The sequence below is a fragment of the Bradyrhizobium sp. 153 genome (genome assembly GCF_023073835.1).
Lineage (GTDB): Bacteria > Pseudomonadota > Alphaproteobacteria > Rhizobiales > Xanthobacteraceae > Bradyrhizobium.
Window position 1 is genome coordinate 55,783 of sequence record NZ_JADPKH010000082.1, and the last position, 210,634, is coordinate 266,416.

The window sequence follows — 210,634 nt, forward strand, 5'->3', positions numbered from 1 at the left end:
TCTCGAGCACCTGGCCCGCGAAGAACATCAGCGCCGTCTCGATGATGGCGAACAGCAACGCGAAAAACACCGGAGCGACCAGCGCAAACTCGACGACCGCGGAGCCGCGGCGGTTACCGCGAAACCGGCGCAGCGCGGCGAGCAGCGTGAACCTCGTTGGTGCAGGCGATGGCATCGCGTCAAATTCCCCGGCAACGGCAATCATCTGCCCGTTTCAATAGCGAAAACTGATTGTTTAAGTGTTTCAGGCGATCCGCTCCGGTCAGACCGCCTCATTAAGCATGCGTTAACCGCGAACGCCCAAGCACAGGCAGGCAGACAGGACGGCCACGCGGAAACAAGGGCGCGCGGAGAGAAGAACTCCTCGTGGGAGGCGCCAGCGTCCGGGCCGGTCAGGCGATCCTGCCCGAGCAACTTCGCCGGTTCTGCTAGTTGGTCTTGGCGCCGGCTCCGGCCGTGCCGCTGGCATTGCCGCTCAGTGTGCCCGCCTGGTTCATCGTGTTGTTGAAGTAGGCATCGCTGTCGCCGAGCGTGACGCGGCGCTGGCAAAGCGGCAGGCAGCTATAGGACTCGCGCTCGATCCCGCGATAGACGGTGACGAGCCGGTCGCTCGGACCTTCGACCTGGATCTGGCGGTCGACCAGGATCTCGCCGCCCCGGTCGAGCGCGATGAAATTGGTGGCACCATAGCCTTTCCCGGTCACGACGATCATGCCGCCAGGCTGGAGCGTGACGTCCGCGATCAGGGGATTGCCGACCACGATGGTCGCGACCTTGCCGGGGAGCCGTACCAGCTTGGCCTGGTCGACATTGACGGCGATGGTATCGGCGGTGGGCTCGGCAAGGCCGGCACCAGGCAACGCCAGCATCGCGGCCGCAACCAGAAGGCAGACGCGCGCCTGACGGCGCAGCAATTCTTTACGCATACTCTTACCCCCGGGACGTCACAAACCGGCAGAAACGATCAGACAGCGGAGCCGGTGCCCGACCCGACTAACCTGCCCTTAATTCGTGAACGTTCCGCAAACTCGCCGACTATTGTTTGAAGGGAGCTTCCGAATCGTCGGCGCCGCGCTAACGGCGGAACGGATAGGCGAGTTGCCCGCCGATTTCCTTCGGCATGGTCGCTTCGTCCTTGCCATAATCCTGCGGCAGCCTGCCCTCCGGCATCCGGAAGGTGCCGAACAGCACGTCCCAGATCGGGAACGTCCCGGCAAAGTTGGTGTCGCCGCCCTCTTCGAGCGAGGTGTGGTGCCAGCGGTGGAATACCGGCGTCGCCAGCACGTATCTGAACGGTCCGAAGGTCCAGTTCAAATTGGCGTGCACGAAGGCCGAATGAAAGGTGGTGAACGGACCGACCCAGATCATCACGTTGGGGGAGATACCGGCCATCAGCAGCACGACGTCGACGCTGATCGTCCCGAGCATGAGGTTGACGGGATGGAAGCGCGCCGCGGAAATCCAGCCGATCTCCTCCGACGAATGATGAATTGCGTGGTACTTCCAGAAGCCGCCGTCGTGGAAAAGCCGGTGCAGCCAGTACAGCATGAAATCGGACAGCACCAGGAACAGCACGGCCTGTAGCCATAGCGGCAGCTGTGACAGCGGGCCATGGCCGTTGTCGTAGAAAGCGATGAGGTCGTCGGCATCGCGGATGCTGAAGACGACGCCGGCGCCCACGATCAGCAGTCCGATCCGCATGGTGCGGGCGAACACCGGCACGAAGAACCAGTAGCAGATGTCGGTGAGGATCTCCCGCTTGCGCCACCACGGCGCGCCGGGATTGCAGGCCCAGAAATGCTCGAGCACGGTGAAGATTGCTGCGAGCACCAGGGTGACGGGGACCATCTTCTGGATCGTCTCGCCGAGCATCAGGGCGACTTGCATGGGCAGGCTCGACATCGTCGCCTCACTTCCGAATTGCTGGTCCCGCCTAGGCCTACTCCGCTAGATTTAAGGGAGGGTGAAGCCGGCGGTGCATGCGCTGCATTCGGAACAGACCGAATTCAACTGCCGCGTTAAGACGAAATTCACTCTGGCCAAAAGCACCGCGCCACAAGCGGGTTTGCTCGAATGAATTAACGCTACCGAAAGAGCTCGACTCTCATGTTCGTCGCGTCAAAGACAGCGCCGAACGAGGCGATCCCATCCAGACGGAGTTTTGTTCATGAAGAACCTGATTGCGCGTTTCGCGAAGGACGAATCCGGTGCCACCGCCATCGAATACGGTCTGATCGCCGCCGGCATCGCGCTGGCCATCATCACCGTCGTCAACAATCTCGGCAGCACGCTGAACACCAAGTTCGGCTCGATCAGCACGTCGCTGAAGTAAGCGGCTTGACGAGCGACCGCAAAAGCCCCGGACCTCCGGGGCCTTTGTTTTTCTGAAGACGGCGAGTTCCAGTGGCGTTGCGCGAGTACAGAACCGATGCCGCCGTCGCGGCGAACGAGGCGGTGTCGCAGACCAGCTCGCCGGCCTATTGGGTCTGCCTTGCGCTGCTGCTGGCGACGCTCGTCCTCGCCGTGCGCATTGCCAGCCTCTGGTGAGCACGCTTGCGGCGGTGCCACCCCCGCCGCCCGGCTGCCGTTGTCGGTTTGTTTAGCACTGCCGGCTAGCATCCGCGCCGCCAGCTTCCGCGACACAACCAGGCCTCAAGACGCAGCCCATGATCCTCGACCTTGCGCGCCTTCTGCTCTTCCCGGCCCTCATGGCGTTCGCCGCCGCGAGCGATCTCTTCACGATGACGATCTCGAACCGCGTTTCGCTGGCGTTGGTCGCAGGCTTCTTCGCCCTCGCCCTCGCCGGTGGCATGGCACCTTACGAGGTGCTGAGCCATGTCGGTGCCGGCGCACTTCTCCTGATCGTGGCCTTCTCCTGCTTTGCGATGGGCTGGGTCGGCGGCGGCGATGCCAAGGTCGCGGCCTCGGTCGCACTCTGGTTCGGCTTTGCACATCTGATGAACTTCCTGCTCTACGCGTCGCTGTTCGGCGGGGCGCTGACGCTGCTCCTGCTCCAATTCCGGCAATGGCCGCTGCCCTACGGACTGGCGGGCCAGGCCTGGCTCGCACGGCTGCACGCCAAGGAGAGCGGCATTCCCTATGGAATCGCGCTCGCACTGAGCGCGCTGATGGTCTACCCGGAGACCGAATGGGTGAAGGCGATCGACCTCGCTCACCTCGTACTGCGCTGAACGCACCGGGTAAACCAGGCGTTAAGGCGATTTAGATACGCCTCATTAACCATGCTTTGACGAATAGCTGGTCAACTGCCGATTACGGCGGCGGCAGCGTCGCGGCGTTTTGTTGGAAAGTGAAGCGTATGAATAGGGCACGCATTGTCGTCCTGACGGTCGCCATCGGCGCCGGCGGCGTCGCCGCGTACCTGGCGAGCGGCACGGACAATTCTGCGCCGCCTCCGGCTCCGGTCGCGCAGCTTCCGACCGTCGACGTTCTGGTCGCCAAGAACGATATCGGTCTCGGCCAGACAGTGAAGCCGGACGACGTGCAATGGCAGACTTGGCCGGCCGCGACCGCCAGCGCCACCTTCATCCGCCGCAACGAGCGTCCCGAGGGCGCGAGCCAGGTGACCGGCTCGATCGCGCGCGCTCCCTTCATCCAGGGTGAGCCGATCCGAGACCAGAAGCTGGTCAAGGCCGACGGCTCCGGCTTTATGGCGGCAATCCTGCCTTCCGGTATGCGGGCGATCTCGACCGAGATCTCGCCGGAGACCGGCGCAGGCGGCTTCATCCTGCCCAACGACCGCGTCGATGTGATCCTCACGCGCCGCCTCAAGAACCCGGACCAGAGCAGTGGCGCCCCGGACATTGTCACCTCCGAGATCATCCTCGCCAACATCCGCGTCCTGGCCATCGACCAAGCGCCGAAGGAGAAGGACGGCCAGAACACGGTGGTCGGCAAAACCGTGACCTTGGAGCTCAATGCGGCCCAGACCCAGGCGCTTTCGTCGGCCCGCCAGGCCGGAACGCTGTCGCTGGCATTGCGCAGCATATCCGACGTCAAGCTCAGCGAGATCACGCTCGACGAATCCGCGCAGAAGCGCGACGGCGTTTCGATCATTCGCTACGGCATTCCAAGTCAGACGGCAAAAGCACGATGAACACAGTCGATATGAAATGCAGGGCAAATCTGGCGACGATGCGAACCTCAGTGGTTCGCGCCCTGTCGTTTTCGGCCGTCCTCGCGCTGACGCTGAACCCGGCCCTCAGCCCGGTGGTCGCCGCCGACTACCGTCCCGTGGTGCCGGTCGCGGCCGACGGCCAGATGAACGCGCGTTTCCTCTCGCTCGGCATCGGCAAATCTGTCGTCATCGATCTGCCGCGGGACATCAAGGATGTGCTGGTCGCCGACCCCAAGATCGCCAATGCGGTGGTCCGCTCGGCGCAGCGCGCCTACATCATCGGCGCCTCGGTCGGCCAGACCAATATCGTGTTCTTTGATTCCGCCGGCCAGCAGATTGCGGCCTATGACATCGCGGTCAAGCGCGACCTCAACGGCGCGCGGGCCGCACTGAAGCAGATCCTGCCCAACTCCGACATCCAGATCGACGGCCTCGGCGACGGCATCGTCCTGACCGGCACGGCTGCGAACCCGCTCGAAGCGCAGCAGGCCAATGATCTCGCCGCGCGACTCGCCGGCGGCGCCGACAAGGTGGTGAACTCGATCGTGGTCCGCGGCCGCGATCAGGTCATGCTGAAGGTAACGGTGGCCGAAGTCCAGCGCAACATCGTCAAGCAGCTCGGCATCGACCTCTCCGCGAACCTGAACTACGGCACCTCCGTGGTGAGCTTCTCCAACTCCAACCCGTTCACGGCCCTTGGCCGCAATCTCGTGGACGGCAACAACCTGACCACGAAATTCGGCGCGACGCCGTCCGTGCAGGCCACCCTCCGCGCGATGGAGACCGCGGGCGTGATCCGTACGCTGGCCGAGCCGAATCTCACCGCGATCTCCGGCGAGTCGGCGACCTTCATTGCCGGCGGTGAATTCCCGGTGCCGGCAGGCTATGCGTGCGATCCGACCACGCATGTCTGTACCACCCAGATCAGCTTCAAGAAGTTCGGCATCTCGCTCAACTTCACTCCGGTGGTTCTGAGCGAGGGCAAGATCAGCCTGCGCGTGATGACCGAAGTCTCGGAACTGTCGAACGAGAATGCGATCACGCTCTCCCAGGCGGTGACCTCGACGTCGGTGAACTCGCTGACGGTGCCCTCGATCAGGACCCGTCGCGCCGAGACTTCGCTGGAAATTCCCTCGGGCGGCGCGATGGCGATGGCCGGCCTGATCCAGCAGCAGACCAAGCAGGCGGTCAGCGGACTGCCGGGGCTGATGCAGCTCCCGATCCTCGGCACGCTGTTCCGCAGCCGCGACTTCGTCAACAACGCGACCGAACTGGTCGTGATCGTGACGCCTTATGTCGTTCGCGCGGTTGCGCAAAAGGATCTGTCGCGGCCGGATGACGGCTTCGCCGCGCCTTCCGATCCGCAGGCCGAGCTGATCGGCAACATCAACCGCATCTACGGCGTGCCCGGTCGGACCGAACCGGCCAGAAATTACCGCGGCACCTACGGCTTCATCACCGACTGAAGCGGAACGGGGACTTCAAGATGATCACAAGACCACCCCAGCTTCGCAAACGCGCCATCCGCCTCGGTGGCGCGCTCGTCGGCATGGCGCTCGCCCTCGGCGGCTGCCAGCACGACGAAGCGGTCACCGCCTCCATTCCCGACGATTACAAGCAGCGCCATCCGATCGCGATCGAAGAGCAGAACCGCTCGATCGTCGTCTTCGTCGGCCACGCCCGCGGCGGCTTGACCGCCGCCCAGCGCGCCGACGTGATGGGCGTCGCCTCGGCCTGGCTGCACGAGGGCACCGGCGCGATCCGGATCGACGTGCCATCCGGCACGCCCAACGCACGTCCGGTCGCGGATACCATGCGTGAGATCCAGGCGATGCTGGCGGCGGCCGGCGTTCCGCCGCGCGGCGTCAACGTTCGCCCCTATCAGCCGGAAGACAAGCGCTTCCTGCCGCCGATCCGGCTCACTTACTCCAAGATCGCCGCGGTCGCGGGTCCCTGCGGCCTGTGGCCGGAGGACATCGGCCCCTCGATGAAGAACAAGAGCTGGTTCGAGAACAAGGACTATTACAATTACGGCTGCGCCTATCAGCGCAACCTCGCTGCGATGGTCAACAATCCGTCGGACCTCGAGCAGCCGAGGGCCGAAACGCCGTCCTACATGGCGCGTCGCACCACGCTCCTCGAGAAGTATCGCAAAGGAACGTCGACGGCGGTCTCCTATCCTGAAGCCGACAAGGCCAAACTCAGCGACACCGGCAAATGATCAGCTACGCTCGCCAGCCTCAAGAAGAGCAGCCGGAGGCCCCACCCCCGCCGGTCGATGAGCATATTGCGCCCTCGCCGCGTGTCTCGGTCCAGGCCTTCTGCGAGACCGTAGAGACCGCTGCCGCGGTGCAGTCGGCCGGCGAGGATCGCCGTCTCGGCAAAGCCCATCTGAAGATCCAGATGGGCGGCATGGCGGCGGCGATCGAAGCCTATCGCTCCGCCCCGACACCAAACGTGATCGTGCTCGAAAGCGACGGCCGCAACGATCTCCTGGGCGGGCTCGACCAGCTTGCCACCGTCTGCGACGCCGGCACCCGCGTGGTCGTGATCGGCCGCATCAACGACGTGATGCTCTACCGCGAGCTGGTGCGCCGCGGTGTCAGCGACTACGTGCTCGCGCCGGTCGGCGCGATCGACGTCGTGCGCTCGATCTGCAACCTGTTCTCGGCGCCCGAAGCCAAGGCAGTCGGCCGCATCATCGCCGTGGTCGGCGCCAAGGGCGGCGTCGGCGCTTCCACCATCTCCCACAACGTTGCCTGGGCGATCGCGCGCGATCTCGCGATGGATGCGGTCGTCGCCGATCTCGACCTCGCCTTCGGCACGGCCGGGCTGGACTACAACCAGGACCCGCCACAGGGCATCGCCGACGCCGTGTTCTCACCCGATCGCGTCGATACAGCCTTCATCGACCGTCTGCTGTCGAAATGCACCGACCATCTCAGCCTGCTGGCGGCGCCCGCGACGCTCGACCGCGTCTATGACTTCGGCTCCGACGCTTTCGATGCCGTATTCGACACGCTGCGCTCCACCATGCCCTGCATCGTGCTCGACGTGCCGCACCAATGGTCGGGCTGGACCAAGCGCGCCTTGATCGGAGCGGACGATATCCTGATCGTGGCCGCGCCAGATCTGGCGAATTTGCGCAACACGAAGAACCTGTTCGACCTTTTGAAGGCCTCGCGCCCCAACGACCGGCCGCCGCTCTACTGCCTGAACCAGGTCGGTGTTCCGAAACGTCCCGAAATCGCCGCCACGGAATTCGCCAAGGCGATCGAGAGCCAGCCGATCGCCTCGATTCCGTTCGAGCCGCAGATCTTCGGCTCGGCGGCCAATAACGGGCAGATGATTGCGGAGATCTCGGCCAATCACAAGTCGATCGAGATGTTCCTTCAGATCGCCCAGCGCCTGACCGGCCGGAGCGAGACCAAGAAACAAAAGTCGTCCTTGTTTTCACCCCTGATTGAGAAGTTGCGGGGAAAATAGCCGCCGCATGGAGTTGTTAAGTGTTCGGTAAGCGTAGCGGAACAGACACCGACCTTCGGGCTCCCAAGCCCGGCGCCGTGTTGCCCGAGCCTTCCCAGGCTCCGGCGGCAACGGTGTCGCGCGGCCCGCTCCCGCCGGCCGTCGCCTCGCCACCGCTTGCCCCTGCCAAGGCCCCGCCGCCTCCCGCCATGGAGAGCCGGCGCTCGGACAATTATTACGAGGTCAAGGCGACCATCTTCGGCGCGCTGATCGAGGCCATCGACCTCGCCCAGCTCGCCAAGCTCGATTCCGAGTCCGCCCGCGAGGAAATCCGCGACATCGTCAACGAGATCATCGCGATCAAGAACATCGTGATGTCGATCGCCGAGCAGGAGGAACTGCTCGACGATATCTGCAACGACGTGCTCGGCTATGGCCCCCTCGAGCCCCTGCTCGCGCGCGACGACATCGCCGATATCATGGTGAACGGCGCCGGCACCGTCTTCATCGAAGTCGGCGGCAAGATCCAGCGCACCGGAATCCGGTTTCGCGACAACCAGCAGCTCCTCAATATCTGTCAGCGCATCGTCAGCCAGGTCGGCCGGCGCGTCGACGAATCCTCACCGATCTGCGACGCGCGCCTCGCCGACGGCTCCCGCGTCAACGCTATCGTGCCGCCGCTCGCGATCGACGGCCCCGCCCTCACCATCCGCAAATTCAAGAAGGACAAGCTGACGCTCGATCAGCTCGTCAAGTTCGGCGCGATCTCGCCGGAAGGCGCAGAGATCCTCCAGATCATCGGACGGGTCCGCTGCAACGTGCTGATCTCCGGCGGTACCGGCTCGGGCAAGACGACGCTGCTCAATTGTCTGACCAACTACATCGAGCACGACGAGCGGGTCATCACCTGCGAGGACGCGGCCGAGCTCCAGCTCCAGCAACCTCACGTGGTCCGGCTCGAAACCCGCCCGCCCAACATCGAAGGCGAAGGCCAGGTCACCATGCGCGAGCTGGTGCGCAACTGCCTTCGTATGCGCCCCGAACGCATCATCGTCGGCGAAGTCCGCGGCCCCGAGGCGTTCGACCTGCTTCAGGCCATGAACACCGGCCATGACGGCTCGATGGGAACGCTGCACGCCAACAATCCGCGCGAGGCGCTGTCGCGCTGCGAATCCATGATCACTATGGGCGGCTTCTCTCTGCCCTCGCGCACCATTCGCGAGATGATCTGCGCATCCATCGATGTCATCATTCAGGCCGCACGCCTGCGTGACGGCTCGCGCCGGATCACCCACATCACCGAAGTGATGGGCATGGAAGGTGACACCATCATCACCCAAGATATCTTCCTCTACGACCTGATCGGCGAAGACGCCAACGGCAAGATCATCGGCCGGCACCGCTCGACCGGCATCGGCCGCCCGAAATTCTGGGAACGCGCCCGCTATTACGGCGAAGAGAAGCGCCTTGCCGCCGCGCTCGACGCCGCGGAAGTGGCGCCGACAACGTGAGGAGGTCAGCGTCGTGAACATGCAGGTCCTCGCGCTCGCGTTTCTCGCCACGGCCGCCGTCGGCGGCATCGCCTGGGTCTTCCTCTATCCACTCCTGTCAGGGGAGCGGAAAGCCGAAAACCGCCGCGCGGCGATCGCGCGTGCCGACGCGCCCGCGGCCAAGCAGACCGAGAAGAGCCAACGAACGCGCCGTGAGCAGGTCGAGACTTCGCTCAAGGATCTCGAGGCGCGGCGCCAGCAGGAGAAGCGGGTTCCGCTCAGTGTCCGCCTCTCGCAGGCAGGGCTCGACTGGACGGCGCAGAAATTCTGGGTGGTGTCCGCCGTCGTGGCGGGCGTGCTGTTCGCGGCCGCTCTGTTCGTCGGGGGCGGCCTGCTCGGTGCCGCCGGCCTGGCTTTTGCTGGCGGCTTCGGCCTGCCGCGCTGGGCACTGGGTTTCCTCAAGAAGCGCCGCGAGTCCAAGTTCCTGGCGGCGCTGCCTGATGCGGTCGACGTGATCGTGCGCGGCATCAAGGCGGGTCTGCCGCTGTTCGAATCGATCAAGGTCGTCGCTGCCGATTCACCGGAGCCGCTGCGCACCGAGTTCCTCCAGATCATCGAGACGCAGGCGATCGGCATGCCGCTCGGTGAGGCCTGCTTGCGTCTCTATGAGCGCATGCCGCTCCCAGAGGCGAACTTCTTCGGCATCGTTATCTCGATCCAGCAGAAATCGGGCGGCAACCTCTCCGAAGCGCTCGGCAACCTCTCCAAGGTGCTGCGCGACCGCAAGAAGATGAAGGAAAAGATTCAGGCGATGTCGATGGAGGCGAAGGCCTCGGCAGGCATCATCGGCTCGCTGCCGCCGATCGTGATGTTCCTCGTCTATCTCACGACGCCGCACTACATCTCGCTGCTTTGGACCCACCCGACCGGCCAGCTGATGCTGGTCGGCTGCGTCGTCTGGATGTCGATCGGCATCATGGTGATGAAGAAGATGATCAACTTCGATTTCTGACGGTGCCGTATGGTCGAGTTTCTCGTTTCGAAGCTACATGACGTCCGCTTCATGACCATGCTGCTGGCAGCCATTGCCGCCAGCGCCACCGTCTATACGCTGGTGATGCCGCTGTTTGCCGGCGAGGGACTCTCCAAGCGCATGAAGGCGGTGGCGAGCGAGCGTGAGCGCCTCCGGCAGCGCGAGCGCGAGCGCCTCAACAAGAACGAGAAGGTCTCGCTGCGCCAGTCGCCGAAGCAGCTCGTCTCCAAGGTGGTCGAGGACTTCAACCTCACCAAATGGCTGGCGCAGGAGGCCGCCCGCGACAAGCTCATCATGGCGGGCTACCGCGGCCAGGCGCCCTACATCACCTTCCTGTTTGCCCGCATGGTCGCTCCGATCGCGCTCTTCATCGGTACCGCCATCTACGTCTTCTTGATCGCGCACCTTGAGCAGGCGCTGCCGGTCAAGATCGGCATCTGCGTCGGCGCGGCCTATCTCGGCCTCCAGGCGCCGATGCTGTTCCTCAAGAACGCGATCTCCAAGCGCCAGCTCTCGATCAAGCGCGCCTTTCCCGACGCGCTCGACCTGCTGCTGATCTGCATCGAATCCGGCATGTCGGTCGAAATGGCGTTCCGCAAAGTCGCCACGGAGATCGTCGGCCAGTCGATCGCACTGTCGGAGGAGTTCGCACTGACCACGGCCGAGCTGTCCTACTTGCAGGACCGGAAGATGGCCTATGAGAACCTGGCGCGGCGCACCGGGCTCGAAGGCGTCAAGTCGGTCTGTCTGGCGCTTCAGCAGGCGGAGCGCTACGGTACGCCGCTCGGGCATTCCCTGCGTGTCATGGCGCAGGAAAACCGCGACATGCGCATGAATGAGGCCGAGAAGAAGGCCGCTGCGCTACCGCCGAAACTGACGGTGCCGATGATCCTGTTCTTCCTTCCGGTCCTGTTCGTCGTCATTCTCGGACCGACGGGCATCAAGATCACCGAGCTGCACTGACGCGAGAGACCCCCGCGCGCGGTCCAAGATCAGGCCGATTAATCGGGCTGGCCGAGCGAGGCGACCGGCGTCCGCTTCGGCGCCCCGCGCGGAGCGTCGTTGCGGTTCAGCATTTCCTTGAGATAGGCGACATTGGCCGCGGCCTGGTCCGGCGGCAGGTCCGCCTTCACGATGGTCTCGGCTTCGGCGAAGCGCCCTTGCAGGCCGACGACCAGACCGAGATTCTGCCGCACCCGGGCGCTCGCGCGCGGCGAAGCGTAAGCCTGTCGCAGCGCCTCTTCGGCCTTGGGCAGGTTCCTCGTCAACATGTAGGACAGGCCGAGATTGGAGAGGACGCCGGGATCACCTGGTGCGATCTTCAGGGCGCTCGCATAATAGGAGCGCGCCTCGTCGTGCCGGCCCATCTGGTCGAGCGCAGTACCTTGCACCGAGAGCAGGCGCCAGTCCGGATTGTCGGGCGAATGCGCCTTCGACAGCACGTCGAAGGCCTGCTGGAAATTGCCGTTGTCGGCGAGCGCGCGGCCGTACTGGGCGAGCAGCGCCTTGTTGCCGGGATTGGCGATGGTCGCCTGCTCGAGCACGGCGGCGGCCTGGGCACGCTGGCCATTGGCGCGCAAGGCCTGACCATAGGCGAGCGCGGCGTCAGCATCCTTGGGATTGGCGCGATAGCGCTCGCCATAGACTTCGGCAGCGCGCGCGGGATCGGCCGGAGCGGCTTCCGCCCGCGGCCCGACCGAGCCCGTGACCTCGGAGAGCTTCGACATGCCCGTGCAGCCGCCGAGGCCCATGGCCAACGCCGCGACCAGCGAGGTGGACGCAAGAAGCCGGGCAAGACTGAACCGTTGACGCATGACACTTTGACTCTCGAGCCGATTGATCGAGCCGAACGCGCCAGCAATAGACTGTTAACCCTAACGGCCAGTTAACACCGACGAGTGGGAGATACGAGAGCTTCCCGACGGCGGTTTCGTCCCGCCGGTCAATATTCGATGGCAAGTCGCTTGCGGATTTCATCGACGCGTTTGTCCAGCGCATCGAACCGCGCATGGACGGAGCGGTCGTGCAGATAGAAGACGTAGCCGCCGGCAAGGAACGCGAAGATCCAATGATGATGCTCGACATAGCCGAAAATCGCCTCAACGGCCTGGCCGATGAATGTGACTACGCTCCACACAAATTCCATTGCATCCTCCCGGCAGGCGTCCTCGGCCGCCGGCGATTTCCATATCTGGCGGCCGTGCTCGGAACCTAGCATGGCCCCCTCGCTGCGAGTAGCGGCTCGCTGAACGGTGACAGCAAAGCCGATTGCGGCGGCGCCGAAACTCTGCGAAGTCTCGTCCGTTCGTACGACCCGCTTGATCTGACGATCCGGACCCGCCAAATGCCTTCTGTCTTCGAGACGTCGCCCACTGCCATCCCGATCACCTTCGTCACCAAATCGAGCTGGGATCAGGTCGCCGAGGCGCTGCCGGCGGCGCAGCGCCAGTTCGCGGCCGCGAGTGCCTTTGCCGCCAAGCCTGGCGGCTATCTCGCGCTGCCCGCGCCGGACGGCGCAATTGCACAGGTGCTGTTCGGCCTCGAGGACGAAGGCGCCAGATCGCGCGACCTGTTCCGGCCGGGCGCCCTGCCTGGGCTGCTGCCGCCGGGCACCTACCGTTTTGCCAATTCACCGCACGATGCACGGCTGGCGGCGCTGGCCTTCGCGCTCGGCAGCTACCGCTACGCCCGCTACCGCAAGGCTGACAGGCCCGGCGTCCGGCTGGTGCCGCCTGATGGCGTCGACGCGACCGAGATCGATCGCGTCGCCGACGCGGCGATGCTGGCACGCGATCTCATCAACACGCCGGCCAACGACATGGGACCAGAGCAGCTCGCCGCCGCCGCGCAGGCGCTCGCCGCCGAATTCGGCGCAAGCTTCGCCTGCACCATCGGTGACGATCTGAAGACGAATTTTCCGCTGATCCATGCCGTCGGCATGGCCTCTAGCCGTGCGCCGCGACTGATCGACATCGGCTGGGGCGATCCGGCTCATCCCAAGGTGACGCTGGTCGGCAAGGGCGTCTGCTTCGACACCGGCGGACTCGACCTGAAGCCGTCGAGCGGCATGCTGATCATGAAGAAGGACATGGGTGGCGCCGCCAATGTGCTGGCGCTCGCAGGCATGGTGATGGATGCGAAGCTGAAGGTCCGATTGCGCGTGCTGATTCCGGCCGTGGAGAACGCGGTCGCCGGCAACGCCTTCCGCCCCCTCGACATCTTCACCTCGCGCAAGGGCATCACGGTCGAGATCGGCAATACCGACGCGGAAGGCCGCCTCGTCCTCGCCGACGCGCTGGCGCTGGCCGATGAGGAAAAGCCGGAGCTGCTAATCGATTTGGGCACGCTGACCGGCGCGGCACGCGTTGCGCTGGGGCCGGATCTACCGCCTTTTTACACCAATGATGAGACGCTGGCGGCCGATGTCGCGCGTTGCGCGGTAAGGGAGAACGATCCGTTGTGGCGCATGCCGCTGTGGCCGCCTTACGATGCCTGGCTGGACTCCAAGACGGCGACCATCACCAATGCCCCGTCGGGCGGCTTTGCCGGCTCGATCACCTGCGCGCTATTCCTGCAACGCTTCGTCGAGCATGCCAGGAGCTGGCTGCATGTCGACATCTACGGCTGGACGCCGTCGGCGAAGCCGGCGCGGCCGGAGGGCGGCGAGTGCCAGGCTGCGCGCGCTCTCTATTCATTGCTGAGTGAGCGCTATGCATGATCCACGGCTGACGCCGGTGCGGGGCGACATCGCCGCGAAATATCTCCAAGGCAAGGTGGAGGCGAAACGCTTCGTCACTGGCGAGGAATTCGAGGTGGTCGAGGCCATCGCGGCCGTGCGTGAGCAGCCATCCTCGAATGCGAAGTTGATGACCGAGGCGCTGCGCGGTGAGCGCGTCACCATTTACGACCGCAACGGCGAAGGCTGGGCCTGGGGCCAGCTCAATGCCGACGGCTATGTCGGCTGGCTGCCGGATGCGGGCCTGGCTCGCCCCGCGGCAACGCCGACCCACGTCGTCAGTGTACTCCGGACGTTTGCGTTTCCCGGCCCTTCAATCAAGCTGCCGCCGGCCGACACGCTGGTGCTTGGATCAAAGCTCACGATCGTGCGCGAGCATGGGGCCTTCGCGGTGACGGGCGACGGAACGTTCTTGCCGAAGATCCATCTCGTCCCGCTCGATCATCGCGAGCCGGACTTCGTCGCCGTCGCCGAGCGCTTCGTCGGCACGCCCTATCTCTGGGGCGGCAAAAGCAGCTTTGGCATCGATTGCTCGGGCCTGGTGCAAGTCTCGCTGACTGCTGCCGGCATCGGCTGCCCGCGCGACAGCGACATGCAGCAGGCAGGCCTCGGCCGCGCGCTCGAGGCGCATGAGTGGGACAAGCTGCAACGCGGAGATCTGATCTTCTGGAAGGGCCACGTTGCCATCGTGCGCGACGGGGCCACCATGGTTCACGCCAACGCCTATCACATGGCCACCGTGATCGAACCAACCGGGCCGGCGCTTGCGCGCATCAGGCAGGCCGGCAGCGAGGTCGTCGCGATCAATCGGCTCGCTTAATCTCGTGGCGGCGGGCGACAGCTCTCCGTACAGAGAGGTGAAGCACTACGTCGCCACCGAGCCGTTGCCCGCAGTCTCCAGCCGGAACGCGGCGGCGAACAGCGCTCGGGTGTAATCCGTCTTCGGGTTCTTGAACAGCTCGGCGGCCTGCCCCTCCTCAACCACTTTGCCGCCGCGCATCACGATGAGATGGCTGGCGAGCGAGGCGACGACGCGCAGATCGTGCGAGATGAACATGTAGGTGAGCTCGCGCTTGCGCTGGAGCTCCCGCAACAGATCGACCATCTGCGCCTGGAACAGCATGTCGAGCGCGCTGGTCGGCTCGTCTAACACGACGAAATCCGGCTCCAGCACCACCGCCCGGGCGATGCTGATACGTTGGCGCTGGCCGCCGGAGAATTCATGGGGATAGCGGAAGCGCGTCTCTGGATTGAGTCCGACATCCTCGAGCGCCTTGACGACGCGGCCCTCGCGCTCCTCACGCGAGAGATTCGGCTGGTGCACGGAGAGCCCTTCGGCGATGATGTCGGCGACCGACATGCGCGGGCTGAGCGAGCCGAACGGGTCCTGGAACACGATCTGCATGTCGCGCCGGAAGGGCCGCATTTCCTTGAAGCGCAAGCCCTGGATGTCCTTGCCCAGGAACACGATCCGGCCGTTCGACGAGATCAGCCTTAGCAATGCGAGCCCCAGCGTGGTCTTGCCCGAGCCGGATTCGCCGACGACGCCGAGCGTCTCGCCCTTGCGCACGGCGAGGCTGACGCCGTCGACCGCCTTGATGTGGCCGACCGTCTTGCGCATCAAGCCGCGCTTGATCGGGAACCAGACCCTCAGATCGTTGGCCGACATCACTAACGGCGCACCCGGCTGCGGCGGCGCCGGATCGGGCTTCGGCTCCGCCGCGAGCAGGTCGCGCGTATAGGGATGCTTCGGGCTCTTGAAGACCTGCTCGACCGGCCCGTGCTCGACGATCACGCCGCCCTTCATGACGCAGACCGTATCGGCGATGCGGCGGACGATACCGAGATCGTGGGTGATGAAGAGCAGGCTCATGCCGAGCCGCGCGCGAATCTCAGCGAGCAGCGCCAGGATCTGCGCCTGCACGGTGACGTCGAGCGCCGTGGTCGGCTCGTCCGCAATCAAGAGGTCCGGCTCATTGGCGAGCGCCATCGCGATCATCACGCGCTGGCGCTGGCCACCGGAGAGCTGGTGCGGATAGCTCTTCAGCCGCGTCTCCGGCTCGGGAATACCGACCTGGGTCAATAGCTCGAGCGTCCGCTTGCGCGCCTCGGCATTGCTGGTCGGATTATGCAGCTGGATCATCTCGCCGATCTGCGCCTCGATCGTGTGCAGCGGATTGAGCGAGGTCATCGGCTCCTGGAAGATGATGGAGATGTCGCTGCCGCGAATCCCCCGCATCTGCTGCTCGGACTGGTCGATCAGCTCCTGCCCTTTGAAGCGGATGCTGCCGGAGGGATGCGAGGCGTTCGGATAGGGCAGCAGCTTCAGGATCGAGAGCGCGCTGACCGATTTGCCGGAGCCGGATTCGCCCACCAGCGCCACGCATTCGCCGCGCTTGATCTGGAACGAGACCTTGTCGACCGCGAGCGTGGTAGCGCCGCCCTGGTGGAAGGCGACAGAGAGATCGCGCACGCTGAGCAGAGGCTGGTTGATCGCGTCCATTGGCTCACCTGAACGTCTTGCGCGGATCGAAGGCGTCGCGCACGGCTTCGCCGATGAAGATCAAGAGCGACAGCATGATCGCGACCGAGAAGAAGCCGGAGAAGCCGAGCCAAGGTGCTTGCACATTGGCTTTCGCCTGGGACAGCAATTCGCCCAGCGAAGGCGATCCCGGCGGCAGGCCGAAGCCCAGGAAATCGAGCGCCGTCAGCGTCATCACCGAGCTCGACACGATGAAGGGCAGGAACGTCATGGTCGCGACCATGGCGTTCGGCAGCAGGTGGCGGAACATGATGACCTGATTAGACACGCCAAGCGCCCGCGCCGCCTGAATGTATTCGAAGTTGCGCCCGCGCAGGAACTCGGCCCGCACGAGACCCACCAGTGAGACCCAGGAGAACAGCAACAGGATGCCGAGCAGCACGAAGAAGCCGGGCACGAGGACCGAGGACAGGATCAGGAGAAGGTAGAGCGAGGGAATCGCCGTCCAGATCTCGATGAAGCGCTGGAAGATGAGATCGACCCGACCGCCGAAATAGCCCTGCACCGCCCCCGCCGCGATGCCGATCACCGACGAGATGATGGTGAGACACAGGCCGAACAGCACCGAGATGCGGAAGCCGTAGATCAGTCGTGCGACCACGTCGCGTCCCTGATCGTCGGTGCCGAGCCAGTTGTATTCGAGGTCGCGGCAGCTCTTCAGCCCCTTCTTCTCCACCACCGGCTTGCATTGCTTCTCGGTCAGCATCCAGGTCGGCGGCGACGGCGCCGGCGTCGGCAGGTCAAGATTGTGGGTATCGTAAGAATAGCGGATCAGCGGCCAGACGATGCTGCCGCCCTTGTCCTTGATCAGCTTCTGCAAAAAGGGATCGCGGTAGTCGGCCGCAGTCTCGAAGTCGCCGCCGAAGGTGGTTTCCGAATAGGTCACGAAGGCCGGCCAATAGAGCCGGCCGTCGAACTTGATCAGGAAAGGCCGGTCGTTGGCGATCAACTCGGCGAACAGCGAGACCACGAACAGAATAATGAACATCCAGAACGACCAATAGCCGCGGCGGTTCGCCTTGAAGTTCTGCCATCGCCGCCGGTTGAGCGGCGAAGGCGCGAACGACTTGCGCGTGATTGGAACGACCTCACCCAGCGGAGACTGCGTCGTGGTCTCGATCGGCGTCGGCGCGATAATTGTCATCAGACCTCCCGCGCCTCGAAATCGATCCGGGGGTCGATCCACATATAGGTCAGGTCGGAGATCAGGTTGATCACGAGGCCGACCAACGAAAAGATGTAGAGCGTGCCGAACACCACGGGATAGTCACGGTTGAGCACGCTCTCGAAACTGAGCAGCCCGAGCCCGTCCAGCGAGAAGATGGTCTCGATCAGCAGCGAGCCCGAGAAGAAGGCGTGGATGAACGTCCCTGGAAAACCGGCGATCACGATCAGCATCGCATTGCGGAACACATGGCCGTAAAGCACCCGGCCCTCGCTGCACCCCTTGGCGCGCGCGGTCATGACATACTGCTTGCGAATCTCGTCCAGGAACGAATTCTTGGTCAGGAACGTCATGGTGGTGAACGCGCCGAGCCCCATGGCGATCAGCGGCAGCGTCAGATGCCAGAAATAATCGAGGATCTTCCAATACCAGGGAAACTGCGACCAGCCGTCCGAGGTCAGTCCACGCAGCGGGAACCAGTTGAAGAACGAGCCGCCGGCAAACAGGATGATGAGGAGGATGGCGAACAGAAATCCGGGAATGGCATAGCCGAGCACGAGCACGGTCGACGTCCAGGTGTCGAAGCGCGTGCCGTCCTTGACCGCCTTGCGGATGCCAAGTGGGATCGAGATCAGATAAGTAATCAGAGTCAGCCAGATCCCGAGCGAAATCGAGACCGGCAGCTTCTCCTTGATCAGCTGGATCACGCTGACATCGCGGAAATAGCTCTTGCCGAAATCGAAGCGCGCGAAATTCCAGACCATCAGGAGAAAGCGTTCCGGTGCCGGCTTGTCGAAACCGAACTGTACCTCGAGCTTCTTGATGAAGTCAGGATCAAGACCTTGCGCGCCGCGATATTTCGAGTTGATAGCGTCGCCACCGGCCCCGACTTGCCCCGGTGCACGCTGAGCGAAGTCGCCGCCGCCCGATATGCGCGAGCTGCCGCCGGTGTCGGCGCCGGAGAGCTGCGCGATCACGCGCTCGACCGGGCCACCCGGCGCGAACTGCACGACGATAAAGGACACGAAGAGAATCCCGAGCAGCGTCGGGATCATCAAGAGGATGCGGCGGGCGATATAGGCGCTCATGATTATTTCGCCTGCTCGAGCTTGGCGGCCTTGGCGGGTTCATGCCACCAGATGTCGGGTGCGCCGACGCCGTTGGCATAACGCGGCAGCTTCTGAGGGTGGCCGAACTGATCCCAATAAGCCAGCCGGTGCGTCTTGTTGTACCATTGCGGCACCCAATATCGGCCGGCGCGGAACAGACGGTCGAAGGCGCGGCACGCGATGGTCAAATCTTCTCGGCTGTCCGCCGCCATGATCTTTTCGATCATGGCGTCGATGGCCGGGCTGGCGACGCCTGCGAGATTGTATGAGCCTTTGGTCGCAGCGACCTGCGAAGAAAAGAATGCGCGCATGGCGTCGCCGGGCGTCGCCGACATGCTGAAGCGCTGGATCGTCATATCGAAGTCGAACTCTTCCTGGCGCGCCCTGTATTGCACGGCATCGACGAGGCGCACGCTCGCTTCGATGCCGAGCGTCCCCAGGTTCTTGATGTAGGGCGCGTGGTGCGGCTGGAAGGAGGGCTCGTCCAGCAGGAATTCGATCCTGAACACCTCTCCGTTCGGCAGCACCCGCTTGCCATCCTTGATCGGGACACCGGCTTCGTTTAGCAATTGCTGCGCCTTGCGCAGCAGGCTCCGGTCTTGCCCGGAGCCGTCCGAGACCGGCGGCGTGAATGGGGCCGCGAACACGTCGTCCGGCACATGGCCGCGAAACGGCTCCAGCAGTTTCAGCTCGTCCGGCGAAGGAGGCGCGTCGCCCGCCATGAGATCCGAGTTCTGGAACGGTGACACCGTACGGGCATAAGCGCCGTACATGATAGTCTTGTTGGTCCACTCGAAGTCAAAGGCATTGATGAGGGCTTCGCGCACGCGGGGGTCTTTGAACTTGTCACGCCGCGTGTTGATGAACCAGCCCTGCGCGCCTGACGGCGTTTCGTCGGGCACGACCTCGAGCTTGACGCGACCATCCTTGACGGCCGGGAAGTCATAGCGCGTCGCCCAGATGCGTGAGGTGAATTCCTCACGGTAGAGATAGTTCTTGCCGGTGAAGCCTTCGAAGGCGACATCACGGTCGCGATAGAATTCATAACGCACGACGTCGAAATTGTAGCTGCCGCGGCAAACCGGCAGATCGGCAGCCCACCAGTCCTTGACCCGCTCGAATTCGATGTAGCGATTGACCTCGAATCTCCCGACCCTGTACGGCCCCGAGCCGAGCGGAATATCCAGCGTCGATTCGTCGAACGGCCGGGACGCGTAATACGCTTTCGAAAAGATCGGCAGGCCCGCGGCATAGAGCGGCACGTCGCGCGCCCGCCCCTTGGCAAAGGTGACAACGAGCGTGGCATCGTCGATCGCTTCCGCGCTCACCATGTCGCGGAGCTGCACGATGAGCAGCGGATGCCCCTTGGTCTTCAGCGCGGTCAGTGAGAACGCGGCATCATGCGCGGTGAGCTTGGTGCCGTCGTGGAATTTCGCCTCCGGCCGCATCGTGAAGCGATAGACCAGCCGGTCCGGCGATATCTGCACGGATTTGGCGGCCAGCCCGTACATCGCGTCCGGCTCGTCACTCGCCCGCACCATCAGCGGCGAAAACGTCATGTCCATGCCTTGCGCGCCGTCGCCCTTGAGGATGAAGGCATTGAGCGAGTTGAAGGTCTGGTAGGACTGGTTATACGATTTCGCCGACGGGATGAGCGAGAACGTGCCGCCCTTCGGCGCGCCCGGATTGATATAATCGAAATGATGGAAATCGGCGGGATATTTGAGATCGCCGAACGCCGAGATGCCGTGGGCCTCGGGCGGCATTTCCGATGCCGTTGCGCCGCGCTGCCAGGCGGCGCCGAGCGCACCGGCGGCACCCAGGGCAAGCACATGCCGGCGTGAAAGCTGCGCCATGCGCAAAGGCTCCCTCAAGAGCGTTTTCCGATCCGCGCCGCTTTTTCGGCGTCATACCACCACAGCGTCGGCAGGCCGGACCGTCCATATTTCGGCATTGGCTCGGCGTGGCTGAAGCGATCCCAGCGGGCATAGCGCGCGAACGGATAGGTGAACTGCGGAACCACGTAGAAATTCCAGAGCAGCACGCGATCGAGCGCATGGGTGGCGGCGACGAGGCCAGCGCGATCCTTGGCGAAGATCACCTTCTCGATCAAGGCATCCACGGCAGGGTTCTTGATGCCGATGGTGTTGCGCGCACCAGGCACGTCGGCCGCCTGCGAGCCCCAGAACTCGCGTTGCTCGTTGCCCGGCGAGAGCGACTCGCCCCACTGATCGATGATCATGTCGAAGTCGAAGCTGCGCAGCCGGTTCTGGTACTGCGCATCGTCGACGGTACGAACCGACGCATTGACGCCGATTCGCTCCAGCGACGGCTTGTAGAACAGTGCGATTCGCTCTGATGAGGGATCCTGCACCAGGATTTCGATCGTCAGAACCTTGCCCGAGGCGTCTACCAGCTTGTGGTCGCGGACTTCGAAACCGGCCTCTTTCAGCAGCTTTGCCGCTTCGCGCAGATTGGCGCGCACGGCCTCTGGAGTGCCGCCGACCGGATTCTGGTAAGGCGTGGTGAAAACTTCCGGCGGCACCTTGTCCTTTACCGTTTCAAGGATCTGCAGCTCCTCCCCCTGGGGCAGCCCGGTCGCGGCGAGTTCCGTGCCTTCGAAATAGCTGTTGATGCGCTTGTACTGACCGAAGAAGAGCTGCTTGTTCATCTCCTCGAAATCGAAGGCATAGTTGAAGGCGCGCCGCACCCGCGCGTCCTTGAATTGGGGACGCCTGATGTTGACGACGAAGGCCTGCATGCGGCCGGAATCGTTGATCGGAAATTCTTCCTTGATGACCCGCTTCTCCGCGACCGCCGGGAAGTCGTAGGCCGTCGCCCATTGCTTGGCGGAGTTTTCCGCGATCCAGTCGGCCTGGTCGGCCTTAAAGGCTTCCAGCGCCACGAGGTTGTCACGGAAGAACTCGAAGCGCAGCTCGTCGAAATTGTTGGTGCCGATCTGGCTGGGGAGATTGGCACCCCAATGATCTTTCACCCGCTCCAGCTTGATCGAGCGTCCCGCCACGAATTCCTTGATCCGGTACGGCCCGGAGCCCAGCGGGATCTCCAGCGTGGTCGCGCTGACGTCGCGTTTGCGCCCCTGGGCGTCGGTGCCTTCCCACCAATGTTTCGGCAGCACGGTCAATTCGCCGACGATGGTCGGCAGTTCGCGGTTGCCCGGCCCGTCGAAGCTGAACTTGACGTCGCGCTCGCCAACTTTCTCCGCCTTGCTCACGTGGCGATAGTAGGACGCGTACATGGGGCTCTGCTGCTTGAACGTCTCCAGCGAGAAAATGACGTCCTCCGGCGTCACCGGCTTGCCGTCATGCCAGCGGGCTTCCTTGCGCAGGCGATAGATCACCCAGGAAAAATCGTCCGGATGTTGTGCCGCCTCGGCAAGCTCGCCGTACTCGGTCGCCACCTCGTCCTGCGCCCGGGTCATGAGCGTTTCGTAGATCATCGCCGCGGCTGGAGCGAGGGAGCCCTTGATGCCGGCGACCGCGAGGTTGAAATTGTCGAAGGTGCCGATCGAGATCAGGCGGGCAACGCCGCCTTTGGGCGCATCCGGATTGACGTAATCGAAGCGCTTGAAGTCGGCGGGGTACTTGATATCGCCGAACAGCGACAGAGCATGGCGCCAAGGAAGCCCGTTTTCATTGGCTGATTGCGCCGCTGCCGTGCCGATGACGGAAACGCGGCCCATGGAACCGAGGGCGGGGAGAGCTGCGGCCGCAGTGCCGGAGAGCAGGAGATCGCGTCGGGTAATGGCCAAATCAACATTCCCTGTCTTGAAGGAGGCTACTCCTTTAAGTTCCCAATATAGGCGAGGTTTCGACCGAGTAGGTTGCTTTTTGCTCATCTTGAAAGCCCAGCCGGCCTATCGGATGCGGCCAAACGCCCCGATGACGTCGCCGCGAGGCCGGATAAGCAAACGGCCAGGCTTTTCAGCCTGGCCGCAGATTCCAAGAGAGAATTTTGAGGCTTACTTAGACGCCGTCGGCAGCGGCTGCGGATGCTCCGACAACGAATTCAGATAGGCAATGACGTCGGCCCGCTCGGAATCCTTCGGGATACCAGCGAAGCCCATTGCAGTGCCCGGGATGAAGCCCTTCGGATTGGCGATGAACTTGTTGAGATCGTCGAACGTCCAGGTGCCGCCCTTGGCTTTCATGGCGGCCGAGAAGTTGAACCCGCGGCCTTCGCCCTTCGGCTCGCCGACAACGCCATAAAGGTTCGGACCGACGCGATTCGGGCCGCCCTTTTCGAAGGTATGACAGGCGCCACACTTCTTGGCGGCCGCCGCGCCCTTTTCGACGGAGGCGGTCTGGAGCAGCTTTTCGATCGGCTCCGAGGAGGCTGCAGCGGCGGCGCCGCCCTCCTTGCCGTGGCCAGCATCTTCCTTCACCGCGATCTCGAAGCCCGGCTTTTCCGGCATCTTCGGCGAGAAAAGCGCCTGGGCGGTGAAGCTCGTCACGAGCAGCACGAGACAGGTGCCAAGAACAGCACCGAGAATCTTGTTGAGTTCGAAAGAATCCATTTCCGGCCAGGCCCCACCGCAAGAAGGAAACGGCGGCCCAAGCGGCCGCCAGGACGAGCCTCGGGAGAAAACGTTCCTTATTGTTTCCCCGAGTTTTGTCATTGAGATATCGGTTTGCCCCGGGTCTGGCAACCCGTATAAGCGACCGGGCTTTCAGCCCGTCCCCATGCCATTTCTCGGCGCGGAAAGCGCTCCGTTTCCAGGCCCTTGACCCAATGATCGATCCCCGCATCCTGGTGCTGATCCCGGCCCGCATGGCCGCCACCCGCCTGCCCGGCAAGCCGCTCGCCGATATCGCGGGCCAGCCGATGATCGTGCACGTGCTGCGCCGCGCCGAGGCCGCTGCAATCGGCCGGGTCGCGGTCGCAACCGACACGGCGGAGATCGCCTCGGTCGTCACAGCCCATGGCGGTGAGGCGGTGATGACCCGCCCGGACCATCCCTCGGGCTCGGACCGCATCCACGAGGCCATGCAGAAGCTCGATCCGGACGGCAAGGCCGAGATCGTGATCAATCTCCAGGGCGATTTCCCGACCATCACGCCGCAGACCATCCGCGAGGTGCTGCCACCCTTTACCGAGCCTGCCGTCGATATCGTGACGCTGGCCTCGCAGATCCACACCGAGGAGGAGGATCTCGCCCCGAGCGTCGTGAAGGCGGTAGGCTCGCCGATCGGGCCGCGGCGGCTGCGGGCGCTCTATTTTACCCGTGCCACGGCTCCCTACGGCGACGGACCGCGTTACCACCATATCGGACTCTACGCGTACCGCCGCGCGGCGCTGGATCGATTCGTGTCGCTGCCACGGTCTCCCCTGGAAGTTCAGGAAAATCTTGAGCAACTCCGGGCGGTGGAAGCCGGCATGCGCATCGACATCATGGTCGTCGACAGCGTGCCCCGTGGCGTGGACACGCCGCCCGACCTCGAAACCGCGCGCAGCATCCTTTCCAAATCCTGAGCCGCTGTTACAAGACCGACCATGAGCAAGCTGAAAGTCGCATTCCAGGGCGAGCCTGGGGCCAATTCCCACATCGCCATCGTCGAGGCCTATCCTGAGGCAGAGCCGATGCCCTGCGCCACCTTCGAGGACGCGCTGTCAGCGATCTCGTCCGGCGAGGCCGATCTCGGCATGATCCCGATCGAGAATTCGGTCGCGGGCCGCGTCGCTGACATCCATCACCTGCTGCCGGCCTCCGGCCTCTTCATCATCGGCGAATGGTTTCTGCCCGTTCGACATCAGCTGATGGCGGTGAAGGGTACCAAGCTCGATGACGTCAAGAGCGTGGAGAGCCATGTCCACGCACTCGGCCAGTGCCGGCGCATCATCCGCAAGCTCGGCATCAAGCCAATCGTGCACGCGGACACTGCCGGCAGCGCCCGCGACATTTCCGAGCGCAAGGACAAGACCGTCGCCGCGATCGCCTCGCGCCTGGCCGCGAAAATTTACGGCCTCGACATCCTCGCCGAGGACATCGAGGACGAGGCCCACAACACCACGCGCTTCGTGGTGCTGGCGCGCGAGCCGAAATGGGCAGCCCAAGGCTCGGGCCCGCTGGTCACGACGTTCGTCTTCCGGGTGCGCAATTTGCCGGCCGCGCTCTACAAGGCGCTCGGCGGCTTTGCCACCAACGGCGTCAACATGACCAAGCTCGAAAGCTACATGGTCGACGGCAATTTCTTCGCCACGCAGTTCTATGCCGACGTCGACGGACATCCCGACGACAAGGGCCTCGCCTTTGCCATCGAGGAGCTGAAATTCTTCTCGCGCGAATTCCGCATTGTCGGCGTGTATCCGGGGCATCCGTTCCGCGCGACGTTCAACGAGGCGCAGGATTGATAACTGTCGTTCCGGGACACGCGAAGCGTGAACCCGGAACCTCGAGATTCCGGGTTCGATGCTTCGCATCGCCCCGGAATGACGGTGAGTGACTAGGACGCCTGCTTCGCCAGCCCGAACGCCTCCGCCAGCAGCGAATATGATTTCTTCCGCGCCTCGTGGTCATACACGGCGGTGATCACCATCAGCTCGTCCGGCTTGCTCGCATAGATCAGCGGCTGAAGCTTCTTCTGCACGGTTGCCGGGCTGCCGACGAACAGGCGCGAGCGGTTGCGGAGGATCGAGATGCGCTCGGCGTCCGTGTAGGGATAGGCCAGCGCCTCCTCGATACTCGGCAGCGGAAGATATTGACCGCGGTCGCGGCGAAGGCGGTTGAGGTCGAAGGAGCTGGCGAGCCTTTCGGCCTCCTCATCTGTGTCGGCCACGATGGCCGCGACCGCGAGGATCGCATGCGGGCTGGCGCGCCAGGCGGAGGGCTGGAAGCGGTTGCGGTAATGCACCATCGCATCGATCGCGTCGTGGGAAGCGAAATGATGGGCGAAGGCGAAGCCCATGCCGACCTGCGCGGCGAGCTCCGAGGAATAATCGCTCGAGCCGAGCAGCCAGATCGGCGGCAGGGCGGTGTCGTCAGGCATGGCGACGACGCTGTTGTAAGGGTGGCCCGAGGGGAATTCGCGGGTCTCCCACAAGATCAGTTCGTGCAGCCGCTCAAGAAAATCGTCGCCCTCGCGGCGGTCGAGCCGGCTGCGCAGCGCGTAGGCGGTAGCGCCGTCGGTGCCCGGGGCGCGGCCGAGACCGAGGTCGATACGTCCGGGAAACAGCGCCTCCAGCATCTTGAAGCGCTCGGCCACGACCAGCGGCGCGTGGTTGGGCAGCATCACACCGCCGGAGCCGACGCGCAGGTGCTTCGTCACCGCCGCGATCTGCCCGATCATCACGTCGGGCGCGGGGCTCGCGACGGAGGCGAGGTTGTGATGCTCGGCGAGCCAATAGCGGAGATAGCCGAGCCCGTCGACGTGGCGTGCCAGATCGATGCTGTTGCGCAGCGCCGCGGCGGGCTTGGTACCGGTGGTGACGACCGACAGGTCGAGGAGTGAGAGCGGGATCATGGCGCGTTAACGTAACGAAGGGCTGTGCGGCGGCAATGGCAGGCTGCGCAGGCCTGACGTGTAAGGGCTTCGCGGGTACGCTGAGACACCCGATTGGGACAATTGTTACCTCCATGTGCCAAAATTCGGTCTGCCCACCTGCCAAATCGGAACGAAGAAAAGGGCAATATCGACAATAGCACTTTTGTATCAATACATTACGTCTCTGGATGGTTTTTCCCAATGAGATCGCAAACTGCGCCAGAATTCCTTCTAGTCACATCCTTGGTGGGCAATTTCCCATCCCTGATGGGCTGTCGACTAGACCGCCTTTGCCCTATTTTAGGTCTCCGCGAGGTAGACGACCGCCGGCTGAAATTTGGAGTGAATGGTGCCATGACTGACGTGACGACGCCTGGCCAAGCCAACGGGCAAGACGGGCACCTGAAGCGGCCTGCGATCTCCTTCGAGTTTTTTCCGCCCAAGACCGAGGAGATGGAGCGGAATCTCTGGGACACCATCAACCGCCTCGCGCCGCTCGACCCGCAATTCGTCTCGGTGACCTACGGCGCCGGCGGCTCGACCCGCGAGCGCACCCATTCCACCATTTCCCGCATCCTGAAGGAAACCGCGCTGCTGCCGGCGGCGCATCTGACCTGCGTCGGCGCCTCGCGCGGCGAGATCGACGAGATCGTCGACCGCTATCACGAGGTCGGCGTCCGCCACATCGTGGCCTTGCGCGGTGATCCCGTTGGCGGCATCGGCACGCCCTACTTCAGCCATCCCGACGGCTACCAGACGTCCGCCGCACTCGTTGCCGCCATCAAGAAACGGCATTCCGACATCGAAGTGTCCGTATCCGCCTATCCCGAGAAGCACCCCGAGGCGCGCGACTTCGATGCCGACATCGACACGCTGAAGGCCAAGGTCGATGCGGGTGCGTCGCGCGCGATCACCCAGGTGTTCTTCGATAACGACCTCTACTTCCGCTATCTCGACCGCGTCCGCGGCCGCGGCATCAACATCCCGATCGTGCCGGGCATCATGCCCATGCACAATTTCAAGCAGGCTCGTAATTTCGTCACCCGCGCTGGCACCACCGTTCCGGACTGGTTCGCCGCGAAATTCGAGGGCCTCGATGACGACGCCGAGACCCGCAAGCTGGTGGCCGCAACCGTTGCGGCCGGCCAGGTGCAGAAGCTCGCCAAGCACGGCGTAGACACCTTCCATTTCTACACCATGAACCGCGCCGATCTCGTGTTCGCGATCAGCCATTTGCTCGGCATTCGCGCCAAGAGCGCGCAGAAGGCGGCGTAAGACAACATGACCGGAACCATCTCTCCCAAGCGAACTGCCCTGCTCAACGCCGCGCGCGAACGCATCCTCGTGCTCGACGGCGCCATGGGCACGATGATCCAGAACCTCCAGCTCGACGAGGCCGCCTTCCGCGGCGAGCGCTTCAAGAACTTTCACCGCGACCTGCGCGGTAACAACGATCTCTTGATCCTGACCCAGCCGCAGGCGATCGAGGACATCCACGCCGCGTACTTGCGCGCCGGTGCCGACATCGTCGCGACCAACACGTTCTCGACGACCTCGATCGCGCAGGCCGATTACGACCTCGCCGACATCGTCTACGAGATGGCGCGTGAAGGCGCCCGCCTCGCCGGCAATGCGGCAAGGCGCGTCGCGGCCGAGGACGGCAAGCCGCGCTTCGTCGCCGGCGCCATCGGGCCGACCAACCGCACCGCCTCGATTTCGCCCGACGTTTCCAATCCCGGTTACCGCGCCGTCACCTTCGACGATTTGCGAAAATCCTATGGCGAGCAGATCCGCGGCCTGATCGACGGCGGCGTCGATCTGCTGCTGGTCGAAACCATCTTCGATACGCTCAACGCGAAGGCGGCGCTCTACGCGATCGCCGAGATCACGGAAGAACTCGGAATCGACATGCCGGTGATGGTATCGGGCACCATTACCGACAAATCCGGCCGCCTGCTCTCCGGACAGATGCCGGAAGGGTTCTGGAATTCGGTGCGCCACGCGAGGCCGATCACCATCGGCTTCAATTGCGCGCTTGGCGCCGAGGACCTGCGCGCGCATATCGCCGATATCGGCCGCGTCGCCGATACGCTCGTGTGTGCCTATCCCAATGCCGGCCTGCCGAACGAGTTCGGCCAGTATGACGAGAGCCCGGAGTACATGGCGCGCCTGATCGGCGAATTTGCCCGTGACGGCCTCGTCAACATCGTCGGCGGCTGCTGCGGTACCACACCGGACCACATTGCAGCGATCGCCGCCGCCGTGGCCACGCACAAGCCGCGCATCGTGCCGGAGATCGCGCCGCGCTTGCGGCTCTCCGGCCTCGAGCCGTTCGTGCTGACGGATGCGATCCCCTTCGTCAATGTCGGTGAGCGCACCAACGTCACAGGATCGGCCCGCTTCCGCAAGCTGATCACCGCCGGCGACTACACTGCCGCGCTGCAGGTCGCGCGCGACCAAGTCGAGAACGGCGCGCAAATTATCGACGTCAACATGGACGAGGGCCTGCTCGATTCCGAGGCGGCGATGGTGACCTTCCTCAACCTCGTCGCCGCCGAGCCCGACATCGCCCGCGTCCCCGTGATGGTCGATTCCTCGAAATTCTCGGTGATCGAGGCCGGCCTGAAATGCGTGCAGGGCAAGCCGGTCGTCAACTCGATCTCGATGAAGGAAGGCGAGGACAAGTTCATTCACGAGGCCAAGATCGCCCGCCGCCACGGCGCGGCCGTGGTCGTCATGGCGTTCGACGAGGTCGGCCAGGCCGACACGTTCGCGCGCAAGACCGAGATCTGCAAGCGCGCCTACGACATCCTCGTCAACCGCGTCGGCTTCCCGCCCGAGGATATCATATTCGATCCCAACATTTTTGCGATCGCGACCGGCATCGAGGAGCACAACAATTACGGCGTCGACTTCATCGAGGCGACGCGCTGGATCCGCCGGAACCTGCCCGGCGCGCACATCTCCGGCGGCGTGTCCAATCTGTCGTTCTCGTTCCGCGGCAACGAGCCGGTGCGCGAAGCCATGCACTCGGTGTTCCTATATCACGCCATCAAGGCCGGCATGGACATGGGCATCGTCAATGCCGGGCAGATGATCGTCTATGACGACATCGATCCGGAGCTGCGCCAGACCTGCGAGGACGTCGTCCTCAATCGCGATCCGGGTGCGTCCGAACGTCTGCTGGCGCTCGCGGAAAAATTCCGCGGCAAGAAGACGGAAAGCAAGGAAGCCGATCTCGCCTGGCGCGAATGGCCGGTGGAGAAGCGGCTGAGCCACGCGCTGGTGCACGGCATCACCGAGTTCATCGAGCAGGATACGGAAGAGGCCCGCAAATTGTCCTCGCGCCCGCTCGACGTGATCGAAGGACCGCTGATGGCCGGCATGAACGTGGTCGGCGACCTCTTTGGCGACGGCAAGATGTTCTTGCCGCAGGTGGTGAAGTCTGCGCGTGTCATGAAACAGGCGGTTGCTTATCTCATGCCGTTCATGGAGGAGGAGAAGGCGCGCAATCTTGCGAACGGCATCGGCACGGAGGGCTCCTCGTCCGCCGGCAAGATCGTGCTCGCGACCGTGAAGGGCGACGTTCACGATATCGGCAAGAACATCGTGGGCATCGTGCTCCAGTGCAACAATTTCGAGGTCATCGATCTTGGCGTGATGGTGCCGGCGGCCAAGATCGTCGAGACCGTGAAGGCGGAGAAGGCGGACATCGTCGGTCTGTCCGGCCTGATCACGCCCTCGCTCGACGAGATGGCATTCTTCGCCGGCGAGTTGCAGCGCGAAGGCCTCAAGCTGCCGCTGCTGATCGGCGGCGCCACCACGAGCCGCGTGCATACCGCGGTGAAGATCGACCCGAGCTATCGCGCCGGCCCGGTCGTGCACGTCAACGACGCCAGCCGCGCCGTCGGCGTGGCCTCCGCGCTGCTCTCGCCGGAGAAGCGCGAGGCCTATGCCGCCGAGGTGCGCGCCGAATACGCCAAGATCTCGGAGGCGCATTTGCGTGCGCAGGCGGACAAGAAGCGGCTGAAGCTGGCGGCTGCCCGCGTCAACCGCGTGCCGGTGGACTTTGCAGCAAACAAGCCGGTGAAGCCGACCTTCCTCGGCATCAAGAGCTTCGACGACTATGACCTCGCCGAGCTCGTCGACTGCATCGACTGGACGCCGTTCTTCCAGACCTGGGAGCTCGCCGGGCGCTTCCCCGCCATTCTCCACGACCCCAAGGTCGGCGAGGTCGCGCGCTCGCTCTACGACGATGCGCGCAAGATGCTCGACACCATCGTGAAGGAGAAATGGTTCCGGGCACGCGCGACGATCGGCTTCTGGCCGGCGAATGCGCAAGGCGACGACATCGTGCTCTATGCCGATGAAAGCCGGACCAAGAGCATGGCGACGCTGCACACGCTGCGCCAGCAGCTCGAAAAGCGCGAGGGCCGCTTCAACGCGGCGCTCGCCGACTTTGTCGCGCCCGTCGGCACCGGCGTGCCCGACTATGTCGGCGGCTTCGTCGTCACCGCTGGCATCGGCGAGGACGCGGTCGCCGATCGTTTCAAGCTGGCGAACGACGACTATTCCTCGATCCTGTGCAAGGCGCTGGCCGACCGCCTGGCCGAAGCCTTCGCCGAGCGCATGCATGCCCGCGTCCGCCGCGAGTTCTGGGCCTATGCGCCGGACGAGGCGCTCTCCAGCGAGGATCTGATCCTCGAAAAATATCAGGGCATTCGCCCCGCGCCCGGCTATCCCGCGCAGCCCGATCACACAGAGAAGGCGACATTGTTCGAACTGCTCGATGCGGAAAACACGGCCGGCGTGAAGTTGACCGAGAGCTTTGCGATGTGGCCGGGCTCGTCCGTCTCAGGGCTCTATTTCGCAAACCCTGCGAGCTATTATTTCGGCGTCGGCAAGATCGAGCGCGACCAGGTTGAGGACTACGCCGCACGCAAGGGCATGAGCGTAGCGGAAGCCGAGCGCTGGCTCGCGCCGGTGCTGAACTACATCCCGTCCCAGCCGGAGGCGGAAAATGCGTTTGCCGCGACGCCCGCGAATGACGAGACGCCGAAGGACCTCGGCTCGCATCCGCCGGGCTGCACCTGCGCGGTGCACCTCGTCTGGCAGAAGAAGCGCGCGGGGGCGGGGTAGGCACCCCTCTAAAACAAAAATGAGAAAACAACCCCATGCACAGTAGCGATGGGGTTGAAAAGGCTGAGCAATTTCGGTGTAGCCGAAGCCGCGTTTGCGACGTCGGGCAAAACAGGCGTAGTATTGCATCATCGGCTGCTGCGGCCGGCTGACACTCACGCCGAGTCAACGCTGTGATTCCGGGGCGCACGCAGCGCGAGCCCGGAAATCCATCGTGCGGCATCTCATGTGGGCAAATGGATTCCGGGCTCGCGCTAAGAGGCGCGCCCCGGAATGACGGAGCTGGGCAGCCCAAACATATAGCCGCCGATCCTCCCCTGGAGGGGTCCGGGACGAGCGTAGCTCGCCCGTGGATCGGTTCGCATGCAGCGCAGCGGAATGCGGACCGAGGTGGGGTGACAGTCTATCCGCGCACGCACTGCCCGTGCGGAGAGATCACCCCACCCCGCTCGCGCTTCGCGCGATCGACCCACGAGCGAGCTTCGCTCGTCTCGGACCCTCCAGGGGAGGGTGACGGCCTCACCCCTTCGGCGGAGCCAAGGGCTGCACGATCTCCTGGAACGGGGAGAGTGCCTCGCAGCGCTCGGCATGCGCCGCGAGGGCCGGATAGCGCGAGGCGTCGAACAGCTGCGGATGCGCTTCGCGGGTGAAGCGGACGACGCAGGCCGCTGCAACATCGGCATGACCGATGCGGTCGCCCAGCCAGTACGGCGTCGTCACCTTGGCGCGCTCGGCCTCGAGCACCTTCAGCACGTCCGCGATTTGTGCTTGGCAGCGCTCGACCCATAGCGCAAGCTGCTCCTTCCGCAGCACGCGCTCGTAGAGCAGGCTCACCGCCTTGTCGCCGAGGCCGGAGGCGAGCGCGCAGATGCGCAAATGGCGCCGCCGCTCGGCGCCACTGCGCGGCAGCATCGCCTTCTCGGGACCAACGAGCTCGTCGAGATAATCCAGGATGATCGTGCTCTCGATCAGCGCCTCGCCGTCGTCGAGCACCAGGGTCGGCACGCGGCGCAGCGGATTGTACGGCGCGATTTTGTCGGCATCGCCGAAGGTCGACCACGGCTTGTGCTCGAAGGCGAGGCCATAAAGCTTCAGCGCCATGGCGACGCGGCGGACGAAGGGGGAATCGTATTGGCCGATCAGGAACATGGTTGTCGCTTTTCTCGATCATTGAACAAGGCAGGGCCGATCAGTCTCCACGACCAGTTCGGTGCGGCGCAACAAAAATCTCGGAAATGGAGCATTGCGCCGGCTGCAACGAAGCGTCAGTCGCACGGTACGGACCGCCCGCTCAAAGGCCGTCCTGAATCGAGCGCTTGATGGCGGCGATCGCCGTCTCGTTGCGCTTGTACATCGTCCACTGCTTGATTCGTTTGGCGCGCACCAGCTTCGCGGCAGTCAGCACCCGCATGTGCTCGCTCAATGTCGGTGCGCTGACGCCGAGCTTTTCGGCGATCAGCAATCCGCAGACGCCGTCCTCGACCAGGTCGCCGTCGGCCTGCTCGCGAAAATGCTTCCGCGGATCCCGCAGCCATTCCAGGATCTGCAGGCGGCGTTCGTTGGCGAGCGCGCGCAAGGCAACGGCAAACTTCATTTAGCCATTTTGCTAATTACCTAATGGATGTCAACGCTCCCTTGCGCTATTCTGGACGGTATCATGACAAAGACCATGGACATCACGCGGGAGCGGATTGCGGCGACCGAGGCGGTCATCCGCCCGCATATCAGGCGCACGCCGCTTCTAAAGGCCGATCTCGCCGATTTCGACCTGCCGGCCGCGCCCGTCACGTTCAAGCTCGAAATGCTGCAGCATTCCGGATCGTTCAAGGCGCGCGGCGCCTTCGCCAATCTGTTGCTGCGCCAGGTGCCGCAGGCGGGTGTCGTCGCCGCATCCGGCGGCAATCACGGCGCGGCGGTCGCCTATGCGGCGCAGCAGCTCGGCATTCCCGCCACGATCTTCGTGCCTGACATCACCTCGCCGGCCAAGGCCGAGCGGATCAGGGGGTACGGCGCCAAGCTGATGATCGCGGGCAGCCGCTACGCCGATGCGCTCGTCGCGAGCGAGGCGCATGTCGCGCAGACCGGCGCGGTGGCCGTCCACGCCTACGACCAGGCGGAAACCCTGCTCGGACAGGGCAGCGTCGGACTGGAGTTGGAGCAGGACGCACCCGACATCGACACGCTGCTGGTGGCGGTCGGCGGCGGCGGGCTGATCGGCGGCATTGCGGCCTGGTACGCCGACAGGACGCGCATCGTCGCGGTCGAACCGGAGCAATCGCCAACCCTGCACGCTGCGTTTGAAGCGGGCGCTCCGGTCGATGCGCCGGCCGGCGGCATCGCCGCCGACAGCCTTGCGCCGCGGCGCGTCGGCGAATTGATGTTTCCGGTGGCGCGGGCTCATGTGGAGCGCGTCATCCTCGTCAGCGACGATGCGATCCGCAAAGCCCAGGCCGCGCTGTGGTCGCACTTGCGCCTCGTGGCCGAGCCCGGCGGCGCGGCCGCCTTTGCCGCGTTGCTCTCCGGCCGCTACCGTCCCTCAGCAGGCGAGCGCATCGCGGTTCTGGTCTGCGGCGCCAACACCACGGCGGTAAAGTTCGACGGCTGAGTGGGAATGATGAGGGGACCACGTGGACTGCCGCGCGTTGCCCTGGGAATTGGAAGAGCGATGACGGCGGCCACACGCCGTCATTGCGAGCGCAGCGAAGCAATCCAGAATCTCTCTGCGGAGACAGTCTGGATTGCTTCGTCGCAAGAGCTCCTCGCAATGACGGCGGGGAGACAGCCGCGATTAATCAATGATCGGCACATGCCTCGCCGCCGTGCGCGACACCGTACCATCGAGACGCGGATCGTCCGCCACCTCGATCTGGCGGCGGAAGGCGCGAAAGCCGGACCGCTGGTAGAAGGCAACGGCCGATGGATGGTCGAACGTGCAGGTGTGCACCCAGACGCGGCGGACGTCGCGTGACCACGCAAGCTCCAGCGCGCGGTTCATCAGGAAGCGGGCGGCGCCGGTGCCGATTAGCCTAGCGGTGACGCCGAAATAGGTCAGCTCGCACTGGCCGGGCTCGCGGAAGCCGAGCTCGAGCAGGCCTTCGTCGCTTCCGTCCGCGACCAGGGCGTAGACCTCGATGCCAGGCGCGTGGATGATCGCAGCGAGCTCTGCATCGGTCATGCGGGCTCGTGAGAACCACAACCACTCCTCGCCGACACGGCGGAAGAGGTCGCGGTACCAGGCAAGCGCGGGGGTATCGACCTTGCGCAGGGTCCACGCGCCAGGGGGATCGTCGCGGCGCTCCGGAGGTGCGGTCATCTCCAAATGCGTGACAACCGCCGCGATCTTGCCGGCGGGCACGTCGGAATAGCCGTCCGATATCATCATCGCGGCGTCAGGGTGATGGCTTCTGCGGTAGCGGCTTCGACCGCGGGTTGGCTGTAGAGCAGCGGCACATATTGTCCGGTCGCCCAGAGCGGGGCGAGGTCGCGGTAGTGGCCGCTGAACGGATCGCCGGATTGCCCCGGCGTGTTGATGGTGCGGCTCGCGTCCCAATTGCCGACGTCGAGCACCATCCGAAACGAGGCGCCTGAGATGAGCTGGTAGTCCGAGCGGCGATAGGTGGCGGCGCGCGGAACGTTGGCTGCGCCGCCGAAGGCGAGCGGGCCCACCGACATTTGCGCTGCGGTCGCCTTGTCGGCAAGCGGGATCAGCGCGTGGTCGAACTTGGCAACATGCAGGCGGCCCCAGCGCCAGGTCGATGCATCGTCCCCGAGCTTGCCGGCGACGTCGGCAACCGCAGCGCCCAAGCTCTCGCGCAGGATCTGGTCGCGTGCGGCAGCGGGATCGGCGCCGAGCGCGGCATCAGGGGACTCGAGATAGGCGACGATCGCCGAAATGCTGGATGCCTCGGGCGCAATCAAGCCCACCGCCTTGGGCGCCGTGGTCTTCAGCAGCGTGGGGCCGAGATGATTGGCGATCCAGACCTCGAACAATGCGGCGGCGGCACTGTCGGCGGCATCGCGCGCGTCCCATGGCCTCAACAGCTCGAGACCCTTCTTCACATTGGCATCGTCCGAAGTCAGAGGCTGCAGCAGCTTGACGAGGCGCCGCCCCAGCATCGCGGTATCGTCGTTCTGCAAATCCATGGCGTCGGCGAGTGTCACTTTGCTGTTGGCCTGGAGCACCTCGACGATGCGCTGCCAGCGGGCGCTGTCGGCCCATTCGAAGCCGACCTTGCGTTCGCTGATGGGGTAATCAGGCGGAAGGTTCATCTGGTTGGCCGTGGCCAGAAAGCCCTGCTTGGGCTGATAGGCTTTTGGCAGATCGTCGAGCGACAGAAAGCCCTGCCAGTCATAGCGGCCATCGCCCGGCACCGGCATCAGACCGTCATAGTTGACGCGGCGCGGAGTCTTGCCTGCGGCAACCCAGCCGATATTGCCGCGCGTATCGGCATAGACCTGGTTCTCCGAGGGCGCGCCCCAGCGCCGCATCGCCGCGAGAAAGCCGTTCCAGTCCTTCGCGGTCATGTAGTCGGACGAGCCGAAATAGGCGGAAGTGCCGGGCTCGAACCAGATCGAGCGCACCGCGAAGGCGCGCTTGTTGCCCTCGTCGACATGAATCACCGGACCGTGCCGGGTGAACTTCAGCTCGATTTCGCGATCGCCCTCGCCTTTCACCTGCTCGGTCTCGTGGACGATGCGCATGTCCTCCCAACCATTGCCGTAACGGTACTGATTGGGATTTTGCGGATTGAGCTCATAGACGTAGAGGTCTTCCTGGTCGACATTGAAGATGGTGAGGCCAAAGGCGATGGTGCCGTTATGGCCGATCGAAATGCCGGGCAGCGCCGGCTCACCGGCGCCGATCACGGAAAGGCCGGGCGCGTTCAGCCCGACGATATAGCGCAGCGACGGCACGCTGTGCTCGCGATGCGGATCGTTGGCGAGAATCGGGCGTCCGGTCGCGGTGCGCGAAGGCGCGATCACCCAATTGTTAGAGCCGATGGTGTCGCGCTGTTGATCGGCCGCGTCCAGATAGGTGTCGGGATCATGCGCGAGCGCGGCCTGTCGCTCTTTCGGCTGCGGAAAGGCGACCGGGCGCGTCGCAAGGTCATAGGCCGCGAGCACCGCCTTCGGGACGCTACAGGGATCGAGGCCATCGGGGACTTTCGTCGTCCAGGCCGGCTCGAGCTTGACGCGAAACCGATCGGCCTCGAGGCCCGCCGCGCAGGCAACCAGGGAGCGCTTGACCTCCGAAGCGATATTGCGGGTGAGCCCATGGCTGCGAATACGGACGACGTCGTCCGCGGTCCAGGGATCCGGCCTGGTGCCGGCGATCCTGAACTCGATCGGCAGCGGCCGCTTGCCATCGCGAACATCCGCGACATAGGCATTGATGCCGGCAACGAACGCTTCCGCGTAGGTCTTCGCCTTGGGGCCATAGGACGCCCACTCCGCGTTCATGTCGCCGCGATAGAGGAACAGCCGCAGCGCCTTATCCTGCTCCGCATAGGCCGGGCCGAAATCCCTGGCGAGCAGCCCGAGCCCGCGCTTGCGCCAGAGATCGATCTGCCAGAGCCGGTCGCGCGCGGCGTTGAAACCCTGCAGAAAGAACAGGTCGTGCTCGTTACCGGCATAGATGTGCGGAATGCCCCAGACGTCGACCAGGATCCTGGCGGGCGCATTGAGGCCGGCGACATCGGTCTTGACTTGGCGCGCGTTCGAGAGCGGGTTCTCCTTTTCGCGTGCGGTTGCGCCGGAAGCGAGCAGCACGCTGCAGACCGCCGCGGTGCACAGCGCCCGCATGACCCGGTTGATATCCGTGTTCATTGTCGTTTCTCCCGTTGTTGTTATTTGAGCGAGCGACGTGAATCCGCTTACGCTTACCCCTCCCCCTCGTCGCTCGCCAGCACGCCCTTCACCGCTCTTGCCCATCCGGCCAGCTTTCGCTCGCGCGTCGTCTGGCTCATGTTCGGCTTGAAGCGGTGCTCGAGGCGCCAGTTGTCGGCGAATTTTGTCGGCTCGGGATAGACGCCCGCCTGGAGGCCGGCGAGGTAGGCAGCCCCGAGGGCCGTGGTCTCCTGGATCACGGGGCGGTCAACCGGGGCGTCGAGGAGATCGGCGAGGCGCTGCATGGTCCAGTCGGAGGCGGTCATGCCGCCATCGACGCGGAGCACGACGCTCGCCGTTTCCGAGCTCGGCCAGTCCGCGCGCATCGCGGCCCAGAGATCGAAGGTCTGATAGCAGACGCTTTCCAGCGCGGCGTGGGCGAGCTCGGCAGGGCCGGTGTTGCGGGTGAGGCCGAACAAGGCGCCACGGACGCGCGGATTCCAATAGGGGGCGCCCATGCCGACGAAGGCAGGGACGAGATAGACGCTCTGCATGGAATCCGACTGATCGGCGAGCGGGCCGGTTTCGGCGGCATGCTTGATGAGCCCTATACCATCGCGCAGCCATTGCACCGCCGAGCCTGCCACGAAGATCGAGCCTTCCAGCGCGTAGGTGCGCTTGCCGTCGAGCTGATAGGCGACGGTGGTGAGCAGCTTGTTCTTCGACACCACAGGCGTGGTGCCGGTGTTGAGCAGCGCAAAGCAGCCGGTGCCGTAGGTCGACTTCATCATGCCCGGGCGGAAGCAGGCCTGACCGATGGTCGCGGCCTGCTGGTCGCCGGCGATGCCTGATATCGCAATGGGCCCGCCGAACAGGTCGGGCGTGCTCTCGCCGAAGCGGGCGGAAGAGTCCTTGACCTCGGGCAGCATCGAGCGCGGCACGCCGATGATCTCCAAGAGCTCGTCGTCCCACTGGCCGGTGTGGATGTTGAACAGCAGCGTGCGCGAGGCATTGGTGGCGTCGGTGGCATGCACCTTGCCGCCGGTGAGGCGCCAGAGCAGATAGCAATCGATGGTGCCGAACATCAGCTCGCCGCGCGCGGCGCGCGCCCGCGCGCCGGGAACGTGGTCGAGGATCCAGGCCACCTTGGTGCCGGAGAAATAGGGATCGATGATCAGGCCGGTCTTCTGCGAGATCACGGGCTCGCGGCCGTCGGCTTTCAGCTTGGCGCAGATGTCTGCGGTGCGGCGGTCCTGCCAGACGATGGCGCGGTGCACGGCCTGCCCGGTGGCGCGGTCCCACACCACGGTGGTCTCGCGCTGGTTGGTGATGCCGATCGCGGCGATGTCCTTTGCATTGATGCCGGCCTGCGCGATCGCCTCGCGGCACACCATCACCGTCGAAGTCCAGATGTCCTCCGGCTCATGCTCGACCCATCCCGAGGCCGGGAAATGCTGCGGAAACTCGGCCTGCGCCTTCGCCGCGATCGAAATGTCGCTGCGAAACACGATGGCGCGCGAAGAGGTGGTGCCCTGGTCGATGGCGAGGACGAAAGACATGGCGGCTACCTCAGCGTTTTCTTGGCGTTTCCCTGGAAGGGATCATTGTGTCGCGGCAAGAAAACGGGATTGCCGGCAAGAGGTCAAGATTGGTCTCCGCTTACCCTCCCCTGGAGGGGCCCTGGAGGGGGAGGGTCGATCGCGCGAAGCGCGAGCGGGGTGGGGTGAAGCCGCAACGGCGGTCTCACATTCCTTTCAGAAAGGATCTTTTACACGCGTTCCGAAGCACCGCGTTCGCGGATGGTCTGCCACCCCACCCCGCCGCGCATTGCATGCGCAGCGACCCTCCAGGGGAGGGTCAGAGAAGGCGCGACTATGAGCGGCGATGTTTCAGTGGTTGTGTCTCCGTCTCGCGCGATCCGTACAGCTCGATGTAGATGCGTTCGCGCACGGCCATCAGATCGCTGGCGATCTCCGAATTCCAGAAGCGGACGACGCGGTAGCCCTCGCGCTCGAGCCAGCGTTGGCGATCGAGGTCGCATGCGGCCACCTCCTCTTGGCTATGGTGTCCGCCGTCCAGTTCGATGATGAGGCGCTTGGCTGGGCAGAAGAAATCGACGACGTAGGGGCCGATCGGCGCTTGGCGGCGGAAGTGCGAGCCGTGCATCGGGAGGTCTTTGAGGACGCGCCACAGCATCCGCTCGTGCAGCGTGGTGTTGGCTCTCAGTTTCTTCGCGGCGGCGCGTCGGATCGATGTTGAGACCATTTGTGTGGCTTCATCCCACCCCGCTGCGCATTGCATGCGCAGCGACCCTCCCCCTCCAGGGGAGGGTAAGAGAAGCCGCGCCTCGATGCAACTGAACGTAGTTTCGCCGGCTACACCGCTGCCGTGGTGACGCCGCCGTCGATGACGATGGTCTGGCCGGTCATGAAGCTCGATGCGTCGGAGGCGAGGTAGGCGACGGCACCGGCGATTTCGTCGGGTTCGCCGATGCGGCGGAGCGGCGTGGTGGCGGTGCGGCGCTTCAGATTGGCTTCGTCTTCCCAGAGCGCGCGGGCGAAATCGGTCTTGACGAGTCCGGGCGCGATGCAGTTGACGCGAACGCCTTTGGGGCCCCATTCGCCGGCGAGCGAGCGGCACAGCGCGAAGTCGGCGGCTTTCGAGATGCCGTAGGCGCCGATCACGGTGGAGCCGCGCAAGCCGCCGATCGAGGAGATGATGATGACGGAGCCATTGCCGCGCTCGGCCATCTCAGGGATCGCGAGCGCGGAGAGCCAGATGTTGCTCTTGACGTTCGAGCCCATGATCTTGTCGAAGGCTTCGTCGGTGATGTCGAGCAGCGGGCCGTAATAGGGGTTCACTGCGGCGTTGCAGACGAGGATGTCGACCTTGCCGTAGTGCTTCGTTGCGCCCGAGATCAGCGCCTCGACCTCGTTCTTGCGCGCGATGTTGCAGGGAATGACGATGGCATCGCCGCCGGCGGCAATGATGCCATCGGCGACCTCCTTGCAGGCATCCGCCTTGCGCGAGGAGACCACGACCTTGGCTCCTAATTTTGCCAGCAGCTCGGCGGAGGAGCGGCCGATGCCGCGGCTGGAGCCGGTGACGACGGCGACCTTGCCGGTGAGATCGAACGGGGTGTTTTTCATTTGTTGGGCTCCGCTATGGCCGCATACTCAGTGTCATCGCCCGCGAAGGCGGGCGATCCAGTATTCCAGAGACGGCGCGGCTGGAATCGAGAAGCCGCGGTGGACTGGGCCCCTCGCCTTCGCGGGGGACGACAGGCGTCGTATGACTAGATCAATCCGCCCGTCTCCGCGACACGGCGCTGGTGGTAGTCGGTGTCGCCAAAGGTATTCTCGATCATGGTGAGGCGCTTGAAATAGTGGCCGATCTTCGCCTCCATGGTCATGCCGATGCCGCCGTGGAGCTGGATCGACTGCTGGCCGACGAATTTGGCCGACTTGCCGATCTGCACCTTGGCCGCGGCGATCGCATTGCTGCGCTCCCTGGCGTCCTCGAAATCACCGGCCATGGTCGCGAACATCGACATCGAGCGCGCCTGCTCGGCAGCGACGAACATGTCGGAGGCGCGGTGCTGGAGCGACTGGAACGAGCCGATCGGAACGCCAAACTGCTTTCGCGTCTTGATGTACTCGACCGTGGTCTTGAGCGACTCGTCCATCAAGCCGACCGCCTCGGCGCAGAGTGCGATGCGCGCCTCGTCGACGACGCGCTCGATCAGCGCGAGCGAATCCTCGGGGTTGCCGAGCACGGCGTCCGCGCCGATTTCGACGCCGGTAAAGGTGACGTCGGCAGCATGCAGGCCGTCCTGGGTCGGATAGCCCTTCTTAGCTACGCCTTTTGCATTGGCGGGGACCAGGAACACGCCGATGCCCTTATGATCGCGGCGCTCGCCCCTGGTGCGCGCGGTGACGATCAGGGTATCGGCGTTCTCGCCGTTGAGCACGACGAACTTCTCGCCGTCGATCACCCAACCTTCGCTCTTCTTCTTCGCCGTCGTGGTGACGTCGAACAGATCGTAGCGCGAGTTCTTCTCGAGCTGGGCGAACGCCAGCGTCTTGCTGCCGTCGATGATCCCTGGCACGTGCGCGGCCTTCTGCGCGTCGCTGCCGGCATGGCGCAGGAAGCCGCCGCCGATCACCACCGTGGCGAGATAAGGCTCGAGCACCAGCGCCTTGCCGAGCGCTTCCATCACGATCATGGTCTCGACGCCGCCGCCACCGAAGCCGCCATCGGTCTCTGCGAAGGGCAGGCCGAGCAGGCCCTGCTCGGCGAGCTTGAGCCAGACGGTTTTGCTCCAGCCGCCCTTCTCCTTCATATACTTCTTGCGGCTCTCGAAATCGTAGGAATCGGTCAAGAGGCCGTCGATGCTTTCCTTGAGAAGCCGCTGCTCCTCGGACAGGTCAAAATCCATGTTGCTTGGTTCCTCGTACCCGGAATTAATGCTTCGTCATTCCGGGACACGCGCGGAAGCGCGTGGACCCGGAAATCCAGAGTTTGTGGCGCGAGATTCCGGGTTCGCGCTGACGCGCGCCCCGGAATGACGCTAAAGCCCCAGCACCGCCTTGGCGATGATGTTGCGCTGGATCTCGTTGGAGCCGCCGTAGATCGAGACCTTGCGGTTGTTGAAATAGCTCGGTGCGATCTGGGCGGTCCAGTCCATGGCTTCGTTGGAGCCGTCGTCGCCGTGCACGTCGTAAGGCGCGGCGAACGGACCGATCACTTCCATCAACAGCTCGGTGGTGGTCTGCTGGATCTCGGAGCCCTTGATCTTTAGCACGGACGAAGCCGGATTGGGCTTGCCCTTGCCGTGCTTGCCTTCGTCGGCGACGACGCGAAGCTGGGTCAGCTCCAGCGCCTTCAGCTCGATCTCGCAGGCCGCGAGCTTCTCGCGGAAGGCGGGATCCTGGATGATCGGCTTGCCGCCGGACTCGACCTTCGACGCCAGATCCTTGATGCGGCGGATGCGCTCCTTGGAGACGCCGACGCGGGCAATGCCGGTGCGCTCATTGCCGAGCAGGAATTTGGCGTAGTCCCAGCCCTTGTTCTCCTCGCCGATCAGGTTCTCGTAGGGAACCTCGACGTCGTCGAAGAAGACCTCGTTGACCTCGGCGCCGCCGTCGATGGTCTGGATCGGACGCACGGTGACGCCTTTCGACTTCATCGAGAACACGATGAAGGAGATGCCCATCTGCTTCTTGGCGGCGGGATCGGTGCGGCAGAGGCAGAAGATCATGTCGGCGTGCTGGGCCAGCGTGGTCCAGGTCTTCTGGCCGTTGATGATCCATTTGTCGCCCTTGCGCTCGGCTTTCGTCTTCAGCGAGGCGAGGTCGGAGCCGGAGCCGGGCTCCGAAAATCCCTGGCACCACCAATCGTCGACATTGGCGATGCGCGGCAGGTACTTCTTCTTCTGCTCCTCGTTGCCGAAGGTGTAGATGACCGGGCCGACCATGCTGACGCCGAAGGCGAGCGGCTGCGGCGCTGGATAGGACTGCAGCTCCTCGTTGAAGATGTAGTGCTGCACGCTTGTCCACCCCGTGCCGCCATATTCCTTCGGCCAGTGGCTGACGCCCCAGCCCTTCTTGTTGAGGATGCGCCACCATGTCACCATCTCGTCCTTCGAGAGGTGGCGGCCCTCGACCAGCTTGCGCCGCGTATCCGGCGGCACGTTGTCGCGCAAGAACTGCCGCACTTCCTCGCGAAACGCCTGCTCTTCTTTCGTGAATGCGAGATCCATCGGATCCTCCTGTGAGCTTCGTCATCCTGGCGAAAGCCAGGACGACGGTGAACTATTGCAACACCTCAAAAAGTCCCGCCGCGCCCATGCCGCCGCCGACGCACATGGTGACGACCGCGTACTTCGCCTTGCGGCGGCGGCCTTCGATCAGAGCGTGGCCGGTGAGGCGCGCGCCCGACATGCCGTAGGGATGGCCGACCGAGATCGCGCCGCCATTGACGTTGATCTTGTCGGGGTCGATGCCGAGCTTGTCGCGGCAATACAGCACCTGCACCGCGAAGGCCTCGTTGAGCTCCCACAGGCCGATGTCGTCAACCGTGAGATTGTGACGCTTGAGCAGGCGCGGCACGGCGAAAACCGGGCCGATACCCATCTCGTCCGGCTCGCAGCCGGCGGAGACGAAGCCGCGGAAGATGCCGAGCGGCTTGAGGCCGCGCTTGGCCGCTTCCTTGTCGCTCATGATGACGGAGGCGCTGGCGCCGTCGGAAAGCTGGCTGGCATTGCCGGCGGTGATGGTGAAACCGTCACCGCGCACCGGCTTGAGGCCGGCGAGGCCTTCAGCGGTGGTCTCCGGACGCGGACCTTCGTCCTGCGACAGCGTGACTTCTTTCATCGAGACCGTACCGGTCGCCTTGTCGGTAACCGCCATCTGCGTGGTGATCGGCGCGAGTTCGTCCTTGAACTTGCCGCCCTGCTGCGCGGCCGCGGTGCGGCGCTGGCTCTCCAGCGAATATTCGTCCTGGCGTTCGCGCGAGATGCCGTAGCGCGTGGCGACGACCTCGGCCGTGTCGATCATGGGCATGTAGACCTCGCCCTTGATCTTGAGCAGCGCCGGATCCTGGGCGTGGAAGCCGTTCATCTTGTCGTTCTGCACGAGGCTGATCGACTCGCCGCCGCCGCCGACCGCGATCTCGACGCCGTCGAAGATCACCGAGCGCGCGGCGAGCGCGATCGCCTGCAGGCCCGAAGCGCATTGCCGGTCGATGGTGGTGCCGGCGACGGTGACGGGAAGGCCGGCGCGCAGCAGCGCCTTGCGCGCGATGTTGCCGCCGGTCGCGCCCTGCTGGAGGGCTGCACCCATCACGACGTCCTCGACCTCCTTGGGATCGACCTTGGCGCGGGCGACGGCCTCGCCGATGGCGTGGCCGAGCAGGGTCGCGCCCTCGGTGGCGTTGAGCGCGCCGCGATAGGCCTTGCCGATCGGCGTGCGGGCGGTGGAAACGATAACGGCGTCGGTCAAGAACGACCTCCTGATGCGGTTTTGATGGATTGTGACGATTTCTGCTGCTGGCGCAATTCGTGGCGCGACAATTTTCCGACCGGCGTGCGCGGCAGATCGTCGACGAACTCGACTGCGGCCGGCAATTCATGCTTGCCGAGCTTGCCAGCGAGCTGGGTGCGCAGCTCGTCGAGCGAGAACGGTTTTGCCTCCGGCTTCAGCTTGATAAAGGCCTTGGCGGCCTCGCCACGATAGGGATCGGGAATGCCGAGCACGATCACCTCGTGCACACCGGGGACGGTGTAGATCGCCTGCTCGATCATCTGCGGATAGACGTTGAAGCCGCCGGAGATGATCATGTCCTTCTTGCGATCGACCAGGAAGAAATAGCCGTCCTGATCCATGTAGCCGATGTCGCCGGTGAGGAAACGGCCGTCGACGAAGGCCTCCGCGGACCCCTCCGGCTTGTTCCAATAACCCTTCGTGACGTTCGGGCCCTTGATGCGGATCTCGCCGACCTCGCCCGGCGGCAGCACGCGTCTCGGATCGTCCAGCGCGACCACGTCGAGCTCGATGCCGGGCAGCATCAGACCGATCGAACCGGGCTTGTCGGGGCCAACAGGCGGATGACCGGTGCCGGGCGAGCAGGTCTCGGTCATGCCCCAGCCGCTGCGCAGCTTCTTGCCGACCTTGCGCTCGAAGAAGCTCGCGATCTCCACCGGCAGCGGTGCACCGCCAGAGCCGATGGTGGCAAGCGAGGAGAAGTCGCGCTTGTCGAGGTCGGGCAGCGCCGCAATCGCGATCCACATCGTCGGCACGCCCGGAAAGTACGTCGCGCGCTTGATCTCAATGTCGCGCATCACCGCTTCGACATCGAAGCGCTGATGCAGCGAAATCAGATTGCCGCGGCGAAGCGAGGACAAGAGCACGACGGTGAGGGCATAGATGTGAAACAGCGGCAGCACGCAGATCACGCGCTCGACGACATCGCCGCGCGCGGCGCGCGCCGGCTTGCCCCAGACGTCGTAGATCGACACCGCCGCGGTGAGGTTGCCGTGCGTCAGCATCGCACCCTTGGGCAGGCCGGTCGTGCCGCCGGTATATTGCAGCAGCGCGACGTCATCGGCCGTCACGTTCGGCCACTCGGCCGGCGCGGCCGCGCCTTCGACGAAGGCTTCGAACGTGACGATACGGGGATCATCGGGGATCGCCGCCTGCGGCGTGCCGACCTTGCCCCAATCGTCGTCCTCGCAGACGACGAGGCGATCGATCAGCCCCTTCTCCAGAAATTTCAGCGCGGTCGGCAGCAGCGCGGCAAGGTTGGAGGTGACGAGCAGGCGCGAGCCGGAATCGGCGACCTTGTGGGTCAGCGCGATCTCGCCGTCGAGCGGCGACAGATGCGCGACGCGGGCGCCGGCCTTGAGCGCACCGAAGAAATTGACGGGATGATCGGGCGTGTTGCCGAGGAACAGTGCGACCGAGCTGTTCCTGCCACAGCCGGCGCGCAGGAAGGCCGCGGCGGCACGCTCGGCCATCGCGGCAAGCGCGCTATAAGTGATGGGTCGGTCGCGAAACTCGATCGCGGTGCGCGCGCCGTAATCGGCGGCGGCCTGCGACAGCAGGTCGGGCAGCGTACCCTGGACGATGGTGTCGTCCCAATGCACGCCCTCGGGATAAAACTGTTCGCCGGGATGGGTCATTAAGGTCTCAAGTCCAACAAAGCGTCATTCCGGGCCGATGCGAAGCATCGAACCCGGAATCTTGAGGTTCCGGGTTCGCCCTGCGGGCGCCCCGGAATGACTGAGAATTGGAGCGCGAAGCTCCATCAAGCCGCCTTCGACGCAGCCGCCAGCGACGCGAACGTCTTGCCCTCATCCGCGAGCTTCTTCAGGAGCGGCGCGGGCTCAAGGCTCGGGTCGTTGGTCTCTTTGGCGTAGAACGACAAGCGGTCGGCGATGTGCTTGAGGCCGACGCTGTCGGCCCAGAACATCGGGCCGCCGCGGTAGATCGGCCAGCCATAGCCGTAGAGCCAGACCACGTCGATGTCGGAGGGGCGTACCGCAATGCCCTCTTCGAGGATCTTCGCGCCCTCGTTGATCATCGGATACATCATGCGCTCGAGGATCTCCTCGTCGCTGACGACACGCTTCTTGCGGCCGAGACGGGCCAGTGTCTCGTCGATCAGCTTCTCGACCTCGGGATCGGGCAGCGGCGCGCGGCTGCCGCCTTCATACTTGTAGTAGCCCTTGCCGGTCTTCTGGCCGAAGCGGCCGGCTTCGCAGAGCGCATCCGCGATCTCCGACTTGATGCCGCGATCTTTCCGCGAGCGCCAGCCGATGTCGAGGCCGGCGAGATCGCCCATCGCGAACGGTCCCATCGGCATGCCGAACTTGGTCACGACGGCATCGACCTGCTGCGGCAAAGCGCCTTCGAACAGCAGCTTCTCGGACTGCTTGCCGCGCTGCGCCAGCATGCGGTTGCCGACGAAGCCGTCGCACACGCCGACCACGGCCGGCACCTTTGCGATCTTGCGTGCGATATTGACAGCGGTGACCAGCGCATCGGGCGCGGTCTTCTCGGCGCGCACGATCTCGCACAGCTTCATGACGTTGGCCGGCGAGAAGAAGTGCATCCCGAGAACGTCCTGCGGACGCTTGGTCGACTTCGCGATCTCGTCGATGTTGAGATACGAGGTGTTGGAGGCGAGCACCGCGCCGGGCTTGGCGAACTGGTCGAGCTTGCCGAACACTTCCTTCTTCACCGCCATGGTCTCGAACACGGCCTCGATGACGAGGTCGGCATCGCCGACGTTCTCGATCCCGACCTTGCCGTTGATCAGCGCCATGCGCTTGGCAGGCGCATCGGCCGGGATGCCGCCGCGTGCCGCGGTCGCTTCCCAGTTCTTTTGCATGACGCCCATGCCGCGCTTGAGCTGCTCTTCCCCGGTCTCAATCAGGGTGACGGGAATGCCCGCATTGGCAAACGACATCGCAATGCCGCCGCCCATGGTACCGGCGCCGAGGATGGCGACACGGTTGACCGGGCGCGGCTTGGTGCCTTCAGGGATCCCCGCGATCTTGGCGGCTTCGCGCTCGGCGAAAAAGGCATAGCGCTGCGCCTTGGACTGGTCGCTGGCGACGAGCTTGAGGAAGCCTTCGCGCTCCTTCTTTAGGCCCTCGTCGAACGGCAGGTCGATGGCGTAGCCGACGGCGTCGGCCGCTGCGAACGGCGCTTCCAGGCCGCGCGACTTCTTGGTCATGGCCGCGACCGCATTGGTGAAGATGGAACGATCGGCCTTGGCGGCCGCGAGCTTGGAATCGTCATCGCGCAGGCGCCGCAGCGGACGCTTCTCGGCCAGCAGCTTGCGGACGAAGGCTTCGCCGCCCGACGCCGGGCCCTCGATGATCTCCTCGATCAACCCGTTCTTCAGCGCCTCCGCTGCGCCAATGGGATCGCCGCCGACGATCATCTTGACCGCGAGCTCGGGACCGACCGCGCGCGGCAGGCGCTGGGTGCCGCCCGCGCCCGGCAACAGGCCGAGCTTCACCTCGGGCAGGCCGAGCTTGGCCTCTTTCACCGCGACGCGGTAATGACAGGCGAGCGCGACCTCGAGGCCACCGCCGAGCGCGGTGCCATGGATCGCGGCGACGATCGGCTTCGGCGAGTTCTCGATCTCGGACAGCACGTCGTTGAGGGCGGGCGGCTTCGGCGGCTTGCCGAATTCGGTGATGTCGGCACCCGCAATGAAGGTGCGGCCGGCACAGGTCAGCACGATGCCCTTGATGCCGGGATCGGCGATTGCAGCCTTGACGCACTCCAAAATGCCGCTGCGGACCGCGGCACTCAGCGCATTGACTGGAGGGCTGTCGACCGTGACGATGCCGACTTCGTCATGACGCTCAAGCTTGACCACTTCGCTCACGGTGTCCCTCCTTGGTGGGATTAACTTTGTTCGATTTCGCGGTGCGGAATTTAATTCCGCATCTTGACGGCAGGGTTATTTTGAAGCACGGACGTTGTCAACGACTCCGCGCAAGAAGCAGATCAGGGATGAAGCGTACAGGAAAGAAGACTGCGACCGACCGGAATTTCGTCGTCGCGCTTTCCCGCGGACTGGACGTATTGCGCGCATTCGAACCCAATGACGGCCTTCTCGGCAATCAGGAGATCGCGGCGCGGACAAATCTGCCGAAGCCGACCGTGTCACGCCTGACCTACACCTTGACGAAGCTCGGTTATCTTGCGCCGGTTCCCCGCTTCGAGAAGTACCAGCTCACACCGGCCGCGATGTCGCTTGGCTATGCGGCGCTCGCCAATCTCGGTGTTCGGCATTTGTCCGAACCGTTCCGCGAGGAAGTGATGCGCGCGACCGGCGGCGCGGTCGCCGTCGGCGGCCGCGACCGCCACAGCATGATCTATTTCGGGCAGAGCCGGGGCAGCGAGACCGTCGGCGTTCAACTTGACGTCGGCTCCCGCGTGCCGATTGCAACCAGCGCGATGGGTCGCGCCTATTTCTGGGCGCTCGATGCCGACGATCGCGCAGAACTGTCGCGTCTGCTGCGCGAGCATTACGGCAGCCGCTGGCCGAAGATGCGCGACGGGTTGGAACGCTCCGGCGAGACCGTGGCGAAATATGGCTTTGCGATTTCCGTCGGCGACTGGCACGACGACATCGGTGCCGCCGGCGTCGCGCTCAAGCTCAACGACGGAACCGGACCCTACGCATTCAATTGCGGCGCGCCCGCATTCCGTTTCACGGAAGAGCGTTTGATCAACGACATTGGACCGCGTCTGCTTGCGATGGTAAGGAACATCGAAGCGGCACTCGGGGGTCTGATGCCGCATTCAAAAAAAGACGTCAGCAAAAAGCTGAAATCAGGAGGAAAAGTTGCGCGTGTGGCCGAGGGATTCAGATAGCCTTTGTCATCACCGGGAGCGGTTCGCATCGCCCCTTCGCCCACTGATCGGTGTGGGCGAGACGAGATGACGCAGGCACAGCTCGCGCAGGGGACATCGCCCCTGCTCGCGGTTCGCGACGTCAGCGTCGTGTTCGGCGGCATCATCGCGCTCAACGGCGTGTCCTTCGACATGCACAAGGGGCAGATCCTGGGATTGATCGGCCCGAACGGCGCCGGCAAGACCACGCTCTTCAACTGCCTGTCGCGGCTCTACCAGCCGTCGTCCGGCGACATCCTGATGGAGGGCGTCAGCATCCTGTCGCGGCCGCCGCACCGGATCGCCGAGATCGGCATTGGCCGCACCTTCCAGAACGTGGCGCTGTTTCCGAACCTTTCGGTGATGGACAATGTCCGTGTCGGCGCCCATTCAAAGACCTCCAGCGACATCATCAGCGACTCCCTGAGATTGGCCTGGGTCCGGCGCAGCGAGACCAGCGTCAACAACAAGGTGCACGAAATCCTCGCTTATCTCGATCTTGAGGACGTTGCCCACACCGTGGTTTCCGGCCTGCCCTTCGGCACGCAGAAGCGCGTCGAGCTGGCGCGCGCGCTGGCGGCGGACCCGAAGATCCTGCTGCTCGACGAGCCCGCCGGCGGCCTCAATCACGAGGAAGTCCATGTGCTCGGCGACCTCATCCGTCGCATCCGCGACGATCGCCACATGACCGTGCTCCTGGTCGAGCACCACATGGGTCTCGTGATGTCGATCGCCGACCACGTCGTCGCGCTCAATTTCGGCAAGAAGCTCGCGGAAGGCACGCCCGCCCAGGTGCAGGCGGACCCCGACGTCATCAAGGCCTATCTCGGGAGCAAGGACCAATGACGACGCTGCTCAACGTCAAGGACCTGCGTGCCTATTACGGCCAGGTCCAGGCGCTCCATGGCCTGTCCTTCTCGCTGAACGAAGGCTCGCTCGTGACGCTGTTAGGGGCCAACGGCGCCGGCAAGACCACGACGCTGCGCGCGATCTGCAACATGGTGCGCTCGACCGGCGGCATCGAGTTCGACGGCAAGCCGCTGAACAACCGCTCCACCGAGAGCATCGTGCGGTTCGGCATTGCCCATGTGCCGCAGGGCCGCGGCACCTTCACCAACATGACGGTGGAGGAGAACCTCCAGCTCGGCGCCATCACCCGCAAGGACAGCGCCGGCATCGTCTCCGACATCGAGCGCATGTACGCGCATTTCCCGGTGCTGAAGCAGCGGCACACCCAGCAGGCCGGCACGCTCTCCGGCGGCGAACAGCAGATGCTCGCGGTCGCCCGCGCGCTGATGCTGCGGCCGCGGCTGATGCTGCTGGACGAGCCCTCCTTCGGTCTCGCGCCGCTCGTGGTGCGCGATTTGTTCGGCATCCTCGGCAAGATCAACCGCGAGGACAAAGTGTCGATCCTGGTGGTCGAGCAGAACGCCCAGCTCGCGCTCGAACTCGCCGACCAGGCCTATGTGATCGAGACCGGCCGCATCGTGATGTCGGGCAAAGCGAAAGACATCGCGAACAACGAAGAAATCCGCAAATCCTATCTGGGTTACTGAGGGAGCGGATGATGGCAACAATGTATCGCTCTGGGTACACCTCTCCCCAACGGAGAGAGGTCGGATTGCGAAGCAATCCGGATGAGGGGGCGCAGCTTCCCCGAAAGACCTTAACCCTTCACCCGCGCCAACCGCGCGACCTCTCCCAACGGGAGAGGTGGAGCTTTGATGCCGCAGCATCTCAATCCAAATTGAGCAAGCTTTAAGGAGCCGGGACGATGGAGCTTTTTACCAACCAGGTCCTGGCCGGCATCGCCACCGGTGCCATCTATGCCTGCATGGCGCTGGCCGTTGTCATGATCTACCAGGCCATCGACCATCTCAACTTCGCGCAAGGCGAGATGGCGATGTTCTCGACGTTCATCTCCTGGCAACTGATGCAATGGGGCGTGCCCTATTGGGGTGCCTTTCTGATCACGCTGATCTTCTCGTTCATCGGCGGCATCGCGATCGAACGCATCCTGTTCAAGCCTCTGGCGAAGGCGCCGGTGCTGACCAACGTCGCCGGCTTCATCGCGCTGTTCGCGATCATCAACTCCTCGGCCGGCCTGATTTGGGACTTCACGATCAAGCAGTACCCGACCCCGTTCGGCTCCGCCCCGTTCCTCGGCAGCCAGCTGATCTCGACCCACCAGGCCGGCATGATCGGCGTCACCGTGCTGCTGCTGCTGGGGCTCTATTTCTTCTTCCAGTACACGCGGATCGGCCTTGCCATGCGCGCTGCCGCCTCGGTGCCTGAATCGGCGCGCCTCGTCGGCATCAACACCTCCTGGATGATCGCACTGGGCTGGGGCATGGCCTCGGCGATCGGCTCGATCGCCGGCATGCTGATCGCCCCGGTCGTGTTCCTGGAGCCCAACATGATGGGCGGCGTGCTGATCTACGGCTTCGCCGCGGCGGTGCTCGGCGGGCTGACCAGCCCGTTCGGCGCCGTGGTCGGCGGCTTCCTGGTCGGTGTCTTCGAGAATCTCGCCGGCACCTACATTCCCGGCGTCGGCAACGAGCTAAAGCTTCCGATCGCGCTCGCGCTGATCATCTCCGTCCTGGTCGTCAAACCCGCTGGCCTGTTCGGCCGGCACATCGTCAAGCGAGTTTGATCATGAGCGCAGTTGAAGATGTCGTAACGGAAGCCCCTGCCGTCGAGGCCGTTCCGAAACGGGCCATGACGCTGGGCACCGGCACCTCGCTGGTGGTGCTCGCGGCGTTGCTCATCGCGCCCGTCTTCGTCAAGAACTTCATCATCTTCCAGATGACGATGCTCCTGATCTACGGACTTGCGGTGCTGGCACTGAACATCCTGACCGGCGGCTCGGGCCAGTTCTCGCTCGGCCAGAGCGCGTTCTACGCCGTCGGCGCCTACACGACCGCAGTGCTGATGGAGCACTTCAACGTCAATTATGCGCTGACCTTGCCGATTGCCGGCGTGGTCTGCTTCGCCTTCGGCTTCCTGTTCGGGCAGCCGGCGCTGCGGCTTTCCGGGGTCTATCTCGCGCTCGCAACCTTCGCGCTCGCGACCGCGATGCCGCAGCTTCTGAAGCTGAACTTCCTCGAGCACTGGACCGGCGGCGTGCAGGGCCTCGTCGTCACCAAGCCGGACGCGCCGTTCGGCCTGCCGATGTCGCAGGACATGTGGCTGTACTACTTCACGCTCGTGGTCACGATCGCGATCTACATCTTCGCGGTGAACCTGTTGCGCTCCCGCTCGGGCCGCGCCTTCATGGCGATCCGCGACAACGAGATCGCGGCCTCCGCCATGGGCGTGGACGTCGCGCTCTACAAAACGCTGGCCTTCGGCGTCTCCGCGGCCATCACCGGTATCGCCGGCTCACTCGGCGCCATCGCCGTGCAGTTCGTGGCGCCCGACAGCTACACCATCACGCTCGCGATCTCGCTGTTCCTCGGCATGGTCGTCGGCGGCGTCGGCTGGCTGCCCGGCTCGATCGTCGGCGCGGCCTTCATCATCTTCGTGCCGAACATCGCGGAGGGCATCTCCAAGGGCCTCTCAGGCGCGGTATTCGGCGTGCTCCTGTTCCTCGTCATCTACCTCGTGCCGCATGGCGCAAGGCAGGTCGCGATTCTGGGCCAGCAACTCGCCGGCAAGCTCAGAAAGAACTGAATCCCTCTCGTCAAGCCTGTCGTTTTAACCAAGGAGAACGAATTGCATTTTGGAAGAACACTGCGAGCCGCCGCGCTGGTCACGGCAACGGCGGCCATTGCCCTCACCTCCGGCGCTGCACTCGCCCAAAAGAAATACGACACCGGCGCGTCCGATACCGAGATCAAGATCGGCAATATTATGCCGTACAGCGGTCCGGCGTCGGCCTATGGCATCATCGGCAAGACCGAAGAAGCCTATTTCAGGATGATCAACGACAAGGGCGGCATCAACGGCCGCAAGATCAACTTCGTCACCTATGACGACGGCTATTCGCCGCCGAAGGCTGTCGAGCAGGTGCGCAAGCTGGTCGAGAGCGACGAGGTGCTGGTGGTTTTCAATCCGCTCGGCACGCCCTCGAACACGGCGATCCAGAAATATCTCAACGCCAAGAAGATCCCGCAACTGTTCGTCGCAACCGGCGCCACCAAGTGGAACGATCCGAAGAACTTCCCCTGGACCATGGGCTGGCAGCCCTCCTACCAGAGCGAAGCGCAGATCTACGCGAAATGGCTGATGAAGGAGAAGCCGGACGCCAAGGTCGCGATCCTGTACCAGAACGACGATTTCGGCAAAGACTACCTCAAGGGCACCAAGGACGGACTCGGCGCCAAGGCCTCGTCCATGATCATCATGGAAGAGAGCTACGAGGTCTCCGAGCCGTCGATCGACGGCCATATCGTCAAGATCAAGGCCGCCAATCCCGACGTGCTGCTGATCTACACCACGCCGAAGTTCGCAGCCCAGACCATCAAGAAGACCGCCGAGCTCAGCTGGAAGCCGCTCCAGATCCTCACCAACGTGTCGATCTCGGTCGGCAGCGTGATGAAGCCGGCCGGCTTCGAGAATGCCCAGGGCGTGCTGTCTGCCGCCTATGCCAAGGATTCGACCGATCCGCAGTGGGCCAACGATCCCGGCATGAAGAAGTGGAACGAGTTCGTCGACAAGTACATGCCGGGCGCCGACAAGTCGGACACCAGCATGGTCTATGGCTATGGCGCAGCGTCGACACTGGCCAAGGTGCTGGAAATGTGCGGCGACGATCTGACCCGCGCCAACATCATGAAGCAGGCGGCATCGTTGAAGGACTTTGCTCCGGACACGCTGCTGCCCGGTGTCAAGATCAATACCAGCGCTACCGACTTCGCCCCGATTTCGCAGCTTCAGATGCAGCGGTTCAAGGGTGAGAAGTGGGAACTGTTCGGCGAGATCATCAGCGGCGACGTCGCCTCCGAGTGACACGCTGACGCGATAGCCGAGCCCTAAAGAGAGCCCCCGCGAACGATCGCGGGGGCTTTTTGTTGACGGAAGACGCCAATCTTGTTCAATGCGGCGCCGATCCAGCTCGGGGTGGGAGAACCATGACCGCCGTTCGTTTTCAGGTTGCGGCCCTGTCGGCCGCGCTCGCATTGTGCACTGCAATGAGCAGCGAGGCGCTGGCGCAAAAGAAATACGACACGGGCGCGTCCGACACCGAGATCAAGATCGGCAACATCATGCCCTATGGCGGCCCCGCCTCCGCCTATGCCGCAATCGGCAAGACCGAGGAGGCCTATTTCAACAAGATCAATGCGGAGGGTGGCATCAACGGCCGCAAGATCAAGTTCATCTCCTATGACGACGCCTATTCGCCGCCGAAGACGGTGGAGCAGGCGCGCAAGCTGGTCGAGAACGACGGCGTGCTGCTGATCTTCGGCTCGCTCGGTACCTCCACCAACAGTGCAATCCGCAAATACATGAACGAGAAAAAGGTGCCGCAATTGTTCGTGGCGAGCGGCGCCTCGAAGTGGAACGATCCCAAGCAATATCCATGGACCATGGGCTGGCAGCCGAGCTACACGAGCGAAGCGCGGATCTACGCCAAGTACATCATGAAAGAGAAGCCGGACGGAAAGATAGGCGTGCTCTATCAGAACGACGATTTCGGCAAGGACTATCTGAAGGGCCTGAAGGAAGGGCTCGGCAGCAAGGCCTCGATGATCGTGCTGGAAGAGGCCTATGACACGTCGGACCCGACGGTCGACGAGCACGTCGTGAAACTGAAGGCTGCCGGCGCCGACATCTTCATCAGCATCACCAGCCCGAAATTCGCCGCGCAGGGGATCAAGAAGGCGGCGGAGATCAATTGGCATCCAATGCAGATCATCTCCAACGTTTCGGCCTCGGTCGGCGGCGTGCTGGAGCCGGCAGGCCTCGAGATCTCGCAAGGCGTCCTGTCGGCGAGCTACACCAAGGACGGCTCCGACCCGCAATGGAACGCCGATGACGGCATGAAGAAGTTCTACAACTTCCTCGCCCAGTACAACCCGAAGGCCAACAAGCTGGATGCCGGCGTGGTGTTCGGCTATGCCGCCGCGCAGACCATGGTGAAGGTGCTGCAAATGTGCGGCGACGATCTCACCCGCGAGAACGTCATGAAGCAGGCCGCAAGCCTGAAGGATTTCGAACCCGATACGCTGCTGCCCGGCATCAAGATCAACACCGCGCCGGACGATTTCGCCCCGATCGAGCAGCTCCAGATGATGCGCTTCAAGGGCAAGAAGTGGGAGCTGTTCGGCGATATCCTCTCCAGCGAGATCGGACACTGAGCGCTGTAGCGCGGCAATTCAAAATAGCCTGTGCTTTCCAAAACAACCTGTGCGCAGCTGATTGACGGCGCATCCCATCTCGCGCGCCGGAATATTTCGCATCCCCTCAAAAAAAGAGCGCCCCGCTGCGACAGCTCCGGCGGGGCGTTCTCTTGCTGGCCGCCCGGGAAGGGTATTCAATGTGTGCCGAAGCGACGCGCAACGATCGCTTCCAATCAAGAACACGGCACATTCAAACCTACCTAGGGAGATCAAGATGCCTGCAATGCATGTGCGATTGGGGGCCTTCTCGGCTGCCCTCGTGCTGGCTGCAACCCTGTCCACGACAGCGTCCGCGCAGAAGAAATACGACACCGGTGCATCCGACACCGAAATCAAGATCGGCAACATTATGCCCTACAGCGGACCAGCCTCCGCCTACGGTGTGATTGGCAAGACCGAGGAAGCTTTTTTTCGCAAGATCAACGCCGAAGGCGGCATCAACGGCCGCAAGATCAACTTCATCACCTATGACGACGGCTACTCGCCGCCGAAGACGGTGGAGCAGGCGCGCAAGCTGGTCGAGAGCGACGAGGTGCTGCTCATCTTCAACTCGCTCGGCACGCCGCCGAACTCGGCGATCCAGAAATACATGAACCAGAAGAAGGTGCCTCAACTCTTCGTCGCTACCGGCGCCACCAAGTGGAACGATCCGCAGAACTTTCCCTGGACGATGGGCTGGCAGCCGAACTACCAGAGCGAGACCATCATCTACGCCAAATACATCCTGAAGAACAAACCGGACGCCAAGATCGCGGTGCTCTATCAGAACGACGATTACGGCAAGGACTATCTGAAGGGCTTCAAGGACGGGCTGGGCGCCAAGGCGGCTTCGATGATCGTCATCGAGGACAGCTATGAGGTTTCCGAGCCGACCATCGACTCGCACATCGTGAGACTGAAAGCCTCGGGCGCCGACGTCTTCATGAACATCACCACGCCGAAATTCGCGGCGCAGGCGATCAAGAAGAACGCCGAGCTCGGCTGGAAGCCGCTGCATTTCCTCAACAACGTCTCGGGCTCGATCGGCAGCGTGATCAAGCCGGCCGGCTTCGAGAACGCGCAGGACATCATCTCGTCGCAATATTTCAAGGACCCGACCGACGCGCAATGGAAGAGCGACCCGGCGATGATCGCCTGGAACGAGTTCCTGGACAAGTACTATCCGGAAGCGAACCGCGCCGACGCCTCAGTCATGTATGCCTACATCGTGAGCCAGGGCCTCGTTCACGTGCTCAAGGCCTGCGGTGACAATCTGACCCGCGAAAACGTCATGAAGCAGGCCGCCAGCATCAAGGACTATGAGCCGGGTGGCCTGTTGCCGGGCATCAAGGTTAACACCTCGCCCACCGATTTCGCACCCCTCTCGCAGCTGCAACTGATCCGCTTCAAGGGCGAGCATTGGGAGCGATTTGGCGAGATCCTGAGCGGCGACGTCGGCGGCTAACCTTAACCAGTCGCCAAAGATGTAACTCCAATCGACTAAAGACGAAGCCTCTGCGGCCTTGCCGCAGGGGCTTTTCCTTGAAGCTCTCGGACAAATCGTATTGAATTGCGGCAGCGTCGCCAAAACAATCAAGCCAAGAAGAAGGACGCGCACACCAAGAAAATAGGGAGATAGGAATGCCCGCTGTCACCGGCAAATTTGCGGCCGCGTCACTGGCGCTCGCGCTCATTGCGACCTCGGCCTCCACTGCATCGGCCCAGAAAAAATACGATACCGGCGCGACCGACACCGAGATCAAGATCGGCAACATCATGCCCTACAGCGGACCGGCCTCCGCCTATGGCATCATCGGGCGGACCGAAGCCGCCTATTTCAAGAAGATCAATGACGAGGGCGGCATCAACGGCCGCAAGATCAATTTCATCAGCTATGACGACGCCTATTCACCGCCAAAGACGGTGGAGCAGGCGCGCAAGCTGGTCGAGAGCGACGAGGTGTTGCTCATCTTCAACTCGCTCGGCACGCCGCCGAACTCGGCGATCCAGAAATACATGAACTCGAAGAAGGTGCCACAGCTGTTCGTCGCCACCGGCGCCACCAAGTGGAACGATCCGCAGAACTTCCCCTGGACGATGGGCTGGCAGCCAAATTACCAGAGCGAGACGCAGATCTACGCGAAGTACATCCTGAAGGAGATGCCGAACGCGAAGATTGCCGTTCTGTTTCAGAACGACGATTACGGCAAGGACTATCTCAAGGGCCTGAAGGACGGGCTTGGTTCGAAGGCCACGAACATGATCGTAGCCGAGGAAAGCTACGAGACGTCGGAACCGACCATTGACAATCACATCGTCAAGCTGAAGGCGACGGGCGCCGATGTCTTCGTCAACATCACCACGCCGAAATTTGCGGCGCAGGCCATCAAGAAGAACGCCGAGATCGGCTGGAAACCGACCCACTTCCTCAACAACGTCTCGGCCTCGGTCGGAAGCGTGATCAAGCCGGCAGGCTTCGAAAACGCGCAGGGTATCATCTCGGCGGCCTATCTGAAGGACACCACAGACACGCAATGGGCCAACGACGCCGGGATGAAAGCATTTCTTGATTTCATGACGAAATACTTCCCCGAAGGCGACAAGACCGACGGCGGCACCATCGTCGGCTACGGCGTTGCGCAGACGCTGGTCCAGGTCCTGAAGAACTGCGGCGACGAGCTGACGCGCGCGAATGTCATGAAACAGGCGGCCAGCCTGAAGGACTTCCGCACCGAGGTGCTGCTGCCGGGCATCAAGATCAACACCTCGCCGACCGATTTCGCGCCGATCAGTTCGCTGCAGCTGCAGCGCTTCAAGGGCGAGCGCTGGGAGCTGTTCGGCGACGTGATCAACGCTGAAGCCGGCGGCTAGCCCTCTGAAACAGATGACGAGAACACCCCTGCGCGGCTCGCGCAGGGGTTTTTGCTTGCGCGCCGATTATGATCACGCGATTGCATAATCGAATGATGGCAGTGCCCGCTTACGCTTTGGCGCCCGATGCGGTAGGCAGGGGAGCGGCGGTATCGCCGCCATCGCTTCGCCCGAGACCCTGCCCAAGGCCTTCGTCATGACCGACCGCCGTCCCCTGCTCCGCGCACTCTACGACGCTGCCGTTGCTGCCGCCCATCCCAACGTCGTGCTGGCGCCGCACCTGCGGCCGGCGCCCAACGGACGGGTGATCTGCCTCGCCGCCGGCAAGGGCGCAGGCGCCATGGCCGCGGCCGCGGAGCGGCACTATCTCGACACCTTGAAGCTCGCGCCGGAGCGCCTCGTCGGCATCGCCACCACGCGCCATGGCTATGGCGTGCCGACGCGCCGCATCCGAGTGGTCGAGGCCGGCCATCCCGTGCCTGACGAGGCTGGCCTCAAAGGCGCGGCCGACACGCTCGCGCTCGCGGACGAGGCCGGGCCGGACGATCTGCTCCTGGTGCTACTCACCGGCGGCGGCTCGGCGAACTGGATCGCGCCGGTGGACGGCATCAGCTTCGCGCAGAAGCAGGCGGTCAACAAGGCGCTGCTGCGCTCGGGCGCGCCGATCGGCGAGATGAATACGGTCAGGAAACATCTGTCGCGGATCAAGGGCGGCCGGCTGGCGCGTGCCGGCAAAAATGCCGCCGAGATCGTCACGCTGGCGATCTCCGACGTGCCGCACGACGACCCTTCCGCGATCGCCTCCGGCCCGACCGTGCCGGATCCGACCACGCTTTCAGATGCACGAGCGATCGTGGCGAAATACAAGCTCGACATCGACGACGCCGTGCGCCGCGCGCTCGACGATCCCGCCAATGAAAGCTGCAAGCCCGGTGACGCCGCCTTCGCGCGCGCGCATTTCGAGCTGATCGCGCGGCCCAAGCAGTCGCTCGACGCGGCCGTGAGGCTGGCGCGCGAGTCCGGTTACGAGACCATCGACCTCGGCGCCGATCTCGAAGGCGAGGCCCGCGAGGTCGCTGCCGATCATGCCAAGCTCGCGCTGCAAGCGCGCGCGCAAGGCAAGCGCGTCGCGATCCTCTCCGGCGGTGAGCTTACGGTGACCGTGCGCGGCCACGGGCGCGGCGGACCGAACCAGGAATACGCGCTGGCGCTCGCGGGCCTCTTAAAGGACGCGGCTGGCATCTCGGCGCTGGCCGGCGACACCGACGGCGCCGATGGCGGCGCCGGCCATCCCACCGACCCCGCCGGCGCGCTGATCGACGCGGCCACGTTCGCCAAGATGAAGGCGCAGGGGCTTAAGCCAGAAGCCTATCTCGACAACAACGACGCGACCACGTTCTTCGAGGCGACCGGCGATCTGCTACAGCCCGGCCCGACGCTGACCAATGTGAACGATATCCGCGTGATCCTGGTGGATTGAGGTCGCTCTCCACACTGCGCTGTCATTCCCCGCCACCGGGTCTCGCCTTCGGCGAATCCAGTACGCCGCGGCTTCTCGATTTAGCCGCGCCGGCTCTGGAATGCTGGATCGCCCGGTCCCGGCTACGCTAAAGCTTCGCCGGGCTCCTCGGTGTTGGGCCGGCGAAGCGTTAGCGAAGACGGCAAGCCGGGGCGATGACAGCGGAGAATGTGGCTTGGGCTTGCCACGAGACGGCTCGGTACGCGGCCCCGCCCCCTCAAAACTCGTTGGCGATTTTCGCGAGCATCGCGAGCAGGGTTTCGCGGTTGGCCTGCCCGAGCAGGTCGTTCAGCCGCGCCTCGTGCTTGGTGGCAACGAGCTTCTTGGCGCGGGTCAGCACGGCCTTGCCCTTGTCGGTCAGGACCAGGATATGCGAGCGGCGGTCGTTGGTGGAGCGGATCCGCGCGCAAAGGTCGCGGCTTTCGAGATTGTCGAGCATCGCCACGAAGTTCGGCCGGAGAATGCCGAGGGTGGAGGCGATCTCGGTCTGGTTACGGCCCGGATTCTTCTCGACCAGCAGCAGCACCGAGAATTGCGCCGGCGTGAGCTGGAGCGTGGCCATGCAACGCAAAAAATTCTCGAACACCTTGAGCTGTGCCCGCTTCAAGACGTAGCCAAGCTGCTCCGAGAGCTCGCCGAGCTGGAGCGCCTCGGGCTGAGCCTCGGCCGCGTCCTTGCGGCCCTTGGCCATGTCGGCCGGCTTTTCGGAGGACTTTTCAGCAGTTTTGGAAACGGTCATCGCCTCTTGCTCGTAATCCCGCTAAATTCGGCCCGATCGCCCGCGCCACGCTTGAGATTATATTTGATAATTGTTATGGACCATATCAAATATCGCCAGCGTTTTTCAATGGCTGTGAGCGGACCGTCCACCACAATGGGGGGACCGGTCCGTAATCTTTAGGGGGAGCGTCCGGTCTTGAATACCACCATCATGCTGTTCCTGGTGCAGGACGGCATCACTAATGGCGCGATCTATGCGCTGCTCGGCCTGGCGCTGGTGCTGGTGTTCGCCGTCACCCGCGTCATCCTCATTCCCCAGGGCGAATTCGTCACCTATGGCGCGCTGACCTATGCCTCGCTGGCGGCGGGCCAGATGCCGGGCACGGCAAAACTCGCGCTGGCGCTGGGCATCGGCGCCTTCGTCTTCGATCTGTTCGTGGCGCGCAAGGCGCTGCACGGGCGGCTGATCCTGCGCAGCATCGTTGCCAACATCGTGCTGCCGGCGATCGTGCTGGCGCTGACCGTTTACTTCGCCGCCCAGAAACCGCCGGTGGCAATCTGCATCGCGCTATCGCTGGTGATCGTGGCGATGATCGGCCTGTATCTTTACCGGATCGCCTTCCAACCGCTGGCGCACACCTCCGTGCTGGTGCTGCTGATCGCATCGGTGGGCGTACACCTCGCGCTCCAGGGGCTGGGCCTTTTGTTCTTCGGCGCCGAAGGCCAGCGCGGACCGGCGGTGCTGTCCGGCGCCTTCACCGCGGGCGCGCTGCGCTTCACCGGCCAGAGCATCACCGTCTACGCCATCACCATTGCCTTCATCATCGGTCTCTGGCTGTTCTTCGGGCTGACACTCTACGGCAAGGCGCTGCGCGCCACCGCCGTCAACCGGTTAGGGGCACGGCTCGCCGGCATCCGCACCACGCTGTCAGGGCAGATCGCCTTCCTGCTGGCGTCCGTCATCGGCGCGCTGTCGGGCATCCTGATCGTGCCGATCACGACGCTCTACTACGACTCCGGCTTCCTGATCGGCCTGAAGGGCTTCGTCGCCGCGATCATCGGCGGCCTCGTCAGCTACCCCTTGACGGCCGTCGCGGCGCTGGTCGTCGGCATCGTCGAGGCGTTCTCGTCCTTCTATGCTTCCAACTACAAGGAGGTGATCGTTTTCATGCTCTTGATCCCGGTGCTGCTGCTGCGCTCGCTCGCCGCGCCCGCGGTCGAGGAAGAGAAGGACTGACGCGCGATGCAGAGCCGGCTTTCCATCCTCATCTTCGCGCTTGTCATGGCGGCGATCCCGTTTGTGCCCGGCATGCCGCCGTTCTGGATCGTGCTGCTCGACAATATCGGCCTTGCCGCCCTCGTCGCGATGGGCCTCGTGCTGCTGACCGGCGTCGGCGGTCTGACCTCGTTCGGGCAAGCGGCGTTCGTCGGCTTCGGCGCCTACACCACCGCGGTGCTGTCGACGAGCTACGGCCTGTCGCCCTGGCTGACGCTGCCGTTGTCGCTCGTGGTCAGCGGATCGCTCGCGGTGCTGCTCGGGCTGATCACCGTCCGCCTCTCCGGTCATTACCTGCCGCTCGGCACGCTCGCCTGGGGACTCGGCCTGTTCTACCTCTTCAGCAAGCTGGAGTTTCTCGGCCGCAACGACGGCATCTCGGCGATCCCACCGCTGTCGATCGGCGCGTTCAAAATGCTCTCTCCCGGGTCGATCTATTACGCGATCTGGGTCGCCGTCATCGTCTCGGCCCTGCTGACGATGAACCTCTTGGACTCACGCACCGGCCGCGCCATCCGCGCGCTCCGGCGCGGCCATGTCGCGGCGGAAGCCTTCGGCGTGCACACGCCGCGCGCCAAGCTGCTGGTGTTCATCCATGCCGCGGTGCTGGCCGGCCTCTCCGGCTGGCTCTACGCGCATCTTCAGCGCGCGGTGAACCCGACGCCGTTCGGCGCCCAGGCCGGCATCGAATATCTCTTCATCGCGGTCGTCGGCGGCGCCGGCTATGTCTGGGGCGGCGTGCTCGGCGCGGCGATCGTCGTGGTGCTGAAGGAGGTGCTGCAAAGCTATCTGCCGCTGATCCTGCCCGGCTCCGGTCAGGTCGAGACCATCGTGTTCGGCATCATGCTGGTGGCGCTGCTGCAGCTCGCGCCCGGCGGCCTCTGGCCCTGGTTCATGTCGTTCATGCCCGAGCGCACCAGCGGCGGGAAGCCTGATACCTCGTTGAAGCTCGAATCACGCACTCGCGCTGCGGGCCCATCCGGCATTCTGCTCCAGGTCGAAAAAGCGCGAAAACAGTTCGGCGGCGTAGCCGCCGTCAACAACGTCTCCTTCGACGTCCAGGCCCGCGAGATCGTCGCGCTGATCGGCCCGAACGGCGCCGGCAAGAGCACGACGTTCAACCTGATCACCGGCGTGCTGTCGGCGACCTCGGGCTCGATCTCGGTGCTCGGCAACAAGGTCGACAAGGCGCCGCCGCAGGAGATCGTCAAGCTCGGCATCTCCCGCACCTTCCAGCACGTCAAGCTCGTCCCCGACATGACGGTGCTGGAGAACGTCGCGATCGGCGCGCATCTGCGCGGCCATTCGGGGCCGATCGCCTCGATGCTGCGGCTCGACCGTGCCGACGAGGCCAAGCTGCTTGCCGAGGCCGCCCGCCAGATCGAGCGTGTCGGCCTTGCCGAGCAGATGCACCAGCTTGCAGGCTCGCTGTCGCTGGGACAGCAGCGCATCGTCGAGATCGCCCGCGCGCTCTGCGTCGATCCGATGCTGTTGCTGCTCGACGAGCCCGCCGCCGGCCTGCGCCATATGGAGAAGCAACGGCTCGCGACCCTGCTGCGCGACTTGCGCGACGGCGGCATGAGCGTGCTGCTGGTCGAGCACGACATGGGTTTCGTGATGAACCTCGCCGACCGCATCGTGGTGCTTGATTTCGGCACCAAGATCGCAGAGGGAACACCCGCGACGATCAAGAGCGATCCCGAAGTGATCAAGGCCTATCTCGGAGTGGCGGCATGAGCGCGCTGTTGTCCGTCACCGACGCACATGTCGCCTATGGCAAGGTCGAGGCCGTGCGCTCGGTCTCGCTCGAGGTTGGGGCCAACCAGATCGTCACCATCGTCGGCGCCAACGGCGCCGGCAAGACCACGCTGCTCTTGGCCATTATGGGCATTTTGCCGCTCAAGGGCCGAGTCGCCTTTGCGGGCCAGGATCTGGCGCAGCTCGATATCGAGGACCGCGTCGCGATGGGCCTCGGCCTCGTTCCCGAGCACCGCGAATTGTTCGTGACCATGAATGTCGAGGACAATCTCGAGCTGGGCGCCTTCCGCATCGAGCGACGCAGGGCGAAAGCCTCGATGGAGCGGGTCTACGCGCTGTTTCCGCGGTTGAAGGAGCGGCGCAAGCAGCTCGCCGGCACGCTCTCCGGCGGCGAGCAACAGATGCTCGCGATGGGCCGTGCGCTAATGGGCGAGCCGAAGCTCCTGATGCTGGACGAGCCGAGCCTCGGCCTCGCCCCGATCATCGTCGCCGACATTTTCCGCATCGTCACCGAGCTCCGCGCCAGCGGCGTCTCCGTCCTGCTGGTCGAGCAGAACGCGCAGGCCGCCCTGAAGATCGCGGACCAGGCTTATGTGATGGAGCTCGGCGAGTTCGCGCTCAGCGGCAAGGCCAGCGACATCGCGGCAAACGAGCGCGTCGCGGCCAGCTATCTCGGCTTCCAGCACGAAGGCGAGAGTGCGTTGTAGATTCGAGGGGCTTCGGCGGCCCCCCTTGTCATCGCCCGCGAAGGCAGGCGATCCAGTACCGAGACGGTTGTGATTGAACCGAGGGGCCGCGGCGTACTGGATGCCCCGCCTTCGTGGGCATGACGGCGGAGGGTGCTGCGAAATCCGTGCCTAACGGCCCGCCGCCTTCTCTTTCAGCGCCGCGACTTCCGCCTCCAGCTCCGCGATTCTCGCATCCGTCGCCGCCAGCGCAGCGGCCACATCCGCGGCATCGAATTTCTGCAGGATGTGCTGCGGGCAGTTGGCGTCCACGCCGCGATCTTGAACAGGATCACCTGCTCGGGCCGCGCGCGGTACCCCTTCGCATATAGCTCCTCGCCCAATTTCTCGTACCGATTTAGCCCACGGCGTTTTTGCCGGCGTAGCGACGACATCCGCGGCTCCTTCGGCTGACTGCCACGTCCGATGAGGCTTGTTCACGCAGGTCAGCTTGATACTAGCTGGCACTACCTCGGAACATCTTCACAAATGCTTCGAGTTCCTTCACGTTCAGATCTGAAATTGCGATGTAGGATCGCTCACGGTCTGACCATCTGACCATATTGAAGCCATTCTCAGTGCGCAACTCGAAGGGCACGTCCAGGTGATGATGCACGGAGATTTCGGTCAGACTGATCACGTGCTCGCGTCTGCGATATACCAGGGTCGACAGCGGAGTCCTGCCGACGACATCAACGCGTCCGCCGAGAAGTTCGAAGCCTTGAGCAGCAAGATCAACGACCGTTGGCGATTCCGTGATCCGACCTTTGAACCAGGGCTTGACGGTGTGCTTGTCCGAGGAAACGACATCGGTGGGCCGTGCTGCCATTAGCGAGCGGAGATGGCCGTCGAAGAGTTCGGCTACGACGATATCCCGCTGCGCGGTCCCGCGGAGTGCGATTCCCGTCAAGGTGCTTGACAGGGCAGCTACGACCAAGATCGAGGCTGCCATCTTGGCCCAACTGGGCGTTCGTTGTCTCGTTTGGAGCCCAAAGGTGGCCTCGAGCCGCGATCGGAGCCGCGGCGGAAGCGGCTCCGGCGGGAATTTCTCGGCAAGCACTTTCTTCAAGGCACCAACTTCATCTGCGAGCTTCCGCAAGTCGGGGTCGCTTGCGATCTTGCGCTCGACTGTGAGCGCGGCGGTGACGTCGAGTTCTCCGTCGAGATAGGCGTGAATGAGATGCACGTCATTGTCGTCGGAGAGTGTCATGAGCATCTCTCCTCCTTCATTCCTGCAATCAGCTTCTGGCGGGCTCGCGCAAGCCTCGACATCACGGTTCCGATCGGACTACCCGTGATGTCAGCGATGTCGCGATATTCGAGCCCCTGGATATCTCGCAAGACCAGTACTTCCCTGAATTCCGGCGGCAGGGCCGCGATGAACATTTCAAGTTTCGCCGCCTCGGCCGCGGCAATAAGCGCTGCTTCCGGTGATCCTGACGCATCCAGTTCACCTCCCCGCTCGGCAATGGAGCGATCACCCTCGCTCAGTTCGTCAAGGCTGACCAAAGCCGCGGCCTTTTTTTTCCCTGAGTAAGGTGAAGGCAGTATTCCTCACTATCGTCAGCAGCCAGGCGCGTGCATTCGGTCCCGAAAACCGCGGTAATGCGCGAAACGCCCTGATGCACGCCTCCTGGACGACGTCCTCGGCATCTGCACGGTTATGCGTGAGCCAGCGCGCAAACGCATGCGCGTCGGCGAGATAGGGCGCTACGACAGTCGCGAATTTCTTCCTGTCGTCGTTGGGGTTCAAGCTCATCCCCTGCCTAATCAACTCAAATATGGAACCAATTATTCCCGGTCTGCAGAAAAATAAGGGGACGCTCGCTGTAGCGTTCTTCAAAGGACAAGCAGCCTCGCAACTCGGAGTACCGGCCGCAGCGGCAGCCAACCTCATTCGAATGGACTATTCCGCTGCAAATGAGGCGTCGCAAGCAGATTGCCGCATCTCACCGCTGCAGGGCTCTTGCTGGACAAAAACGGGCGCTTGCCTGAATCGCGACGAACGGCCTACCCGGCACTTGAATCTAACGGCACAACTGGACTCGAAGACGCCGTTGTTTATTCCCAAGCCCCGGCGAAAAAGATTTCTGGTGGCCACCGGGAATTTTTCCGCACCGGGCCAAGTTAACTGAACATCGGTACACTTGGGCAATTCCAGCATTCGCTCAAAGGGGCACCAATGGCGGCGATTAGAGGAATCGCGCGAGCAGACATGGACGTGCTGTTGTGGTCCAACCCCCAACACTATGATCCTGACATCTGTCAGCTCGACATTCGGCAGCTTCCATTGGTGCAGGCATTCTTGTCCACGCTCGATGCTGAGACCCGCTGCCGCCGGTTTGGCGTGCCGGTCTCTGACGCGGTGCTTGATCTTCATGCGATCAGCGCACTCGACAATGCTGCGCTCATGCTCGGAATCTTCTCCGAACAGAGGCTTCGCGGGATGCTGGAGCTCTATCGGCGCGGCGGCTCCGACGTGATGGAGCTTCTGATGGTGGTAGAGCGAGGATCGCGTCGGCGTGGAATGGGCAGGCGCCTGCTGAATGCGTCGATGCTTCACGCCTTGAATATGGATGCTCGAAGCGTTGATCTTATCTACGCGAGCGACAACTGGCCGATGCGAAGACTTGTGCAAAGGGCGGGAGCCAGGATCGATCTTGCCTTTGGCACATTCCGTGCCCGGATCGATCTTGCGCAGAGGCCAACGATCGCAAGACATTTGGGAACTCCCATTGCCGATGATTTGCCGGCAATTCGAAGAGCTACGTGAAGGACAAATTTGGCCTCTTCTGCTCCCGAGCCTTATGAGCTGGTTCACAGAAAAGCGCAGGATACTCGGATATTTGGAGTGCAGACATGACTTTGGCAGATTACTCGTTTGGCGCATTCGCATTTTTGAACACAGCGAGACTGTTGGGCTATTTTCCCCAGATCGTGCGCGTCCACCGCGACAGCAATGGCGCCGAGGCAGTTTCAGTCTTTACCTGGCTGCTGTTCTCCGCCGCAAATATAGCGACTGTAAGCTACGCCATGATCGTCTCGCATGACGCTGCGATGGCGACCATTTTCGCGCTTAACACGCTCGGATGTCTGACCATTGTCGGTCTGACGATGTGGAGGCGAGCAGGGATCCGCAAGACGGGGGCCGATGATGGAGCGTCAAATGAGAGAATATTTGGAGCCTCAACGGAGAAAGTACCTCTACGAGCTAAGTCCCAAGGACCGCAGATTTTGGCGGAGATGGCAGATTGGCTGGTCGTTGGCCTACTCCGCCGTTCTGTTCGCTCTCATCGGCGTAGGATACCTTCTGCCTGGACCCACGGACACTGAAGTCATGCAACTTAATTCGCCAGGACAGCACATCCGCATCGTGCGATTTGGCGGATTGAATTGAAGTCGCGCGCTAAACTTCGAACCAGCGTTCCGCGCGAACCCACATCGCTGCTCCATTCGGCATGCGACCACTGTGTTTCTCAACGGGGAGTAATTGACATGACGATAGCAGATCGCATCCAAAACACTTCCTCCGATTTAACGGCTCGCAGTTACGATGGATTGATCCTGCTTGGATATGCCGCGTTCGCGGTGCTTGCGCTCGCTGCGATTTACCTCGCCGCAGAAAGTCCAGGTCTGGCCAGCGGCGATCTTGTGGCGGCGGCAGTAATGCCATGAATTGAATCATCGAGCTCGCGGTCGATCGATTGGAGCTTTGGCTGGGGAAGCTCAAACATGCAAATGGTCAAGCAGGAGCGCGCCTTGAAAGCACTCTTGGCGGTCCCAGTCCGCGCGATAAAAACTCCTGCTTGAGCTCGAATAAGAACATCGCCTCCTGGCAATTTCGCGCATTTGATGCACATGGCCAGTGTATGTGCTTGCACGTTGGACTCGCGCCTCGCCGTTTGCTTCACGAGCGACGAATACTCCCCGATCGTCGCCTGTCGGTACTCCTCCACCAGAATCGTGCACTGCATATGCACGCCCTGTATAGCTGCGGCGCTGGCTCCGCAAAATCACTGCGAGTTGCAATCGCGGAGCACCCCCTTCTCCCGGCAAGCGAGGACAGGCGAAAAGCTCAGCTCGCCTTCTCGCTCTTCAACGCCGCAACCTCCGCTTCCAGCTCCGCAATCCTCGCGTCCCTCGCCGCCAGCGCAGCGGCCACATCCGCCGCATCGAACTTCTGCGGGATGTGCTGCGGGCAGTTGGTGTCCCACGCCGCGATCTTGAACAGGATCACCTGCTCCGGCCGCGCGCGATAGCCCTTCGGCATCAGCGACGCGATCAGCGCCTCGTCGTCCTCGACGACGCGCGCCTCACCCCAGATCTTCACCCGGCGGCGATGGGCGTAGTCCATCATGAAGATGTAGGCCTTGGGATTCTCCGAGAGATTACCCTGGGTGATGAACTGCTGGTTGCCGGCATAGTCGGTGAAGGCGAGCGTCTGCTTGTCGAGCACCTTGAGAAATCCCTTCGGGCCGCCGCGGTGCTGGATGTAGGGCTGGCCGTCCGCCGAGGCAGTGGCGAAGTAAAAGCTGTTGGCCTCAGTGAGGAACGCCGCGAGGTTGTCGTCGACCTCGGTGCGCCAGCCGCGCTGCTCGGCGCGGGCATAGGCCTCTCGCGAGCCCTTGCGCGCCTGAATCGCCTTCACCGCCGGCGAAAAGGCGACGTCGCTGGCATAGGTGTGGGCTGCTGTCATCGGAACGTCTCCTGAAATTCCGGCGCATTCTTCCGTCTTTCGCCAGCTAAGATGGACTTGCCAACGCCCAGAACAATCTGGCCGCTTGACACTTCACCGTTGCAATATATGCAATAATGCCATGGATCGCTTGGAAGCCATGCACGTCTTCGTCACCGTCGCCGATTTGCGCGGCTTCGCGCCGGCGGCGCGCAAGCTGCGCCTATCGCCCTCGGCAGTGACCCGGCTGATCGCTGCGCTGGAGGAACATCTCGGTGCGCGACTGTTGCAGCGGACCACGCGACAGGTGACGCTGACCGACGTCGGCACCCGCTATCTCGAGCGCGCCCGCCGCATCCTCGCCGACGTCGAGGAGGCCGACGGCTCGGCGCGGCAAGAGCGCAGCCGACCGAGCGGACGTCTCGTGGTGTCGGCGCCGGTCGGCTTTGGCCGGCTTCATGTCGGACCGGTAATGACCGCCTACCTCAAGCGCTATCCCGAAGTCACAGCCGAATTGCGGCTGTCCGACAACCTCGTCAATCTCGTGGAAGACGCCATCGATGCCGCCGTCCGCATCGGCCATCTCGCAGACTCTTCACTCGTCGCGCGCCACGTCGGCGAGATGCGGCGGATCGTGGTGGCCGCACCCGGCTATCTCAAACGTCACGGCGAACCCAGGACGCCGGAGGCCCTCGTCTCGCACCAGACCATCCAGTTCGGCCCTTGGTCCGCATGGCGCTTCCTGCGCGACGGCCGCGACATCGAGGTGACGCCGGCCCCCCGCTTTATCAGCAACAGCGCCGACGCGGCGCTGCAATATGCCGAGGCCGGCGGCGGCCTGACGCGGGTGCTGGCCTATCAGGCCGCCGAAGGACTGAAGCGCGAGCGGCTCAAAATCGTGCTGGCGAAATATGAGCAGCCGGCACTGCCGATCCACATCGTCTATCCGACCTCGCGCCTGCTCTCGGCCAAGGTGCGCGCCTTCATCGATCTCGTAGTGGAGACGACGCAATGGAGGTTCGGATGATGATGATGACTGTCATTCCGGGGCGCTCCGCGGGACCGAACCCGGAATCTCGAGATTCCGGGTTCTCGCTTCGCGAGCCCCGGAATGACGGTCATCCCTCTTCGGCACCACGCGGAACGTCCCGCTCGCCCGCGCGATCACGGTATCGTCGGCCTTGATCAGGCACTGTGCGAAGCAGATCGTCTTGCCGGTCTTGATCACGTCGCTCTCGATCGAACACCAATGGCCGATCTCGGCGGAGCCGACGAAATCGACCGAGAGCGAGACCGTCACGAACGACGTGGTCCAGCCTGTCGCCTGCGCGCAGCTATAGCCCATAGCATTGTCAGCGAGCGCGGTGATGAGGCCGCCATGGATCAGGCCGCGGCCGTTGGTGTGCGGCTTCGCCAGCCGCAGGCCGATGATGACGGCCTTGTCGGTCTTCTTCGCGTAGAGCGGCTCCCAGGGCTCGGTGAGAGGGCTCTTGCGAAAGAGCGGCTCGAAGCCAGCGGGGATATCGGGTGCGGTCATGGCTGTCTCGCGTTGCTGATCGTTGGCATTGAACGCGATGGACGTGACGAACGCATCACCTACAAAGTTTTAAACGGGATTTGCGCGGGCGTTTGAAACGATCCCGCCGTCATTGCGAGGAGCCCTTGCGACGAAGCAATCCAGACTGTCTCCGCGGAGATTTCTGGATTGCTTCGCGGAGCCTGTCATCGGGCCGCGCTTCGCGCGGACCCGTTGGCGCGCAATGACGATGTGGACGCACCGTCCTAGAACGGCAGCCCCACATAATTCTCCGACAGCGACGTCATCGCGGCCTGCGAGTGCGTGACGTAATCGAGCTCGGCGAGCTGGATTCGAGCGCCGATGGTGCCGGTGTCAGGGAATTTGTGCAGCATCGAGGTCATCCACCAGGAGAAGCGCACGGCCTTCCAGACCCGCGCCAGCGCCTTGGCGGAATAGGCGTCGATCCCGGCGCTGGATTTCTCGTCATAGAATTCGCGCAGCGCGCTCGACAGGTAATGCGCGTCGCTCGCGGCGAGGTTCAGCCCCTTGGCCCCGGTCGGCGGCACGATGTGCGCGGCATCGCCGCACAAGAACATGCGGCCAAAGCGCATCGGCTCGGCGACGAAGCTGCGCAGGGGCGCGATGCTCTTCTCGATCGAAGGACCGGTGACGAGGCGGTCGGCCGCCTCCTGGTCGAGCCGGCGCTTCAATTCGTCCCAGAAACGCTCGTCCGGCCATTGGTCGACATGGTCTTCGAGCGAGCACTGCACATAGTAGCGGCTGCGCTTGGTCGAGCGCATGGTGCACAGCGCAAAGCCGCGCGCGTGATTGGAATAGATCAGCTCGTGGCTGACCGGGGGCGTTTCGGACAAAATGCCGAGCCAGCCGAACGGATAGACCCGCTCGAATTCCTCGACCGCCGTGGCTGGGACACTGGCGCGGCTGACGCCGTGAAAGCCGTCGCAGCCGGCGATAAAATCGCATTCGATCGTGTGGGTGATGCCGTCCTTGACATAGGTGACGCGCGGGTGAGCACCGTCGAAATCATGCGGCTGCACGTCCCTGGCCTCGTACACCGAAATGAGACCTGCAGCCTTGCGCGCATTCATCAGGTCGAGCGTGACCTCGGTCTGGCCGTAGATCATCATCGTCTTGCCAGTCGCGGCCTTCATGTCGATGCGGTGACGGCGGCCGGAGAAGGCGAGCTCGATGCCCTCATGCACCAGGCCTTCAGCATGTGCCCGCGATCCGGCGCCGATCTGGTTGAGCAGCGCAACGGTGCCCTCCTCCAGCAGGCCGGCGCGGATGCGGCCGAGCACATAATCTGGGCTCTGCCGTTCCAGAATGACATTGTCGATGCCATATGTGTGCAGCAGTTGCCCAAGCAACAATCCGGCCGGTCCTGCCCCGATGATTGCGACTTTTGTCCGCAATACTTGCTCCTTCCGATGCTGTAGGCTTTCGTCGCGGCCTGCTTGTCGCGCCGGCCGGCTGACGATAATTATATCATATAATCGTTGAGCAAAAGGGGAGCGGTCGTCGCCGCAGCGCGGCAAATCTATGCAACATGGCTGCCGTAGATGGCGCGGCGAGGCATGCGTCAGTTCCGGCTTGAACACGCCGGCCAATTAGATAACATGTTAATTAATGAGACCGGGGCCATCGAAGCCCGCCGTCGAAAACAGGGAGAGACGCGTGATGAGGAAAGCCTGTCTGGCGTTGCTGCTGGCAGCAAGCGTGACGCCTGCGCTCGCGCAGGACAAGACCTTCGATTTGAAGATCTCGCACTGGGTGCCGGCCTCGCATCCCCTACAGAAATCGCTGGAAGACTGGGCGGCCGCGGTCGAGAAGGACTCCGGCGGCACCATCAAGGGCAAGGTGTTTCCGGCCCAGCAGCTCGGCAAAGCCTTCGACCATTACGACATGGCGCGCGACGGCATCGCCGACGTCACCTATGTCAATCCGGGGTACCAGCCCGGCCGCTTCCCAATTATCGGCGCCGGCGAGCTGCCGTTCCTGATCTCGGACGCCAAGGGCGGCTCGATGGGGCTGGATGCCTGGTACCGCAAATATGCCGAGAAAGAGATGAAGGACGTCAAGTATTGTCTCGCCTTCGTCCACTCGCCCTCCTCATTCCACTCCCGCACCAAGAAGATCGTGGTTCCCGATGACGTGAAGGGCCTGAAGATCCGTCCAGCCCACGCTACCATGGCGAATTTCGTCACTTCGCTCGGCGGCACCAATGTGCAGTCCTCCGCACCCGAAGTGCGCGACATCATCGAGCGCGGCGTCGCTGACGGCGTCACCTTCCCCTGGGGCTCCCTGGTGCTGTTCGGCATCGACAAGGTGACCAAATACGACATGGAGGCGCCGCTCTACACCACGACCTTCGTGTTCGTGATCAATAAGGACAAGTACAATGCCATGTCCGACAAGCAGAAGGCCGCGATCGACAAGAATTGCACGGTCGAAATGGCAGGCGCGGTCGGCGAGCACTGGGGCAAGTTCGAGGACGCCGGCATCGACAAGGTGAAGGCGGAATCGAGCCACGAGGTCTACAAGCTCACGGGCGAGCAGACCGCGGCCTGGAAGAAGGCCGCCGAACCGCTGGTGAAGACCTGGAGCGACGGCGCCAAGAAGGCCGGCGCCGATCCGGATGCAGCCCTTGCGGATCTGAAGGCATCCCTGAAGAAGTACAACGCGCTGGCGGAGTAGTGCTTCGCGGCGCGCTCTATCCACCCCCTCTCTCCGTTCTAACAGGGAGAGCATTGGGGTGAGGGGCTGCTTCCGCAAAGATGGTGACAGATGGACTCGCGGAGAGTTCCCCCTCACCCGAATTCGAGCTGCGCTCGAATTCGACCTCTCCCCGCGATCGGGGCGAGGTGAAGTTCGGCTACACCGAGATCAAATGATGACAGCACACGACAGGACACACCCGTGAAGCGCGCCTGGATGGATCGCTTTATCGACTCGATCGAATGGATCGCGGCAGGCTTTGTCGGCCTCGTCGCACTCGACATCTTCCTGTCGGTGCTGCTGCGGAACACGCTGAACTATTCGATCCCCGACAGTTTTGATATCGGCCGCATGCTGCTCGGCATCCTGATCTTCTGGGGCATCGCGGCGACCTCCTATCGCGGCACCCACATCACGGTCGACCTGGTCTGGGGCAATGTCGGGCCGCGCTATCAGCGCTGGATCGACGTGTTCGCAACGCTGGTGCTGCTGTTCGTCGTGACGGTGCAGACCTGGACGCTGTTCGACAAGGTGCGCGGCACCTACAACGACAACGTCCAGACTTTCGACATGCACATGCCGACCTGGCCATTCTTCGCGATCGCATGGATCGGCGACGTCTCCGCCGTGCTGCTGATCGCGATTCGCACCTACCGGCTGATCTTCCATCCCGAAGAGATGCACGATCCCAAAATCAAGGCGACGGAGTGATCATGAGCACCGATGCCGTCGCCGTAATCGGCTTCGTTTCCCTGTTTGTCCTGATGCTGCTGCGCGTGCCCGTCGGCATGGCCATGGGCCTCGTCGGCGTCTCCGGTTTCTCCTATCTGGTCGGCGCGACGCCCGCGCTAAAGCTGGTTGGCCAGACCTCGATGCGCACGGTCACCGACTACACCTTCGGCGTCATCCCGATGTTCCTGCTGATGGGCTCCTTTGTCAGCAATTCCGGCATGAGCCGCGAGCTGTTCCGCGCCGCCAACGGCTTCGTCGGGCATCTGCGCGGCGGGCTCGGCATCGCCACCGTCGGTGCCTGCGGCGGCTTTGCCGCGATCTGCGGCTCCTCGGTCGCGACCGCCGCGACCTTCTCCGCCGTCGCCTATCCGGAGATGCGCCGCTTCGGCTATCCACAGTCCTTTGCCACCGGCGTGATCGCAGCCGGCGGCACGTTAGGTGCGATGTTGCCGCCCTCCACCGTGCTCGCGGTCTACGGCATCATCACCGAGCAGGACATCGGCAAGCTCTTCATCGCCGGCATCATCCCGGGTCTGCTCGCGATGACCATGTACATGATCACGATCGGCCTGATCGGCTATGTCAGGCCCGACTTCCTGCCCAAGGGCAAGGTGCTGCCGTGGCGCGAACGCTTTGCCGGGTTGAAGGACATCTGGGCGCCGGTGCTGCTGTTCGTGTTTGTCATCGGCGGCCTGTACGGCCTGCCGTTCCTGCCGCGCTTCACCCCGACGGAAGCCGGCGGCGTCGGCGCCACCGGCGCCTTCATCATCGGCGTGCTGACGGGCCGGCTCGACCGCGAGAAGGTGCTGGCCTCGCTGCTGCAGGCGACGCGCACCGCGGCCGCGGTGTTCACGGTGCTGATCGGCGCGCTGATCTTCGGCTACTTCCTGACGGTGACGCAGACGCCGCAGAAGGTCACGGAATTCCTCACCGGGCTCGGCCTCGGTCCCTACGGCGTGCTGGCGCTGATCATGGTGATGTATCTGGTGCTCGGCTGCCTGATGGACGCCATGGCGATGATCATCCTCACCGTGCCGATCATCTTCCCCGTGATCACGCATCTCGGTTTCGACCCGATCTGGTTCGGCGTCATCATCGTCATGACCGTCGAGCTTGGCCTGATCCACCCGCCGGTCGGCATGAACGTCTTCGTCATCAAGAGCGTGGTGAAAGACGTCTCCTTCTCCACCATCTTCAAGGGCGTGATCCCGTTCGTGGCGACGGATTTGGTGCGCCTCGTGATCCTGATCGCCTTCCCGCTGCTGGCAACCTGGCTGCCGACGCGGATGATGGCGCATTGACGAGGTGACGCGATGACCACACCGACGCTCGAGACAAAGTACGTCTTCACCATCACGGCAAAAATCGGCGACGTCGTCAGCGCCGGCGAGACCGGGATCGGCGTGCGACGCATCATTCCGATCATCGGCGGCGAGGTGACGGGCGCGATCGCCGGTCGTGTGCTCCCCTTCGGCGCGGACTTCCAGACCATCCGTCCCAACGAGCTGATCGACCTCGAAGCCAGATACGCCTTCCAGACCGACGACGGCGCGACCGTCTATGTCGAGAACAAGGGCATGCGCTTCGGCCCGGTGGAGCTGCTGCAAAAGCTCAAGCGCGGCGAGCCGGTCGATCCGAAGCTGATCTATTTCCGCACCGTGCCGAGATTCGAGACCGGCGACGAGACCTATCGCTGGCTGATGGAACATATCTTCGTGGCCTCAGCCGCCCGGCATGCCGGCCGCGTGGTGATTGATGTGCACCAGGTGATGTAAGACACGCCCCGCCGTCCTCCTGGCGAAGGCCCGGACCCCTACCGCGGATCCATCGATTGTAGACGGCCGGAGTACCGGGCAAGGGGTCTTCGCCAAAGTGCTCCCTGGGGGTATGGGTTTCGGCCTTCGCCGGGCGACGTCGCGTTTTGAAGCAGCATTCTGGCGCGTCTGGACCGCCCCCGCCTTGACTCCCCCAAAATTCGTTATACAACATAACTATTCTGACAAGGACGCAAATGACACAGGGAAACGCCGAGACCGCTAAGGCGGGCGCCTCCGGGCTGTTGAGGATCGAGCGCGCGGACCGGGTTCTGACCGTGGGTCTGAACCGGCCGGCCAAGCGCAACGCACTCAATGACGGCATCATCCTGGAAATCGGCGAGTGTTTTGCGTCCCTGCCCGACGACATCGGCGCGGTCGTCATTCACGGCATCGGTGACCATTTCTCCAGCGGTCTCGATTTGTCCGAGCTGACCGAGCATGACGCGACCGGCGGCCTGCTCCATTCCCAGATGTGGCACCGGGTGTTCGACCGCATCCAGTATAGCCGCGTGCCCGTGATCGCCGCGCTCAGCGGGGCCGTGATCGGCGGCGGGCTGGAGCTCGCCTGCGCCGCGCACATCCGTGTCGCCGAGCCCTCGACCTATTTCGCCCTGCCGGAGGGGCAGCGCGGCATCTTCGTCGGTGGTGGCGGCTCGGTGCGCCTGCCGCGGCTGATCGGGGTCGCCAGGATGATGGACATGATGCTGACCGGCCGGGTCTATAGCGCGACCGAAGGCGCCTCCTACGGCTTTGCGCAATATCTGACGGATGCCGGTAACGGGCTCGGCAAGGCGTTGGAGCTTGCGACCAAGGTCGCCTCCAACGCGCCGCTGACGAATTTTGCCGTGCTCCAGGCTCTGCCGATGATCGCGGAGGCCAATCCGCAGACCGGCCTGCTCATGGAATCGCTGATGGCGACCGTCGCGCAGAGCGACAAAGAGGCCAAGCGCAGGATCCGCGAGTTCCTCGAACACAAGACCGCAAAGGTGAAGCCGAAGTCATGAGCGCGCAGCCGTCCTCTTCTAGCACGGAGCGCGGCGCGAGCACTTTCCCGCTGCGGCCCATCTCGTTCGGCGATCCCGTCGTCCATATCGAGCGCCGCGACGACGGCACGATCTATCTCAGGCCAAAGCAGCCGCTCGGCGACTATCCCCTCCGCATCACCGACCGCCTGCATCATTGGGCGAACACGACGCCCGACCGCGTCTTCATGGCCGAGCGCGAAGGCGGCCGCGGCTGGCGCAAGATCACCTATGCCGAGCTGCTCACGGCGAGCCGGCACATCGCATCAAGCCTGATCGCGCGCGGCCTGTCGGCGGAGCGGCCGGTCGTCATTCTCTCCGGCAATTCGATCGACCACGCACTGCTCGCCTTCGGCGCGTTCTATGCCGGCATTCCGTTCTGCCCGGTGTCGCCGGCCTACTCGCTGGTGTCAAAGGACTATGGCAAGCTGTCCTATCTGATGAAGCTGCTGACGCCCGGCCTCGTCTTCGCGGAGGATGCCGACAAGTTCGCGGGTGCGCTCGCCGCCAATGTCTCGCTCGGCACCGAGATCGCCGCGTCCTATGGCAAGGTGCCGGGCCGCGACGTCACCCTGCTCGCCGAGCTCATGGCCACGCCGATCCGCAGCGATCTCGACGGCGTCCACGGCAGGATCGGCCCCGACACGATCGCAAAGTTCCTGCTGACATCGGGCTCGACCGGCAATCCCAAGGCCGTCATCAACACCCAGCGCATGATCTGCGCCAACCAGGTGATGCTGCGCGAGACGCTCGCCTTCCTCAAGGACGAGCCGCCCGTCATCGTCGACTGGCTGCCCTGGAATCACACTTTTGGCGGCAACCACAATATCGGGCTGACGCTCTACAACGGCGGCTCGATGTATCTGGACGCCGGCAAGCCGGTGCCCGGCGGCATCGAGGAAACGGTGCGCAATCTCCAGGAGATTTCGCCGACGGTCTATTTCAACGTACCCAAAGGCTACGAATCGCTGCTGCCGTATTTGCGCGACGACCAGGGCCTGCGCGCAAAGTTCTTCGACCGGCTGCATGCGATGTTCTTCTCCGGCGCGGCGCTGTCGCCCTTCGTCTGGAACAGCCTCGACGAGCTCGCGGTGAAGGAGAAGGGCTATCGCGTGCCGATGCTGACCGGCTTAGGTGCCACCGAGACCGCGCCGTTCTTCATGTCGGTCAATCCGCGCACCAGCCGCTCCGGCCATGTCGGGCTCCCGGTGTCAGGCAATGACGCAAAACTGGTGCCGAACAACGGCAAGCTCGAGGTCCGCGCCAAGGGGCCGAACGTGATGCCCGGCTACTGGCGCCAGCCCGACATCAGCGCGAAGTCCTTCGACGAGGAAGGATTTTACAAGCTGGGCGACGCGCTCAAGCCCGCCGATCCCAACGATCTCAACGCCGGCTTCGACTTCGACGGGCGCGTCAGTGAAGACTTCAAGCTCGCCAGCGGCACCTGGGTCAGTGTCGGACCCTTGCGCGCGCGCTTCGTTGCGGCCTGCGCGCCGCTGGTGCGCGATGTCGTCATCGCCGGCATCAACCGTGACGAGATCTCCGCGCTCGTGGTGCTCGACCTCGACGGTTGCCGGCTGATCAATCCGACGCTGCCCGCCGACGATCTCGTCGTCGCTGCGCGCGACCGGCTCGTGCGCGAGGCGTTCCGCGAACGCCTGACGGGTTTCCTGTCTTCGGCGACCGGCTCCTCGACACGGATCACGCGCGCGATCCTGATGGACACGCCGCTCTCGATCGACAAGGGCGAGGTCACCGACAAGGGCTCGATCAACCAGCGCGCCGTGCTGGAGCATCGCGCTGCATTGATCGACGAGCTCTATGCTGCCAATCCATCGGACCGTGTGATATCGGTCGGGTAAGAAACCATCTCTATAGGAGAACGCCATGTTGTTGAAGGATCAGGCAGCCATCGTCACCGGCGGCGCATCGGGATTGGGCGCGGCGACCGCGCGAAAACTGGCGGCGCAGGGCGCCAAGGTCGCGGTGTGCGACCTCAATGCCAAGCTCGCGGAGACGGTTGCCGCCGAGATCAAGGGCGTGGCCGTGACCTGCGATGTTTCCGATGCCGCCTCGGCCGAGGCCGCCATCGCGCAGGCGACCAAGGCCCACGGCCCGGCCCGCGTGCTGGTCAATTGCGCCGGCATCGGCGTTGCAAAACGCGTGGTCGGCCGCGACGGTCCGATGGCGCTCGCCGATTTCGACAAGGTGATCAAGGTCAATCTGATCGGCACCTTCAATATGCTGCGCCTTGCCGCCGCCGAGATGTCCAAGCTCGAACCGCAGGCAACCGGCGAGCGCGGCGTCATCATCAACACCGCCTCGGTCGCCGCCTATGACGGCCAGATCGGCCAGTCCGCCTATTCGGCCTCGAAGGGCGGCATCGTCGGCATGACGCTGCCGATCGCGCGCGAGCTCGCACAATTCGGCGTCCGCGTGTTGACGATCGCGCCGGGCCTGTTCCTCACGCCGCTGCTCGCCAACCTGCCGCAGGAAGCCCAGGATTCGCTCGCCGCCGCGATCCCCTTCCCTCGCCGGCTCGGCAACGCCGACGAGTTCGCCGCGCTCGCGCTGCACATGGTCGAGAATGCGTATCTGAACGGCGAAGTGGTGCGCCTCGACGGCTCGCTGCGCATGGCGCCGAAATAAGGCGCGTCGCATGTTCGTGAACAGGCGCGACGTCCAGATCCAGTGGGGCGATTGCGACCCCGCCAATATCGTCTACTACCCGCGCTATTTCGCGATGTTCGACGATTCGACGTCGACCCTGTTCGAGGTCGCTGGATTCTCCAAACAGGATCTGGTCCGCAAATACGGCTTGGTGGGGATTCCCATGGTCGACACGCGGGCCAAGTTTTACATCCCCTCGACCTACGGCGACTGGATCACGATCGAGACCAGAATCGAGAGCATCAAGCGCTCGAGCTTCGAGGTGAAGCACAACGTCTACAAGGGTGACGCGCTGGCGATCGAGGGATTCGAGACCCGCGTCCTGGTCGGCCGCGATCCCGTTAACCCCGACAAGCTGAAATCGGCACCGTTCCCCGCGGAAATGGTTGCCAAATTCACGGGGAGTTAGAGCCCGGAGCTAAATCGCCGCATCACCAAAAGAGGGGGCTGAATTACCCCCCGATTTCTGCTTTCAAAGAAGAACGTAAAGGGAGGAATAGATGAAACGCTTTTACCTGACCGCTGCCATCACCGCGGCCGCGCTGGCGCTGCCGGCCCTGCCCGCGCAGGCTCAGACCAGCGAGATCACCATCGGCATCACCACCACCACGACCGGCCCGGGCGCTGCGCTCGGCATTCCCGAACGCAACGCGCTGGAATTCGTGCCGAAGGAGATCGGCGGCGTGCCGCTGAAGGTGATCGTGCTCGACGACGGCGGCGATCCCACCACCGCGACCACCAACGCCCGCCGCTTCGTGACCGAATCCAAGGCCGACATCATCATGGGCTCGGCGCTGACGCCGCCGACCATCGCGGTCTCCAACGTCGCCAACGAGGCCGGCATTCCGCATTTCGGCCTCGCGCCTTTCCCGATTACGCCGGAGCGCATGAAATGGTCGGTGGCGATGCCGCAGCCGATCCCGATCGTGGGCAAGGTGCTGTACGACCACATGAAGGCCAAGGGCGTGAAGACCCTCGGCTATATCGGCTATTCCGACTCCTATGGCGACCTCTGGTTCAACGACCTCAAGGTCCAGGCCGTGCCGATGGGCATCACCATCGTCGACGAGGAGCGCTTCGCCCGTCCCGACACCTCGGTGACCGGTCAGGTGCTGAAACTCGTCGCCGCCAATCCCGACGCGATCCTGGTCGGCGCCTCCGGCACCGCGGCCGCGCTGCCGCAGACCGAGCTGCGCGAGCGCGGCTATCAGGGCCTGATCTACCAGACCCATGGCGCGGCCAGCATGGACTTCATCCGCATCGCCGGCAAAGCGGCCGAGGGCGTACTGATGGCCTCGGGTCCCGTGATGGACCCGGAAGATCAACCGGACACCGCGCTGACCAAGAAGCCGGGCCTCGCACTCAACTCGGCCTATGAAGCCAAGTACGGTCCGAACAGCCGCAGCCAGTTCGCCGGCCATTCCTACGATGCGTTCGAGATCCTCAAGCGCATCATTCCGGCGGCATTGAAGACGGCCAAGCCCGGCACGCCGGAATTCCGCGAAGCGATTCGTCAGGCTTTGCTGACGGAGAAGGAATTGGCGGCAAGCCAGGGCGTCTACAACTTCACCGAAAAGGACCGCTACGGCCTCGACGACCGCTCGCGCATCCTGCTCACGGTGAAGAACGGCAAGTACTCGCTGGTGAAGTAGCCACGGCGAAGGTTTCGCAACGAGAAGAGCCGGCCCAAGGGGCCGGCTCTTCTGTTTTACGGTTGAGGTAGGCAGCAGCATCGACGCCGCGCAAAAAGCCCGGCAGCGGGAATCACTCCCGCACATCCAATTATGCAAAGCTCTCGCAAGCGGGAGAGGTGCAGCGAGCGATGGACGCGAATTGCGCCTCAAGCCGCCTGCCGCAACGGGGTCCAGGCGAACTCCGGATAATACGTGTCCATCATGCGGTCGACATAGGTCGTGAGGTTCGGAAATCCCTCGGCGCGCTTGCGCAAGGCCGATTCGAAGAACGGCGTCAGGATCCCGGCAAGTGCGCCGAAAGCGGTGGCATCGACGCCGCAGGGCCTGCTGCCCATCAGATACGACTTGTCGCCAAGCTGCACCGCGAGCGCGAACAGCGAGCGTACGGCGAGATCGACATCGTCGTCGGGCGCGTGGCGGCCCAACCCGGAGAGCAGATAATTCTCGGCAACACGGAATTGCGCGTCCTCGCGCAGCTTCTCACGGCTATGTTCGGGCGCGCCGTCGAAGAAATGCGACGGGCCCTTGGCGAAATTGACCGGATCGACCCAACGCGCCCCGACCAGCGCCCAATAGACGTGGTGCTCGATCATCCGCTCGAACGCCCAGGCCTGTGCGCGCTCGGTCAGCGACAGGCCGGCGTCGAAATCGAAGCCGTAGCGCCGCTCGATATGGGCGCGGATGAAGGTGGAATCGGCCACCGCCTCGCCGCCGTCGTCGATGAAGGGCAGCTGCCCCTTGGGCGAAGCGGGCGGCATCGCGCGCTCCTTCCGGTAGGGCAACCCCGCCATCTTGAGCTGCACCTCCGTCTTGGTGACGAAGGGGCTGATTTCCGGCAGGCCGAAGCCGGTGCCAAAGCCGTAAAGCGTGATCATGAAACCTCTCCTGAACCTACCGAAACTGACGGAACCTATCTGCCCGCTGCTGCCACCATGGTGGCAGCAGCCGTGATATCTTCTGCGAAACGGGCCCCCTGCCAGGCGCGGCCCATGATGTGGTGGACGAGCGCGTCCGCAGCCTGGATCAGCGAGCGTGCCACCACGCTTGCGAACGCAAATCGGAGGTCAGCAGCCATGAGATCGAACGAGACGAGGCGGCTAAGCCCCCGGGCCTGCCACATCTGGGCGCGCCACAGCGGACTGGCCGAGCCGAAATGGGTTGGAATGATCATGGACAAATCCTCTTCAGTCGACGTGTTGTCCCGGTATAGAACTCCCCTGCTGCCAACATCCTGTCAGCAGCCGCGCGCCGCCTTTTGAAAAGACCAGGAACAAGAGACCAGTCATGAGACGTGCCGACCGGCTGTTTCAGATCATCCAGGTGCTGAGGCGTACGCGTAAACCGCTCACGGCGGACGCGATCGCGGCCGAACTCGAGACTTCGAAGCGCACCATCTATCGCGACATCGCAACGCTCATCGGCCAGCGCGTGCCGATTCGCGGCGAAGCCGGCATGGGCTACATCCTGGAAAAGGGTTTCGACTTGCCGCCGCTGATGCTGACGCCCGACGAGATCGAGGCAGCAGTGCTGGGCGCGCAATGGGTCGCGGGCCACGCCGATTCCGCGCTGGCGCGCGCCGCCGAAGATTTGATGGCCAAGATCGCCGACACCGTCCCCGAGCGCCTGCGTCCCTTCGTGCTGGAGCCGGCGAGCCGCGCGCGGCCAAGCTGGAACAGGGAGCCGGACCGCCTCGACATGGCGCGCACGCGCACCCAGATCCACGAAGGCAAGAAGATCATGTTGCGCTATCGCGACGAGCAGGGCCGCCCCAGCGAGCGTATGATCTGGCCGATTTCGGTCGGCTATCTCGAAGCCGTGCGCCTGCTCGCGGCTTGGTGCGAGCTGCGCAGCGACTTCCGCAGCTTCCGCACCGACCGCGTGGTGGAGGCAACCTATCTCGACGAAAAATATCCGGAGCGGCGCGACGTGCTGCGCGCAAGATGGCGGCAGAGCCTGGTCTGGGGTCCGCCAAAGGACACGTGACCACGATGGAACAGACCTCGCCGCTCGATCCGTCGAGCTGTTGCCAGAGTTGCGGTGCTTGCTGCGGCTATTCGGCGAACTGGCCGCGCTTCTCGATCGAGAGCGACGAAGAGCTTGCAGCTATTCCGGAGGCGCTCGTCAACGCGCGCCAATCCGGCATGCGCTGCGAGGGCGATCGCTGCTCGGCGCTGAAGGGAGAGATCGGCACGGCGACGGCATGCGGCATCTACGCGGTGCGGCCGGAGGTGTGCCGCACCTGCATGCCGGGCGACGCCGAATGCACGATGGCGCGGCGGAAATTCGGGCTTCCAGCGCTAGAGGCCGTCTAAGCCGGAACGGCTACGCCGATCTCGTCGCTGATCTCGTCATCGAGCTCGTCCTCGAGCGGGGCCAGCACCGAGAGCGGCTTGGTCGACAGCGTGATCGGCTTGCGCCCCCCCGACAGCGACGGCGAGGATTTCGCGGCGCCTGCGCGCGACAGCGCATAGAGCGTCGAACCGACACGGCCGCCGTTCTCGATCAGGTCGCGCTCGCTACAGCTTGCAGCGATCGCGAGCGCCAGCGAATGCAGGTGGCTGCGGCGATAGCAGAACAGCGCCAGCCTGGCGCGCGCGTCAGGGGAAACACTCTCAACCAACCTGGGCAGGCCACTCTCGCTGGCGCGGTACATCTCGCCAAGGAGCTCGTCGCGGACCGGGCAGAAATCGCTTTCAAAGGTGTCGCGGCTTGAAAACATTGCAGTTCTCCCTCGTGTACGGAAGATGCCGCGCAATTCTCTAACGAAAGGTTAACCACTCTGCCCGGTAGTCACCCGGGGTCCTTGCGCCCTGGCCGCGAATCACGGGAACGCGACTGCCGCCACAGCGGCATGGCCGGGGCTTTTTGATGCCGGTCAGGAATTGCCCCGCATCGCGCTAAGCCCGGCCTCAGTTCGCCGCCATGAAGATGGAGAGCCCGAAGCCGGTGAGGTGATGCAGTGCTTGGTCGACGCCGATCAGGGTCCAGAACCAGGGGTGCGCCATGTCGACACCGAAATTTGCCGAGACCAATCCCTTGGCGCGGTCGATCGTGATGTGGATCACGAAATCGATGAACGCCACGAACCAGAATTTCGGGGCCACGATCAGGATCAGCGGCAATGCAACCGCAAGGTGAACGAGGCAGTGCACCAAAAGCGGTAGGGCCCAGCCGTGCTTCTGGTCCTTGCCCTGCGCCATCCAGGCGGTCTGGAGGACGAAATCGGCGATGATGTGCTTGAAGGTGAGCAGCAGCATCCAGCCAATGAGCGCTTCAACCGGAACCGCCGATGACATGGGTGGAAACGACAAGCTGACGCCCTTCATTGACGTGACAAGAAAAATTGGAGCGTTCAGCGCAACTTCTTCTTGGACCGGTCAAACGGCCGGGACCTCTGATTTATGACATCTCCCGCGGCGGAATGCAGCCGGGGGGAACCGGAAAATCGTCAACTGTGGCTAACTGGTGATAGATGACCAATCGCCGCGGTGGCGCCGGGTAAGGTTACCTACGGCTCGAAATTTGCATTCCGCGACCTTGGCGCTATCATTGGCGGTAGAGAAATACGTTCTTTTTTCAGGCGTTTACGAATTACAGGCGCCCGCTGCGCTTCCCGTCCACGCGCCGCCGCCAGCCAAAGAATAAGGCCGGAGTGCTGCCATGAGTGCTGAAGGCCCCACCGCATCACCGATCGAGCCGCTGCCCCGGCGCCCCAAAGTGATCAAGACCAACCAGCAGCAGGTCTTCCTCTACGTCGTGCTGACTCTGCTGCTGTCGCTTGCCACCGTCTGGGCCGGCCGCACGTTGGTGCACAATTCGGAAACGCTGACCTTTGCCGTCGGCGGCCCCAACAGCGACGAGGCGCTGTTCGCGGCCAAGCTCGCCGCTCTCCTGAAGAACAACGCCTCGCGCTTTCGGATCAAGATTGTCAACAATGCGGACAACGGCAAGGCAATCGCGCAGTTCGATCGCAAGCAGGCCGACCTCGCCGTGTTGCGCACGGACGCGAAAGTGCCGCTGCGGGCGCGCACGCTTGCGATCCTCGAGCACGATCTCGTGCTCCTGCTTGGTCCCGGCAACAAGAAGATCAAGTCGCTCGCCGAGTTGAAAAAGAAGAAGGTCGCGGTCCTCGCCGAGAACGAATCCTCGCTCGCCTTCGTCCGCAGTGTTCTCGACGTCCCCGACGGCCCCGATGCCACGAAAATCCAGATGGCGCCGCAGGGCGCAACGCTCGACAAGCTGTTTGCCCCGACAAATGGCTTTGGCGCGGTGATTGCCATCGTCCACGCCTCCAGAGCTGTCAGGGACAGGTCCTATGAGCAGGTCGCCAAGCGCGGCGGCTTCACGCTCAACGCGATCGACGAGGCCAAGGCGCTGGCGCGCAAATTCCCGGGCATTTCCGACGAGACGCTGACAGCGGGCACGTTGTCGGCGTCCCCGCAAATTCCCGAGGACGATCTCGATACCATCGGGCTCGAATGGCTCCTGGTCGCACAATCCAGGATGTCGCCGACCACCGCAGGCGAGCTCGCGCGCATCGTCTACGAGAACAAATCCGCGCTCGGGCTCGAGAACGGCTTTGCCACCAGGATAGAGCCGGCCTCTGTCGAGAAGGACGCCTTCGTGATCGCGCATCGGGGCGCCGCCGATTACATCAACGACGACACCAAGTCGTTCATGGATAAGTACAGCGACCTGATGTATCTGGGCGCCGGCGCGCTCAGCATCATCGGCTCGATCTTCGCTGCGATCTACGCCAAGATCACGAGGATCGCGCCGGAGAAGGCCAGCGAGCTCTCCACCGCCATTCTCGACATCGGCGAGCGGATCGAGCACGCCCATTCGCTGGATCAGCTCGAGTGCCTCCAGGACGAGTTGGAGAGCATCTTGCGCGGGGCCGTCATTGGACTCAGAGATGGTACGATTAGCACCGACGGGCTCGATACCTTCAAGCTGGGCTATGAGCTCGTCCGCGACGAGATCGGGATGCGCCGCGACTATCTGAAACGTCATGCGAGCGAGAATGAACAGGCCGCCCGCGATGCCGGCTCGCCCCAGCACGACGACAGCAATGTCGTGGTGGTCAAGACTGCCCAGAGCGCCTGATCCGCGGGTTTGATGCCCTCAGCTCGGGCTGACGGACGTCTTGCCCGGGAGTCGACGGCCGGAACTCAGGAACCGTCACCAGCCACAACCGTTGGCTCCCGGATTGCAACCGGAGAACGCGCCATGCGTACACTCCTCGTCATCTTCCTGCTGGGAATGCTGGCGGCGGTTGGCTATTTCGCCTATTCCGCCATGGCGGTCGAAGGCGAGCCGATCCCGACGGAAGGCTATTGGGCCCTCGCGCTGGGGGCCGGATTTTCCGTCGTCGTCGGCGTTGGCCTGATGGTGCTGCTGTTTTTCAGCAGCCGCCGCGGCTACGACGAGCCACCGCATTTCAGGTAGCGTCTCGGCCTGGCGCTCCGCCAGGCACCTTACCCGCCTTCACTGTCCGCCCCCGACGACGCTGCGGCCCGAGGCCGTCGTTGACGGCCTAGGCCCGGGCGGGCACTTTGGCCCTGAAGTCCCAGCCGGGACCACGAGCCAGAACCGAGCCGCCTTCCCCATGTCCAAGCCGCTGATCTCCGCTCTGGCCCAGTTTGCGGCCGCCACGGCCGGCCGCAACATGACCAAGGCGGCCTATGTGGCCGTCGGCGTTGGCGTGCTCAGCATGGTGCTGCTGACGGACAATCCGGCTTATGAGGCGTCGCGCCGCTGGGTCGATATCCTGCTGTGGGCCTGCCTCCTCTATTTCGTATTCGAATGGCTGGTCCGGCTGCGCCATATGACGCGGCAGGGGCGGCTTTCGCTCTACATGTCGTCCTCGGCCGGCATCGTCGACGCGGTCGGAGCGCTGGCCGTGCCGACTGCGCTGGTTCTCGGCGTCGAGCCGAAGACCGCATGGCTGCTCAGCGTGCTCTGGGTGCTGAAGGTGGTGCCGGGCATTCCGGGCTTGCGACAGCTGCGCCGCGTGCTGGTGCTGGAATCGGGACCGCTGATCAGCGTGCTCGTGATCTTCTTGATGGTGATCTTCCTCGCCTCGGTCGCCGAATATTTCCTGGAAAGGGACGTGCAGCCGCAGACGTTTGGCAGCGTCCCTGCCGCGCTATGGTGGGCCGTCGCCACACTGACGACGACGGGCTATGGCGACGTCGTGCCGATCACTCCGCTCGGACGCATGGTGGCGGCGCTGGTGATGATCTCCGGCCTCGGCGTGTTCGGGCTGTGGACCGGTATTCTGGCGACCGGCTTTGCCGCGGAGACCAGGCGCGACAATTTCCTCAAGACCTGGGAAGCCGTCAGCAAGGTGCCGTTCTTCGCGGCGCTCGGGCCTGCGGCCATCGCCGACGTCACCCACATGCTGCGTACCATGGAGCTGCCAGCACGCACCATAGTCATCCGCAAGGACACGCAAGGCGACTGCATATATTTCATCGCCGCCGGCGAGGTCGAGGTCGACCTGCCCGGCAAGAAGGTGCAGCTCGGCGAGGGCGCCTTCTTCGGTGAGATGGCGCTGCTCGGCAACAACAGGCGCGGCGCCAATGTCTCGACCACGAAAGTGTCGCGGCTGTTGGTGCTCGACCTCGTCGATTTCCGCGTGCTGATGGCGCGACATCCCGAGCTCGCCGAAACCATCGACGCCGAGGCGAAGCGGCGCGCGCTCGAAAACACATGAATGGAGACAAGAATGTCGGACGCAGCCGACGCGACCAGCCCCGTGCTCGAAATCACTGGCGCACGCGCCACCATCCGCCTCAACAGACCAAAGCATCTCAACCGGCTCCAGGCGGAGGATCTTGGCGAACTGGTCAAATTGTTCGACCGGATCGAGAGCGATCCTGATATCCGCGTGCTGGTGCTCACCGGCACCGGGCGCGCCTTCTCCGCGGGCTACGATCTCAACTCGGTGGCGGAACGCGCTGTCAGCGCCCAGGAGCAGCAGAGCGCGGGCTCGGCGTTCGAGGCGGTCGTCAATCGGCTCGAGGATTTGGGCGTACCGACGATCTGCCGGCTCAACGGCGGCGTCTATGGCGGCTCGACCGACCTCGCGCTGGCCTGCGATTTCCGCATCGGCGTCGACACCGCCGAGATGTTCATGCCGGCGGCGCGGCTCGGGCTGCATTATTACCCGAGCGGCATCAAGCGCTACGTGACCCGGCTCGGCGCCGATAATGCCAAGAAACTGTTTCTGACCGCGCAGAAGATCAGCGCTCCCGAAATGCTGCGCATCGGCTATCTCACTGCCGTGGAGCCGCTGGAATTCCTGGACGAGGAGGTCGACAGGCTCGCCACTATCCTCGCCGGCAACGCGCCGCAGGCGATGCGCGGCATGAAGCGCGCCATCAACGAATTCGCTCGCGGGGAGCTGGACGAAGCCGCCGCCGACCAGCGTCACCGCGACAGTATGCGCGGCGACGAGATCAAGGAAGGCATCAAGGCGTTCGCGGAGAAGCGGCCGCCGCGGTTTTGAGAGCTTGTGGGGGACGATGCCGCCACATATTGCATTGTCGTCCCGACCAGCGCGCCTCGGGCGCGCGACCCTATCATCCTCCAGCGGCCGCCGCATGCTGCGCGGCCATCTCCTCATCCGCCGCATTGATGCGCTGGAACGCAGGCCGCGATGTCATGCGCTCGGCATAGCGGACGAAAACGTCCTTCTTCGGCACGATACCGAACATCATGGTCCAGCTTAACGCGACGCCCCACAGCACGTCCGCCGCCGTCATGCGCTCGCCGAGCAGATACGGCCCCTTCGCCAGCTGCGCCTCGAGCGCGCCCAGCATGGTGTCGTAATCGGCATAGGGCGATTGCGTGATCGGCGCCGGCTCGCGCTGCATGAACTTGTCGATGAGGGCCGGCTCGAAGGATGAGCCGTAATAGGCAATCCAGCGCAGGTAAGGCCCGCGCAGCGGATCGTTCAACGCGGGCGTCAGCCCCGCCTGCGGGAAGAGATCGGCGAGATAGATGGTGATCGCGACCTGCTCGGTCACAAGCGCCTCGCCGTGGCGGACCGCGGGCACCTTGCCGAGCGGGTTGATGGCGAGATAGGCGGGCTTGCGCTGCTCGCCGGCTTTCATGTTGAGGACATGGAGATCATAGGGCGCGCCCAACTCCTCCAGCAACACCCGCGTGCCGGTGGCGCGGCTCTGGGGCGAATAGTACAGCGTGATGCGGTTCGCATCGGTCATGGCGGGTCTCCCATCTGGCCTTTTGGCTATAGCGCAGCTTGTAGCGGATCATACCTGACATCTTGTGTCAGGTATGATCTAAGGAGATCATGCGCGCGAGCCGGATGTTGTCGATCCTCACCACCCTCCAGGCCAAGGGGCAGGTCACCGCGCCCGAGCTCGCGGAAGCCTGCGAGGTGTCGGTGCGCACGATCTATCGCGACATCGATGCGCTCGCCGCGTCCGGCGTGCCTGTCTACGCCGACCGCGGCGCGGAGGGCGGCTATCGCCTGCTTGACGGCTATCGCGTGCGGCTGAACGGACTGTCGCAAAGCGAGGCAGGCGCGCTGTTCCTGGCGGGATTGCCGGGCCCGGCCGCGGCGCTGGGGTTCGACGCCGCGATGATCGCCGCGCAGAACAAGTTGATGGCGGCGCTGCCCGCGAATCTGCGCGACGACGCCGGGCGGATGCAGGAGCGATTTCACCTGGACGCGCCGGGCTGGTTCGGCGAGGCCGAAGACCCAAAGCATCTGCGCGCCATCGCTGGCGCAGCGTTGCGGGGGACGCTGATCAAGATCCGCTACCAAAGCTGGCGCGCAGAGAAGCAACGCCGCGTCGCTCCGCTCGGCCTCGTGCTGAAGGGCGGCAGCTGGTATCTCGCAGGGCAAGTCGACGGCAATGTGCGCACCTATCGCATCGCGCGGGTGCTCGACTGCACGGCGCTCGACGATCGCTTCGATCGTCCCGCCGGGTTCGATCTCGCTTCCTACTGGCAGGCCGCGACACTTCGTCTCGAGGCCGAGATGCACCCCAATGTGGCGATTGTCCGGCTGTCGCCATTCGGCGTCAAGCTGCTGGACGCGTTGAGCCAGCCTTACGTCAAGGCACGCACGCAGCTTGAAGAGACCGCCGACGCAGACGGCTGGCGCATCGCCAAGGTCCCGATCGGCAAGACGTCATGGCATGCCGCGGCCGAACTGCTGCGGTTGGGCCCCGAGGCCGAAGTGCTAGAGCCCGCCGATCTCCGCGACAAGATGATGGAGCTGACGCAGGCGATGGCCGCACGCTATCGCCTGGCGCGGAAAGCCTGACGGCGGCACATTTGCCGCGGCCCACGAAACAATCCTGAAACACGATTCTGAGCCAACGCCATGAACGCAATCGCGTCTCGGTCCGACCGAGATGCAGGGACACAACAATGGCACTGCGCCAAATGGAGAATGAAGATGTTTCGTAAGCTTGCACTTGGTCTGATCGCTGCCGGCTCGCTCGGCGTTGCCGCGCTCGCTCCCACCGCCGCCTCGGCCGGCGCCTTCCATCACCACTGGGGTCATCACCATTGGGGTCCCGGCTGGGGCTTTGGCGGCGTCTACGTCAACACCGGCGTCAGCAACTGCTACCAAGAGCGCCTCGTCCAGACCCGTCACGGCCTGCGCGTGCGCGTCGTGAATGTCTGCGCCTACGGGATCTACTGATACCTCGCATCGTCGACAGAGCCCCGATCGCTCCGCGATCGGGGCCTTTGCGTTGAGCTAGCTAGCCAACCTGCCGCTGCCGGCGAAACCAGGCCCAGGTCTCGCGCGTCGTTCTGATGTAGCCGCGGCCGCGATGGACAATCTCGCCATCGACGATCTCGTTCAGCTTCGGCAGCGCATGAAAGGGGATCGAGGGATAGGCGTGATGCTCGACATGATAGGGCATGTTCCACGCGAACCATTTGACGATCGCGCCGGTATAGGTCGTGCGGGTATTCTGGAAGGCGCTGCGGGTGCGGTCGCAGCCAGTATGCTCGGCGTAGAGATAGGGCCGCAGGAAGAACTGCCCGATTACGAGTGGGACGATCCAGACCCAGAGCAGCATGGCCGACGAGAGCCACAGCGACAGCGCAAACAACATCGCGTAGAGCGCGACATAGGCGCGCGCCTCGGCCATGATGATGGAGCGCTTGCTCTCGGGGATCCACGGCACGACGACCTTGCCGGTGATGGCATGGCCGAGCATCAGCCATAGCCGGCCGGCGACCTGAAGCAGGCCGCTATAGGCGATCGCGAGCTGGGTGTCGGATTTCGGCTTCACGCCGACAATCAGCTCGGGGTCCTTGTCCGGATCCTGGGTGTAGCGGTGGTGATCCCAGTGGAACAGGCAATAATATTCGTAAGGCAATCCAATGATGAAAGCCGAGAGATAGCCAATTGCGAGATTGAGGCCGCGGCTTTTGAAAGCGGTCTTGTGCGCTGTCTCGTGCACCGCCATGAACAGGAAGGCAACGACATAGCCCTGCACAGCCATCAACGGCAGCGCCCAAAGCACGCCATGGCGCGAGGCGACCATCCAGATCAGCATGCCCACCAGCACGATCGCGCCATAATGGCCGAGGCTCTGCGCCGCGCCCCTGAGGTCGGAGCGGACCGACAATTGGCGCAGCATCGCCGATGTCAGCGGCTTCAAGCGATGGCCGGGTTCTGAAACAATTGTGTCAGCCATGTCAGGATGCCTGCCTACCTGCTGAGAAGCGCTGCGATCTCGGCCTTGATGAAAGCCTGATCGCGCGGATTGTTGACGGGGTTGCCGGCGCGATGGCCGTGCAGCGACGGGATCGGATGCAACACCGCAGATTTCGCGCTGGTCAACCGGCCGAGCTCATCTTCGTTGTCGCGGACGTCGAAATAGCGATCGGTCGCACCCGGCATCAGCAACATATGGGCCTTGATCGCGCCGAGCGCGCGGCCGAAATCGCCACCGAATGCGGCGCAGCGGCTGACGTCGCCATTCTGCCAGATCTCGATCTGCGCCAGGAGATCGTTGGCGTCGCGTCGCGCAAAGGCGGCATCCCAGCCACGCACGAGATAATCTTCGAGCGAGGTGAAACCGGTGTCGCGCCAAATCTCGTCGCGATAGAAGCCGTGCGACATCGCCCAGCCGGCATAGACACGTCCCATCGCGCGGTAGCCGGCGACGGGCTTCTCGACGAAGCGGCCATCGCGGAAGGCGGGATCGGCGGTCAGGGCGGCCTTCACGCTTTCGAGAAAGACATGATTATAGGGCGCGCAGCGCGCGCTGCCGCAGACGATCGCTGCGCGCTCCACCATATCAGGGTGTAGCGCCGCCCAATGATAGGCCTGCATACCGCCCATCGACCAGCCATAGACCAGCGTGAGCTTCGAGATGCCGAAACATTCGGTGAGCAGCCGGTGCTGGACCGAGATCGCGTCGTGATAGGTGACCTTCGGGAACGGCGCGGCGGTATTCGACGGCGATGAGGACAGGCCGTTGCCGAACAGGTTCGGTATGATGATGAAGTAGCGCGTCGGATCGAGCACGCCGTCGGGCCCGATCAGCCATTCGGTGTCGACGTGCTGCGCGCTGAAAGAGGTCGGATAGAGGATGACGTTGTCCCTGGCCGGGCTCAGCGTTCCATAAGTCTTGTAGGCGAGCTTCAGCCCGGGAAAGACGGTGCCGGACTGGAGCGTGACGTCGCCGGCCTCGAATATCCCGTAGTCGCTCTCTGCCGTCATGGGCCAAACTCCCGCTCACGCATCGCAAGGCGCGCGGCGTTTTGCAATGCACCGATCATGCCGAATCCGCCAGCGCGCCATCGCCCGCGCTCAATAATTGTACTTATAGTACAGTTATTCTGGCGCGGCAAGCGCTCCCAAAACGGCATGTGGCTCAGGCGATGGCCGCCAGATAGCGTGCGACCGAGGTAGCAAAAGCGGCCTTGGCGCCTGCGGCGACGTTGCGGCCCCACCAGGCGCCATAGATGCGGTCGAAGGCGAGCGGCTCAACGGCAGATGCGATCCGCCGCACCGCGGCGGCGTTGAGCGGCATGTAGTTGGGGTAGGAATACATGAAGCTGACGAACCGGCGATCCATCGTCACCTGCGCGATATCGCCGGTGAGCAGCGCGCCCCTGCCGTCCGCACCGTGCCGCCAGTGCAGCACGGTGGCACCGGCGAAATGACCGCCGGTGCGCAGCAGCAGCACGTCGTCGGAGATGCGGTGGTAATCGCCGGTCCAGTGCACGATCGATGCATGCGGCCGCGTCACCCATTGGCGATCATCTGAGTGTAGATAGATCGGCACGCCGCCGAACGCCTCGCTCCAGTCGGCGAGCGCGCCATAATAATGCGGATGCGAGATCGCGATCGCCTTCAGTTCGCCGAGCGAACGCACATGCGCAATCGCCTCTGGTGTTGCCAGCGGTATGCAGTCCCACATCATGCAGCCGCCGCTGAGCGGGACCAGCAGCGCGCGCTGGCCGATGGCGAAGCTCGGCTCGAGCGAGAGGCCGGTCAGGCCGTGATCGTCGCGCCAGACGACGCGGTGGCGTTCTGCCAGCGCCTCGCGAGTCAGGAAACTTTGCCCTTTCCAGCCCACAAACTGCCGTTCGTCCTCGCAGATCGGGCAGGATGCGGGCGGATGTCCGCTGTCCGGAAATTGCGCGCCGCAGGTTTCGCAGGTCCAGAGTGGCATGGCCGAGATCCTGATCGAGACAGTCGCAAGTATGACATGACGTCGCGGTCATGCGATCGCAAGGGCGATCGGAACCAACGCGACGAGCGCAGGTTAGGTTCTGGTCCGCCCGGGCGCCCATGGGCCCGAACTCTCCGCCTCATGCGAGATCCTATTCGATCGGCAGCATTGCGTTCAGCGTCTCGATGACATCGCGCCCTTCACCGTCTCGTATCTGGCCCCTGTTCGCGCTCAACTTCTTCATGGCCGACATGCAGTCGGGCATCGGGCCGTTCGTCGGCGTCTTCCTCCAGGAGCGCGGCTGGGCGAGTGGATTGATCGGCACAGCACTGACGATCGGCAACGTCGCGGGCATGTTGATCACCACCCCGATCGGCGGCCTAATCGATTCCAGCCGCAACAAGCGCATGTGGGTCGTCATCCCCGGCATCTGCGTGGTGCTGGCATCTGCAATCATCCTGATCTCGCAAAATTTCTGGGCCGTCACCTTTTCCCAGGTCGCCCAATCGCTGGCGAGCGCCGCGATCGTGCCGGCGGTGACAGGCATCACGCTCGGCATCGCCAAGCAGAAGGGCTTCAACGCGCTCAACGGCCGCAACCAGGCATTCAACCACGCCGGCAACATGGTCGGCGCCGCGCTGTCGGGCTATCTCGGCTACAAGTTCGGCTATATCGCCGTGTTCGTGCTGGCGGCCATATTCGGCGCCATCGCGATCGCCTGCGTGCTGATGATTCCCGCCAAGGCGATCGATGATCGCGCCGCGCGCGGCAGCAAGGAGGACGACTCCAAAGCTCCGCCGGATGCGATGACGATGCTGCTCAAGCACAAGCCGCTGCTCGTGCTGGCACTCGCGCTCGCCCTTTTCCATCTCGGCAATGCCGCGATCGTGCCACTCTATGGACTTGCGGCAGTGGCCGACGGGCAGGCCAATGGCCCGAGCTTCGTCGCGACCACTGTCGTGATTGCGCAGGGCGTGATGATCGTGACCTCGCTGATCGCGATGAAGGCCGCGAGCAAGCGCAATTACTGGCCGGTGATCCTCATCTCCTTCATGTTCCTGCCCATCCGCGGCGTGCTTGCTTTCTTCGTCACGGGATGGTGGGGCGTCGTGCCAATGCAGGTGCTCGACGGCATCGGCACCGGACTCCAGACCGTTGCCGTCCCCGGCATGGTCGCGCGGTCCCTTAACGGAACCGGTCGCATCAATCTAGGCCAAGGCGCGGTAATCACGGTGCAGGGCGTCGGCGCGAGCTTCAGTCCCGCGCTCGGTGGCTGGATCGCGCAATGGATCGGCTACGGCCCGACGTTCCTCCTGCTCGGCGGCTTTGGGCTAGCCTCGATGGCGCTGTGGCTGGCGTTCGCCGCGACGGTGAAGAAGTATTGAGGGCGCATCTCCGCAATGACGATGTGGAAACGCTGTTGTTCCAAGGCTGACTGCGGAGTCGCGGGGCCCCCTCACCCGGGATTCTCTCTCTCAAATTTCCAGCTCTCCCCGCACATGGAGAGGCGAAAAGCGCGTTCATGTTGCAAAATTCTTCTGGATCGCCTTGTCGAGCGTGTCGCCGCCGACGAAACGCTGGCGCAGCTCCCGCTTGAGCAGCTTGCCGCTCGGATTCTTCGGCAAGCTATCCACGAAGATGACGCGCTTGGGGACCTTGAAATGCGCCATCTGGCCGGCGCAATGCTTGATGACGGACTCTTCGTCCAGCGTTTCGCCGTTCTTGACCACGATGATCGCGGTCACCGCCTCGATCCAGCGCGGATCGGGCAGGCCGACGACGGCGACCTCGGAGACAGCGGGGATGCGGTAGACCATTTCCTCGACCTCGCGGCTTGCGACGTTCTCGCCGCCGGTCTTGATCATGTCCTTGACGCGATCGACCACGGTGATGTGGCCCTCGTCGTCGACGGTAGCGAGATCGCCCGAGTGAAACCAGCCGCCTGAAAACGCCGCCGCGGTCTTCACCGGATCGTTGTAATAGCCGGAGAGCAGATGCGGCGAGCGGTGCACGATCTCCCCGACCTCACCCACCTTGACGTCCTCCATCGCAGTGTTGACCACCCGCGTCTCGACGTTGAGCACCGGCTTGCCGGCCGAGCCGGCCTTGCGCAGCTGATCCTCCGGTCGCAGCACGGTCGCGAGTGGCGCAATCTCGGTCTGGCCGTAGAAATTCCAGAATCTGACGTTGGGCAGGCGGCGCTGCAGTTCGAGCAGCACCTCCACCGGCATGATCGAGGCGCCGTAATAGCCCTTCTGCAAGCTCGACAGGTCGGTCTTGTCGAAATTCGGCGAGCGCAGCATCGCGATCCAGATCGTCGGCGGCGCGAAGAACGAGGTGATCTTGTGCGCCTGGATGTGCGCCAGGATGTTGTCGGCGGTCGGCTTGCCCGTGATCACGCCGGAAGCGCCGAGATAGATTTGCGGCCCCAGAAACACGTCGAGCTGGGCGCAATGATAGAGCGGCAATGCGTGCAGGAACTTGTCGTCCACGCTCATGCCGCCGTCGATGATGCAGCTGACATACTGCCACATCACGGCTTCATGGGTCAGCATCGCGCCCTTGGGCAGCGATTCCGTGCCGCTGGTGTAGACGATCTGCGCGAGATCGCGGCTGTCGACCGACGCGTCCAGGAACGAGCCGTCGGCATGCAAGAGATCATCGAAGGTGGTGAGGCCCGAAGGTGCCGTGGCCGGATCCTCGCCCGGCAAGCAGATCATCTTCTCGACGGCGCAATCCTTGGCGCTGGCCGCGCTCGCTTGCTCGACGAAATCAGGACCGGTTGCGAGCAGCCTTGCCCCAGAACTCTTCAGGATGAAGTTGATCTCGTCCGGATTGAGCATGAAGTTAACCGGCACCAGCACGGCGCCGATCCGTGCCACGGCAAAGCGCAGCGCCGCGAAGGCGTGCGAATTGCGCGAGAGCACGGCGAGACGGTCGCCTTTTTTGACGCCGAGACCGAGCAGGCCGCGGCCGAGCCGGTTGCAGATCGTGTCCATCTCGGCAAAGCTCCAGCTCACATTGCCGCAGCTCACCGCGAGCTTGTTCGGCTCGCGGCCTGCCGACCGGCGTAGGAGATCGCCGATGGAATGCTCGCGGGCTTTCGCGATGGTGGCTGCGGTATCGCTGGTCATTTCCGTCCCCTAATTTGCGATGGCGCAGAGGCCGGCCCGAACAGTGCATGCGCACGCTTCCCATGTTTGCGCAAACCGTAGTTGGCGCAATCGCCCGCGTCAATTCAGCCGACGAGCGCGGCGCCGTTACGCAAGAATTGGCACTTCAGAGAGGCAATCTGGGCTGGTGCACCAATTATAAATATCAGAGGAAATGCCATGTGCCGGATTATGCGTGCCGCTTTCGCGGCCGGACTCGCCGTGCTCGCGACCAGCTCGTCTTCTGCCCAGCAGGCACCGCTCAAGATCGGCGTGCTCTCCGACTTCTCCTCCGTCTATTCCGACATCGGCGGCATGGGGAACGTCGAGGCCACCAAAATGGCGATCGAGGATTTTGGCGGACAGATGTTCGGCAAGTCGATCGACCTGGTCTCGGCCGACGTGCTCAACAAGCCCGACGTTGCCTCCAGCATCGCCCGCAAATGGTGGGAGACCGAGGGCGTCGACATGATTATCGACCTGCCGACTTCGGCCACTGCGCTCGCGGTGATGGAGCTGTCGAAGCAGTACGAAAAGATCATGATCGTAACCGATGCGGCCAGCTCCGATATCACCGGGAAATCCTGCTCGCCTTACACCGCGCACTGGACTTACGACACCTATTCCAACGCCCATACCGTCGGCAGCGCCATCGTCAAGAACGGCGGCGACAGCTGGTTCTTTCTTACCGCGGACTACGTGTTCGGCCATTCCATCGAGCGCGACACCGGCGACGTGGTGAGGGCGGCTGGCGGCAAGGTGCTCGGCAGCGTCAAGCATCCGCTCAACACCGCGGACTTTTCGTCATTCCTGCTCCAGGCCCAGGGCTCCAAGGCCAAGATCATCGGCCTCGCCAATGGCGGCGGCGACACCATCAACGCGATCAAGCAGGCCGGCGAGTTCGGCATCGTCGCTGGCGGCCAGAACCTGGCTGCGATCGTGATGTTCATCTCCGACGTGCACAGCCTTGGCCTCAAACTCGCGCAGGGGCTGATCGTCACCGAGGCCTATTACTGGGATCTCAACGAGAGGACCCGCGCCTTCGGCAAGCGCTTCCTGGAGCGCGTCAAGCGCATGCCGACGATGAACCAGGCCGCGACCTACAGCGCCACGCTGCATTACCTCAAGGCCGTGCAGGCCGCGGGCACGAAGGACACCAAGACGGTCATGGCCAAGATGCGCGAGCTGCCGGTGCGCGACGCCTTCACCGACAACGGCGTGCTGCGAGAGGACGGCCGCATGGTGCACAGCATGTACCTGTTCCAGGTGAAGAAGCCGGAGGAATCGAAGGGGCCGTGGGACTACTACAAATTGCTCGCCGAGGTGCCCGCCGACCAGGCGTTTCGGCCGTTGAAGGACGGTGGCTGTCCGCTGGTGAAGTGAGGCTCGCGCGAGCATAGAACCCGTCGGTCGGCCTCAGTTGGTTCGCAGTGACGCTAAGGTCGGCCGCAGCGGTGCCGTCGCGGACCCCGCCGGGGTCAGGTCAGCTCGTCGCCTCGCGCGAGCATGTCGTTCAGTATCGCCTCGGCCTTCTGCTGGAGCGGCCGCGCGCCGCTCTCGGAGGCGATCGCGATGCTGGCGCGCAGCGCGGCGAGGATGGCCGCGTTGCCTTCGGCGCTGGACGCCGGCGTCACCACGGCTTCGCCAAGCAGGGCCTCGGCCTCGAGGCCCGAAAACCCCTGCTGGCGCGCCGTGTTGCGCGCCTCGCGCAGCATGTTCTGCGCAGTCCCGGCGTCGCCGAGGCGCCAGGTCGCCAGCGCCAGGTAGATCGAGCTGCGCAGCACCGCCGAAGTATAGCCGACCGCCTTCGCCTCCTCGCGCGCCTCGGTCAACATGCCCCGCGCCCGGTCGAACAGGCCCTGGTCCAGATAGGCCATGCCGAGATGGCAGGCGAGCACCGGCACGAACAGCCGGATGCCGTGCTTCTGCGCGAGGACAAAGCCGTCCTCGAGGATGGAAGCGGCGGCTGCCGGATCATTCTGCCCCAGCTTCAGCCAGCCGCCGCTATAGGCGGCCGCGACGCGGTCGTAGGGCCGACCGGTCTCCCCCGCTATCGCAGCGGCCTCGCGCTGGAGCTGCTCGGCGGCATCGAGCTCGCCCATCACGGTGTGGGTGATGCTGTTCATCATGCAGCAAAGGAGGAGCAAAGATCGTGGGGTCGTGCCGATCGGAGCACTCGCTGTTGGACCCGCGAGATGGACGCGGGCCGTGGCCAGCATCTTCTCGGCCTGATGGTAGCGGCCGGAAAGAAAATAGGCCTGCCCAAGACCATATTGGGCGAGATTGCGCCAGCCGGGATTGCCCGAGCTCTCCGCCAGATCCACCACGTCTTCCCCGATCGCGACAGCTTCGACCGGCGCTCCATAGAAGTTCTGTGCGCCCGCCCTCATGGTCATGGCCGCGACCTTGCGCTCAATATCGTTGATTGCATCGGCTCGCCGTTCGGCCTCCCTTCCCAGATCCAGGGCTTCCGCGACGCGCCCAGATCCGGCAAAGGCCAGACGTGCTTCCATTCGGATGTCAATGGCGTTCACCTCGCGCGCGTGCGTCACTGGTGTCTTGTCGAGAGATCCCATCGCAATCTCGAAATAGTCGACCGCGCCGGCATAGGCCGAGCGAACCAAACATTTTCGAGCAGCGCTCCTGCCGTGGTCGAACGCCTTCTGCCAGTCCTTTGCTCGCGTCGCGTGATAGCAGAGCGTATCCGGATCGTCGGCCCATGCCTCGTCGCCTTCGAGGGCGGCAAGTATGCTGGCATGGATGCTTTCGCGCACCTTCTCGACCATGGAATCGTAGGTCACCTGCCTGACCATCTCGTGCCGAAATTCGAGCGAGTCCTCCAACTCACTGTCGATCTTGACCAGCAGTTCGGCCCGGTCGAGTGCGGCGAGGCAATCCTGCAGAACCTTTTCCGGCAGGGCCGCTACTTTCCGCAACATGGCTTGGTTGGCCCGGCGTCCGAGCGCCGCGGCGATCTGAAGAAGTGACCTTTCCTGCCGCGACACGCGATCGAGCCGTGCCGCGATCACACCTTGAATGCTGCTGGGGATGCCGAGCTCGTCCACAGGACGCGCAACGGAAAGATCACCCCACTGGCCAAGAAGCAGGCCGCTGTCCTTCAGACTTCGGCAGACCTCCTCGATGAACAGCGGAACGTTGGCCGTGTGAGAGATGATCCGATTCTTCAGGTCCGTATTCGAGGTAGCGGGGCCAAGCATCTCCGCGAGCATGGCCAGACCCGAATCGTCGTCGAGAGGCCGCATCGCCACGATCTCCGCCTGACAATTTGCGATCCACACCGGCATTCCGTTGGGCCGCGTCGTCAGCAGCACAAGCAAATCGGGGCTTTGCAGCCCGGAGAGGGTGGCCACAATCGCGTCGCTGGCCCGATCGATCCAATGCAGGTCTTCGATCAGAAGGACAGTGCGTTGGCGACGGGCGACGCTCGCGACGATCGCGCAGCTCGCGTCTGAAATCGCGCGGCCGCGGGCGTGAGGCTCCAATTCGTCCCATTGCGGATCGGAAATCGGCAAGTCCAGGACGGCGTCGATGGCGCGCTGCTGCACCACCGGCAACGCGTCTCTGGGATCGTCCGTCCTGGTCTGATCCCTCGCAGCTGCATCAAAGACCGAGAGCAACAGGCGCTTGAGGGCGCTGTACGGAGCGCCCTGGAGATTCGGGCTGCACTCGGCATCGATCAGCCGCCAGCCGCTGGCTCGAAGGTCCTGGGCGAACTCATGTGCGAGCCGCGACTTACCAATGCCGGCATCCCCCATCAGCAGAACCGTTTGCCGGCCGGCCGCAATCCTTTCCGTCGCGCGCCATAGCAATGCCCGCTCCGTCGTGCGATCGACGAAACGGGAAACGCTGCGCGCACGTCGGACCCGCCAGCTCGACAGATCGCTTGCGCCCATGATCCGGTACACGGGCATGGGCTCGCCAAAACCACGGAGCGCTTTTCGGCCGAGGAATTCAAAGCGCACATGTCCGTCCGCGAGCTCCTGGCAGGCTTGCGAGACATAGATCTGGTTCGCCTCGGCCGCTGCTTCCAGCCGGGCTGCCAGATGCTGGGCGGCTCCGCCGATCTCATAGACTTTGGAAAATTCGCTGGCGACCATGTAGGCCACCACATGGCCTGAGTGGAGGCCAACCCGGACCTGAAGCCCGGGATCTCCCAGGCTGCCGACACGCCGGACAAGTTCGATGGCTGCGTGGCAGGCCAGCGGGGCATGGTTGTCGTCGGCGATCGGAGCGCCGAATACCGCGGCCAACCCATCGCCCAACTCTTTACTGACGATGCCGCCAAACTGGCGCACCGCGCCTCTCATCGCCGCAAGAGCCGGTTCGAGACGCGACACCGCCGCCTCCGGCTCGAGCTCCGCAACAAGTCCCGTGGAATCGACGACGTCAGCGCGCAGAATGGTCACAAAGCGTCGCTCGCTGTCGGGATCAACGCGCTCGCGCACCGCCGCTCCGCATTTGGAGCACCAGCTATCGCCGGGATCAATCGTCGACTGACACGCGAAGCAATGCATTTCAGCGCCTTCAACGAACTGCCTCGGCAGTCCCGCTCCAACGCCTGCGAGGCGTTTGGCGTACATTACCCATAGAGGAATGCATGGCAATCGGGCTTGCGGGATACGCGATGTTACCGGATCGCGGCTCTCTGGACGAAGTACAGTCGTGGGTGGTAGCGTGCCTGCACACAACGAATGTGTGATCGGCGGCAGCGTGACGCGTATTTCGGCCGCCAGCACCAAGTTTTGACAACAGACATATCGGGGAAAGAGGCGATGGCCGGACTGGTATATAGCGGCAAGGCATTTCGAGACTTGATGAACAGAAATTACTATCCCCTGGCGAACATGAAAAAGAGCGTCGCGAAGCTCAAGGAATCGGACGACATCGATCTGCCGACGCTGGAATATGGCCAGTATCACCTGATCCTGAACCCGCCATCCAAGTGGCCGCAGGGAAGCGCCAAGTACTGGCACAAGGAGAAGGGCCGGGCCCGCGTCGACCTCAGCACCCAGCCGAACACGGCTCCGCTGTCCAAGGACGAGCCCGGTGTCATCCCTCTGACGCGATGCGATCTGCTCGATGCCTGCGTCCGGAAGTGCTTCAATTCCGAACCGCCGATCCCGATGAAGACGAACATCATCACGCACAAGGCGAGCGATGCCTATGCGCACCGCCACGAGATCCGGCTGGAGTGGGAGTACAGGAACGGCGAGGACAAGGCGCCGACGCTGCTCTATCTGACGATGGTCTGTCCGCATCGATCGTGATCTTCAGAAGCATTCTTCTTGGTTCAAGAACCCATTGCCGCCCGCGACAGGCGCGCGGGCGTCTTGTTGCGACTGATGCCACCCGCCAAGGCGTGCCGTCCGTCGCTCTACCCCTTCGAGCGCACCCCATGACAACCTCGTTGTCAGCATCGTGTAGCCGAGAGCTGAGGCCACGGCCGCAACGCGTCGCGCCTGTCCTAGCCGCCGTCATGGGCCTGTCGCACGAAGATGCTCGGTTACGCCTCACTGTTCGCGCGAATCGCTTCCTCAGAAGTCGTCGTGCGCCGTGACAGGAGCGGCCGATGCCCGTTGGACTGTTGGAGGTTGAAGGTACGATTGATGTCGGCCAGTTCTGGCCGGAGGGGCGGTCGGACGCCGACACCACCAAGGTCGTGGTGGCCATCGCGCCGGACGCGATCCGCTTCCGCAAGAACGACTCGTCGCCATTCCAGCCGACCCACGCCTTCGAGGGCGCCAAGGTCAAGGGCCGGACCGCAACGGCACCGATCAAGAACGGCAAGCTCACCGTCCGCCTCCAGGGCATCGACGCACCGGAGCTGCACTACCAGCCCTCGCCACTCTCGACGGCCGAGAAGAAGGGTCTGACGCAGGCCAAGCGGCAGGCCTATCACGAGGTCACGCATTCCTACCGACAATTCCTCGGCGCCACCGCGAGCAAGGTGCTGCACGATTTCCTCAGCCGTCCCGGCGAAGTCACCCTTCCCTGCCGCGTGTTCACCCATGTCGATGCGCCGAACGAGGTGTTCGACACCTATGGGCGGCTGGTCGGCGACATCGAGGTGACGGTTGGTGGCGAGACAATCGACATCAATCACTGGCTGGTCGAGCAGGGCTTTGCCTATCCGACGTTCTACTCCTCGATGAACGAGGATGAGATCAAGGCCTTCCTCGCGCTCGCCAAGACGGCGCGCGCAAAGAAGCTGCCGGTCTGGAAACATCTCGCCAAGACGATTGGCCCCTTCGACTTCGGCCTGCGCGAGCCCAGGGCCGGCGAGACCGCCGTGCTCGCGACCGACAAGGGCCCGGTGATCCTGCCAAAGCTCTACCGCCGCTACACCAACTGGTCGGCGCGCAAGAAGGCCAAGATCACGAGCCAGACCTTCCAGAAGTTTTTGGGCGAAGGCTCCGGCGGCAAGCCCGACACCTGTTACGAAATCGATGACTTCCTGGCGAACGGCGTGCACTCGGCGACGCCGCGCAATTTTGCGGAGTTCGTCGAGGGCGGGAAGACGATCAAGTTTCAGCCAGAGGGGCTGGTGTTTGGGGAGGCACCGTCGACGCTGGTGGGCGCGGATGGGAAGGTGGTTAGGGAGTTTTGAGGCGCAGGATTTAGCAAACAAACATTTACCAAACAAAAATGGCCCGCTTCATGCGGGCCATTTTCATATCAGATCCGGTCAATCCGAATTTGGTTGCGGGGATAGGATTTGAACCTATGACCTTCAGGTTATGAGCCTGACGAGCTACCGGGCTGCTCCACCCCGCGTTAAACACTTGCTTTGCCTTCGCCAAAGGCCGGGGACGGTCGGTTAGGGCCGGCGCTGTTCGCGTGGCTTGCTTCGTCCGTCCCAAAGGCTTCCTTGGAAGGCGACCCGGGGCAAAGCCCGTCGGGTGCGGGGCGTATGTAACAAGGCGGGCTGCCTTTGGAAAGGGCTGCGGGAACGTTTTTTTCGACTTTGTGACAGGCGGATGGACCGGTTTTGGGGCCGTTTCGGCATGCACTTGCCAGGAGTTCCGCAAAGAGCCAGCTTGGCCGTAACAAAATCAGGGCGCAACGTCATTTAGGGGATGCTGCCATGGACCGTGCCTTGGACAATCCCTGACAAACACCCCGCTGCAGGCGCTGGAGGATGCCTTTCGGTGCCATGGTCGCGCGGTCGCGGCCGAGCCGGCTCGCGGCGGCCGCGGGACGCAATCGGACGCCTTTGTCCGGGACGAGACCGGAGTAAAGCTCTCGCGCGCCAATAGCGCAGCGTAGCTCAATTCAATAAGAACCCGCCGTCCACCGTCACCACACTGCCCGTCATGTAGCGCGAGGCGTTCGACGCCAGCAACAGGATCGCGCCGTCGAGATCGGACTCGGCGCCGACGCGGCGCTGCGGGATGCGCTTGGCCAGGCGCTCGCCTGCGGGCGTCGACCAGAAGGCGTGGTTCATCTCGGTATCGATATAGCCGGGCGCGAGCGCGTTGATCCGGATGTTCTGGCCCGCGAGCTCCAGCGCCATCGCCTTGGTCGCCTGGAGGATGCCGGCCTTAGAGATCGCGTAAGGAGAGACCGCCTTCAGCACGCCGGTGCCGAGCACGGAGGCGATGTTGACGATGTTGCCCGGCTGCTTGCGCGCGATCATGCGCCGCGCCACTTCCGTCGCGAGGAAATAGGCGCCCTTCAGGTTGGCACCGATCACGGCATCCCAGTCAGCCTCGGTCTGCTCGGTCGCGAGCTTCTCGATGGCAATGCCGGCATTGTTGATCAGCACGGTGACCGGCCCGAGCGCAGCTTCCGCCGCATCGACCGCCCTGGCGATCGACGCGGTGTCGGTGACGTCGAGCGCGACGGCAGCGGCGCGGCCGCCATTGCCGCGGATCTCTTCTTCCAGGCTCTTCAGCTTGTCGGTCTGCCGCGCCGCGAGCGCGACGGATGCACCATGGGCCGCCAGCACTCGGGCAAATTGCCGTCCCAGCCCCTGGCTCGCGCCGGTCACGAGGATGGTTTCTTCACTGACGTCGAATAGGTCTGCCATGACGATTTCCTTGGGCGTAATCCCTGAGCTTTTGAAGCCATCAATACAGACGATTTTAGCGATCTGAAACCGGAATGATCGGCTCGGCGTTCATTCGTTCCAGCGCAGCAACGTTTCCTGAGGTGAGCTCGCAGGCATGAACAGTTTCGATCTCGCGGTCTATTCGGCACTCGCCATCGCGGTCGGCCTCGGTTTCAGGACCGGGCTGCTGCGCAGCGCTGTGACCATCCTCGCCTATCTGCTCGCCGCGCCGATGGCGGTGGCGCTGATGCCGCTGATCGCGCCGCAGATCGCAGCCAACGCGAATTCACCGCTGCTCCAGAACTGGATCTGGTTCTTCGCCATCTTTGTGGTGATCGGCATGCTGCTCGGGCATATCGGCCGCACCGCCCTGAACGACACCATCGGCGAGGCCGGCATCGGCGACCGGCTCGGCGGCGCCGCGCTCGGCACCATCAGGGTCGGCCTCGTCGCCACCACGCTGGTAGCGGTGTTCGACCAGATCGTGCCGGCCAACCGCCAGCCGCCTTTTCTCGCCGGCTCGCATCTGCGCCCGCTGTTCTCGACGGTAGGACAGATGGGATTCAAGTCGCTGCCGCCGGAGGCGGCTGCCGCGATCGACCGCCTCAAGCAGGAGCGGCGCATCTGAGGCGCGATCAGATCGCGCTTTGTTGTTTGGGCATGATCTCTTTAGAAAACCGCGATACATTCTTCCGGACCATGCCTCCGCATTTGCATCGCCGCAGCGCGCGCCATGCATTTTGAAGCGGGCCCGTCCCTTATCAGCAGCGTCGAGGTTGGATAGAGTAGCCGCCGTCCAAAACCTACCTGACATTACGGGAGTGAAACAGTGGATCTTGGGATCAAAGGTCGCCGCGCCATCGTCTGCGCATCCAGCAAGGGCCTCGGGCGCGCCTGCGCCATCTCGCTGGCCGAGGCCGGGGTTCATGTCACCCTGACCGCGCGCGGCGCCGAGGCCTTGAAGAAGACGGCCGACGACATCCGCAAAGCCTATTCCGGCGTGACCGTCACCGAGATCGTCGGCGACATCACGACGCCGGCAGGCCGCGAGGCCGTGCTGAAGGCCTGCCCCGAGCCTGATATCCTGATCAACAATGCCGGCGGCCCGCCGCCCGGCGATTTCCGCAACTGGACCCGCGACGATTGGATCAAGGCAATCGACGCCAACATGCTCACCCCGATCGAGCTGATCAAGGCGACGGTGGACGGCATGATGGCGCGCAAGTTCGGCCGCATCGTCAACATCACCTCGGCCGCCGTCAAGGCGCCGATCGACATCCTCGGCCTTTCCAACGGCGCGCGCGCCGGCCTCACCGGCTTCATCGCCGGCCTGTCGCGCAAGACCGTGATCAACAACGTCACCATCAATGGCCTGTTGCCTGGCCCGTTCGAGACTGACCGCCTGACCGGCACCGCCAAGGCCGAGGCCGACAAGCGCGGCGTCACGCCGGAGCAGATCCTGGCCGAGCGCGCCAAGCAGAACCCCGCCGGCCGCTTCGGCCAGCCCGACGAGTTCGGTTATGCCTGCGCCTTCCTTTGCGGCGCCAAGGCCGGCTTCATCACCGGGCAGAACATTTTGCTGGATGGCGGCGCGTTCCCGGGGACCCTGTAGTCGCGCATCTCGCTCTCCCCGTTCTTACGGGGAGAGCATTCTCCGTCTCACCGCTGCTTGGTCGGTTCGTCCTCGTCCTGCTGACTTGGAGCGGAGGAATCAGCGGTGGTGCGCTCATCGGTCCAGTCGATGCCGAATGCGTCGAGACCGTCGGCGAGCAGATCGCCCAGCATGGGCTCGCCGAGCAGATAGTGCACCGTTTCGCGGCGCGGACTGCGATATTCATTCCGCGCCTCCACTGCGCGGGTGCGCAAATCGTCCCAATCATCGATCGTGCCGTCGCCGCGGCCGAGCCACGTCAGCGCGACGAGATCGAGCTGCTCGTCCTCGTTCAGGGCAATCATGAAGCTCCCGAGCTCTTGGACGACAGGATCGGAGCCGTCGTCCTCGAGAACGTCGAGCGCATCGTCATCGCTCGGGTTCGAGCCGGAATCCGGATCGGAATCGCCCTCCTTGACGTCCAATTCGCGCGCCTTCTCGATGATAAAAGCGACTTTTTCAGCGGATATTGCAAGCTCTGGCATGGCTCCTCCTCCGGTTCCCGCGATAACGCCGCATCGCGTCAGATGATCCATTGCGCTCCATGGCGGAAGGCCGCATGTTTCGGCACCAAAACAAGAACATGGGAAGGCGCCGATGCAGTGGAAGGTGGGCAGGGTCAAAATCACGAAGGTGGTGGAATTGGAGACGGTCGGCTCGACCCGCTTCATCCTGCCGCTCGCAGGGAACGCAGAGATCCAGAAGTTGCCCTGGTTGATCCCGCATTTCGCCACCGAAGAAGGCCGGCTGAAGATGTCGATCCATTCGCTGGTGGTGGAGACGCCGACGCGCCGGATCGTGGTCGACACCGGGCTCGGCAACGACAAGCAGGGCCGCAACGTCCCAACCTGGAATCATCGCAGCACACCATTTCTGGAGACGATGACGGCGGCAGGCTTCGCGCCTGACAGCATCGACACGGTGCTGTGCACGCATCTTCACGTCGATCATGTCGGCTGGAATACGAAGCTGGTCGACGGCAAATGGCTGCCCACCTTTGCGAATGCGCGCTACGTGTTCGGCAAGACCGAATACGAGCACTGGCGCGACCACTCCGCCGAACCGGACAAGGCAGCGGTGTTCAATGATTCCGTGCAGCCGATCGTCGATGCCGGCAGGGCCGATCTGATCGCGAGCGACCGCCAGCTCTACGACGAGATCAGCATGATCCCGACGCCAGGCCACAGCCCCGGCCATATGAGCATCCTGATCCAGTCCGACGGCGAGCAGGGCCTGCTCACCGGCGACGTCGCCCACCACCCCTGCCAGATGGCGCATCTCGACTGGTCCTCGACCGCGGATTCCAACCAGGCGCAATCGGCCGAAACGCGGCGCGACTTGTTCGGCCGCTTTGCCGACACGCCGACGCTGGTGATCGGCGGGCATTTCTCGGCCGGGCATATCAAGCGGGATGGCGACGCGTTCAGGTTTGTGGCGCTGGGGTGACGGTACTCCTCATGGTGAGGAGCGCGTCTTCGCGCGTCTCGAACCATGAAGGCCCCGCCCGCGGCCATCCTTCGAGATGCCCGCCTTCGGCGGGCCCTCAGGATGAGGGGGTGTAATGCGGAAACGCCCGGCAGTGAGCGGTTGAATTTCCCGCCGCCCTGTTCCATGAAGCTGTTCAACCGATCGGTCTATTCCCAGGGAGAAACGAGAATGAAGCTTGTTCGTTATGGCGAGAAGGGTGCGGAAAAGCCCGGCCTGATCGACAAATCCGGCCAGTTGCGCGACCTGTCGGCGCATGTGAAGGACCTGACCGGTGAGGCCTATTCGCCGGAATCTCTGAAAAAGCTGGCGAGCCTCGACCCCGCCTCGCTGCCCGCGGTGTCCGGCAAGCCCCGCTTCGGCGCACCGGTCACCGGCATCTCGAAATTCGTCGCCATCGGCCTCAATTACAGCGACCACGCCAAGGAGACGGGCGCTGCGATCCCGACCGAGCCGATCATCTTCATGAAGGCCAACACCTCGCTCTCCGGCCCGAACGATCCGGTCGAGAAGCCGCGCGGCTCGACCAAGCTCGACTGGGAAGTCGAGATCGCCGCGATCATCGGCACCCGCGCCAAATATGTCTCGGAAGCCGATGCGCTGAACTACGTCGCCGGCTATTGCGTCTGCAACGACGTCTCCGAACGCAACTTCCAGACCGAGCGCCTGGGCCAATGGACCAAGGGCAAGTCGCACGACACGTTCGGCCCGCTCGGCCCATGGCTCGCCACCAAGGACGAGATCAAGGACGTGCAGGACCTCTCGATGTGGCTCGACGTCAACGGCCAGCGCCGCCAGACCGGCTCGACCAAGACCATGATCTTCTCCATGGCCAAGTGCGTCTCCTATGTGTCGCAGTTCATGACGCTGTTGCCCGGCGACATCATCACCACGGGCACCCCGCCCGGCGTCGGCCTCGGCATGAAGCCGCCGACCTTCCTCAATGTCGGCGACGTCGTCACGCTCGGCATCGAAGGTCTCGGCGAGCAGCGCCAGGAGATCATCGCGGCGTAGGCTCTCCGCCCTCATCCTTAGGAACGCGCAATGCGCGTCTCGAAGGATGCGCCAATAACACGGTCACTCGACGCATTGGCCGGGTGACGAGAGAACGCCTCCCATTCCGTCCTTCGAGACGCGCGCCGAAGAGGCGCACTCCTCAGGATGAGGCGTGTGTGTTTGGATAGAGGTTATTCAGATGAAACTCACCTTCTCCCCCGCCTCGCCCTTCGCCCGCAAGGTGCGCATCGCTGCGGTCGAACTCGGGCTGATCGACAAGATCGAGCTCGTGCCCGCAACCGTCGCGCCGGGCACCGCCAACGAGGATTATTCGCGCATCACGCCGCTGAAGAAGCTGCCGGTGCTGATCACCAATGACGGCGACGTGATTTTGGACTCCTACGTCATCGTCGAATATCTCAACGAGATCGCCGGCGGCAGCCTGATCCCGGACTACGGGCCGCGGCGCTGGAAGACCAAGACCAACCACTCGCTGCTCAACGGCATGCTCGATTCCATGCTGCTGTGCCGCTACGAGAAGATGGTGCGGCCGCAGGGCCTGCAATGGCAGGCATGGTCGGACGACCACTGGAACAGGGCCTGGACGGGCATGGCACGCTTCGAGAATATGCCAGAGGTGCTGAACGGCCCGTTCGACATCTCGCAGATCGGCCTCGTTTGCGTGCTCGGCTATGCCGACTTCCGCTTCGCCGATTGCGGCTGGCGCCAAGCCTATCCCAAGCTCGACGCCTTCCATCAGAGAATGCTGGAGCGGCCTTCCGTGAAAATCTCGGTGCCGCCTCCGGCATAATTCGCAGGAGCTCTCATGAGCCTCAAATACTCCGTCGGCGATCTCACCATCCATCGCGTCATCGAGCAGGAAGTCCCGTTCTTCCCGGCGCTGGAGTTCATTCCCGGGCTGACGGCGGAGGTGCTGGCCGAGAACCGCGCATGGATGCGGCAGGCCAAGGCACTGGACGAGCAGGACACGCTGATCCTGTGCTTCCAGTCCTACGTGGTGAAGACGCCGCATCACACCATCCTGATCGACAGTTGCATCGGCAACGACAAGCCGCGGCCGCAGCGGCCGAAATGGCACATGAAGACCGACGACACGTATCTGCGCGGGCTCAATGCTGCCGGCGTGTCGGTGGACGACATCGACTTCGTGATGTGCACGCATCTGCATGCGGATCATGTCGGCTGGAACACCCGGCTCGAGAACGGCCGCTGGGTACCGACCTTCCCCAAGGCGCGCTACGTCTTCGCCAAGCGTGAGTTCGACTACTGGACCGAGCAGAATGCGAAGGCGGAGGTCCCGCCCTTTGCCGACAGCGTGCTGCCGGTGGTGGAGGCGGGGCGCCACGAACTCGTCGGCAGTGACCATCAGATCGGCGATCACATCCGCATCCTGCCGACGCCGGGCCACACGCCGGGCCATGTCGCCTTCACTGTCGGACGCGGCAAGGACGATGCGGTGTTCTCCGGCGATCTCATCCACTCGCCATTGCAGGCGCTCTATCCCGAGTTGTCGATGAAGTTCGACGTCGATCAGGCGACAGCGGCGAAAACGCGCCGCGGCTTCCTGGAGCGCTATTGCGACACCGACACGCTGTGCTGCACGGCGCATTTCCCCTCGCCGTCGGTGGGCAAGATCAAGCGCAAGGGCAGCGGCTTCGTCTGCGCGGCGGCCTAGCGGAACGACCTCTCTTCACATGCCCGGGCTTGTGCCTGGCATCTAGGTTCTTACAATCAACGGCAACGAAGAACGTAGATGGCCGGGACAAGCCGGGCCATCACGAGGAAGCGCCTATGGCCGATCTCCCCGACGTCCCGCTCCCCGCCGGCATCCGCGCACGCTATGTCGATGGCATCAACGGCTTGCGCATGCATGTGCTGGAAGCCGGGTTCGAAACCGGGGGCCGGCCGTGCATTCTCTTGCTGCACGGCTTTCCCGAGCTGGCCTTCTCCTGGCGCAAGGTGATGCCGGTGCTAGCTGCGGCGGGCTATCACGTGATCGCGCCGGACCAGCGCGGCTATGGGCGCACGATGGGATGGCGCGCCGAGTACGACGGCGATCTCGCGCCCTTCTCGCTCTTCAACCTGATACGTGATGCGCTCGCCCTGGTGGCGGCTTTCGGCTACCGACAGGTCGATGTGGTCGGGCACGATTTCGGCAGCGCGGTCGCGGCCTGGTGCGCCCTGAGCCGGCCCGACGTGTTTCGCTCGGTGACGATGATGAGCGCGCCGTTCGGTGGACCGCCGCCGCTGCCTTTCAACACAGTCGACACGCCGGCAAAGCCTGCGGCCGAAGACGCCGTGCATCGCGAACTCGCCGCGCTGCCGCGTCCGCGAAAACACTATCAATGGTACTATTCGACACGCGCGGCCAACGCCGACATGCACTGCGCGCCGCAGGGCGTGCACGATTTCCTGCGCGCCTACTATCATCACAAGAGCGCGGACTGGTCCGACAACAAGCCGTATCCGCTGGCATCATGGTCGGCGAATGAACTGGCGAAGCTGCCGACCTATTACGTGATGGACCTGAACGAGACGATGGCTGAGACGGTGGCCAAGGAGATGCCGTCGCCGAGCGCGATCGCCGCCAATCAATGGCTACCGGACCGCGAGCTCGCCTACTACAGCGCCGAATATGGCCGCACCGGATTCCAGGGCGGGCTGCAATGGTATCGCTGCGGCACCTCGGGCGCTTTCAATCGCGAACTGCAATTGTTCTCTGGCCGCGGCATCGACGTGCCCTCCTGTTTCATCTCGGGCAAGCAGGATTGGGGCACCTATCAACGCCCCGGCGCGTTCGAGGCGATGCAGGCGCGCGCGTGCACGAAGATGCTCGGCTGCCATCTCGTCGATGGCGCCGGCCATTGGGTGCAGCAGGAGCAGCCCGCCGAAGTCGGCCGGCTGTTGCTGGACTTCCTCGCCAAGGCCCGCACCGGCTGATTTGACCGGGGAACCGCGGCGACCTATAGTTTAGAATAATTCTAAACTAATGGCAGGACCGTCGTGAAGAACTTTGCCGACCTGACCGAGCGCGAGGTGCTTGCGGTCGCGATTTCCTCCGAGGAGGAGGACAGCCGCATCTACATGACCTTCGCCGAGGACTTGCGCGAGCGCTACCCGGACACGGCCAAGATCTTCGAGGAGATGGCCGAGGAGGAACGCGGCCACCGGCATCGCCTGCTCCAGCTCTACGAGGAGCGTTTTGGTTCGCATCTGCCGCCGATCCGCCGCGAGGACGTGAAGGGCTTCCTGCGCCGCCGCCCGATATGGCTGACCAAGAACCTGCCGCTCGACACGATCCGGAAGGAAGTCGAGACCATGGAGCTCGAAGCCGAGCGCTTCTACGCGCGGGCTGCCGAGCAGGCGGAGGATGTCGGTGTGCGCCGCCTGCTCGGCGATCTCGCCGAGGAAGAGAGGCATCACGAGAATCGGGCCGTCGCGCTCACCGACGAGATCCTCAAGCCCGACGTGCGCGCCGAGGAGGACCGGACACGGCGGCGGATGTTTGTGCTGCAATATGTGCAGCCGGGCCTCGCGGGCCTGATGGACGGATCGGTCTCAACGCTGGCGCCGCTGTTTGCGGCCGCCTTCGCCACGCATCAGAACTGGCAGACATTTCTGGTCGGCCTTGCCGCGTCGATTGGCGCCGGCATCAGCATGGGCTTTGCGGAAGCTCTCTCCGACGACGGCTCGCTAACGGGGCGCGGCTCGCCCTGGCTGCGCGGCCTCACGTGCGGCGCGATGACGACGCTCGGCGGGCTCGGCCACACCGCGCCCTATCTCGTGCCCGACAGCTGGGCCAACGCATTCTGGGTCGCGACCGCCATCGCCTGCGTCGTCGTGTTCTTCGAATTGTGGGCGATCGCCTTCATCCGCTCGCGCTACATGGACACGCCGTTTCTCCAGGCCGTGTTCCAGATCGTGCTCGGCGGCGCCATCGTGCTGGCGGTGGGGATCGTGATCGGGGCGGCGTAGTAGCCTCACCCCCGGTGTCATCGCCCGCCTTGGCCGGCTGGAGAGAGCTTGGCGACGCCCGAGACGGCGCTACTACTCCCGCACTCTCTGCTGCAACCGCGCCATCGCGATGCCGTCCCGCGCGAGCTGATCGGCGCGCTCGTTCTCCGGATGCCCGGCATGGCCCTTGACCCAATGCCAGCGGACCTCGTGCTGCTTCAGCGCGGCATCGAGACGCTGCCATAGCTCGACATTCTTCACCGGTTTCTTGTCGGCGGTGCGCCAGCCGTTGCGCTTCCACCCGAAGATCCACCCCGTGATGCCCTGACGGACATATTGGCTGTCGGTGTAGAGATCGACCGTGCACGGCCTCTTCAGTGCTTCGAGCGCTGAGATCGCCGCCATCAACTCCATCTGGTTGTTGGTGGTGTGACGCTCGCCGCCGTTCAGCTCCTTCTCCTTGTCGCCGAACTTCAGGATTGCGCCCCAGCCGCCCGGACCGGGATTTCCCGAGCAGGCGCCGTCGGTATAGATCGTGACGTTAGGAAGCTCGCTCACGCCACCAGTCCTGACGGCATCAGCCCATAGTCGCGCACGCTCGTCACGCTCTGGTGGAAGCGCAGCTTGCGGACATATTCCAGCGGATCCTTTGGCCGCACCAGCGCGCCCGGCGGCACGTTGAGCCAGTCGACCAGCCGCGTCAGCAGGAAACGGATCGCAGCGCCGCGCGCGAGCAGCGGCAGCGCCGCCTCTTCGGCTTCGGAGAGCTTTCGCACCCGGCCATAGGCATTGAGGAAGGCGCGCGCCTTGGTGACGTTGAAGGAATGATCCGGCTCGAAACACCAGGCGTTGAGGCAGATCGCGACGTCATAGGCCAGCATGTCGTTGCAGGCGAAGGTGAAGTCGATCATCCCCGAGAGCCGGTCGCCGAGAAAGAAGACGTTATCGTTGAAGAGGTCGGCATGGATCACGCCCTCCGGTAGATTGGTGGGCCAGACCCCGCTCGAGAGATGATCGAGCTCCGCGGCGAGAAAGACGCGCAGCCCCGGCTGCACCTCGTCGGCGCGGCTTGCGGCCGCATCGAACAGCGGCCGCCAGCCCGCGACCGAGAGCGCATTGGCGCGCTTGATCGCAAAGTTGGCGCCAGCCAGGTGCATTTTCGCCAGCGCCTCGCCGACGCCGGCGCAATGGGCCACATTCGGCTTGCGCGGCCACATGCCCTCGAGAAAGGTGATGATCGCGGCCGGCCGGCCCGCCAGCTCGCGCAGCGCCTCGCCGTCCCTCGCCTTCACCGGCAACGGGCAGTTGATGCCATGCTCGGCGAGATGCGTCATCAGCGCGAGGAAGAACGGCAGGTCGTTCTTCGCCACGCGCTTCTCATAGAGCGTGAGGATGAACGAGGCCTGCTTGTTTCCCTGGCTCGTGTGCAGCAGGAAGTTGGAGTTTTCGACGCCCTCGGCGATGCCCTTGTAGGAGAGCAGTTCGCCGAGATCGTATTGCTTCAGGAAATCCGCAAGCTCATCGGCGGCAACGTCGGTGTAGACCGCCATGCAGATTTACTCTGCGGCGGCTTCGGGGCGCACCGAGCGCGGCAGCGGGAAGAACTCGTTCTCTTCCGCGGCCGAGACCGTCTCCACATGCAGCGTGTAGCGCTCTGCGAACGCGTCCATGATCTCCTCGACGATCACTTCCGGCGCGGATGCTCCCGCGGTTATGCCGAGGCTGGCGATGTTGTCGAACTTGCCCCAGTCGATGTCGGCGGCGCGCTGCGCCAGCACCGCGATCTTGCAGCCCTCGCGCTCGGCGACCTCGCGCAGGCGCTGCGAGTTCGACGAGTTCGGCGCGCCGACCACGATCAGGGCGTCCACCACCGGCGCCACCTTCTTCACCGCGAGCTGGCGGTTGGTGGTGGCGTAGCAGATGTCTTCCTTGTGCGGCCCGTTGATGTTCGGGAAGCGCTCCTTGAGCAGCGCCACGATCTCCGCGGTGTCGTCGATCGACAGCGTGGTCTGGGTCACGAAGGCGAGGTTGTTGGGGTCCTTCGGAGTGATGGTCTTGGCGTCCTCGGCGGTCTCGATCAGGGTCACGGCGCCGACCGGAAGCTGGCCGAGGGTGCCGACCACTTCAGGATGATGGGAGTGGCCGATCAGGAAGATCTCGCGGCCGCGCTTGAAGTGGATCGCGGCCTCGCGGTGCACCTTGGTCACCAGCGGGCAGGTCGCATCCAGCGAGAACAAATTGCGGGACTGGGCATCGGCCGGAACCGACTTCGGCACGCCATGGGCCGAGAACACCACTGGCGCGGTGGTATTCTCAGGGATTTCCGCGAGCTCCTCGACGAAGATCGCGCCCTTCTTCTTCAACCCGTCGACGACGTACTTGTTGTGCACAATCTCATGGCGAACATAGACGGGAGCGCCGTATTTATCGAGCGCCCGTTCCACGGTGTCGATCGCCCGGACCACCCCGGCGCAGAAGCCACGGGGAGAACAAAGCACGATCTTGAGGTCTGGTTTGGCTGACATTGAGCGATCTCGGGACCGAATCACCCGTTTCGCCTTCTGGCGGGGGCGGTCGATGGATGGATTGGGCTTAAAACAGTCTGCCTGGACTTTACAGGGACTTCAAAGGGAATTGGGCCCCCTTTCGGGCGCTGTCAAGGCACTATCTATAGCAGAACCATTGCGTGGCTACCCCCTCCGGGCTTATATAGCGCCAATTCCCTGTCATCGCTGATGACCACCGGTTTCGCCTCCAGAGGGGTGGGCGAAGCACAAAGGAGATTTGCCATGAGCAACGCACCTCTGATGCCCAAGGCGACCGCCGTCTGGCTGCTCGACAACACCGCGCTGACCTTCGACCAGGTCGCCGATTTTACCAAGATGCATCCCCTCGAGGTGCGCGCGATCGCCGACGGCGACGCGGCCCAGGGCATCAAGGGCATGGACCCCCTCTCCAACGGCCAGTTGACCCGCGAAGAGATCGAGAAGGGCGAGAAGAACCCGGACTACCGGCTCCGCCTCCAGGAGAGCAAGGTGGTGCTGCCGCCCCAGCCCAAGCGCAAGGGCCCGCGCTACACGCCGGTCTCGCGGCGCCACGAGCGCCCGAGCGCCATCCTCTGGCTGCTGCGCAACCATCCTGAGCTGAAGGACGCCCAGATCATGCGTCTGGTCGGCACCACCAAGAGCACGATCGCGAGCGTGCGCGACCGCACCCATTGGAACACGTCCGCGCTGACCCCGATCGACCCTGTCACCCTCGGCCTGTGCTCCCAGATCGAGCTCGATTTCGAGGTGCAGCGCGCAGCCAAGGAGAAGCCGATCGACGCAGCCTATGGGGGCGCCACGCTGCTGCCGGCCTCCGAGACCACCCGTAAGGACGAGTACGAGCCCGCGCAGAAATCCAGCGACGACCTCAATGTCGACGCCGTATTCGCCAAGCTCAAGACGCTCGGCGGCAAGAAGCAGGAGGACGAGCAGGAGTAGGGGCTTACTTCCCTGCACCGCATCCGGTTCGAACGCGGCGGAGCGATCCGCCGCGTTTTTGTTTGCGAGCGGAACTTTCGCGACGCCTCTGCCGGGAACGATGCGGCCGACCTCGCATTGTTTCCAGCGCGGAGGATCAGCGATGCGGGACGACGAAAACCATTTTGCGTTGTTGCTGGGACGCGCTGTCCTGGCAGCCTGGGGCGACATGCCCCGGGATATCCAGGAAGCCTTGTTCGAGATTGCCATCAGGGACCGCCCTGGCGATCGCGACGACCTGGCGAAGTTGCTGCATGATCGGCATCCGCGGACGGTGCACGCCGGATAGCCGCGTCCCCCCGTGTATCACATTCGCCGGTGTGACGGCGCCAACCGCACCGTCAATGTCAGCTCCTCTTCAGCTATTTCTAGCGCGTTGTTGCGCGAGTCAGCGTCAGAGCAGAGAGCGGACAAGGATTTCGACTGCTGCGTTGCAGGCGGATCACGGGAGACGTGAATGCGAGCAAGCGCCGCGGCACCATAATTTCGGATCGGCACTCACGGCCGTTCGGGATGGTTCAGCATGTATTCGCCGAGATCACGCTGACGGCGATCGGCACGCGCGGTGGCTGCATTGCGCTGGACATCACGGTCCTTGCGGCAGGCCACGTATTCCGGCGAGCCCTGCGCATAACCGCGGCTCTGGCAAACCGCGTCGTCATCGTCGCCGCCGACCGCTACGGGCGTCTGGTAACGCGCGGAGCAGGCGGAGAGTGCGATGGCGAGCAGGGAGATGGCGCCATACTGCGCGAGCTTGGCTGACATTGATCGGTCCTGTCTCATTCGTCATTGCCGGGCTTGACCCGGCAATCCATCGAAATCAAGGCAATTGCCTGATCATTGATGGATGCCTGGGTCAAGCCCGGGCATGACGACCGGAGAGCACAATTCACATCCGCCCCTTCAGCGCCGCGCCGATCTCGTCGAGCACCTTGGGGTCCTCGATCGTCGCCGGCATGGTCCAGGCTTCGCCGTCGGCGATCTTCTTGATGGTGCCGCGCAGGATCTTTCCGGAGCGCGTCTTGGGCAGGCGGCCGACGGTGATCGCAAGCTTGAAGGCGGCGACCGGGCCGAGCTTGTCGCGCACCAGCGCGACGATCTCCTTCTCGATCTCGGCGGGCGCACGCGTCACGCCGGCTTTCAGCACTAGGAAGCCGCAGGGCACCTCGCCCTTGATCGCATCCTTGACGCCGAGCACGGCGCATTCGGCCACGTCCGGATGCGAGGCCAGGATCTCCTCCATGCCGCCGGTGGAGAGGCGGTGGCCGGCGACGTTGATGATGTCGTCGGTACGGCCCATGACGAAGACATAGCAGTCCTCGTCCTTGTAGCCGGCGTCCGAGGTTTTGTAATAGCCGGGGAATTCGCTGAGGTAGGCTTCCTTGAAGCGCGCGTCCTGATTCCACAGCGTCGGCAGGCACCCCGGCGGCATCGGCAGCTTGATGACGATCGAGCCCATGGTGTTGGGCCCGACCGGCTTTGCGGCTTCATCGACGATCTCGACCTGATACCCCGGCATCGGCACCGTCGGCGAGCCGTGCTTCACCGGCAGCATGCCGAGGCCGACCGGATTGCCGGCGATGCACCAGCCGGTCTCGGTCTGCCACCAATGATCGATCACCGGCACCTTCAACTGCTGCTCCGCCCATTCCACCGTCGGCGGATCGGCGCGCTCGCCGGCAAGGAACAGCGTGCGGAATTTCGAGAGATCATATTGCCGGATGAATTTGCCTTCCGGATCCTCCTTGCGGATGGCGCGGAAAGCGGTCGGCGCCGTGAAGAAGGCGACCGCCTTGTGCTCGCTGATGACGCGCCAGAACGCGCCGGCATCGGGCGTGCCGACCGGCTTGCCCTCATACATGATCGAGGTCGCGCCATGCAGCAGCGGGCCGTAGACGATATAGCTGTGACCAACCACCCAGCCGATGTCCGAGCCGCACCACCAGACCTCGCCCGGCTTGACGCCATAGAGGTTGAACATCGACCATTTCACCGCGACGAGGTGGCCGCCATTGTCGCGCACCACACCCTTGGGGATGCCCGTCGTGCCCGAGGTGTAGAGGATGTAGAGCGGATCGGTCGCGGCAACAGGCATGCAGGGCGCCTTCTTGCCGTCGTTCAGCGCCTTGCGCCGCAGGCTCGCCCAATCATAGTCGCGTCCCGGGGTCAGGTCGCAGGTGTGCGGCGGACGTTGCAGCACGATGCAGGCCTTCAGCTTCGCGCTCGCGAGCTTGATCGCCTCGTCGAGCAGCGGTTTGTACTGCACAATACGGCCAGGCTCGATACCGCAGCTCGCGGAGAGAATGAGCTTTGGCTGCGCATCGTCGATGCGCGTGGCGAGCTCCTTGGCAGCAAAGCCGCCGAACACCACGGAATGCACCGCGCCGATGCGCGCGCACGCGAGCATCGCGGTCACCGCCTCCGGCACCATCGGCATATAGAGGATGACGCGATCGCCTTTGGCGACACCAAAATCCTGCATGATTGCGGCGAGTGCCTGCACCTCGCTCAAGAGCTCGGCGTAGGTGAATTTGGTGATGCTGGCCGTCAGCGGCGAATCATGGATCAGCGCGACCTGGTCGGCGCGGCCGCGTTCGACATGGCGGTCGAGCGCATTGTAGCAGGTGTTGACCACGCCGCCGGTGAACCAGCGGCCGTAGGTTCCTTGCGTCGCATCGAAGATCCTTTTCGGCGGCTCGATCCAGTCGATCTCCTTGGCCGCCTCGGCCCAGAATCCTTCCGGATCGGCCAGCGAGCGCGCATGGACCTCGTGATAGAGACTCTTGCCCTGGACGTTCATTCCCGCGCTCCCGTTCCCTTTGGCCTGGTCTTGACCTGACGGCAGGAGAAGCGTCCCGCCAGGACCAGGATCAAGTGCCGGCCTTGCTTGACGGGTATTTTCCCGGGAACGGGCCGCGGTTCAAGCCGAAAAGGATGGGCCTTTTGGAGGAGAGGCGTAGAGCTTGCGCGCATCGGCGCTGCGCTCCCTCTTCCGCCTGCGAGGAGGCTGGGGTGCCTCCGCGTCGGGAGGCCTATGGAGGAAGTCTCCAAGAGGGGAAGGCCCTCACCCGCCGCGCTCTGGACGATGCTTCGCACCGCCGGGGACGCGTCGACCTCTTCCGCAAGCGGGAGAGCTAACCGAGCCAGCCGTGCGACTTCGGTTCTTCAGCGCTTCTCAGCTTGCCATCGCATCGAGCCGCTGCAGGCGGTCCTTCATGACCTTCTTCAGATCATAGCCGGGGCGGCCGAAGCTCGCGTTGCGCGTCGTGAGGAAATCGCGCTGGTTTTTGCGCAGGTCGGCCGCGAGACGCGCTGTCGCAGCCCGCAGCACACGCTCGTAGGTCTCAGCGATCTGGCGGTCCAGCACGCCGAGTTGCGGATCGGCACAGATCACCTTCTCGACCTCGCGCGTCGCCGTGGCGCAATCGAACGACGCAGCGTTGCCGGAAGCCGCATTCATCGCACGCAGCGGCTCGGATCCGAATTTCGCGATCTCGGCGATCATGGCGCGGCGGCCGCTCGCGGCATTCTCGTTACTCGGGTCGAGCCGCAGGGCCGTTTCGTAATCGGCCAGCGCCTTCTTGCGTTCACCCATCAACAAGGCTGATTGCCGCGCCGAGGAAGAAGGCGCGCAGCGAAATTTTGGCAAACCAGGGCATTTGCGCGGAAGAATGTGTGCCGCACATGACATAGGGCTCCGTGACGTCGGGTTCTCACCGTTGTCGCGGCTGGCAAAGGATGGGTTCAAATCGGGCGTGCGGAGAGCTGCCCGCACTCCTCGCCCCGCTTGCGGAGAGAGGCGGAGGTCCCGTCAATATCCATCCACACCGTTCAGCCGCTGCAGGCGCTCCTGCATCGCCTTCTTCAGGTCGTACCCTGGCCGGCCGAATCCGGCATTGCGACGCGCGACGTATTCATCCTGCGCGCGCTGGAGCGTCTTGGCTTCACCCGCATTGCGCGCCTCGCGGATCACGCGCTCATTGGCGGCAAAGATCTCCCGGTCGAGATCGGCGAGCTCGCGATTGCCGCAGATCGCCCTTTCCACGGCGCGTCGCGCACGGGCGCAATTGAAGCTTGGCTTGCCGGCGACCGCTATCTGCGCCCCGATCCGCTCGAGCTCGCGCGCCATTGCCTTGTGATTGGCCTTGGCCTTCTCGTGGTTGGGATCAATCTTCAATGCCGCGCCGAAATCCTGCACTGCCTTGGGCCTGTCCCCCTTCTTCAGCCAGAGCTCACCGCGCGCGTTGAAGATGTCGGCGAGACCGGGATCGAGCTGCAAAGCCCGGCTGTCGTCCGCGATCGCACGGTCGATCTGCTCGTGCCGCGCATAAAGCGCGCCCCGCGCGACCAGCGCCTTAATCAGGGCTTCCTTCGCGGTCTTCTCATGCTCGATCACGGCCGCGCAGGCCGTAACCGCCTTGTCCATATCGTCGGCCGCCGCCGCCGCAAGGCATGGCGCGACATCGACCTGCGCCACCGCGACCGGCTCGCCGCCCGTCGCCGCATGGGCCGCGGCGACCGAGAGCGCGCAGAGCAACCCGGCGCCCGACAGTTGAATGAGAAAGGAACGCATGTTCGTCACGATCGGAACGCCTTGCCTTCAATCTTGCCTGGTCGCCCCACTATCCATCATTACGGCCGGATTGGTGCTAGCTTGTGGCGCCGCTCAAATCGGTTTCGGGAATCACCGTGTCGACATTCGAATGGATCATCGTGCTTCTGCTCGGCGCCGTCGGCTTATCGGCGCTGGCGCGGCGGATCAAGGTCCCCTACCCGACCTTCCTCGCCATTGGTGGCGCGCTGATCGCTTTCGTGCCGTCGAGCCCGTCCTGGACGCTGGAGCCGGACCTGGCTTTGGCGCTTTTTGTCGCACCGGTCCTGCTCGATGCCGCGTTCGACACCTCGCTGCGCGATCTGCGCAGCAATTGGGTTCCGGTCTCGACCCTGGTCGTCGCCGCGGTCGGCTTGACCACGGCCGCCGTGGCCTATGTCGCGCACCGGCTGATGCCCGATATGCCCTGGGCTGCCGCGGTCGCGCTCGGCGCCATCGTGGCGCCGCCGGATGCCGCGGCTGCGGTCGCGATCCTCAGCCAGGTGAAGCTGCCCCACCGCATGGTGAAGGTCCTGGAGGGCGAGAGCCTGCTCAACGACGCGACTGCGCTCTTGATCTATCGCATCGCGGTGGGCGCGGTTGCCACCGAGCACCTGACGTGGAGCCAGGTCGCACCGACCATGGCGCTAGCGCTGGTTGGCAGCGTCATCGCTGGCCTGCTCGCGGGCCGCATTGTTCCGCTGTTCATTGAACGGGTGAAAGAGGCACCGAGCGCGATCATCTTGCAGTTCGCCACCACCTTCCTGGTCTGGATCGCCGCCGAGCATCTCGGCCTTTCCGGCATTCTCACCATCGTCGTCTATGCCATGACGATGGCACGCAGGGCGGGGCTGCGCATGCCGGCGCGGCTACGGGTGCCCTCCTATGCGGTGTGGGAGACGATGGTGTTCGTGCTCAACGTGCTCGCCTTCATGCTGATCGGCATGCAGATGCGACCGATCTGGACGCGGCTCGATGCCGACGTACGCTGGGAATATTGCGTCGCCGCCGCCTGGATCCTGCTCACAGTGGTGCTGGTCCGGCTGCTCTGGGTGACGTTCTACCGGACGACGCTCCGCGCGCTGATCGCGCAGCGGATCTATCGCCCGAAGGATCCGAAGCAGGTCGCCTCTGCCAAGGGCGGCCTCATCATCTCCTGGTGCGGCATGCGCGGCCTCGTCACGCTCGCCACCGCTTTTGCCCTGCCGGAACACTTTCCACATCGGGATTTCATCGTCTTCATCGCCTTTGCGGTGGTGCTGGGTTCGCTGGTGATCCAGGGCCTGACGCTGCGGCCGCTGATCCTGGCGTTCGGCCTCAAGGACGACGATCCTGTCGGCATCGAGGTCGCGCGCGGACGCGCGGTCGCCTATCGCGCCGCGCTCGACGCCATCGAGAGCGATCCGTCGGAGGAAGCGGAAATCCTGCGGCTCGAATATCGCGCGATCCTGATGCAGGCGGAAAACGATCCGAACGGCGGCATCGCCAATGGCGAGCTGCCCGCCGATCCCCTGCGCCGCCGCGCCATCGAAGCCGCGCGCAAATCGATCTTCGACCTGCGCGCGACCGAGGTGATCGGCGACGACGCGTTCCACAAGCTTGAGGAAGAGCTCGATCGCGCCGAATTGAGCGCGGGGGGATAGTTTCATCGTCCGGGACAAGCGCGCCCAGAGCGCGCGCGATCCGGGATCTCCGCGCGAGCGCTTGCGCTTGTGCGGGACGACAGTGGGATTGAACCAAACCCCGCCTTGCCAGACTCATTCCAGATGACGACCCTGATCGACGACCGTCGTGTCCGCGCGCGTGATGCGTCGCCAGCACGATATTTCTATCTCCACATGTCGCTCGCTTGCGCGGCCACCGCGTTTTTGGGCTTTGCACCGACCTATTGGGTGCCGCTTGCCAACCGGACATTCTCCGCAAGTCCCGTGATTCATTTTCACGGTCTCTTGTTCTTCACCTGGTCGCTCTATTTCGTGCTTCAGACCTGGCTCGCAGCCTCGGGCCGCGTGGTCAATCACCGCGCACTCGGCATGGCCGGCGTCTCGCTCGCGACCGCGATGACGATCTTCGGCTTCCTGGCCTCCGTGCATGTGATGCAGCATTCCGCCACGCTCGGGCAGGAGGAGGCCGGCATCGCGTTCTCGATCGTCCCGATGAGCGGGATCGCGTTTTTCGCGATGGCATTCGTGCTCGCGATTGTGAACGCTCGGAGGCCCGAGGTCCACAAGCGCCTGATGCTGCTCGCGGCGGTGTCAATTCTGGATGCCGCGATCGCGCGCTGGTTCCTCACCTTCCTCGCGCCTCCAGGACCACCGGGCCCGCCGCCGGTGCCCGTCACCATCGCGCCGGCCGCCGTCGCCTCGCTCCTGCTCGTCGTCGCCATGGTGCGCGACTGGCGCACCATGGCGCGCGTGCATCCCGTCTACATCTACGGCACGCTCGCACTGCTGGCGGTGAAGGTGCTGAACTGGCCGGTCAGCGAGACGGCGGCCTGGCACGCGTTTGCCGCCGGGATTCTGGCGCTGGCACAGTAGGTCGCTCTAACCTCCGCTGTCGTCCCGGATGAGCGAAGCGCAGATCCGGCACGACGGCGGCGCCTAGGCCCCCGCCTTGCAGGTGATCCCGCCGTCAACCACGAGCTCGATCCCCGTCACGTATTTCGACTCGTCTGACGCCAGGAACAGCGCTGCGTTGGCGACGTCGAAGGCGTCGCCCATGTGGCCCATCGGCACCTGCGCATCGCGCGCGCGCCACATCGCCTCGACGTCGCCCTTGGCATAGCTCGCGGCAAGCCCGGCAGAGTGCTCGACCATCGGCGTCTTCATCAGGCCCGGCAGGATCGCATTGACCCGCACATGATGGCGCGCGAACTCGATCGCGGTGGTGCGCGTCATCTGGTTCATCGCCGCCTTCGAGGCGCCGTAGGTGACGTAGGAGATGCCCATGTGGCGGATCGAGGCGATCGAGGAGATGTTGATGATCGAGCCGCCACCCTGCTTCACCATCACGGGAATGACGTGCTTCATGGCGAAATAGGCGCTCTTGAGGTTGACGCTGAAGACACGATCCCAGCTCTCCTCGCTCACCTCGACCACGCTGCCCATCTCGGCGATGCCGACATTGTTGTCGAGCACGTCGATGCGGCCATGGGCCTTCAGACACGCCGCCACCATCGCCTCGATCTCGGCAGGCCGCGAGACGTCGGCCGTGAATGCCATCGCCTTGCCGCCTTCGTCATTGATGATCTTCGCGGTCTCCTCGGCCGCCGCACCGTTGCGATCGACGCAAAACACCTGCGCGCCCTCGCGCGCAAAGGTCACCGCGGTCGCCTTGCCGTTGCCCCAGCCGGGTCCAATCGAGCCGGCGCCCACCACCATGGCAACCTTGCCGTTGAGCCGATCCATTGTGATCTCCCTTATTTCTCTTGTTGTTCGCAGATGCTCATTTTGGTGACGTTAGCACCGATCGGATGGCCGACAATCTCCGACAATGTCCGGCACTTTCCAGCATGGCACAGCCGCCACTCCCCCGCCGTGCCCGAATTACCCAGCACGACCTCCGGCACCGGCGCGCGGTTCGGTTGCCACTGAAACCAGCCGTCGATCAGCCGCGCCTCGGGCGGCGGCTCCATACCGGGGCCAGTGCCCTTGACGCGGGCCTGCACCAATTCGAGGCCGGCGGGCGTGGCCCGCCAGTCTTCCTGCCATTCGACCTTCGCGATCGAATGCGTCCAGGCCAACGTGAAGGCGGACAGCGCCAGCGCCTTGACGCCGCCTGCCGTTGCCAAGCAGAGGCTCACACCGCCTCGACCGCCGCCGGCGGACGCCGGCGCCATTGCCACAGCACGAGCGCCGCGGAGAGCACGAAGCCGGCCGTGTCGCTGAACGGGAATTCACCGAGCAGGCAGAACGCGGCGCCGAGCGCGACCAGCCGCTCGACCAGCGTCAGCCGCGTGAACAGGAAGCCGATCGCGACCATGCCGAACAGCGCGATCGCCACCAGCGCCTTGAAGCTCGCGAGTGCCACCGCGCCGTAGAAGCCGAGCTTGGCCGCCATGGGATCGCCGGCCTGCAGCATCAGCGCAGGCGAATAGACGAAGATGAAGGGGATGACGTAACCGGCGAGCGCGATGCGCATCGCCTCCCAGCCGATCTTGTCCGGGTTCTCCTTCGCGATCGGCGCCGCCGCGAGTGCGGCGAGCGCCACCGGCGGCGAGAGGTCGGCCATGATGCCGTAATAGAACGCGAACATGTGGCTCGCGATCAGGGGAACGCCGAGCTTGGCGAGCGCCGGCGCGGCGAGCGCGGCGGTGATGATGTAGGTCGGGATGGTCGGGATGCCGGTGCCGAGCAGAATCGACAGCAGCATGGTCATGATCAACGCCAAGAACAGGCTCTTCTCGCCGAGGCCAATCACCCAGCCGCCGAAGATGGTGCCGACACCGGTCTGCGACATCATGCCGATGATGACGCCGACGATAGCGCAGGCCATGCCGACGGTGATGGCGGATTTGGCGCTCTCGGCCAAGGAATCGCGGCAGGCGCGCAACGCCGCAAAGCCGCCGCGCACGAACGCCGCGATCACGATGAGCCCGACCACGACGCAAGCAACCGGCACGATCTGGAGGCCGTCGCGCGACAGCGCGGCGACGACCAGCGCGAGGCCGATCCAGAAGATGTAGCGAATGACCGTCGCGGACACGCCGGCCGTGATGCTGGTCCCCAGGATCAGCGCCACCGTCAGCGCAAGGCCCATGCTGCCGGCATAGAGCGGCGTAAAGCCTTCGAACAGCATGTAGACGAGGGCGGCGAGCGGCAACACGAGATACCAGCGCGTCACCAGCGCCTTCCAGGCGCTCGGGATCTCCGAGCGCTTCATGCCGACGAGCCCGTGCTTGCCGGCTTCCAGATGCACCATCCAGAACGCTGAGGCGAAATAGAGGATCGCAGGGATTGCCGCCGCCTTCACGATCTCCGAATATTGCACGCCGAGCGTCTCGGCCATGATGAAGGCAACCGCACCCATCACTGGCGGCATGATCTGTCCGCCCATCGAGGCCGTCGCCTCGACGCCCGCCGCGAACGCGCGGCGGTAGCCGAACCTGATCATCAAGGGGATCGTGAACTGGCCAACCGTAACGACGTTGGCAACGCCGGAGCCGGAGATCGTGCCCATCATGCCCGAGGCGAACACAGCGACCTTGGCAGGTCCGCCGCGGGTGCGGCCGAACAGGCCGAGCGAGACGTCGGTGAAGAGCTGGATCATGCCGGCGCGCTCCAGGAAGGAGCCGAACAGGATGAACAGAAAGATGTAGGTCGCCGAGACGTAGATCGGCACGCCGTAAAAGCCTTCCGTGCCGAACGACAGATGCGTGACGATCTGGTCGAAATCATAGCCGCGATGGTTGAGCGGCGACGGCAGATATTGGCCGAAGAACCAGTAGACGAGACAGGCGCCGCACATCAGCGGCAGCGCCGCGCCCATCAGCCGCCGCGTGCCCTCGAAGATCAGCACGGCCAGCAGCGTGCCAACGACGAGATCAAGCCGCGTCGGATCGCCGTCACGGGCGATCAGGTCAGCATAGAAGATCCATTGATAGAGCCCGCAGAAGAAGCCGGCGCCGCCGATCACCCAACCGAGCGCACGGCCGAAATTGCTCTTCGCGGTGAAATTGCCGATCAGGCCGAAGGTAAGCAGCACGAGGAAGCCGACATGGACGCCGCGCACCACCTGGCTCGGCAGATAGTTGAAGGCGGCGACATAGAGCTGGAAGGTGGCAAACGCGATCCCGATCCAGTAGGCGAGATGGCCCCACCAGCCCGGACCAAAGCCTTCCGGAAAGCCGTGCTCGAAATTGTCGAACTCGACCTTGATGGGCGCAGCTTCGGTGCCCTCTGCCTGCAACATCGATATGTCCCCGCGCCCTGAAATCGTCATGCCCGGGCTTGCCCCGGGCATCCATCGAAAGATGAGTCCTGGTGGATGGATGGCCGGGTCAAGCCCGGCCATGACACCTGTATTACTTGATCAGCCCCTTTTCCTTGTAGTAGCGGATCGCGCCGGGATGCAGCGGAACCGGGCTGCCGCTGGCGGCCGTCTCGAGCTTGATCTCCTTGCCGGCTGCATGCGCGTTGGCGAGCTCGGGCAGCGACTCGTAGACCAGTTTGGTCATCTGATAGGCGAGATCGTCCGACACCGCCGAACTGGTCACGAGGTAGTTCACGACGGCAGCCGTCGGCACGTCCTTGTCCTGCCCGGTATAGGTGTTGGCCGGAATGATCGCGGAGATGAAGGGCGGGCCGATCTTGTCGACGGTCTCCTTCGGCACCGACACCACCGTGATCGGGCTTGAGGTCGACAGGTCCTTCAGCGAGGCGACGCCGAGGCCGGCCGATTGCAGCGTCGCAGCGAGCTGGCGGTTCTTCATGAGATCGACGGATTCGGCGAAGGGCAGATATTCGACCTTGCCGAGATCCTTGTAGCTCATGCCGGCGGCGGCGAGGATCGCGCGGGAATTGAGCTCGGTGCCGGACTTGGGCGCGCCGACCGAGAGGCTCTTGCCCTTGAGGTCGGCGAGTGTCTTGATGCCGGACTCAGTGGTCGCAACGATCTGGATGTAGTTCGGATAGATCGCGCCAATGGTCCTGAGCTTGTCGAGCTTAGTCTTGAAGCCCGCCTCCTCCTCGCCGTTCCAGGCGGCTTTGAGCGAGTCACCCAGCGTGAAGGCGAGCTCGCCGCGGCCCTGCTGCAGCAGGATGAGGTTCTCGACCGACGCTTTGGTGGCCTGCACCTGCGTCTTCACATTCGGAATCTTGTCGCCGTAGATCTTTCCGATCGCGACCCCGAGCGGATAGTAGACGCCGGAGGTGCCGCCGGTCAGCACATTGATGAAGGATTGCGCCTGAGCGCAAGGTGCCGACGCCGCCAGAGCAAGAGCCGCGGCCACGCCGAAGAACGTCCGTTTCATGGTTGTTGTACTCCCCAAACCGGCGGCGAAATTGGCCGGATGAAGGGGGCGGGTCAACCCATCCAAAAGGCAAAACAGGACTGCGGTAAACGGCCGTTCCGGCTCGATTTTTTGGGGGAACCCGGCGGGTGCGGCGAGGTGGCGCAGCGCTCACCTCTCCGCTCGCGGAGAAGTCGCGAGGCTCGCTCCTCTAGCGGGATTGCCCCCACCGCGAATGCCCCTCTCCCCAATACTCCCCCGCAAGCAGGAGGGAGCGCACCCTCACTGGAACGTCATGTCCAGGCACTTGGAGATATCGGAGCCGAGGCCGGAGGAGATGATGATGCAGCCGCGCACCTTTTGCGCGCTGGCATCGGCGGCCCAGACCGAATAGCCGCCGGGGCCGAAGAACGAGTTGGTGTTCGGCGGCTCGGTCTCGGTGGCGTCGAAATCGTATTTGCCGTCGGTCTCGAAGATGCGCGGCTTCCTGGTGCAGCCGCCGTCGGTCTGGACGTTGATGACTTCCTTGTTGTCGCGGGTCAGCGCCAGCGAGACCTGGCAGCGGAAATATTCCGAGGTCTTGGTGTTGAACAGATAGGTGTAAGACTTGCAGGTCGCGGTGTTCAGCTTGCCGGGGGCAAGGCCGCGGCTGCACGAAATGCGCTGGTTGTGGCTGAGCTGGTAATCATCGGCCCGGGCGGCCGGTGCCAGCGCCGTCAGTGACAATGCAGCAGCCCAGCAGAGTTTAATCACATGGCGCATCCGAATCATCCCCACCCATAATTTGTCGAGTTGCGTTCTAGACGGAAAGCGGAACATAGTCGCGAGGGGACGAAGGGAAAATCACAAACCGCTGGGCGAGACGTGATGCGCTGCGGCGCTTTCGCGAATTGACCCGGAAATACCGTTCGTGATTTGTTCAAACCCGGAATGTCCCGACGGTGGGAGGATGGGAATGACGGGATTTTCAACCAAGTCATTTGCAATCGCAGTCGCGCTCGGCGCCGTTGCCGCGCCCGCACTGGCGCAGACCGCGGCAACGCCGTGGGAGCTCAAGCCCGACACGGGCTACGCCTACGACAAGGAGGGCAAGACCTATTCCTACAAGATGGGCACCAGCAATGCCGGCGAGCTGCTGAAGGGCGCCAAGAAAGTGCCGAAGGGGACGCTGTTCTTCATCGGCCACAACGGCCAGCTCTACATGCGCACCGGCCCATATCTCGAAGGCGACGGCAAGTTCAAGTTCGGGCCGGATCAGTAGGGTTTGACCTCGCGGCGATAGCGGCGCCACACGCTCGGCGTCATCGTCCGCGAAGGCGGACGATCGAGTATTCCAGAGGCCGTTGTAATTGAATCGAGGGGGGCCGCGGCATTCTGGATGCCCCGGTCAAGCCGGGGCATGACAGCGGAGGATGTAGCTGCCGTAGGTGGGCAAAGGCGCCTTAGCGCCGTGCCCACCATTGGTCAGCGCATTCCGGTCGAGAATGGTGGGTACGCTTCGCTTGCCTAACCTACGACAGCGCTAACTAAAACGCCCCCGCCAGCTCCGTTGCGCCGGCTTTGCTGCTGTTCGAGTCCATGCGCTCATCCGTCACCGCCAGCAACTTCGCCACCGTGTTGTGGCGGATCGCGACCGGGTTGCGCTCGTAGCCGCCGCGCTGGAAGAAGTTCGAGGTCGGCACCTGTTCGCGCAGCGCCTGCGGCATCGTCACCATGTCGAGGCCGGTGCCGTCGCCGGTGAGGTTCATCATCTCGAGCTCGGCCGCGGTGAGCGGCCGGGTGTAGCCCTTGGCCCGCGCGAACAGCACCGAGGTCAGGAGCTTGTGGGTCTGGAGCATCGGGCCGACATCGACGTCGAGCACCATGGCATGCATGGCCCAGCCCTGGGCGGTGTTGCCGATCTTCTCGTGCTCGGACCAGGTGTCGGGCACCGACTTCGCATGCGCCACCATTTTCTTCAGTACCGCGAGCTTGTGCTCGAGCGCCTGGCGCGCCGGCCCCGAGCTGCGCGCCACCTTCTCCGAAAGCGCACGGATGAATTCATGGCCCTGCTCGGCCAAGAGCTCGACGCTGTTGGTGGTGAGCAATTGGTTGTAGCCCATCGCGGTCGAGATCGCGCGCTTGCCACCATGCTCGATTCCCGCCTGCACGTCGTAACTGCCGGTGCCGCCGGTCTCGAACGAATAGACCCGCACGGCCTGCTCCCGCGTCAGCCCCGAGGCGAGCGCGTAGCGCGCATAGGCTCGCTTGAACTCGACCTCGTTGGTCGGGCGCTGCGGCGTGAACTGGTAGAGCTCCTGCGCTGCGCGCAGGAAATCAGCGACCACCGGAATGGGCTTTCGTGGCGGGCGCTCCGGCGTTTCCTCCGGCTCCGGGTTCACCGGCCGCTTCGGCCCGTTGTAGAGCGGCGGATGCTCCAGCACGTAATCGTCGAGCGTGATCTGTTGTCCGCTGCGCCGCTTGGCGTTGCGGGTGCGGCGCTTCTCCGAAATCTGGCTCCAATAGGCGCCCGCTTGGGCGTCGAAGGCGGCCCGCGCCGCCTGATATTCCGCGAGCTTGCGGCGATATTCGAGCACAGCCGGCGAGGCCCCACCCTGCGCAAAAAACTGCGACAGGAGCTGAGCGTTGGCATTGCTGACGGCGGGCGGAAGCGCGTCGCCGCCGCGCGCGGCGGGCGCGAGCAGCACGAGCGCGAATGGAACCAGCGTCAGGGCGCGTCGAATCGGTGGGTGATGCATGCTGCCCCTCTTAGCAGGCATCCGGTAACCGTCACGTTAACGTGCCGTTTACCATCGTCATTTCCAGGCGAACACTGGCTGTTCCAGCTCAGTCACGCGTGTGTGCCGACCCGCCAGCACCTCGCGGAACTGGTAGATCAGCGCCGCCGTCGGTGCGTGGATCAGGCTCGCCTGATGATGGAAGCGAATCACGCGTCGCCCGCTTTCGGGGATCGCGACGAAGTCGAAAGCGTTCTCGCGCTCGATCGTGGCGAGCGCGACGCGATGGACGGACGCGACCTCGTCCGGGTTCGGCCTGATCACGGCGCTATCCGACGCCCAGACCACGACCGGCGTGATCAGATAGCCGGAGCGTGTCGGATAATCGTCGAGCGTGCCGAGCACGTCCGTGCTGTTGAGGCGGAGGCCAAGCTCCTCGTCGAGCTCGCGCAGCGCCGCCTCGACCGACGTTTCGCCGGGATCGCAACGTCCGCCCGGCAAGGCCCATTGGCCGCGATGGGCACGCAGATGCGATGCGCGCAGCGTCAGCAGCAACGCAGTGTCATCGCCCTCGCCTGCCGCAATCAGCGCAACTGCCACCGCGGCACGCTTCAATGCCGCCGGCGCTTCTTCCTCAGGCAGGCGCGCGAAGGCCGCGCAGGCGGCGGCGATATTCCGTCGTGTGGCATCGTCGAACGGTCTCATGATGCTTGACTACACCACGTCCGGCCTCGATGAAATGAGATCGCAAGGTCCGCACAGGAATGGACGACGACATGACCAACAAGGCCGCCGCAAGGCTGAAATCAGAGGGCTGGACCATTCTCGAGACCACCGGCTTCATGCACCTGATCGGCCCCTTGTGGGAGCGCAAGGTCGAGGGCCATTACGAGTTCGCACTCGCCACCGAAGACAAGCACCACAACCGCCGCGGCATGGTCCAGGGCGGCGTGATGATGACCTTCGCCGACCGCACCTGTGGTATGACCGCCCGCTACGTCTCCGGTAAGGAGTTCATGGCGACGGTGCAGCTCGACACCCATTTCGTCGAGGCCGGCCAGATCGGCGACATCCTGATCTCCCGCCCGCGCGTCGTGCGCGCGACGCGCAGCCTGATCTTCATGAGCACCGAGGTCTCGGTGGATGACCGCTGCATCGTGATGGCCAATGGCGTGTTCAAGTTCTTGACGGGACCGGGGTAAATTCCACACCCACAACTGTCATTCCCCGCGAAGGCGGGAATCCAGCACGCCGCGGCCTCTCAATCAATCACAACTGTCTCGGCGTACTGGATCGCCCGCCTTCGCGGGCGATGACACTGAATATAAGGCACAAGCGTACCCACCGTCATTGCGAGCGCAGCGAAGCAATCCAGAATCCCTCCGCAGACACATCTCTGGATTGCTTCGCTGCACTCGCAATGACCGGCGTTGCTGGCTATGCTGCCCTCCACCAATATCGAGGACAGCTCATGCAATACCGCCAGCTCGGCCGCAGCGGCCTGAAAGTGTCGCCGATTTGTCTGGGCACCATGATGTTCGGCGGGCCGACGGATGAAGCCGCGTCCAAGCAGATCATCGCGAAGGCATTCGATGCCGGGATCAATTTCATCGACACCGCAGATGCCTATGCGAAGGGCGCATCCGAACAGGTCGTCGGACGCGCGATTGCCCACAATCGTCACGCCTGGGTGCTCGCCACAAAACTCGCCAATCGCATGAACCATGATATGGGAGACGATCCCAATCGCGGCGGGCTGTCGCGGCGCTGGGTGTTGCAGGCAGCGGACGAGAGCTTGGCGCGGCTCGGCACCGACCACATCGACATCTACTATTTGCACAAGGAAGACCATGCGACGCCGCTGGAGGAGACGGTGCGCGCGATGGGCGACCTGATCCGCGCGGGCAAGGTGCGCTATTTCGGCGTGTCGAACTACCGCGCCTGGCGCGTCGCCGAGATCTGCAACATCTGCGACCGGCTCGGCATCGACCGGCCCGCGGTGAGTCAGCCCTATTACAACGCGATGAACCGCATGCCGGAGGTCGAGCATTTTCCGGCCTGCGCCTATTACGGTCTCGGCATCGTGCCCTACAGTCCCTTGGCGCGCGGCGTACTCACCGGCAAATACAAGCCCGATGCGCCCCCGGACAAGGAGACGCGCGCGGGCCGCAGCGACACCCGCATGATGCAGACCGAGTGGCGGCCGGAATCGCTCCAGCTCGCCCAAGAGATCAAGCATCACGCGGAGAACAAGGGCATCACCGCCGGCCAGTTCGCGGTCGCCTGGGTGCTGAACTCCGCTTTCGTGACCTCCATCATCGCCGGCCCCCGCACGGAAGAACAGTGGAACGACTACATCCGCGCGCTCGACTATCGCTTCACCGCAGAGGACGAGGCACTGATCGACCGGCTGGTCGTGCCGGGCCATCCCTCGACGCCAGGCTACAACGATCCCGCCTATCCGATCGAAGGACGCCGGGCGCGGACGGCTTGAACTGTGGAGACGACCATGGCTCACGAAGACCGCTACGGCCTGCCGCTCTCCACCACATCCGATGCGGCAGCCTCCGCCTATCGCGAGGGCGTCGACCTCATGCTCTCGGGGTGGACCGGCACGGCAGAGGCGCTGGACCGCGCGATTGCGACTGACCCGGATTTCGCGCTGGCCCATATCGCCCGCGCCCGCGTGCACGCGTTCTACCAGCAGGGCGATCTCGCGCGCGGCAAGGCGGCGATCGCGCGCGAGCTCGTCGCCAAACGCGGCACCGAACGCGAGCGCTCCCATGTCGAGACACTGGCGTTGGCGATCGCGGGACGGCTGCCCGAGGCGATCGCCGCGATGCGCAAGCACGTCGAGACATGGCCGCGCGATGCATTGGTGCTGTCGCTGCCGCTCGGCGCCTTCGGTCTGTTCGCCTTCTCCGGCATGGCCGATCATGACCGCGCCCGGCATGAGCTCTGCGAGCGCGTCGCGCAGCACTATGGCGAGGATTGGTGGTTTCTCACCATGTATGGCTGGGCGATGACGGAGAACGGCGACGTCCCCCGCGGCCGCGACGTTACCGAGCGCGGCTTCGAACTGCGCCGGGCGAACGCCCATGCCGCGCATGCCGTGCTGCATGCGATGTTCGAGGACGGCTCGATCGAGGCGGCCGATCGTCTCGTTGACGATTGGATCCCGTGTTACGACCGCGCCGGAATTTTGCACGGTCACATCCGCTGGCACCAGGCCCTCGGCGCGCTGGAGCACGGCGATGCAGCCCGGGCGCTGTCGATCTATGCCGACGTGCTTCAGCCGTCGGTCACGCAGGCGCCGCCGCTCAACGTCATCACGGACGCCGCATCGCTGTTGTGGCGCCTCTCGACCTACGGCCACACCGTACCGAAGGCGCTCTGGCTCGATGCCGATGCCACCGCGCAAGAGCTGTTTTCGAAGTCGAGCCTGCCTTTCGCCGACGTCCACATGGCACTGTTCGCCGCCGCAACGCAGAATCACGAGGCGCTTGCCGCGCGCCTTGCGGCGATCGAACAGCGGCTCGCGGACGGCAAGCTGCCGGCCGGCCCGGTGGTGCCCGCGATCTGCCGCGCGCTTCTGGCCTTTGCGGATGAGGATTACACGGCGTGCGCGCAAACGCTCGGGCCGGTGCTGGCTGACGTCGTGCGCATCGGCGGCAGCCACGCCCAGCGCGAATTGATCGAGGACACCTACCTCGTCGCGCTGATGCGCAGCGGTGAACTCTCCCGCGCCCGCGCCCTGCTCGACGCCCGCCTGCACCGCCGGCCATCCTTGCGCGACAGGCGTTGGCAGGCGGCGATGGGCTAGCTCTGCCACCAAAAAAACACTAGCCTGACGGCAAGTGCCGGCTGGGACAGGCTGGGCGATTTCGACGAATCGCCGTCGGGGTGACGCGGTGGTATTCCAGATGGGTCGGGCAAGGCACACGGGATCGCAGCCAATTTGCGGTTCGATGGTTATCGGACGGAGCTTTTCCCTGGTTCTCTGGCATATGAGCCTTCCGATGCGCCTCCGCCGGCCGGTCCTCGGTGCCGCCCTCATTGCCCTAGCAAGCCCTTGCTTTGCCGAGTCTTCTGCTCCCATTCCTGTCAAAAATCCGCTTGAGCAGCAGAACGCCTTCATTGACCTGCTGGCGCTGATGTCGGGCAAGTGCAAGACGCTCAAAGTCGCCGGGCGCACCTATGCCTGCAAGACGATCGCCTACGCCCATGGCGACAAGGGCCGGGTCAATTTCGCGGTCGCGGTCGACGATCCCACCGACGCAAATCACGTGGTGTCGTTCTCGGGCGAGAACGGCAAACGCGCCGACGACAATTCCTACGAGCTGCCGATCGACCGCATGCTGCTCAACTCCAAGGACCGTCCCAAGGTCGACGGCCTGCCGGTGCCGTCCGAGCAGACCTCCACCGGAATCTGCCGCCAGACCGGCAATTTCGCCGCCAGGAAGGTGAACGACGTCACCTGCTCCGCCACCGACAGCGAAGGCCGGCGCTACGAGCTCTTGTTCGTCTCCGACGGCACGCCGGTCAGCGTGCGCCGCATCCGGCAATCGGCGCCGTCGATCCAGGATCCGTTCAAGTAGCATCCTCTGTTGGCGTCAGCGTGTATGATCGCGGCCATGCTCCGGAGCGACCCATGATGCGCGATCGTCTGTTTCTGCTGCGCCCCGATTTCGAGGACCCGGCCTTTCCGGGCCGGCGCTTCTACTGTTGGCATTGCGCGCTGATCGAGGGCGTGCTGGCCTCCTTCCCGCTGGCGGCCGAACAGCTCGACGTCGCGCGCATTGCGTGGCCGCGCCCGCGACAGGCCGTGATCACGCTGGTCGGCGAAGAGAATCAATCGCTGCCGCTGCTTGTGCTCGCGATTGGGGCAACTTCGCCGCACCAGACCGGCAGCCATCATGGCCGCGCCTTCATCGCCGACAAGGACGCGATCCTCGCCGCGCTCTCCGAGCGCCACGGCTTTCCCGATCCGCATCCGTGAGGGACGTCCGAGCTGGTGGCCTCATTCGGGCGGCATGATGGCAGCGGCACAACAACGCCTACCTTGCGACAATAAATCCGACGACACGCGATCATTCGCGCGAACCGGACGTCACACGCTGCGTCGTTTCGACGCCCGCTCTGGCGGGAACGCGCTGCATGCTCATCTGTTGTCACACGACATTCAACCGGAGTGATGACATGAAGTACCTCTTTGTCGCGATCGCGATCGGTGCTGCGGCGCTTGCCGGCGGATCGGCGGCGAACGCGGCCGATAATTCGAGCGCGAAGCAGAACGCGCAGGACAGCCGATCGACCGACATCAGCGCGCAGCATAGGCACTATTATCACGGCCACCGGCACCATCATCACTGGCGTCATCACCACCATGGCCATTATCGCCCCCATTACCGGAGCTACGGCTATTACCCGCGGCACCACGGCTATTATGGCGGCGGCCCGTACGGATATTACGGCGGTGGTCCCGGCGTAACTTTTAGCTTCGGCGGCGGACGCTGGTGAGACAAATGGCCCGCAGAGATGCGGGCCTTCTTTCTTAGCTCCGCAAGATCACCCCTGCCGTCTCCAGGCCGCTCGTCAGTGCCGCTTCGACCGTGCCCATATCGCGGCCGCGATAGAGCGCTTCGCCGGACAACAGCACCAAGCCGTCGGCGCGGGCGAGTATCGCTTGCGCCTCGCGCGTCCGTGGCGTGGCCCAGGAATAGGCGCCGCGGGCAAAGGGATCGTGCGCCCAATTGCTCGCGGCCGCCGCCACGAGATCGCGCGCGATGTCCTCGCGTGACCGCTTGAAGATGGCGGCGAGCGAATCGAGCCCGGCCTCGATCAGTCCTTTCGAATCGAGATGCGACAGCGCCGCCGTCCGTGGACCGCCGAACCAGCCGGTGAGCAGGGGATGCTGGTCAGGATATCGCGTCCACCACACCGGAATCGCTTCGTCGGACAGCAGGAAGGTCATGTCGGCGAGGTCGTCTTGTCGGTCGCGCCACCATGGCCGCGCGAAGCGGAGCAGGATCTTGATGACGTTGCCGAAGGCGATGTCGTCGGCGGCAGCAAGCCTCGCGCTCACGCTCGCCGGCAGCGCGATCTCGCGCAGCAGCGGCAGCGGCACGGTGAGGATCGCCCGGTCGCAGGCAAGCCCATCACCGCCGGCGCAGCGAACCGCTACGGCGCCGCCCTCTTCCACGATCGCCAACACGGCGCAACCGAGCCGGATCGCAACGCCGCAGGCGCGGCACTCGGCCGCCAGAAAATCGATCAGCGCGCCATAGCCACCATTGATGCGCGCCTGCGGCGAGTGACCGCCATCCATCCACTCCTCGCGCAACGCCAGTGTCGAAGCACGCTCGGGGTCTGCCGCGTCATAGCCCTCGACCATCCGCTCGATCGAATGGCGCAGCCGCGTATAGTCCTCCCCGGCAAAATGGCGGCGCAGGAAATCGGCCACAGTCAGATCGTCCTTCAAGTCCCGCAGCGCGGCTTGCAGCTCCGCCTCATGCGGATCGTGGCGGTCCTCACGCGAGAGGCTTGCGCCGTCAAAGCTCCATTGCGTGCCTTCGATCTCCTGAAGGGACAGCCCGGCTTCGCGCAGCAAAGCCCGCGTGACCGGCGCCTCGCCATGGACGAACTCGGCTCCGCCGTCGGCGGGATAGCCGAATTGCAATGCCGGCAGCGGATTGATGCGCCCGCCGCAGCGCTCGCGCGCCTCCAGGATGGTCACGCGTCTGCCCGCACGCGCCAGCTCCCGCGCTGCCATCAGGCCGGCGGCGCCGGCGCCGACGATGACGATGTGCTCCGATGATTCCGACATGCCGGCGCTTACTTGGCCACGGCCTGCGGCTCGTTCTGGATCAGATAGCGCAGCAGCAGGACACCGCCGCCGAGCTCCCGCGTGCTCTCCAGCGTCATCGCCATGATGGGCGCGCGCTTGTCGCTGTCCGCAGCCGTCGAGTCGAACACGAAGGGCGCACCGCTCGCGCCATCCACTGCTGGGCTGAGGATCAGATTGAATTCGTCGATGAGACCCGCGCGCAGGAACGCGCCATTGGCGACACCGCCGCCCTCGACCAGCAGACGCTTCACGCCGAGCTCACGGCTGAGGATGTCCAGCGTCAGCGCCAGATCGATCTCGGACTTGCCGGCGAAGACGTAGGACACCCCCTCGCCGCGCAGCCCTGCGAGATGCGAATCCGGCACGCTTTCGGCTAGCACGACGACAATTGGATCCCCGCCGATGTCGGCGCGGCCCCAGCCGATCTTGCCCTGCGCATCGAGCACGACCCCAAAGCTTTTCGCATCGCGTCGTGCGAACCAGTTCTCGCGCGGAAATTTCTCGCTCGTCGCGGTCGGATACGGCTTGCCCTTGGCGAATTCCGAGCCAGTAACGCGGCCGATCACCCAGGCGTCGCCGCCGAGCTCGTCATGGATTTTCTCGAACCAGTCCGTGCCCGCACCCTTCGGACGCCAGCGGCTGGGATGCGTGCGGCCATCCAGGCTGGCGTGCATCAGGCAGATGACATAAGGCTTCATGTGATACTCCGGTCTCAGGCCGCCGATCCGCCAGCCAAGGCGCGCTGCTCCGGCCCCTCCGCCTTCGGATTGACGTCGATGCCCTTGTCCGCCTGCCAGCTGCCGGCGAGACGGCGGAGCGGACCGAGATTGGCAAGGCCGTCGGGCGAAACGTCCTCGGGCTCGGTGAAGATGTCGGCGGCAAGAGGGAGCACGGGGGCCTCGCGGGATTGCGAGGAGCAGCAATAGCACGGAGGCGGGAACGCGGCTCGTGCTCAAGTCTCACAATTGCGAATGGACATAGGCGCCACGCGCAGACGGTTGTTGGAAGGACCTTGCCAAGTGAGCGAAGTGGAGCTGAGCCTCCTCAGCCTTAAGCTTTGGTTGGGGCAAAGCTCAATTCTTCAGCTGACGACATCCGTGTGACCACGGAGGTCGGCTGGAAGCGATACCTTTGGTCATCTGTCCCGGCCTCTCACATCGCGCGTGCCAGAACGATCGTGCCGGACAGGATGAGGACCGCGCCCGCCGCATAACTCAATCGCCGGCCGAGCGGCAGCAGTTTCTCAGCGGCGACATAGAGCGCAATGCCGACGACCCAGGCTAGATTCATCGCGCCGCCGACGAACAGCAATGCCATCAGAAACCAGCAGCAGCCGACGCAATAGCTGCCGTGGCGAAGTCCCATCCGCAAAGCTCCGCGCGTGCCGGGCCGCCAATGCCGGCTGAGAAACAGCAGCGGGCTCTCGCAGTAGCGCAGGCACGCATGTTTGAGCGGCGTGAACTGGTAGAGGCCTGCGGCAAGCAGAATGCTGCCGCCGAAGATTGCGCTGGTGCTGGTCATCGCCATCGACAGCAATCCCAAGCGTTCCAACACCGATTGCGCCAGGACCGCAACGACACTGAACCCCGCCCATGTCACGAGATAACCGGCGAGAAAGATCCAGGCATCGATTGCGGCCCGGGATGCAGTCTCCTGCTTGCGCTTGACGGTCGCATACAAGAGAACGGTGGGCGCCGCGCTCGGCGCCATCATCGCGATCATCATCACCCACCACATCACGAACAGCAGCGCAGCGTAGAGTGGCGTCCACGGCATTGGCGCCATGTCCGGCATGGCGGTCATCATCTCGGTGTCCATGCCGGCGCCCCCCGCGAGATAGGCCCAGGCGAGCGCCGCCACTGTGGCGGTCCCGATTGCGACGATCAGCCGGTCGCGCTGAAGTAGGCGTTCCAGCATCAAGCGCCCCCGCATGGACTTTTCCAGGATCGCGATGAGGAGCCGACACCGAGGCCTCGTCTCGATGTCAGCGCCGCATCATGCCGCAATGCCCTCGGGCGTTTGCACGACATTGGCGAGCGAGCTGTGCGTGCCCTGGGTCTCGAACGGGATCGCACCGGTCGAGCGGATGTTGGCGGACGCGATCTCGGCAGCCCTGTGCTCGAATCCCTCGGGCATCACCACCTGGATGCGGTGCGGATCACCCGTCACCGGATTCCTGATCGGCTCGACGTCGGTCTCGAGCACGCCCGTGGCGACGAGTTTTGCGACGCGGCCGTCCTTGTCGAAGGAAAATTCGAAGGGGGCGAAAATCGGATCGTGGATCTTGGTGACGATGAGGCTGACAATCTGAAAAAGCGTACCCTCGGCCGAATGTTTGCCTGAAAAGATATTGAACAACGCCTGGCGCTGTTCCGGCGCGGCGCGTTCGTCGATGATGGGCTGGATTGTCCCGTTGCCTTCATGCAGCGGGCCGGGGAAATCGACCGTGATCGCGAAGCACAGACCGTCGAGCCTGGTTCCTTCGAAATGTCCTTTGGCGATCCGCATGCCGAACATTCCCTTGCAATAGCCCTTGGTCGGCGGCGCATTGAAATCGCAGGGGCAGCCAAACGCGCAGGTGCAATTCTTCATCCATTCGCCTTCGAGACGCCAGTCCGATGCAGCCATGGCACATCTCCCAATGTGAGCGAGGGACGCGGCAGCCGTAGACGAATTTTTTCAGCGTTATGTCGAAGCCTTGCGAGAAAGTGCGAGCGGGATCGAATCCGATCAGAAGGCCGGCATCGCGGGAAAGTCTGTGGCTAGCTGCCATTTACCGTCCTATGGCCAAGAGCATATCAGCTGCAGCCGGGCGCGTACAGCGAACGGATGCGGCAGAGCAGCCGGCTCTTGAGACGTCGAACTGCCACCTTTCAGGCCATCTGCAGCGATGCTGGCTCAGTGCCGCATTGAAGTGGCCCGGCGGAGGTGGCGCTCATTTGCGCAACGCTGGCTTGCTAGACGGTTCGGGCGTCGATGCCGATGCCGACGTTACCCGGCGCCGTGATGAGCGAGAAGGCGGCCTGGCCGCCCAGGACCGAAAAGGGAGAGGTGTAGGTGATGCCAAGAGCAAGGGCGTCCCATGCGCGTTGAGTCCGGTCACAACCGAGCCGCGCGCGCCATTGCTGGTGACGAAATTCTGCGCCGCTCCGGCGTTCGCCTGGAGATGCAGGTAGACCGTCGCATATGCCCAGCCAGGAACGCCCCGCGAGCGCGTAACGCGTGCCGATCTTGGCTTAGTCAGCTTCTTGCTTCAGCGCGGGAAAGCGTAGTTGGTGCCCAGGGGCGGAATCGAACCACCGACACTGCGATTTTCAGTCGCATGCTCTACCAACTGAGCTACCTGGGCGTGCTCCAAGAGAGGGGCCAAAGCCCATCGAGCGGGCGGTTTATAGTGGGCCGAGAGCGGCCTGTCCACCCGGCTTCGCGTGAAGGCTGCGCCGGGCGCGGCCCGGCTGTGTACAAGGTGGGGCAGTGTCGCTGCGGCTGGCGCCTGGCGCTTCCTGAACTTAACAAATCATTGATATTGCTTTCTATTCTACGTCATCCACCTCGTCGTCGCGGCCGGGGATGACGTAGGAGCCCTTCAACCAGCGGTTCAGGTCGACGTCGCGGCAGCGCGAGGAGCAGAACGGGCGGGTGGCCTGCGACTGCGGCTTGCCGCAGATCGGGCAGGTCTTGAGGGGTTTGGCGGGCGTTTTGAGGTGATCGTTCATGGTGTCGGCGCTTACACGAGGTGAAGGAGTTCAACAGCCTGTCAGGAAAACGGGTTCCTCGCGCGGCGGCGCAGGCGTTCGCGCGGCGGGCCGGTGGGGCCATTCTACTGCGCATGGGGTTGTTTCGCGATTTTTCTCGAGGGCGCTGTCGTGCTCACAGCGCGGTGGCGTTGAGCCAGCCGAAGCGGATCGGAAAGCCCTCGCCGCCGAGCAGGGTCGTCGTCTCGTACAGCGGCAGGCCGACTACGTTGGTGTACGAGCCGACCATCTTGACCACGAACGAGCCGGCGATGCCCTGCACCGCATAGCCGCCGGCTTTGCCGCGCCATTCGCCCGAGCCGATATAGGCCTGGATGTCGTCTTCCGACAGGCGCTTGAAGCGGACGCGGGTCTCGATCAGGCGCTGGCGAAAGGCCTCGCGCGGCGTGACGACGCAGATCGCGGTGTAGACACGGTGGTTGCGGCCCGAGAGCAGCCGCAGGCACTGCGCGGCTTCGTCGACCAGATTGGCCTTGGGCAGGATGCGGCGGCCGACCGCCACCACGGTGTCGGCAGAGAGGATGAAGGCGCCGCGCAGCTCATCATCCAGCTGCACCGATTTGAGCGCCGCATCGGCCTTGGCCCTCGCGAGGCGGTTGGCGCAGGCGCGCGGCAGCTCGCCCCGCTTCGGCGTCTCGTCGACGTCGGCCGGCCGGAGCGCGTCCGGCTCGATGCCGGCCTGATTGAGCAGCGCCAGGCGCCGCGGCGAACCGGAGGCAAGTACGAATTTGGGGCGGCCGAGCATCAGGTGATTTGGGGGATGAAGCGGGGTGAATTGCGCGCGGAACCTATCGGAAGGGGGCCGGTTTCACAACCCGGGAACCGGAGGTTTGGTGATTCGAGGTTGCCAACACGCGTGTGCCTGCGCTCTGTGACGCGGGTGTTACGCACGCCGCATGCTATCCGCTCGCCGCACCCACCTTCGCGAACCGCCTGCGGATGCGCATCAAGAGCTGATCGCAAACCTCGCGATAGGCGGCGAGCTTCTGGTCACGGCTGCCTTCGATGGTGGTGGGATCCTGCGTCGGCCAGTATTCGACCTCGGCAGCGAGCGTGCGGGTCAGCTCAAGCGCCTTGTGGTGGGCCTCCGGCGACAATGTGATGATGAGGTCGAAGTTCAGGCCCTCCCAATCCTCCAGCTCCTCGAAGGTCTGCGGCTTGTGGGCGGAGATGTCCTGGCCGAGTTCGGCCATCACCGACACCGCAAATGGATCGAGGTCGCCCTTCCTGGCACCGGCCGACTTCACGTAGAGGCCCTGCGGAAACATGTGCTGCAACAGGCTCTCGGCCATCGGCGAGCGCACGCTGTTCATCGCGCAGGCGAACAGCACCGATTGCGGATCGCGTGCGCGTGGCGGCGCCGCCATCGCGCTTAGCCTTTCCAGTGCAGGACAGTAATGAGCGTGAACAGCCGGCGCGAGGTCTCGAAATCGACCCGCACCTTGCCCTTCAGCCGCTCCTGGAGCGTGCGCGATCCCTCGTCATGGATGCCGCGGCGGCCCATGTCGATGGCCTCGATCTTGTCCGGCGTCGCGGTCCGGATCGCCTGATAATAGCTGTCGCAAATCATGAAATAGTCCTTCACGATCCGTCGGAACGGCGTCAGCGACAACAGATGCGCGACCACGGGCGTGCCGTCCTCGCGGCGAATGTCGAACATCAGGCGGTTGCCGGTGATGCCGATATGCAGCGTGAACGGGCCCTGCCCTTCGGCACCGTCGGGCGCGAACAAATTCTGCTCGATCAGGTCGTAGATCGCGATCGCGCGTTCATGCTCGATGTCCGGCCCGGAACGGCCGATCGAGTCCTCGTCCAGCGTGACGCCGACGATGCGATTGGTCGAGTCGTCCTGTTCGGGCGGCCTTGTCATGACTGATTGAGGCGCAATCCAATCGAGCGCGAATGCGCGTCCAGCCCTTCCGCCTGTCCAAGCGTCATCGCGGCCGGACCTAGCGCACGCAGCTGATCCGGACCGCATTTCAGGATCGAGGTGCGCTTGATGAAGTCGTGCACCGACAGGCCCGAGGAGAACCGCGCCGAGCGCGCTGTCGGCAGCACGTGGTTGGAGCCGCCGACATAATCGCCGATCGCCTCCGGCGTATGCGCACCGAGGAACACCGCACCTGCATTGCGGATCTTCGCGGCGAGCGCATCGGGATCGCTCGTCATGATCTCGAGATGCTCGGCGGCGATCGCGTCCGCGAGCGGGATGGCGCCAGCAATATCCTTCACCATGATGATGGCGCCGAAATCGGCCCACGAGGCGCCAGCGATCGCAGCCCGCGGCAGCGTCTTCAGCTGCGCCGCGACCGCCTTTTCGACCTCGGCGGCAAGCCGCGCGGAATCGGTGATCAGGATCGATTGCGCGCTGGCATCGTGCTCGGCCTGTGCCAACAGATCCGCGGCGATCCAGTCGGCATTGCCGGTGTCATCGGCGATCACCAGCACCTCGGAGGGACCCGCGATCATGTCGATGCCGACCTTGCCGAACACCAGCCGCTTTGCGGCGGCGACATAGGCGTTGCCGGGCCCGACGATCTTGGCAACCGGCGCGATCGTCGCGGTGCCGTGCGCGAGCGCGGCCACGGCCTGTGCGCCGCCAACCCGGTAGATCTCCGTGACGCCGCCGAGATGGGCTGCCGCCAGCACCAGCGGGTTGAGCTTGCCGTCGGGCGAGGGCACCACCATGACGAGGCGCGCAACGCCGGCGACCTTCGCGGGCACGGCGTTCATCAGCACCGAGGAGGGATAGGCCGCGGTGCCGCCGGGCACATAGAGGCCGGCGGATTCGATTGCGGTGTAGCGCCAGCCGAGCTCGACGCCGAGCGGGTCGGTGAAACGTTCGTCCGTCGGAAGCTGGCGGCGGTGATAGATCTCGATGCGGTCGCGCGCGAGCTTCAGCGCGTCCAGCGTCGCGGCATCACAGGCCTTTGTCGCGGCTTCGATCTCGGCGGCGGTGACGCGCAAGGAGGCGGCATCCAGCGAAAGCCGGTCGAATTTTTTCGTGGCCTCGAGCAGGGCCGCATCGCCCCGCTTAGCGACGTCGTCGACGATTGCGCGCGCGGCGGCCTCGACGTCCGCCGAGACCTCGCGCTTGGCGGCGAGGAAGGCCGCGAATCGCTGGTCAAAATCGGCGCTGCTGCGGTCGAGACGAACGGGCATTTGGCTGGGCTTCTGGCTGGTCTTTTGGGGCGGATTGGCTCACCCGACCCTGCTCAATGGCGCGGCGGGGAAGCGGCGTCAACCCTTGGGCCGGGTCGTTTCCCTCCGCTGCCGTCCTGGCTTTCGCCAGGACGACAGCGGAATGCGTTGGCTTGGCATGCCATTCTCACCCCTCGATCCCCGGGCCCGCCCCCAGCGCGTCCGCCCCGAGGTCGGTCAGCTCGCATTCCAGGCATTCGACGTCGAGGCGGATGGCGCCGCCCTGGGCGAACAGAAGCAGGGCACTGCCGCCGGGCTCCTCGTTGCGGCCACCCTGGGGGTGAAACTCGATGCCGACGAGGTCCAGCACCTTGTCCGGTGCGGCGAGGTCGATGTTGCGCGACTTGCAGGCAAGCACGCGGTCGAAGCGGAGCGCGGCGACCAGCCGGCGCGGCTCGGTCTCGCCTTCCAGCGTCTGCTCCCAGTCGAGCCGGCTCATGCCGACGACAAGCCGCTTCTCGCTCTGCCGCCAGATGATGTCGGAGGCCTGGACACGGGCGTCCTGGACATGGGTCGAGATGACAGCGAGATCGTCGGCGTCAAGTGCGATCAGTTTGAGCTGGGGAGACATCGCCGACGCTTCTCCTTCAAGGGCGGACGGGACTCAACGCGCGCGAGCGCCGAACTTTCCGCACCAAACTAACTGCGCGGCGGACTAGAGGCTATTGATATCCTCCGTTTTCAGCATCTTCGCGGATACCTCTGCCGCGCGACGCGGGTCATGGCGCGGTCGATCTGCTCGGCTCGAGGTGACGAGCGATGGTGAGATCCGGCGGAGCACGCGAAGCTTCACTCCCTGAAGAACGCCAGGAGGTCCGCGTTGATGGTCTCGGCGTGCGTGGTCGGCATGCCGTGGGGGAAGCCTTTGTAGGTCTTGAGGATGCCTTTTTTTAACAGCTTGGCCGACAGCGGCGCGGAATCGGCGTAAGGCACGATCTGGTCGTCGTCGCCGTGCATGACCAGCACCGGCACGTTGATCTTCTTCAGGTCCTCGGTGAAGTCGGTCTGCGAGAACGCGACGATGCCGTCGTAATGCGCTTTTGCGCCGCCCATCATGCCCTGGCGCCACCAGTTCTGGATCACCGCTTCCGACGGCTTTGCGCCGGGACGATTGTAGCCATAGAACGGGCCGGCGGGCAGGTCGCGATAGAATTGCGTGCGGCTGGCCGCGAGTTGCGCCTGGAGGTCGTCGAACACGCTCTTCGGCAGGCCGCCGGGATTGGCCGCGGTCTGCACCATCAGCGGCGGCACTGCGGCCAGGATCGCCGCTTTCGCGACGCGGCTCTCGCCGTGGCGCGCGATGTAGTGCACGACCTCGCCGCCACCGGTGGAGTGGCCGACATGGAAGGCGTTCTTGAGGTCGAGATGGGCGGTCAGCGCGGCAAGGTCGTCGGCGTAATGATCCATGTCGTGGCCGTCGGCGACCTGCGCCGAGCGGCCGTGGCCGCGGCGGTCATGCGCGATGACGCGGTAGCCATGCGAGACGAAGAACAACATCTGCGCGTCCCAGTCGTCGGCCGAGAGCGGCCAGCCATGACTGAACACGATCGGCTGGCCCGAGCCCCAATCCTTGTAGAAGATCGCGACGCCGTCTTTGGTGGTGATGGTGGGCATTGCTAGGCTCCTTGAACGATCAGGCAAACGCCATCGGCCTGAAGCGGCGCCAGGCGCCGATGGTGAGCAGCACGAAGAACACCAGCACGATGCCCTGCACCACCGCGAACACCGGACCCGACGGTGGCGCCGGCGGCACGGCGGGCGCGAGCGCGGCGAGCGCCGGCACCTTCAGGAACGACTGGATGACCAGCACGAAGACGTTGAAATAGAGCGAGACCATCGCGGTCACGATATAGACCGGGCGCCAGGCACCTGCGAGCTTCATGCCGTAGAGCGCGATGCAGGCGATCGCGAGCAGCAACAGCGAGATGATGCCGATGACGTGCGACGGCAGCAGCTTCTCGAACGGAAACAGGAAGCCGGTCGCGCTGGTCAGGATCGTGAACAGCAGGAAGATCGCGGTGAGGCCCGGCATCGACTTCGAGCCGAGCAGGCCGAACATCACGACGAGGCCCGCGACGATGGCAATCAGGCTGATGACGACATGGATCATCGTAAAGGCGGACAGGCTCAACCCAAGCACCATGACGTCTCTCCTACGTGTCCAGCATTGAGATCAGGCGATTGATATTACGGTCCTCATCGGATTGCCACATGCGATGGCGCCGCACATGCCCCCCGAGCCATGCGCCATCGTGCGAAGTGACAAACGCGTGCTCGGATTTTTTGCAGCGCTGTCACAAACGACAGCAGGTTTTCGACGAACTTGAATCATCTTCGGCAAGAGCGGCCCGCGATATGTGGGCCGCCCTTGCGCGTGGTTCACACTTCCTTGGTGTCGAAGATCAGCAGGTCGGCGCCGCCGCTGGCGAATTTCGGCACGTCGCCCGCTGCCGCCTTGCCTTCTGCGCTGCCGAATGCCGCCTGGATGGCGGCCACGCTGTCGAAAGTGAGAATTGCGACGAGGTGGACTCCGGAAGGACCAGCGGGAGAGCCGACCGGGCCGGTGCTGACCGCGTACTTCTTCAAGCCGGGCAGTTTCTTGGCAAGCGGAATGTGGGTCTCGGCATAATGCTTGTCGAAGGCCGCAGCATCCTTGGGCGTCTTGTAGAGGACGACGAGTTCAGCCATTTAGTCCTCCCTGTGAAACTTGTTGTGTTTAGATCCTCATGGTGAGGAGCGTGCGAAGCACGCGTCTCGAACCATGAAGGCCCGGCTGTGACAGCTGGGCCTCGATCCTTCGAGACGCCGCTGTCGCGGCTCCTCAGGATGAGGGGATAGTCCGCGGGATGTCGCACGATGACAACCCATATTCCGCTTGTCTTCTGCTTGCCTAAAGCGCCGGTTTTGCGGCGTCGCCGAGATAGCCGTGCAGGGAGGCCACGACCTGCGCGCCTTCGCCGATAGCGCCGCCGACGCGCTTGACCGAGCCGGAGCGGACGTCGCCGACGGCATAGACGCCGGGCACGGAGGTCTCGAGCGGCGCCACCAGCCGGCCCTGGTTCTGCTCGGACTGCGCGCCGGTCACGATGAAGCCGCCGCGGTCGAGCGTGACGCCGCAGCCGTCGAGCCAATTGGTGGCGGGATCGGCGCCGACGAACAGAAAGAGATTGCGGATCTCGGCAGAATCCTCGTCATCGGAAAGCCGGCTCTTCCAGCGGATGCGGCGCAGCAGCGAGGCCTCGTCGCCTTCGAGCGCGGTGATCTCGGTGTTGAACATCAATTCGATGTTCGGCGTCGCTTCGATGCGTTCGATCAGATAGCGCGACATGCTGGCGCCCAGGCCGCCGCCGCGGATGATCATCAAGACCTTCTTTGCATGCCCTGACAGGAACACGGCGGCCTGGCCGGCCGAATTGCCGGCACCGACCAGCGCCACCTCCTCGCCGGCGCAGAGCCGCGCCTCGACAGGAGATGCCCAGTACCAGACGCCGCGTCCCTCGAACTTGTCGAGGTTCTCGATCTCGGGCCGGCGATAACGTGCGCCGCTCGCGACCACCACCGCGCGTGACCGCAATGTGTCGCCGCAATCCAGCGCCAGCGCGAACGTACCGGCGCTGCGCGAGCAGTCCAGCGACTTCACCGACATTGGGATCATGATCTCGGCGCCGAATTTCTGCGCCTGGGTGAAGGCGCGACCCGCAAGCGCCTGGCCCGAGATGCCGGTTGGAAAGCCCAGATAATTCTCGATGCGCGCGCTGGCGCCGGCCTGGCCGCCGAAGGCGCGGGTGTCGAGCACGGCGACGGACAGCCCTTCGGACGCCGCGTAGACCGCCGTCGCAAGGCCTGCCGGTCCACAGCCGACGATCGCGACGTCGTAGATGCGGTCATCCTTCGCCCCGCCGATCATGCCGATGGCGCGGCCAAGCGCGGTTTCGCTGGGGTTGCGCAGCACGGTGCCGTCGGCGGTGACGACGAGCGGCCAATCCTCCGGCTCGGGCGAATAGCGCGCGATGATCTCGGCGGCGTCATGCTCGCTATTGGGGTCGAGCAGATGATGCGGCTGGCCGTTGCGGGTGAGAAAGCCTTGCAGGCGCACCACGCCGGCGGAGTTCGACGGACCGATCAACACGGGGCCGCCAATGCCGCCCTGGATCAGGCTGACCCGGCGCAGGATCAGCGCGCGCATGATGCGCTCGCCAAGCTCGGCTTCGGCCACCAGCAGCGCGCGCAGCCGGTCCGGGCGTACCAGCAGCACCTCGACTTCGCTCTCGGCGCGTCCGTCGACCAGCGCCGGCCGTCCCGAGAGCTGGCCGAGCTCGGCGAGGAATTGCCCCGGCCCCTGATCGATCACCGGCGTGACGTGGCCGAGCCCGTCGCGCTGGGTGATGGCAACGTGGCCAGACAGCACGACGAACATGCCGGGCCCGGGCTTGCCGGTCTCGAACAGGAACTCGCCGTCGGCATAGCTGCGGACCTCGCCGAAATGCCTGATACGCGCGATCTCGGCTGATGCCAGCGTCGGAAAGGTCTGCTCGGGACGGGTAAACCGCGAGATCAGCGCGTCGCGGTCGGTTCGTTGCTGTCCGTCCTGCCCCATTGCCACTTCCATGCACTCCAAAATGTTAGCCGTCGGCCTTCAACTGCCGGTCTTGCCGGCGGTCCCCTTACCCAGGGAATCATCATCGTTCTGCGACGGCTCGGTCCTTGCGGCGCGTTCGCGCGCCTGCACCTTCCGCCGCTTCAGGTTTTCGCGCAGCGCCGATTTCAGCCGGTCCTGCCGGGGATCAGCGGCCCGCGTCTTGTCAGTCTCGTCGCTCATCGTGGCCCATCACGTTGTCGGCGGCAGGATGCCACCGAATGACGACATCTCAAGAGGTACAAGAGGCCGGCGCAACGAAGCCAGCGAGATTTGGTCGAATTCGAGGGCGGGACCAACTGGCCAGATGGCGGGGGCTCGCCGGCAGAAAAATCACCCCAAAATCGGTCATTTCTGGGCAATAAGGCCGCCTCGGTCGGACAACCGCGCCGATTTTCTCGATTTGGCAGAGCCGGCAAGCTTGCACATGAGGGGCCCTTGTGGCATCCATCGCCCCGCTTGGCGGGCCCGGTGGCGGCCCGATTCTGTGCCAGCATCTGCTGCCGTAGCTCAGTGGTAGAGCACTCCCTTGGTAAGGGAGAGGTCGACAGTTCAATCCTGTCCGGCAGCACCAGTGTTCCACACATGACAAGGCATTCTCGCGGCTCGATGCGCCCGAGTTTTGCTCTATTCCGTGCCCCTCTTCGGTGAAGAGGGCGCAGGGAAGGCCGAGTGCCGGCTGGCACCCACGGTCCGCTGTGCGAAAGCACACGCAGAAAAACTGCACAGCGGCATACAGGTGAAGCCCAACACACGGCCTTCCCTGCGCAGTGGTTTGACGGCTTATGCCTGCTCTCCCCAAAGCCGAGTTCCTTCTGGCCTCCGTCACCTCGCGAATTGGCGATGCCTCGCGACCCGGTTGGGCTCAAGACATCTCCGCAAGGCTTGACCGTAGCAACGACGGTCAGGACCACACGGTTTTGCCGTACGCAGCAATCCGGCTTCGCCCAAAGGGCTTCGCCGGACAGGGCGCCGTCCGTCCGCACGCAGTCAAGGACCTCACGAGGTTCATCTCGCCCTGGTCTCGCCTAGGCGTGCCCGACGCTGCCGCGTCCACCGCACCCCGGCCCACGTTTCGTTACGACGTACGATCGTCCCTCTCCCCGGGCCGGGATAGGGGAAGAATGCCGCAATTCCGAAGTTCGGTAAAGTGGAATATTTTTGCGGCGGGAGATTGACGAGGTTTTGCATGGGGCGGGTGTTTTGCCCGACGGGTAAAAGTTGCAGCGACCCGATATCAGCTTGGCTACGGCGGCTTTCCCTTGAACTTGTACGAGCGACCAACGAATAGACTAGCCAGCAGCACTGCAACGATGCCGCCGAAGCCAACCCACGCGCCCCATGGGTTTCGCAAGCGCTGTACCCATCCTACGCACGGTCAATTGTCGTCACGCATTTGCTGTCCCATGAAGCGATCGTCGGCACGGCGCAGCCGTCGGCACAGTTCGCGATTGATGTTCTGGAGGACGATCACGTAGGCGTGGATATCGGCCTTGTAGCAAGCGTAGAGCTTTTGGGCGGTCAGCTCGTACAGCACCGTCGGCCCTTCCGCCACCACCGTGGCGGAGCGATTCTGCATTTCAATCAGCGTCATTTCACCAAAGAAATCGCCAGGCTCCAGAGCGGAAATTGGGATGACGTTCCCCGAATTCGCCCGTTTGCGCACCGCCAGCCGACCGGATTTGACGATGAACATCGAGCGTCCCTGCTCGCCCTCCGCCACGACGGTTGCTCCGGCATCAAAGCGGCGCTCGACCAGCATCGAGATCAGGAGGTCGAGACTCGGTTCCGGGAGACCACCGAAGAACGGCGTGGCGAGCAGGAACGCCTTCAGATCGGGAGCGCTGACAGCCATCGCGCAAGGATACGCCCCGTCGCCATCTGCGGCAAGCAGAGCAGACATCGGCGCTGACGATGCCCGACGTGTTCGCAAGAAGAGGCCAACAAAATATGCGTAGGATGGCTAGCGCGACTTGTCCGCCGCAGCGCAGAGAGCGAAGGCGGTGGCGAAATCCATCAAGCTCGTTCAGTGGCGAAACGTGGCGGATTTCGCAAGTGCTCTACTCATCCTGCGCTCGCCGCCGCGCAACACGCCGCGCACCGTCCGCTTTTCCGGTGGCGTAACCCGGATGGAGTGCAAGCGTAGTCCGGGGCCATTAGCCGCGGACGCAATCCGTTTGACCCCCAAATTCATGGTGATAATGTCGTAATCTGCCGTCTGTCCGGGAGGACACAATGGGATGGTTTGACCGGCTGTTTGGAACGACGTCGGCGCCTACGACCCCACTCTTTGCGAGATTTAGGCGGAAATCACGGGCACCGACTGATCCCGATCTTCTGAAGATCGCCAAAGACCGAAAAGGGCATATTTCGCGGAGAGCCGTGAGAGATGAATATAATCGGCTGCTTCTGGAGAAGTACGCGCACGACAAATCGTGATTTCTAATCACGTCCAGCTCGTGGCGTGGGTAGGGCGACTAGTCCGCCGTAGCGCAAAGAGCCAAGGCGGCAGCGAAGCCCGTCGAGGCTTGCCGATGACGAAGCACAATGGATTTCGCAAGTGCTCTATCCATCCGACGCCTACTGCCGCGCAATGCCCTCTCCGCGCAACGTCCGCTTTCTCCAAACCAGATCAGCCATCACTTTGATGGCCGCCGCGAGAACGAGCGCACAAAGCACAATCTTGGAGGTCGTCTCCATCGTCCCCTCGATCAGCAGGCAATGGGCTACGCTGGCTGCGACGATGACGATCGCGAGGGGAATATGGACGATGCGCCAGGTTCGCAGCCGCAATCCCAGCCGCCGCCGCAAGAGAGCCAGAAGCGCGACAGCGAAGATGGCCCACATGGCGACCACGCCAAAGGGAGAGAACGGCGTCGGCGATGAGAAGGTAAGGGCGTCGATCATGTCGGGCGGACTGGTGATCCAGAGCCCGGCGACATGGATCACCACCGCAAAGGCCAGCGCGCCGCCGATCCAGTGATGGGCACGCCGTCCGCGATAAGCCGATAGCCCCGGCAAATATCCGCCGATCAGCAGGGGCTGAACGAGCACAAGACCGAGGGCGACGATCCCTGCGAAGCCGGCGAGGATGTAGACCGGACCGCGCCAAGCGAGCAGGTCGCTTCCTGCTGCGGCGGCGATCGGCACGCAAATGGCCAAGGCAAGGGCACCCAGATCAGGGTCGCCCGGGCCGATTCCCATCCCTTCATTTGCAATTCGCGGCTCAAGCCGGCTGCAGGACGAAGTGCGCCTCGAGGCTGGTTTCCTTTGCGCTCCGCATCACCGGACGCAGAAAGACGGTTTTGAACTCGCCGCTGTCATAGGCGAGGTGACCATGCGGCTGGCCGAAGATGGGAATGATCTGCGGCATCTCGAGCCGGAACTTGCCGTCCTTGTCGGTGAGCGTGGCGCCATGACTCTGCGGCTCGTGCTCCTGCCCCTCGACGGTGTGCGCCCAGATCTGGATGCGCTGCCCGGCGAGCGGAGCCCCGTCGCCGGCGCGGCGCACGGTACCGCTCATCCAGAAGCCGCCCTTTCCGATCCGCTCCACGATCGCCGCGCCCTTGCGGTAGTTGTTCGCCCCGCCCGACATCGACTCGGTCGGCGCGAGGCCTTCGGCACGGGCGGGCAACAGCAGCCCGGAAACTCCGCTCGCCAAAACCCCGGTTGCGAGCACCGAGCCGCCAGCGGCGAGGAGGTTGCGGCGGTTGAGTACGACCGTGGTCATGTCAGTTCCTCCTGGCAACCGAGCAGTGCTCCGGCAATCTATAACAACAGGCGCAGAACGCCCAGTTGCGACGAAGGGCGCCATAGGTCGCAATAACAGTGTTGTGAACGGGCAGCGCGGGCTGCAGCGTCAAGGATGCGCTGCTCCGTCAAGATCCAAGTCGCGACAGGTTCGAGCAGCATTCCTATCCCTGGTCCCCTATATGTGAGGTCCCCGCGCACACGCGCCCTTCACGGGTACCACACATGATCCCCTTCTCCGTGCTCGACCTCGCGCCCATCCGCCAAGGTGGCGACGCCGCGCAGGCGTTTCGCAATTCGCTCGATCTCGCCCGGCATGCGGAGGCTTGGGGCTACAAGCGGTTCTGGCTGGCCGAGCATCACAACATGACGGGGATCGCAAGCGCGGCGACGTCGGTGGTGATCGCCCATATCGCGGGGGGAACGAAAACCATCCGCGTCGGGTCCGGCGGGATCATGCTGCCGAACCATTCGCCGCTGGTCATCGCCGAGCAGTTCGGCACGCTGGAATCGCTCTTTCCCGGCCGGATCGATCTCGGCCTCGGGCGGGCGCCGGGCACCGACCAGTTCACAGCAAAGGCGCTGCGGCGCGACCTTGCGACGGCTGCGGAGAACTTTCCGCACGACGTGCTGGAATTGCAGGCGCTGCTCGGCGATGTGCAATCGAACCAGGCGATCCGCGCGGTGCCGGGCGTGGGCACGAAGGTGCCGCTGTGGATCCTGGGATCGAGCACTTTTGGCGCGCAGCTTGCGGCGATGCTGGGCTTGCCGTTCGCGTTCGCCTCGCATTTCGCGCCGCAGATGATGATGCCGGCGCTGCGCGAATATCGCGCGCGCTTCGAGCCCTCGGCGCAACTCGACAAGCCTTACGCGATGATCGGTGTCAACGTGTTTGCCGCCGACAGCGACGCCGAGGCGCAGCGCATGTTCTCATCGCTGCAGCAGCAGTTCATCAATCTGCGCCGGGGCACGCCGGGCCCGCTGCCGCCGCCGGTCGACCACATGGACGCGTTGTGGTCGCCGGCGGAGAAGGCCGACGTCGGCCAAGCGCTGTCCTGCTCGGCGGTCGGCTCGCCCAGAATCGTGGAGGAGAAGCTGAAGGCGCTGATGGCCGAGACCGGCGCGGACGAGCTGATGACGACGGGCCAGATCTACGACCACGCCGCCCGGCTGCGCTCGTTCGAGATTGCGGCCGAGGTGCGGGAACGGCTGGCAGGGCAGAAGGGAGCGTGAGCGCGTTGGGCCTTGATGTGCTGGAGGCTGACCGTGAGCTGGCCGAACGCGAACTGCCCCATCGCCATCCTCGCCGCGATGCCGGCGCAGGACGCGCGAAAGATCGTCGCGGCCAACGAGAAGAGATTCGAAGCCTACCAGACGCGGAGATCTTGCTGCGCGAGGCCGGGATCATCGAGCGATCCGGGGGTTAGAGGCGCTGTCAATGGGCTGACGCAGCGCTTCTTTTTGTGGCACAAGGGCGGCCTCCGCCGATCGACCAACGAGGCCACGCATGCCCGCGCCAAAGCCGCCTGCCTTCGAGACCCTGAGCCTGCATGCGGGCCAGCATCCGGATCCCGTAACCGGCGCCCGCGCCGTGCCGATCTACCAGACCACGTCCTACGTGTTCCAGGATTCCGATCACGCCGCCGCGCTGTTCAACCTGGAGCGCGCCGGCCACATCTATACGCGCATCTCCAATCCGACCACCGGTGTGCTGGAGGAGCGGCTCGCGGCGCTCGAAGGCGGTGTCGGTGCGATCTGCACCGCCAGCGGCATGGCCGCGCTGCATCTGGCGATCGCGACACTTTTGAACGCCGGCGACCACATCGTGGCATCGAGCTCACTCTATGGCGGCACCATCAACCTGCTGGCGCATACGCTGCCGCGCTTCGGCATCACCACCAGTTTCGTCAAGCCGCGCGATCTCGACGCGTTCCGCGCCGCGATCGGGCCGAACACGAAGCTCGTGATCGGCGAGACCATCGGCAATCCCGGGCTGGAAGTGCTCGACATTCCCAAGGTCGCGGCGATCGCGCATGAGGCAAAAATTCCGCTGCTGATCGACAACACCTTCGCCACACCCTATCTCAGCCGCCCCATCGAGCTCGGCGCAGACATCGTCATGCATTCGGCGACCAAATGGATCGGCGGACACGGCATTGCGATCGGCGGCGCCATCGTCGACGGCGGCCGCTTCGACTGGCGCGGCTCGGGCAAGTTCGGCGCGCTGACCGAGCCCTATGGCGGCTATCACGGCATCGTCTTCGACGAGCAGTTCGGCACCGCGGCCTTCATCATGCGCGCGCGCACCGAGGGCCTGCGCGATTTCGGCGCATGCCTGTCGCCGACCAACGCGTTCCAGCTGCTTCAGGGCGTCGAGACCCTGGGCGTGCGTATGGACCGGCACATGCAGAACACGCATCTCGTGCTGGACGCGCTGAAAGCCAACAAGGCCGTCGATTGGGTGCTGCATCCCTCGCTGGAGAACCACCCGGACTTTCAGCTCGCAAGGGCGCTGCTGCCGCGCGGTGCCGGCTCCATCGTCTCCTTCGGCATCAAGGGCGGCCGGCCCGCCGGGCGCACGTTCATCGAATCACTGCGCATGATCAGCCATCTCGCCAATGTCGGCGATGCCAAGACCTTGGTGATCCACCCCGCCTCGACCACGCATCAGCAGATGGACGCCGAGCAGCTCAAGGCCGCCGGAATCGGCGAGGAGCTGGTGCGGCTCTCGGTCGGCATCGAGACGGCAAGCGACATCATCGACGATCTCAACCAAGCGCTGCGCATCTCGCAAAAGGTCTGACGCCATGAAGCTTTCCGTCAACGGCACCGACGTGTTTGTCGCAACCGGCGGCCGCGACTTCGACAAGTCGCTGCCCGCGGTCGCCTTCATTCACGGCGCCGGCTTCGATCATTCGACCTGGGCGCTGCACACGCGCTGGTTCGCCCATCACGGCTTTTCCGTGCTGGCGCCAGACCTGCCCGGCCACGGTCGCTCGGCCGGGCCGTCGCTGTCGACCATCGCCGAGATGGCCGACTGGACCGCGGCGCTGCTGGATGCGGCCGGCGCCGCGAAGGCGCAACTGATCGGCCATTCCATGGGCTCGCTGATCTCGCTGGAGACGGCGGCGCGGCATCCGGACAAGGTTTCCGCGCTGAGCCTGATCGGCACCGCCGCGACCATGACCGTCGGCCCGGATCTGCTCAAAGCCGCCGAAGCCAATGACCAGGACGCCGTCGACATGGTCTCGATCTGGGGTCTCGGCTTCAAGGCCGAGCTCGGGGGCAGCCTCGCGCCGGGCCTTTGGATGCATGGCGGCGCGCAGGCCGTGTTGAAGCATTGCGACCCGGGCGTGCTGTTCGGGGATCTGTCGGCCTGCAACGGCTATGCGAATGCACTTGCCGCGGCTGCGAGCGTGAAGGTCCCGACCACGCTGATTCTCGGCGAGCGGGACATGATGACTCCCGCGAAAGCCGGCAAGGCGCTGGCGGCGGCGATCCCGCATGCGAAGACCGTCATCGTGCCGGGCGCAGGGCACATGATCATGGCCGAGCGTCCCGACGAACTGCTGGCGGCGCTGAGGAACTGAAAAGGATCAATCGTCCGGGTTATGCGTTGCGGTGAGACATCCCTGTCATCTCGAAGGGAACTCGACTCATGCCAAGACAGGAAATCATTCGCAAAGCGAAGCAGGACAAGCGCGCCGGCAAATCTGCGAGCACGCAGGCCGGCGAATTCGTCAAGGACGAGATCGACAAGATTCGTAAAGGCAAGCACGGCGCACGCTCGACAAAGCAAGCCATTGCCATCGGCCTTTCCGAGGCACGCCGCGCCGGCGTCGATCTGCCGCCGCCGCGCAAGGGGCGCACCAAGAAATCGACGCGCCGCAGCGCCAAATATGCCTATGAGGTCGGCCAGGGCAAGCGCACCCCGAAGCGCCGGCCGCGCGTGTCGCGCGCCGTGGAAAATGTCCTGAAGAAGGAGCCGCGCTCAACGGCGTCGCGCAGCGCGCTGTCAAAACAGGCCAAAAGCGCCGCGAGCCGGCGAACCGCGGCGTCACGTTCGGCCGCTGCGCGGAAAGCGAGCCGCACCAAGGGCGCCAAGACCCGCTCCGCCGCCGCCAAGAAGGCGGCGCGCACCAGGGCGCGGCGGCGGCGCTAAATTCATGTAGCGGCCTTTTGACTTGAATGGCAGTGGCCGACGTCCGGCGATCCCGCTGTGATCGGATCGGAGTTTCTCATGACAGACAGTCTGAAGGGGCGCACGGCGCTCGTCACCGGCGGCTCGCGCGGAATTGGCGCGGCCGTCTGTCGCGCCCTGGCCGAGGCCGGTGCCGCCGTAGCGATCAACTGCCGCGAGCAGATCGGTCGGGCCGAGCAGCTGGCAGGCGAGATCGGCAAGCAGGGCGGCCGCGCCATCGTCGTCGCAGCCGACGTCTCGCAGCGCGAGGCCGTGACCGGCATGGTCGAGCGCGTCACGGCCGGACTCGGACCGATCGACATCCTCGTCAACAATGCTGGCATCGCGATCACGCGCGGCCTCGATGATCTCAGCGAAGACGATTTCGACCGGACCATCCTGGTCAATCTGAAATCCGTGTTCCTGTGCACGCAGGCCGTGCTGCCGTCGATGCGCTCCCGGAAGTGGGGCCGCATCGTCAACATCTCCTCCGGGGCTGCGCGCGGTGCCGGCTCGATCGGCCCGCACTACAACGCGTCCAAGGCCGGCATGGAAGGCCTCACGCGAGGTTATGCCGCGCGGCTGGTGAAGGAGGGCATCACCGTCAACGCGGTGGCGCCGTCGCTGATCGAGACCGACATGATGAGCGGCCAGCAACAGCTCGTCAGCCGCATCCCGCTCGGCCGCTTCGGCACGGCGGAGGAGGTGGCGAAGGCAGTGATGCTGCTGGTCGACAATGCCTACATGACGGGTCAGACCATCGCGCTGAGCGGCGGCATGGCGTTCAATTGAGGTGAGCCGCCGCCGCGGACTCGTTCTTCCCTTCTCCCCTTGTGGGAGAAGGTGGCATAGGCGGCCTTCGGCCGCCGTTCTCAAGAACGTCGAAGCGAAGCTTCGGCTATGGCGCCGGATGAGGGGTATCTGTCCGCGAGATCAGCTGTGAGAGGGTCGCTCGCGGAGAGATACCCCTCACCCGTCTCGCCGCTATCGCGGCGAGCCACCCTCTCCCGCAAGGGGAGAGGGTAAGAAAAGTCACCACATCGTCGCTGCGGCTCGCGCGGGCCAGGCGCGGTCGTACTCCGCGCCGCCGACCTTGTTCTCGCTCATCTCGGCCAGGATCTGGCCGGGCGTCGGCAGGGTCTTTGGGTCGACGCGCCTGTCGGGATTCCAGAGGTCGGCGCGGACGATGGCGCGGGCGCATTGGAAGTAGATCTCGTCCACGCTCATGACCATGACGCTGCGCGGCGCCTTGCCTTCGACCTTGAACGAGGCCAGCAGTTCGGGATCAATCGAGAGATGGGCGCGGCCGTTGGCACGAACCGCATTGCCGGAGCCGGGAATCAGGAACATCAGCGACACCCGGGGATCGCGCACGATATTGCGCAGGGAATCGACCCGATTGTTGCCGCGGCGATCGGGCAGCATCAGTGTCTTCGGGTCATGAATGCGGACAAAGCCAGGGAGATCGCCGCGCGGCGAGCAGTCGATGCCCTCCGGCCCGACCGTGGCGAGCGCCGCGAACGGCGCCTTCTCGATGTAGATGCGGTAGAGTGGCGTGACATGGTCGGCGACTTTCACGGTCGAGGCATCGTTGGTGACGCCGTAGATGGCCTCCAGCTGTTCAACCGTTTCGATCACCGACATTCTTCCACTCTCCTGATCGTGCCCGCCATTACTCATGCCAGCCTTCATTCCTGATCACGCGCACGAGCTGTCGGCTGTGATACTCCGCGCTGCCGGCGTTGAGGATGGTGATGTCGGCAAGCGCCCGCGCGTCATCGACACTGCGCGACAGCCGCGCCGCGATATTGCCGTCGCTGTGCCGCGCCCGCGCGGCAAGCCGCTGCGCCAGCACGTCCGGCGGTGCGGTGATCGCGACCACCACAACATTTGCATAGGCTTGGCGCAGCGCGCCGATGACCGTGCGCGAGACGTTGACGACCACCGTGCGTCCGGCACGGATATCGTCGTTGATCTCGAGCGGCAGTGCGTAGGAATGCCCGTGCGCCTGCCAGTGCATGGCGAAATCGCCATGCTGCTGACCGCGGCGGAATTCGTCAGGGGCAAGCGTGAGATTGTCTTCGGCAGCGGAGGATTCCCGCGTCACAAGGCGGCGTGGAAAGACGATGTCGTGATCCTCACTGCACGCCGCCCGCGCCAGTCGCAAAAGCGTGTCCTTGCCGGCGCCGCTGGGACCGACCACAAGTACTAGCCGCCCGGGTCCGATCGCGCCCGCTGCCTCCTGCGCCATGGCCGCGGTCTCGCTCATGCGACACGACTCCCTTCGCGCCAGACGCTGCGCACGACGGGGACGCTGCCGGCAACATGCACGCGGATCAGGTCGGCGCGCTTGCCGACCGCGATCTCGCCGCGATCGGTGAGTCCGACCGCATCGGCAGGCGCTTTGGTCACGGTGCGGATCGCCGACGGCAGATCGATCGCCGGCACATGCTCGGGCAGCTGCAGCGCACCCATCAGCAGGCTCGACGGAATGTAATCCGACGACAGGATATCGAGCAGGCCTTCGCGGGCGAGATCGACCGCGGCGATATTGCCGGAATGCGAGCCGCCGCGCACGACGTTGGGAGCGCCCATCAGGATGTCGATGCCGGCGTGATGCAGACCGCGCGCGGCCTCGAGCGTGGTGGGGAATTCCGCCACCGCGACACCGTCGCGCACGGCATCGGCGACGTTCTCCTCGGTGGTGTCGTCATGGCTTGCGAGCGGGATCTTGTACGCATGCGCCAGCGTCACGATCTCGCGCATGTTGGTCGCGGCATAGGCCTTCTGATAGGCAAAGCGCTTCGCGAACAGTTCGTCGAGCTCGGCGTCGGTCTTGCCGCCGCCCTTGCCGCGATAATAGTCGCGCAGCTTGACCTCGTCGCGAAACTGGCGCTGGCCCGGCGTGTGATCCATCAGCGACATCAGCTTGACGTCGGGCCGGTCGATCAGCTCCTTGGCCTCCTCGACGACGCTCGGCATCGGGATTTCACAGCGCAGATGCAGGAAATGGTCGGCGCGCAAGAGGCCGGCATCGCGCGCGGTCGTGATCGCGGCGGCGAGCACGCCGGCGCGGCCATCGACTTCCTCCGCGCCGTCCTCGCGCCAGACCCGGAGCGAATCGAACACGGTGGTGATGCCCGAGGTCGCGAGCTGGCCGTCATAGGAGATGACAGCGGCGACCGGATTCCAGAACACCTTCGGTCGCGGCACGTAATGCGCTTCGAGATGGTCGGTGTGAAGCTCGATCAGGCCGGGCATGACGAGGTCGCCGCCAGCATCCTCGGCGTCGGCGGGCGCCCTGCCCTCGCCGATCTCGGCGATGCGTCCGTCGACCAGAGCAAGCCAACCCTGATCGATCACCCGGTCAGCCAGCACGATCCTGGCGTTGGCGATGACGGTGTCCTTCGGCTTGGCGTTCATGTCGATTTCCTTCAGGCCGCGGCGGCGAAGCTGGTGACATCGACGATGCGGTCGGCAATCAGATGCCGGATTTCATCGTCATGGACAATGGCGACCATGGCGACGCCCTGGCGTTTTTTCTCAGCGATCAGCTCGACCGCCACAGTGCGGTTGGCGGCATCGAGCGAAGCGGTCGGCTCGTCGAGCAGCAGGATCGGCAGATCCGAGATGAAGCCGCGCGCGATGTTGACGCGCTGCTGCTCGCCGCCGGAGAAGGTCGCGGGCGGAAGCTGCCACAGCCGCTCGGGAATATTGAGACGATGCAGGAGCGCGCCCGCGCGGGCTTGCGCTTCCGGGCGCGCCAGGCCGTTCACGATCAGAGGCTCGGCGACCACGTCGATGGTCGCAACGCGGGGCACCGCGCGGAGGAACTGGCTGACATAACCGATGGTCACGCGGCGGACATTGAGCACCTGCCGCGGCTCGGCGACGGCAAGATCGATCAGCGCGCCGCGGTGGCGGATGCCGATGCGGCCGGAATCGCAGCGATAATTGCCGAAGATCATCTTCAGGATCGACGACTTGCCGGCGCCTGATGGCCCCGAGAGCACGACGCATTCGCCGGGATCGACATGGAACGTCACGCCGCGCACGACCGGCAATTCGATGCCGCCTTGCAGGTGCATCGTAAAGGTCTTCCGGGCGTCGGTGATGTCGATCATGGCAGTCATTGCAAGGCTCATGCTGGCAGGCTCATGGCGGCAGAATCGAGGAGACGAGGAGTTGCGTATAGGGCTCGCGCGGATCATCGAGCACCTGATCGGTGAGGCCGGTCTCGATGACGCGGCCGCCCTTCATCACCATCACGCGGTGCGACAAAAGGCGTGCCACCGCGAGATCATGCGTGACGATGATGACGGCGAGGTGCAGCTCGGCGACCAGGCTGCGCAGGAGATCGAGCAGGCGCGCCTGCACGGACACGTCCAGGCCGCCGGTCGGCTCGTCCATGAACACCAGCCGCGGCTCGGTGACGAGATTGCGCGCGATCTGGAGCCGCTGGCGCATGCCGCCGGAATAGGTGCGCGGCGCATCGTCGATGCGCGCGACGTCGATCTCGACGCGCATCAGCCAGTCGGAGGCGGTGTCGCGGATACGGCCGTAATGATTCCATCCCACCGCCATCAGCCGCTCGCCGACATTGGCGCCGGCCGAGACCGCCATGCGCAGACCTTGCGCAGGATCCTGATGGACATAGCCCCAGTCGGTGCGGAACAGAAAGCGCCGCTCGGCCTCGCCGAGCGTCGTAAGATCGCGGGCGACGCCGTCGCGCATCCGGTAAGAGACCCGGCCGGCGCTCGGCGTGAGTTGACCCGACAGCATTTGCAGCAGCGTCGACTTGCCCGAGCCGGATTCGCCGACGATCGCCAGCACCTCGCCGGGATAGAGCGCAAAGGACACCTCTCGGCACGCGGCAATGCGGCCGAAGGACTTGCTGAGCGACTCCGCCACCAGTAGCGGCTGGTCGCTTTCGAGCGTATCGAGTTCAGCCATGTGAGCCCGCCTTCTCCTTGTACGGTGCGGCGCTCAGGCTGCCGTGATGGCCGGCGGCCTGCCGGCCCTCGCAATAATCGGTGTCCGAGCAGACGAACATCCGACCGCCCTTGTCGTCGGTGACGATCTCGTCGAGATAGGAGTTCTCCGCGCCGCACAGCGCGCACGGCGCGTTGAAACGGTACGGCTCAAACGGATGATCCTCGAAATCCAGCGACACGACTTTCGTGTAGGGCGGGATCGCGTAGATGCGCTTCTCACGGCCGGCGCCGAACAATTGCAGCGCGGCACAATTGTCCATCTTGGGGTTGTCGAATTTCGGCGTCGGCGACGGGTCCATCACGTAGCGCGCGTTCACCTTGACCGGATAGGCATAGGCAGTCGCGATATGGCCGAAGCGGGCGATGTCCTCATAGAGTTTGACATGCATCAGGCCATATTCGGCGAGCGCATGCATGCGCCGCGTCTCGGTCTCGCGCGGCTCGAGGAAACGTAGGGGTTCAGGGATCGGCACCTGGTAGACCAGCACCTGATTTTCATGCAGCGCGGTCTCAGGAATGCGGTGGCGCGTCTGAATCACGGTTGCCTCGTCCGTCGCCGTCGTGGTGGCGACGCCCGCCGTCTTGGCGAAGAACTTTCGGATCGAGATCGCGTTGGTGGTGTCGTCGGAGCCCTGGTCAATCACCTTCAGCACGTCCTCAGGTCCCAGGATCGCCGCCGTCACCTGCACGCCACCGGTACCCCAGCCATAGGGCATCGGCATTTCGCGGCTGGCGAACGGCACCTGATAGCCGGGGATCGCGATCGCCTTGAGGATCGCACGGCGGATCATCCGCTTGGTCTGTTCGTCGAGATAGGCGAAATTATAGGCGGGCGCGTTCATTCCGCGGCCTCCTTCATGGCATCGGGCGCATTGGCCTCGGCAAACTCCTGGCGCAGCTTGCGGAGCAGGCCGAGCTCGGACTGGAAGTCGACATAATGCGGCAGCTTGAGATGCTCGACGAAGCCGGTCGCCTGCACGTTGTCCGAATGCGACATCACGAACTCCTCGTCCTGCGCGGGGGCACGCACCTCCTCGCCGAGCTCGCGAGCGCGCAGCGCCCGATCCACCAGCGCCATCGACATGGTCTTGCGCTCACTCTGGCCGAAGGCGAGGCCATAGCCGCGGGTGAAGCACGGCGCTTCCGTCGCCGAGCCCTTGAACTGGTTGACCATCTGGCACTCGGTGAGCTCGATCGAGCCGAGCGGCACGGCGAAGCCGACGTCCTCGGCGAAAAATTCGACATCGACCTCGCCAAAGCGGATCTCGCCGGCAAAGGGATGGTTCCGGCCGTAACCGCGCTGGGTGGAATAGCCCATCGCCAGCAGAAAGCCTTCGTCACCACGCGCCAGATTTTGCAGGCGCAGGTCGCGGTCCGCCGGAAAATTCAGCGGCTCGCGGGTGAGATCGCCGACGCTGGCGCCGTCCTCGGCCTGCGGCGAGGACTCGATCAGTCCGTCGCGGCCAAGAATATCCGTCACGCGCGGCGTGGGTGCCGTTGATGCTTCCGCCGTCACTGGCGCTTCCGGCACAACGCCTTTTGCGAGCGAAGGATCGAGCAGGCGGTGGGTATAGTCGAAGGTCGGCCCGAGGATCTGGCCACCTGGAATATCCTTGAAGGTCGACGACACTCGCCGCTGCACGCGCATCGCGCCGGTGTCGACCGGCTCGCTCGCGCCAAAGCGCGGCAGCGTGGCGCGGAAGGCACGGACCAGGAAGATCGCCTCGATCAGATCGCCCCGCGCCTGCTTGATCGCGAGCGCGGCGAGCTCGCGGTCATAGAGCGAGCCCTCGCTCATGACGCGGTCCACGGCGAGGCCGAGCTGCTCCGAGATCTGATCGAGCGTGACTTCCGGAACGCTTGGGTCACCGCGCCGCGCGTTTGCAAGCAGGAGATGGGCGTTCTCGATGGCGCGTTCGCCGCCTTTGACTGCGACATACATGCGGTCAGCTTTCCTTGTTCGCGACGCGGGTGGTGCGCGGGATCGCAACCACCGCATCATCGGCAACCAGCACCACATCGAGGCCGCGCGGAAACAGCGCCTCGTTGAACCGCAGGCGCTCGAACAGATCGAACGGCTTGATCGACGCCTGGAGCGTCGTGGAGCCATCGATGCCGGGGCCGCGCAGCTCGACGCTGCGTCCCGAGCCCAGACTATCGACCTGAAGGATCAATGTGGTCGAGCGATCCGGATATTCGTTGGTGCCGAGCGCGAAGCATTCGAGCGGCGGCAGCGCCGCACCGTCGCTGATCAGCGCAAAGCTGGCGATCGAAGTGTCCTGCACCACCGGCGCGCCAGTGTGGAACTTGAGCCATTTCATCACGTCGGAATTTTCTGCCATGCGCGCATCGAGCCAGAGTGGCGTGTCGTGATCGAACAGCGTCAGCGCGATCGCGGCGGTGCCGCGCATCATCGTATGAAGCGCTCCGGCTGTCGGGACGATGCGCTGGACCGAACCCGGCCGCGCCATCGCATCCATGACCGAACGAAAGGTCGATTGCGCCGACAGAACCCTGTCGGCGAAACCCGGCGGCAGTTCTGCAATCGTGGTCATGATCTCACCCCTCACCGCGCACCATGGTGTAGAAATCAACCTTCGTCGCGGCAGTCTTCGCCGCTGCCTGCTGGCGCCTCGTCATAAGCTGCTCGCGCAACGGCGCGATAATTTCGCGCTCGACGGCTGCGCCAAAATCGCTGGACTGCACCAGCGCGTCGCACAGCGCGATCAGCCGCGCCTTCTCGCTATCGCGACCGAGCGTGTAGCCGAAGCCGACCTCGCCACTGGCAAGCCGGACCGCCGCACGCGACACCGTGGCTTCGCCGAGGTTGAACGGTGCGCCGTCGCCGCCGACCCGGCCGCGCAGCATGACGAGACCGTTTTCGCCTTCGCGCAGATTTTGATGGGCCGGCAGGGCGAGTGCGCGGAGGCGGGCGGCGATCTCGCCCGCCTCCGCGTGCGCCAGCACGGCCATCGCGGCCTTGCGCTGGGCTTGCTGGTTATTCTGCTGGGTCACCAAATCCACCGAACTTGCCGATTCTAAGTTGTCTATGATAATAGACAACTTCATAAAGGAGCGCCATGACTGTTTCGTGACAAAGGCGTGATTTCTGAGCTAGGCTGACCAGCGATATGAGCATGCAAGACACTGCATCGTCGGGCGTCGCGCTGTGGCGCCTCGTCGCCGACGGCATCGAGCGCGGTATCGCCGACGGCCGCTTTGCCGCCGGCGACAAATTACCGGGCGAGATGGAGATCGCGGAAACCTACCGCGTGAACCGCCACACCGTGCGGCGCGCGCTGGCCGCGCTGGCCGAGCGCGGCCTGGTCCGGGCCGAGCGCGGCAGCGGAACCTATGTCGAGGCGCAGAGGCTGGCCTATCCGCTGCGCTCGCGCACCCGGTTCTCCGAGATCGTCGGCGCCGGCGGCCGCGAGCCGCGCGGCCAGTTGATCGAGACCTCCAATGACGTCGCGACCCGGGAGCTGGCGCGCGAGCTCGGCTTGAAGGCCGGCGCGGCGCTGCTGCGGATCGAGGCGATCCGCCTCGCCGATCGCACGCCGATCTGCGTCTCCACCACCTGGCTGTCGGCTGAGTTGTTTCCGGGCGCAGGCGCCGTGTTCGCCGCGACGCGCTCGATGACGAAGTTGCTGGAGCACTACGGCATTCGCGACTACCGCCGCGGCGCGACCCGGATAACGGCCGGCATCATCGACGCGACTGACGCCGCCCGGCTCGATCTTGCACTGGGACGACCGATCCTGGTGGTCGATGCCACCGACCACGCTCTCGACGGCAAGCCGCTGGTGACCAAGCACTCGCGGTTTGCAGCAGAGCGGGTGGAGTTTTTGGTGGACAACGGGTGAGCTGCCGCCCTCTTCCCCTCTCCCCTTGTGGGAGAGGGTGGCTTGCCGCGCAGCGGCGAGACGGGTGCGGGTTCTCTCCGCGAGTGCGGCTCTCATTTGAATGCGCGGAGACGGCCATTATCCGGCGCTTCGCGCCCCCTTCTCCCACAAGGGGAGAAGGGAAGAAGACTGCGGCCGTTAAGCGATAGCCCTTCGTCCGATAATCGCAAAGCGCAGCTTGCCGGAAATGAAATCGATCGCGGCAACCGCGACCAAGATCATCAGGATCAGGAACGACACCTTCTGCCATTCCAAGACGCGGATCTGCTCGGCGAGCTGGAGGCCAATGCCGCCGGCGCCGACGATGCCGATGATGGTGGCCGAGCGGGTGTTGGATTCGACGAAATAGAGCACCTGGCCGGCGATGACAGGCAGGACCTGCGGCAGCAGCCCGAAGCGGATCTCGTGCAGCGCGCTGCCGCCGGAGGCGCGGATGCCCTCGACCTGCTTCTGGTCGGCGCCCTCGATCGCCTCCGAGAACAGCTTTCCGAAGGCGCCGAAATCCGACACGGCGATGGCGAGCACGCCGGCGAACGGGCCGAGCCCGACCACATTGATCCACACCAGCGCCCAGATCAGCGTGTCGACGCCGCGGATCGAATCCAGCAAGCGACGAACGGGAAAGCGCAGGATCTTCGACGGCACCACGTTGCGCGCGGCCAGCAGGCTCACCGGCAGCGCGAACAGCGCCGCCAGCGTCGTGCCGAGTAGCGCGATCGACAGCGTCTCGCCCAGCGCCTTCAGATAGACCGGCAACGAGGAGCCGGGATCGGGCGGGATCATCATCAGGCTGATCCAGCCGAGCTGGCTGAGGCCTGCGAGGAACCGTGACGGCGAGAAATCGAGATCGACCAGACCATAGATCAGGATCGCGAACGCCGCGACGATCATCGCCGGCGTTGCAAGCCGCGCCGAGGCCGGCCGGTTGAACACATCGGGGTAGCGGGCGCGGATCTCTCGCGTCTCGACTTGCTGCGGCCCGGTCACGTCCGCGCCTCCTTGCCGAACAGCCGGCCGCGCAGCCATCCGGTGGTGATGTCGATGATGAAGACGGTCACGATGATGGTGACCAGGATCGCGCTGACGTCGGAGTAATAGAACTTGCGGATGGCAACGACGAGCTCCTGGCCGATGCCGCCGGCGCCGACGAAGCCCATCACCGAGGCTTCGCGCACGTTGATCTCGAAGCGCAGCAGCGCGTAGCTGGCATAACTCGCGGTGACCTGCGGCACGATTGCAAAGCGCATGCAAGACAGCCAGCTCGCCCCGGTCGAGCGGATGCCTTCGACCGGCTTCATGTCGGCGTTCTCGACGATCTCCGAGAACAGCTTGTCGAGCGCGCCGGTGGAGTGGATCGCGATCGCGAGCACGCCCGCCATCGGACCTAACCCAAAGGCGATCACGAAGATCAGCGCGAACACGATGCCGGGAACGGTGCGGGCGAATTCGAGCAGGCGCCGCACCGCAAAGCGCAGCCAGGGCGCAGGCGAAGTGTTCTCCGCCGCGAAGAAGTTCAGGGCAAAGGCGAAGGTGGCGCCGATCAGCGTGCCGACATAGGAGATCAGCAGCGTCTCGCCCAGCATCTTCAACCATTTGCGCCAGCCCCAGAGCCACTCGCCGAGATCAGTCCAGACCCGCTGGCCGCTGTCGAGCGTGAAGATGCGATCGAAATAGCTGATGAAGTTGCCGAAATAGGTGAACAGCGTGCGCAGATTCACTTCGGCGCCGATCGCTGCGAGAATAAGCGCAGCGGCAAAGATACCGGCTCCCAACAGGAGGCGCCATCGCCTGCGCGCGACCGCCTGGCGATAGGCGGCGTTGAGCACGGCAAGCTGCTGCTCGGGGAGGATCGAAACCGCGACGGTCATCTGGTCAGAACAAGTGGTCGATCAAAGAGAAAGAGCCGGGTCCATCGACCCGGCTCCAGTGCATAGTCCCAAAAACTCAGGACGCCTTCTTCTTACGCAGCGCATCGACGAACTTGATCAGCTCGATCGTGCCATCCCAGTCCTTGGTGGTGGCGGGATGAAAGCCCTTCTTCTGGCCATCGGAGAGACGGTCGAACGCGGCCTTGTCCTTGGCCGGCGCATCGAAGAATGCCTTGGCGATGGCGGCCTTGGCATCCTCCGGCAGGTCGGAATTGTAGGCATAAGGGCCGTTGATGATCGGCGCCGACTTGTGGATGATGCGGAAATCGTCCTTCTTCATCGCCGAGCCGTCGGTGTTCTTCAGCATGCCCTTGGTCAGCATCTGCGCCAGCGTGGAATCGTCATCGCTGGTCCACTGGTTGGCGGCAACGTCGACCGTGCCCTGCGCCAGCGCCAGCATCGCATTCTCGTGGCTGCCGGTGAAGACGACCTTGCCGAAATAGGTGTCGGTATCTGGGATGCCCATCTTGTCGAGTTCGAAGCGCGGCACGTTGTTGCCGGAGGTCGAGTTCGGGTCGACGAGGCCGAGATTCTTGCCCTTGAGGTCATCGACCTTCTTGTAGGGGCTGCTCGCCTTGACGAAGAACACCGAATAATAGCCGGTCGAGCCGTCCGCGTTGATGTCGTTGGCGAAGGCGTCGGTCTTGACACCGGTCAGACGGGCGCGGGCGAACGAGGCCGAGCCGTAGCTCGCGATCTGGATGTTGCCGGCACGCTGGCCTTCAATGACGGCTGCATAGTCGTTGGCGATGCGCAGCGTGACCTTCACGCCCAGTTCCTTGGAGAGATAGCTCACGAACGGCGCCCAGCGCTCGGTGACGCCGGAGGCGTTCTCCGCCGGCACGACCGCGAAGGTCAGCTCGGGATATTTGGCTTTCCAGTCGTCCGCCGAGGCGGAGGTGGCAAAGGCGAGCGCGGCGACGCCGGCAAGGATTAATCTGCGAGTGATCATGGTACCCTCTTCATCGGTTGGGGATCGCTTGACGCAAAGACTTGAGTAAAAGAGGCGAGGCTCAGGCCGCCGCGGCCGTCCCGAGCGCCGGAACGCCCTCGGGCGCCGGGATGGGCATGCCGCCCATGACGTCGGCGGCTTCGAGATCGTAGAGCTCGCGCGCCACGTGATCGGTCAGCGCGGCCGGCGCGCCATCGAACACCACGCGGCCCTGCGCCATGCCGATCAGGCGGTCGCAATAGCTGCGCGCCAGATCGAGCGAATGCAGATTGCAGAGCACGGTGATGCCGAAATGCTTGTTGATGCGCAGCAGCGCATCCATCACGATTTTGGTGTTGCGCGGATCGAGCGAGGCAATCGGTTCGTCGGCGAGGATGATGTCGGGCTGCTGGACCAGGGCGCGGGCAATCGCCACGCGCTGCTGCTGTCCGCCGGAGAGCTGGTCGGCGCGCTGGGCGGCGAGCGCGGCGATGTCGAACTGCTCCAGCGCGGACATCGCCAGCGCCTTATCCTGCTCGGGCCAGAGCTGCGACAGCGAGCGCCAGGCGGGCATCGTTGCGAGGCGCCCCATCAGGACGTTGGTGAGGACATCGAGCCGGCCGACCAGGTTGAACTGCTGGAAGATCATTGCCGAGCGCGCCCGCCACTGCCGCAGCTCCTTGCCGCGCAGCGCGGTGACATCGATGCCGTCGAACAGGATGCGGCCCTCGGTCGGCGTCGCCAGGCGGTTGATGGTCCGCAGCAGGGTCGACTTGCCGGCGCCGGACCGTCCGATCACACCGACGAAGCCGCCCGGGGCAACTTGAAACGAAGCGTCGTCCACCGCGGCCTTTGCGCCGAAGCGACACGTCAGACCTTCCACGACCAGCATGCAGGGCTCCAGATTAATCGGACCCACCGCTAACGCCGGCGCTTAACACTTGTGTGACATCCGCGTTGCGGTGCGGCGATCCAACACACGTCATCCCCTGTCATCGCCACGTCATGACGTTGTCATCAAAGCATTGTCATCAAGCCGCTCCAAGAAAAATGCCCCACCCTCGCGCTTCGGATGCAACATGGCCGCCAAAGCTCTTTCGATTCAGCCGACCATTGATCCCTCGGCCAAGCTGCACGAGGCCAGGCTCGGCGCCTACACCGAGGTCGGCGCGCGCACCGTACTGCATGAAGTGGCGATGGGCGATTACTCCTATGTCGTCAACGATGCCCAGATCACCTACACCACCATCGGAAAGTTCTGCTCGATCGCGGCAATGACGCGGATCAATCCCGGCAATCATCCGATGCATCGTGCGACCCAGGCGCATTTCACCTACCGTTCAAGCGCCTATTTCGAAGGTGAAAGCGACGACACCGAGTTCTTCGACTGGCGCCGCCAGCATCACGTCCATGTCGGTCACGATGTCTGGATCGGCCACGGCGCGATCGTGCTGCCCGGCCGCAATATCGGCACCGGCGCGGTGATCGCGGCGGGCGCTATCGTCACCAAGGACGTGCCGGCCTACACCATCGTCGCCGGCAATCCGGCGCGCATCGTGCGGCGGCGGTTCTCGGAGCAGATCGCCGGCCGGCTCGCCAAGCTCGCCTGGTGGGACTGGGATCACGACAAATTGCGTGAAGTGCTGCCCGATTTCCGCAAGCTCGGGATTGAAGATTTCCTCGCGACATACGAAGCACGGGCGAGCTCTTTCACCGGTTCTCCTGCCAGCAAACCAAGCGCGGTCGCGTGACAGACATTTTCCTTGAAGGCGGCCGGGTCCTGATCGGCGCCGGGCTCGTCGAAACCTCACTTCTCGTGTCCGGAACGGACATTGCGTTGGTCGATGTCCCTCGCGGCCGCGCGCGGCTCGCTATCGATGCCCGCGACCTGCTGGTGCTGCCAGGCATCGTCGATCTGCATGGCGATGCCTTCGAGCGCCAGATGATGCCGCGCGCCGGCGTCGATTTCCCGATCGACGTCGCGCTCGCCGACAGTGATCGTCAGGCGATCAGCAACGGCATCACCACGGTGTTCCACGCCACGACCTGTTCGTGGGAGCCTGGCTTGCGCAGCGCTGACAATGCGCGCGGCCTGATGGAGGCGATCGAGCGGCAGCGTCCGCAATTCGCCGCCGACACCCGCTTCCACCTGCGGCACGAGACCTACAATCTCGATGCCGAGACCGAGATCAGCCAGTGGCTCGCGGAAGGCCGCGTCGACCTGTTCGCCTTCAACGACCACATGGACGGCACGGTTGCGGACATGGCCAAGCCGCGCAAGCGCAACCGCATGGTGGAGCGCACCGGCCTATCGAGCGAGGAATTTGACCGGCTGGTCGAACGTGTGGTGGCGCGCGCCACCGACGTTCCGGCGTCGGTCTCGCGGCTTGCGGCGGCAGCCCGCGCCGCCGGGGTGCGAATGCTCTCGCATGACGATGCGACGCCGGCGATGCGCCAGGAGTTTCGCGATCTCGGCGCGTTGATCGCCGAGTTTCCGATCAACGAGGAGACAGCGCGGGCGGCAGCAAGCCACGGCGACGCCATCGTCTATGGCGCTCCCAACGTCGTGCGCGGCGGCAGCCATACCGGCTGGACCAGGGCGTCGGACATGGTCGCCAAGGGTCTCTGCTCGGTGCTGGCCTCGGACTATTACTATCCGGCACAGCTGCTGGCCGCATTCCGGCTCGCCGCCGACCGCGTGCTGCCGCTGGAGCAGGCCTGGGATTTGGTCTCTGCCGGACCTGCGCGTGCAACCGGCCTTACCGATCGCGGCGCCATCGCGGAAGGGCGCCGCGCCGACATTCTTTTGGTCGACGACAGCGTGGAGTTGCGGCCGCGGCTAATCGCCGTGATATCAGGCGGCAAGCTGGTGCATCTCACCGATGCGACGCGGCTGCTCACAGCAGCAGCGGCGGCGCCGCGCGAGGCTGTCGTTGCGGCTTAAATTGGTTATGCTGAGGCGATGACAGGTTTTCCCCGCTACGCGATCTATTTTGCGGCCGACGCCCACAGCGCCCTCTCCCGCTTCGGCGCCGAGCTGCTCGGCTACGATGCCTACACCGGCGACGAAGTGCCGTTTCCGCGCGAGGCACTGGATGTCGCGCCGGACTGGCGCGATATCAGCGCCGATCCCCGCAAATACGGTTTTCACGCCACACTGAAGGCGCCGATGATGCTGGCGCCGGGCAAGAGCGAGGCCGAGCTCGCGGCGGCCTGCGCGGCATTTGCTGGTAAGGAGCGACCGATTCCGGCGATACGACCGGTCGTCGATTCCATAAGCGGCTTCATTGCCGTGATCGCGGCCGAGCCGGTCGATGCGCTCCAGCAGCTCGCCGCCGATTGTGTCAGCGAATTCGACTCGTTCCGCGCCCCTCTGAGCGCGGAAGATCGCGCGCGTCGCAAGCCCGAGAAACTGAGCGAGCGGCAGCGCGATTACCTCGACCGCTGGGGCTACCCTTACGTGATGGAAGAATTTCGCTTTCACATGACCCTGACAGGACGGCTGGACGCAGAGCGCCGCGGGCCCATTCTGGAGATGCTGCGGAGCAGGTTTGCAGCGCTAGGATCCAAGACGCTCGTGATCGACCGCATCGTACTGTTCAAACAGGACGACGCGAAGGCACGCTTTCGCATCGTCGGCGAGTGGGCTTTGACGCGCTAGGCTTCACCGCCAGCTCGAGACATTGAAGGCGAGCGCCACGATCCCAACCACGATGAGGCTGGTTGCCCAGATCACATCCAGATTGAACCAGCTTCGCGAGACAAGCCTCAATCCCAGATAGCGGTAGACCAGCCACGCCAGACATCCGCCCGCGCTGATCATGGCGGCAACGTGCACCACAGACACCAGCACCGCCATCCCGAGACTTGCCTTCACAAGATTTGCCTTCATCAGCGCGCCGGCGGCCGCATGGCCGGCATCGAGTTCGAAGGCCTGGCAGAGACCGAGATAGATCGGCACGAGCATCAAGGCGGCGCCGTGAGCAATGGCAACGGCAAACGACCAGAGCGCCAATTGCGTTGGCGGAATTCGTGCCAGCGTGCGCGGATGACGTCGCTCGATCAGCCGATAGACGCCGAAACCGATGACGAGAAGGCTCGCGACTAGCTGGATCGAACGCTGCCACTCGGCCAGCACGAGCAGCAGCGCGAATGGCAGCAGCACGAGAAGCGTTGCCAGAAGATGCCCGGCCGCCAGAGCCCACAACGCACGGAACAGCGCGCGCGGGCTCTTGTCCATGAGCCCGGCCGACACGGCGAGCGGCCATCCCATACCCGGATTGACCCCGTGATAGAAGCCGCTCGCAACGAGAGCGAGCCAGAGCCAGCCAAGCGCCGGGCTCGCGTGTCCCCAATCTAGGCCGACGGGTAGCAAAAGGAGTCCGTCGAACAATCGCCGCCTTCCAGCCTGATCTGGTGCGCACGATATCCGTCGGGGAAGCTCACGAAATAGTCCTTGTCGAGCTCGAGACCGCCGTCGCGACCGACATTGGCCATGACTTCCACGCCCGGAACTCCGTCGGGGTAGAATTGGTCATCCCAGGTGGAATAGAGCGAATTGGTCCAGTACACGCGCCTGCCATCGCGGCTGATCTCGACCATCTGCGGACCTGCCGCAAAGGCCTTGCCGTTCGGATGAGGCGTGCGGCGCGCGATGCCACCGATGTGGACCGAGCCTGCAAGCTTCGGCTTTCGCGGATCACTGACGTCGTACTGGCGCATTTCACCCGTGCCCCAACACGAGACATAGAGAAAGCGATCATCCATCGACAGGTCGATATCGGTCACCAGAGGCGGCACAGCACCAAAACCCTGGAGCAGCGGCGGGAGCTTCTCCTTTGGCGCGGGCTCCGGCTGGATCGTCGCCGTCTTCTCCACGTGGAATGTCCCGCCTTCGCGCCACCAGGTCCAGATCGATGCTTCGAGGTTGGTGGTGTCGACCACGACGCCAACGAAGCCGTATTCGCGAACCGGATCGTGCGCGGGCCGCACCTCCAGGGCCATCTGATGATTGGCGCCGAGGTCGATGGTCTGGACGTTGCGACGGGCGCGAAGATCCCAGAAGTGGAGACGATGGCCATATTTATTCGCGAGCAGATCTTCCGGGACGATCCCGTTCTCGAACTGGGGCGGCAACGCCCATTCACTCGTCACCATGTAGTCGCGCGGCAGGTTCCACCAGAAATCATAGTGCAACGTCTGCCGACCGCGGTCGATCTCCCATCGTCCCAGGACCTCGAACGTCTCGCAATCCATGATGAAAACGCCTGGAGGACCGTTGGTGCCGTCCTTGCCGCCGCCGCCCAGCGTGCTCACATAGATGCCGTCCGGCCCGCAATGGATGGTATGCGGCCGCGAGTAACCGGTCTTTTTGAAGACTTCTTCGGGCTCGATGATCTTGTGGATCTTGGCTTTGGTCGGATCTGGCTTGGTGTCGATGATGTAGATCCGCGACGAGCGCAGTCCGGGGATGATGAGATAGCGCCGCTCGATGAAGGCATGTCCGGCGAGCGGCGACAAGGCGGAGGAGCAGGCATTCCAGCCGAAGTGGTGAAATTCATCGCCCTTGTTGGGCATCGTCACGGTATGGACGATTTGGCTGTAGGTCGGCGACCCCGGCTTGACGTCGATGACCGCGAGAGCATCAGGTTTTGAGAAATCTGGACTGAGCAGCAGCGTGTAGGCAAAGTTCTCCGCTGGTGCTTCCATCGCAAGCTTGGGCGATGCGTGAAAGGTGGGATCCGGCCTCATCGTCATGGCACTGCCTCCCTGTTCCGTCGGTTCACGCCAACCTGGCTCGAAATAGCGGCAAAAGAAGAGCTGTTAGGTGATGTCCTGAGATTCTCCGCAGGCCTGGTTGGCAAACGTACAATATGTCATCGCCGGGCAGCGGGAAACCACCCGAACCGCGCCAATTCGACGCCTTCAGCCGAAATGGGCGGACCCCGTCGTTGCGAGCGAAGCGAAGCAATCCAGACTTTCTCCGCCGAAACAGTCTGGATACTTTCGTCGCTTCGCTTCTCGCAACGACGGTGGAGAGCCCTACTTCCCCCACCGCAGCGCCAGCGCGTCGCGCTCCTTGGCCAGCTCCAGCAGCCCCGCGCGCGTCGCCGGATGCAACGGCTGCAGCGGATGGCGCACCGTGTCCGACCTGATCACGCCACCGGCCTGCATCATGACCTTGCAGGCGATCAGGCCGCATTGGCGGTTCTCGTAATTAATCAGCGGCAGCCAGCGCTCGTAGGCCGCCTTGGCCTCCTCGCGCTTGCCGGCGAAATAGGGATCGATGATCTGGCGAATGCCGTCGGGATAGCCGCCGCCGGTCATCGCCCCGGTGGCGCCGGCATCGAGATCGGCGAGCAGCGTGATCGCCTCCTCGCCGTCCCAGGGGCCCTCGATGTTCTTGCCACCCGCATCGATCAGGCTGCGCAGCTTTGCGGCAGCGCCGGGCACCTCGATCTTGAAATAGCGGATGTTGGAGAATTCGCGCGACAGCCGCGCCAGCAGCTCGACCGAAAGCGGCGTGCCGGCAACCGGCGCATCCTGAATCATGATCGGAATGGTGATCGCGCCCGAGAGCACCTTGAAGAATTCGACGATGCCCTTCTCGGGGACGCGGAAGGTCGCGCCGTGATAGGGCGGCATCACCATCACCATGGCGGCGCCGGCCGCCTCGGCCTGCCTGCTGCGCGCCGCGCAGACGGCCGAGCTGAAATGCGTGGTGGTGACGATCACGGGAACCCGTCCGGCGACATGCTCCAGCACGGTATGCATCACGGTTTCGCGCTCGGCATCGGTGAGCACGAACTGTTCGGAGAAATTGGCGAGGATGCAGATGCCGTGCGAGCCGGCGTCAATCATGAAATCGATGCAGCGGCGCTGGCCTTCGAGGTCGAGCTCGCCGCGCTCGTCGAAGATAGTGGGCGCGACCGGGAACACGCCGCGATAGGGGCGCTGGGCCTTGTGTGGGGTGACCGGCATCGAACTCTCCATCCCTGATGTGTCTTACGTCTGGCGCCGCGCACACGCTGCGAGGCGGCACAGATGTACCCGCCGCGGCGACCTGCGGCAATGCCGAAGGCGCGACGTTGGAATCAAGGAATGAAGCGAAACTAGGCGGTCTTCACCGCTCCCAAAAAGCCCTCGACCGCGACGCGGAGACGATCGGCGTCCGCCGACATCTTCTTGACGGAGTGAGACAACACCGTGCCGGCGTTGCCGGTCTCCCGGTTGAGCCTGGCGACGCTGCCGATGGTATCGGTGACCTCGCGGGTGCCTTGTGCGGCCTGCTGGAAGTTGCGCGAGATCTCGGTGGTGGCCGCGCGCTGCTGCTCGACGGCCGCGGCAATCGCCGTCATCTTCTCGTCGATGCCGCTGATGGCGCCGCCGATCGACCGGATGGCGGCAACCGCCTGGCCCGTCGCGCCCTGGATCTCCTCGACCTGACGCGAGATCTCTTCCGTCGCGGTCGCCGTCTGCGCCGCGAGGCTCTTGACCTCGCCGGCGACCACGGCAAAGCCGCGGCCGGCTTCGCCCGCGCGCGCGGCCTCGATCGTGGCGTTCAATGCCAAAAGGTTGGTCTGGCCGGCGATGGCGTTGATCATCTTCACGACCTCGCCGATGCGGCTCGCGGTCTGGTCGAGGATCTGAACGGTCGCGTTGGTCTGCGCGGCCTGCGACACGGCTTCGCGGGCCTCGCGAGCGCTGGCCTGCACCTGCGCGGAGATCTCGCCGACGGACGCGGAGAGCTCTTCGGTCGCCGCTGCGATGGTCTCGAGATTGTTGGTGGCCTGCTCGGCCGCGGAGGAGACCGCCGCGGTCTGGCTGCTCGATTGCGAGACCAGCGAGCGCACGCCGCTGGCGGTGTCATCGAGCTCCCGCGTCGAGGCCGCAACACTCTGGATAACAGCCTGCACGGTGTCGTCGAAGCTGCGGCAGGCGGAATCGACGGTGCCAGAGCGGGCGAGCTGGAACGCCTGCTGCGCTTCACGCTCCTGCCCCAGCCGTTCCGCGGTTGCCGCGCTCTCGCGCAGGCTTTCGAGTGCGGCGGCCATGGTGCCGAACTCGTCGGGATGCCGGGATTGCGGCACCGGCGTCGCATAGTCGCGCGCGCTGATGCGGGCGATGGCGTCGAGGAGGGCGCGCACCGGGCCCATCAGGCGGTTGCGCACCACGAACACGCCGGCCAGGGTCACGGCCAACGCGAGCAGAAATGCGAACGACTGCACGATGAGGTTGGTGAGGCCTTTATTCTGGACCGTCTCTGCGCGCGCGATCGACTGGTCGAGGGCCTTGTTCGCGACGGCGACGATGGACGCGAACGGCGACTGGCATAACGCGTTCCATTCCGAAGCGGGCATCGCGGGGCGACCGCTGCCGTCGAGGTTCTTGGTCAGCTCGCCGATCTGCTTGAGAACTCCATCGGTCTTGGCCCGTGCCTCCTTGGCCGCATTGGCGAGGTCCGCCGTCACGTCGGGCGCAGCCAGCAGCTCCTCCATGCCGGTCCAGCCGGCGGTGATGATGCCGTTCCAGCTTGCCACGGTCTGCTTCTGGGTCTCGTCGAGCGGCTTGGAGCTGTTGACGTTCGGGCGCAGCGTCGAGCACTGGATGCCATAGCGGTCGCGCACCTGCCAGGCGAGGCGGCGAGCCTGGATCATGCGGGCGATGAAAGGATCGTTCATCCAGGCTCGGTTCGACACCGCCGTGGAGGCGAGATTGGCGGTCTCGATCACTCTCGTGACGGAATCGTACCAGGCGGCGGTGCGCTCCACCTTACGCTCGCCGCGCGGCAGCCTGGCCTCCTCGTAGAACAGCTGGAATTTCGGCGCGGCCTCGCTCCAGCGCTGCTTCAAGGTGTTTGCGAGCTCGTCGCGCCGGGCGAATTCCACGGTGGAGAGCGCGGCGATGATGGCGTCAAAGCCGGCCTGCTCTGCCTTTTCGGCGGCGCCGAGCTTGGCACGCGGATCGTCCTCGCCGAGCAGCGCGCTCTGGGCATCGCCGCGATTGTTGCGCAAGGACAGCACGCCCTGGAAGATCGCCTTGTCCGCGTTCGCAAGCCGTTCGGTCTCCAGACTGTCGCTGTAGCGGCCGAAGGCCCCGAACATCTGGATCGCCGTGCTGGCCAGCGCGCCGGCGGCCAGCAGGGCCATCAAAGTCAGGAGAAGCGAGCTTACCGATTTCTTAAACATTGCCATGGTCGGGGGCCTAGTCTTGACGAGCAGCCACCTTGCACCGCGACATGCCAAGGTTTGGTTAAGACTTTAATCGAATACCTGGGTTGTACTCGCTGCGCCTCCGGCAGGCCGCGTTCCCTCACGCAACCCTGGTGAAATCCGGCGGTCGGCGCTCTGCAAAGGCAGTGAACGCCTCGCGCGCTTCGGCGGTGCGCAGGCGCTGCGTGAACTGCTCGCCCTCCGCGTTCATCTGCGCAACCAGCGCCTCGCCATTGCGCATCAGCTTCTTGGTGGCGATGAGCGCACCGGCCGGCTGGCGGGCCAGGCGCTGCGCGAGCGCAAGCGCCTCGGCATCGAGCGTGTCGAGCGGCACCACCCGGTTGGCGAGGCCCCATTCCAGCGCGGCCTGCGCCGGCACCGTCTCGCCAAGTGCGAACATCTCATAAGCTCGGGCGTAGCCGATCCGCGCCGGCATCAACAGGCTGGAGGCCGCTTCCGGCACCAGCGCGAGGCTGACGAAGGGCGTCGACAATTGCGCATTGTCGGCGAGGACGACGAGATCGCAATGCAGCAGCATCGTGGTGCCGACGCCGACGGCGCGGCCCTGCACCGCCGCAACCAGCGGCCGGGTGCAACGCGCCAGCGACTGGATGAACCGCACGACGTTGCGGCTGCCTTCCGACTTGCCCGCTGCAACCGCGGCAAATTCGCCGACGTCGTTGCCGGCAGTGAACATGTCGCCCTCGCCGCGGATCAGGATCACGCGAGCGGACGGATCGAACTCGGCGGATTCGATACTGTCGGCGAGCTTGCCGTACATCGTGTCCGTCAGCGCGTTCTTCTTGTCGGGGCGCGCCAGCGTAAGGGTAAGAATTCCGCTGTTGTTCTCGATCCGGACGTGCTCGGTCATTCGTCTGCTCCTCTTGGAAACTTGTCCTGAATGCACATCAGCCAGCGTGCGACGATGTCGATCTCCGCAGCCGTAAATCCTTCCGTCAGCGCCGCATTGACCTCCGCCGCGCTGGCCTTCGCCTGCGCCAGCGCGCTGCGCCCCTTCGGGGTCAGCCAGATCCGCCAGGCGCGTCCGTCCTCGCGATCGGCCCGCCGCTCGATCAGTTTGGCGGCTGCCGTGCGATCGACTAGGCCGGAAATGCCGGCCGGGCCAAGATCGAGCGCCGCACCCGCCTCACCGATCAGCACACCATCCTGCTTGCCGAGAATGAACAGCAGCCCGGCCTGCGCCGGCGTTACCTCGCTCTCGGGCCGAGCCGCCATCCAGCGCTGCAACCGGCGTTGCGCGACGCTCAGCAGGTAGATCAGGCGATGGTGGCTCGCTGTGGCTTCCTTATTTCGCATACGAAATATATAATGCGAGGCCAACCGCGTTGTCAAAGAGGGGTTGCCGATGCGGCATGGCCATGGCGATCGCGGTCGTGCCGATCGTCAAGCCGACGCGGCACGAAGGCGGCGAGTGGGATGGCGCATTGAAATTCCATCGGGAATTTGACGCACCCGTTGGCGCTTGACGGCCGCCCTCCTTTATGTTCCATATTTGTTCTTCACTCGTTTTGGTTGCAATAGGATCATTTCATGACGAAGGATGCGCGCGGCGAGCGCGAGCCGGCTCAGCTCGTGATTCACAATGATGACGAAACGCCGGACGAGTTTGTCATCGGGTTGCTCCGCCAGGTTTTTGGCAAATCGGAGCGTGAAGCGGCCGCGGTGATAGCGCGGGTCGAGCGGGAGGAGAAGGCCACTTGCGGTCCGTACCCGCAATCGGTCGCCGAGGCGCTGTTCAAGTCGGCTCAGCAATATATCTGGCTCGGCCAACATCCGCTGAGGATCACGCTAGAAGAGATTAAGACCCCCTGCGAACTCTGCGGCAAGCCTGAGGGACAGACCGATGTTCGGATCGGGAGCCGCACGGTCTGGCTGTGCAGCGACTGCATTCGTGCAGCAGACACCGTGAACACACCGCAAGAGTCGGAAGAGGAGTTCGAATACGCTTGCGACGTGCTTGACTGGCATTTTGCCAACGTCTCGCGTAGCAATCTCGTGACCACCATCCGCCAGTTTCCCGGCCATATGCGGGTCGATGTCCAGGCAGCGATCGAGGGACTGTTCGGCAAGTCGATCCGGCTGTTCGGGCTGAACGAAGAACAGCGCTACGAAACGCTGTCGATCTCACGGCTCCTCCGCGATGGCCGCAATGCGCTCGCGATTGCTCCGCTGCAATATTCCGACGTGGATGTCGGCGAGAAGAGCCCGGTCAAATGTCTCGATAACGGCCTCTGGCTGTGCGAGCAGGATGGCCTTCGTTACGCGGTCTTGCTGTGTGCCCACCGCGAATACAGCCGAGAACCGGGAATTCGGATCGAGATCCTCGTGCCGGCAGGCACCGCGGGCGCGGCACTCGTGCAGCAGTGTTTTGGCGAGCTGGAGCAGGCCGTGCAAGCTGCGCGCAGCTATCGCGGCAAGATCCTGTCCCTCGACGCCGATTCCGACTATCGCGGCCGCTCGCGCGGCATCACGGTGCATCGGCTGCCGCCGGTTGCGCGCGATGAGGTGATCCTGCCCGAACAGACCCTGCGGCTGCTCAATCGCAACGTTCTGACTTTCGTCAACACCCGAGATCAATTGCGCCGGCTCGGCCAGTCGACACGTAAGGGCATCTTGCTTTACGGACCGCCGGGCACCGGCAAGACCCATACGATCCGCTATCTGGCAACTCATTTGCCCGGGCACACGACACTGATCATCACCGCCGAGCAAATCGAGCTTCTCGGCGCTTATATGAGTCTGGCACGGCTGCTCCAGCCGTCGATGGTCGTTATCGAGGATGTCGATCTCATCGCCCGCGACCGCGACGACATGGGGCCGTGCGAAGAATCCATGCTGAACAAGTTGCTCAACGAGATGGACGGGCTGAAGGAGGACGCGGACATCCTGTTCGTCCTGACCACCAACCGGCCTGAGGACCTCGAAGGCGCCCTCGCCGGCCGCCCGGGCCGCATCGATCAGGCCATCGAAGTCCCGCTGCCGGACGAGACCGGCCGCGGCAAGCTGGTCCGGCTCTACGGCAAGGGGCTGCCGCTCGACGATGCAATCATCGCAGAAGCGGCCCGCCGCAGTGAGGGCACGAGCTGTGCCTTCATCAAGGAATTGATGCGACGGCTTGCGCAAGGGAGCCTCGCGCGAGACGGTGGCAATTCCGTCGTGTCTGCCGACATCGACGAGGCGCTCGACGACATGTTGTTCTCCGGCGGCAGGCTCAATGCGCAATTGCTCGGAGGCGCACAGGCGATGGCGACGAGATAACGCCTACCCACCGGAGTGGCGGGCTTGGACTGAGCGTTTACGGCGCGCAGGTGAAGCTCGAGGCCTCCGTCACCGGGCCCGACTTGTAATGAGGCCAGGCCGGCCAGCGGCACAGCGGCATCGCGCGCAGCGTCGCGAACGACGGCGCTTCGACCTTCTGCTCGGCGACTTCGAGATCGCCGGGCGCCTTGCCCTGCTCGACCCAGTCGACCAGCACGCTCAGCATGTCGACATTGGCCGGCGCGCCGGAGCCGACATGGTCGACTCCGGGCGCGGTGTAGAGCCGCGCGAACTCCGCGGTCTCCGCCTTGCCGAGCTTGCGCTCGACGCTGTCGAAATAGCGGATGCCGGCATAGGGGCTCTGCGCATAGTCGGCCATGTGCTCGAGCATGATCAGCCGGCCGCCGCGCACCCGGAAGCGGCTGAGATCGGGATCGGTCGAGTCCATCAGCGTGGAGACCTCGATCAGCCGCGCCTTGTGCTCCTCCACCTTGTAGGTGGTGACGTCGAGCTTGGGATCGCGCGCGAATACATATTGGATGCCGCCGGCGCCGTAGATCCAGGCGATGCCGTTGTTGGGCGCAGGCGGCTGCGCGGGCGGCGCGGTGCCGAGCCACCATGCGACCCAGCCGCCGGTCGGGCCGATTGCCGGCGTGTCCTCGCCGGAGACGCCCCAGCCCGGATAATCGTCGAGACCATTGGCGAGCGCGAACGGGAATTTGTAGGGCGCGTGCAGCGTGTTGACGGCCTTGATCTGCGCGTCAGTGAGGCACTGATCGCCGCTCTCGCCCGCCGCGCAGCGCAGCGTCTCGACCTTGAACGCCGCCTTGCAGGAAACGGGATCCTGCACCAGCGCATCGTCGGAGCCGTCGGCCTTGTCGCAGGCCGCGCGCACGGCATCGCCGACGAGCTTGACCTGCGCCGGATTGATCCAGCCCTCGCCCATGGTCACGAGGCCCGAGCGGGTGCCGGCATGCTGCAAGCCGACCCAGTTGATGACGGGAACGCGGGCGAAGATGCCGTCGAAATCGTCGGGATAACGCTGCGCCATGGTAAGACCTTCGCGGCCGCCTTCGGACGAGCCCATGAAGTACATCTTGTCCAGCTTCCTGCCGTAGGCGCGCTGCATCAGCGCAACCGCAGCATCGCGCACCTTCTTGTAGGCGCGATGGGCGAAATTCTCGAACGCTTCGTCGTTGAGCGCGAACAGCTGCGGCGGCTCGCCCTGCTTGGTCTCGTGGCCGGAATCGGTGCCATAGGTGACGAAGCCGCGCGCGAGCGGCGACGGCTTGTCGAAGGGATAGGCCGGCGGCAGCGCAAGGCCGGTGATCAGCACGCCGTTGAAACCGCCGCCGCCATATTGCAGCGAGCGCCCGTTCCATTCGACGGGAAGGTTGACCTGGAATTTGATCGGCGGCGCCTTGGGTCGGCGGGATCGATGTGGCCGAGCACCTTGCAGAAGCGCGGATTGGCCGGCGTGATGCGCCCCGACGGGGTCGGCCCGCGCTCGGCGACGGCGAGTTGCGACGGCGCCAGCAATGTCGCGGAATCGATCTTCACCGCATCAGTGCCGCCAACAAGACCGTTGCAGACCGTCTCGGCGTCGTCTGTCAGCGTCGCCGCCGAGGCGCTACCCGCAGTCAATGCAGCCGCCGTCCCTACGAGCAGCGCACGGAGCTTCGCACGCATTTGCGCCATGGTTTCCCCCTGTTTTCTGTTCTCGTTCGATCCGTCAGGAGGCCGCATTGAAGGCGACCTACCGCCGGCCGTCAATGATGCGCTAGTGCTCGAACACCAGCCGCGCGCCTACCGTGCCCTCGAGGCTGCGGATCTGCTGGAGCAGCGCTGCCGAATCCTGACCGGCCAAGTCGGCATCGAGCACGACGTAGCCGAGATCGCCGGCGGTCTCCAGATATTGCGCAGCGATGTTGATGTCGCGTTGGAGAAAGACTTCGTTCAGGCGCCGCAGCATGCCGGGTACGTTGCGATGGACGTGGCTGAAGCGCGCGCCAGAGGGTCGCAAGTGCAGCTGCACCTCCGGGAAATTCACCGCGCCCATGGTCGAGCCGGTGATGAAATAGTCGACCAGCTTGCGCGCAACCTCACCGCCGATCCGCTCCTGCGCCTCCTCGGTCGAGCCGCCGATATGCGGCGTGAGGATGACGTTCTCGAGGCCCTGCATCGGGCTGTTGAAGCGATCCGCGTTCGAGGACGGCTCGACCGGAAACACGTCGACGGCCGCGCCGGCGAGATGGCCGTCGCGCAAGGCGCGCGCGAGCGCATCGAGATCGACCACGGTGCCGCGGCTGTTGTTGATCAGGAACGAGCCTGATTTCATCGCCCGCAGCTCCTTCTCGCCGATCATGCCGGCGGTCTCCGGCGTCTCGGGCACGTGCAGGCTGACGACGTCGCTCTGCGCCAGCAGCTCCTCCAGTCTCTCGACCGGCTCGGTGTTGCCGTGACGGAGCTTGTCGGTGCGGTCGAAATAGATCACGCGCATGCCCATGGCCTCGGCGAGCGTCGAGAGCTGCGAGCCGATATTGCCGTAGCCGACGATGCCAAGGGTGCGGCCGCGCACCTCGCGGCTGCCGGTCGCCGACTTGTCCCAGCCGCCGCCATGCGCCGACACCGAGCGCGGAAAGATCCGCCGCAGCAGCATCACGATCTCGCCGATCACGAGCTCGGCGACGCTGCGCGTGTTGGAGAACGGCGCGTTGAACACGGGAATGCCGCGCTTGCGCGCCGCGGTCAGATCGACCTGGTTGGTGCCGACGCTGAAGCAGCCGACCGCGAGAAGCTGGTCGGCGGCCCCAAGCACTTCATCGGTGACCTGGGTGCGCGAGCGGATGCCGAGCAGCGACACGCCCTTGAGCGCCCGCCGCAGATCCTCGCCGTCCAGCGCCTTGGTCAGGCGCTCGACATTTGTGAAGCCCGCGCTTTTGAACAGGTCGACTGCGCTATCATTGACGCCTTCGAGCAGCAGCGCCTTCGCATTCCGCTCGGGGCTTTGGCCGGGGGCTGGCATTGTATCTCCGTAAGTAGCAACGTTGCCGCAGCTCATAGACCGCGGACGGTGCGCGGCACAATAGGGCCTGAGAAGATGGCGGGAGCCCGCCATGCTTGCGTCAGCAATTCCGCCATCCCGAGAGGGTGAAGGGTAACAGAGTCAGATCACATAAAACCCGTGCGTTCCGTCCCGGCGGAGCTGCTCGACCAGGCCATACTCCCAGTTCAGATAGGCCTGCATCGCACCTTCGGCGACGTCGGTGCCTTCATAGGGGCGGCGGTAACGATGTGCCGGATCTGGCTTCGGCAATACGCGCGGCGGGCCGATCTCGAGCGCACCGTCATAGCCGCCTTCGAGCACATAGACCTCCCAGCCCATCTGCGCGAGCCAGGACGCCGTCATGTCGGCACGCACGCCCTTGTCGTCAGTCAGGAGAATGCGCGCCCCACGCACCGGTGCGGCCATGTCGGTCTCCTGAACGAGCTGGCCGCCAGGATAGTGGCGGAAGCCGGGAAGGTGGCCGGCCGCATATTCCTCGGCATCGCGCACGTCGAAGCGATAGAGCGTGCGGTCGGTCCGCGCGACAAGCGCCGCCGCCTCGCTCGCGCCGATATGACGAACGCCGGCGCGATAGGCGACGTCGCGGGCATTGGCCGGGCCGCCTTCGAACGGCCCGAGCCCGCCGCGCCTGTCGGCGCCGTGATCGAGCCTGTGCCGCGCCAGCGTCCAGCCGATGGTGCCGTTGCGCAGCGCGCACACCTGGTTGGGCACGCCGGCATTGATCAGCGACTGGGTGCCGATGATCGAGCGCGTGCGGCCGGCGCAATTGACGATGATCGTGGTGGCGGGATCGGGCGCGGCGCTGCCCGCGCGCAGCACCAGCTCCGCGCCCGGCACGCTGACCGAGCCCGGAATGTTCATGGTCGCATATTCGTCGAAGCGGCGAACGTCGAGAATGGCGATGTTGGCCTTCTCGGCAATGAGTCTTGCCACCTCGTCGGCGCTGAGCGAAGGCGTGTGGCGGCGCGCCTCGACCAGCTCGCCAAATGCTTTTGAATAGGAATTGACGTCCTCGAACACCTCGTAGCCGGCCTTGCGCCAGGCCCTCAGCCCACCATCGAGCACGCTGATGTTGCTGTAGCCGAGCGCGGCCAGACGTTCGGCGCCGGTCGCAACCAGCTCTTCCCCATCGTCATAGAGCACGATCGCCACGTCCTTGCGCGGCAGCCTGACCTCGGCTTCGACCGCGATCCGGTCGGCAGCCATGTTAGCAGCGAACAGCGGATGACCAGTCGCGAACGCCGCCTCGTATCTGAGATCGAGCAACGCGATTTCTTCGCGCAACAGCAACGCGCGGCGGATCTCGGCGGGAGTGACGGTACGGCGCTTCATGGCGTGAACCTTGACGAGAACAGGCCATGGGCTTTTGAACGATTGTCGCGCGCTTGGCTAGCCTTCGCGTCGCGGTCACTCGCCTGGAACGAGCTGCCCGAGCGGGGGCTGCGCCGGTCGCCGCAACTTGCGATGCCGTGACCGAGAACAACGGCATCAGCGCCACGACGCTCATCGAGGCGAACTTGCCGGCCAACCCAGGATCGCATCGCGATGGTCGTCGCAGATGCCGGCGATGATCTTCTCGCCGAACGTCTCGTCACGCGAACCGCGGCAGTGTACCGCGATTACGTGGGATCTCAGGCGATGGCAGGCGCCATCAACGCGTCGAGCTTCCGCTGGAACGCGGCGCCGTCGGACAACGCGCGGAGCGGCGGTCGCACACGCAGCCAGCTGGCATCGCCCGTCTGCGCCGCGAGGATGGCCTTCAGCGTCGCGACCAGAGATGGCGTCTTGTCCACGACGTCGATCGCGGCCTGCATGCGCGCTTCGACATCCTTGCCGTCGACCATGGCCTTGACCAGCTCCGGCACGACATTGGCCATGCCGCAGATGGTGCCGGCGCCGCCGGCGGCGATCGCACGGGCGATGTCGGCTTCGTTGCCGACGGTGATGGCGAGGTCGGGCGCGGCGTTGCGGAACGCCTGGAATTCCTTGAAGTCGCCACTGGAGTCCTTCAGGCCCGCAACCACCTTGCCGTAGCGCTTGCGCAGATTCGCAGCGACGCTGGTCGGGATCGCGACGCCCGAGACCTGTGGAATGTGATAGAGCGAGGCGCGCAGGCGATCGTCGCCGACTCCGTCGATGATCGCGGCGAAGGCATCCTCGATGCCTTCAGGGGTGACGTTGCGATCGAAGTAAGGCGGCAGCAACAGGACGTGACGCAGGCCGAGGCCGAGCACGGCGCGCGTCAATGCGATGCCGTCGGTGATGGCGGGGAAGCCGCCGCCGATGCCGATACGCTCCGGCGCGACGCCGGCCTTGAGCACGGCTTCGATGGTCGCGATACGTTCGGCGGCAGTGAACGAGGTGCCCTCGCCAGTGGTGCCGAACAGCACGACACCGTCGATCCCTCTACTGAAGAGTTGCTTGGCATGAGCCGCGAGCTTTGTGGAATCCACGCTGCCGTCCGTCGCCAGGGGCGTCACTGATGCCACCCAGAACCCGCGAATTGCCTCCATCATCAACATCATCCTCTGCTGCGGCTTCGGACTAAGCCTCTGATCCATCAGATCTTCAGCGCCTGTCGAAGCATTGTTTTGCTTTACATTTTCGCCTTGTACCTTACATACAAGGCGAATGCAAACCCGCGCCCGTCGGCGCCCCAAGGAGGTCTCGCATGGATATGGCGAACCCGGTTGAGCGTCCGGACCAGTTGCTCGGCGCGTTGCGCGACAAGCTCGGCGCGGCCGCGGTGCTGACCGGCAGCGACGTGCCGGCGCGCAATTGCAACGATTGGAGCGCGAGCCTGCCGCAAACGCCGCGCGCGGTGATCCGTCCGCTCGATGCGCAGGGCGTTGCCGATGCGATCCTGGTCTGCCGGCAGGCGCGGCTTCCCTTCGTGCCGCAGGGCGGATTGACCGGGCTGTGCCGCGGCGCATCGCCCGAAACAGGCTGGGTCGCGATCTCGCTCGAGCGCATGACCGGCATCGAGGAGATCGATCCTGCGTCGGCAACGATGACGGTAAAGGCAGGCACGCCGCTGGAGACGATCCAGAAGGCCGCAGATGAGGCCGGCTTCTTCTTTCCGCTCGATCTCGGCTCGCGCGGCTCCTGTGCCATCGGCGGCAATCTCTCGACCAATGCCGGCGGCAACCGCGTGATCCGTTACGGCATGACGCGCGAGCTGGTGCTCGGGCTCGAAGTGGTGCTGCCCGACGGCACCATCATCACCACCCTCAACAAGCTGATGAAGAACAACGCCGGGTACGATCTGAAGCATCTCTTCATCGGCTCGGAAGGCACGCTCGGCATCATCACCCGCGTGGTGCTGCGGCTGTTTCCAAAACCGCGTTCGACCATGGCTGCGCTCTGCGCGCTGAAGGACTATGCCGCGGTGATCGCGCTGCTCGGCGCCGCACGCAGCGGGCTCGGGCCGCTGCTGTCGGCCTTCGAGGTGATGTGGCCGGACTATTGGGACGTGATCACGATTCGCGCCGGCGTGAAGCCTCCGGTCGCAGCTGGCCACGGCCTCTACGTGCTGGTGGAGGCGCAAGGCACCGACGAGAGTATCGACGCGCCGCGCTTCCAGACCTGGCTCGAAGAGCTGATGGAGCGCGGGCTGCTGACTGACGCGGCGGTGGCGCAATCGCTGGCGCAAACGCAAGCGTTCTGGCGCGTGCGCGACATTTGTGCCGAGTTCGGCCGCGTGCTGGGGCCGCACATCTCCTACGACATCGGACTGGCGGTGGCGCGGATGGACGAGTTCGCGACGCGCTGCAAGGCCGCACTCGCTGATGGCATCAAGGGCTGCGAGAGCGTCTATTACGGCCATATCGGCGACGGCAACCTGCATCTCGTCTCCTGGGTCGGGGGTCTCTCCGTCGCGCAGCAGCCGAAGGAGGAAATGGACGCGATCATCTATGGTCTCGTGCGCGAGATGGGCGGCAGCGTCTCCGCCGAGCACGGCATCGGCACGCTGAAGAAGAAATGGCTGGATCACGCCAGGAGCGAGCCTGAGATCGCGCTGATGCGCACCCTGAAGGCCGCGCTCGATCCCGAGCATCTGCTCAATCCCGGCAAGGTGATCTGACCGAGCCCATGAAGTCATTGAAGCTCGATACGCCGAAATCGCTGTCGCAGCGGGTGATGCAGCGGCTGCGCCAGGCCATTATCGACGGTGAGTTCGCGCTCGGCGCCGCCATCTCCGAGGAGATGGTGGCAAATTCCTTCGGCGTCAGCCGCACGCCGGTGCGCGAGGCGATGGGCCAGCTGCAGGCGCAAGGCCTTGTGGTGATCCGGCCGCAGGTCGGCAGCTTCGTGTTCACGCCGAGCGCGGAGGACATCCATGCGCTCTGCACCTTCCGCATCGCGCTCGAGCCGAAGGCGGCCGAGTTCGCCTTCCGCCACGACCGCGACGGTGCTGTCGCGGCGATCAGCGCAGCGATCGCCGCGATGGAGCCGGCGATCGCGGCAAGAGACAACATCGCCTATGGCCGCGCCGACGCCGCTTTTCACGAGGCGCTGTTCGCCCATTGCGGCAACCGCTACCTCGCCGAATCCTATCAGCTCGTCTCCGGCCGCGTCGCCGCGCTCCGCACCAATTTGACCTCGCCGATCGACGTGCGCACCCGCTCGTCCTTCGACGAGCATCGCAGACTGCTCGATCTGTTCGCACGCGGCGAGCAAGCCTCCTTCGAAGCGCTGATGACGACGCACATCACCAATTCGGGCGTGGTCTATGCCAAGGCGCTGAAATTAGAGGCGCTGAAAGGAGAGGCGGTGAAGATGAAGATGGAGGGGCCGAGGATGGATTGAGCGCCGTCACGGCTCCTCCTCCGGTCCCGGCCTGTCCAGAAAATCCAGCGCGGTGTTGATCTGTTCGAGCTGGTGCTCAAGCCTGTCGCGGTCTTCGACCGACTGCGCTGTCTCGAGCTGTTCCACGAGCTTCTGCTTCCGCATCAGCAAGTTCTCTATGACGGTGCTCACAATTCCCCCATCGCCAGAGGCGACGTCACGAACGCCGAGATGGTGGAGGCGCGCGCGACACGGGCCCGGTTAGAACCCTGGACCAGAATGTCCGCAGCGGCGATTGGTTCCCGCGGCCGACACCCGATCAGCGCGGCCGCGAGGATGGAACTCCCCGCTCGACTCGTCATGACGATGCCGCCAAGCTGCATCGGCGAGACATCGGCAAAGGCCACGCATCGATTGGTTGAATTCACCCGCCCGGACCCCTATGCCTATCCGTATGGACACCCAGATCGTCACCGCCGAAAAGCCCCTGATGGCACAGGCGCGCCCGCGCAAGCCGGCGCCGTTCCTCCCCATGAGCCGTGCCGAGATGAATGCGCTCGGCTGGGATGCTTGCGACATCGTGCTGGTGACGGGCGATGCCTATGTCGATCATCCGAGCTTCGGCATGGCGATCATCGGCCGGCTGCTCGAGGCGCAAGGTTTTCGCGTCGGCATCATCGCGCAGCCGGACTGGCACTCGGCGGAGCCGTTCAGGGCATTGGGCAAGCCGCGCGTGTTCTTCGGCGTCACCGGCGGCAACATGGATTCCATGGTGAACCGCTACACCGCGGACCGCCGCCTGCGCCACGACGATGCCTATACGGCCGGCGGCGAAGGCGGCAAGCGGCCGGACCGCTGCACCATCGTCTACGCTCAGCGCTGCCGCGAGGCGTTCAAGGACGTGCCCATCGTGCTCGGCGGCATCGAGGCCTCGCTGCGCCGGATCGCACATTACGATTACTGGTCCGACAAGGTGCGCCGCTCGGTGCTGGCCGACGCCAAGGCGGACCTTCTGCTCTACGGCAATGCCGAGCGCGCCGTCGTCGAAGTGGCGCAGCGGCTCGCCGCCGGCGAGGCGCCGCGCGAGCTCGACGACATCAGGGGCGTCGCGCTGTTCCGCAAGGTCCCTGCGGATTACACCGAGCTGCACGCCGACGATCTCGACTCCGCCGACGAGGGCGCATCGCGCCAACGCGGCGCCACGGTGATCCGCCTGCCGGCCCTTGAACAGGTCGAGCAGGACCGCGAGGCCTATGCGCGCGCTTCACGCGTGCTGCATCGGGAGAGCAATCCCGGCAATGCGCGGCCGCTGGTGCAGCGTCACGGCGATCGCGATCTCTGGCTGAACCCGCCGCCGATCCCGCTCACCACCGAGGAGATGGACGCGGTCTACGACCTGCCTTACGCGCGCGCGCCGCATCCGTCCTACGGTGATGCAAAGATCCCCGCCTGGGAGATGATCAAATTCTCGGTGACGATCATGCGCGGCTGCTTTGGCGGCTGCACCTTCTGCTCGATCACCGAGCATGAGGGCCGCATCATCCAGAACCGTTCGGAGGGCTCGATCCTGCGCGAGATCGAGAAGATCCGCGACAAGACGCCGGGCTTCACCGGCGTGATCTCCGACATCGGTGGCCCTACCGCCAACATGTACCGGATGGCGTGCAAGGATCCGAAGGTCGAGGCGGCGTGCCGGCGGCCGTCCTGCGTCTTCCCCGAGATATGTCCGAACCTCAACACCTCGCATGACGATCTGATCCGGCTCTATCGCAAGGTGCGCGAGACCCGTGGTATCAAGAAGGTGATGGTCGCCTCCGGCGTGCGCTACGACCTCGCGGTGGAGAGCCCCGAATACATCAAGGAGCTCGTCACCCATCACGTCGGCGGCTATTTGAAGATCGCGCCGGAACATACCGAGCGCGGCCCGCTCGACAAGATGATGAAGCCGGGCATCGGCGCCTACAACCGCTTCAAGCGGATGTTCGATGAAGCCGCCGAGCAGGCCGGCAAGAAATACTATTTGATCCCCTATTTCATCGCGGCACATCCCGGCACGACCGACGAGGACATGATGAACCTCGCGCTCTGGCTGAAGAAGAACCGCTATCGCGCAGATCAAGTGCAGACCTTCCTGCCCTCGCCGATGGCGACCGCCACCGCGATGTACCACACCGGCGTCAACCCCCTGCGCGGCGTCCGCCACGGCGGCAGCGACAAGGTCGAGGCGATCAAGGGCCTGCGCCAGCGCCGCCTGCACAAGGCATTTCTGCGCTACCACGACCCCGACAATTGGCCGGTGCTGCGCGAGGCGCTGAAGGAGATGGGCCGCGCCGATTTGATCGGCTCGCAGCCCCACCAGCTCGTCCCCGCGCACCAGCCCCCCGGCACCGGCAAGGCCGCCGGCACGAAGCGCCCGGTTCGCCCCGGCGTCAGGACGCAGCGGTTTACAACCAAGGGCGTGCGGGTGGTGAAGTAGCGGGACGAGTGAGCTTTCGTGCCCCCGCAACAAGAATGTCAAAAACAACCCCATGCGCAGTAGGCGCCCTTAGCGGGATCAATGGCTTAGACACTTTGCAGAGAGATGTTGACCCGTCGGGCAAAAAGTCGTTGCCCCGTCGGGCAACACAGGCGCATGATGGCATCATCGGGCACGTGGAATAGAGCGAGCCCGGTCTCTGCCCGTATCGATATCCTCGAGCTTCACACCGCGTCCCACGCGCAGGCTGTCACACGCCTGATCGACGCGTTGCAGGGGGATTTATACTTCCCCGGGGAATTAGCACCGGACGGTAGCACCGTGTGACACCGGCTTCACCCTTCGCGACTGGGTGGTCCACGCCCGAGCCGTCACGGCTTCGTCAACACGGCCGGCACCAAATCCGGATGCGCTAGCGCGTGCATTTATTATCGATCAGCCCCCAGGCAGGCGCCTCCGTTCTGCCTTCGAAAGCAGACCTGGCCGGTTCGCCTTTGCAAGTCAGCTAAGGGCCCAACGGCGACGTCCTGACGAGCGACGCCGCGAAGCGAGGCGGCTTACTCGTGTCGTCAAACCTTGAACTCGCCACGATGCCCAGAAGCAAGCGGCGAATGAACGTCCCGATCATTGATCCCTAGTCCGGGACTTGGGGGGCTGTAAACACGGGATCGCCAATGTGTTAGACTTTGTCCAGCCGATCAGGGAGAAAAGCCATGACCGCCGAGTTCGATGAAGACCGCTTCAATATGGCTATCCGTAAGTTTCTGAAGCATGTCGGAGTTACATCGCAGCGTGAAATCGAGAACCTAGTGCGTAGCGGGGCGGTGAAAGGTGGCGAGCTCAAACTGCGAATGACCCTGTCCGCTGAGGGGACGCCGCTGAAACATGTTGTCGAGGAAACAGTCGCACTCTGACGAGGGCACACGCTGCGACCCAACGTCCGTTCAGGGCCAGAACCAGCCGTTTAATAGCGAGGACCGCCGTTGATTGCGTCTCGGCGCCCTGACGTGATCGAGAGCCATCGGCGAAGCTCAGGCGTTGGCCGCCGAATGCCTTGCTTTGCGCGACGGCCAATCGATCTGGCATGTCGGAAGAACCCATACGCGGTGAGCAGGATCACAACCATTGTGGTCGCGAAGTAACCAGCCTCAAAAAAGACGATACAAGCGATCCACGCGACGAAGAACACGACCTGCCAGAGCAAGGCGAACCCGAGATAAGTTTTGCCGGTTGGGATGCCATTGCTCATACTGATCACTTATGCATCCTTGCAATCGGCGGCGCCCCCCAAGTTGATCCTTCCGGCTTGCGACGAGCCCATGGTAAAGATTACGTTGCGCATCGAAACGCGGAACTTCCGCTTCGGGTCAAAGTGCGAAGAACTCAGGTTGAGCAAATCAGGCCCGCTCTAATGTAATGACCGGACTTTGGTCCGCCGATGCTCAATTTCGCAGATGGCCCAAAAGCTGACGAACGATGCGGGGATCTTTTCGCGCTACCACGTTCGCTTCAAGTCACGAGATTGCCCAAAGTCTGACCAATTCAAATGTTCGCCAGCTCCCCTTTTGGCCCACGAATAGCGCCGTCTAACCTGAGGTTCTGCTCAAAGTAGTCGCGCAGCCAGGGCAGCTTACTGTTAAGTGTCCCTCGTGACGGGCTCATCCGGCAGACCGCCAGCAGCGGATCGTCAAGGATTAGTTCCTGCGCATCTAATCGGAATATCCGCGAAACTCCGGATTCCATCTCTTGACGGCGACGCTGTCGCCAATCTCGAACCGCATAAGGTCGTCGCCAACTTGAAACGGAGCCGCATATGTGCCCTTGGTCCGCGACACGAGTACATCCTGGCTCACACCGAGGAGTATGACATGTGTGTAGGCGGCGAGCTTCGGTTTGACCCGGGAAAACACCTCGCCGGCCTGTTCGGGCGACGTGTGATGGTCCGCGACTGGCTTCATGTACGGCAACTCTGCCAGTTTCGCGGACGTGGCAAAAACCTCATGGATCAGAAGATCCGTGCCCGTCGCAAACTTGATGAGATTCTCATCGAACTTGGTGTCACCTGACAACGTGACCGACTTCGCGCCATAATCAACGCGATATCCCACTGACGGCTTGATCAGGTCACCATGATTGACGGCGAATGCCGTCACCTTGACGCCGGCCTCCTCGAACACGACCCGATCAGCCTGGAAGTCATGCGCGTCGATTTGGGTGGCGACGGCCGGGATTTTTTCGTCGGCCATTCGTATCCGCGCATCGTCCGCAAACGCCTCGGTGAGCCCTTTGGCGATTCTCGCCGCTCCGCCCGATCCTGTGCCATCCGATGGCCCAAACAGTCGCAATGGTCGGCTGCGGAAGCCGAACGGTCCGAACATGTATCCGGTCATCCAGAGGTCCGGCAGACCTTCGACATGGTCGGAATGATAGTGGGTGAGAAAGACGGCATCGATGCCTTTCCCTGCGGGTATCCCGAGCTGATACAACCTCACCGTCACGCCGCGGCCCGCATCGAATAGCAGATTGAGTCCACCGGCTTGTATCAAGGTGGCCGGCCCAAAGCGCGCCGTGCCTGGCTCGGGGCCGCCGGTGCCGAGCAACGTCACCACGATTTCACCGGGGCGGCCCGCACGTTCTTGCTGCTGAGCCGACGCGTCTGAAACGCAAGCCACCAGTGCAAAGCCTATCATCGCGGCACTAACCACCAAATTGCGTGCCATCCTGCCGCCGTTGCTTGCCATCGTGGGACCCCTGAGTCGCGTTTGCCTACTGGCAAGCAAACCACGGCTGAGGCTTCATGGCTTGTATTTTTCAGCCATCGGGCGAGAGGATGTTGTCCCAATCGCCGATGAATTGGTGGGGTGGCAGGCCGACTAGCGCGTAGCATTCCCGGACGAAGTGCGCCTGATCGAAGTAGCCGGCCTCGTGGACGATTTGCGTCCACGGCTTGGCCGGCTGATTGCGATGCATCGTCAAGGCGGCATCAAATCTCGCCGTGCGCGCGTACAATTTTGGGGGAAGGCCCGTTTGCATCGTGAAGCGACGTTGAAACTGGCGGGCGCTCAGACCCGATTGCGAGGCCAATGCGGCGATCCGGATGTTACCCCGGGCGGACATGAGACGGCGGGACGTGACGCCAATTCCATCCTCCGCGGCACGGCCTTCCAACATGGCGCCAAACCATCGTTCTGCCGCGGCGACACGCGAAGAAAAGTCCTGCGCCGATCGTACGGCGTCTTGGAGGAGCGCGGCGCGGTTTCCGAGCACGTCGCGTGCCGGGACGCCTTCGTCGATCAGGTATGTCATTCCGATTCCGACCAGCCGGTGCAGAGCTGCCGGCTGCAGCAGAATGTTGAAGATATGTAACTGACCCGAAGCATAGAGATGAATCCGGCGCGCGCCCTGGGGCCCGACGACGACCATCTCCGGCGCGGTCGCGAGGCGCCCGCCATCGAGGCGAAGACGTAATGGATCGCCCAGGTAAATATCGATAATCTGATGCGGACGTGCCGTCAGCGGAAATGCCAGCACGTGAGAGCCTAGCGTCGCGCGGCGTTCTTCGAAGGAGCGAACGACGTTCCTCAGTTTCGGATGAGGCTCCGTACGCCTGAGATCCATCGACATCCCTCATCTGAGCACGGTAGGCCGGCGGGCGAGCCCCGTTACCCGCCATGGACACTATCATGGATTGGCGCGCTGGCCTCCACCTCGAACTTCCGCACTTGGGCGCCGCGAGAGGCCGAGCCGCAGGCACCTTCCGCAACTTGCACCATTTTTGCTCACGCATTCATAGATCGTGCTTTGAAGAATGCGCTTTTTGGGAGGGGCTTATGGTAGTAGGAATCACTGCAATGCCTTGCTCGCATCTGGTCTGGCGTGCACTTTCGTCTATCGAGAGCTCGAACGAGGACGTACGGCGCATGAGAACGCTGCTAAAAATTGTCCTCGTGGCGGTCTGCGCTGCAATCTTGACGACATTGCTAGGGGCGTTTCCGTCCGAATCGTGACCACCGAACGTCGCTGGGTTGCTGGCTCCGGTGGGATCGAGTTCGGGAACAAGTGGCAGTTCCGGGCGTTGAGGCCGGCATCTGAACGGGTGCGGTTCTCACGTGGAGGAGATAGTAGATGAAAAGCTTTCTTGCCGTGGCTCTGCTTGGCACTGCCGTGATCGGCGGCGCTGCGTTCGCGCAATCCACTCAACCGGCTGATCGCGCTGCGCCGGCTGCCACCGCCCAACCGGTGGACGCGAAGATGGCGCTCAAGGGCAATTGGCGAGCCTCGAAGCTCATGGGCTTGAACGTCTACAACGAGGCCAACGAGAAGCTCGGCGACGTCAACGAACTGCTCGTCGACAAGAGCGGCAAGATCAACGCCGTGGTGATCGGCATCGGGGGCTTTCTCGGCATGGGCGAACACGACATCGCCGTCTCGATGGACAAGCTGAAGTTCGTCGAAGAGCCTGTCCGGACGAGCTCGACGAGCACCTCGACCACCTCCCGCGACACGACTACCGGCGCGGCTTCGACCAATACGACTAACCGCAGCGCGAACGATTGGGTCCCCGACCACGCCGTCATGAGCGGCAACAAGGAGCAGCTGAAGGCGCTCCCGCAGTTCAAGTATTCGGACTACAACTAGCAGGTCGAGCGCTCGCGAAAGATTAGGGCCCCAACCGGGGCCCTTTTTTCTGCTGAGCGAGGCTTCGCAGACCACAAAAAAGGCCCGCCCGGCTTGAGGGCGAGCCTTTCGTGCGAGCTGGTGTTCGCTCAGTGCATGTGAACTAACCAATAGCCGACGCCGCCAACAACGAGCACGGCAGGAACGGCCCATAAAATCAGCACAGGCATCTTCTCCTCCAATTGCATCAGAACGTTTTTCACCGGGCCGGCTAGGCCCTGCAAGAACCGTTTTACTGTTCAGTGCAGACCTTGGTGGTCTTCACGGCGGACTCGGCTTCCGTCTTGGTCTTGTAGATGCCGTCGCCTACGATAGTCGTAGTGGTAGTCGTCGGTTTGGTGTCGACCACGGTGCACTTCTTGGTGGTCGCGTCGCGAACGATGTAGAACTCGGCGGCGCTGGCGGCCTGTGTGCCGAGGGCAAAGGCGGCGAGAGCGCCGCATACGATCAGCTTCTTCATGTATCCTCCTCAAGCTCGTAAGTAGTCACTGCCAACGAGGACGCGCGACTGAAGTTCCGGTTGTTCCCGTCTGCAGCGGCCTGCGCCATTTCGCTACACTGGGGTGAGGGGTTCCTAAAAGCGCGGATGGAAAGAGCCGTGGGTAAGCAGCGGTCGGGGGCCCCAGCTCGATCATAGATCGAGGGGCAGCTCAGTTGGACCTTCAAGCCCTGAAGAAGGTTGCCAGGAAGAGCACGACAGCCAGAACGACGCTGATACCGATGACCGTTAAGGCGGCCTGTTCTAGCTGAAAGCACCGCGCATACCGACGCCTCCTTCAGTTCAACACGCCGAGTACCCTCAAGGACCAGCTGTTTGGGCCTGGCGTTTGGAACTCGATGGCCTGGCCAACCGATAAGCCGAACAACGCAGTTCCAGCCGGCGTAAGAACCGAGACACGCATAGCGAAGGATTGGTCCAGGTCCTCCAGCATCAGACGCGAAGCATGCGATGCGGCGGGTGCCCCCGGCTAACTGGCCTTTGGTGCGATACACCTTGCTGTATGTAAATGCGCGCCATGGCCGAAGTTGCCAGATTTTCCCGGGTCCAGCGAACGGGCCAAGTCTTAAATGAAGAGGGGCTGGCATGCACTACGGCCGCGCGCACGAAGTTGTAGTTCTTCACGACCGCCTTGAAGCGCTCGCCTTTCAACTTGCCGAGCTGGAACAGTTGCGAGCGCAAGTGCTTTTAGCCGAGCAGAAGGCGGAGCGAACTGGAGGAAAGTGCGAACGCGGGGAGGCTCATGGAAAGCGCCAATTGCCTGCGAAATAGGGCCGCTGCCGGAAAGCAACAACCGGTGCTCCGGTCTGCGCCTCTTCTGCGGCAGGTAAGGGACATTACCAGCACAGAGGCAAGATTTTCGGTCTCCGTCGGTTGAATTCAGGCGACGATAATGAGCCAGTATGTAGAGGCGCGTTACGCGCTGCTGATATTGCAAGAAGCGCGGGAGACCTGCGAAGATCGAGCAGCAATACTGCTCAACAATCTACTGCAAGACCTTAGGCCAGCACAGCAAGATGACCCGCACCGTGCCGGTGCGCTAGCTTCTATCCGGCATTTGGCGGTAATTTTACGTGAGCACCGGATGCCCGCATCGTCTTATTGGGAAGCGGCGCTAGACGCTGCGCACGCATGGCGAGACCATGCAGAGCGATGACGAGGCCTCGGCTCTGCGCTGTCGGGCGACAGTCGTTTTCCAAATGCGTCGCCGTCGGCAACATTTAGTCGTCTGTTCAGCGTCAAAACGCGACGCCGGCCCCAGAGGCCCGAACGCCTGCGATGGGTCAAAAAGCGACATGACGGCGTTGTCTGCTTAGGTCTGCTTCCTCCCAAAGGGCGGCACTTGCGGGTACACGGCTTCCCCTCTTGTCCAACTTTCCTCCAGCCGGCGTATCGCAAACTCCTGCGATCATACTTACTTTGCCTCCATGAAAAAGATCGGATTCCTGTCCTTCGGACACTGGACGCCCTCGCCGCAGTCGCAGACCCGCTCGGCCGCGGACACGCTGCTGCAATCGATCGAGCTTGCGGTTGCGGCGGAACAGCTCGGCTTGGACGGCGCCTATTTCCGCGTACATCACTTCGCCCGGCAGCTCGCATCACCCTTTCCGCTGCTCGCCGCCGTCGGCGCCAAGACCAGCAGGATCGAGATCGGCACGGCCGTGATCGACATGCGTTACGAGAACCCGCTCTACATGGTGGAGGACGCAGGAAGCGCCGACCTCATCGCCGGTGGGCGGCTCCAGCTGGGCATCAGCCGCGGCTCGCCCGAGCAGGTGATCGACGGCTGGCGTTATTTTGGCTATCGCCCGGCCGAGGGCCAGAGCGATGCCGACATGGGCCGGCGCCACGCGGAAGTCTTCCTCGACCTGCTCCGCGGCGAGGGTTTTGCCGAGCCCAATCCGCAGCCAATGTTTCCCAATCCGCCCGGGCTGTTGCGCCTCGAGCCGCATGCGCAAGGCTTGCGCGAACGCATCTGGTGGGGTGCCGGCTCGAACGCCACCGCGGTGTGGGCAGCAAAGCTCGGCATGAACTTGCAGAGCTCGACGCTGAAGAACGACGAGACCGGCGAGGCTTTTCATGTGCAGCAGGCGGCGCAGATCCGCGCCTATCGCGCGGCGTGGAAAGAGGCGGGGCACAGCCGCGAGCCGCGCGTATCGGTGAGCCGCAGCATCTTCGCGCTGATCGACGATCGCGACCGCGCTTATTTTGGCGGGGAACGCGGAGGGGAGGATCAGATCGGCTTCATCGACCCGCGCACCCGCGCGATCTTCGGCCGCTCCTATGCGGCGGAGCCTGACGTGCTGATCGAGCAACTGCGCCAGGACGAGGCGATCGCGGAAGCGGACACGTTGCTGCTGACGATTCCGAACCAGCTCGGCGTCGCCTACTGCGTGCATGCGCTCGAGGCGATCCTGACTCAGGTGGCACCGGCGCTGGGGTGGCGGTAAGGCAAACGACCGCCAGCTGTCACTCGTACGATGCCGTTCAGTTTTTGAAAACGTAGGGCTGACGAGGTCGGCGAGGATTTCCTGCAGATATGCAGCCCCGGGTTCTTTGCATTCAGAAACCGGGGCCTTTGCATTCAGTGCATGTGGCCAATGAGATAGATGCCACCGCCGACAACCAGGATCGCCGGCACGGCCCAGAGAATCAATACAGGCATTATCCTCTCCTCCGAATAACTGCTCCCGGGGAAGAAACAGGAAAAAACGGCAAACGTTCCGCGTTCCTGCGGAACGGCCGAGCTGATGGCGAGTTCATCGCAGCGCCGCATGAAGCGGCGAGGGAGAATGCGATGAAGAAGTTCATGCTGATTTCGGCCGCCGCTCTGCTCGTGTCGACGAGCGCGATGGCGCAAACCACCGTCACCACGACGACCGGCGCCGGACACGGCGCGACCGTGCAGATCGAGCCGGAATACCGCACCAAGATTCGATCTTACGTCACCGAGCACAAGATCCGTCCGGTCGAGACGCGCGAAAAGATCGTGGTCGGCTCGCCGGTCCCGCGCGATGTCGAGCTCGCGAGCGTGCCGAGCGATTGGGGCCCGTCGCTGACGAAGTATCGCTACGTCTATTCGGGCAACCGGGTCATGCTGGTGGACCCCGAGACCCGCATGGTGGTCCAGGAGGTGGATTAACTCCGCCGCGCGGCGGGCCGTGGAGGAGCGGCTCGCCGTGCATCCTGCTTTCATTTTGCGGTAGGGGGCCCGATGCCCATCATTCGATATTTCCTGTTTGCAGGCGCATTGGTCGTGGCGCTGCTCTTCGCACTCGATCGCAATCTGCCGCCACTTGGCGAGCGCTCTGTCGGCCCGGAGGTCGACCGAAGCATCATTCGCATCCACTCCGCACGAGCCTTGCCTGAAAAAATCGTCTTCGACACGTCCACTCAGATCGCCGCCAGTGTCTCTTCGCCTCTGCTCGCCGCCGAGCCGCCGGTCCACGTTGCGAGCAACGCATTGGCGATGGCCGAACCGCGGAAGCCAGAGACGAACACGCCCGCACCTCAGCGCGGCGCGACGCGAGCAGCCGGTCTCCGTTCAAATCGCGCGGCTCGCTCGGCGTCCCCACGTCGACTCTACGATCGCCAGGTGATGGTCGGGGCGTTCTGAGATGTGCTGATGCAGCGTGATCGCGGCGCATGAGGCGCGCAGCCGTTCGCACTCGCTCCAGATGAACGCCAGATGAATAAAAGGATGCGTGGCCGTGTTCGCGCAGCGCGGAACTTCACTTCAGGTTGCGCAAAAGCGTCAACGTGTCCGACGCAAGGAACGTTTGCGCGTTTGCCAATTTATCCCGTGCCTGATTTGGCGATTTGTTTTTGGAAACCCTGGAGGAATGGACATGAGGATCCTGAAGCTTTCTGCGGCTGCGGCCGCGCTGTTGGCCGGCACGGCACTCGCTGTTGCGCAATCGAGTTCGACGGTCGGCACCGGCGGCTCTTCGGCGGGCGGCGGCACGAGCAGCTCGACGGTCGGCACCGGCGGCTCATCGGCCGGCTCGGGCAGCGGATCAGGTTCTGCGTCGACGCTGGGCACTGGCGGCTCGTCTGCGGGCGGCGGCACCAGCAGCTCGACTGTGGGTACCGGTGGCTCGGCGGCCGGCAGCGGCTCGGGAAGCGGCTCGGCCTCGACGCTCGGCACCGGCGGTTCGTCGGCGGGCAGCGGCAAGAGCTCGTCCAGCGTCGGCACCGGCGGCTCGGCGGCCGGCAGCGGCTCGACCGTTGGTCAGTCCGGCGCGTCGAAGTCGCCCGGCATGGGCGACGGCAAGTCCGGTAGCCACGCCAGCGACATGGGCCTCGAGAAGGGCAAGGGCCATAACAAGGACGAGTGGAAGAAGGACAAGAATTAGTCCCATCCCGGGAGCGGCCACGTGCCGCTCCCTTCGTCCATGTTGAGGAGGAGCCGCAATGAACAAGTCAATCGTTGCGATCATGGCGCTGGCTCTGATGGGCAGCGCTGCATCGGCAGAGACCATGGAAAAAACCGGCAAGACGGCATCAGGCGAGACCTGCAAGGTCAAGGTCGAGAAGCATGCAGACGGAAGCATCACCGCGGTCGGCTCATCGAGCTCGGGCACGACCGGGTCGACCTCATCGAGCAGTTCGCTGTCGAGCTCAAGCTCGGCCGGCGGATCATCGGTGCATGTGCAGGCCGGCGGCGGCAACGTCTCGAGCTCGTCGTCGACGGCGGGCGGTCCTGGCTCCACCAGTGCTAGCACCATCACCGTCAACGGCTGCACAATCTCGACATCGTCACCCTGATTGATAGAGGATTGAAACATGAGAAACTTACTCACGACCGCGGCGGTCGCGGCCCTGCTCGCTGCCGCTTCGCCGGTTCTTGCACAGAAGAGCATCACGGGCGGAAGCGGCGGCTCGGCCGCCGCGGGCGGCACATCCGCCTCCACCGTCGGCACCGGCGGCACGTCAACGTCGCCGACCGGCAGCACCGGCTCCTCGATTGCGGCCGGTGGAAGCGCCGCTTCCGTCGACGGCAAGACCCAGACCGGCGTCAGCACGAACAAGGGCAACGGGCCCGTGCTGAATTCCAACGCGCGGGCGCAGGCCCATGAAGGCGGCACGTTCAGCCGCTCGCATACGCGCACCAAGGTCAAGGCCGGCGAAGAGGTCGGCTCGACCACCAAGACGATGTCGCATGTACCGGGCTCGAAGCCGACCATGTCGACGACATCGACGACGGCTCGCTAGAGCATATCGGTTCTGGTGGAATCAGAACCGAAGCTCCTTGTCTTGAAGCTCCTTGGCTTGACGCGTTTTCGTCGCGCGGACCGGTATCCACCTCGCTAGAAAACGCGCCATCCTCACGACCTGCTGCCCGAGTCGCTCGGGCAGCCTTTTTGTTGTGTTGGCCCAGGTCAACCGGCACTCAGGCTGTGGCTGATGCGCGTCACGATGCCGTCCCATTGCCGCTTCTCGGCCGCCGGATAATTGATCAGCACGCAATGCACGTAGCGCCGCGAGAAATTGCATCGGTCGTACCAGATCTTGCCGCGCTTGATGCTGGAGACTACGAAAAATCTCGGTGTGATCCGTTTGTAGATGATCCCGGACGGCGGATTTTTCCTGGCGAGAAATTCGGCGGGCGAGAGACCTTGATTGGGAACAGCTTGCACGGTGAGATCGGCGCGGCCATCGGCCGTGCGAAATTGCTGGCCGTATCCGTCGGGTTTTCCGGCGGGCTCGGTGAAAAGCGAGGCGGGAATGTCGGCCGACGTCCCGGATTCCGGAATCCGGTAGGTCGTCCAGCTGTCTGCCCCGGCAACAGACGATGTCGCACAGAGCGCGATGACCACAGCAGCTGCTGTCCTCATGTCGGCCTCATCAATGACGCGGCGCCAGTTGCAATTCCATCAAAGCGATCCTCTGCAAGGCGGCGGGGTTGCGCTCACCCGCACCGGCCGTGCGCAGGATGGATTCGGCGAGTGCATTGACGTGCGAGGAATGCACGGGCTCCGGCAGGGTCGCAATCGCAGCTTCCAGCGCGGTGGTCATCAGCTCGATCACCTCAGGGGAAAACTCGGTATTGGCAAAGTTCTTCATCGGTGGACCGTGGGAGCCGCCTGCTCAACGTCGGGAAAAAGTGGAAGTTCCTGCGGGGCGGCAAGCCCGGCATCAATCCGAGAGCGCGACGCGCTGACCGACGACGCGGCGGCTCACCCACGTCGCGCCGGCGCTGAGGCAGGCTGCAATCGATCATCAATAGGTTTCCGGAAGGGCCGGCGCTGGCGCGCGCGAGACGCCCGCCTGTGGCGGGCCCTCAGGACGAGGGCTCGTCTCGCGGCGAAGGGCGATTTACTCGCGCGACCTCAGAATAATGCGGCCTTCAGCGCCTGTCCGTAGATCATGGCGGCAACGAGGAAGAGTAGCGCCCACGCTCCCGCGAAGATCATGAGGATTTTCAGGGTCTCGACGTCGATGGTGGTTCTCATTGCACGGGAGAGTGCTTTTGCCAGTGCAGCCATCATCGCCAGCTCCGGACCAGGCCGCGCGGAGCGCGGTCTGGTTCGTGTAGCGTCATTGAGCGCGTTTGCGTGTGAAACAGATTACAGGCGGCGGTCAGCTGATGTTCAGAAGAGCACTTGTGCCGAAGACCATCATTGCTTCAGATCAATGATGTGGCACCAAGTTCCAGGGCGGCTGTCGAGGGCCGTGACATGGAGACGCTGGAACGAGAATGCGAAGCACGGCGTTCGCCTGAAGGAGTCCACCATGCCGACCAAGCCGACCATCGCCCGCATCTGGCGCGGCCGTACCCGCCGCGACATCGCTGACGCCTACCAGACCTATCTGCAGGCGGAGGGCATTCCGCCGCTGTTGAAGACGGCGCTCGGCGTGCAGCAGCTGCGCGAGGACCGCGATGAGGAGACGTGGTTCACGACCATCTCCTACTGGGCGGACGTCGAGGCCATGACGGCTTTCACCAAGGGCGAGCCGACCAAGGTGCATCATCTCGCGCGCGATCCGGAATTCCTGATCGAATTGCCGGAACGCATCGAGATCCACCGCATCCTGATCGACGAACAGGGGCTGCGGTGAATGCCGCCACGCGTATCCCAGCCGAGCGAGGCTGCGGTTCGGGATGCGATGTCGAGCGCATTTTGACCACGGCGCCGTCGCGCGTCACCGCCCCTGATATTCGGCCCAGCAGTCCGCCGTTTCGTAAACGCGGACAGCCGAGATTTGCCACACGCTCGGCTCCAGCCGGTCCCATATCCAGATCGCAATGTTTTCGGCCGTCGGGTTCTCGAGCCCCTCGACGTCGTTCAGGCACCTGTGGTCCAACGCGCCCACGATGTCGGCGAAGCACTTCTCGAGATCAAAAAAGTCCACGACGAAGCCCGTGCGCGGGTCGACCGATCCTTCGAGCTGAACCTCTACTCGGTAGGAATGACCATGCAGCCGGCTGCATCGGTGCGTCTCGGGCACCTTCGGCAGCCGATGCGCCGCCTCGAATTTGAATGCCTGCGATATCTTCATTTGGTTCCCGACAGGGCGCGGCCAATCCGCGATCTCGGATGCCGGTTGCCTGCCCGGCGTCAAGGAATGGCGCGCCCGGAACGATTCGAACGTCCGACCCTCAGATTCGTAGTCTGATGCTCTATCCAGCTGAGCTACGGGCGCGTTTTTCGCAAGCAGCGATGGCGGGCATGACCCGCGACGCATCTCCCGGAAGGCCGGGAGGGGTGCGAAAGAGCGCTCTGACTAGCCGCTCTTGTCCCTGTTGGCAAGATCCGGGATGGGGAGATTTTGCAAGGAGATGACCGCCAGCATGGTCATTCCTGGGCTCGCGAAGCGAGAAGTGCGGAATCTCGCGCCGAAACCTCTAGATTCCGTGGCCCTCCCTTTGGGCCGTCCCGGAATGACGGGAGACTGCCGGCTGGCCGGCTACGCCCGCGCCCGCTCGTTGCGGATGGAGAGCAGTTCCACGGGGCGGTCGGGGATGACGATACGGAAGGTGGCGCCGATGGTGCCTTCGACGAGGTGGATGTCGCCGCCATGGGCGCGGACGAGCTCGGCGGCGATGGCAAGGCCAAGGCCGCTGCCGCCGGGGCGGCCGGAGGTCTGAAACGCCTCGAACAGGTGCTCCCGGGTTTTCTGGGGCACGCCCGGGCCGGTGTCGGAAACCTCCAAGATGGCGACCGCGCCCTCGCGTTTTCCGGTGATCCGGATCTGCTGCACGCCGCCCTCGCCGGACGAGGCATGGCTTTCCAGCGCCTGGGCGGCGTTACGGACGAGGTTGAGCAGCACGCGGAACAGCTGGTCGGGATCCGCATCGACGGCAAGCCCGCGCTCGATTGCGGAAACCCAGGCGATCGAGGCGTCGTTGGCGAGCCCAGCGGTCTCGCGCACCTCCAGCACCACCGGCTCGATCAGGATCATGCGGCGGTCTGGTGCGGCCTCCTGAGCGCGGCCATAGGACAACGTGGATTGGCAGAAGGCGATGGCGCGCTCGAGCGAGCGCACCAGTTTCGGCGCGAAGCGTTGCACCCGCGGATCCGGCACGCTGGCGAGTTGGTCCGACAAAAGCTGCGCCGAGGCCAGCAGGTTGCGCAGATCGTGGTTGATCTTGGAGACGGCGAGGCCGAGGGCGGCGAGCCGGCTCTTCTGATTCAGCATCGACATCAGGTCGCGCTGCATGTCGGACAATTCGCGCTCGGCCACCCCGATCTCGTCGCTGCGCTGGCTCGGCACGATGATCCGCGCCGAGCTCTCGGGATTCTCGTGGAAGCCGACCAGGCTCGCGGTGAGCCGCCGCATCGGGCGCACGAAGAGATAATGCAGAGCGAGATAGACGAGGCCGGCGGTCAGGGCCGCGATGATCAGCGCAACCACCACGACATTACGGGAGAACCGGTACATCTGCTGCCGCAGCGGCAGCTCGTCGGTCACGATCTCAATGAACTGGGCGTTGCCGACGCCCGGCCCAACGATGCGGATGGCCTGGTTGCCGGTCTCCAGCATCATCCGGAACGAGCCGGTGATCGCCTCCCACGCTGTCATGTCGCGCAGGTCGATGTCATGCTCGATGGCCGTAGGAAGGTTGTCGCTGGCGAGCAGCCGGCGCTGCTGGCCCATCTTGATGGCGACGGCGCGGGCATTGATGCTCTTCAAAATCTGCCGCGACAGCGAATCGGGAACCATGCCGAGCGGCGCGGCGTCCAGCACCAGCGCCGCGGTGTTGGCCGCCGCCACCCGGTCGTTGAGCCGGTTGACCCAGAAGTTGGCAATGGCGGGCACGTAAAGCAGGCTGGCCGCGATCATCACCAGCGGGACGGTAAGCAGCAGCAGCTTGCCTGACAGCCCGAGCCCGCGCGACCCGCGCGGCCGCATCGCCGGCTGGTCCGGCTGATCCAGATCCTGGATCGGCTGGCGATCTGTGGCTGCCACGAAATTCGCCCCTGTTGGCCTTGGCTGATGCAAGATGCGACCGGCCCCGGGCCCGGTCAAATTACGGATCGCTAATCTGCCGAGGTGAGATGTAAGCGCTGATAAAGCGAGTCGCTACCTCAAGAGTTAAAAACCCCGCACAAACAGCGATATTCACTGGAAACGCGCGCTTGTGCGGCGTTGACGAAAACAAGGCGCTCGCTTATAAGCCGCGCGAATTGTCCGCGATGACCCGGTGCGACACCGGGAGCGGCTCTCTTGGGGCCGGAAAAGGGCCCGTTTTGGGCCGCATCTTCCGGACTTTACCATCAATTCTACAGGCAAATTGCCCGGTCAGCGGAGAAAAACCCGTGAAGCGGACTTATCAACCCAGCAAACTGGTGCGCAAGCGCCGTCACGGCTTCCGTGCCCGTCTCGCCACGGCCGGCGGCCGCAAGGTTCTCGCCGCCCGCCGCTCCCGCGGCCGCAAGCGTCTGAGCGCCTGAGCCGGACCCCCTTTTTCCGGGATTCATCATGGATCGGCTGAGGCAGCGGGCGGATTTCCTCGCCGTTGCCAATGGCGCGCGGGTGAATAGTCCCGCGTTCGTCCTGCAAAGCCGCCGCCGGGACGACGGCGGCCCGATCCGGATCGGCTTTACCGTTACCAAAAAGAACGGCAACGCCCCCGAGCGCAATCGTATCCGGCGCCGGCTTCGCGAACTGGTGAAGCGGCTAGATCCGGTGTCGATGCAACCCCATCATGATTATGTGCTGGTCGGCCGAAGGGACGCGCTCTCGCGCGACTTCGCGACCATGCTCGACGATCTGCGCATAGCATTCGCGAAGCCCGCGCGGCATACGCCCAAGGGACCGAAGGCCGTGCCCCGCGATAAGCCGCAAACCGGATTGATGACGAGAGAATGATGACCGACAATCGCAACACCATCCTCGCCGTCATTCTGTCCGGCCTGGTGCTGATCGCCTGGCAGTATTTCTACAACGTGCCGCAGATGGAGAAGCAGCGCGCCCAGCAGCAGACGCAGGCCGAGCTCCAGAAAGGCACACCGCAGCCGACGGCGTCGGCGACGCCGGGTGCCGCGCCGCAGGCGGGCGGCACTCCCTCGGCTCCCCCTGTCGCGAACCAGCCGGCCCAGCCGATCGTCAGCCGCGAGGCCGCGATTGCCGCCTCCCCTCGCGTCAAGATCGAAACGCCTCGTTTGACCGGCAGCATTTCCTTGAAAGGCGCGCGCATCGACGACCTTGCGCTCGTGCAGTATCGAGAAACGGTCGACCCGAAGTCGCCGCCGATCATCCTCTATTCGCCCTCGGGCACGGCGGAGCCGTATTACGCCGAATTTGGTTGGGTGGCCGCGACAAGCGACACGAAGGTGCCTGACCGGACCACCGATTGGCAGCAGGAGGGCTCCAACAGCCTGACGCCGTCCACGCCGCTGGTGCTGAAATTTGATAACGGTCAGGGCCTCACCTTCCGCCGCACCATCACGATCGACGACCGCTACCTGTTCAGCATCAAGGACGAGGTGACCAATGTCGGGAACGCGCCGGTCAAGCTCTTTCCGTTCGCATTGATCTCGCGCCACGGCACGCCGCAAGTCTCAGGCTACTACATCCTGCATGAAGGCCTCATCGGCTATCTCGGCGACCAGGGCTTGCAGGAGAAGGCTTACAAGGCCGTCAGCGAGGCCCCTGCGATCGGCAACGGCGGACACGGATTCGAATTCAACAAGGTCACCAATGCCTGGCTCGGCATTACGGACAAATACTGGGCATCCGCGCTCCTTCCCGACACGTCCGCAACGCTCAAGGCACGTTTCGTCGCCGAACCAGGTACCCAGATCCGGTACCAGACCGACTATCTGCAAGATGCGCAGACCGTCGCAATCGGCGGCACGACGACAGCCAACACGCGGCTGTTCGCGGGCGCCAAGGAAGCCGGCGTGGTCGGCATCAACTTCCCGCTCGCAGGCCTCGGCGGCTACAACAAGGAGCTCGGCCTCAACCATTTCGATCTCTTGATCGACTGGGGCTGGTTCTACTTCATCACCAAGCCGATGTTTCTCGGCCTCGACTTCTTCTATCGCTTCTTCGGCAATTTCGGCATCTCGATCCTGCTCGTGACCGTGATCGTGAAGCTGTTGTTCTTCCCGCTGGCGAACAAGTCATACGCCTCCATGGCGAAGATGAAGTCGATCCAGCCGCAGCTTCAGGCGCTGAAGGAGCGCTATCCCGACGACAAGGTGAAGCAGCAGCAGGAGATGATGGAGATCTACCGCAAGGAGAAGATCAACCCGGTCGCCGGCTGTCTTCCCGTGGTGATCCAGATCCCGGTGTTCTTCTCGCTCTACAAGGTGCTGTTCGTCACCATCGAGATGCGGCACGCACCCTTCTATGGCTGGATCAAGGACCTCTCGGCGCCCGATCCGACCAACCTGTTCAACCTGTTCGGACTGATCCCGTTCGACCCGACCACGATTCCCGTGTTCGGCCACTATCTCGCGCTCGGCATCTGGCCGATCATCATGGGCATCACGATGTGGTTCCAGATGAAGCTGAATCCGACGCCGCCGGATCCGACGCAACAGATCATCTTCAACTGGATGCCGCTGATCTTCACCTTCATGCTGGCCGGCTTCCCGGCGGGCCTCGTGATCTACTGGGCCTGGAACAACCTGCTCTCGGTGGTCCAGCAGAGCTACATCATGCGCCGCAACGGCGTGAAGGTGGAGCTGTTCGATAATCTCAAGGCGACGTTCGCGAGGAAAGCGACGTAAGCCGAGGACTTCGAACCTCATCCTGAGGAGCGGCCGCAAGGCCGCGTCTCGAAGGATGGCGACGGGCTCCCGGGCCTGCATGGTTCGAGACGGCGCTTGCGCGCCTCCTCACCATGAGGAACTAGCACTGGGCCTTGAGCATGACCGACGACAAAGATGCGAAGCTGATCGAGGCCGGGCGCAAGCTGTTCGCGCGCGACTGGCAGTTCATCTGGGCTTCGCCCTCGATTGCCACGTTGCCGCCGATGGCGGGGCTGGAGATCGCCTTTGCCGGCCGCTCGAACGTCGGCAAGTCCAGCCTGATCAACGCGCTCACGGGGCGCAACGCGCTGGCGCGCACCTCGCATACGCCGGGCCGCACCCAGGAGCTGATCTTTTTCGAGGTCCCGGGAAAGAGTGACCTGCGCCTCGTCGACATGCCCGGCTACGGCTACGCCAAGGCGCCCAAGAGCCAGGTCGCGTCCTGGACCGAGTTGATCCACAAATTTCTGCTGGGACGTGCCTCACTCGCGCGCGTCTACGTGCTCATCGACGCGCGACATGGTCTCAAGGACGTCGATCTCGAGGTTCTGAAGACACTCGACCGCTCCGCCGTCAGCTACCAGATCGTGCTGACCAAGGCCGACCAGGTGAAGGCGTCCGAGCTGCAATCGCGCATCGCCGAGACCGAGGCCGCGCTGGCCAAGCATCCGGCTGCATTCCCGAACGTGCTCGCGACCTCGTCGCGGAGTTCGACCGGCATGGCCGAGCTGCGCGCCGCCATGGCGAAGCTCTTGGAAGAGCGGACCGCCTGATGACGGCACAACGCCTGCTGATTGGGCTGGCCGGCTTGATGGGCGCCGCCGGCGTTGCGCTGGCGGCCGCCTCCGCGCATGGCGGCGATGCGAGCCGGCTGGCATCTGCCAGCGCCATGCTGCTGTTTCATGCAACTGCCATACTTGCAACCGTCGCCTTGCTCGCGCGCGGCCTTCTGCATGGCGGAATTGGCCTCGTTGCCGCGTTCGGCCTTGCAGCGGGCGCCGCGCTGTTCGCGGGCGATCTCACCTGGCGGCAATATGCGGGACCTGGGCTATTTCCGTATGCAGCGCCGACGGGTGGAACGGTGATGATGTTGGGCTGGCTGGCGGTGAGCATGGCGGCGCTGGTGGTGAAGACGTAGCTTCTTTCTTACGCTCCCCCTGGGAGGGGAGGGTCGCTACGCATGCAGCGAAACGAAATGCGTCGCGGGGGTGGGGTGACAGTCTCTCCACAGAAGCGGCGCCCGTGTGGAGAGATCACCCTACCCCGCTCGCGCTGCGCGTGATCGACCCTCCCCCTCCAGGGCAGGGGAATCGCATGTGAGCGTTCTCTGTAAGGCATTGCGAATTGGGCAGAAATCGATTCTGAAGGTGGCTCCTGAGTTGGAAGGAGCGGCCGATG

209 protein-coding genes, 4 tRNA genes and 6 pseudogenes (1 of these 219 cut by a window edge) are annotated in these 210,634 nt (G+C 64.1%); 105 read left to right on the forward strand and 114 right to left on the reverse strand.

Translation table 11 applies throughout. From position 1 onward, the window contains the following. From IVA91_RS19525 to IVA91_RS19535, 3 genes are all read right to left on the reverse strand, one after another. Positions 1 to 175: the 5' end (the start) of a TadE/TadG family type IV pilus assembly protein gene (locus tag IVA91_RS19525; RefSeq protein ID WP_247277832.1), read on the reverse strand. Its footprint begins 404 nt before the window's first position; only the first 175 of its 579 coding nucleotides appear in the window; the start codon lies at positions 173 to 175; the stop codon falls past the left edge of the window. A gap of 253 nt (positions 176 to 428) precedes the next feature. Then, entirely contained in the window at positions 429 to 926 is a 498-nt protein-coding gene (locus IVA91_RS19530; protein WP_247277833.1) for a pilus assembly protein N-terminal domain-containing protein, read from the reverse strand. A 148-nt stretch (positions 927 to 1,074) separates the two neighbouring features. Then, positions 1,075 to 1,902 (reverse strand): sterol desaturase family protein, encoded by an 828-nt coding sequence (locus IVA91_RS19535; protein WP_247277834.1) that lies wholly within the window; start codon positions 1,900 to 1,902, stop codon positions 1,075 to 1,077. Between the two features lie 265 nt (positions 1,903 to 2,167). Between IVA91_RS19535 and IVA91_RS19540 the strand changes: the two genes are divergently transcribed. The 10 genes from IVA91_RS19540 to IVA91_RS19585 all read left to right on the forward strand — a co-directional run bounded on the left by IVA91_RS19540 (position 2,168) and on the right by IVA91_RS19585 (position 11,089). After that, positions 2,168 to 2,332, forward strand: a complete 165-nt coding sequence (locus tag IVA91_RS19540) for a Flp family type IVb pilin (RefSeq protein ID WP_129274995.1) — start codon at positions 2,168 to 2,170, stop codon at positions 2,330 to 2,332. A 77-nt stretch (positions 2,333 to 2,409) separates the two neighbouring features. Further along, a complete protein-coding gene (locus IVA91_RS19545; RefSeq protein ID WP_247277941.1) occupies positions 2,410 to 2,547 on the forward strand; it encodes a hypothetical protein in 138 nt (45 codons plus the stop codon). A 119-nt stretch (positions 2,548 to 2,666) separates the two neighbouring features. Continuing rightward, positions 2,667 to 3,191 (forward strand): prepilin peptidase, encoded by a 525-nt coding sequence (locus IVA91_RS19550; RefSeq protein WP_247277835.1) that lies wholly within the window; start codon positions 2,667 to 2,669, stop codon positions 3,189 to 3,191. Positions 3,192 to 3,319: 128 nt separating this feature from the next. Continuing rightward, a complete protein-coding gene (gene cpaB / locus IVA91_RS19555; protein ID WP_247277836.1) occupies positions 3,320 to 4,117 on the forward strand; it encodes a Flp pilus assembly protein CpaB in 798 nt (265 codons plus the stop codon). A gap of 11 nt (positions 4,118 to 4,128) precedes the next feature. Continuing rightward, complete coding sequence (locus IVA91_RS19560) at positions 4,129 to 5,604, forward strand: type II and III secretion system protein family protein (RefSeq protein WP_247277937.1); 1,476 nt, start codon at positions 4,129 to 4,131, stop codon at positions 5,602 to 5,604. A gap of 20 nt (positions 5,605 to 5,624) precedes the next feature. Next, positions 5,625 to 6,359 carry a CpaD family pilus assembly protein gene (locus IVA91_RS19565; RefSeq protein WP_247277837.1) on the forward strand — a complete coding sequence of 245 codons (735 nt, stop codon included), beginning with the start codon at positions 5,625 to 5,627 and terminating at the stop codon, positions 6,357 to 6,359. After that, positions 6,356 to 7,624, forward strand: a complete 1,269-nt coding sequence (locus IVA91_RS19570; protein ID WP_247277838.1) for an AAA family ATPase — start codon at positions 6,356 to 6,358, stop codon at positions 7,622 to 7,624. The genes IVA91_RS19565 and IVA91_RS19570 overlap by 4 nt, the downstream gene beginning before the upstream one ends. A gap of 20 nt (positions 7,625 to 7,644) precedes the next feature. Then, positions 7,645 to 9,114: a CpaF family protein gene (locus IVA91_RS19575; protein ID WP_247277839.1), complete on the forward strand. Its 1,470-nt coding sequence runs from the start codon at positions 7,645 to 7,647 to the stop codon at positions 9,112 to 9,114. A gap of 13 nt (positions 9,115 to 9,127) precedes the next feature. After that, positions 9,128 to 10,105, forward strand: coding sequence for a type II secretion system F family protein (locus IVA91_RS19580; RefSeq protein WP_247277840.1), 978 nt, complete (start codon positions 9,128 to 9,130; stop codon positions 10,103 to 10,105). Between the two features lie 9 nt (positions 10,106 to 10,114). Further along, on the forward strand, positions 10,115 to 11,089 hold the full coding sequence (locus IVA91_RS19585) for a type II secretion system F family protein (RefSeq protein ID WP_247277841.1): 975 nt from the start codon (positions 10,115 to 10,117) through the stop codon (positions 11,087 to 11,089). 38 nt (positions 11,090 to 11,127) lie between these two features. On the opposite strand, the gene IVA91_RS19590 is transcribed toward IVA91_RS19585, so the two are convergent. Both IVA91_RS19590 and IVA91_RS37165 read right to left on the reverse strand, forming a co-directional pair. Then, a complete protein-coding gene (locus IVA91_RS19590) occupies positions 11,128 to 11,940 on the reverse strand; it encodes a tetratricopeptide repeat protein (protein WP_247277842.1) in 813 nt (270 codons plus the stop codon). Between the two features lie 128 nt (positions 11,941 to 12,068). Further along, positions 12,069 to 12,272, reverse strand: a complete 204-nt coding sequence (locus IVA91_RS37165) for a hypothetical protein (protein WP_183247077.1) — start codon at positions 12,270 to 12,272, stop codon at positions 12,069 to 12,071. Positions 12,273 to 12,470: 198 nt separating this feature from the next. Between IVA91_RS37165 and IVA91_RS19600 the strand changes: the two genes are divergently transcribed. After that, complete coding sequence (locus tag IVA91_RS19600; RefSeq protein ID WP_247277844.1) at positions 12,471 to 13,844, forward strand: leucyl aminopeptidase family protein; 1,374 nt, start codon at positions 12,471 to 12,473, stop codon at positions 13,842 to 13,844. Continuing rightward, positions 13,837 to 14,682, forward strand: a complete 846-nt coding sequence (locus IVA91_RS19605; RefSeq protein WP_247277845.1) for a C40 family peptidase — start codon at positions 13,837 to 13,839, stop codon at positions 14,680 to 14,682. The genes IVA91_RS19600 and IVA91_RS19605 overlap by 8 nt, the downstream gene beginning before the upstream one ends. 45 nt (positions 14,683 to 14,727) lie before the next feature. Here the strand turns inward: IVA91_RS19605 and IVA91_RS19610 are convergent, their stop codons facing one another. The 6 genes from IVA91_RS19610 to IVA91_RS19635 all read right to left on the reverse strand — a co-directional run bounded on the left by IVA91_RS19610 (position 14,728) and on the right by IVA91_RS19635 (position 23,215). Next, positions 14,728 to 16,365 carry an ABC transporter ATP-binding protein gene (locus tag IVA91_RS19610; protein ID WP_247277846.1) on the reverse strand — a complete coding sequence of 546 codons (1,638 nt, stop codon included), beginning with the start codon at positions 16,363 to 16,365 and terminating at the stop codon, positions 14,728 to 14,730. 4 nt (positions 16,366 to 16,369) lie between these two features. Then, a complete protein-coding gene (locus IVA91_RS19615; protein ID WP_247277847.1) occupies positions 16,370 to 17,548 on the reverse strand; it encodes an ABC transporter permease in 1,179 nt (392 codons plus the stop codon). Next, a complete protein-coding gene (locus IVA91_RS19620; RefSeq protein WP_247277848.1) occupies positions 17,548 to 18,657 on the reverse strand; it encodes a microcin C ABC transporter permease YejB in 1,110 nt (369 codons plus the stop codon). Before IVA91_RS19620 ends, IVA91_RS19615 begins: the two co-directional genes overlap by 1 nt. 2 nt (positions 18,658 to 18,659) lie before the next feature. After that, complete coding sequence (locus IVA91_RS19625; protein WP_247417895.1) at positions 18,660 to 20,534, reverse strand: extracellular solute-binding protein; 1,875 nt, start codon at positions 20,532 to 20,534, stop codon at positions 18,660 to 18,662. A 14-nt stretch (positions 20,535 to 20,548) separates the two neighbouring features. Then, complete coding sequence (locus IVA91_RS19630) at positions 20,549 to 22,450, reverse strand: extracellular solute-binding protein (RefSeq protein ID WP_247277850.1); 1,902 nt, start codon at positions 22,448 to 22,450, stop codon at positions 20,549 to 20,551. A 210-nt stretch (positions 22,451 to 22,660) separates the two neighbouring features. Beyond that, on the reverse strand, positions 22,661 to 23,215 hold the full coding sequence (locus IVA91_RS19635) for a cytochrome c family protein (protein WP_247277851.1): 555 nt from the start codon (positions 23,213 to 23,215) through the stop codon (positions 22,661 to 22,663). Positions 23,216 to 23,430: 215 nt separating this feature from the next. Here IVA91_RS19635 and IVA91_RS19640 point away from each other — a divergent pair, with 215 nt between their 5' ends. Both IVA91_RS19640 and IVA91_RS19645 read left to right on the forward strand, forming a co-directional pair. After that, entirely contained in the window at positions 23,431 to 24,171 is a 741-nt protein-coding gene (locus tag IVA91_RS19640; RefSeq protein WP_247277852.1) for a 3-deoxy-manno-octulosonate cytidylyltransferase, read from the forward strand. A 21-nt stretch (positions 24,172 to 24,192) separates the two neighbouring features. Further along, on the forward strand, positions 24,193 to 25,050 hold the full coding sequence (locus tag IVA91_RS19645; RefSeq protein ID WP_247277853.1) for a prephenate dehydratase: 858 nt from the start codon (positions 24,193 to 24,195) through the stop codon (positions 25,048 to 25,050). A gap of 92 nt (positions 25,051 to 25,142) precedes the next feature. Here the strand turns inward: IVA91_RS19645 and IVA91_RS19650 are convergent, their stop codons facing one another. Continuing rightward, entirely contained in the window at positions 25,143 to 26,159 is a 1,017-nt protein-coding gene (locus tag IVA91_RS19650) for an LLM class flavin-dependent oxidoreductase (RefSeq protein WP_247277854.1), read from the reverse strand. A 375-nt stretch (positions 26,160 to 26,534) separates the two neighbouring features. Between IVA91_RS19650 and metF the strand changes: the two genes are divergently transcribed. Both metF and metH read left to right on the forward strand, forming a co-directional pair. Next, positions 26,535 to 27,455 (forward strand): methylenetetrahydrofolate reductase [NAD(P)H], encoded by a 921-nt coding sequence (gene metF / locus IVA91_RS19655; protein WP_247277855.1) that lies wholly within the window; start codon positions 26,535 to 26,537, stop codon positions 27,453 to 27,455. Between the two features lie 6 nt (positions 27,456 to 27,461). Continuing rightward, positions 27,462 to 31,319 (forward strand): methionine synthase, encoded by a 3,858-nt coding sequence (gene metH / locus IVA91_RS19660; protein WP_247277856.1) that lies wholly within the window; start codon positions 27,462 to 27,464, stop codon positions 31,317 to 31,319. Positions 31,320 to 31,838: 519 nt separating this feature from the next. On the opposite strand, the gene IVA91_RS19665 is transcribed toward metH, so the two are convergent. Beyond that, positions 31,839 to 32,468 carry a glutathione S-transferase family protein gene (locus tag IVA91_RS19665; RefSeq protein WP_247277857.1) on the reverse strand — a complete coding sequence of 210 codons (630 nt, stop codon included), beginning with the start codon at positions 32,466 to 32,468 and terminating at the stop codon, positions 31,839 to 31,841. 142 nt (positions 32,469 to 32,610) lie between these two features. Next, positions 32,611 to 32,913 carry a winged helix-turn-helix domain-containing protein gene (locus tag IVA91_RS19670; protein WP_247277858.1) on the reverse strand — a complete coding sequence of 101 codons (303 nt, stop codon included), beginning with the start codon at positions 32,911 to 32,913 and terminating at the stop codon, positions 32,611 to 32,613. 63 nt (positions 32,914 to 32,976) lie between these two features. Here IVA91_RS19670 and IVA91_RS19675 point away from each other — a divergent pair, with 63 nt between their 5' ends. Beyond that, positions 32,977 to 33,924 carry a threonine/serine dehydratase gene (locus IVA91_RS19675; RefSeq protein ID WP_247459089.1) on the forward strand — a complete coding sequence of 316 codons (948 nt, stop codon included), beginning with the start codon at positions 32,977 to 32,979 and terminating at the stop codon, positions 33,922 to 33,924. 183 nt (positions 33,925 to 34,107) lie between these two features. Here the strand turns inward: IVA91_RS19675 and IVA91_RS19680 are convergent, their stop codons facing one another. The 10 genes from IVA91_RS19680 to IVA91_RS19725 all read right to left on the reverse strand — a co-directional run bounded on the left by IVA91_RS19680 (position 34,108) and on the right by IVA91_RS19725 (position 48,047). After that, positions 34,108 to 34,701 (reverse strand): GNAT family N-acetyltransferase, encoded by a 594-nt coding sequence (locus tag IVA91_RS19680; protein ID WP_247277860.1) that lies wholly within the window; start codon positions 34,699 to 34,701, stop codon positions 34,108 to 34,110. Then, positions 34,698 to 37,145, reverse strand: a complete 2,448-nt coding sequence (locus tag IVA91_RS19685) for a penicillin acylase family protein (protein ID WP_247277861.1) — start codon at positions 37,143 to 37,145, stop codon at positions 34,698 to 34,700. The genes IVA91_RS19680 and IVA91_RS19685 overlap by 4 nt, the downstream gene beginning before the upstream one ends. Before the next feature lie 53 nt (positions 37,146 to 37,198). Further along, positions 37,199 to 38,704 carry a glycerol kinase GlpK gene (glpK, locus tag IVA91_RS19690; RefSeq protein WP_247277862.1) on the reverse strand — a complete coding sequence of 502 codons (1,506 nt, stop codon included), beginning with the start codon at positions 38,702 to 38,704 and terminating at the stop codon, positions 37,199 to 37,201. A gap of 313 nt (positions 38,705 to 39,017) precedes the next feature. After that, the gene (locus IVA91_RS19695) at positions 39,018 to 39,410 is read right to left on the reverse strand and encodes an endonuclease domain-containing protein (RefSeq protein WP_247277863.1); all 393 of its coding nucleotides are present in this window, start codon (positions 39,408 to 39,410) and stop codon (positions 39,018 to 39,020) included. Positions 39,411 to 39,520: 110 nt separating this feature from the next. Next, a complete protein-coding gene (locus tag IVA91_RS19700; RefSeq protein WP_247277864.1) occupies positions 39,521 to 40,294 on the reverse strand; it encodes an SDR family oxidoreductase in 774 nt (257 codons plus the stop codon). Positions 40,295 to 40,440: 146 nt separating this feature from the next. Further along, positions 40,441 to 41,583, reverse strand: coding sequence for a pimeloyl-CoA dehydrogenase small subunit (gene pimD / locus IVA91_RS19705; protein WP_247459090.1), 1,143 nt, complete (start codon positions 41,581 to 41,583; stop codon positions 40,441 to 40,443). Positions 41,584 to 41,715: 132 nt separating this feature from the next. Beyond that, positions 41,716 to 42,906 (reverse strand): pimeloyl-CoA dehydrogenase large subunit, encoded by a 1,191-nt coding sequence (gene pimC / locus IVA91_RS19710; protein WP_247277866.1) that lies wholly within the window; start codon positions 42,904 to 42,906, stop codon positions 41,716 to 41,718. A gap of 52 nt (positions 42,907 to 42,958) precedes the next feature. Beyond that, a complete protein-coding gene (locus IVA91_RS19715) occupies positions 42,959 to 44,146 on the reverse strand; it encodes an acetyl-CoA C-acyltransferase (protein ID WP_247277867.1) in 1,188 nt (395 codons plus the stop codon). Then, positions 44,143 to 45,825: a dicarboxylate--CoA ligase PimA gene (pimA, locus tag IVA91_RS19720; RefSeq protein WP_247277868.1), complete on the reverse strand. Its 1,683-nt coding sequence runs from the start codon at positions 45,823 to 45,825 to the stop codon at positions 44,143 to 44,145. The genes IVA91_RS19715 and pimA overlap by 4 nt, the downstream gene beginning before the upstream one ends. Before the next feature lie 125 nt (positions 45,826 to 45,950). Beyond that, entirely contained in the window at positions 45,951 to 48,047 is a 2,097-nt protein-coding gene (locus IVA91_RS19725) for a 3-hydroxyacyl-CoA dehydrogenase NAD-binding domain-containing protein (RefSeq protein WP_247277869.1), read from the reverse strand. A gap of 128 nt (positions 48,048 to 48,175) precedes the next feature. Here IVA91_RS19725 and IVA91_RS19730 point away from each other — a divergent pair, with 128 nt between their 5' ends. The 10 genes from IVA91_RS19730 (at position 48,176) to IVA91_RS19775 (ending at position 59,731) form a co-directional block, all read left to right on the forward strand. Beyond that, positions 48,176 to 49,042 carry an IclR family transcriptional regulator gene (locus tag IVA91_RS19730; RefSeq protein WP_247277870.1) on the forward strand — a complete coding sequence of 289 codons (867 nt, stop codon included), beginning with the start codon at positions 48,176 to 48,178 and terminating at the stop codon, positions 49,040 to 49,042. A gap of 66 nt (positions 49,043 to 49,108) precedes the next feature. After that, positions 49,109 to 49,906 (forward strand): ABC transporter ATP-binding protein, encoded by a 798-nt coding sequence (locus IVA91_RS19735; protein WP_247277871.1) that lies wholly within the window; start codon positions 49,109 to 49,111, stop codon positions 49,904 to 49,906. Beyond that, on the forward strand, positions 49,903 to 50,616 hold the full coding sequence (locus IVA91_RS19740; RefSeq protein ID WP_247277872.1) for an ABC transporter ATP-binding protein: 714 nt from the start codon (positions 49,903 to 49,905) through the stop codon (positions 50,614 to 50,616). Before IVA91_RS19735 ends, IVA91_RS19740 begins: the two co-directional genes overlap by 4 nt. A gap of 218 nt (positions 50,617 to 50,834) precedes the next feature. Further along, complete coding sequence (locus IVA91_RS19745) at positions 50,835 to 51,713, forward strand: branched-chain amino acid ABC transporter permease (RefSeq protein WP_247277873.1); 879 nt, start codon at positions 50,835 to 50,837, stop codon at positions 51,711 to 51,713. A 2-nt stretch (positions 51,714 to 51,715) separates the two neighbouring features. Next, the gene (locus IVA91_RS19750; RefSeq protein ID WP_247417227.1) at positions 51,716 to 52,732 is read left to right on the forward strand and encodes a branched-chain amino acid ABC transporter permease; all 1,017 of its coding nucleotides are present in this window, start codon (positions 51,716 to 51,718) and stop codon (positions 52,730 to 52,732) included. 42 nt (positions 52,733 to 52,774) lie between these two features. Continuing rightward, entirely contained in the window at positions 52,775 to 54,010 is a 1,236-nt protein-coding gene (locus IVA91_RS19755; RefSeq protein WP_247277875.1) for an ABC transporter substrate-binding protein, read from the forward strand. Positions 54,011 to 54,132: 122 nt separating this feature from the next. Further along, complete coding sequence (locus IVA91_RS19760; protein WP_247277876.1) at positions 54,133 to 55,359, forward strand: ABC transporter substrate-binding protein; 1,227 nt, start codon at positions 54,133 to 54,135, stop codon at positions 55,357 to 55,359. A gap of 256 nt (positions 55,360 to 55,615) precedes the next feature. After that, positions 55,616 to 56,845, forward strand: a complete 1,230-nt coding sequence (locus IVA91_RS19765; RefSeq protein ID WP_247277877.1) for an ABC transporter substrate-binding protein — start codon at positions 55,616 to 55,618, stop codon at positions 56,843 to 56,845. A gap of 176 nt (positions 56,846 to 57,021) precedes the next feature. Then, entirely contained in the window at positions 57,022 to 58,251 is a 1,230-nt protein-coding gene (locus tag IVA91_RS19770) for an ABC transporter substrate-binding protein (RefSeq protein WP_247277878.1), read from the forward strand. Positions 58,252 to 58,447: 196 nt separating this feature from the next. Further along, positions 58,448 to 59,731: a glycerate kinase gene (locus IVA91_RS19775; RefSeq protein ID WP_247277879.1), complete on the forward strand. Its 1,284-nt coding sequence runs from the start codon at positions 58,448 to 58,450 to the stop codon at positions 59,729 to 59,731. Between the two features lie 256 nt (positions 59,732 to 59,987). Here the strand turns inward: IVA91_RS19775 and IVA91_RS19780 are convergent, their stop codons facing one another. Further along, positions 59,988 to 60,509, reverse strand: coding sequence for a MarR family transcriptional regulator (locus IVA91_RS19780; protein WP_247277880.1), 522 nt, complete (start codon positions 60,507 to 60,509; stop codon positions 59,988 to 59,990). Between the two features lie 177 nt (positions 60,510 to 60,686). Here IVA91_RS19780 and IVA91_RS19785 point away from each other — a divergent pair, with 177 nt between their 5' ends. From IVA91_RS19785 to IVA91_RS19795, 3 genes are read left to right on the forward strand one after another with little or no spacing between them, the layout of a single operon-like run. Next, complete coding sequence (locus IVA91_RS19785) at positions 60,687 to 61,727, forward strand: branched-chain amino acid ABC transporter permease (RefSeq protein WP_247277881.1); 1,041 nt, start codon at positions 60,687 to 60,689, stop codon at positions 61,725 to 61,727. 6 nt (positions 61,728 to 61,733) lie between these two features. Further along, positions 61,734 to 63,503, forward strand: coding sequence for a branched-chain amino acid ABC transporter ATP-binding protein/permease (locus tag IVA91_RS19790; protein ID WP_247277882.1), 1,770 nt, complete (start codon positions 61,734 to 61,736; stop codon positions 63,501 to 63,503). Next, positions 63,500 to 64,231, forward strand: coding sequence for an ABC transporter ATP-binding protein (locus tag IVA91_RS19795; RefSeq protein WP_247277883.1), 732 nt, complete (start codon positions 63,500 to 63,502; stop codon positions 64,229 to 64,231). Before IVA91_RS19790 ends, IVA91_RS19795 begins: the two co-directional genes overlap by 4 nt. Before the next feature lie 150 nt (positions 64,232 to 64,381). Here IVA91_RS19795 and IVA91_RS19800 read toward each other — a convergent pair. The 4 genes and pseudogenes from IVA91_RS19800 to IVA91_RS37175 form a co-directional block, all read right to left on the reverse strand. Next, a pseudogene (locus tag IVA91_RS19800) lies at positions 64,382 to 64,572 on the reverse strand (pyridoxamine 5'-phosphate oxidase); the annotation flags it as partial. A gap of 134 nt (positions 64,573 to 64,706) precedes the next feature. Beyond that, a complete protein-coding gene (locus IVA91_RS19805) occupies positions 64,707 to 65,459 on the reverse strand; it encodes an anti-sigma factor (RefSeq protein ID WP_247459091.1) in 753 nt (250 codons plus the stop codon). Next, complete coding sequence (locus tag IVA91_RS37170) at positions 65,456 to 65,758, reverse strand: sigma-70 family RNA polymerase sigma factor (protein WP_346015509.1); 303 nt, start codon at positions 65,756 to 65,758, stop codon at positions 65,456 to 65,458. The genes IVA91_RS19805 and IVA91_RS37170 overlap by 4 nt, the downstream gene beginning before the upstream one ends. Next, positions 65,745 to 66,002, reverse strand: a complete 258-nt coding sequence (locus IVA91_RS37175) for a sigma-70 family RNA polymerase sigma factor (protein ID WP_346015510.1) — start codon at positions 66,000 to 66,002, stop codon at positions 65,745 to 65,747. Before IVA91_RS37175 ends, IVA91_RS37170 begins: the two co-directional genes overlap by 14 nt. A gap of 462 nt (positions 66,003 to 66,464) precedes the next feature. Between IVA91_RS37175 and IVA91_RS19815 the strand changes: the two genes are divergently transcribed. From IVA91_RS19815 to IVA91_RS19825, 3 genes are all read left to right on the forward strand, one after another. Next, positions 66,465 to 67,022 (forward strand): GNAT family N-acetyltransferase, encoded by a 558-nt coding sequence (locus IVA91_RS19815; RefSeq protein WP_247277885.1) that lies wholly within the window; start codon positions 66,465 to 66,467, stop codon positions 67,020 to 67,022. An 86-nt stretch (positions 67,023 to 67,108) separates the two neighbouring features. Then, positions 67,109 to 67,582, forward strand: a complete 474-nt coding sequence (locus IVA91_RS19820) for a hypothetical protein (RefSeq protein WP_247277886.1) — start codon at positions 67,109 to 67,111, stop codon at positions 67,580 to 67,582. Positions 67,583 to 67,744: 162 nt separating this feature from the next. After that, positions 67,745 to 67,924, forward strand: a complete 180-nt coding sequence (locus IVA91_RS19825) for a hypothetical protein (protein ID WP_247277887.1) — start codon at positions 67,745 to 67,747, stop codon at positions 67,922 to 67,924. A 400-nt stretch (positions 67,925 to 68,324) separates the two neighbouring features. On the opposite strand, the gene IVA91_RS19830 is transcribed toward IVA91_RS19825, so the two are convergent. Further along, positions 68,325 to 68,945 carry a pyridoxamine 5'-phosphate oxidase family protein gene (locus IVA91_RS19830; RefSeq protein WP_247277888.1) on the reverse strand — a complete coding sequence of 207 codons (621 nt, stop codon included), beginning with the start codon at positions 68,943 to 68,945 and terminating at the stop codon, positions 68,325 to 68,327. A 121-nt stretch (positions 68,946 to 69,066) separates the two neighbouring features. Between IVA91_RS19830 and IVA91_RS19835 the strand changes: the two genes are divergently transcribed. After that, entirely contained in the window at positions 69,067 to 69,951 is an 885-nt protein-coding gene (locus tag IVA91_RS19835) for a LysR family transcriptional regulator (protein WP_247277889.1), read from the forward strand. A gap of 96 nt (positions 69,952 to 70,047) precedes the next feature. Here the strand turns inward: IVA91_RS19835 and IVA91_RS19840 are convergent. Next, positions 70,048 to 70,461 (reverse strand): annotated as a pseudogene (locus IVA91_RS19840) (PaaI family thioesterase); the annotation flags it as partial. A gap of 245 nt (positions 70,462 to 70,706) precedes the next feature. After that, positions 70,707 to 71,876, reverse strand: coding sequence for a 4-hydroxybenzoate 3-monooxygenase (gene pobA, locus IVA91_RS19845; RefSeq protein WP_247459092.1), 1,170 nt, complete (start codon positions 71,874 to 71,876; stop codon positions 70,707 to 70,709). 265 nt (positions 71,877 to 72,141) lie between these two features. Here pobA and IVA91_RS19850 point away from each other — a divergent pair, with 265 nt between their 5' ends. The 9 genes from IVA91_RS19850 (at position 72,142) to IVA91_RS19890 (ending at position 81,072) form a co-directional block, all read left to right on the forward strand. Then, the gene (locus IVA91_RS19850) at positions 72,142 to 73,158 is read left to right on the forward strand and encodes a TRAP transporter substrate-binding protein (protein ID WP_247277891.1); all 1,017 of its coding nucleotides are present in this window, start codon (positions 72,142 to 72,144) and stop codon (positions 73,156 to 73,158) included. A 222-nt stretch (positions 73,159 to 73,380) separates the two neighbouring features. Continuing rightward, positions 73,381 to 73,890 (forward strand): TRAP transporter small permease, encoded by a 510-nt coding sequence (locus IVA91_RS19855; protein ID WP_247277892.1) that lies wholly within the window; start codon positions 73,381 to 73,383, stop codon positions 73,888 to 73,890. Between the two features lie 2 nt (positions 73,891 to 73,892). Then, the gene (locus tag IVA91_RS19860; protein WP_247277893.1) at positions 73,893 to 75,212 is read left to right on the forward strand and encodes a TRAP transporter permease; all 1,320 of its coding nucleotides are present in this window, start codon (positions 73,893 to 73,895) and stop codon (positions 75,210 to 75,212) included. Between the two features lie 12 nt (positions 75,213 to 75,224). Then, complete coding sequence (locus IVA91_RS19865) at positions 75,225 to 75,686, forward strand: DUF3237 domain-containing protein (protein ID WP_247277894.1); 462 nt, start codon at positions 75,225 to 75,227, stop codon at positions 75,684 to 75,686. 236 nt (positions 75,687 to 75,922) lie between these two features. Further along, positions 75,923 to 76,732: a crotonase/enoyl-CoA hydratase family protein gene (locus tag IVA91_RS19870; RefSeq protein ID WP_247277895.1), complete on the forward strand. Its 810-nt coding sequence runs from the start codon at positions 75,923 to 75,925 to the stop codon at positions 76,730 to 76,732. Continuing rightward, positions 76,729 to 78,612: a feruloyl-CoA synthase gene (locus IVA91_RS19875; protein WP_247277896.1), complete on the forward strand. Its 1,884-nt coding sequence runs from the start codon at positions 76,729 to 76,731 to the stop codon at positions 78,610 to 78,612. Before IVA91_RS19870 ends, IVA91_RS19875 begins: the two co-directional genes overlap by 4 nt. A 25-nt stretch (positions 78,613 to 78,637) precedes the next feature. Beyond that, positions 78,638 to 79,399: an SDR family NAD(P)-dependent oxidoreductase gene (locus IVA91_RS19880; protein WP_247277897.1), complete on the forward strand. Its 762-nt coding sequence runs from the start codon at positions 78,638 to 78,640 to the stop codon at positions 79,397 to 79,399. 10 nt (positions 79,400 to 79,409) lie between these two features. After that, positions 79,410 to 79,829, forward strand: coding sequence for a thioesterase family protein (locus IVA91_RS19885; RefSeq protein WP_247277898.1), 420 nt, complete (start codon positions 79,410 to 79,412; stop codon positions 79,827 to 79,829). A gap of 91 nt (positions 79,830 to 79,920) precedes the next feature. Further along, entirely contained in the window at positions 79,921 to 81,072 is a 1,152-nt protein-coding gene (locus tag IVA91_RS19890; protein ID WP_247277899.1) for an ABC transporter substrate-binding protein, read from the forward strand. 188 nt (positions 81,073 to 81,260) lie between these two features. Here the strand turns inward: IVA91_RS19890 and IVA91_RS19895 are convergent, their stop codons facing one another. Together IVA91_RS19895 and IVA91_RS19900 are read right to left on the reverse strand one after the other, a co-directional pair. Further along, positions 81,261 to 81,989 (reverse strand): glutathione S-transferase family protein, encoded by a 729-nt coding sequence (locus IVA91_RS19895; RefSeq protein WP_247277900.1) that lies wholly within the window; start codon positions 81,987 to 81,989, stop codon positions 81,261 to 81,263. A gap of 35 nt (positions 81,990 to 82,024) precedes the next feature. After that, complete coding sequence (locus IVA91_RS19900) at positions 82,025 to 82,285, reverse strand: hypothetical protein (RefSeq protein ID WP_247277901.1); 261 nt, start codon at positions 82,283 to 82,285, stop codon at positions 82,025 to 82,027. A 113-nt stretch (positions 82,286 to 82,398) separates the two neighbouring features. On the opposite strand from IVA91_RS19900, the gene IVA91_RS19905 reads away from it, so the two are divergent. Then, on the forward strand, positions 82,399 to 83,097 hold the full coding sequence (locus tag IVA91_RS19905) for a YafY family protein (protein WP_247277902.1): 699 nt from the start codon (positions 82,399 to 82,401) through the stop codon (positions 83,095 to 83,097). A 5-nt stretch (positions 83,098 to 83,102) separates the two neighbouring features. Further along, positions 83,103 to 83,426, forward strand: coding sequence for a YkgJ family cysteine cluster protein (locus IVA91_RS19910; RefSeq protein WP_247277903.1), 324 nt, complete (start codon positions 83,103 to 83,105; stop codon positions 83,424 to 83,426). Here the strand turns inward: IVA91_RS19910 and IVA91_RS19915 are convergent. Together IVA91_RS19915 and IVA91_RS19920 are read right to left on the reverse strand one after the other, a co-directional pair. Next, positions 83,423 to 83,833 carry a hypothetical protein gene (locus tag IVA91_RS19915; RefSeq protein WP_247277904.1) on the reverse strand — a complete coding sequence of 137 codons (411 nt, stop codon included), beginning with the start codon at positions 83,831 to 83,833 and terminating at the stop codon, positions 83,423 to 83,425. The two genes, IVA91_RS19910 and IVA91_RS19915, sit on opposite strands and share 4 nt — an antisense overlap. Before the next feature lie 190 nt (positions 83,834 to 84,023). After that, positions 84,024 to 84,371: a DUF3307 domain-containing protein gene (locus IVA91_RS19920; RefSeq protein ID WP_247277938.1), complete on the reverse strand. Its 348-nt coding sequence runs from the start codon at positions 84,369 to 84,371 to the stop codon at positions 84,024 to 84,026. A gap of 403 nt (positions 84,372 to 84,774) precedes the next feature. Here IVA91_RS19920 and IVA91_RS19925 point away from each other — a divergent pair, with 403 nt between their 5' ends. From IVA91_RS19925 to IVA91_RS19940, 4 genes are all read left to right on the forward strand, one after another. Next, positions 84,775 to 86,220 carry a TAXI family TRAP transporter solute-binding subunit gene (locus tag IVA91_RS19925; RefSeq protein WP_247459093.1) on the forward strand — a complete coding sequence of 482 codons (1,446 nt, stop codon included), beginning with the start codon at positions 84,775 to 84,777 and terminating at the stop codon, positions 86,218 to 86,220. A gap of 123 nt (positions 86,221 to 86,343) precedes the next feature. Continuing rightward, positions 86,344 to 86,562 (forward strand): hypothetical protein, encoded by a 219-nt coding sequence (locus IVA91_RS19930; protein WP_247277906.1) that lies wholly within the window; start codon positions 86,344 to 86,346, stop codon positions 86,560 to 86,562. A 160-nt stretch (positions 86,563 to 86,722) separates the two neighbouring features. Continuing rightward, complete coding sequence (locus IVA91_RS19935) at positions 86,723 to 87,832, forward strand: cyclic nucleotide-gated ion channel (RefSeq protein ID WP_247277907.1); 1,110 nt, start codon at positions 86,723 to 86,725, stop codon at positions 87,830 to 87,832. A 12-nt stretch (positions 87,833 to 87,844) separates the two neighbouring features. Continuing rightward, on the forward strand, positions 87,845 to 88,627 hold the full coding sequence (locus IVA91_RS19940) for an enoyl-CoA hydratase/isomerase family protein (RefSeq protein WP_247277908.1): 783 nt from the start codon (positions 87,845 to 87,847) through the stop codon (positions 88,625 to 88,627). A gap of 73 nt (positions 88,628 to 88,700) precedes the next feature. On the opposite strand, the gene IVA91_RS19945 is transcribed toward IVA91_RS19940, so the two are convergent. Then, on the reverse strand, positions 88,701 to 89,345 hold the full coding sequence (locus IVA91_RS19945; protein WP_247277909.1) for a glutathione S-transferase family protein: 645 nt from the start codon (positions 89,343 to 89,345) through the stop codon (positions 88,701 to 88,703). Positions 89,346 to 89,434: 89 nt separating this feature from the next. Between IVA91_RS19945 and IVA91_RS19950 the strand changes: the two genes are divergently transcribed. Both IVA91_RS19950 and IVA91_RS19955 read left to right on the forward strand, forming a co-directional pair. Further along, positions 89,435 to 90,415: a YafY family protein gene (locus IVA91_RS19950; protein ID WP_247277910.1), complete on the forward strand. Its 981-nt coding sequence runs from the start codon at positions 89,435 to 89,437 to the stop codon at positions 90,413 to 90,415. Between the two features lie 135 nt (positions 90,416 to 90,550). Then, complete coding sequence (locus IVA91_RS19955) at positions 90,551 to 90,799, forward strand: hypothetical protein (protein WP_247277911.1); 249 nt, start codon at positions 90,551 to 90,553, stop codon at positions 90,797 to 90,799. A 61-nt stretch (positions 90,800 to 90,860) separates the two neighbouring features. Here IVA91_RS19955 and IVA91_RS19960 read toward each other — a convergent pair whose 3' ends face one another. The 3 genes from IVA91_RS19960 to IVA91_RS19970 form a co-directional block, all read right to left on the reverse strand. Beyond that, complete coding sequence (locus IVA91_RS19960) at positions 90,861 to 91,808, reverse strand: fatty acid desaturase (protein ID WP_247277912.1); 948 nt, start codon at positions 91,806 to 91,808, stop codon at positions 90,861 to 90,863. Positions 91,809 to 91,822: 14 nt separating this feature from the next. Beyond that, a complete protein-coding gene (locus IVA91_RS19965; protein WP_247277913.1) occupies positions 91,823 to 92,839 on the reverse strand; it encodes an alpha/beta fold hydrolase in 1,017 nt (338 codons plus the stop codon). A gap of 154 nt (positions 92,840 to 92,993) precedes the next feature. Then, complete coding sequence (locus IVA91_RS19970; protein ID WP_247277914.1) at positions 92,994 to 93,797, reverse strand: MBL fold metallo-hydrolase; 804 nt, start codon at positions 93,795 to 93,797, stop codon at positions 92,994 to 92,996. 185 nt (positions 93,798 to 93,982) lie between these two features. On the opposite strand from IVA91_RS19970, the gene IVA91_RS19975 reads away from it, so the two are divergent. Continuing rightward, complete coding sequence (locus tag IVA91_RS19975) at positions 93,983 to 95,182, forward strand: MFS transporter (RefSeq protein ID WP_247277915.1); 1,200 nt, start codon at positions 93,983 to 93,985, stop codon at positions 95,180 to 95,182. A gap of 135 nt (positions 95,183 to 95,317) precedes the next feature. Here the strand turns inward: IVA91_RS19975 and IVA91_RS19980 are convergent, their stop codons facing one another. Continuing rightward, positions 95,318 to 96,931, reverse strand: coding sequence for an acyl-CoA synthetase (locus IVA91_RS19980; RefSeq protein ID WP_247417199.1), 1,614 nt, complete (start codon positions 96,929 to 96,931; stop codon positions 95,318 to 95,320). A 198-nt stretch (positions 96,932 to 97,129) separates the two neighbouring features. Here IVA91_RS19980 and IVA91_RS19985 point away from each other — a divergent pair, with 198 nt between their 5' ends. Continuing rightward, complete coding sequence (locus IVA91_RS19985; protein ID WP_247277916.1) at positions 97,130 to 98,332, forward strand: ABC transporter substrate-binding protein; 1,203 nt, start codon at positions 97,130 to 97,132, stop codon at positions 98,330 to 98,332. Between the two features lie 95 nt (positions 98,333 to 98,427). Here the strand turns inward: IVA91_RS19985 and IVA91_RS19990 are convergent, their stop codons facing one another. Next, positions 98,428 to 101,484 carry an AAA family ATPase gene (locus tag IVA91_RS19990; protein ID WP_247459100.1) on the reverse strand — a complete coding sequence of 1,019 codons (3,057 nt, stop codon included), beginning with the start codon at positions 101,482 to 101,484 and terminating at the stop codon, positions 98,428 to 98,430. Positions 101,485 to 101,742: 258 nt separating this feature from the next. Between IVA91_RS19990 and IVA91_RS19995 the strand changes: the two genes are divergently transcribed. Together IVA91_RS19995 and IVA91_RS20000 are read left to right on the forward strand one after the other, a co-directional pair. Continuing rightward, entirely contained in the window at positions 101,743 to 102,237 is a 495-nt protein-coding gene (locus IVA91_RS19995) for a hypothetical protein (RefSeq protein ID WP_247277917.1), read from the forward strand. 302 nt (positions 102,238 to 102,539) lie between these two features. After that, positions 102,540 to 103,577, forward strand: coding sequence for a thermonuclease family protein (locus tag IVA91_RS20000; protein WP_247277918.1), 1,038 nt, complete (start codon positions 102,540 to 102,542; stop codon positions 103,575 to 103,577). A gap of 90 nt (positions 103,578 to 103,667) precedes the next feature. Here the strand turns inward: IVA91_RS20000 and IVA91_RS20005 are convergent. Further along, positions 103,668 to 103,744 (reverse strand) — tRNA-Met (locus IVA91_RS20005). Positions 103,745 to 104,237: 493 nt separating this feature from the next. Beyond that, positions 104,238 to 104,999, reverse strand: a complete 762-nt coding sequence (locus tag IVA91_RS20010) for an SDR family oxidoreductase (protein WP_247277919.1) — start codon at positions 104,997 to 104,999, stop codon at positions 104,238 to 104,240. A 136-nt stretch (positions 105,000 to 105,135) separates the two neighbouring features. On the opposite strand from IVA91_RS20010, the gene IVA91_RS20015 reads away from it, so the two are divergent. Both IVA91_RS20015 and IVA91_RS20020 read left to right on the forward strand, forming a co-directional pair. After that, complete coding sequence (locus IVA91_RS20015) at positions 105,136 to 105,648, forward strand: CvpA family protein (protein ID WP_247277920.1); 513 nt, start codon at positions 105,136 to 105,138, stop codon at positions 105,646 to 105,648. Between the two features lie 201 nt (positions 105,649 to 105,849). Continuing rightward, on the forward strand, positions 105,850 to 106,632 hold the full coding sequence (locus IVA91_RS20020) for an SDR family oxidoreductase (RefSeq protein WP_247277921.1): 783 nt from the start codon (positions 105,850 to 105,852) through the stop codon (positions 106,630 to 106,632). A 47-nt stretch (positions 106,633 to 106,679) separates the two neighbouring features. Here the strand turns inward: IVA91_RS20020 and IVA91_RS20025 are convergent, their stop codons facing one another. Next, on the reverse strand, positions 106,680 to 107,156 hold the full coding sequence (locus tag IVA91_RS20025) for a DUF3775 domain-containing protein (RefSeq protein WP_247277922.1): 477 nt from the start codon (positions 107,154 to 107,156) through the stop codon (positions 106,680 to 106,682). Between the two features lie 112 nt (positions 107,157 to 107,268). Between IVA91_RS20025 and IVA91_RS20030 the strand changes: the two genes are divergently transcribed. From IVA91_RS20030 to mbfA, 6 genes are all read left to right on the forward strand, one after another. After that, positions 107,269 to 108,117, forward strand: coding sequence for an MBL fold metallo-hydrolase (locus IVA91_RS20030; RefSeq protein WP_247277923.1), 849 nt, complete (start codon positions 107,269 to 107,271; stop codon positions 108,115 to 108,117). Positions 108,118 to 108,327: 210 nt separating this feature from the next. Then, positions 108,328 to 109,170 carry a fumarylacetoacetate hydrolase family protein gene (locus tag IVA91_RS20035; RefSeq protein ID WP_247277924.1) on the forward strand — a complete coding sequence of 281 codons (843 nt, stop codon included), beginning with the start codon at positions 108,328 to 108,330 and terminating at the stop codon, positions 109,168 to 109,170. A 181-nt stretch (positions 109,171 to 109,351) separates the two neighbouring features. Beyond that, complete coding sequence (locus IVA91_RS20040; RefSeq protein ID WP_247277925.1) at positions 109,352 to 109,963, forward strand: glutathione S-transferase family protein; 612 nt, start codon at positions 109,352 to 109,354, stop codon at positions 109,961 to 109,963. Between the two features lie 15 nt (positions 109,964 to 109,978). Continuing rightward, on the forward strand, positions 109,979 to 110,848 hold the full coding sequence (locus IVA91_RS20045) for an MBL fold metallo-hydrolase (protein WP_247277926.1): 870 nt from the start codon (positions 109,979 to 109,981) through the stop codon (positions 110,846 to 110,848). 116 nt (positions 110,849 to 110,964) lie between these two features. Beyond that, the gene (locus tag IVA91_RS20050; RefSeq protein ID WP_275974759.1) at positions 110,965 to 112,113 is read left to right on the forward strand and encodes an alpha/beta hydrolase; all 1,149 of its coding nucleotides are present in this window, start codon (positions 110,965 to 110,967) and stop codon (positions 112,111 to 112,113) included. Positions 112,114 to 112,176: 63 nt separating this feature from the next. Further along, positions 112,177 to 113,148, forward strand: a complete 972-nt coding sequence (mbfA, locus tag IVA91_RS20055) for an iron exporter MbfA (RefSeq protein ID WP_247277927.1) — start codon at positions 112,177 to 112,179, stop codon at positions 113,146 to 113,148. Positions 113,149 to 113,220: 72 nt separating this feature from the next. Here the strand turns inward: mbfA and rnhA are convergent, their stop codons facing one another. Genes rnhA through ispH form a run of 3 tightly spaced genes read right to left on the reverse strand, consistent with a single transcriptional unit; the run spans position 113,221 to position 115,652 of the window. Further along, entirely contained in the window at positions 113,221 to 113,685 is a 465-nt protein-coding gene (gene rnhA / locus IVA91_RS20060) for a ribonuclease HI (protein WP_247277928.1), read from the reverse strand. Continuing rightward, complete coding sequence (locus tag IVA91_RS20065) at positions 113,682 to 114,677, reverse strand: homoserine kinase (protein ID WP_247277929.1); 996 nt, start codon at positions 114,675 to 114,677, stop codon at positions 113,682 to 113,684. Before IVA91_RS20065 ends, rnhA begins: the two co-directional genes overlap by 4 nt. Before the next feature lie 6 nt (positions 114,678 to 114,683). Continuing rightward, positions 114,684 to 115,652: a 4-hydroxy-3-methylbut-2-enyl diphosphate reductase gene (gene ispH / locus IVA91_RS20070; RefSeq protein WP_247277930.1), complete on the reverse strand. Its 969-nt coding sequence runs from the start codon at positions 115,650 to 115,652 to the stop codon at positions 114,684 to 114,686. 264 nt (positions 115,653 to 115,916) lie between these two features. On the opposite strand from ispH, the gene IVA91_RS20075 reads away from it, so the two are divergent. Together IVA91_RS20075 and IVA91_RS20080 are read left to right on the forward strand one after the other, a co-directional pair. Further along, entirely contained in the window at positions 115,917 to 116,612 is a 696-nt protein-coding gene (locus IVA91_RS20075; protein WP_247277931.1) for a cell cycle transcriptional regulator TrcR, read from the forward strand. Positions 116,613 to 116,754: 142 nt separating this feature from the next. Continuing rightward, positions 116,755 to 116,940 carry a hypothetical protein gene (locus IVA91_RS20080; RefSeq protein WP_247459094.1) on the forward strand — a complete coding sequence of 62 codons (186 nt, stop codon included), beginning with the start codon at positions 116,755 to 116,757 and terminating at the stop codon, positions 116,938 to 116,940. A gap of 209 nt (positions 116,941 to 117,149) precedes the next feature. Here IVA91_RS20080 and IVA91_RS20085 read toward each other — a convergent pair whose 3' ends face one another. The 4 genes from IVA91_RS20085 to IVA91_RS20100 all read right to left on the reverse strand — a co-directional run bounded on the left by IVA91_RS20085 (position 117,150) and on the right by IVA91_RS20100 (position 121,224). Continuing rightward, positions 117,150 to 117,416: a hypothetical protein gene (locus IVA91_RS20085; protein ID WP_211411683.1), complete on the reverse strand. Its 267-nt coding sequence runs from the start codon at positions 117,414 to 117,416 to the stop codon at positions 117,150 to 117,152. A 124-nt stretch (positions 117,417 to 117,540) separates the two neighbouring features. Then, positions 117,541 to 119,451: a propionyl-CoA synthetase gene (locus IVA91_RS20090; protein WP_247281438.1), complete on the reverse strand. Its 1,911-nt coding sequence runs from the start codon at positions 119,449 to 119,451 to the stop codon at positions 117,541 to 117,543. A gap of 375 nt (positions 119,452 to 119,826) precedes the next feature. Further along, the gene (locus IVA91_RS20095; RefSeq protein WP_247281439.1) at positions 119,827 to 120,246 is read right to left on the reverse strand and encodes a lysozyme inhibitor LprI family protein; all 420 of its coding nucleotides are present in this window, start codon (positions 120,244 to 120,246) and stop codon (positions 119,827 to 119,829) included. Positions 120,247 to 120,462: 216 nt separating this feature from the next. Further along, a complete protein-coding gene (locus IVA91_RS20100; protein WP_247281440.1) occupies positions 120,463 to 121,224 on the reverse strand; it encodes a tetratricopeptide repeat protein in 762 nt (253 codons plus the stop codon). A gap of 83 nt (positions 121,225 to 121,307) precedes the next feature. Between IVA91_RS20100 and IVA91_RS20105 the strand changes: the two genes are divergently transcribed. Together IVA91_RS20105 and IVA91_RS20110 are read left to right on the forward strand one after the other, a co-directional pair. Continuing rightward, positions 121,308 to 122,885 carry a sodium:proton antiporter gene (locus tag IVA91_RS20105; protein ID WP_247281441.1) on the forward strand — a complete coding sequence of 526 codons (1,578 nt, stop codon included), beginning with the start codon at positions 121,308 to 121,310 and terminating at the stop codon, positions 122,883 to 122,885. A gap of 123 nt (positions 122,886 to 123,008) precedes the next feature. Next, positions 123,009 to 123,779 carry a hypothetical protein gene (locus IVA91_RS20110; protein ID WP_247281442.1) on the forward strand — a complete coding sequence of 257 codons (771 nt, stop codon included), beginning with the start codon at positions 123,009 to 123,011 and terminating at the stop codon, positions 123,777 to 123,779. 63 nt (positions 123,780 to 123,842) lie between these two features. Here IVA91_RS20110 and IVA91_RS20115 read toward each other — a convergent pair whose 3' ends face one another. The 5 genes from IVA91_RS20115 to IVA91_RS20135 all read right to left on the reverse strand — a co-directional run bounded on the left by IVA91_RS20115 (position 123,843) and on the right by IVA91_RS20135 (position 128,953). Next, positions 123,843 to 124,649: a glucose 1-dehydrogenase gene (locus IVA91_RS20115; protein ID WP_247281443.1), complete on the reverse strand. Its 807-nt coding sequence runs from the start codon at positions 124,647 to 124,649 to the stop codon at positions 123,843 to 123,845. Between the two features lie 11 nt (positions 124,650 to 124,660). Then, complete coding sequence (locus IVA91_RS20120) at positions 124,661 to 125,080, reverse strand: DUF1850 domain-containing protein (protein WP_247281444.1); 420 nt, start codon at positions 125,078 to 125,080, stop codon at positions 124,661 to 124,663. Next, complete coding sequence (locus IVA91_RS20125; protein ID WP_247448915.1) at positions 125,041 to 127,152, reverse strand: TRAP transporter permease; 2,112 nt, start codon at positions 127,150 to 127,152, stop codon at positions 125,041 to 125,043. The genes IVA91_RS20120 and IVA91_RS20125 overlap by 40 nt, the downstream gene beginning before the upstream one ends. Positions 127,153 to 127,264: 112 nt before the next feature. Beyond that, on the reverse strand, positions 127,265 to 128,212 hold the full coding sequence (locus IVA91_RS20130; protein ID WP_247281446.1) for a TAXI family TRAP transporter solute-binding subunit: 948 nt from the start codon (positions 128,210 to 128,212) through the stop codon (positions 127,265 to 127,267). Positions 128,213 to 128,473: 261 nt separating this feature from the next. Next, positions 128,474 to 128,953 carry a hypothetical protein gene (locus IVA91_RS20135; protein WP_247281447.1) on the reverse strand — a complete coding sequence of 160 codons (480 nt, stop codon included), beginning with the start codon at positions 128,951 to 128,953 and terminating at the stop codon, positions 128,474 to 128,476. 193 nt (positions 128,954 to 129,146) lie between these two features. On the opposite strand from IVA91_RS20135, the gene IVA91_RS20140 reads away from it, so the two are divergent. Further along, positions 129,147 to 129,452, forward strand: a complete 306-nt coding sequence (locus tag IVA91_RS20140; protein ID WP_247281448.1) for a hypothetical protein — start codon at positions 129,147 to 129,149, stop codon at positions 129,450 to 129,452. 265 nt (positions 129,453 to 129,717) lie between these two features. On the opposite strand, the gene IVA91_RS20145 is transcribed toward IVA91_RS20140, so the two are convergent. Together IVA91_RS20145 and IVA91_RS20150 are read right to left on the reverse strand one after the other, a co-directional pair. Then, the gene (locus IVA91_RS20145) at positions 129,718 to 130,929 is read right to left on the reverse strand and encodes a hypothetical protein (RefSeq protein WP_247281449.1); all 1,212 of its coding nucleotides are present in this window, start codon (positions 130,927 to 130,929) and stop codon (positions 129,718 to 129,720) included. Positions 130,930 to 130,986: 57 nt separating this feature from the next. Next, positions 130,987 to 131,613 carry a CoA pyrophosphatase gene (locus IVA91_RS20150; RefSeq protein WP_247281450.1) on the reverse strand — a complete coding sequence of 209 codons (627 nt, stop codon included), beginning with the start codon at positions 131,611 to 131,613 and terminating at the stop codon, positions 130,987 to 130,989. 71 nt (positions 131,614 to 131,684) lie between these two features. Here IVA91_RS20150 and IVA91_RS20155 point away from each other — a divergent pair, with 71 nt between their 5' ends. The 6 genes from IVA91_RS20155 to IVA91_RS20180 all read left to right on the forward strand — a co-directional run bounded on the left by IVA91_RS20155 (position 131,685) and on the right by IVA91_RS20180 (position 136,428). Continuing rightward, positions 131,685 to 132,110: a PaaI family thioesterase gene (locus IVA91_RS20155; protein WP_247281451.1), complete on the forward strand. Its 426-nt coding sequence runs from the start codon at positions 131,685 to 131,687 to the stop codon at positions 132,108 to 132,110. A gap of 269 nt (positions 132,111 to 132,379) precedes the next feature. Then, complete coding sequence (locus IVA91_RS20160) at positions 132,380 to 133,402, forward strand: aldo/keto reductase (protein ID WP_247281452.1); 1,023 nt, start codon at positions 132,380 to 132,382, stop codon at positions 133,400 to 133,402. A gap of 15 nt (positions 133,403 to 133,417) precedes the next feature. Continuing rightward, complete coding sequence (locus IVA91_RS20165; protein ID WP_247459095.1) at positions 133,418 to 134,731, forward strand: tetratricopeptide repeat protein; 1,314 nt, start codon at positions 133,418 to 133,420, stop codon at positions 134,729 to 134,731. 196 nt (positions 134,732 to 134,927) lie between these two features. Further along, positions 134,928 to 135,506 carry a hypothetical protein gene (locus IVA91_RS20170; protein ID WP_247281454.1) on the forward strand — a complete coding sequence of 193 codons (579 nt, stop codon included), beginning with the start codon at positions 134,928 to 134,930 and terminating at the stop codon, positions 135,504 to 135,506. A 53-nt stretch (positions 135,507 to 135,559) separates the two neighbouring features. Next, positions 135,560 to 135,907, forward strand: coding sequence for a DUF3088 domain-containing protein (locus IVA91_RS20175; RefSeq protein WP_247281455.1), 348 nt, complete (start codon positions 135,560 to 135,562; stop codon positions 135,905 to 135,907). 200 nt (positions 135,908 to 136,107) lie between these two features. Beyond that, complete coding sequence (locus IVA91_RS20180; RefSeq protein ID WP_247281456.1) at positions 136,108 to 136,428, forward strand: hypothetical protein; 321 nt, start codon at positions 136,108 to 136,110, stop codon at positions 136,426 to 136,428. 34 nt (positions 136,429 to 136,462) lie between these two features. Here IVA91_RS20180 and IVA91_RS20185 read toward each other — a convergent pair whose 3' ends face one another. From IVA91_RS20185 to IVA91_RS20265, 17 genes and pseudogenes are all read right to left on the reverse strand, one after another. Continuing rightward, a complete protein-coding gene (locus tag IVA91_RS20185) occupies positions 136,463 to 137,734 on the reverse strand; it encodes an NAD(P)/FAD-dependent oxidoreductase (RefSeq protein WP_247281457.1) in 1,272 nt (423 codons plus the stop codon). 8 nt (positions 137,735 to 137,742) lie between these two features. Continuing rightward, on the reverse strand, positions 137,743 to 138,453 hold the full coding sequence (locus tag IVA91_RS20190) for a dihydrofolate reductase family protein (protein WP_247281458.1): 711 nt from the start codon (positions 138,451 to 138,453) through the stop codon (positions 137,743 to 137,745). 41 nt (positions 138,454 to 138,494) lie between these two features. Continuing rightward, positions 138,495 to 138,647 (reverse strand): annotated as a pseudogene (locus IVA91_RS20195) (FABP family protein); the annotation flags it as partial. Positions 138,648 to 138,907: 260 nt separating this feature from the next. Beyond that, the gene (locus IVA91_RS20200) at positions 138,908 to 139,672 is read right to left on the reverse strand and encodes a DUF2182 domain-containing protein (protein WP_247416872.1); all 765 of its coding nucleotides are present in this window, start codon (positions 139,670 to 139,672) and stop codon (positions 138,908 to 138,910) included. A 78-nt stretch (positions 139,673 to 139,750) separates the two neighbouring features. Further along, positions 139,751 to 140,383, reverse strand: coding sequence for a DUF1326 domain-containing protein (locus tag IVA91_RS20205; protein ID WP_247281460.1), 633 nt, complete (start codon positions 140,381 to 140,383; stop codon positions 139,751 to 139,753). Between the two features lie 645 nt (positions 140,384 to 141,028). Beyond that, positions 141,029 to 141,104: transfer RNA gene (locus IVA91_RS20210), tRNA-Phe, on the reverse strand. Positions 141,105 to 141,288: 184 nt separating this feature from the next. Continuing rightward, positions 141,289 to 141,471, reverse strand: coding sequence for a DNA gyrase inhibitor YacG (gene yacG, locus IVA91_RS20215; protein ID WP_247281461.1), 183 nt, complete (start codon positions 141,469 to 141,471; stop codon positions 141,289 to 141,291). Between the two features lie 154 nt (positions 141,472 to 141,625). Further along, the gene (locus IVA91_RS20220; protein ID WP_247281462.1) at positions 141,626 to 142,255 is read right to left on the reverse strand and encodes a Maf-like protein; all 630 of its coding nucleotides are present in this window, start codon (positions 142,253 to 142,255) and stop codon (positions 141,626 to 141,628) included. 154 nt (positions 142,256 to 142,409) lie between these two features. Beyond that, positions 142,410 to 142,877: a low molecular weight phosphatase family protein gene (locus IVA91_RS20225; RefSeq protein WP_247281463.1), complete on the reverse strand. Its 468-nt coding sequence runs from the start codon at positions 142,875 to 142,877 to the stop codon at positions 142,410 to 142,412. A 5-nt stretch (positions 142,878 to 142,882) separates the two neighbouring features. After that, positions 142,883 to 143,380, reverse strand: coding sequence for a UPF0262 family protein (locus IVA91_RS20230; protein ID WP_247281464.1), 498 nt, complete (start codon positions 143,378 to 143,380; stop codon positions 142,883 to 142,885). Beyond that, positions 143,377 to 144,672, reverse strand: coding sequence for a histidinol dehydrogenase (hisD, locus tag IVA91_RS20235; protein WP_247281465.1), 1,296 nt, complete (start codon positions 144,670 to 144,672; stop codon positions 143,377 to 143,379). The genes IVA91_RS20230 and hisD overlap by 4 nt, the downstream gene beginning before the upstream one ends. 166 nt (positions 144,673 to 144,838) lie before the next feature. Further along, entirely contained in the window at positions 144,839 to 145,282 is a 444-nt protein-coding gene (locus IVA91_RS20240) for a DUF2948 family protein (protein ID WP_247281466.1), read from the reverse strand. 218 nt (positions 145,283 to 145,500) lie between these two features. Next, on the reverse strand, positions 145,501 to 146,325 hold the full coding sequence (locus IVA91_RS20245) for an alpha/beta hydrolase (RefSeq protein WP_247281467.1): 825 nt from the start codon (positions 146,323 to 146,325) through the stop codon (positions 145,501 to 145,503). A 19-nt stretch (positions 146,326 to 146,344) separates the two neighbouring features. Further along, positions 146,345 to 146,854: a hypothetical protein gene (locus IVA91_RS20250; protein WP_247281468.1), complete on the reverse strand. Its 510-nt coding sequence runs from the start codon at positions 146,852 to 146,854 to the stop codon at positions 146,345 to 146,347. A 236-nt stretch (positions 146,855 to 147,090) separates the two neighbouring features. Next, positions 147,091 to 147,399: an EthD family reductase gene (locus tag IVA91_RS20255; protein WP_247281469.1), complete on the reverse strand. Its 309-nt coding sequence runs from the start codon at positions 147,397 to 147,399 to the stop codon at positions 147,091 to 147,093. Positions 147,400 to 147,601: 202 nt separating this feature from the next. Next, positions 147,602 to 149,308, reverse strand: a complete 1,707-nt coding sequence (locus IVA91_RS20260; RefSeq protein WP_247281527.1) for a cyclic nucleotide-binding domain-containing thioredoxin-disulfide reductase — start codon at positions 149,306 to 149,308, stop codon at positions 147,602 to 147,604. Between the two features lie 39 nt (positions 149,309 to 149,347). Then, positions 149,348 to 149,530 (reverse strand): hypothetical protein, encoded by a 183-nt coding sequence (locus IVA91_RS20265; protein ID WP_247281470.1) that lies wholly within the window; start codon positions 149,528 to 149,530, stop codon positions 149,348 to 149,350. A gap of 316 nt (positions 149,531 to 149,846) precedes the next feature. Here IVA91_RS20265 and IVA91_RS20270 point away from each other — a divergent pair. Beyond that, positions 149,847 to 149,921, forward strand: a tRNA-Thr gene (locus tag IVA91_RS20270). Between the two features lie 804 nt (positions 149,922 to 150,725). Here the strand turns inward: IVA91_RS20270 and IVA91_RS20275 are convergent. The 3 genes and pseudogenes from IVA91_RS20275 to IVA91_RS20285 form a co-directional block, all read right to left on the reverse strand. Further along, positions 150,726 to 151,202 carry a cyclic nucleotide-binding domain-containing protein gene (locus IVA91_RS20275; protein WP_247281528.1) on the reverse strand — a complete coding sequence of 159 codons (477 nt, stop codon included), beginning with the start codon at positions 151,200 to 151,202 and terminating at the stop codon, positions 150,726 to 150,728. 725 nt (positions 151,203 to 151,927) lie between these two features. After that, positions 151,928 to 152,559, reverse strand: a pseudogene (locus IVA91_RS20280) (ferric reductase-like transmembrane domain-containing protein). 14 nt (positions 152,560 to 152,573) lie between these two features. Beyond that, positions 152,574 to 153,077: a Twin-arginine translocation pathway signal gene (locus IVA91_RS20285; protein ID WP_247281471.1), complete on the reverse strand. Its 504-nt coding sequence runs from the start codon at positions 153,075 to 153,077 to the stop codon at positions 152,574 to 152,576. Between the two features lie 245 nt (positions 153,078 to 153,322). Here IVA91_RS20285 and IVA91_RS20290 point away from each other — a divergent pair, with 245 nt between their 5' ends. From IVA91_RS20290 to IVA91_RS20310, 6 genes and pseudogenes are all read left to right on the forward strand, one after another. Next, positions 153,323 to 154,330 carry an LLM class flavin-dependent oxidoreductase gene (locus IVA91_RS20290; RefSeq protein ID WP_247281472.1) on the forward strand — a complete coding sequence of 336 codons (1,008 nt, stop codon included), beginning with the start codon at positions 153,323 to 153,325 and terminating at the stop codon, positions 154,328 to 154,330. Positions 154,331 to 154,390: 60 nt separating this feature from the next. Next, positions 154,391 to 154,474 (forward strand): annotated as a pseudogene (locus tag IVA91_RS37180) (IclR family transcriptional regulator); the annotation flags it as partial. 130 nt (positions 154,475 to 154,604) lie between these two features. Continuing rightward, entirely contained in the window at positions 154,605 to 155,900 is a 1,296-nt protein-coding gene (locus tag IVA91_RS20295) for an O-acetylhomoserine aminocarboxypropyltransferase (protein ID WP_247281473.1), read from the forward strand. A 4-nt stretch (positions 155,901 to 155,904) separates the two neighbouring features. Continuing rightward, on the forward strand, positions 155,905 to 156,687 hold the full coding sequence (locus IVA91_RS20300; RefSeq protein WP_247281474.1) for an alpha/beta hydrolase: 783 nt from the start codon (positions 155,905 to 155,907) through the stop codon (positions 156,685 to 156,687). Between the two features lie 68 nt (positions 156,688 to 156,755). Further along, a complete protein-coding gene (locus tag IVA91_RS20305) occupies positions 156,756 to 157,259 on the forward strand; it encodes a DUF6496 domain-containing protein (protein WP_247281475.1) in 504 nt (167 codons plus the stop codon). A gap of 78 nt (positions 157,260 to 157,337) precedes the next feature. Continuing rightward, a complete protein-coding gene (locus tag IVA91_RS20310; RefSeq protein ID WP_247416879.1) occupies positions 157,338 to 158,069 on the forward strand; it encodes a 3-oxoacyl-ACP reductase family protein in 732 nt (243 codons plus the stop codon). A gap of 240 nt (positions 158,070 to 158,309) precedes the next feature. Here the strand turns inward: IVA91_RS20310 and IVA91_RS20315 are convergent, their stop codons facing one another. The 9 genes from IVA91_RS20315 to phnG are packed head-to-tail and all read right to left on the reverse strand — an operon-like array spanning position 158,310 to position 165,244. Continuing rightward, positions 158,310 to 158,921: a pyridoxamine 5'-phosphate oxidase family protein gene (locus IVA91_RS20315; protein WP_247281477.1), complete on the reverse strand. Its 612-nt coding sequence runs from the start codon at positions 158,919 to 158,921 to the stop codon at positions 158,310 to 158,312. Positions 158,922 to 158,949: 28 nt separating this feature from the next. Next, positions 158,950 to 159,546 carry a phosphonate metabolism protein/1,5-bisphosphokinase (PRPP-forming) PhnN gene (gene phnN, locus IVA91_RS20320; protein ID WP_247281478.1) on the reverse strand — a complete coding sequence of 199 codons (597 nt, stop codon included), beginning with the start codon at positions 159,544 to 159,546 and terminating at the stop codon, positions 158,950 to 158,952. Continuing rightward, positions 159,543 to 160,700, reverse strand: a complete 1,158-nt coding sequence (locus IVA91_RS20325; RefSeq protein WP_247281479.1) for an alpha-D-ribose 1-methylphosphonate 5-triphosphate diphosphatase — start codon at positions 160,698 to 160,700, stop codon at positions 159,543 to 159,545. Before IVA91_RS20325 ends, phnN begins: the two co-directional genes overlap by 4 nt. An 11-nt stretch (positions 160,701 to 160,711) precedes the next feature. After that, complete coding sequence (gene phnL / locus IVA91_RS20330) at positions 160,712 to 161,410, reverse strand: phosphonate C-P lyase system protein PhnL (protein WP_247281480.1); 699 nt, start codon at positions 161,408 to 161,410, stop codon at positions 160,712 to 160,714. Positions 161,411 to 161,432: 22 nt separating this feature from the next. Then, on the reverse strand, positions 161,433 to 162,230 hold the full coding sequence (phnK, locus tag IVA91_RS20335) for a phosphonate C-P lyase system protein PhnK (RefSeq protein WP_247281481.1): 798 nt from the start codon (positions 162,228 to 162,230) through the stop codon (positions 161,433 to 161,435). Beyond that, entirely contained in the window at positions 162,223 to 163,113 is an 891-nt protein-coding gene (locus tag IVA91_RS20340; RefSeq protein ID WP_247281482.1) for an alpha-D-ribose 1-methylphosphonate 5-phosphate C-P-lyase PhnJ, read from the reverse strand. Before IVA91_RS20340 ends, phnK begins: the two co-directional genes overlap by 8 nt. Continuing rightward, on the reverse strand, positions 163,110 to 164,213 hold the full coding sequence (locus IVA91_RS20345; protein ID WP_247281483.1) for a carbon-phosphorus lyase complex subunit PhnI: 1,104 nt from the start codon (positions 164,211 to 164,213) through the stop codon (positions 163,110 to 163,112). The genes IVA91_RS20340 and IVA91_RS20345 overlap by 4 nt, the downstream gene beginning before the upstream one ends. Positions 164,214 to 164,217: 4 nt before the next feature. After that, on the reverse strand, positions 164,218 to 164,826 hold the full coding sequence (gene phnH / locus IVA91_RS20350) for a phosphonate C-P lyase system protein PhnH (RefSeq protein WP_247281484.1): 609 nt from the start codon (positions 164,824 to 164,826) through the stop codon (positions 164,218 to 164,220). A 4-nt stretch (positions 164,827 to 164,830) separates the two neighbouring features. Then, on the reverse strand, positions 164,831 to 165,244 hold the full coding sequence (phnG, locus tag IVA91_RS20355; RefSeq protein ID WP_247448914.1) for a phosphonate C-P lyase system protein PhnG: 414 nt from the start codon (positions 165,242 to 165,244) through the stop codon (positions 164,831 to 164,833). 158 nt (positions 165,245 to 165,402) lie between these two features. Between phnG and phnF the strand changes: the two genes are divergently transcribed. Then, positions 165,403 to 166,134 (forward strand): phosphonate metabolism transcriptional regulator PhnF, encoded by a 732-nt coding sequence (gene phnF / locus IVA91_RS20360; RefSeq protein ID WP_247281486.1) that lies wholly within the window; start codon positions 165,403 to 165,405, stop codon positions 166,132 to 166,134. 177 nt (positions 166,135 to 166,311) lie between these two features. On the opposite strand, the gene phnE (IVA91_RS20365) is transcribed toward phnF, so the two are convergent. The 4 genes from phnE (IVA91_RS20365) to phnC all read right to left on the reverse strand — a co-directional run bounded on the left by phnE (IVA91_RS20365) (position 166,312) and on the right by phnC (position 169,924). Beyond that, the gene (phnE, locus tag IVA91_RS20365) at positions 166,312 to 167,160 is read right to left on the reverse strand and encodes a phosphonate ABC transporter, permease protein PhnE (protein WP_247281487.1); all 849 of its coding nucleotides are present in this window, start codon (positions 167,158 to 167,160) and stop codon (positions 166,312 to 166,314) included. Beyond that, a complete protein-coding gene (gene phnE / locus IVA91_RS20370; RefSeq protein WP_247459096.1) occupies positions 167,157 to 168,041 on the reverse strand; it encodes a phosphonate ABC transporter, permease protein PhnE in 885 nt (294 codons plus the stop codon). The genes phnE (IVA91_RS20365) and phnE (IVA91_RS20370) overlap by 4 nt, the downstream gene beginning before the upstream one ends. Before the next feature lie 76 nt (positions 168,042 to 168,117). Next, entirely contained in the window at positions 168,118 to 169,053 is a 936-nt protein-coding gene (gene phnD / locus IVA91_RS20375; RefSeq protein WP_247281489.1) for a phosphonate ABC transporter substrate-binding protein, read from the reverse strand. A gap of 61 nt (positions 169,054 to 169,114) precedes the next feature. Beyond that, complete coding sequence (phnC, locus tag IVA91_RS20380; RefSeq protein ID WP_247281490.1) at positions 169,115 to 169,924, reverse strand: phosphonate ABC transporter ATP-binding protein; 810 nt, start codon at positions 169,922 to 169,924, stop codon at positions 169,115 to 169,117. Positions 169,925 to 170,111: 187 nt separating this feature from the next. Here phnC and IVA91_RS20385 point away from each other — a divergent pair, with 187 nt between their 5' ends. Genes IVA91_RS20385 through IVA91_RS20395 form a run of 3 tightly spaced genes read left to right on the forward strand, consistent with a single transcriptional unit; the run spans position 170,112 to position 172,693 of the window. Beyond that, a complete protein-coding gene (locus IVA91_RS20385) occupies positions 170,112 to 170,783 on the forward strand; it encodes a chloramphenicol acetyltransferase (protein WP_247281491.1) in 672 nt (223 codons plus the stop codon). After that, entirely contained in the window at positions 170,780 to 171,976 is a 1,197-nt protein-coding gene (locus IVA91_RS20390; protein ID WP_247281492.1) for an alpha-D-ribose 1-methylphosphonate 5-triphosphate diphosphatase, read from the forward strand. The genes IVA91_RS20385 and IVA91_RS20390 overlap by 4 nt, the downstream gene beginning before the upstream one ends. Positions 171,977 to 171,994: 18 nt before the next feature. Further along, positions 171,995 to 172,693, forward strand: a complete 699-nt coding sequence (locus tag IVA91_RS20395) for a DUF1045 domain-containing protein (RefSeq protein ID WP_247416890.1) — start codon at positions 171,995 to 171,997, stop codon at positions 172,691 to 172,693. Positions 172,694 to 172,696: 3 nt separating this feature from the next. On the opposite strand, the gene IVA91_RS20400 is transcribed toward IVA91_RS20395, so the two are convergent. The 6 genes from IVA91_RS20400 to IVA91_RS20425 form a co-directional block, all read right to left on the reverse strand. Then, positions 172,697 to 173,305, reverse strand: a complete 609-nt coding sequence (locus IVA91_RS20400) for a hypothetical protein (protein ID WP_247281529.1) — start codon at positions 173,303 to 173,305, stop codon at positions 172,697 to 172,699. 83 nt (positions 173,306 to 173,388) lie between these two features. After that, positions 173,389 to 174,789: a selenium-binding family protein gene (locus tag IVA91_RS20405; RefSeq protein WP_247281494.1), complete on the reverse strand. Its 1,401-nt coding sequence runs from the start codon at positions 174,787 to 174,789 to the stop codon at positions 173,389 to 173,391. A 285-nt stretch (positions 174,790 to 175,074) separates the two neighbouring features. Continuing rightward, positions 175,075 to 176,013 carry a dihydrodipicolinate synthase family protein gene (locus tag IVA91_RS20410; RefSeq protein ID WP_247281495.1) on the reverse strand — a complete coding sequence of 313 codons (939 nt, stop codon included), beginning with the start codon at positions 176,011 to 176,013 and terminating at the stop codon, positions 175,075 to 175,077. A gap of 131 nt (positions 176,014 to 176,144) precedes the next feature. Then, positions 176,145 to 178,226, reverse strand: a complete 2,082-nt coding sequence (locus IVA91_RS20415) for a methyl-accepting chemotaxis protein (protein WP_247459097.1) — start codon at positions 178,224 to 178,226, stop codon at positions 176,145 to 176,147. A gap of 118 nt (positions 178,227 to 178,344) precedes the next feature. Beyond that, positions 178,345 to 179,115: an enoyl-CoA hydratase gene (locus tag IVA91_RS20420; protein WP_247281497.1), complete on the reverse strand. Its 771-nt coding sequence runs from the start codon at positions 179,113 to 179,115 to the stop codon at positions 178,345 to 178,347. Further along, a complete protein-coding gene (locus tag IVA91_RS20425) occupies positions 179,112 to 179,561 on the reverse strand; it encodes a MarR family winged helix-turn-helix transcriptional regulator (RefSeq protein ID WP_247281498.1) in 450 nt (149 codons plus the stop codon). The genes IVA91_RS20420 and IVA91_RS20425 overlap by 4 nt, the downstream gene beginning before the upstream one ends. A 234-nt stretch (positions 179,562 to 179,795) precedes the next feature. Between IVA91_RS20425 and IVA91_RS20430 the strand changes: the two genes are divergently transcribed. Continuing rightward, complete coding sequence (locus IVA91_RS20430) at positions 179,796 to 181,523, forward strand: ATP-dependent Clp protease adaptor ClpS (RefSeq protein ID WP_247416895.1); 1,728 nt, start codon at positions 179,796 to 179,798, stop codon at positions 181,521 to 181,523. Positions 181,524 to 181,560: 37 nt separating this feature from the next. On the opposite strand, the pseudogene IVA91_RS20435 reads toward IVA91_RS20430, so the two are convergent. The 4 genes and pseudogenes from IVA91_RS20435 to IVA91_RS20455 form a co-directional block, all read right to left on the reverse strand. Continuing rightward, positions 181,561 to 183,221: pseudogene (locus IVA91_RS20435) on the reverse strand (tannase/feruloyl esterase family alpha/beta hydrolase). 82 nt (positions 183,222 to 183,303) lie between these two features. Then, positions 183,304 to 184,548 (reverse strand): phosphoglycerate dehydrogenase, encoded by a 1,245-nt coding sequence (gene serA / locus IVA91_RS20440; RefSeq protein ID WP_247281500.1) that lies wholly within the window; start codon positions 184,546 to 184,548, stop codon positions 183,304 to 183,306. 141 nt (positions 184,549 to 184,689) lie between these two features. Then, positions 184,690 to 185,922, reverse strand: coding sequence for a rhodanese-like domain-containing protein (locus tag IVA91_RS20445; RefSeq protein WP_247281501.1), 1,233 nt, complete (start codon positions 185,920 to 185,922; stop codon positions 184,690 to 184,692). A gap of 299 nt (positions 185,923 to 186,221) precedes the next feature. After that, on the reverse strand, positions 186,222 to 187,106 hold the full coding sequence (locus IVA91_RS20455; RefSeq protein WP_247281502.1) for a dihydrodipicolinate synthase family protein: 885 nt from the start codon (positions 187,104 to 187,106) through the stop codon (positions 186,222 to 186,224). A 155-nt stretch (positions 187,107 to 187,261) separates the two neighbouring features. Between IVA91_RS20455 and IVA91_RS20460 the strand changes: the two genes are divergently transcribed. Then, positions 187,262 to 188,674 carry an FAD-binding oxidoreductase gene (locus tag IVA91_RS20460; protein ID WP_247281503.1) on the forward strand — a complete coding sequence of 471 codons (1,413 nt, stop codon included), beginning with the start codon at positions 187,262 to 187,264 and terminating at the stop codon, positions 188,672 to 188,674. Positions 188,675 to 188,682: 8 nt separating this feature from the next. Continuing rightward, positions 188,683 to 189,399, forward strand: coding sequence for a GntR family transcriptional regulator (locus IVA91_RS20465; RefSeq protein WP_247281504.1), 717 nt, complete (start codon positions 188,683 to 188,685; stop codon positions 189,397 to 189,399). 6 nt (positions 189,400 to 189,405) lie between these two features. Here the strand turns inward: IVA91_RS20465 and IVA91_RS20470 are convergent, their stop codons facing one another. After that, positions 189,406 to 189,543 carry a hypothetical protein gene (locus IVA91_RS20470; protein ID WP_247281505.1) on the reverse strand — a complete coding sequence of 46 codons (138 nt, stop codon included), beginning with the start codon at positions 189,541 to 189,543 and terminating at the stop codon, positions 189,406 to 189,408. Between the two features lie 23 nt (positions 189,544 to 189,566). Next, positions 189,567 to 189,806: a hypothetical protein gene (locus IVA91_RS20475; RefSeq protein ID WP_247459098.1), complete on the reverse strand. Its 240-nt coding sequence runs from the start codon at positions 189,804 to 189,806 to the stop codon at positions 189,567 to 189,569. A gap of 26 nt (positions 189,807 to 189,832) precedes the next feature. On the opposite strand from IVA91_RS20475, the gene IVA91_RS20480 reads away from it, so the two are divergent. From IVA91_RS20480 to IVA91_RS20490, 3 genes are all read left to right on the forward strand, one after another. Further along, on the forward strand, positions 189,833 to 191,854 hold the full coding sequence (locus IVA91_RS20480) for a YgiQ family radical SAM protein (protein ID WP_247281530.1): 2,022 nt from the start codon (positions 189,833 to 189,835) through the stop codon (positions 191,852 to 191,854). A gap of 713 nt (positions 191,855 to 192,567) precedes the next feature. Then, entirely contained in the window at positions 192,568 to 192,768 is a 201-nt protein-coding gene (locus tag IVA91_RS20485) for a DUF6494 family protein (protein ID WP_027547784.1), read from the forward strand. 170 nt (positions 192,769 to 192,938) lie between these two features. Continuing rightward, the gene (locus IVA91_RS20490) at positions 192,939 to 193,271 is read left to right on the forward strand and encodes a hypothetical protein (protein ID WP_247281507.1); all 333 of its coding nucleotides are present in this window, start codon (positions 192,939 to 192,941) and stop codon (positions 193,269 to 193,271) included. Between the two features lie 292 nt (positions 193,272 to 193,563). Here IVA91_RS20490 and IVA91_RS20495 read toward each other — a convergent pair whose 3' ends face one another. Together IVA91_RS20495 and IVA91_RS20500 are read right to left on the reverse strand one after the other, a co-directional pair. After that, the gene (locus tag IVA91_RS20495; RefSeq protein WP_247281508.1) at positions 193,564 to 194,595 is read right to left on the reverse strand and encodes an MBL fold metallo-hydrolase; all 1,032 of its coding nucleotides are present in this window, start codon (positions 194,593 to 194,595) and stop codon (positions 193,564 to 193,566) included. Between the two features lie 70 nt (positions 194,596 to 194,665). Continuing rightward, a complete protein-coding gene (locus tag IVA91_RS20500; protein WP_247281509.1) occupies positions 194,666 to 195,478 on the reverse strand; it encodes a helix-turn-helix domain-containing protein in 813 nt (270 codons plus the stop codon). Between the two features lie 501 nt (positions 195,479 to 195,979). On the opposite strand from IVA91_RS20500, the gene IVA91_RS20505 reads away from it, so the two are divergent. Beyond that, a complete protein-coding gene (locus tag IVA91_RS20505) occupies positions 195,980 to 196,492 on the forward strand; it encodes a PRC-barrel domain-containing protein (protein ID WP_247281510.1) in 513 nt (170 codons plus the stop codon). A gap of 271 nt (positions 196,493 to 196,763) precedes the next feature. Here the strand turns inward: IVA91_RS20505 and IVA91_RS20510 are convergent, their stop codons facing one another. Next, positions 196,764 to 196,991: a hypothetical protein gene (locus tag IVA91_RS20510; RefSeq protein WP_247281511.1), complete on the reverse strand. Its 228-nt coding sequence runs from the start codon at positions 196,989 to 196,991 to the stop codon at positions 196,764 to 196,766. 316 nt (positions 196,992 to 197,307) lie between these two features. Next, a complete protein-coding gene (locus IVA91_RS37185) occupies positions 197,308 to 197,463 on the reverse strand; it encodes a GreA/GreB family elongation factor (RefSeq protein ID WP_346015511.1) in 156 nt (51 codons plus the stop codon). A 152-nt stretch (positions 197,464 to 197,615) separates the two neighbouring features. Between IVA91_RS37185 and IVA91_RS20515 the strand changes: the two genes are divergently transcribed. From IVA91_RS20515 to IVA91_RS20545, 7 genes are all read left to right on the forward strand, one after another. After that, on the forward strand, positions 197,616 to 197,801 hold the full coding sequence (locus IVA91_RS20515) for a hypothetical protein (protein ID WP_247281512.1): 186 nt from the start codon (positions 197,616 to 197,618) through the stop codon (positions 197,799 to 197,801). A gap of 656 nt (positions 197,802 to 198,457) precedes the next feature. Then, positions 198,458 to 199,480, forward strand: a complete 1,023-nt coding sequence (locus tag IVA91_RS20520; protein ID WP_247281513.1) for an LLM class flavin-dependent oxidoreductase — start codon at positions 198,458 to 198,460, stop codon at positions 199,478 to 199,480. A gap of 347 nt (positions 199,481 to 199,827) precedes the next feature. Continuing rightward, entirely contained in the window at positions 199,828 to 200,172 is a 345-nt protein-coding gene (locus IVA91_RS20525) for a DUF1236 domain-containing protein (protein ID WP_247281514.1), read from the forward strand. Positions 200,173 to 200,286: 114 nt separating this feature from the next. Next, a complete protein-coding gene (locus IVA91_RS20530; RefSeq protein WP_247281515.1) occupies positions 200,287 to 200,646 on the forward strand; it encodes a hypothetical protein in 360 nt (119 codons plus the stop codon). Between the two features lie 232 nt (positions 200,647 to 200,878). Beyond that, complete coding sequence (locus tag IVA91_RS20535) at positions 200,879 to 201,385, forward strand: hypothetical protein (RefSeq protein ID WP_247281516.1); 507 nt, start codon at positions 200,879 to 200,881, stop codon at positions 201,383 to 201,385. Positions 201,386 to 201,443: 58 nt separating this feature from the next. Continuing rightward, the gene (locus IVA91_RS20540; RefSeq protein ID WP_247281517.1) at positions 201,444 to 201,797 is read left to right on the forward strand and encodes a hypothetical protein; all 354 of its coding nucleotides are present in this window, start codon (positions 201,444 to 201,446) and stop codon (positions 201,795 to 201,797) included. 18 nt (positions 201,798 to 201,815) lie between these two features. Continuing rightward, positions 201,816 to 202,244: a hypothetical protein gene (locus IVA91_RS20545; protein ID WP_247281518.1), complete on the forward strand. Its 429-nt coding sequence runs from the start codon at positions 201,816 to 201,818 to the stop codon at positions 202,242 to 202,244. Between the two features lie 167 nt (positions 202,245 to 202,411). Here IVA91_RS20545 and IVA91_RS20550 read toward each other — a convergent pair whose 3' ends face one another. From IVA91_RS20550 to IVA91_RS20560, 3 genes are all read right to left on the reverse strand, one after another. Beyond that, entirely contained in the window at positions 202,412 to 202,867 is a 456-nt protein-coding gene (locus IVA91_RS20550; protein WP_247281519.1) for a hypothetical protein, read from the reverse strand. A gap of 10 nt (positions 202,868 to 202,877) precedes the next feature. After that, positions 202,878 to 203,096 (reverse strand): hypothetical protein, encoded by a 219-nt coding sequence (locus IVA91_RS20555; protein ID WP_247281520.1) that lies wholly within the window; start codon positions 203,094 to 203,096, stop codon positions 202,878 to 202,880. 266 nt (positions 203,097 to 203,362) lie between these two features. Then, positions 203,363 to 203,521, reverse strand: coding sequence for a hypothetical protein (locus tag IVA91_RS20560; protein ID WP_247281521.1), 159 nt, complete (start codon positions 203,519 to 203,521; stop codon positions 203,363 to 203,365). 244 nt (positions 203,522 to 203,765) lie between these two features. Here IVA91_RS20560 and IVA91_RS20565 point away from each other — a divergent pair, with 244 nt between their 5' ends. Further along, positions 203,766 to 204,092: a hypothetical protein gene (locus tag IVA91_RS20565; RefSeq protein WP_247281522.1), complete on the forward strand. Its 327-nt coding sequence runs from the start codon at positions 203,766 to 203,768 to the stop codon at positions 204,090 to 204,092. An 84-nt stretch (positions 204,093 to 204,176) separates the two neighbouring features. On the opposite strand, the gene queD is transcribed toward IVA91_RS20565, so the two are convergent. The 3 genes from queD to IVA91_RS20580 all read right to left on the reverse strand — a co-directional run bounded on the left by queD (position 204,177) and on the right by IVA91_RS20580 (position 206,387). Continuing rightward, entirely contained in the window at positions 204,177 to 204,596 is a 420-nt protein-coding gene (gene queD / locus IVA91_RS20570; RefSeq protein ID WP_247281523.1) for a 6-carboxytetrahydropterin synthase QueD, read from the reverse strand. A 4-nt stretch (positions 204,597 to 204,600) separates the two neighbouring features. Continuing rightward, positions 204,601 to 204,677: transfer RNA gene (locus tag IVA91_RS20575), tRNA-Arg, on the reverse strand. A 264-nt stretch (positions 204,678 to 204,941) separates the two neighbouring features. Next, positions 204,942 to 206,387, reverse strand: coding sequence for a HAMP domain-containing sensor histidine kinase (locus tag IVA91_RS20580; RefSeq protein WP_247281531.1), 1,446 nt, complete (start codon positions 206,385 to 206,387; stop codon positions 204,942 to 204,944). A 407-nt stretch (positions 206,388 to 206,794) separates the two neighbouring features. Between IVA91_RS20580 and rpmH the strand changes: the two genes are divergently transcribed. The 5 genes from rpmH (at position 206,795) to IVA91_RS20605 (ending at position 210,374) form a co-directional block, all read left to right on the forward strand. After that, entirely contained in the window at positions 206,795 to 206,929 is a 135-nt protein-coding gene (gene rpmH, locus IVA91_RS20585; protein ID WP_212501943.1) for a 50S ribosomal protein L34, read from the forward strand. 28 nt (positions 206,930 to 206,957) lie between these two features. Continuing rightward, positions 206,958 to 207,347, forward strand: a complete 390-nt coding sequence (gene rnpA, locus IVA91_RS20590) for a ribonuclease P protein component (RefSeq protein ID WP_247459099.1) — start codon at positions 206,958 to 206,960, stop codon at positions 207,345 to 207,347. Continuing rightward, positions 207,347 to 209,215, forward strand: a complete 1,869-nt coding sequence (yidC, locus tag IVA91_RS20595; protein WP_247281532.1) for a membrane protein insertase YidC — start codon at positions 207,347 to 207,349, stop codon at positions 209,213 to 209,215. The genes rnpA and yidC overlap by 1 nt, the downstream gene beginning before the upstream one ends. Positions 209,216 to 209,355: 140 nt before the next feature. Then, a complete protein-coding gene (gene yihA / locus IVA91_RS20600; protein WP_247281525.1) occupies positions 209,356 to 210,009 on the forward strand; it encodes a ribosome biogenesis GTP-binding protein YihA/YsxC in 654 nt (217 codons plus the stop codon). Continuing rightward, entirely contained in the window at positions 210,009 to 210,374 is a 366-nt protein-coding gene (locus IVA91_RS20605; protein WP_247281526.1) for a DUF423 domain-containing protein, read from the forward strand. Before yihA ends, IVA91_RS20605 begins: the two co-directional genes overlap by 1 nt. Positions 210,375 to 210,634: the final 260 nt, after the last annotated feature.

Coding starts and splice junctions, on each gene's coding strand:
- IVA91_RS20555 (WP_247281520.1), bottom strand. CDS start 203,096: ATGAAGAACTTTGCCAATACCGAGTTTTCCCCTGAGGTGATCGAGCTG.
- IVA91_RS20305 (WP_247281475.1), top strand. CDS start 156,756: ATGCCAAGACAGGAAATCATTCGCAAAGCGAAGCAGGACAAGCGCGCC.
- IVA91_RS20425 (WP_247281498.1), bottom strand. CDS start 179,561: ATGCGAAATAAGGAAGCCACAGCGAGCCACCATCGCCTGATCTACCTG.
- metF (WP_247277855.1), top strand. CDS start 26,535: ATGACTGACGTGACGACGCCTGGCCAAGCCAACGGGCAAGACGGGCAC.
- IVA91_RS19625 (WP_247417895.1), bottom strand. CDS start 20,534: ATGGCGCAGCTTTCACGCCGGCATGTGCTTGCCCTGGGTGCCGCCGGT.
- IVA91_RS19700 (WP_247277864.1), bottom strand. CDS start 40,294: ATGAAAAACACCCCGTTCGATCTCACCGGCAAGGTCGCCGTCGTCACC.
- IVA91_RS20325 (WP_247281479.1), bottom strand. CDS start 160,700: ATGAACGCCAAGCCGAAGGACACCGTCATCGCCAACGCCAGGATCGTG.
- IVA91_RS19600 (WP_247277844.1), top strand. CDS start 12,471: ATGCCTTCTGTCTTCGAGACGTCGCCCACTGCCATCCCGATCACCTTC.
- IVA91_RS19940 (WP_247277908.1), top strand. CDS start 87,845: ATGTCGGACGCAGCCGACGCGACCAGCCCCGTGCTCGAAATCACTGGC.
- IVA91_RS20395 (WP_247416890.1), top strand. CDS start 171,995: ATGACAGGTTTTCCCCGCTACGCGATCTATTTTGCGGCCGACGCCCAC.
- IVA91_RS19610 (WP_247277846.1), bottom strand. CDS start 16,365: ATGGACGCGATCAACCAGCCTCTGCTCAGCGTGCGCGATCTCTCTGTC.
- IVA91_RS19815 (WP_247277885.1), top strand. CDS start 66,465: ATGGACGTGCTGTTGTGGTCCAACCCCCAACACTATGATCCTGACATC.
- IVA91_RS19930 (WP_247277906.1), top strand. CDS start 86,344: ATGCGTACACTCCTCGTCATCTTCCTGCTGGGAATGCTGGCGGCGGTT.
- IVA91_RS20040 (WP_247277925.1), top strand. CDS start 109,352: ATGAAACTCACCTTCTCCCCCGCCTCGCCCTTCGCCCGCAAGGTGCGC.
- IVA91_RS20115 (WP_247281443.1), bottom strand. CDS start 124,649: ATGGATCGGCTCAACGGCAAGGTTGCCATGGTGGTGGGCGCCGGCTCG.
- IVA91_RS19530 (WP_247277833.1), bottom strand. CDS start 926: ATGCGTAAAGAATTGCTGCGCCGTCAGGCGCGCGTCTGCCTTCTGGTT.
- IVA91_RS19540 (WP_129274995.1), top strand. CDS start 2,168: ATGAAGAACCTGATTGCGCGTTTCGCGAAGGACGAATCCGGTGCCACC.
- IVA91_RS19760 (WP_247277876.1), top strand. CDS start 54,133: ATGACCGCCGTTCGTTTTCAGGTTGCGGCCCTGTCGGCCGCGCTCGCA.
- IVA91_RS20225 (WP_247281463.1), bottom strand. CDS start 142,877: ATGGCGGCGCCGCCACGCGCACGCGATCCGCAATCGGTGCTGTTCGCC.
- IVA91_RS20140 (WP_247281448.1), top strand. CDS start 129,147: ATGACGGGATTTTCAACCAAGTCATTTGCAATCGCAGTCGCGCTCGGC.
- IVA91_RS20495 (WP_247281508.1), bottom strand. CDS start 194,595: ATGGCAAGCAACGGCGGCAGGATGGCACGCAATTTGGTGGTTAGTGCC.
- IVA91_RS20200 (WP_247416872.1), bottom strand. CDS start 139,672: ATGCTGGAACGCCTACTTCAGCGCGACCGGCTGATCGTCGCAATCGGG.
- IVA91_RS19920 (WP_247277938.1), bottom strand. CDS start 84,371: ATGCTGCTGCTCACCTTCAAGCACATCATCGCCGATTTCGTCCTCCAG.
- IVA91_RS19730 (WP_247277870.1), top strand. CDS start 48,176: ATGAAGCGTACAGGAAAGAAGACTGCGACCGACCGGAATTTCGTCGTC.
- IVA91_RS20135 (WP_247281447.1), bottom strand. CDS start 128,953: ATGCGCCATGTGATTAAACTCTGCTGGGCTGCTGCATTGTCACTGACG.
- IVA91_RS19985 (WP_247277916.1), top strand. CDS start 97,130: ATGTGCCGGATTATGCGTGCCGCTTTCGCGGCCGGACTCGCCGTGCTC.
- IVA91_RS20400 (WP_247281529.1), bottom strand. CDS start 173,305: ATGGGATGGCCGCTCGCCGTGTCGGCCGGGCTCATGGACAAGAGCCCG.
- IVA91_RS20010 (WP_247277919.1), bottom strand. CDS start 104,999: ATGGCAGACCTATTCGACGTCAGTGAAGAAACCATCCTCGTGACCGGC.
- IVA91_RS19770 (WP_247277878.1), top strand. CDS start 57,022: ATGCCCGCTGTCACCGGCAAATTTGCGGCCGCGTCACTGGCGCTCGCG.
- IVA91_RS20090 (WP_247281438.1), bottom strand. CDS start 119,451: ATGAACGTCCAGGGCAAGAGTCTCTATCACGAGGTCCATGCGCGCTCG.
- IVA91_RS19685 (WP_247277861.1), bottom strand. CDS start 37,145: ATGAACACGGATATCAACCGGGTCATGCGGGCGCTGTGCACCGCGGCG.
- IVA91_RS19695 (WP_247277863.1), bottom strand. CDS start 39,410: ATGGTCTCAACATCGATCCGACGCGCCGCCGCGAAGAAACTGAGAGCC.
- IVA91_RS20150 (WP_247281450.1), bottom strand. CDS start 131,613: ATGAGACCGTTCGACGATGCCACACGACGGAATATCGCCGCCGCCTGC.
- IVA91_RS19970 (WP_247277914.1), bottom strand. CDS start 93,797: ATGCCACTCTGGACCTGCGAAACCTGCGGCGCGCAATTTCCGGACAGC.
- IVA91_RS20550 (WP_247281519.1), bottom strand. CDS start 202,867: ATGAGGACAGCAGCTGCTGTGGTCATCGCGCTCTGTGCGACATCGTCT.
- rnpA (WP_247459099.1), top strand. CDS start 206,958: ATGGATCGGCTGAGGCAGCGGGCGGATTTCCTCGCCGTTGCCAATGGC.
- IVA91_RS19900 (WP_247277901.1), bottom strand. CDS start 82,285: ATGATCATTCCAACCCATTTCGGCTCGGCCAGTCCGCTGTGGCGCGCC.
- IVA91_RS19820 (WP_247277886.1), top strand. CDS start 67,109: ATGACTTTGGCAGATTACTCGTTTGGCGCATTCGCATTTTTGAACACA.
- IVA91_RS20480 (WP_247281530.1), top strand. CDS start 189,833: ATGGACACCCAGATCGTCACCGCCGAAAAGCCCCTGATGGCACAGGCG.
- cpaB (WP_247277836.1), top strand. CDS start 3,320: ATGAATAGGGCACGCATTGTCGTCCTGACGGTCGCCATCGGCGCCGGC.
- IVA91_RS19645 (WP_247277853.1), top strand. CDS start 24,193: ATGAGCAAGCTGAAAGTCGCATTCCAGGGCGAGCCTGGGGCCAATTCC.
- IVA91_RS19665 (WP_247277857.1), bottom strand. CDS start 32,468: ATGTTCCTGATCGGCCAATACGATTCCCCCTTCGTCCGCCGCGTCGCC.
- pimD (WP_247459090.1), bottom strand. CDS start 41,583: ATGGATTTTGACCTGTCCGAGGAGCAGCGGCTTCTCAAGGAAAGCATC.
- IVA91_RS20345 (WP_247281483.1), bottom strand. CDS start 164,213: ATGTATGTCGCAGTCAAAGGCGGCGAACGCGCCATCGAGAACGCCCAT.
- IVA91_RS19750 (WP_247417227.1), top strand. CDS start 51,716: ATGAGCGCAGTTGAAGATGTCGTAACGGAAGCCCCTGCCGTCGAGGCC.
- IVA91_RS20540 (WP_247281517.1), top strand. CDS start 201,444: ATGAACAAGTCAATCGTTGCGATCATGGCGCTGGCTCTGATGGGCAGC.
- IVA91_RS19765 (WP_247277877.1), top strand. CDS start 55,616: ATGCCTGCAATGCATGTGCGATTGGGGGCCTTCTCGGCTGCCCTCGTG.
- IVA91_RS19905 (WP_247277902.1), top strand. CDS start 82,399: ATGAGACGTGCCGACCGGCTGTTTCAGATCATCCAGGTGCTGAGGCGT.
- IVA91_RS19670 (WP_247277858.1), bottom strand. CDS start 32,913: ATGAAGTTTGCCGTTGCCTTGCGCGCGCTCGCCAACGAACGCCGCCTG.
- IVA91_RS20310 (WP_247416879.1), top strand. CDS start 157,338: ATGACAGACAGTCTGAAGGGGCGCACGGCGCTCGTCACCGGCGGCTCG.
- IVA91_RS20095 (WP_247281439.1), bottom strand. CDS start 120,246: ATGGGTGAACGCAAGAAGGCGCTGGCCGATTACGAAACGGCCCTGCGG.
- IVA91_RS37185 (WP_346015511.1), bottom strand. CDS start 197,463: ATGCTGGAGGACCTGGACCAATCCTTCGCTATGCGTGTCTCGGTTCTT.
- IVA91_RS20035 (WP_247277924.1), top strand. CDS start 108,328: ATGAAGCTTGTTCGTTATGGCGAGAAGGGTGCGGAAAAGCCCGGCCTG.
- yihA (WP_247281525.1), top strand. CDS start 209,356: ATGACCGACGACAAAGATGCGAAGCTGATCGAGGCCGGGCGCAAGCTG.
- IVA91_RS19950 (WP_247277910.1), top strand. CDS start 89,435: ATGCGCGCGAGCCGGATGTTGTCGATCCTCACCACCCTCCAGGCCAAG.
- IVA91_RS20525 (WP_247281514.1), top strand. CDS start 199,828: ATGAAGAAGTTCATGCTGATTTCGGCCGCCGCTCTGCTCGTGTCGACG.
- IVA91_RS20205 (WP_247281460.1), bottom strand. CDS start 140,383: ATGGCTGCATCGGACTGGCGTCTCGAAGGCGAATGGATGAAGAATTGC.
- IVA91_RS20505 (WP_247281510.1), top strand. CDS start 195,980: ATGAAAAGCTTTCTTGCCGTGGCTCTGCTTGGCACTGCCGTGATCGGC.
- IVA91_RS20605 (WP_247281526.1), top strand. CDS start 210,009: ATGACGGCACAACGCCTGCTGATTGGGCTGGCCGGCTTGATGGGCGCC.
- IVA91_RS19550 (WP_247277835.1), top strand. CDS start 2,667: ATGATCCTCGACCTTGCGCGCCTTCTGCTCTTCCCGGCCCTCATGGCG.
- IVA91_RS19945 (WP_247277909.1), bottom strand. CDS start 89,345: ATGACCGATGCGAACCGCATCACGCTGTACTATTCGCCCCAGAGCCGC.
- IVA91_RS20110 (WP_247281442.1), top strand. CDS start 123,009: ATGACGACCCTGATCGACGACCGTCGTGTCCGCGCGCGTGATGCGTCG.
- phnK (WP_247281481.1), bottom strand. CDS start 162,230: ATGGCTGAACTCGATACGCTCGAAAGCGACCAGCCGCTACTGGTGGCG.
- IVA91_RS20340 (WP_247281482.1), bottom strand. CDS start 163,113: ATGAACGCGCCCGCCTATAATTTCGCCTATCTCGACGAACAGACCAAG.
- IVA91_RS19980 (WP_247417199.1), bottom strand. CDS start 96,931: ATGACCAGCGATACCGCAGCCACCATCGCGAAAGCCCGCGAGCATTCC.
- IVA91_RS19775 (WP_247277879.1), top strand. CDS start 58,448: ATGACCGACCGCCGTCCCCTGCTCCGCGCACTCTACGACGCTGCCGTT.
- IVA91_RS20580 (WP_247281531.1), bottom strand. CDS start 206,387: ATGCGGCCGCGCGGGTCGCGCGGGCTCGGGCTGTCAGGCAAGCTGCTG.
- IVA91_RS20080 (WP_247459094.1), top strand. CDS start 116,755: ATGCGGGACGACGAAAACCATTTTGCGTTGTTGCTGGGACGCGCTGTC.
- IVA91_RS19620 (WP_247277848.1), bottom strand. CDS start 18,657: ATGAGCGCCTATATCGCCCGCCGCATCCTCTTGATGATCCCGACGCTG.
- IVA91_RS20500 (WP_247281509.1), bottom strand. CDS start 195,478: ATGTCGATGGATCTCAGGCGTACGGAGCCTCATCCGAAACTGAGGAAC.
- IVA91_RS19825 (WP_247277887.1), top strand. CDS start 67,745: ATGACGATAGCAGATCGCATCCAAAACACTTCCTCCGATTTAACGGCT.
- IVA91_RS20045 (WP_247277926.1), top strand. CDS start 109,979: ATGAGCCTCAAATACTCCGTCGGCGATCTCACCATCCATCGCGTCATC.
- IVA91_RS19965 (WP_247277913.1), bottom strand. CDS start 92,839: ATGACGGCAGAGAGCGACTACGGGATATTCGAGGCCGGCGACGTCACG.
- IVA91_RS20535 (WP_247281516.1), top strand. CDS start 200,879: ATGAGGATCCTGAAGCTTTCTGCGGCTGCGGCCGCGCTGTTGGCCGGC.
- IVA91_RS19675 (WP_247459089.1), top strand. CDS start 32,977: ATGACAAAGACCATGGACATCACGCGGGAGCGGATTGCGGCGACCGAG.
- IVA91_RS19865 (WP_247277894.1), top strand. CDS start 75,225: ATGACCACACCGACGCTCGAGACAAAGTACGTCTTCACCATCACGGCA.
- IVA91_RS20275 (WP_247281528.1), bottom strand. CDS start 151,202: ATGGCTGTCAGCGCTCCCGATCTGAAGGCGTTCCTGCTCGCCACGCCG.
- IVA91_RS19990 (WP_247459100.1), bottom strand. CDS start 101,484: ATGCATTGCTTCGCGTGTCAGTCGACGATTGATCCCGGCGATAGCTGG.
- IVA91_RS20130 (WP_247281446.1), bottom strand. CDS start 128,212: ATGAAACGGACGTTCTTCGGCGTGGCCGCGGCTCTTGCTCTGGCGGCG.
- IVA91_RS20180 (WP_247281456.1), top strand. CDS start 136,108: ATGAAGTACCTCTTTGTCGCGATCGCGATCGGTGCTGCGGCGCTTGCC.
- IVA91_RS20420 (WP_247281497.1), bottom strand. CDS start 179,115: ATGACCGAGCACGTCCGGATCGAGAACAACAGCGGAATTCTTACCCTT.
- IVA91_RS20220 (WP_247281462.1), bottom strand. CDS start 142,255: ATGCTCGGCCGCCCCAAATTCGTACTTGCCTCCGGTTCGCCGCGGCGC.
- yidC (WP_247281532.1), top strand. CDS start 207,347: ATGACCGACAATCGCAACACCATCCTCGCCGTCATTCTGTCCGGCCTG.
- IVA91_RS19640 (WP_247277852.1), top strand. CDS start 23,431: ATGATCGATCCCCGCATCCTGGTGCTGATCCCGGCCCGCATGGCCGCC.
- IVA91_RS20015 (WP_247277920.1), top strand. CDS start 105,136: ATGAACAGTTTCGATCTCGCGGTCTATTCGGCACTCGCCATCGCGGTC.
- glpK (WP_247277862.1), bottom strand. CDS start 38,704: ATGTCTTTCGTCCTCGCCATCGACCAGGGCACCACCTCTTCGCGCGCC.
- metH (WP_247277856.1), top strand. CDS start 27,462: ATGACCGGAACCATCTCTCCCAAGCGAACTGCCCTGCTCAACGCCGCG.
- IVA91_RS19565 (WP_247277837.1), top strand. CDS start 5,625: ATGATCACAAGACCACCCCAGCTTCGCAAACGCGCCATCCGCCTCGGT.
- IVA91_RS19650 (WP_247277854.1), bottom strand. CDS start 26,159: ATGATCCCGCTCTCACTCCTCGACCTGTCGGTCGTCACCACCGGTACC.
- IVA91_RS20430 (WP_247416895.1), top strand. CDS start 179,796: ATGACGAAGGATGCGCGCGGCGAGCGCGAGCCGGCTCAGCTCGTGATT.
- IVA91_RS20050 (WP_275974759.1), top strand. CDS start 110,965: ATGGCCGATCTCCCCGACGTCCCGCTCCCCGCCGGCATCCGCGCACGC.
- IVA91_RS19975 (WP_247277915.1), top strand. CDS start 93,983: ATGACATCGCGCCCTTCACCGTCTCGTATCTGGCCCCTGTTCGCGCTC.
- IVA91_RS19560 (WP_247277937.1), top strand. CDS start 4,129: ATGAAATGCAGGGCAAATCTGGCGACGATGCGAACCTCAGTGGTTCGC.
- IVA91_RS19890 (WP_247277899.1), top strand. CDS start 79,921: ATGAAACGCTTTTACCTGACCGCTGCCATCACCGCGGCCGCGCTGGCG.
- phnN (WP_247281478.1), bottom strand. CDS start 159,546: ATGAGCGAGACCGCGGCCATGGCGCAGGAGGCAGCGGGCGCGATCGGA.
- IVA91_RS20515 (WP_247281512.1), top strand. CDS start 197,616: ATGCACTACGGCCGCGCGCACGAAGTTGTAGTTCTTCACGACCGCCTT.
- IVA91_RS20385 (WP_247281491.1), top strand. CDS start 170,112: ATGGCCGCCAAAGCTCTTTCGATTCAGCCGACCATTGATCCCTCGGCC.
- phnE (WP_247459096.1), bottom strand. CDS start 168,041: ATGACCGTCGCGGTTTCGATCCTCCCCGAGCAGCAGCTTGCCGTGCTC.
- IVA91_RS19535 (WP_247277834.1), bottom strand. CDS start 1,902: ATGTCGAGCCTGCCCATGCAAGTCGCCCTGATGCTCGGCGAGACGATC.
- IVA91_RS20560 (WP_247281521.1), bottom strand. CDS start 203,521: ATGATGGCTGCACTGGCAAAAGCACTCTCCCGTGCAATGAGAACCACC.
- IVA91_RS20260 (WP_247281527.1), bottom strand. CDS start 149,308: ATGGGGCAGGACGGACAGCAACGAACCGACCGCGACGCGCTGATCTCG.
- IVA91_RS20160 (WP_247281452.1), top strand. CDS start 132,380: ATGCAATACCGCCAGCTCGGCCGCAGCGGCCTGAAAGTGTCGCCGATT.
- IVA91_RS19585 (WP_247277841.1), top strand. CDS start 10,115: ATGGTCGAGTTTCTCGTTTCGAAGCTACATGACGTCCGCTTCATGACC.
- IVA91_RS20490 (WP_247281507.1), top strand. CDS start 192,939: ATGTCGGAAGAACCCATACGCGGTGAGCAGGATCACAACCATTGTGGT.
- IVA91_RS19885 (WP_247277898.1), top strand. CDS start 79,410: ATGTTCGTGAACAGGCGCGACGTCCAGATCCAGTGGGGCGATTGCGAC.
- phnD (WP_247281489.1), bottom strand. CDS start 169,053: ATGATCACTCGCAGATTAATCCTTGCCGGCGTCGCCGCGCTCGCCTTT.
- IVA91_RS19740 (WP_247277872.1), top strand. CDS start 49,903: ATGACGACGCTGCTCAACGTCAAGGACCTGCGTGCCTATTACGGCCAG.
- IVA91_RS19955 (WP_247277911.1), top strand. CDS start 90,551: ATGTTTCGTAAGCTTGCACTTGGTCTGATCGCTGCCGGCTCGCTCGGC.
- IVA91_RS20405 (WP_247281494.1), bottom strand. CDS start 174,789: ATGACGATGAGGCCGGATCCCACCTTTCACGCATCGCCCAAGCTTGCG.
- IVA91_RS20455 (WP_247281502.1), bottom strand. CDS start 187,106: ATGATGGAGGCAATTCGCGGGTTCTGGGTGGCATCAGTGACGCCCCTG.
- phnH (WP_247281484.1), bottom strand. CDS start 164,826: ATGACCACGATTGCAGAACTGCCGCCGGGTTTCGCCGACAGGGTTCTG.
- pimA (WP_247277868.1), bottom strand. CDS start 45,825: ATGACCCATCCCGGCGAACAGTTTTATCCCGAGGGCGTGCATTGGGAC.
- IVA91_RS20465 (WP_247281504.1), top strand. CDS start 188,683: ATGAAGTCATTGAAGCTCGATACGCCGAAATCGCTGTCGCAGCGGGTG.
- IVA91_RS20470 (WP_247281505.1), bottom strand. CDS start 189,543: ATGCGGAAGCAGAAGCTCGTGGAACAGCTCGAGACAGCGCAGTCGGTC.
- IVA91_RS19875 (WP_247277896.1), top strand. CDS start 76,729: ATGAGCGCGCAGCCGTCCTCTTCTAGCACGGAGCGCGGCGCGAGCACT.
- IVA91_RS19850 (WP_247277891.1), top strand. CDS start 72,142: ATGAGGAAAGCCTGTCTGGCGTTGCTGCTGGCAGCAAGCGTGACGCCT.
- ispH (WP_247277930.1), bottom strand. CDS start 115,652: ATGTCAGCCAAACCAGACCTCAAGATCGTGCTTTGTTCTCCCCGTGGC.
- IVA91_RS19795 (WP_247277883.1), top strand. CDS start 63,500: ATGAGCGCGCTGTTGTCCGTCACCGACGCACATGTCGCCTATGGCAAG.
- IVA91_RS19635 (WP_247277851.1), bottom strand. CDS start 23,215: ATGGATTCTTTCGAACTCAACAAGATTCTCGGTGCTGTTCTTGGCACC.
- IVA91_RS20125 (WP_247448915.1), bottom strand. CDS start 127,152: ATGTTGCAGGCAGAGGGCACCGAAGCTGCGCCCATCAAGGTCGAGTTC.
- IVA91_RS20190 (WP_247281458.1), bottom strand. CDS start 138,453: ATGAAGCCTTATGTCATCTGCCTGATGCACGCCAGCCTGGATGGCCGC.
- IVA91_RS20240 (WP_247281466.1), bottom strand. CDS start 145,282: ATGTCTCCCCAGCTCAAACTGATCGCACTTGACGCCGACGATCTCGCT.
- IVA91_RS20000 (WP_247277918.1), top strand. CDS start 102,540: ATGCCCGTTGGACTGTTGGAGGTTGAAGGTACGATTGATGTCGGCCAG.
- IVA91_RS20265 (WP_247281470.1), bottom strand. CDS start 149,530: ATGAGCGACGAGACTGACAAGACGCGGGCCGCTGATCCCCGGCAGGAC.
- yacG (WP_247281461.1), bottom strand. CDS start 141,471: ATGAACGATCACCTCAAAACGCCCGCCAAACCCCTCAAGACCTGCCCG.
- IVA91_RS20250 (WP_247281468.1), bottom strand. CDS start 146,854: ATGGTGCTTGGGTTGAGCCTGTCCGCCTTTACGATGATCCATGTCGTC.
- IVA91_RS20155 (WP_247281451.1), top strand. CDS start 131,685: ATGACCAACAAGGCCGCCGCAAGGCTGAAATCAGAGGGCTGGACCATT.
- IVA91_RS19570 (WP_247277838.1), top strand. CDS start 6,356: ATGATCAGCTACGCTCGCCAGCCTCAAGAAGAGCAGCCGGAGGCCCCA.
- IVA91_RS19830 (WP_247277888.1), bottom strand. CDS start 68,945: ATGACAGCAGCCCACACCTATGCCAGCGACGTCGCCTTTTCGCCGGCG.
- IVA91_RS19880 (WP_247277897.1), top strand. CDS start 78,638: ATGTTGTTGAAGGATCAGGCAGCCATCGTCACCGGCGGCGCATCGGGA.
- IVA91_RS20165 (WP_247459095.1), top strand. CDS start 133,418: ATGGCTCACGAAGACCGCTACGGCCTGCCGCTCTCCACCACATCCGAT.
- IVA91_RS20025 (WP_247277922.1), bottom strand. CDS start 107,156: ATGCCAGAGCTTGCAATATCCGCTGAAAAAGTCGCTTTTATCATCGAG.
- IVA91_RS20545 (WP_247281518.1), top strand. CDS start 201,816: ATGAGAAACTTACTCACGACCGCGGCGGTCGCGGCCCTGCTCGCTGCC.
- IVA91_RS19895 (WP_247277900.1), bottom strand. CDS start 81,989: ATGATCACGCTTTACGGCTTTGGCACCGGCTTCGGCCTGCCGGAAATC.
- IVA91_RS19910 (WP_247277903.1), top strand. CDS start 83,103: ATGGAACAGACCTCGCCGCTCGATCCGTCGAGCTGTTGCCAGAGTTGC.
- pimC (WP_247277866.1), bottom strand. CDS start 42,906: ATGGATCTCGCATTCACGAAAGAAGAGCAGGCGTTTCGCGAGGAAGTG.
- IVA91_RS19590 (WP_247277842.1), bottom strand. CDS start 11,940: ATGCGTCAACGGTTCAGTCTTGCCCGGCTTCTTGCGTCCACCTCGCTG.
- IVA91_RS20510 (WP_247281511.1), bottom strand. CDS start 196,991: ATGAAGAAGCTGATCGTATGCGGCGCTCTCGCCGCCTTTGCCCTCGGC.
- IVA91_RS20445 (WP_247281501.1), bottom strand. CDS start 185,922: ATGAAGCGCCGTACCGTCACTCCCGCCGAGATCCGCCGCGCGTTGCTG.
- IVA91_RS19960 (WP_247277912.1), bottom strand. CDS start 91,808: ATGGCTGACACAATTGTTTCAGAACCCGGCCATCGCTTGAAGCCGCTG.
- IVA91_RS20100 (WP_247281440.1), bottom strand. CDS start 121,224: ATGCGTTCCTTTCTCATTCAACTGTCGGGCGCCGGGTTGCTCTGCGCG.
- phnF (WP_247281486.1), top strand. CDS start 165,403: ATGAGCATGCAAGACACTGCATCGTCGGGCGTCGCGCTGTGGCGCCTC.
- IVA91_RS19745 (WP_247277873.1), top strand. CDS start 50,835: ATGGAGCTTTTTACCAACCAGGTCCTGGCCGGCATCGCCACCGGTGCC.
- IVA91_RS19915 (WP_247277904.1), bottom strand. CDS start 83,833: ATGTTTTCAAGCCGCGACACCTTTGAAAGCGATTTCTGCCCGGTCCGC.
- IVA91_RS20300 (WP_247281474.1), top strand. CDS start 155,905: ATGAAGCTTTCCGTCAACGGCACCGACGTGTTTGTCGCAACCGGCGGC.
- IVA91_RS19805 (WP_247459091.1), bottom strand. CDS start 65,459: ATGACACTCTCCGACGACAATGACGTGCATCTCATTCACGCCTATCTC.
- IVA91_RS20565 (WP_247281522.1), top strand. CDS start 203,766: ATGCCGACCAAGCCGACCATCGCCCGCATCTGGCGCGGCCGTACCCGC.
- IVA91_RS20295 (WP_247281473.1), top strand. CDS start 154,605: ATGCCCGCGCCAAAGCCGCCTGCCTTCGAGACCCTGAGCCTGCATGCG.
- IVA91_RS19995 (WP_247277917.1), top strand. CDS start 101,743: ATGGCCGGACTGGTATATAGCGGCAAGGCATTTCGAGACTTGATGAAC.
- IVA91_RS19605 (WP_247277845.1), top strand. CDS start 13,837: ATGCATGATCCACGGCTGACGCCGGTGCGGGGCGACATCGCCGCGAAA.
- IVA91_RS20315 (WP_247281477.1), bottom strand. CDS start 158,921: ATGTCGGTGATCGAAACGGTTGAACAGCTGGAGGCCATCTACGGCGTC.
- IVA91_RS19615 (WP_247277847.1), bottom strand. CDS start 17,548: ATGACAATTATCGCGCCGACGCCGATCGAGACCACGACGCAGTCTCCG.
- IVA91_RS20460 (WP_247281503.1), top strand. CDS start 187,262: ATGGATATGGCGAACCCGGTTGAGCGTCCGGACCAGTTGCTCGGCGCG.
- serA (WP_247281500.1), bottom strand. CDS start 184,548: ATGCCAGCCCCCGGCCAAAGCCCCGAGCGGAATGCGAAGGCGCTGCTG.
- IVA91_RS19735 (WP_247277871.1), top strand. CDS start 49,109: ATGACGCAGGCACAGCTCGCGCAGGGGACATCGCCCCTGCTCGCGGTT.
- IVA91_RS20285 (WP_247281471.1), bottom strand. CDS start 153,077: ATGACCACGGTCGTACTCAACCGCCGCAACCTCCTCGCCGCTGGCGGC.
- IVA91_RS20485 (WP_027547784.1), top strand. CDS start 192,568: ATGACCGCCGAGTTCGATGAAGACCGCTTCAATATGGCTATCCGTAAG.
- IVA91_RS20120 (WP_247281444.1), bottom strand. CDS start 125,080: ATGGCGCCGGCGTCCGCCGGCGGCGGTCGAGGCGGTGTGAGCCTCTGC.
- IVA91_RS19925 (WP_247459093.1), top strand. CDS start 84,775: ATGAGTGCTGAAGGCCCCACCGCATCACCGATCGAGCCGCTGCCCCGG.
- IVA91_RS20170 (WP_247281454.1), top strand. CDS start 134,928: ATGCGCCTCCGCCGGCCGGTCCTCGGTGCCGCCCTCATTGCCCTAGCA.
- IVA91_RS20065 (WP_247277929.1), bottom strand. CDS start 114,677: ATGGCGGTCTACACCGACGTTGCCGCCGATGAGCTTGCGGATTTCCTG.
- IVA91_RS20255 (WP_247281469.1), bottom strand. CDS start 147,399: ATGGCTGAACTCGTCGTCCTCTACAAGACGCCCAAGGATGCTGCGGCC.
- IVA91_RS20520 (WP_247281513.1), top strand. CDS start 198,458: ATGAAAAAGATCGGATTCCTGTCCTTCGGACACTGGACGCCCTCGCCG.
- IVA91_RS19935 (WP_247277907.1), top strand. CDS start 86,723: ATGTCCAAGCCGCTGATCTCCGCTCTGGCCCAGTTTGCGGCCGCCACG.
- IVA91_RS20085 (WP_211411683.1), bottom strand. CDS start 117,416: ATGTCAGCCAAGCTCGCGCAGTATGGCGCCATCTCCCTGCTCGCCATC.
- IVA91_RS20075 (WP_247277931.1), top strand. CDS start 115,917: ATGAGCAACGCACCTCTGATGCCCAAGGCGACCGCCGTCTGGCTGCTC.
- IVA91_RS19780 (WP_247277880.1), bottom strand. CDS start 60,509: ATGACCGTTTCCAAAACTGCTGAAAAGTCCTCCGAAAAGCCGGCCGAC.
- IVA91_RS19860 (WP_247277893.1), top strand. CDS start 73,893: ATGAGCACCGATGCCGTCGCCGTAATCGGCTTCGTTTCCCTGTTTGTC.
- IVA91_RS20030 (WP_247277923.1), top strand. CDS start 107,269: ATGCAGTGGAAGGTGGGCAGGGTCAAAATCACGAAGGTGGTGGAATTG.
- IVA91_RS20230 (WP_247281464.1), bottom strand. CDS start 143,380: ATGACAAGGCCGCCCGAACAGGACGACTCGACCAATCGCATCGTCGGC.
- IVA91_RS19680 (WP_247277860.1), bottom strand. CDS start 34,701: ATGATGATATCGGACGGCTATTCCGACGTGCCCGCCGGCAAGATCGCG.
- phnL (WP_247281480.1), bottom strand. CDS start 161,410: ATGACTGCCATGATCGACATCACCGACGCCCGGAAGACCTTTACGATG.
- IVA91_RS37165 (WP_183247077.1), bottom strand. CDS start 12,272: ATGGAATTTGTGTGGAGCGTAGTCACATTCATCGGCCAGGCCGTTGAG.
- phnC (WP_247281490.1), bottom strand. CDS start 169,924: ATGCTGGTCGTGGAAGGTCTGACGTGTCGCTTCGGCGCAAAGGCCGCG.
- IVA91_RS19870 (WP_247277895.1), top strand. CDS start 75,923: ATGACACAGGGAAACGCCGAGACCGCTAAGGCGGGCGCCTCCGGGCTG.
- IVA91_RS20290 (WP_247281472.1), top strand. CDS start 153,323: ATGATCCCCTTCTCCGTGCTCGACCTCGCGCCCATCCGCCAAGGTGGC.
- IVA91_RS20410 (WP_247281495.1), bottom strand. CDS start 176,013: ATGCCGGTCACCCCACACAAGGCCCAGCGCCCCTATCGCGGCGTGTTC.
- hisD (WP_247281465.1), bottom strand. CDS start 144,672: ATGCCCGTTCGTCTCGACCGCAGCAGCGCCGATTTTGACCAGCGATTC.
- IVA91_RS20175 (WP_247281455.1), top strand. CDS start 135,560: ATGATGCGCGATCGTCTGTTTCTGCTGCGCCCCGATTTCGAGGACCCG.
- IVA91_RS20145 (WP_247281449.1), bottom strand. CDS start 130,929: ATGCATCACCCACCGATTCGACGCGCCCTGACGCTGGTTCCATTCGCG.
- IVA91_RS20245 (WP_247281467.1), bottom strand. CDS start 146,325: ATGCCCACCATCACCACCAAAGACGGCGTCGCGATCTTCTACAAGGAT.
- IVA91_RS19835 (WP_247277889.1), top strand. CDS start 69,067: ATGGATCGCTTGGAAGCCATGCACGTCTTCGTCACCGTCGCCGATTTG.
- phnG (WP_247448914.1), bottom strand. CDS start 165,244: ATGGCCGTGCTGGCGCACGCGGAGGCGGGCGAGATCGCCGCCCGCCTC.
- IVA91_RS19790 (WP_247277882.1), top strand. CDS start 61,734: ATGCAGAGCCGGCTTTCCATCCTCATCTTCGCGCTTGTCATGGCGGCG.
- IVA91_RS20415 (WP_247459097.1), bottom strand. CDS start 178,226: ATGGCAATGTTTAAGAAATCGGTAAGCTCGCTTCTCCTGACTTTGATG.
- IVA91_RS20185 (WP_247281457.1), bottom strand. CDS start 137,734: ATGTCGGAATCATCGGAGCACATCGTCATCGTCGGCGCCGGCGCCGCC.